The sequence below is a fragment of the Streptomyces sp. Da 82-17 genome (genome assembly GCF_046098215.1).
Classification (GTDB): Bacteria; Actinomycetota; Actinomycetes; order Streptomycetales; family Streptomycetaceae; genus Streptomyces.
This window is the reverse complement of record NZ_JBJURH010000012.1, coordinates 1-219,240: the sequence shown is the minus strand read 5'-3', so window position 1 is coordinate 219,240 and position 219,240 is coordinate 1. Positions and strand designations below refer to the sequence as shown.

The 219,240-nt window shown below is 73.0% G+C and carries 181 protein-coding genes, 1 tRNA gene and 5 pseudogenes; 85 read left to right on the top strand and 102 right to left on the bottom strand.

Translation table 11 applies throughout. The features are described 5' to 3' along the window. Positions 1 to 205 precede the first annotated feature (205 nt). From ACIDOF_RS21975 to ACIDOF_RS21935, 9 genes and pseudogenes are all read right to left on the bottom strand, one after another. A pseudogene (locus ACIDOF_RS21975) lies at positions 206 to 694 on the bottom strand (ATP-binding cassette domain-containing protein); the annotation flags it as partial. 63 nt (positions 695 to 757) lie between these two features. Next, entirely contained in the window at positions 758 to 3,490 is a 2,733-nt protein-coding gene (locus tag ACIDOF_RS21970; protein ID WP_409007698.1) for a discoidin domain-containing protein, read from the bottom strand. Between the two features lie 230 nt (positions 3,491 to 3,720). Beyond that, positions 3,721 to 4,782 carry an LLM class flavin-dependent oxidoreductase gene (locus ACIDOF_RS21965; RefSeq protein WP_409007697.1) on the bottom strand — a complete coding sequence of 354 codons (1,062 nt, stop codon included), beginning with the start codon at positions 4,780 to 4,782 and terminating at the stop codon, positions 3,721 to 3,723. Continuing rightward, positions 4,779 to 5,750, bottom strand: a pseudogene (locus ACIDOF_RS21960) (ABC transporter substrate-binding protein). The gene ACIDOF_RS21965 and the pseudogene ACIDOF_RS21960 overlap by 4 nt, the downstream one beginning before the upstream one ends. A 70-nt stretch (positions 5,751 to 5,820) precedes the next feature. Then, on the bottom strand, positions 5,821 to 6,594 hold the full coding sequence (locus ACIDOF_RS21955) for an amino acid ABC transporter ATP-binding protein (RefSeq protein WP_409007696.1): 774 nt from the start codon (positions 6,592 to 6,594) through the stop codon (positions 5,821 to 5,823). After that, a complete protein-coding gene (locus ACIDOF_RS21950) occupies positions 6,591 to 7,553 on the bottom strand; it encodes an amino acid ABC transporter permease (protein WP_409007695.1) in 963 nt (320 codons plus the stop codon). The genes ACIDOF_RS21955 and ACIDOF_RS21950 overlap by 4 nt, the downstream gene beginning before the upstream one ends. Then, the gene (locus tag ACIDOF_RS21945; RefSeq protein WP_409007707.1) at positions 7,550 to 8,500 is read right to left on the bottom strand and encodes an ABC transporter substrate-binding protein; all 951 of its coding nucleotides are present in this window, start codon (positions 8,498 to 8,500) and stop codon (positions 7,550 to 7,552) included. The genes ACIDOF_RS21950 and ACIDOF_RS21945 overlap by 4 nt, the downstream gene beginning before the upstream one ends. Before the next feature lie 60 nt (positions 8,501 to 8,560). Further along, positions 8,561 to 9,044 (bottom strand): annotated as a pseudogene (locus tag ACIDOF_RS21940) (GNAT family N-acetyltransferase); the annotation flags it as partial. Then, complete coding sequence (locus ACIDOF_RS21935; RefSeq protein WP_409007694.1) at positions 9,041 to 10,183, bottom strand: LLM class flavin-dependent oxidoreductase; 1,143 nt, start codon at positions 10,181 to 10,183, stop codon at positions 9,041 to 9,043. The pseudogene ACIDOF_RS21940 and the gene ACIDOF_RS21935, both read right to left, overlap by 4 nt. A gap of 451 nt (positions 10,184 to 10,634) precedes the next feature. Between ACIDOF_RS21935 and ACIDOF_RS21930 the strand changes: the two genes are divergently transcribed. Together ACIDOF_RS21930 and ACIDOF_RS21925 are read left to right on the top strand one after the other, a co-directional pair. Further along, positions 10,635 to 11,651: an amino acid ABC transporter permease gene (locus ACIDOF_RS21930; protein WP_409007693.1), complete on the top strand. Its 1,017-nt coding sequence runs from the start codon at positions 10,635 to 10,637 to the stop codon at positions 11,649 to 11,651. Continuing rightward, positions 11,648 to 13,636 carry an FAD/NAD(P)-binding protein gene (locus ACIDOF_RS21925; protein WP_409007692.1) on the top strand — a complete coding sequence of 663 codons (1,989 nt, stop codon included), beginning with the start codon at positions 11,648 to 11,650 and terminating at the stop codon, positions 13,634 to 13,636. Before ACIDOF_RS21930 ends, ACIDOF_RS21925 begins: the two co-directional genes overlap by 4 nt. A gap of 272 nt (positions 13,637 to 13,908) precedes the next feature. On the opposite strand, the gene ACIDOF_RS21920 is transcribed toward ACIDOF_RS21925, so the two are convergent. Further along, positions 13,909 to 15,477 carry a class I adenylate-forming enzyme family protein gene (locus ACIDOF_RS21920; RefSeq protein WP_409007691.1) on the bottom strand — a complete coding sequence of 523 codons (1,569 nt, stop codon included), beginning with the start codon at positions 15,475 to 15,477 and terminating at the stop codon, positions 13,909 to 13,911. A gap of 238 nt (positions 15,478 to 15,715) precedes the next feature. Here ACIDOF_RS21920 and ACIDOF_RS21915 point away from each other — a divergent pair, with 238 nt between their 5' ends. Continuing rightward, positions 15,716 to 16,885, top strand: coding sequence for a DUF4436 family protein (locus ACIDOF_RS21915; RefSeq protein WP_409007690.1), 1,170 nt, complete (start codon positions 15,716 to 15,718; stop codon positions 16,883 to 16,885). Here the strand turns inward: ACIDOF_RS21915 and ACIDOF_RS21910 are convergent. Together ACIDOF_RS21910 and ACIDOF_RS21905 are read right to left on the bottom strand one after the other, a co-directional pair. After that, entirely contained in the window at positions 16,803 to 17,357 is a 555-nt protein-coding gene (locus ACIDOF_RS21910) for a hypothetical protein (protein ID WP_409007688.1), read from the bottom strand. The genes ACIDOF_RS21915 and ACIDOF_RS21910 overlap by 83 nt on opposite strands. Positions 17,358 to 17,505: 148 nt before the next feature. Beyond that, a complete protein-coding gene (locus ACIDOF_RS21905; RefSeq protein WP_409007687.1) occupies positions 17,506 to 18,156 on the bottom strand; it encodes a hypothetical protein in 651 nt (216 codons plus the stop codon). 163 nt (positions 18,157 to 18,319) lie between these two features. Here ACIDOF_RS21905 and ACIDOF_RS21900 point away from each other — a divergent pair, with 163 nt between their 5' ends. The 4 genes from ACIDOF_RS21900 to ACIDOF_RS21885 all read left to right on the top strand — a co-directional run bounded on the left by ACIDOF_RS21900 (position 18,320) and on the right by ACIDOF_RS21885 (position 21,953). Next, positions 18,320 to 19,609 carry a hypothetical protein gene (locus tag ACIDOF_RS21900; RefSeq protein WP_409007686.1) on the top strand — a complete coding sequence of 430 codons (1,290 nt, stop codon included), beginning with the start codon at positions 18,320 to 18,322 and terminating at the stop codon, positions 19,607 to 19,609. Positions 19,610 to 19,668: 59 nt separating this feature from the next. Beyond that, on the top strand, positions 19,669 to 19,884 hold the full coding sequence (locus ACIDOF_RS21895) for a hypothetical protein (RefSeq protein WP_409007685.1): 216 nt from the start codon (positions 19,669 to 19,671) through the stop codon (positions 19,882 to 19,884). A gap of 123 nt (positions 19,885 to 20,007) precedes the next feature. Next, positions 20,008 to 20,712: a ribonuclease H gene (locus tag ACIDOF_RS21890; protein ID WP_409007684.1), complete on the top strand. Its 705-nt coding sequence runs from the start codon at positions 20,008 to 20,010 to the stop codon at positions 20,710 to 20,712. 188 nt (positions 20,713 to 20,900) lie between these two features. Then, entirely contained in the window at positions 20,901 to 21,953 is a 1,053-nt protein-coding gene (locus ACIDOF_RS21885) for a chitinase (protein WP_409007683.1), read from the top strand. Positions 21,954 to 21,987: 34 nt separating this feature from the next. Here ACIDOF_RS21885 and ACIDOF_RS21880 read toward each other — a convergent pair whose 3' ends face one another. Together ACIDOF_RS21880 and ACIDOF_RS21875 are read right to left on the bottom strand one after the other, a co-directional pair. After that, positions 21,988 to 25,209, bottom strand: coding sequence for an amidohydrolase family protein (locus tag ACIDOF_RS21880; protein WP_409007682.1), 3,222 nt, complete (start codon positions 25,207 to 25,209; stop codon positions 21,988 to 21,990). A gap of 186 nt (positions 25,210 to 25,395) precedes the next feature. After that, complete coding sequence (locus tag ACIDOF_RS21875) at positions 25,396 to 25,599, bottom strand: hypothetical protein (RefSeq protein WP_409007681.1); 204 nt, start codon at positions 25,597 to 25,599, stop codon at positions 25,396 to 25,398. A gap of 270 nt (positions 25,600 to 25,869) precedes the next feature. Between ACIDOF_RS21875 and ACIDOF_RS21870 the strand changes: the two genes are divergently transcribed. The 3 genes from ACIDOF_RS21870 to ACIDOF_RS21860 all read left to right on the top strand — a co-directional run bounded on the left by ACIDOF_RS21870 (position 25,870) and on the right by ACIDOF_RS21860 (position 30,302). Next, the gene (locus ACIDOF_RS21870; RefSeq protein ID WP_409007680.1) at positions 25,870 to 28,383 is read left to right on the top strand and encodes an alpha-L-arabinofuranosidase C-terminal domain-containing protein; all 2,514 of its coding nucleotides are present in this window, start codon (positions 25,870 to 25,872) and stop codon (positions 28,381 to 28,383) included. A gap of 39 nt (positions 28,384 to 28,422) precedes the next feature. After that, on the top strand, positions 28,423 to 29,544 hold the full coding sequence (locus ACIDOF_RS21865; protein WP_409007679.1) for a family 43 glycosylhydrolase: 1,122 nt from the start codon (positions 28,423 to 28,425) through the stop codon (positions 29,542 to 29,544). Between the two features lie 149 nt (positions 29,545 to 29,693). Continuing rightward, positions 29,694 to 30,302, top strand: coding sequence for a hypothetical protein (locus tag ACIDOF_RS21860; protein ID WP_409007678.1), 609 nt, complete (start codon positions 29,694 to 29,696; stop codon positions 30,300 to 30,302). A 91-nt stretch (positions 30,303 to 30,393) separates the two neighbouring features. On the opposite strand, the gene ACIDOF_RS21855 is transcribed toward ACIDOF_RS21860, so the two are convergent. The 7 genes from ACIDOF_RS21855 to ACIDOF_RS21825 all read right to left on the bottom strand — a co-directional run bounded on the left by ACIDOF_RS21855 (position 30,394) and on the right by ACIDOF_RS21825 (position 38,846). Continuing rightward, entirely contained in the window at positions 30,394 to 31,545 is a 1,152-nt protein-coding gene (locus ACIDOF_RS21855; protein WP_409007677.1) for an aldose epimerase family protein, read from the bottom strand. A 95-nt stretch (positions 31,546 to 31,640) separates the two neighbouring features. Next, positions 31,641 to 32,939 (bottom strand): multiple monosaccharide ABC transporter permease, encoded by a 1,299-nt coding sequence (gene mmsB, locus ACIDOF_RS21850; RefSeq protein WP_409007675.1) that lies wholly within the window; start codon positions 32,937 to 32,939, stop codon positions 31,641 to 31,643. 8 nt (positions 32,940 to 32,947) lie between these two features. After that, positions 32,948 to 34,483 carry a multiple monosaccharide ABC transporter ATP-binding protein gene (gene mmsA / locus ACIDOF_RS21845; protein ID WP_409007706.1) on the bottom strand — a complete coding sequence of 512 codons (1,536 nt, stop codon included), beginning with the start codon at positions 34,481 to 34,483 and terminating at the stop codon, positions 32,948 to 32,950. Positions 34,484 to 34,515: 32 nt separating this feature from the next. Continuing rightward, entirely contained in the window at positions 34,516 to 35,631 is a 1,116-nt protein-coding gene (gene chvE / locus ACIDOF_RS21840; protein WP_409007674.1) for a multiple monosaccharide ABC transporter substrate-binding protein, read from the bottom strand. Between the two features lies 1 nt (position 35,632). After that, positions 35,633 to 36,607, bottom strand: coding sequence for a hypothetical protein (locus tag ACIDOF_RS21835; protein WP_409007673.1), 975 nt, complete (start codon positions 36,605 to 36,607; stop codon positions 35,633 to 35,635). A gap of 71 nt (positions 36,608 to 36,678) precedes the next feature. Further along, entirely contained in the window at positions 36,679 to 37,695 is a 1,017-nt protein-coding gene (locus tag ACIDOF_RS21830; RefSeq protein ID WP_409007672.1) for a zinc-binding dehydrogenase, read from the bottom strand. Continuing rightward, positions 37,692 to 38,846, bottom strand: coding sequence for a mandelate racemase/muconate lactonizing enzyme family protein (locus ACIDOF_RS21825; protein WP_409007671.1), 1,155 nt, complete (start codon positions 38,844 to 38,846; stop codon positions 37,692 to 37,694). The genes ACIDOF_RS21830 and ACIDOF_RS21825 overlap by 4 nt, the downstream gene beginning before the upstream one ends. Before the next feature lie 264 nt (positions 38,847 to 39,110). Here ACIDOF_RS21825 and ACIDOF_RS21820 point away from each other — a divergent pair, with 264 nt between their 5' ends. Together ACIDOF_RS21820 and ACIDOF_RS21815 are read left to right on the top strand one after the other, a co-directional pair. Next, positions 39,111 to 39,884, top strand: coding sequence for an IclR family transcriptional regulator (locus ACIDOF_RS21820; protein ID WP_409007670.1), 774 nt, complete (start codon positions 39,111 to 39,113; stop codon positions 39,882 to 39,884). Beyond that, on the top strand, positions 39,881 to 40,723 hold the full coding sequence (locus ACIDOF_RS21815) for an SMP-30/gluconolactonase/LRE family protein (protein ID WP_409007669.1): 843 nt from the start codon (positions 39,881 to 39,883) through the stop codon (positions 40,721 to 40,723). Before ACIDOF_RS21820 ends, ACIDOF_RS21815 begins: the two co-directional genes overlap by 4 nt. A gap of 74 nt (positions 40,724 to 40,797) precedes the next feature. Here the strand turns inward: ACIDOF_RS21815 and ACIDOF_RS21810 are convergent, their stop codons facing one another. The 3 genes from ACIDOF_RS21810 to ACIDOF_RS21800 all read right to left on the bottom strand — a co-directional run bounded on the left by ACIDOF_RS21810 (position 40,798) and on the right by ACIDOF_RS21800 (position 44,669). Beyond that, on the bottom strand, positions 40,798 to 42,396 hold the full coding sequence (locus tag ACIDOF_RS21810) for an aldehyde dehydrogenase (NADP(+)) (protein ID WP_409007668.1): 1,599 nt from the start codon (positions 42,394 to 42,396) through the stop codon (positions 40,798 to 40,800). Positions 42,397 to 42,445: 49 nt separating this feature from the next. After that, the gene (gene kdgD / locus ACIDOF_RS21805) at positions 42,446 to 43,396 is read right to left on the bottom strand and encodes a 5-dehydro-4-deoxyglucarate dehydratase (RefSeq protein ID WP_409007667.1); all 951 of its coding nucleotides are present in this window, start codon (positions 43,394 to 43,396) and stop codon (positions 42,446 to 42,448) included. Positions 43,397 to 43,496: 100 nt separating this feature from the next. Further along, on the bottom strand, positions 43,497 to 44,669 hold the full coding sequence (locus ACIDOF_RS21800; RefSeq protein ID WP_409007666.1) for an L-talarate/galactarate dehydratase: 1,173 nt from the start codon (positions 44,667 to 44,669) through the stop codon (positions 43,497 to 43,499). Positions 44,670 to 44,825: 156 nt separating this feature from the next. On the opposite strand from ACIDOF_RS21800, the gene ACIDOF_RS21795 reads away from it, so the two are divergent. From ACIDOF_RS21795 to ACIDOF_RS21780, 4 genes are all read left to right on the top strand, one after another. Beyond that, positions 44,826 to 45,701 (top strand): LysR substrate-binding domain-containing protein, encoded by an 876-nt coding sequence (locus ACIDOF_RS21795; RefSeq protein ID WP_409007704.1) that lies wholly within the window; start codon positions 44,826 to 44,828, stop codon positions 45,699 to 45,701. A gap of 250 nt (positions 45,702 to 45,951) precedes the next feature. Continuing rightward, positions 45,952 to 46,728 (top strand): SDR family NAD(P)-dependent oxidoreductase, encoded by a 777-nt coding sequence (locus tag ACIDOF_RS21790; protein ID WP_409007664.1) that lies wholly within the window; start codon positions 45,952 to 45,954, stop codon positions 46,726 to 46,728. 104 nt (positions 46,729 to 46,832) lie between these two features. Next, complete coding sequence (locus ACIDOF_RS21785; RefSeq protein WP_409007663.1) at positions 46,833 to 47,594, top strand: enoyl-CoA hydratase; 762 nt, start codon at positions 46,833 to 46,835, stop codon at positions 47,592 to 47,594. A 113-nt stretch (positions 47,595 to 47,707) separates the two neighbouring features. Then, on the top strand, positions 47,708 to 48,163 hold the full coding sequence (locus ACIDOF_RS21780) for a tellurite resistance TerB family protein (RefSeq protein ID WP_409007662.1): 456 nt from the start codon (positions 47,708 to 47,710) through the stop codon (positions 48,161 to 48,163). A gap of 75 nt (positions 48,164 to 48,238) precedes the next feature. Here the strand turns inward: ACIDOF_RS21780 and ACIDOF_RS21775 are convergent, their stop codons facing one another. The 7 genes and pseudogenes from ACIDOF_RS21775 to ACIDOF_RS21745 form a co-directional block, all read right to left on the bottom strand. Further along, the gene (locus ACIDOF_RS21775; RefSeq protein ID WP_409007661.1) at positions 48,239 to 48,676 is read right to left on the bottom strand and encodes a BlaI/MecI/CopY family transcriptional regulator; all 438 of its coding nucleotides are present in this window, start codon (positions 48,674 to 48,676) and stop codon (positions 48,239 to 48,241) included. 140 nt (positions 48,677 to 48,816) lie between these two features. Then, positions 48,817 to 49,629, bottom strand: a complete 813-nt coding sequence (locus ACIDOF_RS21770; RefSeq protein WP_409007660.1) for an ABC transporter ATP-binding protein — start codon at positions 49,627 to 49,629, stop codon at positions 48,817 to 48,819. Continuing rightward, on the bottom strand, positions 49,616 to 50,671 hold the full coding sequence (locus ACIDOF_RS21765; protein WP_409007659.1) for a glycine betaine ABC transporter substrate-binding protein: 1,056 nt from the start codon (positions 50,669 to 50,671) through the stop codon (positions 49,616 to 49,618). The genes ACIDOF_RS21770 and ACIDOF_RS21765 overlap by 14 nt, the downstream gene beginning before the upstream one ends. A 77-nt stretch (positions 50,672 to 50,748) precedes the next feature. Beyond that, the gene (locus tag ACIDOF_RS21760; RefSeq protein ID WP_409007658.1) at positions 50,749 to 51,609 is read right to left on the bottom strand and encodes an ABC transporter permease; all 861 of its coding nucleotides are present in this window, start codon (positions 51,607 to 51,609) and stop codon (positions 50,749 to 50,751) included. Then, positions 51,606 to 52,751 (bottom strand): annotated as a pseudogene (locus ACIDOF_RS21755) (LLM class flavin-dependent oxidoreductase). The gene ACIDOF_RS21760 and the pseudogene ACIDOF_RS21755 overlap by 4 nt, the downstream one beginning before the upstream one ends. A 514-nt stretch (positions 52,752 to 53,265) precedes the next feature. Further along, positions 53,266 to 54,030: an SDR family oxidoreductase gene (locus ACIDOF_RS21750; RefSeq protein ID WP_409007657.1), complete on the bottom strand. Its 765-nt coding sequence runs from the start codon at positions 54,028 to 54,030 to the stop codon at positions 53,266 to 53,268. Positions 54,031 to 54,208: 178 nt separating this feature from the next. Further along, entirely contained in the window at positions 54,209 to 55,078 is an 870-nt protein-coding gene (locus ACIDOF_RS21745; protein WP_409007656.1) for a helix-turn-helix domain-containing protein, read from the bottom strand. Positions 55,079 to 55,265: 187 nt separating this feature from the next. Between ACIDOF_RS21745 and ACIDOF_RS21740 the strand changes: the two genes are divergently transcribed. Continuing rightward, positions 55,266 to 56,033, top strand: coding sequence for a PepSY domain-containing protein (locus ACIDOF_RS21740; RefSeq protein ID WP_409007655.1), 768 nt, complete (start codon positions 55,266 to 55,268; stop codon positions 56,031 to 56,033). A 115-nt stretch (positions 56,034 to 56,148) separates the two neighbouring features. Beyond that, positions 56,149 to 56,490 carry an Lsr2 family protein gene (locus tag ACIDOF_RS21735; RefSeq protein ID WP_409007653.1) on the top strand — a complete coding sequence of 114 codons (342 nt, stop codon included), beginning with the start codon at positions 56,149 to 56,151 and terminating at the stop codon, positions 56,488 to 56,490. Between the two features lie 114 nt (positions 56,491 to 56,604). Here the strand turns inward: ACIDOF_RS21735 and ACIDOF_RS21730 are convergent, their stop codons facing one another. Further along, positions 56,605 to 57,027 carry a hypothetical protein gene (locus ACIDOF_RS21730; protein WP_409007652.1) on the bottom strand — a complete coding sequence of 141 codons (423 nt, stop codon included), beginning with the start codon at positions 57,025 to 57,027 and terminating at the stop codon, positions 56,605 to 56,607. 149 nt (positions 57,028 to 57,176) lie between these two features. Next, positions 57,177 to 57,668, bottom strand: a complete 492-nt coding sequence (locus tag ACIDOF_RS21725; protein ID WP_409007651.1) for a glutathione peroxidase — start codon at positions 57,666 to 57,668, stop codon at positions 57,177 to 57,179. Positions 57,669 to 58,348: 680 nt separating this feature from the next. On the opposite strand from ACIDOF_RS21725, the gene ACIDOF_RS21720 reads away from it, so the two are divergent. From ACIDOF_RS21720 to ACIDOF_RS21710, 3 genes are all read left to right on the top strand, one after another. Then, the gene (locus ACIDOF_RS21720) at positions 58,349 to 59,302 is read left to right on the top strand and encodes an AurF N-oxygenase family protein (RefSeq protein ID WP_409007650.1); all 954 of its coding nucleotides are present in this window, start codon (positions 58,349 to 58,351) and stop codon (positions 59,300 to 59,302) included. A gap of 81 nt (positions 59,303 to 59,383) precedes the next feature. Next, positions 59,384 to 61,060 (top strand): FAD-dependent oxidoreductase, encoded by a 1,677-nt coding sequence (locus tag ACIDOF_RS21715; protein WP_409007649.1) that lies wholly within the window; start codon positions 59,384 to 59,386, stop codon positions 61,058 to 61,060. Positions 61,061 to 61,289: 229 nt separating this feature from the next. Then, entirely contained in the window at positions 61,290 to 61,715 is a 426-nt protein-coding gene (locus ACIDOF_RS21710) for a VOC family protein (protein WP_409007647.1), read from the top strand. Between the two features lie 256 nt (positions 61,716 to 61,971). Here ACIDOF_RS21710 and ACIDOF_RS21705 read toward each other — a convergent pair whose 3' ends face one another. Beyond that, positions 61,972 to 62,553, bottom strand: a complete 582-nt coding sequence (locus ACIDOF_RS21705) for a TetR/AcrR family transcriptional regulator (protein WP_409007646.1) — start codon at positions 62,551 to 62,553, stop codon at positions 61,972 to 61,974. Positions 62,554 to 62,626: 73 nt separating this feature from the next. On the opposite strand from ACIDOF_RS21705, the gene ACIDOF_RS21700 reads away from it, so the two are divergent. Beyond that, positions 62,627 to 63,475, top strand: coding sequence for a class I SAM-dependent methyltransferase (locus ACIDOF_RS21700; RefSeq protein ID WP_409007645.1), 849 nt, complete (start codon positions 62,627 to 62,629; stop codon positions 63,473 to 63,475). A 12-nt stretch (positions 63,476 to 63,487) separates the two neighbouring features. Here ACIDOF_RS21700 and ACIDOF_RS21695 read toward each other — a convergent pair whose 3' ends face one another. Both ACIDOF_RS21695 and ACIDOF_RS21690 read right to left on the bottom strand, forming a co-directional pair. After that, positions 63,488 to 64,393: a serine hydrolase gene (locus tag ACIDOF_RS21695; protein ID WP_409007644.1), complete on the bottom strand. Its 906-nt coding sequence runs from the start codon at positions 64,391 to 64,393 to the stop codon at positions 63,488 to 63,490. After that, complete coding sequence (locus ACIDOF_RS21690) at positions 64,393 to 65,400, bottom strand: LysR family transcriptional regulator (RefSeq protein ID WP_409007643.1); 1,008 nt, start codon at positions 65,398 to 65,400, stop codon at positions 64,393 to 64,395. Before ACIDOF_RS21690 ends, ACIDOF_RS21695 begins: the two co-directional genes overlap by 1 nt. Positions 65,401 to 65,544: 144 nt before the next feature. Here ACIDOF_RS21690 and bla point away from each other — a divergent pair, with 144 nt between their 5' ends. Then, positions 65,545 to 66,510 carry a class A beta-lactamase gene (bla, locus tag ACIDOF_RS21685; protein ID WP_409007642.1) on the top strand — a complete coding sequence of 322 codons (966 nt, stop codon included), beginning with the start codon at positions 65,545 to 65,547 and terminating at the stop codon, positions 66,508 to 66,510. 72 nt (positions 66,511 to 66,582) lie between these two features. On the opposite strand, the gene ACIDOF_RS21680 is transcribed toward bla, so the two are convergent. Next, positions 66,583 to 67,005: an ATP-binding protein gene (locus ACIDOF_RS21680; RefSeq protein WP_409007703.1), complete on the bottom strand. Its 423-nt coding sequence runs from the start codon at positions 67,003 to 67,005 to the stop codon at positions 66,583 to 66,585. Positions 67,006 to 67,343: 338 nt separating this feature from the next. Between ACIDOF_RS21680 and ACIDOF_RS21675 the strand changes: the two genes are divergently transcribed. Beyond that, positions 67,344 to 69,707, top strand: a complete 2,364-nt coding sequence (locus ACIDOF_RS21675) for a glycoside hydrolase family 3 N-terminal domain-containing protein (protein ID WP_409007641.1) — start codon at positions 67,344 to 67,346, stop codon at positions 69,705 to 69,707. A gap of 79 nt (positions 69,708 to 69,786) precedes the next feature. Here the strand turns inward: ACIDOF_RS21675 and ACIDOF_RS21670 are convergent, their stop codons facing one another. After that, positions 69,787 to 70,362, bottom strand: coding sequence for a dienelactone hydrolase family protein (locus tag ACIDOF_RS21670; protein ID WP_409007640.1), 576 nt, complete (start codon positions 70,360 to 70,362; stop codon positions 69,787 to 69,789). A 147-nt stretch (positions 70,363 to 70,509) separates the two neighbouring features. Between ACIDOF_RS21670 and ACIDOF_RS21665 the strand changes: the two genes are divergently transcribed. Next, positions 70,510 to 71,268, top strand: coding sequence for a hypothetical protein (locus ACIDOF_RS21665; RefSeq protein ID WP_409007639.1), 759 nt, complete (start codon positions 70,510 to 70,512; stop codon positions 71,266 to 71,268). An 11-nt stretch (positions 71,269 to 71,279) separates the two neighbouring features. On the opposite strand, the gene ACIDOF_RS21660 is transcribed toward ACIDOF_RS21665, so the two are convergent. Next, positions 71,280 to 72,734 carry an amidase gene (locus ACIDOF_RS21660; RefSeq protein WP_409007638.1) on the bottom strand — a complete coding sequence of 485 codons (1,455 nt, stop codon included), beginning with the start codon at positions 72,732 to 72,734 and terminating at the stop codon, positions 71,280 to 71,282. Between the two features lie 195 nt (positions 72,735 to 72,929). Here ACIDOF_RS21660 and ACIDOF_RS21655 point away from each other — a divergent pair, with 195 nt between their 5' ends. Beyond that, on the top strand, positions 72,930 to 73,535 hold the full coding sequence (locus ACIDOF_RS21655; protein ID WP_409007637.1) for a TetR/AcrR family transcriptional regulator: 606 nt from the start codon (positions 72,930 to 72,932) through the stop codon (positions 73,533 to 73,535). Between the two features lie 51 nt (positions 73,536 to 73,586). Here the strand turns inward: ACIDOF_RS21655 and ACIDOF_RS21650 are convergent, their stop codons facing one another. From ACIDOF_RS21650 to ACIDOF_RS21630, 5 genes are all read right to left on the bottom strand, one after another. Beyond that, positions 73,587 to 74,147, bottom strand: a complete 561-nt coding sequence (locus ACIDOF_RS21650) for a hypothetical protein (protein ID WP_409007636.1) — start codon at positions 74,145 to 74,147, stop codon at positions 73,587 to 73,589. 8 nt (positions 74,148 to 74,155) lie between these two features. Further along, positions 74,156 to 74,623: a peroxiredoxin gene (locus ACIDOF_RS21645; RefSeq protein ID WP_409007635.1), complete on the bottom strand. Its 468-nt coding sequence runs from the start codon at positions 74,621 to 74,623 to the stop codon at positions 74,156 to 74,158. A gap of 107 nt (positions 74,624 to 74,730) precedes the next feature. Further along, positions 74,731 to 75,612 (bottom strand): DUF2877 domain-containing protein, encoded by an 882-nt coding sequence (locus tag ACIDOF_RS21640; protein ID WP_409007634.1) that lies wholly within the window; start codon positions 75,610 to 75,612, stop codon positions 74,731 to 74,733. A gap of 23 nt (positions 75,613 to 75,635) precedes the next feature. After that, positions 75,636 to 77,267 carry a DUF1116 domain-containing protein gene (locus ACIDOF_RS21635; protein ID WP_409007633.1) on the bottom strand — a complete coding sequence of 544 codons (1,632 nt, stop codon included), beginning with the start codon at positions 77,265 to 77,267 and terminating at the stop codon, positions 75,636 to 75,638. Next, positions 77,264 to 78,874, bottom strand: coding sequence for a transcriptional regulator (locus ACIDOF_RS21630; protein WP_409007632.1), 1,611 nt, complete (start codon positions 78,872 to 78,874; stop codon positions 77,264 to 77,266). The genes ACIDOF_RS21635 and ACIDOF_RS21630 overlap by 4 nt, the downstream gene beginning before the upstream one ends. Before the next feature lie 260 nt (positions 78,875 to 79,134). Here ACIDOF_RS21630 and ACIDOF_RS21625 point away from each other — a divergent pair, with 260 nt between their 5' ends. Continuing rightward, positions 79,135 to 80,547 (top strand): purine-cytosine permease family protein, encoded by a 1,413-nt coding sequence (locus tag ACIDOF_RS21625; RefSeq protein WP_409007631.1) that lies wholly within the window; start codon positions 79,135 to 79,137, stop codon positions 80,545 to 80,547. Here the strand turns inward: ACIDOF_RS21625 and ACIDOF_RS21620 are convergent. Beyond that, positions 80,528 to 82,222 (bottom strand): PucR family transcriptional regulator, encoded by a 1,695-nt coding sequence (locus ACIDOF_RS21620; RefSeq protein WP_409007630.1) that lies wholly within the window; start codon positions 82,220 to 82,222, stop codon positions 80,528 to 80,530. The two genes, ACIDOF_RS21625 and ACIDOF_RS21620, sit on opposite strands and share 20 nt — an antisense overlap. 705 nt (positions 82,223 to 82,927) lie before the next feature. Here ACIDOF_RS21620 and ACIDOF_RS21615 point away from each other — a divergent pair. The 4 genes from ACIDOF_RS21615 (at position 82,928) to ACIDOF_RS21600 (ending at position 87,211) form a co-directional block, all read left to right on the top strand. Continuing rightward, on the top strand, positions 82,928 to 83,983 hold the full coding sequence (locus ACIDOF_RS21615) for a carbamate kinase (RefSeq protein WP_409007629.1): 1,056 nt from the start codon (positions 82,928 to 82,930) through the stop codon (positions 83,981 to 83,983). A gap of 87 nt (positions 83,984 to 84,070) precedes the next feature. Continuing rightward, positions 84,071 to 85,255 carry an acetamidase/formamidase family protein gene (locus ACIDOF_RS21610; protein WP_409007628.1) on the top strand — a complete coding sequence of 395 codons (1,185 nt, stop codon included), beginning with the start codon at positions 84,071 to 84,073 and terminating at the stop codon, positions 85,253 to 85,255. Positions 85,256 to 85,284: 29 nt separating this feature from the next. Continuing rightward, positions 85,285 to 86,574 carry an amidohydrolase family protein gene (locus tag ACIDOF_RS21605; protein WP_409007627.1) on the top strand — a complete coding sequence of 430 codons (1,290 nt, stop codon included), beginning with the start codon at positions 85,285 to 85,287 and terminating at the stop codon, positions 86,572 to 86,574. Between the two features lies 1 nt (position 86,575). Further along, positions 86,576 to 87,211 (top strand): DUF1097 domain-containing protein, encoded by a 636-nt coding sequence (locus ACIDOF_RS21600; RefSeq protein ID WP_409007626.1) that lies wholly within the window; start codon positions 86,576 to 86,578, stop codon positions 87,209 to 87,211. 166 nt (positions 87,212 to 87,377) lie between these two features. On the opposite strand, the gene ACIDOF_RS21595 is transcribed toward ACIDOF_RS21600, so the two are convergent. Next, positions 87,378 to 88,154 (bottom strand): SDR family NAD(P)-dependent oxidoreductase, encoded by a 777-nt coding sequence (locus ACIDOF_RS21595; RefSeq protein ID WP_409007625.1) that lies wholly within the window; start codon positions 88,152 to 88,154, stop codon positions 87,378 to 87,380. A 466-nt stretch (positions 88,155 to 88,620) separates the two neighbouring features. Here ACIDOF_RS21595 and ACIDOF_RS21590 point away from each other — a divergent pair, with 466 nt between their 5' ends. After that, the gene (locus tag ACIDOF_RS21590; protein WP_409007624.1) at positions 88,621 to 90,012 is read left to right on the top strand and encodes an NADP-dependent succinic semialdehyde dehydrogenase; all 1,392 of its coding nucleotides are present in this window, start codon (positions 88,621 to 88,623) and stop codon (positions 90,010 to 90,012) included. A 51-nt stretch (positions 90,013 to 90,063) separates the two neighbouring features. Here the strand turns inward: ACIDOF_RS21590 and ACIDOF_RS21585 are convergent, their stop codons facing one another. The 6 genes from ACIDOF_RS21585 to ACIDOF_RS21560 all read right to left on the bottom strand — a co-directional run bounded on the left by ACIDOF_RS21585 (position 90,064) and on the right by ACIDOF_RS21560 (position 96,914). Continuing rightward, a complete protein-coding gene (locus ACIDOF_RS21585) occupies positions 90,064 to 90,882 on the bottom strand; it encodes an aminoglycoside adenylyltransferase family protein (RefSeq protein WP_409007623.1) in 819 nt (272 codons plus the stop codon). Positions 90,883 to 90,910: 28 nt separating this feature from the next. Then, positions 90,911 to 92,188, bottom strand: coding sequence for an MFS transporter (locus ACIDOF_RS21580; RefSeq protein ID WP_409007622.1), 1,278 nt, complete (start codon positions 92,186 to 92,188; stop codon positions 90,911 to 90,913). Between the two features lie 140 nt (positions 92,189 to 92,328). Beyond that, positions 92,329 to 93,630 (bottom strand): amidohydrolase family protein, encoded by a 1,302-nt coding sequence (locus tag ACIDOF_RS21575; protein WP_409007621.1) that lies wholly within the window; start codon positions 93,628 to 93,630, stop codon positions 92,329 to 92,331. A gap of 171 nt (positions 93,631 to 93,801) precedes the next feature. Further along, positions 93,802 to 95,100 (bottom strand): amidohydrolase family protein, encoded by a 1,299-nt coding sequence (locus ACIDOF_RS21570; protein ID WP_409007620.1) that lies wholly within the window; start codon positions 95,098 to 95,100, stop codon positions 93,802 to 93,804. Between the two features lie 271 nt (positions 95,101 to 95,371). Next, positions 95,372 to 96,055: a GntR family transcriptional regulator gene (locus tag ACIDOF_RS21565; protein ID WP_409007619.1), complete on the bottom strand. Its 684-nt coding sequence runs from the start codon at positions 96,053 to 96,055 to the stop codon at positions 95,372 to 95,374. A gap of 76 nt (positions 96,056 to 96,131) precedes the next feature. Further along, the gene (locus ACIDOF_RS21560) at positions 96,132 to 96,914 is read right to left on the bottom strand and encodes a hypothetical protein (protein WP_409007618.1); all 783 of its coding nucleotides are present in this window, start codon (positions 96,912 to 96,914) and stop codon (positions 96,132 to 96,134) included. Between the two features lie 127 nt (positions 96,915 to 97,041). On the opposite strand from ACIDOF_RS21560, the gene ACIDOF_RS21555 reads away from it, so the two are divergent. Beyond that, on the top strand, positions 97,042 to 97,671 hold the full coding sequence (locus ACIDOF_RS21555) for a hypothetical protein (protein ID WP_409007617.1): 630 nt from the start codon (positions 97,042 to 97,044) through the stop codon (positions 97,669 to 97,671). An 18-nt stretch (positions 97,672 to 97,689) separates the two neighbouring features. Here the strand turns inward: ACIDOF_RS21555 and ACIDOF_RS21550 are convergent, their stop codons facing one another. Next, positions 97,690 to 98,577, bottom strand: a complete 888-nt coding sequence (locus ACIDOF_RS21550) for a fructosamine kinase family protein (protein ID WP_409007616.1) — start codon at positions 98,575 to 98,577, stop codon at positions 97,690 to 97,692. A 473-nt stretch (positions 98,578 to 99,050) separates the two neighbouring features. Then, on the bottom strand, positions 99,051 to 99,626 hold the full coding sequence (locus ACIDOF_RS21545) for a TetR/AcrR family transcriptional regulator (protein WP_409007615.1): 576 nt from the start codon (positions 99,624 to 99,626) through the stop codon (positions 99,051 to 99,053). 254 nt (positions 99,627 to 99,880) lie between these two features. Between ACIDOF_RS21545 and ACIDOF_RS21540 the strand changes: the two genes are divergently transcribed. Further along, positions 99,881 to 100,963: an ArsR/SmtB family transcription factor gene (locus tag ACIDOF_RS21540; RefSeq protein WP_409007614.1), complete on the top strand. Its 1,083-nt coding sequence runs from the start codon at positions 99,881 to 99,883 to the stop codon at positions 100,961 to 100,963. 83 nt (positions 100,964 to 101,046) lie between these two features. Here the strand turns inward: ACIDOF_RS21540 and ACIDOF_RS21535 are convergent, their stop codons facing one another. The 3 genes from ACIDOF_RS21535 to ACIDOF_RS21525 form a co-directional block, all read right to left on the bottom strand. Beyond that, positions 101,047 to 101,397, bottom strand: coding sequence for a deoxyxylulose-5-phosphate synthase (locus tag ACIDOF_RS21535; protein WP_409007613.1), 351 nt, complete (start codon positions 101,395 to 101,397; stop codon positions 101,047 to 101,049). A gap of 71 nt (positions 101,398 to 101,468) precedes the next feature. Beyond that, positions 101,469 to 102,578: an ABC transporter permease gene (locus tag ACIDOF_RS21530; protein ID WP_409007612.1), complete on the bottom strand. Its 1,110-nt coding sequence runs from the start codon at positions 102,576 to 102,578 to the stop codon at positions 101,469 to 101,471. A gap of 125 nt (positions 102,579 to 102,703) precedes the next feature. After that, positions 102,704 to 103,525, bottom strand: a complete 822-nt coding sequence (locus ACIDOF_RS21525) for a dienelactone hydrolase family protein (protein ID WP_409007611.1) — start codon at positions 103,523 to 103,525, stop codon at positions 102,704 to 102,706. Between the two features lie 328 nt (positions 103,526 to 103,853). On the opposite strand from ACIDOF_RS21525, the gene ACIDOF_RS21520 reads away from it, so the two are divergent. Then, on the top strand, positions 103,854 to 104,687 hold the full coding sequence (locus ACIDOF_RS21520; protein ID WP_409007610.1) for a L,D-transpeptidase family protein: 834 nt from the start codon (positions 103,854 to 103,856) through the stop codon (positions 104,685 to 104,687). A gap of 105 nt (positions 104,688 to 104,792) precedes the next feature. Here ACIDOF_RS21520 and ACIDOF_RS21515 read toward each other — a convergent pair whose 3' ends face one another. From ACIDOF_RS21515 to ACIDOF_RS21505, 3 genes are all read right to left on the bottom strand, one after another. After that, positions 104,793 to 105,740: a choice-of-anchor P family protein gene (locus tag ACIDOF_RS21515; protein ID WP_409007609.1), complete on the bottom strand. Its 948-nt coding sequence runs from the start codon at positions 105,738 to 105,740 to the stop codon at positions 104,793 to 104,795. Positions 105,741 to 106,056: 316 nt separating this feature from the next. Next, positions 106,057 to 107,676 (bottom strand): amidohydrolase, encoded by a 1,620-nt coding sequence (locus ACIDOF_RS21510; RefSeq protein WP_409007608.1) that lies wholly within the window; start codon positions 107,674 to 107,676, stop codon positions 106,057 to 106,059. A 388-nt stretch (positions 107,677 to 108,064) separates the two neighbouring features. Then, complete coding sequence (locus tag ACIDOF_RS21505; protein WP_409007607.1) at positions 108,065 to 108,748, bottom strand: TetR/AcrR family transcriptional regulator; 684 nt, start codon at positions 108,746 to 108,748, stop codon at positions 108,065 to 108,067. A gap of 69 nt (positions 108,749 to 108,817) precedes the next feature. Here ACIDOF_RS21505 and ACIDOF_RS21500 point away from each other — a divergent pair, with 69 nt between their 5' ends. Continuing rightward, positions 108,818 to 110,263, top strand: coding sequence for a purine-cytosine permease family protein (locus ACIDOF_RS21500; RefSeq protein ID WP_409007605.1), 1,446 nt, complete (start codon positions 108,818 to 108,820; stop codon positions 110,261 to 110,263). Between the two features lie 272 nt (positions 110,264 to 110,535). After that, positions 110,536 to 112,797, top strand: coding sequence for a SpoIIE family protein phosphatase (locus ACIDOF_RS21495; RefSeq protein WP_409007604.1), 2,262 nt, complete (start codon positions 110,536 to 110,538; stop codon positions 112,795 to 112,797). A gap of 140 nt (positions 112,798 to 112,937) precedes the next feature. Here the strand turns inward: ACIDOF_RS21495 and ACIDOF_RS21490 are convergent, their stop codons facing one another. Continuing rightward, positions 112,938 to 114,929: an ATP-binding protein gene (locus ACIDOF_RS21490; protein WP_409007603.1), complete on the bottom strand. Its 1,992-nt coding sequence runs from the start codon at positions 114,927 to 114,929 to the stop codon at positions 112,938 to 112,940. 423 nt (positions 114,930 to 115,352) lie between these two features. On the opposite strand from ACIDOF_RS21490, the gene ACIDOF_RS21485 reads away from it, so the two are divergent. Then, positions 115,353 to 116,591, top strand: a complete 1,239-nt coding sequence (locus ACIDOF_RS21485) for an acyltransferase family protein (RefSeq protein ID WP_409007602.1) — start codon at positions 115,353 to 115,355, stop codon at positions 116,589 to 116,591. 144 nt (positions 116,592 to 116,735) lie between these two features. After that, on the top strand, positions 116,736 to 117,509 hold the full coding sequence (locus ACIDOF_RS21480; RefSeq protein ID WP_409007601.1) for a mechanosensitive ion channel family protein: 774 nt from the start codon (positions 116,736 to 116,738) through the stop codon (positions 117,507 to 117,509). Between the two features lie 99 nt (positions 117,510 to 117,608). On the opposite strand, the gene ACIDOF_RS21475 is transcribed toward ACIDOF_RS21480, so the two are convergent. From ACIDOF_RS21475 to ACIDOF_RS21460, 4 genes are all read right to left on the bottom strand, one after another. Next, on the bottom strand, positions 117,609 to 117,920 hold the full coding sequence (locus tag ACIDOF_RS21475; RefSeq protein ID WP_409007600.1) for a DUF6401 family natural product biosynthesis protein: 312 nt from the start codon (positions 117,918 to 117,920) through the stop codon (positions 117,609 to 117,611). Positions 117,921 to 118,027: 107 nt separating this feature from the next. Then, the gene (locus ACIDOF_RS21470; protein ID WP_409007599.1) at positions 118,028 to 118,432 is read right to left on the bottom strand and encodes a RidA family protein; all 405 of its coding nucleotides are present in this window, start codon (positions 118,430 to 118,432) and stop codon (positions 118,028 to 118,030) included. Between the two features lie 121 nt (positions 118,433 to 118,553). Continuing rightward, positions 118,554 to 119,075, bottom strand: a complete 522-nt coding sequence (locus tag ACIDOF_RS21465; RefSeq protein ID WP_409007598.1) for a hypothetical protein — start codon at positions 119,073 to 119,075, stop codon at positions 118,554 to 118,556. A gap of 1 nt (position 119,076) precedes the next feature. After that, complete coding sequence (locus ACIDOF_RS21460; RefSeq protein ID WP_409007597.1) at positions 119,077 to 119,616, bottom strand: nitroreductase family deazaflavin-dependent oxidoreductase; 540 nt, start codon at positions 119,614 to 119,616, stop codon at positions 119,077 to 119,079. A gap of 224 nt (positions 119,617 to 119,840) precedes the next feature. Between ACIDOF_RS21460 and ACIDOF_RS21455 the strand changes: the two genes are divergently transcribed. The 3 genes from ACIDOF_RS21455 (at position 119,841) to ACIDOF_RS21445 (ending at position 121,979) form a co-directional block, all read left to right on the top strand. Beyond that, on the top strand, positions 119,841 to 120,905 hold the full coding sequence (locus tag ACIDOF_RS21455) for a PP2C family protein-serine/threonine phosphatase (protein WP_409007596.1): 1,065 nt from the start codon (positions 119,841 to 119,843) through the stop codon (positions 120,903 to 120,905). Positions 120,906 to 120,978: 73 nt separating this feature from the next. After that, positions 120,979 to 121,494 (top strand): MarR family winged helix-turn-helix transcriptional regulator, encoded by a 516-nt coding sequence (locus ACIDOF_RS21450; protein ID WP_409007595.1) that lies wholly within the window; start codon positions 120,979 to 120,981, stop codon positions 121,492 to 121,494. Between the two features lie 53 nt (positions 121,495 to 121,547). Then, complete coding sequence (locus tag ACIDOF_RS21445) at positions 121,548 to 121,979, top strand: VOC family protein (protein WP_409007594.1); 432 nt, start codon at positions 121,548 to 121,550, stop codon at positions 121,977 to 121,979. A 71-nt stretch (positions 121,980 to 122,050) separates the two neighbouring features. Here the strand turns inward: ACIDOF_RS21445 and ACIDOF_RS21440 are convergent, their stop codons facing one another. Further along, on the bottom strand, positions 122,051 to 123,604 hold the full coding sequence (locus ACIDOF_RS21440) for an FGGY family carbohydrate kinase (RefSeq protein ID WP_409007593.1): 1,554 nt from the start codon (positions 123,602 to 123,604) through the stop codon (positions 122,051 to 122,053). A gap of 109 nt (positions 123,605 to 123,713) precedes the next feature. Between ACIDOF_RS21440 and xylA the strand changes: the two genes are divergently transcribed. Beyond that, entirely contained in the window at positions 123,714 to 124,883 is a 1,170-nt protein-coding gene (xylA, locus tag ACIDOF_RS21435; protein ID WP_409007702.1) for a xylose isomerase, read from the top strand. A gap of 126 nt (positions 124,884 to 125,009) precedes the next feature. On the opposite strand, the gene ACIDOF_RS21430 is transcribed toward xylA, so the two are convergent. The 5 genes from ACIDOF_RS21430 to ACIDOF_RS21410 all read right to left on the bottom strand — a co-directional run bounded on the left by ACIDOF_RS21430 (position 125,010) and on the right by ACIDOF_RS21410 (position 128,375). Beyond that, positions 125,010 to 126,305, bottom strand: a complete 1,296-nt coding sequence (locus ACIDOF_RS21430) for an ROK family protein (RefSeq protein WP_409007592.1) — start codon at positions 126,303 to 126,305, stop codon at positions 125,010 to 125,012. A gap of 70 nt (positions 126,306 to 126,375) precedes the next feature. After that, positions 126,376 to 126,780: a MarR family winged helix-turn-helix transcriptional regulator gene (locus tag ACIDOF_RS21425; RefSeq protein ID WP_409007591.1), complete on the bottom strand. Its 405-nt coding sequence runs from the start codon at positions 126,778 to 126,780 to the stop codon at positions 126,376 to 126,378. Between the two features lie 182 nt (positions 126,781 to 126,962). Continuing rightward, positions 126,963 to 127,295: a hypothetical protein gene (locus ACIDOF_RS21420; protein WP_409007701.1), complete on the bottom strand. Its 333-nt coding sequence runs from the start codon at positions 127,293 to 127,295 to the stop codon at positions 126,963 to 126,965. Positions 127,296 to 127,428: 133 nt separating this feature from the next. After that, positions 127,429 to 127,896 carry a MerR family transcriptional regulator gene (locus ACIDOF_RS21415; protein ID WP_409007590.1) on the bottom strand — a complete coding sequence of 156 codons (468 nt, stop codon included), beginning with the start codon at positions 127,894 to 127,896 and terminating at the stop codon, positions 127,429 to 127,431. After that, positions 127,893 to 128,375, bottom strand: a complete 483-nt coding sequence (locus ACIDOF_RS21410) for a hypothetical protein (RefSeq protein WP_409007589.1) — start codon at positions 128,373 to 128,375, stop codon at positions 127,893 to 127,895. The genes ACIDOF_RS21415 and ACIDOF_RS21410 overlap by 4 nt, the downstream gene beginning before the upstream one ends. 260 nt (positions 128,376 to 128,635) lie before the next feature. Here ACIDOF_RS21410 and ACIDOF_RS21405 point away from each other — a divergent pair, with 260 nt between their 5' ends. Next, positions 128,636 to 129,466: an endonuclease I family protein gene (locus tag ACIDOF_RS21405; RefSeq protein ID WP_409007588.1), complete on the top strand. Its 831-nt coding sequence runs from the start codon at positions 128,636 to 128,638 to the stop codon at positions 129,464 to 129,466. A gap of 111 nt (positions 129,467 to 129,577) precedes the next feature. On the opposite strand, the gene ACIDOF_RS21400 is transcribed toward ACIDOF_RS21405, so the two are convergent. Together ACIDOF_RS21400 and ACIDOF_RS21395 are read right to left on the bottom strand one after the other, a co-directional pair. Beyond that, positions 129,578 to 131,434: a serine/threonine protein kinase gene (locus ACIDOF_RS21400; RefSeq protein WP_409007587.1), complete on the bottom strand. Its 1,857-nt coding sequence runs from the start codon at positions 131,432 to 131,434 to the stop codon at positions 129,578 to 129,580. Positions 131,435 to 131,718: 284 nt separating this feature from the next. Then, the gene (locus ACIDOF_RS21395; RefSeq protein ID WP_409007586.1) at positions 131,719 to 132,327 is read right to left on the bottom strand and encodes a GNAT family N-acetyltransferase; all 609 of its coding nucleotides are present in this window, start codon (positions 132,325 to 132,327) and stop codon (positions 131,719 to 131,721) included. A 238-nt stretch (positions 132,328 to 132,565) separates the two neighbouring features. On the opposite strand from ACIDOF_RS21395, the gene ACIDOF_RS21390 reads away from it, so the two are divergent. The 3 genes from ACIDOF_RS21390 to ACIDOF_RS21380 all read left to right on the top strand — a co-directional run bounded on the left by ACIDOF_RS21390 (position 132,566) and on the right by ACIDOF_RS21380 (position 137,490). Further along, positions 132,566 to 133,726: a serine hydrolase domain-containing protein gene (locus ACIDOF_RS21390; protein ID WP_409007585.1), complete on the top strand. Its 1,161-nt coding sequence runs from the start codon at positions 132,566 to 132,568 to the stop codon at positions 133,724 to 133,726. Positions 133,727 to 133,822: 96 nt separating this feature from the next. Next, the gene (locus ACIDOF_RS21385; RefSeq protein WP_409007584.1) at positions 133,823 to 135,901 is read left to right on the top strand and encodes a hypothetical protein; all 2,079 of its coding nucleotides are present in this window, start codon (positions 133,823 to 133,825) and stop codon (positions 135,899 to 135,901) included. Then, entirely contained in the window at positions 135,901 to 137,490 is a 1,590-nt protein-coding gene (locus ACIDOF_RS21380) for an ABC transporter substrate-binding protein (RefSeq protein ID WP_409007583.1), read from the top strand. Before ACIDOF_RS21385 ends, ACIDOF_RS21380 begins: the two co-directional genes overlap by 1 nt. A gap of 81 nt (positions 137,491 to 137,571) precedes the next feature. Here ACIDOF_RS21380 and ACIDOF_RS21375 read toward each other — a convergent pair whose 3' ends face one another. Next, positions 137,572 to 138,066, bottom strand: a complete 495-nt coding sequence (locus ACIDOF_RS21375) for a lamin tail domain-containing protein (protein ID WP_409007582.1) — start codon at positions 138,064 to 138,066, stop codon at positions 137,572 to 137,574. Positions 138,067 to 138,198: 132 nt separating this feature from the next. Further along, positions 138,199 to 139,125 carry an aminoglycoside phosphotransferase family protein gene (locus tag ACIDOF_RS21370; RefSeq protein WP_409007581.1) on the bottom strand — a complete coding sequence of 309 codons (927 nt, stop codon included), beginning with the start codon at positions 139,123 to 139,125 and terminating at the stop codon, positions 138,199 to 138,201. 121 nt (positions 139,126 to 139,246) lie between these two features. On the opposite strand from ACIDOF_RS21370, the pseudogene ACIDOF_RS21365 reads away from it, so the two are divergent. Next, positions 139,247 to 140,396 (top strand): annotated as a pseudogene (locus ACIDOF_RS21365) (winged helix DNA-binding domain-containing protein). A gap of 10 nt (positions 140,397 to 140,406) precedes the next feature. On the opposite strand, the gene ACIDOF_RS21360 reads toward ACIDOF_RS21365, so the two are convergent. Next, the gene (locus ACIDOF_RS21360; RefSeq protein WP_409007580.1) at positions 140,407 to 141,453 is read right to left on the bottom strand and encodes a DUF5937 family protein; all 1,047 of its coding nucleotides are present in this window, start codon (positions 141,451 to 141,453) and stop codon (positions 140,407 to 140,409) included. Positions 141,454 to 141,508: 55 nt separating this feature from the next. Between ACIDOF_RS21360 and ACIDOF_RS21355 the strand changes: the two genes are divergently transcribed. Continuing rightward, on the top strand, positions 141,509 to 142,423 hold the full coding sequence (locus tag ACIDOF_RS21355) for an alpha/beta fold hydrolase (RefSeq protein WP_409007579.1): 915 nt from the start codon (positions 141,509 to 141,511) through the stop codon (positions 142,421 to 142,423). A 15-nt stretch (positions 142,424 to 142,438) separates the two neighbouring features. Here the strand turns inward: ACIDOF_RS21355 and ACIDOF_RS21350 are convergent, their stop codons facing one another. Both ACIDOF_RS21350 and ACIDOF_RS21345 read right to left on the bottom strand, forming a co-directional pair. Further along, entirely contained in the window at positions 142,439 to 143,395 is a 957-nt protein-coding gene (locus ACIDOF_RS21350; RefSeq protein WP_409007578.1) for a TIGR01777 family oxidoreductase, read from the bottom strand. Between the two features lie 79 nt (positions 143,396 to 143,474). Then, entirely contained in the window at positions 143,475 to 146,321 is a 2,847-nt protein-coding gene (locus ACIDOF_RS21345; RefSeq protein WP_409007577.1) for an ABC transporter substrate-binding protein, read from the bottom strand. A gap of 249 nt (positions 146,322 to 146,570) precedes the next feature. On the opposite strand from ACIDOF_RS21345, the gene ligA reads away from it, so the two are divergent. After that, complete coding sequence (ligA, locus tag ACIDOF_RS21340; protein ID WP_409007576.1) at positions 146,571 to 148,718, top strand: NAD-dependent DNA ligase LigA; 2,148 nt, start codon at positions 146,571 to 146,573, stop codon at positions 148,716 to 148,718. Between the two features lie 66 nt (positions 148,719 to 148,784). Here the strand turns inward: ligA and ACIDOF_RS21335 are convergent, their stop codons facing one another. The 4 genes from ACIDOF_RS21335 to ACIDOF_RS21320 form a co-directional block, all read right to left on the bottom strand. Then, complete coding sequence (locus ACIDOF_RS21335) at positions 148,785 to 150,002, bottom strand: PQQ-dependent sugar dehydrogenase (protein WP_409007575.1); 1,218 nt, start codon at positions 150,000 to 150,002, stop codon at positions 148,785 to 148,787. A 300-nt stretch (positions 150,003 to 150,302) separates the two neighbouring features. Continuing rightward, positions 150,303 to 151,208, bottom strand: a complete 906-nt coding sequence (locus ACIDOF_RS21330; protein ID WP_409007574.1) for a polysaccharide deacetylase family protein — start codon at positions 151,206 to 151,208, stop codon at positions 150,303 to 150,305. A gap of 52 nt (positions 151,209 to 151,260) precedes the next feature. After that, positions 151,261 to 152,436, bottom strand: a complete 1,176-nt coding sequence (locus ACIDOF_RS21325; RefSeq protein WP_409007573.1) for a GAF domain-containing protein — start codon at positions 152,434 to 152,436, stop codon at positions 151,261 to 151,263. Then, on the bottom strand, positions 152,433 to 153,767 hold the full coding sequence (locus ACIDOF_RS21320; RefSeq protein WP_409007572.1) for an MFS transporter: 1,335 nt from the start codon (positions 153,765 to 153,767) through the stop codon (positions 152,433 to 152,435). The genes ACIDOF_RS21325 and ACIDOF_RS21320 overlap by 4 nt, the downstream gene beginning before the upstream one ends. Before the next feature lie 220 nt (positions 153,768 to 153,987). On the opposite strand from ACIDOF_RS21320, the gene ACIDOF_RS21315 reads away from it, so the two are divergent. Beyond that, positions 153,988 to 154,656: a GntR family transcriptional regulator gene (locus tag ACIDOF_RS21315; protein ID WP_409007571.1), complete on the top strand. Its 669-nt coding sequence runs from the start codon at positions 153,988 to 153,990 to the stop codon at positions 154,654 to 154,656. A gap of 16 nt (positions 154,657 to 154,672) precedes the next feature. Here ACIDOF_RS21315 and ACIDOF_RS21310 read toward each other — a convergent pair whose 3' ends face one another. Then, the gene (locus ACIDOF_RS21310) at positions 154,673 to 155,443 is read right to left on the bottom strand and encodes an NAD(P)-binding domain-containing protein (protein ID WP_409007570.1); all 771 of its coding nucleotides are present in this window, start codon (positions 155,441 to 155,443) and stop codon (positions 154,673 to 154,675) included. 128 nt (positions 155,444 to 155,571) lie between these two features. Between ACIDOF_RS21310 and ACIDOF_RS21305 the strand changes: the two genes are divergently transcribed. Continuing rightward, positions 155,572 to 156,474: an MBL fold metallo-hydrolase gene (locus ACIDOF_RS21305; RefSeq protein ID WP_409007569.1), complete on the top strand. Its 903-nt coding sequence runs from the start codon at positions 155,572 to 155,574 to the stop codon at positions 156,472 to 156,474. Positions 156,475 to 156,513: 39 nt separating this feature from the next. Here the strand turns inward: ACIDOF_RS21305 and ACIDOF_RS21300 are convergent, their stop codons facing one another. Continuing rightward, positions 156,514 to 157,362 carry a transporter substrate-binding domain-containing protein gene (locus ACIDOF_RS21300; RefSeq protein WP_409007568.1) on the bottom strand — a complete coding sequence of 283 codons (849 nt, stop codon included), beginning with the start codon at positions 157,360 to 157,362 and terminating at the stop codon, positions 156,514 to 156,516. 263 nt (positions 157,363 to 157,625) lie between these two features. On the opposite strand from ACIDOF_RS21300, the gene ACIDOF_RS21295 reads away from it, so the two are divergent. The 4 genes from ACIDOF_RS21295 to ACIDOF_RS21280 all read left to right on the top strand — a co-directional run bounded on the left by ACIDOF_RS21295 (position 157,626) and on the right by ACIDOF_RS21280 (position 162,952). Continuing rightward, positions 157,626 to 158,618 carry a LacI family DNA-binding transcriptional regulator gene (locus ACIDOF_RS21295; RefSeq protein WP_409007567.1) on the top strand — a complete coding sequence of 331 codons (993 nt, stop codon included), beginning with the start codon at positions 157,626 to 157,628 and terminating at the stop codon, positions 158,616 to 158,618. A 105-nt stretch (positions 158,619 to 158,723) separates the two neighbouring features. Beyond that, complete coding sequence (locus ACIDOF_RS21290; RefSeq protein WP_409007565.1) at positions 158,724 to 159,773, top strand: 2-hydroxyacid dehydrogenase; 1,050 nt, start codon at positions 158,724 to 158,726, stop codon at positions 159,771 to 159,773. A 75-nt stretch (positions 159,774 to 159,848) separates the two neighbouring features. Beyond that, complete coding sequence (locus ACIDOF_RS21285) at positions 159,849 to 161,240, top strand: MFS transporter (protein WP_409007564.1); 1,392 nt, start codon at positions 159,849 to 159,851, stop codon at positions 161,238 to 161,240. Positions 161,241 to 161,575: 335 nt separating this feature from the next. Continuing rightward, positions 161,576 to 162,952, top strand: coding sequence for an NAD-binding protein (locus ACIDOF_RS21280; RefSeq protein ID WP_409007563.1), 1,377 nt, complete (start codon positions 161,576 to 161,578; stop codon positions 162,950 to 162,952). Between the two features lie 303 nt (positions 162,953 to 163,255). On the opposite strand, the gene menC is transcribed toward ACIDOF_RS21280, so the two are convergent. Together menC and ACIDOF_RS21270 are read right to left on the bottom strand one after the other, a co-directional pair. Continuing rightward, the gene (menC, locus tag ACIDOF_RS21275; protein WP_409007562.1) at positions 163,256 to 164,359 is read right to left on the bottom strand and encodes an o-succinylbenzoate synthase; all 1,104 of its coding nucleotides are present in this window, start codon (positions 164,357 to 164,359) and stop codon (positions 163,256 to 163,258) included. 1 nt (position 164,360) lies between these two features. After that, a complete protein-coding gene (locus ACIDOF_RS21270; RefSeq protein ID WP_409007561.1) occupies positions 164,361 to 165,257 on the bottom strand; it encodes a chorismate synthase in 897 nt (298 codons plus the stop codon). 153 nt (positions 165,258 to 165,410) lie between these two features. Here ACIDOF_RS21270 and ACIDOF_RS21265 point away from each other — a divergent pair, with 153 nt between their 5' ends. Then, complete coding sequence (locus tag ACIDOF_RS21265) at positions 165,411 to 166,997, top strand: PucR family transcriptional regulator (RefSeq protein ID WP_409007560.1); 1,587 nt, start codon at positions 165,411 to 165,413, stop codon at positions 166,995 to 166,997. A gap of 10 nt (positions 166,998 to 167,007) precedes the next feature. Here the strand turns inward: ACIDOF_RS21265 and dapE are convergent, their stop codons facing one another. The 3 genes from dapE to ACIDOF_RS21250 all read right to left on the bottom strand — a co-directional run bounded on the left by dapE (position 167,008) and on the right by ACIDOF_RS21250 (position 170,405). Further along, positions 167,008 to 168,087 carry a succinyl-diaminopimelate desuccinylase gene (gene dapE, locus ACIDOF_RS21260; RefSeq protein WP_409007559.1) on the bottom strand — a complete coding sequence of 360 codons (1,080 nt, stop codon included), beginning with the start codon at positions 168,085 to 168,087 and terminating at the stop codon, positions 167,008 to 167,010. Further along, a complete protein-coding gene (locus ACIDOF_RS21255; RefSeq protein WP_409007558.1) occupies positions 168,084 to 169,562 on the bottom strand; it encodes an APC family permease in 1,479 nt (492 codons plus the stop codon). The genes dapE and ACIDOF_RS21255 overlap by 4 nt, the downstream gene beginning before the upstream one ends. A gap of 162 nt (positions 169,563 to 169,724) precedes the next feature. Beyond that, positions 169,725 to 170,405: a Clp protease N-terminal domain-containing protein gene (locus ACIDOF_RS21250; protein WP_409007557.1), complete on the bottom strand. Its 681-nt coding sequence runs from the start codon at positions 170,403 to 170,405 to the stop codon at positions 169,725 to 169,727. Between the two features lie 155 nt (positions 170,406 to 170,560). On the opposite strand from ACIDOF_RS21250, the gene ACIDOF_RS21245 reads away from it, so the two are divergent. Next, a tRNA-Ala gene (locus ACIDOF_RS21245) sits at positions 170,561 to 170,634 on the top strand. A 73-nt stretch (positions 170,635 to 170,707) separates the two neighbouring features. Further along, complete coding sequence (locus ACIDOF_RS21240) at positions 170,708 to 171,739, top strand: substrate-binding domain-containing protein (protein ID WP_409007556.1); 1,032 nt, start codon at positions 170,708 to 170,710, stop codon at positions 171,737 to 171,739. A 778-nt stretch (positions 171,740 to 172,517) separates the two neighbouring features. Here ACIDOF_RS21240 and ACIDOF_RS21235 read toward each other — a convergent pair. From ACIDOF_RS21235 to ACIDOF_RS21220, 4 genes are all read right to left on the bottom strand, one after another. Next, a complete protein-coding gene (locus ACIDOF_RS21235) occupies positions 172,518 to 173,228 on the bottom strand; it encodes a sulfite exporter TauE/SafE family protein (RefSeq protein WP_409007555.1) in 711 nt (236 codons plus the stop codon). Next, on the bottom strand, positions 173,225 to 174,667 hold the full coding sequence (locus ACIDOF_RS21230; RefSeq protein WP_409007554.1) for an amidohydrolase family protein: 1,443 nt from the start codon (positions 174,665 to 174,667) through the stop codon (positions 173,225 to 173,227). Before ACIDOF_RS21230 ends, ACIDOF_RS21235 begins: the two co-directional genes overlap by 4 nt. After that, positions 174,664 to 175,956 (bottom strand): uracil-xanthine permease family protein, encoded by a 1,293-nt coding sequence (locus ACIDOF_RS21225; RefSeq protein WP_409007700.1) that lies wholly within the window; start codon positions 175,954 to 175,956, stop codon positions 174,664 to 174,666. Before ACIDOF_RS21225 ends, ACIDOF_RS21230 begins: the two co-directional genes overlap by 4 nt. Positions 175,957 to 176,564: 608 nt before the next feature. Continuing rightward, positions 176,565 to 177,983 carry a malonyl-CoA decarboxylase domain-containing protein gene (locus ACIDOF_RS21220; protein WP_409007553.1) on the bottom strand — a complete coding sequence of 473 codons (1,419 nt, stop codon included), beginning with the start codon at positions 177,981 to 177,983 and terminating at the stop codon, positions 176,565 to 176,567. A 137-nt stretch (positions 177,984 to 178,120) separates the two neighbouring features. On the opposite strand from ACIDOF_RS21220, the gene ACIDOF_RS21215 reads away from it, so the two are divergent. After that, positions 178,121 to 178,825: a dihydrofolate reductase family protein gene (locus tag ACIDOF_RS21215; RefSeq protein WP_409007552.1), complete on the top strand. Its 705-nt coding sequence runs from the start codon at positions 178,121 to 178,123 to the stop codon at positions 178,823 to 178,825. 19 nt (positions 178,826 to 178,844) lie between these two features. Here ACIDOF_RS21215 and ACIDOF_RS21210 read toward each other — a convergent pair whose 3' ends face one another. Together ACIDOF_RS21210 and ACIDOF_RS21205 are read right to left on the bottom strand one after the other, a co-directional pair. Next, on the bottom strand, positions 178,845 to 179,591 hold the full coding sequence (locus ACIDOF_RS21210; protein WP_409007551.1) for a class I SAM-dependent methyltransferase: 747 nt from the start codon (positions 179,589 to 179,591) through the stop codon (positions 178,845 to 178,847). A 252-nt stretch (positions 179,592 to 179,843) separates the two neighbouring features. Further along, positions 179,844 to 180,920: an Lrp/AsnC family transcriptional regulator gene (locus ACIDOF_RS21205; RefSeq protein WP_409007550.1), complete on the bottom strand. Its 1,077-nt coding sequence runs from the start codon at positions 180,918 to 180,920 to the stop codon at positions 179,844 to 179,846. Positions 180,921 to 181,057: 137 nt separating this feature from the next. Here ACIDOF_RS21205 and ACIDOF_RS21200 point away from each other — a divergent pair, with 137 nt between their 5' ends. The 3 genes from ACIDOF_RS21200 to ACIDOF_RS21190 all read left to right on the top strand — a co-directional run bounded on the left by ACIDOF_RS21200 (position 181,058) and on the right by ACIDOF_RS21190 (position 184,452). Next, on the top strand, positions 181,058 to 182,263 hold the full coding sequence (locus ACIDOF_RS21200; RefSeq protein ID WP_409007549.1) for a M20 family metallopeptidase: 1,206 nt from the start codon (positions 181,058 to 181,060) through the stop codon (positions 182,261 to 182,263). A gap of 64 nt (positions 182,264 to 182,327) precedes the next feature. Beyond that, a complete protein-coding gene (locus ACIDOF_RS21195; protein ID WP_409007548.1) occupies positions 182,328 to 183,674 on the top strand; it encodes an MFS transporter in 1,347 nt (448 codons plus the stop codon). Between the two features lie 127 nt (positions 183,675 to 183,801). Beyond that, positions 183,802 to 184,452 (top strand): SUKH-4 family immunity protein, encoded by a 651-nt coding sequence (locus tag ACIDOF_RS21190; RefSeq protein WP_409007547.1) that lies wholly within the window; start codon positions 183,802 to 183,804, stop codon positions 184,450 to 184,452. Between the two features lie 139 nt (positions 184,453 to 184,591). On the opposite strand, the gene ACIDOF_RS21185 is transcribed toward ACIDOF_RS21190, so the two are convergent. Then, the gene (locus ACIDOF_RS21185; RefSeq protein ID WP_409007546.1) at positions 184,592 to 185,356 is read right to left on the bottom strand and encodes a glucose 1-dehydrogenase; all 765 of its coding nucleotides are present in this window, start codon (positions 185,354 to 185,356) and stop codon (positions 184,592 to 184,594) included. Then, a complete protein-coding gene (locus tag ACIDOF_RS21180) occupies positions 185,353 to 186,144 on the bottom strand; it encodes a TetR/AcrR family transcriptional regulator (protein WP_409007545.1) in 792 nt (263 codons plus the stop codon). The genes ACIDOF_RS21185 and ACIDOF_RS21180 overlap by 4 nt, the downstream gene beginning before the upstream one ends. An 80-nt stretch (positions 186,145 to 186,224) precedes the next feature. Here ACIDOF_RS21180 and ACIDOF_RS21175 point away from each other — a divergent pair, with 80 nt between their 5' ends. The 3 genes from ACIDOF_RS21175 (at position 186,225) to ACIDOF_RS21165 (ending at position 189,765) form a co-directional block, all read left to right on the top strand. Beyond that, complete coding sequence (locus tag ACIDOF_RS21175; RefSeq protein ID WP_409007544.1) at positions 186,225 to 187,484, top strand: ABC transporter substrate-binding protein; 1,260 nt, start codon at positions 186,225 to 186,227, stop codon at positions 187,482 to 187,484. A 227-nt stretch (positions 187,485 to 187,711) separates the two neighbouring features. After that, the gene (locus ACIDOF_RS21170) at positions 187,712 to 188,287 is read left to right on the top strand and encodes a dihydrofolate reductase family protein (protein WP_409007543.1); all 576 of its coding nucleotides are present in this window, start codon (positions 187,712 to 187,714) and stop codon (positions 188,285 to 188,287) included. Between the two features lie 149 nt (positions 188,288 to 188,436). Next, positions 188,437 to 189,765 (top strand): enolase C-terminal domain-like protein, encoded by a 1,329-nt coding sequence (locus ACIDOF_RS21165; protein WP_409007542.1) that lies wholly within the window; start codon positions 188,437 to 188,439, stop codon positions 189,763 to 189,765. Between the two features lie 36 nt (positions 189,766 to 189,801). Here the strand turns inward: ACIDOF_RS21165 and ACIDOF_RS21160 are convergent, their stop codons facing one another. Then, a complete protein-coding gene (locus ACIDOF_RS21160) occupies positions 189,802 to 190,497 on the bottom strand; it encodes a class I SAM-dependent methyltransferase (protein WP_409007541.1) in 696 nt (231 codons plus the stop codon). Between the two features lie 335 nt (positions 190,498 to 190,832). Between ACIDOF_RS21160 and ACIDOF_RS21155 the strand changes: the two genes are divergently transcribed. After that, a complete protein-coding gene (locus ACIDOF_RS21155; protein WP_409007540.1) occupies positions 190,833 to 192,422 on the top strand; it encodes an AMP-binding protein in 1,590 nt (529 codons plus the stop codon). Between the two features lie 37 nt (positions 192,423 to 192,459). On the opposite strand, the gene ACIDOF_RS21150 is transcribed toward ACIDOF_RS21155, so the two are convergent. Further along, complete coding sequence (locus ACIDOF_RS21150) at positions 192,460 to 192,954, bottom strand: iron chaperone (protein ID WP_409007539.1); 495 nt, start codon at positions 192,952 to 192,954, stop codon at positions 192,460 to 192,462. Between the two features lie 138 nt (positions 192,955 to 193,092). Here ACIDOF_RS21150 and ACIDOF_RS21145 point away from each other — a divergent pair, with 138 nt between their 5' ends. From ACIDOF_RS21145 to ACIDOF_RS21135, 3 genes are all read left to right on the top strand, one after another. Further along, a complete protein-coding gene (locus ACIDOF_RS21145; protein WP_409007538.1) occupies positions 193,093 to 193,998 on the top strand; it encodes a LysR substrate-binding domain-containing protein in 906 nt (301 codons plus the stop codon). A 371-nt stretch (positions 193,999 to 194,369) separates the two neighbouring features. Then, positions 194,370 to 195,620, top strand: coding sequence for a CaiB/BaiF CoA transferase family protein (locus ACIDOF_RS21140; protein WP_409007537.1), 1,251 nt, complete (start codon positions 194,370 to 194,372; stop codon positions 195,618 to 195,620). 5 nt (positions 195,621 to 195,625) lie between these two features. Beyond that, the gene (locus ACIDOF_RS21135) at positions 195,626 to 196,813 is read left to right on the top strand and encodes an acyl-CoA dehydrogenase family protein (protein WP_409007536.1); all 1,188 of its coding nucleotides are present in this window, start codon (positions 195,626 to 195,628) and stop codon (positions 196,811 to 196,813) included. Here the strand turns inward: ACIDOF_RS21135 and ACIDOF_RS21130 are convergent. Further along, the gene (locus ACIDOF_RS21130; RefSeq protein WP_409007535.1) at positions 196,785 to 197,447 is read right to left on the bottom strand and encodes a TetR/AcrR family transcriptional regulator; all 663 of its coding nucleotides are present in this window, start codon (positions 197,445 to 197,447) and stop codon (positions 196,785 to 196,787) included. The genes ACIDOF_RS21135 and ACIDOF_RS21130 overlap by 29 nt on opposite strands. Before the next feature lie 166 nt (positions 197,448 to 197,613). Between ACIDOF_RS21130 and ACIDOF_RS21125 the strand changes: the two genes are divergently transcribed. Then, the gene (locus ACIDOF_RS21125) at positions 197,614 to 198,864 is read left to right on the top strand and encodes a YncE family protein (RefSeq protein ID WP_409007534.1); all 1,251 of its coding nucleotides are present in this window, start codon (positions 197,614 to 197,616) and stop codon (positions 198,862 to 198,864) included. A 544-nt stretch (positions 198,865 to 199,408) separates the two neighbouring features. On the opposite strand, the gene ACIDOF_RS21120 is transcribed toward ACIDOF_RS21125, so the two are convergent. After that, positions 199,409 to 200,608 (bottom strand): ROK family protein, encoded by a 1,200-nt coding sequence (locus tag ACIDOF_RS21120; protein WP_409007533.1) that lies wholly within the window; start codon positions 200,606 to 200,608, stop codon positions 199,409 to 199,411. A 198-nt stretch (positions 200,609 to 200,806) separates the two neighbouring features. Between ACIDOF_RS21120 and ACIDOF_RS21115 the strand changes: the two genes are divergently transcribed. The 9 genes from ACIDOF_RS21115 (at position 200,807) to ACIDOF_RS21075 (ending at position 209,915) form a co-directional block, all read left to right on the top strand. Continuing rightward, positions 200,807 to 202,117 carry an ABC transporter substrate-binding protein gene (locus ACIDOF_RS21115; protein ID WP_409007532.1) on the top strand — a complete coding sequence of 437 codons (1,311 nt, stop codon included), beginning with the start codon at positions 200,807 to 200,809 and terminating at the stop codon, positions 202,115 to 202,117. A gap of 63 nt (positions 202,118 to 202,180) precedes the next feature. Next, on the top strand, positions 202,181 to 203,065 hold the full coding sequence (locus ACIDOF_RS21110) for a carbohydrate ABC transporter permease (RefSeq protein WP_409007531.1): 885 nt from the start codon (positions 202,181 to 202,183) through the stop codon (positions 203,063 to 203,065). After that, positions 203,055 to 203,918 (top strand): carbohydrate ABC transporter permease, encoded by an 864-nt coding sequence (locus ACIDOF_RS21105; RefSeq protein ID WP_409007530.1) that lies wholly within the window; start codon positions 203,055 to 203,057, stop codon positions 203,916 to 203,918. Before ACIDOF_RS21110 ends, ACIDOF_RS21105 begins: the two co-directional genes overlap by 11 nt. A 45-nt stretch (positions 203,919 to 203,963) precedes the next feature. Further along, positions 203,964 to 205,337 carry an alpha-L-fucosidase gene (locus ACIDOF_RS21100; RefSeq protein WP_409007699.1) on the top strand — a complete coding sequence of 458 codons (1,374 nt, stop codon included), beginning with the start codon at positions 203,964 to 203,966 and terminating at the stop codon, positions 205,335 to 205,337. Then, positions 205,334 to 206,329: an asparaginase gene (locus ACIDOF_RS21095; protein ID WP_409007529.1), complete on the top strand. Its 996-nt coding sequence runs from the start codon at positions 205,334 to 205,336 to the stop codon at positions 206,327 to 206,329. Before ACIDOF_RS21100 ends, ACIDOF_RS21095 begins: the two co-directional genes overlap by 4 nt. Beyond that, complete coding sequence (locus ACIDOF_RS21090; protein ID WP_409007528.1) at positions 206,326 to 207,603, top strand: alpha-L-fucosidase; 1,278 nt, start codon at positions 206,326 to 206,328, stop codon at positions 207,601 to 207,603. The genes ACIDOF_RS21095 and ACIDOF_RS21090 overlap by 4 nt, the downstream gene beginning before the upstream one ends. A gap of 71 nt (positions 207,604 to 207,674) precedes the next feature. Further along, a complete protein-coding gene (locus ACIDOF_RS21085) occupies positions 207,675 to 208,034 on the top strand; it encodes a hypothetical protein (RefSeq protein WP_409007527.1) in 360 nt (119 codons plus the stop codon). 310 nt (positions 208,035 to 208,344) lie between these two features. Next, positions 208,345 to 209,097 (top strand): dienelactone hydrolase family protein, encoded by a 753-nt coding sequence (locus tag ACIDOF_RS21080; RefSeq protein ID WP_409007526.1) that lies wholly within the window; start codon positions 208,345 to 208,347, stop codon positions 209,095 to 209,097. A 563-nt stretch (positions 209,098 to 209,660) separates the two neighbouring features. Further along, positions 209,661 to 209,915 (top strand): hypothetical protein, encoded by a 255-nt coding sequence (locus ACIDOF_RS21075; RefSeq protein WP_409007525.1) that lies wholly within the window; start codon positions 209,661 to 209,663, stop codon positions 209,913 to 209,915. Between the two features lie 249 nt (positions 209,916 to 210,164). Here ACIDOF_RS21075 and ACIDOF_RS21070 read toward each other — a convergent pair whose 3' ends face one another. Further along, positions 210,165 to 211,766, bottom strand: a complete 1,602-nt coding sequence (locus tag ACIDOF_RS21070) for an aminotransferase class I/II-fold pyridoxal phosphate-dependent enzyme (RefSeq protein ID WP_409007524.1) — start codon at positions 211,764 to 211,766, stop codon at positions 210,165 to 210,167. A gap of 133 nt (positions 211,767 to 211,899) precedes the next feature. On the opposite strand from ACIDOF_RS21070, the gene ACIDOF_RS21065 reads away from it, so the two are divergent. The 5 genes from ACIDOF_RS21065 (at position 211,900) to ACIDOF_RS21045 (ending at position 219,199) form a co-directional block, all read left to right on the top strand. Next, positions 211,900 to 212,832, top strand: a complete 933-nt coding sequence (locus tag ACIDOF_RS21065; RefSeq protein WP_409007523.1) for a LysR family transcriptional regulator — start codon at positions 211,900 to 211,902, stop codon at positions 212,830 to 212,832. Positions 212,833 to 212,938: 106 nt separating this feature from the next. Next, positions 212,939 to 214,528: an APC family permease gene (locus tag ACIDOF_RS21060; protein ID WP_409007522.1), complete on the top strand. Its 1,590-nt coding sequence runs from the start codon at positions 212,939 to 212,941 to the stop codon at positions 214,526 to 214,528. 251 nt (positions 214,529 to 214,779) lie between these two features. Further along, positions 214,780 to 216,339, top strand: a complete 1,560-nt coding sequence (locus ACIDOF_RS21055; RefSeq protein WP_409007521.1) for a flavin-containing monooxygenase — start codon at positions 214,780 to 214,782, stop codon at positions 216,337 to 216,339. Between the two features lie 144 nt (positions 216,340 to 216,483). Beyond that, positions 216,484 to 217,449 carry an AurF N-oxygenase family protein gene (locus ACIDOF_RS21050; protein ID WP_409007520.1) on the top strand — a complete coding sequence of 322 codons (966 nt, stop codon included), beginning with the start codon at positions 216,484 to 216,486 and terminating at the stop codon, positions 217,447 to 217,449. 97 nt (positions 217,450 to 217,546) lie between these two features. Then, a complete protein-coding gene (locus ACIDOF_RS21045; RefSeq protein ID WP_409007519.1) occupies positions 217,547 to 219,199 on the top strand; it encodes an FAD-dependent oxidoreductase in 1,653 nt (550 codons plus the stop codon). The last annotated feature ends 41 nt before the right edge of the window (positions 219,200 to 219,240 follow it).

Here is a 219,240-nt window from a genome sequence, read left to right as displayed (position 1 = left end):
CCCATGGCCCCCGCTTCCGGCCAGGACCCCAAGCAGCCCGGCACGCGCCGCGTCCGTTGCCAGGGGCGGGCGCGCTCAACTGCCAGCCACAATGCGGGTGTTGTTCTGCCGTCGGCCCGGCGCCATCCGTGCCGCCGCAGCCCCCGAGCGCCAGGCCTGCCGGAGGTCGGCCGAGCCCGCGCTTGGGGGCGAGGGGCGGCTCCCCCTACCCGCGGGCCGCTCTGCGGCGTTCCGCCTCTGCCGGGTCCAGTACCGGTACCGCCGCCAGCAGTGCCTTCGTATAGGGGGCGCGTGGGTTGTCGTAGACCTCGTTCGGGGGGCCGGATTCCACGATGGTGCCGTGGTGCATCACCGCCACCCGGTCGCTGGCCTGGCGGACCACCGCGAGGTCGTGGGCGATCAGGACGAGGGACAGGCCCAGGTCGCGGCGCAACTCGCCGAGCAGGTCGAGGACTTGGGCCTGGGTCGTGACGTCGAGCGCCGACACCGGCTCGTCGCAGACGATCAGCCTCGGCTCCGGCGCGAGTGCGCGGGCGATGCCGACGCGCTGGCGCTGGCCGCCGCTGAACTCGTGCGGGTAGCGGTGGTACCAGCGCGGGTCGAGCCCCACCCGCTCCAACAGGTCCCCGGCGCGCCGCCGGATCTCCCGGTCGGTGAGCCGGCCCGCCGCGCGCAGTGGATCGGCGATCGACTCGCACCGGCACACCATCGCCGAACCCCTCGCCTCTCCCTGCTCTCTTCAGTGTCGCCCCCGGTGTCACTCCACCCGCAACTCGCCGATCCCGGGGCGCTGTTCGTCCCCGGCGGCGCCCCGCACGGTCACGCGCACATGGCGTGCGAGGACGCTCTCCGTCAGTTCACCCGACTCGGGGTCGACGGTGACCTCCCGCCAGCGCAGCCCGTCGAGGGAGGTCTCCACGCGGTACGACTCGGGCCGCGGCTTCGTCCAGGTGAGGCCGACACGCCGGACGGCGGTCACCCCGTTGAGCGCGACACGCAGGCTGCCCTCGCGCGCCTCGGGCACCCACGCGGTCGCGGTGCTGCCGTCGACGGCGGCCTCCGCGTACCGCCCCGGCTCCGGTGTGCTCGCCTCGACCGGACGGCAGCGGGCCCGGTTCGGCGTCGGTTCGAGGTCGGGTCGGCGGGTCTCCAGGACGGCGGGCGCGCCCCGGCTCACGGTCCGGCGTCCCTGCGGCCCGGCCACGTCGAACGGCTCGCCCGCGACCAGCCGCACCACACTGGACCGCGGGCCCACCTCGACGTCGAAGACCCGCCCCTGCCAGCGCACGCCCCGCACCTGCACGCCGCCCTTCAACTGCGGCGGCAGCATCGGGTCGAGCCGCACATGGTCCCCGCGCCACCGCAGCCCGGTCAGCCCGTTGGTGAACACCTGCAGGAACCCGCCCTTCCCGGTGAGGAAGTCCTGCGCGGGCGAACCGGCGAGCGGGTCCGACGCACCCGCCTTGTCGCCCCGCGCTTCGGAGAACTGCGCGAACGGGCCCCGCACGAACGGCTGGATCGAACGCAGCAGATACGTGTACGTCGAGCAGCCCGGCTCACCCGTCGCCGCCGAGCCGATCGCGTGCACCGAGTCGGTCATCGCGGGCCCGTCCGGGTCGGTGCGCTCCGCGTAGTGGTCCAGGGTGTTCCGGGCCGCCTCCGCCGACATGGGCCACTCCAGCGGGTACTGGAGCAGCACCGTGTCCGCCTGCTTGATCGTCGAGCCCTTGTAGCCGTCGTACTGGAGGAACACCTTCTTCTCCGCGTCGTACGGCACCCGCAGCCGGTCGGCGACCGCGTTCCAGCGGGCCGGGGCCTCGGCGCCGACCAGGGCGGCCGCGCGGGTCGCGTTGCGCAGGGCCGTCGCGGCGCCCGCGTTGGTGAACGCGCCGTCGGACACGCCGTTGCTGTACTCGTCCGGGCCCGCCACGTCGTGCACCGAGTAACTGCCGTCCGCGTTGCGGTCGGCCCGGTCCGCCCAGAACTCGGCGATGCCCTTCAGGACCGGCCAGCCGCGCTCACGCAGCCAGGTGCGGTCGCCGGTGGCCTGGTAGTACTGCCAGACGGCGAGCGCGATGTCGCCCTGGAGGTGGTTCTGGGTGCGGCAGTGCGGCGGGTCCCAGCTGTGGCACTCCTTCCACAGGTCGCCCCTGGCCCCGCTGGTCCACGCGTAGAACAGCCCGGAGTGGCCGAGCTTGCGGGCGTTCGCGCGGGCGGCGGTGCGGGTGCGGAAGCGGTAGTCCACGACGGAGCGGGCGAGTTCGGGGTCGAAGGCGAGGAGGCTGGGGAACATCCACGTCTCGGCGTCCCAGAAGACGAGCCCCGCGTAGTTGTCGCTGGTGAGCCCGGTCGGAGCGACGCTGTCGGACGCGCCGGCGCGCAGGTTGGACAGCAGCCCGTAGCGGGCGGAGCGCGCCCAGGCCTGGAGGTCGGGGCGGCCCGGGATCTCGACGTCGCCGCGCCACAGCCGCCGCCAGGTGTCCCGGTGCTCGGTGAGGATCGCGCCCCACCCGCGCTCCGCGGCACGGCGCGAGGCCCGCACCGCCGACGCGCCGGGGCCCGGCGAGGTGAGCTCGGTGTCCACGCCCACGTACTTCGTCACGTCGTAGCTGCGGCCCGCGCGGACCGGGAACCCGACGGTCCGACGAGCCGTCAGGCCGTCGGCCGCACGCGGCGCCGACGTGTCCCGGACCCGGACGTCCCGCCCGGTGCGCAGCGTGGACGCCACGGTCCCGTCGACGCCCGTGCCCGTGGTGCGGAACGACACGCCGACGGTGCCGTCCTCGTCGTGGACGCCGGTGCCGCTCATCCGCCGGGCGCCGCGGCCGTCCAGGACGTCGGTGACGGTGGCGTCGCCGCTCCAGTGCGGGGTGATGCGCAGCCGTACGGCGCCGGCGTGCGGGTCGTTGCGGTCGGCGAGCACGTCGTACACCAGGTCCGTGCTGCGGCCGTCGGCGGTCGTCCAGGTGAGCGAGGTGCGGACCAGGCCGCAGGCGAGGAACTGGGTCTGCCGGTAGCGGCTGACGCGCGTACCGGGCGTGCCCGGGCCGAAGGTCTCCTCGCCCGAACCGACCGTCAGGCCCGACCAGTTGGGGAGCGCCGCCACGGCCTGCAGGCCCTTCGCCGTCCCCGGGTCGTTCGCGTACAGGCCGGAGACGAACGAGCCGTCGTAGCGCGGGGTGAACAGCGGCCAGCCGGTCTTGGCGTCGGAGTCGGCGTAGCCGCTGCCGAGCGGCGGCACGCGCTGGCCCAGGTAGCCGTTGCCGACGAACGCGTGGTGCAGCTCGTCCGGGTCGACGCGGGTGGACGTGAGCGCCCAGCCGTCGGAGGTGCGGGGGTGGCCTTCGGCGGGACAGCTGTCGGCGGGCGGGCCGTGCGGGGGGAGCGCCTGGGGCGCCGGGGCGGCGGGCGCGGCCGACGCCACCGGCGGGACGGCCCCGGCAAGCAGCGCGCTGAGGGCGCAGGCCAGCAGGCGCGAGGAGTACTTCATCGTCACTCCGTGCTCTGTGCGGTGCGGTTGAGTGCGGCGGGTGATGCGTGATGCGTGATGCGGGTCGTGCGGTGATGCGGGTGAGGCGACCGTAGAGAGATGAACGGAACGCGTCAACCACTCCGTCAAAACGTTCACTTGTTGAAGAGTTGCACCGCGATTCCCGCCTCGCCCGCACCGCACGGTGAGCAGAGCCCTCACCTAGTGAAAGCGACGCCGGTGGAACCGGCTCACGTCTCCCACAGTCGCGTCGGCGCCGCCCGCCGCACCGCGGGGGCGATCTCCTCGGCGAACCACTGGAGTTGCTCCCGCTGTTCGGCGGTGCTCAGGCCGAAGCCGTCGACGGTGACGGACTGCAGGTCGTGGCCGTACACCTCGTGGTAGCCGAGGATCTTGTCGATGATCTGCTGCGGACTGCCGATCAGCTGCGGGCCGTCCGCGATCGCCTCCTCGATCGTGCGGAACGGCGTGTTGTACCCCGCCCGCCCCGCAAGCTGCGGCTTGAAGTTCTGCCGCACCCGCGCCTCGTACAGCTCCTTGTACCGCCGCACCGCGTCCCGCTCGCTCTGCGCGATCAGCAACCCGCCCGAGCCCGCCGCCACGTGCGCGTCCGCCGGGTCGTGCCCGTACGCCTCGAACCGTTCGCGGTAGTGCCGCACGAGCCGCGCGTACGCCTCGCGGGGCTGGACCGCGTTGGCGGTGAACAGCGGGTCGCCGTGCCGCGCCGCCAGTTCGGGGGAGTTGAGGCTGGTCGCCGAGCCGTGCCAGACCCGTGGCGGGCCCGCGTACGGGCGCGGCACCGTCGTCACGTTCTTCAGCGGCGGACGGAACTCACCCGCCCAGTCGACGCCCTCCTCCCGCCACAGCCGGCGCAGGAGCTCGTACTTCTCCGCCTGGTACTCCCACTGCCGGGACTCGTCGAGCCCGAACAGGTCGAAGTGCCCGGCCTCCGCGCCCTTGCCGATCACCAACTCGACGCGGCCGTGGGAGAGTTGGTCGAGCGTCGCGTACTCCTCGGCGACCCGCACGGGGTCCAGGATCGCGACGACCGTCACCCCGGTGAGCAGCCGGATGCGGGACGTACGGGCCGCGAGCGCGCCGAGCAGCACCGCGGGGCTCGACGACAGGAACGGGCCCGCGTGCCGCTCGCCGACCGCGTACGCGTCGAATCCGAACTCCTCGGCGGTCACGCCGATGTCGACGACCTGCGCCAACCGCTCGGCGGCGGAGGGGAGTTCACCGGTCAGCGGGTGCGGGGCGTGGTGGATGATGGACAGGACCTGGAACCTCATGATGTCTTCGGCAGCCCTTCCGGGTTGAGTTCGGAGCGGCGCACGGCCTCGCCGGTCAGCTCCCAGCGCTTCAGCACCCGGCCGTACTCGCCGTGCTCGATCACGTGCTGCAGCGCCGCCCGCAACGCCTTGACCAGGCCGTTGTCCTTCTTCGTGGTCGCCGCGATCTTCCCCTGCAGCCCTTCGCCCGCCCCCGAGAACGTGCCGACGACCTCGGTCTGCCCGCTCGTGGCGGAGTGGTACGAGGCGACCGGGTTGGGCCCGAGATACGCGTCGATGCGGCCCGAGCCGAGCGCCAGGTAGTAGTCGCTGCTGTTCTGGAAGTACTTGATGCGGGTGGCCTCGCGGCCCGCCTTCACGTTCTGTCTGCTCCAGTCGACGAGCAGCTTCTCCTGGTTGGTGCCGGACGAGACGCCGACGGTGCGGCCCGCAACGTCCGCCGGGCCCCGCACCTTCCAGCCCTTGCCCTTCTTCGCCTCGAACGCGATCGTGTCCAGCCGGTACGTCGCGAAGTCGTACTTCTCCTTGCGCTCCTCCGTCACCGTGATGTTGGAGAAGCCCGCGTCGTACTTGCCGCTGTCCAGGCCGACGAACATGTTCGCCCAGTCCACCGAGTGCTGACGCACCTTCAACCCGAGGACGTCCGCGACCAGTTGGGCGATGTCGGTCTCGACACCGATCACGGTCTTGTCGTCGGTCGCGTAGAACGTCAACGGCGGTGTGGAACCGGCCGAGTTGACGACGTCGAGGGTGCCGCGGTCGCGGATGCGGCGCGGGACCAGGTCGGCGATCTTCTGCACCTTCTGTGCCCGGACGCGGTTCTGCTCCGGTTAGAGGTTGATGCCGCGGCCCTTCACCGCGGAGCCCTTGCGGGTTCCGTCCGGCTCGTCCGCGCCGGCCGCGCCGCAGCCGGTGGTCAGGGCGAGCGCGGCGGTTACGGCCAGGGACAGGGCGGTACGGCGGTTCACGGGAGGGCTCCTTCGGGGGAGGGCGGTAGGGGTAGTGCGGTCGGTACGGGATGCGCGGGCGGTTCAGGGCTCACAGGACCTTGGCCAGGAAGGCGCGGGTGCGGTCCTGGCGCGGGTGGTCGAGGACCTGCTCGGGCGGTCCCTGCTCGACGATCACGCCGTCGTCCATGAACACCACGGTGTCGGCGATCTCCCGGGCGAAGCCGATCTCGTGCGTGACCACGATCATCGTGACCCCGGCCCGCGCCACGTCCTTGATGACGTCGAGGACCTCGCCGACCAGCTCCGGGTCGAGCGCCGACGTCGGCTCGTCGAACAGCAGCACCCGCGGGTCCAGCGCGAGAGCGCGGGCGATCGCCACCCGCTGCTGCTGCCCGCCGGACAACTGCCGCGGATACGCGTCCGCCTTGTCGGCAAGCCCGACCCGCTCCAGCAACTCCCTTGCCCGTACGGCCACTTCGGCACGCGGGCGGCCGAGCGCGGACACCGGCGCCTCGGTGATGTTGTCCAGGACCGTCAGATGCGGGAACAGGTTGAAGTTCTGGAACACGAACCCGATCCGCGTGCGCTGCCGCAGGATCTCCCGCTCCTTCAGCTCGTACAGCTTCGCGCCGCGCCGCCGGTAGCCGACGAGCTCGCCCTCGACGCTGACCGAGCCGCGGTCCAGCTTCTCCAGGTGGTTGATGCTGCGCAGGAGCGTCGACTTCCCGGAGCCGGACGGCCCGATCACGACGGTCACCTCGCCGGCCCGCACCTGCAGGTCGACGCCGCGCAGCACCTCGTTGCCGCCGAAGCTCTTGTGGACGCCGCGCACGTCCACGGTCACGGCACCGCTGCTGCTCATCGCTTCTCCTTGAGGGGGTACGGGAAGGGCTGCTCGAGGTTCTGCAGGAAGGAGCGGGCGCGCTGCAGGGGCGTGGGCGGGGGAGTGCGGTCGGCGCCGCGCGCGAAGTGCCGCTCCACGTAGAACTGGGCGACGGACAGCAGCGTGGACAGCACCACGTACCAGGCCGTGGCGACCATCAGGAGCGGGACGACCCGGCCGTTGCGGCCGTAGATCACCTGCACCTGGTAGAACAGCTCACCGATCGCCATCACCGACACGATCGACGTGCCCTTGAACAGCGACACGATCTCGTTCGCGGCGTTCGGCAGCACGGACCGCATCGCCTGCGGCAGCACGATCCGCCGCACCTGCCGCCACCTCGGCACCCCGAGCGCGGCCGCCGCCTCCAGCTGGCCCGGGTCGACCGACAGGAACCCGCCGCGCACGATCTCCGCCGCGTACGCCGCCTGATGCAGCGCGAGCCCGATCACCGCGGCGGACATCGCACCCACCAGGTCCATGGTGCCGAAGCTCCACAGCACCGGCCCGAACGGGACGCCGACCCCCAACTCCTCGTACAGATAAGCCAGGTTGAACCAGAACAGCAACTGCACGATCAGCGGGATCGAGCGGAACGCCCACACGTACGCCCACGCCACCGACGCGAGCAGCGGGCTGCGGGACAGCCGCATCAACGCGATCACCAGACCGAGCGCGAAGCCCAACACGGTGCCGTACACGGTGAGTTGCACGGTCACCCACACCGCCCGCAGCACACTGTCCGCGGCCAGATGCGCGAAGAAGACGTCCCACTCCCACGCCGGATTGGTGAGCAGCCCGTGCGTGAACTGCGCGAGCAGCACCAGGACGACGGCACCGGCGACGAGCCGCCACGGATGCCGCGCGGGAACCACCCTCAGCTCACCTTCGGGAGCGGGAGTTTCGGGCCGTACGAGGGCGGGGCTCGGGGCGCTCACGGCTGCTTCGCCTTGATCTCGGGCGGACTGATCCGGGACTCGTGCAGGGCCGACTTCTGCGTCCCCCACTTCTTCAGGATCTTGTCGTACGTGCCGTCCTCGATCAGTTTGTTCACCGCCGCCTGCAACGGCTTCGCCAGCGGCGAGCCCTTCTTGAGCGCGAAGCCCACGTCGAGCCGGGCGAACTCGCCGAGGAACTTCACCCCGGCCGCGGGCTGCGCCGCCTGGTAACGGAGGCCGTTGATCGTCGACATGATCACGTCGATACGGCGCTGCTGCAGACTCGTCAGGGCCGCGCCGTTGTCCGCGAACACCTTCACGTCGTACGGCGCGCGGCCCTTCTTGGCGCACACGCCCTTCTGCTCCTCCAACGTCGTCTCGAACGTGGTGCCCGCGCCGACGCCGACGGCCTTCCCGCACAGCTGGTCCAGGCTCGTGATCTTCTTCAGGTCCTGCTCGTCCTTGCGGACGGAGAAGCCCTGCCCGTCGTTGATATACGTGACGAAGTCGATGGTGCGCAGGCGCTCCTCCGTGACGCCGAAGTTGCCGGTGCCCACGTCGAACTTGCCGCTCTCCAGGGCGGGCAGGATCGCCTCGAAGCTCGCTTCCTGGCGCTCCAGCTTCACGCCCAGGACCCGCCCCACCGCGTCCGCGATGTCGATGTCCTGACCTGCGGGTTCATTGCTGTCCGTGGACGGCCGGAAGGCGCTCGGCGGGGTGCCGATGGAGCTGGCCAGGCGGAGCGTGCCGCGCTCGCGCACCTCGGCGGTCAGCAGCTTCGCGATCTCCGGGTCCTTGGTGAGCCCCTTCGTCACGTCCGCGGACGGCGCCGGGGACGCCGCGCCGGCGGGCTGTCCGGCGGCGGGGTCGCCGCTGCCGCAGCCGGTCAGGGCGAGCAGGGGCAGGGCCAGGGACGTGATCGCGGCGGCGGCCGTTCTTCTGCGCATGGTGTTCAGGCCTCGATGGGGTGGTGTCGGTTCGGGTTCAAGTAGGTCTTGCTCAGGTGCTTTCTCGAACGGCAGCGGGCCGATGGACTCCGGGTCGGCGGCCGTGTCGAAGAGGGGGGGTGTAGCCGGTGGCCAGGTACAGGGCACGCGCCTCCGGCTGGCGCGGACCGGTGGTGAGGTGGATCCGCCGGTAGCCGCGCTGCCCGGCCTCCCGCTCCAGCTCGGCGAGCACCCGCCGGGCAAGGCCGCGTCTGCGGTGCGCCGAATGGGTCCAGATCCTCTTCAACTCGGCGGTGCGGAACGACTCGTGGCGCCGGAACGCCCCGCCCGCCACCGGCTCGCCCGCCTCCAGGAGCAGCAGCAGTACCCCGCCCGGGGCGGCGAACTCGGCGGCCGGATAGCGCAGCAGCTCGGCGTGCGCGTCCTTGCCGTACCGCCGGGAGTACTCGTCGCCGAGCTCCCGCAGCAGCGGCCGGGCCAGCGGATCGTCGGCGGCGACCCGCACCACCGTCAGCGGTGCGGGCCCCGCGTGCGGCGAGGTCATCCGGCGGCCGCCGCCGAGAGCCCCGGGGCGAGGGTCTGCGGGCCGCGCTCCGCCCGCTCCTTGTCCCGCTTGGCGACCTCCTCGCGGACGATCGGGATGACGTGCCGCCCGAAGTCGATCGCGTCCCCGAGCAGGTCGTAGCCGCGCGCCGAGAGGATGTCCACGCCCAGGTCGTAGTAGTCGAGCAGCGCCTGCGCGACCGTCTCCGGGGTGCCGACCAGGGCGTTGGAGTTGCCCGCGCCCCCGGTCGCGGCGGCGGTCGGCGTCCACAGGGCACGGTCGTACCGCTCGCCCTGCTCGGCGATCGCGATCAGCCGCTGCGAGCCGGTGTTCTGCGGGTTGTCACCGCGGTGGTGCCGTACGAGGCCCTGCTCCCGGCGCTCCCGGATCGCGCCGACCGTGCGGTGCGCCTTCTCCCACGCCAGCTCCTCCGTGGGCGCGATGATCGGCCGGAACGCCACCTGGATGCGCGGCACGTCCGTGCGGCCCGCGGCCTGCGCCGCCGCCTTCACCGCCTCGATCTGCTGCGCGGTCTCGGCGAGCGGCTCGCCCCACAGGCAGAACACGTCCGCCTCGGCCCCGCCCGCCGCGTACGCCGCCGCCGACGAACCCCCGAACGACACACCGGGGCGCGGGAGTCGGGTGGGGAAGACGTCGCTCACGAAGTCCTTGAAGCGGTAGTGCTCGCCCTCGTGGTCGAAGGGCTCGCGGCGCGTCCACACCTGCTTGACGATGTCGATGTACTCGCGGGTGCGCGCGTACCGCTCGTCCTTGGTGAGCGTGTCGCCCTCGCGCTGCTGCTCGTGGTCGCTGCCGCCGGTGATGAAGTGCACGGTCAGCCGGCCGTCGCTGATCTGGTCGAGGGTGGCGAAGCTGCGCGCCGCGTACGTCGGGTACGAGACGTTCGGCCGGTGCGCCAGCAGGATCTGCAGCTTCTCCACCTTGGCGGCGAGGTAGGCCGCGGCCGGCGTCGGGATCGGCGAGCCGGAGCTGTACGCGAACAGCACCCGGTCCCAGCCGTGGTCCTCGTGGGCGCGGGCGAGCCGCAGCGTGTACTCCTTGTCGAAGGCGGCACCGGAGCGCGCGCCGGTCTCTGAGCCGTCGTTGGTCGCGGCGATACCGAGGAACTCCACAGGCATGACAGGGCCTTTCATGGGCGTACGAGAAGGAAGCCGTACGGGAGGAGGGCGTACGGGAACAGCGGTACGGGGGTGATGACGCCGCGCCGGGCGCGGGCGGAGGGAGAGAGCCGGGACGGGGCCCGGAAGGAGAGAGGGAGTCCTGCTCAGGCGTTACACGCCGCCGACCACACTCGACCGAAGTCGATGTGGTCGCGGGTGACCAGGGCCGGTGTTGCGGACATGGCGACAGTTGAGCACCGCGCTCTCGGCACCGTCAACCGTCCGAGGGCCGCCGACCGGTGGCCGCCACACGTTGTTCATACGGCCGCAGCACCAGGTCCCTAGCCTGGAACACGGAACCTGCGGCGGGCCCGACCCCCGTTCGTTCCGGCCGTGTTGAGGGACGCGGCGGGTGATGACGGCACACGCGCGGAGCGTGCCCTCCCGTCCGTCTGAACCCGGAGCCCGCATGGCCACCCTGCACCGCACACCCGCCACCACCCCCGAGGTGGCCGTCGCACACGAGACCGCGCCCCGCACCGTCGCCCGCCGCCGTCCCGGCCAATGGCTCGCCGCGGCGCTCGCGCTGCTCCTCTTCGTGATGATCGCGAACTCCGTGGTCCGCAATCCGCGCTTCCAGTGGGGCGTCGTCGGCGACTACTTCACGACCCCCGCCGTGCTCGACGGGCTGTTCCTCACCCTCTGGCTGACCGCCGCAGTCATGGTCCTCGGCTTCCTCGCCGGAACCCTTCTCGCCGTGATGCGCCTCTCCGCCAACCCCGTGCTGCGGACGCTCAGTTGGGGCTACATCTGGATCTTCCGCTCCACCCCGCTGCTCGTACAACTCCTCTTCTGGTTCAACATCGGCGCGCTCTACCCGACGCTCGGCCTCGGCATCCCCTTCGGCCCCGAGTTCGTCACCGTGAAGACCGTCAACGTCTTCGGGGCCGCCGCGACCGCCCTCATCGGCCTCACCCTGCACGAGGCGGCGTACGCGGCCGAGGTGGTGCGCGGCGGCATCCTGTCCGTCGACGCGGGCCAGACCGAGGCCGCCCAGGCGCTCGGCCTCGGCCGCGCCCGGCTCCTGCGCCGCATCGTCGTCCCGCAGGCGATGCGCTCCATCGTGCCCACGGCCGGCAACATGCTGATCGGCACCCTGAAGGGCACCAGCATCGTGTCGATCCTCGCGGTCCAGGACCTGCTGTACTCCGTGCAGTTGGTCTACAACCGCACCTACCAGGTGATCCCGCTCCTCCTGGTCGCCACCCTCTGGTACATCGCCGTCACCACGGTCCTCACCGTCGCCCAGTTCTACGTCGAACGGCACTACGCGCGCGGCGCCGAACGCGTCCTGCCGCCGACCCCGCTGCAACGCCTGCGCGCCCGCGCCGCATCCGTACGGGACCGGCTCCGCGCGGCCACCGCCCCCGACGCGGAACCGCACGTCCCCCGGAAGACGGCCGACTCGGGGGAGGACCGCCGATGAGCACGGCACAGACACCGGCACAGACACCGGCGCAGCCACCGGCACGGACGCGGCGGCCCGCGGTCCTGGGGGTGGTCGGCGCGGGCCCCCGCGCCCTCGGCCTCCTCGAACGCATCGCCGCCAACGCCCCCGAACTCCTCGCCCCCACAAGGGAGTTGCACATCCACCTCGTGGACCCGCACCCGCCGGGCGCGGGCCGGGTCTGGCGGCACGAGCAGTCGCCGCTGCTCCGCATGAACTCCATGGCCGAGGACGTCACCGTCTTCACCGACTCCACGTCGACCCTCGAAGGCCCCGTACGCCCCGGCCCGACGCTCGCCGCATGGGCCGCCGACCCGCACCGGCACCCACCCGTACGCCCCGTCCAGGACCCGGCCGTACGCGCCGAGCTGGCCGCGCTCCGGCCCACGGACTTCCCGACCCGCCGCGCCCAAGGCGCCTACCTGGACTGGGCGTTCCACCGCGCCCTCACCGAACTCCCGCCCCACATCGAGGTGTTCGTCCACCGCACCACCGCGACCCGCCTCACCGGACCCGCCGACGGCCCCCAACTCCTCCACCTCGCCGACCGGCCCGAGCCCGTCGAGGCGGACCTCGTGGTCCTGGCCCAGGGCCACCTGTCGTCGAGCCCCGACCCCGCACAAAGCGCCCTCGCCGCCTTCGCCGACCGCCACCAACTCCGGTACATACCACCGGAGTTCTCCGCCGACGCCGACCTCTCCGCCATCCCGCCCGGCGAACCCGTCCTGCTGCGCGGCTTCGGCCTCGCCGCCGTCGACCTGACGGTGCTCCTCACCGAGGGCCGCGGCGGCACGTACGCCACCGGGCCCGGCGGGCGGCTCACGTACCGGCCCTCCGGCCGCGAACCCATCCTGTACGTCGGGTCGCGGCGCGGCGTGCCGTACCGCGCCAAACCCGGCTACCGGCTCCGCGCCGCACGCGCCCCGCTGCCCCGCCACTTCGGCCCCGACCGGATCGCCGCCCTCGCCGAGGAGTCCCGCCGCCACGGCCGCCTGCTCGACCTGCGGCGCGACGTGTGGCCGCTGATCGCCAAGGAGGTCGGCTTCGGCCACTACCACGAGCTGTTCCACGCCCACCCCGAGCGCACCACGGTCCCCTGGCCGCGCTTCCTCGCCGCGTACGACCGACTCGGCTGGTACGACGAGGAGTTGGCCAAACTCGTCGCCGAGGCCGTGCCCGACCCGGAGGACCGCCTCGACCTCGACGCACTCGACCGGCCCCTCGCCGGGCACACCGCACCCGACCACGCCACCTTCCAGGACGAGCTGCGCCGGCGCATCGAGGCCGACATCGCCCGCCGCGAGAACCCGGCCCACAGCGCCGACCTCGGCGCGTTCCACGCCCTGCTCTCCGTCTACGGGCAGCTGCCCGCGCTCGCCGCGACCGGACGGCTCACCCCCGACTCGGTGGCCCGCCAACTCGACGGCTGGTGGACCGGGTTCTTCAGCTACTACGCCTCCGGACCGCCCGCCTTCCGGCTCCGCGAACTCCTCGCCCTGTCCCGGGCCGGGGTCGTGCGGTTCGTGGGCGCCGACCTGGACGTGGCGGCCGACGAAGCCGAGGGGGTGTTCCGGGCCCGCTCGTCGACCGTGCCCGGGCACGCGGTCACGGCCACCACACTGATCGAGGCGTACCTGCCCCGGCCCACGGTGTCCCGCACGGCCGACCCGCTGCTCGCGGCGCTGCGGCGCGACGGGCAGGCCGTGGAGGAACGCCGGAGGGGCGGCGGGCAGGACCTGACGACCGGCCGCCTCAGCGCGTCCCCGGCCGACGGCCACCTCCTCACGCCGTCCGACGGCGACGGCACACAGGCCCCGCACCCCCGCCGCATCGCCCTCGGCGCGCCGACGACCAGCCGAGCGATAGCCGCCTTCGCCCGCCCCCACACGGACGCCCCGGTCTTCCGCCAGAACGATGCGACGGCACGGGCGGTGTTGAGGTTCGCGTCACGGGGTTCGACCTGACGTGCGGGTGGCCGGTGCGGAGTCTTCTTCCCCACCCCGCCCCTTCCCGAAAGCCCTCGCCGGGCGGGCCTCCTCAAACGCCGGAGGGGCTGGTTCTTTCAGGGGCGCGGGGAACTGCGCGACCAGCCACGACGGCGCCGCAGGCTATCGGGAAGGGGCGGGGAGGGGACGGAGATGGAGCCCGTCCGGCGCTTGAGGACGCGAGCCCGCAGGGCGATGCAGCGGGGGCCGGGAGGGGCGGAGTCCCGGGGTGAGGGCCGAGGGGGCGGCCCTCAGGACAACCCCCGCAGCGCCTTCCGGTCCAGCTTCCCCACACTCGTCAACGGCAACTGCCCCACCACCCGAACCTCCCTCGGGTACTTGTGCGCCGACAGCCGCGCCCGCGCGTACGCGATCAGCTCTTCCTCCGACACCGCCCCCGCCGCACCCGCGGCCCCGCCCCGCAGGGTCACGTACGCGACGACCTCCTCGCCGAGCCGCGGGTGCGGGCGGCCGACGACGCCCGCCGACGTCACCTCGGGATGCGTGACGAGGACGTCCTCCACGTCGCGCGGGTACACGTTGAACCCGCCCCGCAGGATCAGATCCTTCTTGCGGTCCACCACGTACAGGAACCCGTCCTCGTCGAACCGCCCGACGTCCCCCGTGTGCAGCCACCCCTCGCGCACCGTGTCCCCGGTCAGTTCGGGCGCGCGCCAGTATCCGACGGTCACCCCCACCGAGCGCACACAGATCTCGCCGTCCGCGCCGACCGGCACGGCCCGCCCCTGCTCGTCGCGGATCTCGACGGCGTACCCGGGCAGCGCGCGGCCGACCGAGCCGGGGCGGACCTCGCCGGGTCGGGTGGTGGCGATGACCGAGCCGGACTCCGTGCAGCCGTACCCCTCCAGGATCCGGCTGCTGGGCACCCGCCGCTCCCACTCGGCCCGCACCTCGTGCGGCAGCGGCGCGGCCCCGCTCGCGACCTGGCGCAGCTCGCCCAGGTCGGCCTCCTCCAGGGGCTGGGCCAGCAGCATCTGGATCATGCTGGGCACGAGCGTCGTCCGGTGCACCCGGTGCTTCTGCGCCAGGTCCAGCCACTCCGCCGGGTCGAACCACCGTTGCAGCACGGCGAGTTGGGGTTCGAGCGCGTGCCAGCCGACCAGCGTCACGATCAGCCCGTACGCGTGCGACAACGGCAGCGGGATCAACGTACGGTTCAGGCCCTCCACCTCCCCGGACTCCTGTCCGGCGCTGTGCGTGGCCAGCGAGCAGGCGTGCAGGTTGCCGTGACTGAGCATCACGCCCTTGGCGCGGCCGGTCGTCCCGCCGGTGTAGAGCAGCGCCGCGAGATCGTCCGCCCCGCGCGCCACGGGCACCCCCGAGGCCGCGTCCTCGACCTCCGCGTACGAGCTGACCCGCAGGTGCGCGGGCAGTTCCGGCGTCTCGGCGGGCGCGTCGTCGACGACCACCACGTGCCGCAGGTCCGGCGCACCGGGCGCGGCGGCGGCGACGGTCGGCAGCAGCTCCGGGCTGGTCACGAGGACCCGCGCCCCGGAGTCGACCAGGATGTGCCGCAGCTCGTCGGGCGCGACCAGGAACATCACCGGCGTCACCACCCCGCCGGCCCGCCACACCGCGTTGTACGTGACCGTCACCTCGGGGCAGTTGGCGGTGAGCACCACCACCCGGTCACCGGGCCGGACACCGAGGGCGCCCAGTCCGGTCGCGACGCGTGCGGCGCGCTCGTGCAGCCGGCCGGAGCGGTGGACGCGCCCGCCGTACACCAGCGACTCGTGGTCGCCGAGCCGTTCGCGGGCGCTCTCGGCGAGGAGGGCGAGGTTCGGGGAGCGATCGAGCATCGGGGCACCTGCCTTCTGCGGCAACCGACGGGTCCGTGCACGGTTCGGGTCTCGCATGCGGGCGCGTACGGGACAACGGCTGGGGTCTCGCGTCGACGTGCTCACCGCATGCTGGCCGAACTCGCCGGGACAGTCGAGAGGGTGCGCGGACATCCTTCCCGCACGGACTCCCGTACCGCACCCTCCACCTGGGTGCTCCCGTGCGGCGCACGACCGTCGGAGCGCCGAGGATCGTGCCATGTCACCGCCCGCCGGACGGCGCCCCGCACGCGGCGTGCGCGCCCTGCTGCCCGCCGCCGCGCGGACCGGGCGCCGCACGCCCGGGCTGCCCTGGCGCGGCGCCCTCGTCGGCCTCGTCGTGCTGCTCGTCCTGTTCGGCACCGGGGTCGCCCTCTACGCCGACGAGCGCTCCGTACGCGAGCGCCCCGTGCACGTCGGCGCGGCCGGGAAGGCCGACCGGCTCGACGTCGAGGTGACCGTGCAGCGCACCGGCCCCGACGACCGGCGGATGACGCTGCAGCTGTACGCCGTTCCGCGCGGCAAGTACGCCGGGCCCGTCGGGAACGCCGGCACGGACATGACGCTCTACCTCAACGACCCCGACGTCGACGAGCTCACCTTCGACAAGGACAGCCCGGTCTGGCGCAAGGAGTTCCGCGTCGCCCTGTCCGAGGGCACCCCGTCCGACTACCCCTTCGACCGCTACCGCACGCGGCTCGTCCTCACCGCGACCACCACCGGCACGGACGCCGTCCCGATCGCCCTCACCTACCGCGACCAGGACCCGAACTTCGCGATCGTGCCCCACTCCGCGCGGTACGTGGACGACGTCGCTCTGATCGACGGCACCGTCAAGCGGTCCCGCAGCACGTTCATCATGGCCTGGTTCATGATCACCGCGATGTGGGCGATCGCCCTGGCGGTGGCCGTCGCCTGCTGGCTCGTCGTGGGCCAGCGCCGCGGCCTAGTCTGGCCCGCGCTCGGCTGGATGGCGGCGAGCCTGTTCGCCCTGGTCGGCCTGCGCAACGCGGCCCCGGGCTCCCCGCCCAACGGCTGCCTGCTCGACTACGGGGCGTTCTACTGGGCCGAGGCGCTGATCGCCCTCAGCCTGACGCGGCTCGTGTTCCACGGCATCCACATCGAGCACCGCACGGGCGGCCCCGTGGACCCCCTCCTGGCCACCAACGGCAACGGCGACCGGAAGGGCAACGGCAGCGGCGGCTCCGGCGCCCGCCTCGTACGACTGCGCCGCCGCGGCACCCCGGCGGGAAGCAGGGTGCGCGGCGGCGCGGTTCGTACGGCGGACCGGTCCGCGGAGGCCCCGGTCAGCGGGCCCGGTGCAGGGTCACCAGGTCGGTGCCGCCGGGGCGGGCGAGGACGGAGGGCAGACGCGGGTCCTCACTGGTGACGATCCAGCACTCCTGGCTCGCCTCGTCCGACCACGGCACCCGGCGCCGCCAGGTCCGCGCGGCCACGACCCGCGGCTCCTTGCCGACCTGCTCGTCCGCCTCGGCCGCACCCGGGAGCAGCTCGACGGGCAGCCCCGACGCGACCTTCACCGCCGGCCTGCGGACCGCCGTGACGGGGCGCCACGGGCCGGACTTGAGGACCCGGCCGACGACCAGCAGCCACTGCAGCTTGCGCGCCGGGCGGATCAGCAGGAAGGCCGTGATCATCGACAGGAACGCCGCGAGCCCGGTGACGACCTGGCTGCCGTCCCGGTCCGGGCCGACCATCGCCGTGACCAGCAGACCGACCCATATGACGGCCCTGACCAGGAAGTTGACGAGCGTCAAGCGCTTCGCCCGGGACCACGCCTCGCGCGTGGCCGGGTCGTCGTACGCGTACTTCGTCATCGGCAGGGGGACCTGCGTCTTCACGCACTGCTCCTTCTCGTTCTGCGGTGATCCGGTCCGGGGACCGGGTGGGGGGAATCGGCGGGGGGACTCCTGGGAAACGTGGGGGATTCCTGGGAGATCGGGGGCCGGCGCACTCGGTGGCACGGGCGGGCCTGCCGGAGCCGGCGGGTCAGCCGCGCAGGCCCGCGCCCAGGGACGCGAGGCCCGCCCGCTTCGCGCGGGCCATCCGCTCCCTGTCACGGGCGATCGCCCGGTACTCCTCGACGGGCGTGCGGCGGCCGCGCTCCAGGGTCATCAGCTCCCGCCCGCCCGGTTCGGCGATGACCCCGCCGAGCTCCGGGTCGCCCGCGAACCACGCGCCCTGCTCCATCACGCCCGTCCAGCGTTTGCGCTGCAGCGGGTTGATCGCCCGCATCGCCCGCGACCACTCCCCGCCGGGCTCCGTCCGCAGCTGCACGGGCAGCGCCATCACGTCCTTGACGCCGGGGCAGGGGCGTACGGCCGCGCGGTACTCCCACGGGTACTCGCGCAGCACCCGGCGGATCCGCCGCAGCCGCAGCACGGGGCCGAGCGAGTACAGCGCCGCCGCGAACACGAACGGCGCCGCCACCAGGCAGACGAACCCGGCGACCCGCATCCACATCGGCGGAGACCCGTGCCGGTCGCCCAGCAGACCCATCACCGTCAGGGTGGCGAGCAGCAGCAGGACGACCAGGGGCAGCACCGCCCCCGCCCGCAGCCGCGCCCGCTGCCAGTTGCGACGCGTCGCGGCATGGTCGAAGGCGCACGCGTCCGGCGGGACCTGCACGGCGGATGGCATCGGTTGGGCTCGCTCCTGCGGCTCGCTCCTGCGTCGGGTGCTGCGAGTCTAGGACACGTGTCCGGGGCCACTTCGACGGCCGTACGCGGCTTCACGTCAACCCGGTGCGCATAAGATGCGTGCTTTGTTCGTTGTCGTCGGAATACCGCCAGGAGAGTTCCCTGTGACCGTAGCGATCGCCCCCGCCACCTCGGACTCCGCGCCCCTCGACCCGCAGCAGAGCCCGGCCGACGTGCCGGAGCAGGCCGCGGCCGAGAGTACGGAGCAGCCGCCGGTCGCCGCCACGGACGCGGACCTGATCGCGGGCGCGGAGTGGACCCCGGCGGAGACGGATGCGGAGACGGACGCGGAGACGGCCGAGGGAGGACACGGGGAGCCGGACGCCGCCGCAGACGAGAAGGGGCACGGGGAGCCGGACGCCGCCGCAGACGAGGAAGTCTCCGACAGCGGCTCCGCCGTCGACGAGCGCATCGCCCGCGACGCCCACGAGTTCGGTGTGTACGCCCGTACCGGCGGCTGGGCGTTCGCGCTCAAGGTGGCGCGGAGCGTGCGGCCCGGCGGGCAGTCGTCCGCGGAGACGCCGAAGGTGTCCGCGAAGCGCTTCGGGGAGCTGGCCGGCTGCTCGCCCGAGCGCGTGATGCGCTTCTACAAGGCGTGGGACGCGGCGGCCGACGACGGTCTCGTCCCGCAGTTCGAGGCCCTCGAACCGGGAGCGGAGGTCGAACTCCCGGACGCGGACGTCTGGCTCTCCTACTACGTCTCCCGCAACAGCGCGACCTCCGCGCGCGGCACCGCCATCACCGCCGCCGCCGAGGCCGAGGGCATCCGCCCGACCAAGGCCCTGGAGGTCGCCGAGAACCCGACCGCACTGCGCGCCGCGATCCTCGCCGACCCCTCCACCGCCCAGGCCGCCCGCGCCGCGCTGCTCGACCGGATCAAGGAGGACCCGGCGCTGCAGACCGAGCTGGCCCGTGACATCGCGCGCACCGACGTCCTGAAGAAGGCCGTCGCGCAGGAGGCGAAGGCCGCCGACCGGATCGGGTTCGTCCGACAGATCGCCGAGCAGGGCGAGCTGAAGACGCCGGCCGGCCAGAAGGTCGAGGCCCCCGCCGAGCTGCGCCAGGAGGCCGAGCGGCACCTGTCCCTGCTCGACGAGCTGGACGACGACGAAGAGGTCGGCGAGTGGACGACGGAGGCGTACGACACCGTCAAGGACCTCGCCGCGCAGGCCGTCGAGGAGGCCGTCGAGCGCGACCCCGAACTGCGCGTGCAGGAACGGCGGACGAAGTTCTACAGCAGCCTGGAGAAGGCCACGAAGGTGTTCGAGGAGCTCACCTTCGACGACGCCGACGACATCTACGAGGACGACATGGTGCAGCGCCTCGAAGAGCTCCAGCGGTCCATCGGCGCGTGCATCGAGGCCCTGCGGAAGGCGAGCGACGGCCGGCACTGACCGCGGCGGCGCGCACGGCCGGCGCGGGGACTGTCAGTGGTACGGGGCACACTGATCACATGTCGTCCTCCCCGCGCCGGGCCTGCCCGGAGTGTGCCCGTGAAATCGCCGTCGTGGCGGGCCGGTTGTCCCGCCACGACCCGCCCGCAGGTGTGGGCGGGCAGTCCCTGGTGTCCTGCCCCGGCTCGAAACGCCGCGTAGCCCTGGACTCGGGCCAGCGCACCCTCGACGGATACGCGGTCCCGGACTTCCCGGGCCAGCTGCCGCTGTTCTGATCCGTACGCATCGGCTCGTCCGTGGCGTACGCATCCGCTCGTACGGGACCGGCGCATCCGCTCGTACAGGACGGGCGCATCCGCTCGTACGGGACGGGCGCGTCCGGCGCGTACGATCGTGGGATGTCTGAACGCATGATCGCGGCCTGTGACGGCGCCGCGAAGATCAATCCCGGCCCGGCCGCGTGGGCGTGGGTGCTCGCCGATCCGGCGGGCGCCCCGCAGCGCTGGGAGGCCGGGCCGCTCGGCCACAACACCAACAACGTGGCCGAACTGACCGCGCTGGCCGAGCTGTTGGAGTCCACCGACCCGGCGGTGCCGCTGGAGATCCGGATGGACTCGCAGTACGCGATGAACGCGGTCACCAAGTGGATCGCCGGCTGGAAGCGCAACGGCTGGCAGACCGCGTCGAAGAAGCCCGTCGCCAACAAGGACCTGGTCGTCCGCATCGACGCGCTGCTCGACGGCCGCGACGTGAAGTTCGTGCACGTGCTCGCCCACCAGGTCGACGGCGACCCGCTGAACGCCATCGCCGACGCCGCCGCCAGCACCGCCGCCACCGAGCAGCAGGCCGCCGGTACCTCGCACGGCGCGGCCGGCTTCCCCGAGCCGAGCCCGCAGACCGAGGACAAGCCGCGCGCCGCGCGCCCCCGCAAGAAGGCCGCGGGCGGCCGGGCTCCGCGCACCGGCGGCGGCGCGGTCATCAAGGCCAAGTTCCCGGGGCGGTGCAGCCACTGCCAGTCGCGGTACGACGTGGGCGAGAAGATCACGAAGATCGCCCGGGGCTGGGGCCACGAGGCATGCCGGGAGGCCGAGCCGGCGAGCTGAGCGCCGGACGAGACGAGCGACGGGCGAGACGGACGACGGGCCCGCGCGGCACAGACCTCGCGGGCCCACGGCGCAAAGGTCTGGACCAAACGGCTCCGTCCGGCTACCTTTTCCGTGCCCCCACAGAAGCGCGATCTCAACTCGCCTGCGCCGCCCACCCGTTGACGGCGGCCGGAACGGAGCACGGCATGCTCGTCCGAACAGTGCGACTGCTCGCCGCGGCCCTCGCCCTCGTGGCCGCCGCCCAACTCCCCGCCGCCGCCGCGCCGTCCGCGCCGCAGGACGAGGTGTGCGCGGTGAAGCCCAAACCGAGCGGCAAGGTGCTGCAGGGCTACTGGGAGAACTGGGACGGCGCCGCCAACGGTGTGCACCCGCCCTTCGGCTGGACGCCCATCGACGACCCGCGCATCCCGCAGCACGGCTACAACGTCCTCAACGCCGCGTTCCCCGTGATCCGTTCGGACGGCACCGTGCTGTGGGAGGACGGCATGGACTCCACGGTGAAGGTCGCCACCCCCGCCGAGATGTGCGCGGCGAAGGCCTCCGGCGCCACGATCCTGATGTCCATCGGCGGCGCCGCCGCGGGCATCGACCTCAACTCGACCAGCGTCGCCGACCGCTTCGTCGAGACCATCGTGCCGATCCTCAAGAAGTACAACTTCGACGGCATCGACATCGACATCGAGACCGGCCTCACCGGCAGCGGCAACATCGACCGACTCTCCACCTCCCAGGCCAACCTGATCCGCATCATCGACGGCGTCCTGGACCGCATGCCCCCGGAGTTCGGCCTCACCATGGCCCCCGAGACCGCGTACGTCACCGGCGGCAGCGTCACATACGGCTCGATCTGGGGCGCGTACCTGCCGATCGTGAAGAAGTACGCCGACAACGGCCGGCTGTGGTGGCTCAACATGCAGTACTACAACGGCAGCATGTACGGCTGCTCCGGCGACTCCTACTCCGCCGGCACCGTCGAGGGCTTCGTCGCCCAGACCGACTGCCTCGACAAGGGCCTCGTCGTCCAGGGCACCACCATCCGCGTCCCGTACGACAAGCAGGCCCCGGGCCTCCCCGCCCAACCCGGCTCGGGCGGCGGCCACATGACGCCCGCTCAGGTAGCCCAGGCGTGGAACCACTACGACGGCGCCCTCAAGGGCCTGATGACCTGGTCCCTCAACTGGGACGGCTCGAAGAACTGGACGTTCGGCGACAACGTGAAGACCCTCCAGGGCCGCTGACACACGCCGCGTCAACGGCCCCGGAGCCGCGCCCTCAGTGCCCCGGATCGCAGCAGCTCCCGCGCCGCATCCGGTCACCGACCTCGTGCCAGTGCCGCTTTGACCCCGCGCGGGACACCGTGTCCGGTGCGGGGAAGGCGGACACCAACTCCCGGGTGTCGTACGGGACTCCGCCGCGCACCACCGACACTGTGCGGACCAGGGTGTCGAAGTCCGTGAACGGGTTCCCGTCTACCACCACCAGGTCCGCGCAGCGGCCCACCTCCAGGGTGCCCAGGTCGTGGGCGGCGCCGAAGGCTCGGGCGGGCAGGGATGTGGCCGTGTGCAGGGCCTCGGCGGGGGAGAGGCCGTAGCGGTGCAGGGCGCGCAGGGCCAGGTGCAGGTGGAGGCCGACCGCGACCAGCGGCTGGTCCGTGCCGAGGGCGACCAGGCCGCCGCCCTGCAGGATGCGGTGGTAGATCTGCACCTCGGAGCGGATGGTCGCCAACTGGGCGTCCGTGGGCGGCTTTCCGGCCGCCGTCTCGACCGTGGCGACGTCCCACGGCGGCATCAGGCGCGTCACCCGCTCGTCGCGGGCGAGTGCCGGGTCCGCGCCGATCAGCGGCGACGCGGTGAACGGCGTGGCCACCAGGTGGAAGTCGCCGTGCGTGTAGATCTCCGTGACGTCCTGCCCGGACCGGCCGCCCGCCGTCAGCGAACGGCCGAACTCCTGCCGTTGCGTGGCCTGCAGATGGGTCGTCAGGTCCTGGCCGAGCTGCATGCCGGGCGACAGGAGATGACTGCCCGCGCGCACGCCCAGCTCCTCGTGCGCGAACCGCGCGGCCTCCGCCATCACCCAACCCGGCGCCCGCACATAGGTTTTGACGAAGTCCCAGTCGAGGGCCTTCGCGCGCGCCAGTGAACGGCGCAGGCCCGCGCGGGTCGTGTGCGCCCGGCTCATCCCGTACGAGGCGCGCGGGCCGTCGAGGAGTTCGCCGGTGGTGAGCAGGCGCGGGCCGGCCAGTTCACCGGCGGCGACGGCCTCGCGGATCCTGGCCTGCTCGTACGCGAAGCCGCCGAAGGAGACCGCGGTCGTGATGCCGTACGCGAGTTGCAGGGCGGTCTGGCGGCCGCCGTACGTGGCCTGCCACGGGTGCGTGTGCGCGTCCCACAGGCCGGGCAGCACGGTGTGCGCGGACGCGTCGATCCGGCGCTCGGCGGGGCGGCCCGGACGGTGCGGCTCGACGGCCGTGATCCGCCCGCCGCTCAGCACCAGGTCGACGTCCTCGCGGACCGAGTCGTCGCCGCCCGTGCCGTCCCAGAGGCGGCCCGCGTGCACGACCGTGTCGGCGGGCGTGGGGCGACGGTGGTCGAAGGGGACGCGGACGGTGCGCGGCGCGCCGTCGGCGATGTCGACGATCCTGAGCCGGCCCGCCGACTGGTACAGGACGCGGCGCCCGTCCGCCGACCAGCTCGGGTGGTCGGCCGGCTCGTCCGCGAGCAGCTTCGCCGGGCCGTCGGGCGTGCCGTCGGTGCGGATCGGCAGCAGCCACAGGGCGGACTCGGCGACCACCGCGAAGTGCCGCCCGTCCGGCGACCACACGGGCCCGCTGCCGTACCGGTCGGACAGCGACTGGTGCGGGGCGAGCGCGTGCAGCCGGGACGAGCCGTCGCGGACGTCGACGATCCGGATGACGTTGTAGCCCTCCCGGAAGCGCTGGTTGAGCCGCGCCAGGTCGCAGAGCGCCACGTACCGCCCGTCCGGCGACCAGCTGGGCCGACCGGGCGCGCCGCCCGCCCCGAGCGGCGCGGCCACCTTGCGTTCCTCGCCGGAGTCCAGGTCGAGGACCATCAGGTTGTACGCCATGTCGAGCGTCGCGAGCCGCCGTCCGTCCGGTGACAGGGCGGGGTGCACGCGCCCTCCGCGGACGAGGACCTCCTCGCGGCCCGAGTCGAGGTCGCGGCGGCGCACCGCGTGCAGCCCGTCCCGGTCGTCGGAGTAGAGCAGGGACCGGCCGTCCGGGGACCAGCTCGGCGCGAGCCCGTAGCGCGTGGCGGGGAAGCGGACCAGGCGGCGCGGCGGACGCCCGCCCGAAGCGGCCGCGACCCAGAGGGAGTTGAGCGCGGCGAAGGCGACCTGTCGGCCGTCGGGGGAGAGCGCGGGCAGATGCGGGGCCCGCACGGGTCGGGTGCCGCCCGGGTCGAGGTCGTACCGCTTCGCGGTGTAGCGCGGCCGGTCGACGGTCAGTTCGCCGCGGAACGGGATCGTCTCGTACGCGTCCGGGCGCTCGGGGCGGACGAGCCGGAACGCGCCGTCGACCGTGAGCAGCAGCTCGTCGCGGCCCGTCCAGCGCGGCGGCACCGGATGCACGTCGCCGTCCACCGCGACCGCCGTGCCGTCGACGAGGAGCGTGCAGGAGGCGCTCGGGGCGGGCGTGGTCCGCAGCACCGCGAGCCGCCCCTCGGGGGAGGGGGCGGGCGCGAGGAGCTGGGTGCCGGTGCGCTGCTCGGCGTACTCGGTGGTGACGTCGCCGGTGCCGTCGGCCCGTACGGACGCGACGGTGCGCGCGTCGAGCCCGGCGGTGTCCGGCAGGACCCGGGCCCGGACGAACAGGACGCGGCTGCCGTCCGGCGACCAGGCGGGGTCGAAGTCCTCCCAACGGCCTTCCTGGTGCGGCCCGTTCTGGCCGGGCACGCCGGTGAGCCGGGTCAGGGCGCCGGAGTCCAGGTCGAGCACCCAGATCCGGTACGGGCTGCCCGCCACCGGGTCGCCGCCGCGCTCGGAGGCGAACGCGAGCCGCCGGCCGTCCGGGGACCAGGCCGGGCCGCGGTCGTCCCAGGGCCCGTCGGTGCGCTGCGTGAGGCCGGAGCCGTCGGGCCGCAGCGTCCAGAGGTGGAACGTGCCGCCCCGGTACGCGCACACCGCGAGCAGGGTGCCGTCGGGGGAGAACACCGGCCGGGTCGGCTCCAGGTCGGGCGGGGTAAGGGGCTGGGCGGCGCCGCCCGCGCGCGGCACGGACCACAGCACGCCCTGCACCTCGGCGACCACGGCGCCGGACGGTGCGACGGTCGCGGCGCCGTTGGTCGCGGCGGTGAACGTGTACCCGACGCCCTGGCCGGTCGCCGCCGCGGCGGGCCGGGGCAGGGCGACGGCGGTCGAGGCGAGGGCGGTCGAGGCTACGGCGGTGGCCGCGGCGGCGCCCTGCAGGAACCGGCGTCTGCTGACGTCGCCGGGGTCGGTGTCGCGGAGCGGCCGGGATGCGTCCTGGATGTCCAACGGTCCTCCTGGGGTTGCGCGGCGCCCCGGGGGCGGGCGCGCGGCGGGCGGAGCTGACCTTGCGCACACGTACGGCGTGATCACGTGTGCGGGTGAGTCTGCCCAGGCCTGCGGGCGGTGCGGAACACCACGTTGAGCCGTTGGAGGACGGCGGACCGTTCAGATCCAGCCAGTTGGGCGGGTGCCCTACGCGGCGTCGGCGTTCTCGTCGCGCTGCGCGCCGCCCGCGTCGCGGCCCTCCGCGTACCACTCGCGCACCAGCGCGTCGTAGATCGGGGTGCTCGTGGCGGCGGAACCCGCAGAGGGAGCGGCGGAGCGAGCGGCGGGCGGCTGCGGGGTCTTCGTCAGGTTCATGTGGGTGCTCGTGGAGAGGTTTGCTGCGTTTGTCACCGCGGCACCGTACGGCACGGGCACGGCCCGAAGCTGTGATCGATCTCTCCCATGGGGCCACGGGCGATCTCGCCGAGAGCGGAATCCGTGAGCCAAGAGCCGTGCGCCGCAAGGAAGTTGTCCGGGATCTCGAACTCTGACCGCGATTTCGCGCGGATGCTTGCGCGAGTGATTGACGGGGGTGGGGCCGGGTCCTACCTTCCCTGACTCAGCGGTACTTGTTCGAAGTTGCGAGTGATGTCCGACATTCCGAACGACCGAAGGAGTCCGATGAGACGACGACGGCGCCCCGTACGCCTTCCCCTCCTCGCCGTGAGTGTGGCCCTCGGCGCGGGGCTCCTCGCCGCGCCCGGCGGCGCGGCGAGCGGTGCCGCGGCCCCGGACGCCGGGATCGCCGACTACACCCTGAGCGTCGACCCCTCCCGGCAGGGCCCCGCGATCTCCGACTCGATGTACGGCGTGTTCTTCGAGGACATCAACCACGCCGCCGACGGCGGGCTCTACGCCGAGCTGGTGCAGAACCGGTCGTTCGAGTACGGCCCCGCGGACAACGCCGCGTACACGCCCCTGACCGCCTGGCGCAGCACCGGCAGCGCCCGCACCGCCGACGACGCGGGCCGCCTCAACGCCCGCAACCGCAGCTACCTCCGGCTCGGCGCGGACTCCTCCGTCACCAACTCGGGCTTCGGGAACGGCATGGCCGTACGGAAGGGCGAACGGTACGACCTGTCGTTCCGGGCCCGCACCGACGAGGCGGCCGGCGCCCCCCTCACCGTGACGCTGCGGGACGCGTCCGGCGCCCTCGCCGCCGCCCACCGCGTCACGGCGCGCGGCGGCTGGGCCGAGTACAAGGCGACGTTCACCGCGTCCCGCACCAGCACCACCGGCGCCCTCACGGTCGCCGCGGCACGGCCCGTCGCGCTCGACATGGTGTCCCTCTTCCCGCGCGACACGTACAAGGGCCGCCCCAACGGCCTGCGCAAGGACCTCGCCGAGAAGATCGCGGCGCTCCGCCCCGGCTTCCTGCGCTTCCCCGGCGGCTGCCTCGTCAACACCGGCAGCCACGAGGCGTACGACGAGGAGTCCGGCTGGCAGCGCCGCCGCTCCTACCAGTGGAAGGACACCATCGGCCCGGTCGAGGAGCGCGCCGTCAACGCCAACTTCTGGGGCTACAACCAGAGTTACGGGCTCGGCTACTACGAGTACTTCCAGTTCGCCGAGGACATCGGCGCGCAGCCGCTGCCCGTCGTGCCCGCCCTCGTCACCGGCTGCGGCGAGAACCAGGCCACCGACGACCCGGAGCTGCTGCGGCGGCACGTCCAGGACACCCTCGACCTGATCGAGTTCGCCAACGGCCCCGCCACCAGCGAATGGGGCCGCAAACGCGCCGAGATGGGCCACCCGGAGCCGTTCGGCCTGAAGCGCATCGGCGTCGGCAACGAGGAGAACCTGCCCGACGAGTTCTTCGCCCGCTTCAAGGAGTTCCGCGCGGCGATCGAGGCGAAGCACCCGGACGTCGAGGTGGTCGCCAACTCCGGCCCCGACGACGCGGGTTCGGTCTTCGACCGGGCCTGGCAGCTGAGCCGCGAGAACCGCGTCGCCATGGTCGACGAGCACTACTACAACAGCCCGCGCTGGTTCCTGGAGAACAACGAGCGCTACGACTCCTACGACCGCGGCGGCCCGAAGGTGTTCCTCGGCGAGTACGCCTCCCAGGGCAACCGCTTCTCGAACGCCCTCGCCGAAGCCGCGTACATGACGGGCCTGGAGCGCAACGCGGACGTCGTGAAGCTCGCCTCGTACGCGCCGCTCCTCGCCGACGTGGACGGCACCCAGTGGACGCCGGACATGATCTGGTTCGACAACCACCGCTCCTGGGGCTCGGCGAACTACGAGGTCCAGAAGCTGTTCATGAACAACACCGGCGACCGGGTCGTGCCCAGCGAGGCGTCCGGCACGCCCACCGCGTCAGGGCCGATCACGGGCGCCGTCGGCCTGTCCACATGGGCGACGAGCGCCGCGTACGACGACGTGAAGGTGGTCGCCGAGGACGGCGCCGAGCTGCTGAGCGACGACTTCACCGGCGACGCCGACCAGTGGAACACGGTCGCCGGGCGCGGGAGTTGGGCCGTGCGGGACGGCGCGTACGTCCAGTCCGACGAGAACGCCGAGGACACCCTCGTCACCGCCGGGGACAAGAGCTGGCAGAACTACGACCTGAGCGTCAAGGCCACCAAGAAGTCCGGCAAGGAGGGCTTCCTCGTCGCATTCGGCGTCCAGGGCGGCCGCGACCACTACTGGTGGAACCTCGGCGGCTTCGGCAACACCCGGTCCGTGGTGGAGAAGTCCGTCGACGGCGCCAAGCAGACCATGGTCGAGAAGGACACCAGGATCGAGACGGGACGCACCTACGACCTGCGCATCGAGGTGCGCGGCCGGCAGGTCTCCCTGTACCTCGACGGCGAGAAGTGGGGCTCCTTCACCGACGACAAGAAGGCCGAGCCGTTCCGGCAGGTCGTCACCCGCGACGAGGCGAGCGGCGAACTCGTCGTGAAGGTCGTCAACGCCCAGGACGACGCGGCCCGCACCGCCGTCGACCTCGGCACGGACCGCGTCGCCGGCACCGCCCGCGTCACCACCCTCCAGGGCGACCCGAACGCCGAGAACACCGCCGACAACAGGCCGATCGCGCCCCGCAGTTCGACCCGCGACGGCATCGGCCGCACCTTCACGCACACCTTCCCCGGCAACTCCGTGACGTTCCTGCGGATCAAGGAACGCTGAACCCGGTTCGTACGAGTCCCGACCACGAAAGGCACCCGCATGCCCCCGAACGACTCTGTGCCCCCGACCCGTCGAGCCCTGCTGCGCGGCGGCCTCGCCCTGGGTGCCGCGGCCGCCGTGCCCGGCCTCGCCCCCGGCGCCCACGCGGCCGACGCCCCGGCAGCACGCCGCGCCGCCGCCTACCGCAACCCGCTCATCGAGCAGCGCGCCGACCCGCACATCCACCGCCAACCCGCCGACGGCCACTACTACTTCACCGGCACCGTGCCCGAGTACGACCGCATCGTCCTGCGCCGCTCCCGCACCCTCGGCGGGCTGTCCGACGCCCCCGAGCAGGTGATCTGGCGCGCCCACTCCACCGGCGACATGGCCGCCCACATCTGGGCGCCGGAGCTGCACCGGATCGACGGCGTCTGGTACGTGTACTTCGCCGCCGCGCCCGCCGACGACGTGTGGAAGATCCGGATGTGGGTGCTCGCCAACCCGAGCCCCGACCCGTTCCGCGGCACCTGGACGGAGAAGGGCCGGATCGCCACCGCCTGGGACACGTTCTCGCTCGACGCGACGACCTTCACCCTTCCCCAAGCTCTCAACTCCGTTCGAGCAGGGGAGACCCCAACCGGCAGCCGCTACCTCGCCTGGGCGCAGCACGAGCCCGGCATGGACAACAACACCGGCCTCTTCCTCTCCCGCATGGCGAACCCGTGGACCCTCACCGGCCCTCAAGTGCGGCTCAGCACACCGGAGTTTGACTGGGAGTGCGTCGGGTTCAAGGTCAACGAGGGCGCGGCCTTCCTCCGGCGCAACGGGAAGGTGTTCCTCACGTACTCGGCGAGCGCCACCGACAGCAACTACTGCATGGGCCTGCTGACCGCCGACGCGGACGCCGACCTCCTCGACCCCGCCTCGTGGGCCAAGTCGCCGGAGCCGGTGTTCCGGAGCAGTGCCGGGAACGGGCAGTTCGGGCCCGGGCACAACTCGTTCACCGTCGCCGAGGACGGACGCACCGACGTCCTCGTGTACCACGCGCGGCAGTACGAGCACATCGAGGGGGATCCCCTCCATGACCCCAACCGGCATACGCGGCTTCAGCCGTTCACGTGGCGGGCGGACGGGACGCCGGACTTCGGGGTGCCGGTCCCGGACGGGGCGGGACGGTAGCCCTTCGTCCTTCCCGCCGTCGTGGCTGCTCGCGCCCGCGGCGAAGCCGCTGATGGCACAGCCCCGCGCCCCTGACGGGCGCATCCCGTACGGGTGATCGCGAGGCGTGCCGTCCCGGGTTCGACGTGGGGGAGCAGCACGATGAGCGCATGTCACTCCTCTCCTCCACGACACCCCTGCGCCGCCGCGTCCTCGTGCCCGCCCTCGCCGCGCTCTCCCTGTTCACCGTCGCCGTACCCGCCGCGGGTACGGCGACGGCCTGTCCCGAGGGCGCCTGCGGTTCGATCAGCGTCGGCGCGCCCTCGCTCGCGCCGCCCTCGCAGGAGCCGTGCACCAGCAAGGAACAGGTCGTCTGCCGCATTCGTGAGATGACGCCCGTCGAGCGTCTCGAAGCGCGCCAAGTCCGCGTCCGCTACCACCAGTTGCTGACCGACATGGGCCGCAGGCGCTGCGCGCTGGAGCGGGCCGGGGCGAGCCCTGAGACCGTCGCCCGCGAGCTGGTGCGGATGCGCAACGAGGCCAAGGACATCGCCCGCGCCGGCATGACCCCCGCCCAGGTCGCCGCCCTGGAGCAGCGCAACCGCGAGAAGTACGGCAACCCGCTCGGCCCGACCGCCGACCAGCTGTACGCGAAGCACGGCTCCTGGGAGAAGGTCGTCGAGTCGGCGGGCCGCACCAGCGCCGCCGTCGACGGCGAACTGGGCCTCGCGTACAAGGCCTGCCCCTGCGACACGCACACGCACGCCCAGGCGGCCTGACCCTCCCGTACGGCAGACGCCTCCGGCCCGGCACCCCTCGCAGCAGGGGTGCCGGGCCGGTTCGTGTGGCGGGGACCGGAGGGTCGGGGGCTCAGCGGGTCCCGAAGCCGTACACCGTCGTCGAGCGGTACGTCTCGCCCGGGCGCAGGATCGTCGACGGGAACGCGGGCTGGTTCGGGGAGTCGGGGAAGTGCTGGGTCTCCAGGCACAGCCCGTCGCCCTGCCGGTACGTGCGGCCGGAGCTTCCCACCAGCGTGCCGTCGAGGAAGTTGCCGCTGTAGAACTGCAGCCCGGGCTCGGTGGTCGCGACGCTCATCGCACGCCCCGAACGCGGCTCGTACAGCTCGGCCACCGGCGCCGGACGGGCCGAACCGCCCTTGTCCAGCGCCCAGTTGTGGTCGAAGCCCTGCCCGTGCAGCATCTGCGGGTGGTCCGAGCGGATGTCCGAGCCGATGGCCTTGGCCCGCCGGAAGTCGAACGGCGTGCCCGAGACCGGGGCGAGTTCGCCGGTCGGGATGAGCGTGCCGTCGACGGGCGTGTACCGGGACGCGGCCAGCGAGAGCCGGTGGTCGTACACGCTCCCGGAGCCCTCGCCCGCCAGGTTGAAGTACACATGGCTGGTGAGGTTGACGGGCGTGGCCCGGTCCGTGGTCGCCGCGTAGTCGATGCGCCACTCGCCGGCCGCGCTCAGCGTGTACGTGACCCGGGTGCGGAGCGTGCCGGGGTAGCCCATCTCGCCGTCGGCCGACACGTACGACAGGACCAGGCCCTGGTCCGTGCCGCGGGTGAACGGCTCGACGTCCCACACGCGCTTGTCGAAGCCGCGCTCGCCGCCGTGCAGGCTGTTCGGGCCGTCGTTCACGGACAGCTGGTGTTCGGTGCCGTCGAGCGTGAAGCGGCCCTTCGCGATCCGGTTGCCGTACCGGCCGATCAGCGCGCCCAGGTACGGGGACTCGCCGAGGTAGCCGTCCAGGTCGGCGAAGCCCAGCGAGACGTTCGCCGACTCGCCGTGCCTGTCCGGCACTTCGAGGGACTGGACGATCCCGCCGTACGACAGGACCTTCATGCGGACCCCGCCGCCGGTCAGGGTCCAGCGGTGCACCTCCGTGCCGTCCGGCATCCGGCCGAAGCGCTCCCGGGCCGGGGTGCGGCTGCCGGAGGCGTGGGCGGCACCGGTTCCGGCGGCCGCGGCGGTCAGGCCCGCCGCTGCCGCCGCGAGCACCGTGCGTCTGCGCGTTTCCATGTGCGGCTCCTCAAGTAGATCGCTGCAATGTCGCCTGCTGCCAAGGCGTCAGCTGCCGAGCCATCGGCTGCCAAGTCGCCTGCTGCACAGCGGAGTTACGAGCCCGCCTTGCGCTTGTTCCACACGTCGACGCCGACCGCCGCGAGCAGCACGAGGCCCTTGATGACCTGCTGCCAGTCGGTGCCGACGCCCACCAGGTTCATGCCGTTGTTCAGCACACCGAGGACCAGGCCGCCGATGATCGCGCCGAGGACCGTGCCGACGCCGCCGCTCATCGACGCCCCGCCGATGAACGCCGCCGCGATCGCCTCCAGCTCGAAGTTCAACCCCGCCTGCGGAGTACCGGAGTTGAGGCGCGCCGCGAACACACAGCCCGCGAGCGCCGCGAGCACGCCCATGTTCACGAAGACCAGGAACGTGACCCGCTTGTCCTTCACGCCGGACAGCTTCGCCGCCGCCTTGTTGCCGCCCAGCGCGTACACGTGCCGCCCCACGACCGCGTTCCGCATCACATAGCCGAGGCCGAGCAGCAGCCCGCACACGATCAGCATGATCACCGGAAGGCCGTGCCAGCTCGCCAGGGTCAGCGTGAACGCCAGCACCGCCGCGACGATGGCCACGCACTTCAGCACCCAGATGTTCCGCGGCAGCACGTCCAGCTCGTACGCCCGCTGCCGCCGCCGGTCCCGCACCTCGCGGACCAGCAGGAACGCCACCACGGCGAGACCGATCAGCACGGTCGGGTTGTGGTACGGGCCGATGGCCTCCGTGCGCAGCTCGATGAAGCCCAGGTTCAGATGGAACTCGAAGGGCAGCGGGATCGACCAGCCGGGGCCCGCCTCCGGGAGCACGCCCTTGGCGAGGTTCTGGAAGCCCTCGGGGAAGGGGGACAGCGACTGTCCTTCGAGGGTGATCTGCGTGAGTCCGCGGAACAGCAGCATCCCGGCGAGCGTCACGATGAACGACGGGATGCCCAGATACGCGATGAAGAAGCCCTGCCAGGCGCCCGCAAGCGCGCCGATCGCCAGCGAGATCGCCAGGGCGAGGCCCCACGGCAGATCGTGTTTGATCATCATGACGGCCGATATCGCGCCGACGAACGCGGCGACCGAACCGACCGACAGGTCGATGTGCCCGGCGATGATGACGATCATCATGCCCATGGCCAGGATCAGGATGTAGCCGTTCTGCTGCAGCAGGTTGGAGATGTTGCCCGGGCGCAGCAGCGCCCCGTCCGTCCAGAACCCGAAGAGCAGCACGATCAGGGCGAGGGCGGACAGCATGCCGTACTGGCGGATGTTGGTGCGCAGCCCGTGCAGCAGCAGGGCGCCGGTCGACGGCGTGGGCGTCTTCGCGCCGGCCGCCTCCTCGGGCGGTGTGGTCGTGGTGGTCATGGCTGGCCTCAGCTTCTGTTCAGGGTCATGTGGCGCATCAGCACTTCCTGGGTGGCGTCGGCCCGCGCGACCTCACCGGTGAGGCGGCCCTCGGCCATCGTGTAGATCCGGTCGCACATCCCGAGCAGCTCGGGCAGCTCCGAGGAGATGATCAGCACCGCCTTGCCCTGCGCCGCGAGCTCGTCGATGACGGTGTAGATCTCGTACTTGGCGCCGACGTCGATGCCGCGCGTCGGCTCGTCCAGGATCAGCACCTGCGGATCGGCGTGGATCCACTTGCTGAGGACGACCTTCTGCTGGTTGCCGCCGGACAGCCGCCCCACCTGCTCGAACACGGTCGGCGCCTTGATGTTCATCGACCTGCGGTAGCGCTCGGCGACCGACCGCTCGTGGTGCTCGTCGACGGCGCCCCGGCGCACCATGCCCGGCAGTGAGGCCAGGGAGATGTTCCGGTTGATGTCGTCGATCAGGTTCAGGCCGTACTGCTTGCGGTCCTCCGTGACGTACGCGAGGCCCGCCGCGACCGCCGCCGGCACCGTCTTCGTGCGTACGGCCCGCCCGCCCACCTCGACCGAACCCGCCACGTAAGCGCCGTAGCTGCGGCCGAAGACGGACATGGCGAGCTCCGTGCGGCCCGCGCCCATCAGGCCCGCGACGCCGACGATCTCGCCGCGCCGCACCGTCAGCGACACATCGTCCACGACCAGCCGCTCCTGGTCCACGGGGTGGCGCACGGTCCAGCCCTCGATGCGCAGGGCCGTCTCGCCCGCGTCGTCGCCCGCGTACACCGAACGCTCCGGGTAGCGGTGGTCGAGGTCCCGGCCGACCATGCCGCGGATGATCCGGTCCTCGCTCAACTCCGGCTCCGCGCCCGGCTGTTCGCGGACGGTGAGGGTCTCGATGGTCCGTCCGTCGCGCAGGATCGTGACCGAGTCGGCGACGGCCCGGATCTCGCCCAGCTTGTGCGAGATGACGATGCAGGCGATCCCCTGCGCGCGCAGCTCCAGGATCAGGTCGAGCAGCTTGGCGCTGTCCTCGTCGTTCAGCGCGGCCGTCGGCTCGTCCAGGATGAGCAGCTTCACCTCCTTCGCGAGGGCCTTCGCGATCTCCACCAACTGCTGCTTGCCGACGCCCAGTTCGCTCACCGGAGTCTGCGGCTTCTCCCGCAGTCCGACCCGCGCGAGGAGCTGCGCGGCCCGGCGGTTCGTGCCGTTCCAGTCGATGACGCCGCGCGTGGACTGCTCGTTGCCGAGGAAGATGTTCTCCGCGATCGACAAGTACGGGACGAGCGCCAGCTCCTGATGGATGATCACGATGCCGCGCCGTTCGCTGGCCCGGATGTCCCGGAACGCGACCGGCTCGCCCTCGAAGAGGATCTCGCCCTCGTAGCTTCCGTGCGGATGCACCCCGCTGAGGACCTTCATCAGCGTCGACTTGCCCGCGCCGTTCTCCCCGCAGACCGCGTGGATCTCCCCGGCCCGCACCGTCAGGTTGACGTCGCTGAGCGCCTTCACGCCCGGGAACGTCTTGGTGATCCCCGCCATCCGCAGGACCGGCGCCGGCCCCTCGGCCGCGCTCACCGGAGCTGCCCCGCCGTGAAGTACCCCTCGTCGACGAGGAGTTGCGTGTTCTTCCGGTCGATGCTCACCGGGTCGAGCAGGTACGACGGCACGGTCTTCACGCCGTTGTCGTAGTCCGAGGTGTTGTTGACCTCGACCTTCTTGCCCGTCAGTGCCGCGTCGCCCATCTGCACGGCCTGCTGGGCGAGCTTGCGGGTGTCCTTGAACACGGTCTGCGTCTGCTCGCCCCGGATGATCGACTTCACCGACGCCAGCTCCGCGTCCTGTCCCGTCACCACCGGCAGCGGCTGGCTCTTCGTGCCGTACCCCGCGCTCTGCAGCGCCGAGATGATGCCGATCGAGATCCCGTCGTAGGGCGAGAGCACCGCGTCCAGACGCTCCTGGCCGTAGCTCTTGGTGATGATGTCGTCCATGCGCTTCTGCGCCGTCTCACCGCTCCAGCGCAGCGTCGCCGCCTTCGCCATCGTGGTCTGCTGCGAACGGACCACGAGCCGGCCGGACTTCAGGTACGGCCGCAGCACGTCCATCGCGCCGTTCCAGAAGTACTTGGTGTTGTTGTCGTCCGGCGACCCGGCGAACAGCTCGATGCTGTGGCTCCTGCCGCCCTTGTCCGGCTCGCCCAACTCCAGCTTGTCCACGATGTATTGAGCCTGGAGGCGCCCGACCCGCTCGTTGTCGAACGACGCGTAGTAGTCGACCGACCCGGTGCCCATGATGAGCCGGTCGTACGAGATCACGGGGATGCCCGCCTCGTCCGCCTGCTCCAGGACGTCGGAGAGCGCCGAGCCGTCGATCGCGGCGACGACGAGCAGCCCGACACCCTTGGTGATCATGCTCTCGATCTGCGCGACCTGGTTCTCCACCTTGTCGTCGCCGTACTGCAGATCCGTCTTGTACCCGGCCTTGCGGAACTGCTTCGCCATGTTCTGCCCGTCGGCGATCCACCGTTCCGAGGACTTCGTGGGCATCGCCAGGCCGACGGTGACGCCCTCACCGCCCTCCGGCTTGTAGCGGCTGCCGCCCAGGGCCTCCTGGCCGCAGCCGGCCAGGGACAGGGCGAGCAGTCCGGCCACGGTCGCCGCGAGCGTCGCGCGGCGCGTGCGGGTGTGCATATCAGTCTCCTTCGGGTACGGGGAAGCGCCGCAGCTCGCCCGGGTCGCGCGAGCCGAGCGGCGACATCCCGCCGGCGGCGCCGTGCCGGGCGAGCAGGTCGAGGACGAGCCGGCCGCGCCGCACCCGCTCCCTGGCCGTGGCGAGCGCGGTCTCGCGCAGCTGCGCGCCGTACGGGTAGATGCCGGGCGACCTGCTGAGCCCGAACTTCAGATACAGCGGGGCGCCGCGCCGGATCAGCTCGGCCGCCTCGTACATCCGCACATAGCCGCCGAGGTCGTCCGGCGCCTCCACGTACAGGTCCATGGGGGCGCGGCTCTCCCGGCGGATCTCCGTGAAGTGCGCGGGAGTGAGGTCCGAGGGGACGTTCAGGGAGTCCGCGCCGAGCCGCTCGAAGACGCCGTACGCCGCCGGGTTGACCGGGCCGATCAGCGCGGACACCTTGAACGTGGTGTCGGCCGGGAGCACCCCGGCCGTGCGCATCCGGTGCAGCGTCCACAGCACGCCCTCGTCGGCGACGAGAAGGCAGCGTACGCCCAACTCCGTTGCCCGTACGGCGTCTTCGACGCACCCGGCGAGCGCGTCGTGCCCGCGCGCCCGCAGCCCCGCGCCGCCCGAGTCGGTACGCGTGGACGCGCCGGTGTCCCAGGTGCCGCGCGGGCCGGTGAACAGGCACAGCTCGATGTCCCGCTCGGCGCAGGACTCCACCATCTCCGTGATCTCGGCGTCGGTGAGCATCCAGATGCCGCTGCCCTGACTGATCCGGTGCACCGGCACGTCGAGCCGCGCGCTCTCCTTCAGCACCGTGGCGAGCGCCTCGGGCCCTTCGACCGAGGGGATCTCCGTACGCCACGTCCCGCCGTCGGGGAACGTGTGCGGTGAGGCGTCCGCGGGGTCGAGCGCGGGGGAGGGGTGCCCGATGCGGTCGAGGGCGGCGAGGCCGGGGCGGCGGGGGAGGGTGCGGGAGGTGTCGGTCATGGGGCTCCTTGTTCTGCTGTTCCGGTTGTGCCGAGCCGGCCCTTCTGCCGGGTCCTGCCACGACGTGCGCCTCACGGGACGATCAGCACCTTGCCGACCTCCGAACTCCCGCTGCCCACCAGGGCGATGGCCCGGTCGAAGGCGTCCAGCGGGAACTCGTGCGTGACGAGCGCGGCGGGCGCGAGCAGGCCGAGGGAGAACGCACGGACCGCCTCGGACCACGCCGCCGAGGACGCGCCGAACACACTGCGCACCTCCAGCTGGCTCACCGACAGATGCACCGGGTCGATGCCCTCCGCGCCCGGCGTGAACATCCCGGTGAGCACCACTCGCCCACCGCGCCGGGCGAGGCGGCAGGACGCGGCGGCGGTGGACGGCGCGCCCGCGGTCTCCACCACCAGGTCGAACCGCCCCTCCAGGCCGGCGGCCTCCTTCGGGGTGTACGCCGCGCCCGCGCCGAGGCCGAGCGCCTGCTCGCCGCGGGCCGCCCGCGGGTCGACCACCGCCAGCTCGCCCGGCGACGACGCGGCGAGCAGCTGGACGGCGAGCAGGCCGAGGGTGCCGGCCCCGACGACGGCGATGCGGTCGCCGGGGGTGGGCCTGCCCGCCCGTACCGCCGCAGCCACCACGGCCGCCGGTTCGAGGAGGGCCGCGGCCTTCAGGTCGGCGTCGTCCGGCAGGAGGTGCAACAGCCTTGCGGGGACGACGAGTCGGTCGGCGAACGCGCCGGGCTCGGTGAAGCCGGTCTCCGCGTACCCGCCCTCGCACAGGTTCGTCTCGCCGCACCGGCAGCGCGTGCAGGAGCCGCAGGCGCGGAAGCCCTCGGCGACCGTGCGCCGCCCGACGAGCCCGCCGTCCACGCCCGCGCCGACCGCCTCGACCGTGCCGGACCACTCGTGGCCCGGCACGACCGGGTAGCGGACGTACGCGGGGTCGCGGTGGCCGTCGTACAGCTCGCGGTCGCTCATGCAGATCCCGGCCGCCGCGACCCGCACCCGCACCTCGCCGGGGCCCGGCTCGGGCACGGGGCCGGTGACGAGGCGGTGCACGCCGGGACGCTCGACCACGACGGAACGGCTCGTGGTCACTTGGGCTTCCTCCGCTCCCAGCCGTCCGCCCACAGGTCGAACCGGGCCTGCTGCTGCGGGAACTCGGCCGCCGCGTCCACGTCGAACTCGACGCCGAGGCCCGGCGCGTGCGACACCTCGAAGCAGCCCGTCTCCGGGTCGACCGCGGGCGCGCCGCGCACCACCTTCTTGATCTCCGCGTCGGCGAAGTCGTTGAAGTGCTCCAGAATCTTGAAGTTCGGGGTGCAGGCGGCGAGTTGGAGGGAGGCCGCGGTGAGCACGGAGCCGCCGACGTTGTGCGGGGCCACCAGCATGTAGTGCGTCTCGGCGGTCGCGGCGAGCTTGCGGCTCTCCAGAATGCCGCCGATGTGCCCGACGTCGGGCTGGATGATGTCGACGGACTGGTCCTCGAACAGCTCGCGGAACTCGATCCGGTCGTGGATGCGCTCACCCGTCGCCACCGGCAGGTCGACCCGCTCGGCGACCTTCCGCAGCGCCTTCAGGTTCTCCGGCGGCACCGGCTCCTCCAGCCACGCCGGATTGAACGGGGCGAGCTCCCGCGCGAGCCGTACGGCCGTGGCGGGGCTGAACCGGCCGTGCATCTCCAGCATCAGCTCGGTGTCCGGCCCGATCGCGTCCCGTACGGCCTCGATCAGGGAGACCGCGTACCGGGACTGCTCCGCGTCCAGCTCGAAGTGGCCGGTCCCGAACGGGTCGATCTTCAGGGCCCGGTAGCCGCGCGCCACGACCTCCTGCGCCGCCTTGTGGTACGCCTCCGGGGTGCGCTCCGTCGTGTACCAGCCGTTGGCGTACGCCTTGACGCGGTCGGTGACCTTGCCGCCGAGGAGCTGCCAGACGGGCACGCCGAGCGCCTTGCCCTTGATGTCCCAGCAGGCCATTTCGACCACGGCGATGCCGGACATCACGATCTCGCCCGCCCGCCCGTAGTCCCCGTACTTCATGCGGCGGACCAGGTCCTCGACGGCGAACGGGTCCGAGCCGGCGATGTGGTTGGCCTCGGCCTCCCGCAGATAGCCGACCAGGGCGTCGGTGTGGCCCAGCATCCGGGTCTCGCCGACACCCGTCAGGCCCTCGTCGGTGTGGACGAGCACATAGGTCAGATTGCGCCAGGGGGTTCCCACGACATGAGTGCTGATTCCGGTGATGCGCAAGGCAGTTGCCCTCTCGCGTGTTCGGTATTTCGTCAGTCGTTCGAGATGGTGGCGTGAACGTAAACAGCCCCTCCGAGGGGTGTCAATGGGTTGCGCAGAGTGGGATCGTCGACCAGGCGCGGGCCGCACGCCGTCGGGGCGGGGTGGAACGCCGATGGGGCGTGCGGGACGATTGCCCGCCGAACTCACCTGTGCTTAGCCTGTGTTCGTGATACCGGCAATGCGCCGGGGTTTCGAACGTGACTGAGGGGTGGGTGAGCGGACATGGGCCGACTCGTGCCGGCGGTGACCCGGGCGCTGGACATCATGGAACTCTTCCTGGAGGGCGACGGCACGCTCTCCGCGCCCGACATCGTGCGCAAACTGGGCCTGCCCCGCACGACGGTGCACGAACTCGTCACCACCCTCGCGGCCCGCTCCTACCTCGTGCCCGTCCCCGAGCAGCCCGGCCGCTACCGCCTCGGCGTGCGCAACCACCAGCTCGGCAGCCGGTACGCGGAGAAGCTCGACCTGGCCGCCGAGGGCCGCCGCGTCGCCCAGGAGGTCGCCGAGACCTGCGACGAGACGGTGCACGTGGCGATCCTGGAGGACGTCGACGTCATCTATATCGCCAAGGTCGACTCCACCCACGCCGTCCGCATGGTCTCCGCCAACGGCCGCCGTCTGCCCGCCCACTGCACGTCCGTCGGCAAGATGCTGCTCGCCTCGCTGCCCGAGGACGAGCTGGACGCCCGCCTGGAGGAGTGCGAGGAGCTGATCGCCCTCACCCCGAACAGCATCACCGGCTTCGACGAGCTGCGCGAGGAGCTCGCGACCGTACGGACCATGGGCATAGCCGTCGAGCACCGCGAGGCGAACCCCGACGTGAGCTGTGTCGCCGCGCCCGTGCGCGACGCCTCCGGCGAGGTCGTCGCCGCCCTGTCCATCTCCGTGCCGATGGTCCGCTGGAGCGAGGACCGCGAGCGCGAACTGACCGAACTGGCCGCCAAGGGGGCCGGCGACCTCTCCGTCAGCCTCGGCCACCGGGGCGCCTGGTGAGGGCCGAGCTCGCGGTCCGCGCCGAGGCCGAGCTCGGCGAGGGCCCCACTTGGGACGCGGCCGCCGGTCGGCTGATCTGGGTGGACATCCTCAACTCCCGCGTCCACACGCACGATCCGGCCACGGGGCGCGCCACGGTCCTCGCCGCCGAACAGCACGTCGGCGCCGCCAAACCCCGCGCCGCAGGCGGCCTCGTCCTCAACCTCCGCGACGGAGTGGGCTGTTACGACGCCGACGGCGCGTTCTCCTGGCTGCACCACGACCCGGTCGCAGGGCGCCGCGGCAACGACGCCGCCGTCGCCCCCGACGGCACGCTGTGGGCGGGCACCATGCGGTACGACGAGAGCCCCGGCGGCGGCACGCTCACCCGCATCGCGGCCGACGGCGACGCGACCGTCCTCCTCGACGACGTGACGGTCAGCAACGGCACCGGCTGGTCCCCCGACGGCGCCCTCACGTACTACGTCGACAGCCCCACCCGCCGCATCGACGTCCTCCGCGCCGACGGCCAACACATCCTGGAACGCCGGGAGTTGGCGACGATCGAGCCCGGCGCGGGCTTCCCCGACGGGCTCACCGTCGACGCCGACGGCTGCGTCTGGGTCGCCCTCTGGGACGGCGCCCAACTCCGCCGCTACACCCCGGACGGCCGCCTCGACCGCACCGTCCGCCTCCCCGTCGCCCGCCCCACCGCCTGCGCCTTCGGCGGCCCCGCACTGCGCGACCTGTACGTCACCACGGCCCGCGTCGGCCTCGACCACCCGCACCCGCTCGCCGGGTCCGTCCTGGTCGTCCCGGACGCGGGGCAGGGCGTGCCGGGCGTACCGTTCGCGGGCTGACCGCAGCCCACGCCGTACGGGGCCCGCCCACGCCGACCGGCGCGTGAACGGGCCCCGCAGGTGAGGGAGTCGCCCTACTCGCCCGGCGACTCCAGCGTGCCGTCCACCCGGCGCGGCACCCCGTACGGATTGGCGTCCAGGAGCGGGGCGGGCAGCAGCGCCTCCGGCACGTCCTGATAGGCGACCGGCCGCAGGAACCGGTCGACGGCCAGCGAGCCGACCGACGTGGTCCGGCTGTCCGACGTCGCCGGGAAGGGGCCGCCGTGCACCATCGCATGCCCGACCTCCACCCCCGTCGGCCAGCCGTTGAACAGGACGCGGCCCGCGAGGCGTTCGAGCAGCGGAAGGAGTGCGCGGGCCTGAGGCAGGTCGGCGTCGGCGGTGTGCACGGTCGCCGTCAACTGCCCTTCCAAGGACCGCAGCACCTCGGCCACCTCGTCCAGATCCCGGCAGCGCACGACGAGTCCGGCCGAACCGAACATCTCCCGCTGCAGCTCCGGGTCGGCCCGGAACACGTCACCGTCCACCGACATCAGCACCGCCTGCCCGGGACTCGCCGATCCGGCCGCCGCCCCGCGCGCACGCACCCGCACACCCGGGCGGGACGCGACCGCCTCGACCTCGCGGTGGTAGGCCTGCGCGATGCCGGGCGTCAGCATCGTCGCCCCGACATGCTCCCGGACCGCCGTGCCCGCCGCCTCCTCGAACGCGTCGAGGTCCGGGCCCGCCACACCGATCAACAGCCCCGGGTTGGTGCAGAACTGGCCCGCGCCGAGCGTCAGCGACCCCACGAACGCCGCCGCGAGCTCCCGCGCCCGCTCGGCCAGCGCACCCGGAAGCAGCACCACCGGGTTGACGCTGCTCATCTCCGCGTACACCGGGATCGGCCGCGGCCGCTCCGACGCCGCGCGGAGCACCGCGAGACCGGCCGCCCGCGAACCGGTGAACCCGACCGCCCGAATGTGCGGATCGGTCACCAACTGCGCGCCCACGACCGGCCCTTCGCCGACGAGCAGCGAGAACACCCCGTCCGGCATCCCCGTCTCCACGACGGCCGCCCGCACCGCCCGCGCGGCCAGCTCCGACGTGCCGAGATGCGCGTCGTGCGCCTTCACCACCACCGGACAGCCCGCCGCGAGCGCCGCGGCCGTGTCGCCGCCGAGCACCGAGAACGCCAGCGGGAAGTTGCTCGCCCCGAACACGGCCACCGGCCCCAGCGGCACCCGCCGCTGCCGCAGATCCGGGCGCGGCAGCGGCGCACGGTCCGGCAGCGCCGGGTCGATCCGCGCCCCGTGCAGCCCGCCGTCCCGCAGGACCTGCGCGAACAGCCTCAACTGCCCCGTCGTACGGCCCACTTCACCGGTCAGCCGGGCCGTCGGCAGCGCCGTCTCCAGATGGGCGCGGGCCACCAGCTCCTCCGTCGCCCCGGCCAGCTGGTCCGCGACGCGCTCCAGGAAGCGGGCCCGCTGCTCCGGCTCGGTCGCCCGGTACGCGTCGAAGGCCTCCTCCGCCAGCGCGCAGGCCCGCGCCACCTCCTCCTTCCCGGCGGCGCGGTACGGCGGGTCGAGCTCGGCGCCGGTCCGCGGGTCGCGGGAGCGCAGCACCGGCCCCTCGCCGACGACCCGCTCGGCCCCGAGGAACAGGGCCCCCTCCAGAGCTGCGGTTGCGGTCACTTCGGTCCTTCCGTCGTACGGGTACGGGATGTTCGGTCGGTTCCGCCGCTCACGGCGCTGCCGGTGCGGGCAGCTTCGCGATCAGTGCGCGCAGCTCGTCCAGCTCGCCGTCCGTCAGATCGGTCAGCGGCGCGCGCACCGGCCCCGCCGGGTGCCCGACGGCCGTCATCCCGGCCTTCACGATGCTCACCGCGTACCCGGCCCGTCGGTTGCGGATCTCCGTGTACGGCAGCACGAACTCGTTCAGATACGTGCGCACCGCGGCGTGGTCCCGGCCGCGCACCGCCGCGTAGAAGTCCAGGGCGAACTCCGGCAGGAAGTTGAAGATCGCCGACGAGTAGGTGGTGACGCCGAGTTCGAGGTACGGCAGCGCGTACGTCTCGGCCGTGGGCAGGCCCCCGACGTAGGTGAGGCGCTCGCCCAGGCGTGCGTAGATCCGCGTCATCGCGTCGATGTCGCCGATGCCGTCCTTGTAGCCGATCAGGTTCGGGCACGTCTCGGCGACCCGTTCGAGCGTCTCGGCGCTGTACGCGGCGTTGGCCCGCCCGTACACGACGACGCCGAGCGACGTCGACCGGCACACCGCCTCCACGTGCCGGGCCAGCCCCTCCTGCCCGGCCTCCGTGAGGTACGGCGGGAACAGCAGCACGCCGTCGGCCCCGGCCCGCTCGGCGGCCTGCGCGTACGCGATCGCGGTGCGCGTCCCGTACCCGGCGGGCGCGAGGATCGGCGTGCCGGCGGGGGCGGCGGCCACGGCAGCGGCGACGACCCGCTCGGTCTCGTCGGCGGTCAGCGAGAAGAACTCGCCGGTGCCGCCCGCGGCGAACAGGCCGCCCACCTCGTGGCCGGACAGCCGCTCGATGTGCGCCCGGTACCCGGCCTCATCGAACTCGCCCGCGGCGTCGAAGTGCGTGACGGGGAACGACAACAGACCGGAGCCGATACGCGAGGCGAGCTCCGCCGGGGTGAACTCCGCCGGGGTGGACGAGGACGAGGTCATGGTGCTGCTCCTGTTGCGGGAGGGGTGTTGGAGGGGTGTGGAGGGGGTTGAGGGGGTTGAGGGGTTCTACGGGGCAGGGCGAGTGCTTCCGGGAGGGGGCTCAGGGGCGGGTGCCGACCTCGTGCGTGGCCTGCGTCCACGCGCGGGCCTGCTCGCTGAGGGTGATGCCGAGGCCGGGCCGGGCGGAGACGTGCATCCGGCCGCCGCTGATGGCGAGCCGCTCCTCGAACAGCGGCTCCAGCCAGTCGAAGTGCTCGACCCACGGCTCGATCGGGTACGCGGCCGCCAGATGCAGATGGATCTCCATCGCGAAGTGCGGGGCCAGCTGCAGCTGTTGGTGCTCGGCGAGCGCGGCCAGCTTCAGGAACTGCGTGATCCCGCCGATCCGCGGCGCGTCCGGCTGGATCACGTCGGCGGCGCCCTGCCGGATCAGCTCCCAGTGCTCGGCGACGCTCGCCAGCATCTCGCCGGTCGCCACCGGGGTGTCCAGCGAGGCGGCGAGCGCGGCATGCCCCTGCGCGTCGTACGCGTCGAGGGGCTCCTCGATCCACACCAGGCCGAACTCCTCCAGGGCGCGGCCCATGCGCTGCGCGGTCGGCCGGTCCCACTGCTGGTTGGCGTCGACCATCAGCGGCACGTCGTCGCCGATCCGCTCCCGTACGGCCGCGAGCCGGCGCAGGTCCTGCCTGCCGTCCGGGTGCCCGACCTTGATCTTGACGCCGCCGATGCCGCTGGCGAGGGACGCCTCGGCGTTGTCGAGGACCTGCTCGGTCGGCGTGTGCAGGAACCCGCCGGAGGTGTTGTAGCAGCGCACCGAGTCCCGGTGCGCGCCGAGCAGCTTCGCGAGCGGCAGCCCGGCCCGCCTGGCCTTGAGGTCCCACAGGGCGACGTCGTACGCGGCGATCGCCTGTGTCGCCAGACCGCTGCGGCCGACGGAGGCGCCCGCCCACACGAGCTTCGTCCAGATCCTGCCGATGTCGCTGGGGTCCTCGCCGAGCAGGTCCCCGGAGATCTCCTTGGCGTGCGCGAACTGGCCGGGCCCGCCGGCCCGCTTGGAGTAGCTGAAGCCGATGCCCCGGTGGCCCTCGGCGGTCTCCAACTCGACGAACAGGAACGCCACTTCGGTCATCGGCCGCTGCCGCCCGGTGAGAACCTTCGCGTCGCTGACCGGGGTGGCGAGGGGCAGGGCGACCGAGGAGAGCCTGATCCACGCGATCGTGTCGAGCGTCGCCTCGCCCGTACGGGGCCCGGCCTGGGCGGTCGTCTGCGTCATCGTCACCACTTCGCTTCGAGCCCTGTGGGCGGGCGTTGCTTCACTCCGGCCCTTCGACGCTAAGGTCGGGGATTGATCCACGTCCAACATTGTTTTTGGATCGACGGATACAGACAGAGCATCAATGAATCAATGACCATCGCTTGGGAGCGGGCCGTGTTCACGCTGCAGCAACTGGTGAGTTTCGTGGCCGTGGCGGAGGAACTGCACTTCACGCGGGCCGCGGAGCGGCTGCGGATGACGCAGCCGCCACTGAGCCGGCAGATCCAGCTCCTGGAGCACGAGCTCGGCGTCTCCCTCCTCGACCGCACCAACCGCTCGGTGCGGCTCACGCCCGCCGGGCGGGCCTTCCTCAACGAGGCGCGGCGCATCCTCCGCCAGGCCGACTCGGCGGCGCTCGCCGCGCGCCAGGTGTCCACCGGCGAGGCCGGGGCGATCGCGATCGGCTTCACGGCGGCCAGCGCGTACCGCTCGCTCGGCACGCTCCTCGACGTGGCCCGCTCGGCGACGCCCGGCGCGGAACTCGTGCTGCGGGAACTGGTCTCCCGCGACCAGCTGGAGGCGATCGCCGAGGGCTCCCTCGACCTGGGCATGATCCGGCCGTCCAGTACGGGGCCCGACCTGGAGACCCGTCCCGCGATGCGCGAGGGGCTGCTCGCGGCGGTGCCGCACGAGCATGAACTCGCCGCGGGGGAGGGGCCGTTGAGGGTGCGGGACTTCGACGGCCAGCAGATGCTGATGTACTCCCCTGTCGAGGCCCGCTACTTCCACGAACTCCTCGTCAGTGTCTTCCGCGCGGCCCGGGTCACGCCGGTCTTCACGCAGTACCTCAGCCAGGTCCACAGCCTCCTCGCGATGGCCAACGCGGGCTGGGGCATCGCCCTGGTCCCCGAGGCGGCGGCGCAGATGCGGTTCCCGGGAATCCGGTTCCGGGAACTGGACCTCGTGGACCCGGAACCGGTGGAGCTGCACTTGGTGTGGCGCAGGACGAACGACAACCCGGCGTTGCACGCGTTGCTGCGCGAGCTGTAGAAGCCTGGCCCCACGCCCCCGCAAGGCTGCGCCGCTGTTCGTTCGTCCGCGGCTTTCGTCGTGGCCGCTCGCGCAGTTCCCCGCGCCCCTGACAAACCAGGCCCTCCGGCGTTCGAGGAGCGGGGTTCGGGGCGGAGCCCCGGGAAGGGGCGCGGGGAACTGCGCGACCGGCCACCGCGGCGCGGCAGACGAACTACCAACGGGGCCAGGAGCGGAGCCCGGGGGAGGGGACACCGGTACGTTCAGGTGGATGAGACGCTTCGAGGATCACGGAGTCCTGATCACCGCCGCAGCCCGAGGCATCGGCGCCGCGACAGCCCACCGCCTCACGGAGGAAGGCGCCGCAGTCCTCCTCACCGACGCGGACGGCGCAGCCGTCGACCGCACGGCGGCCGCCCTGCGCGAACAGGGCGCCACCGCCCACGCGTTGACCTGCGACGTGGCCTCCCGTACGGACGTGCACGCCGCCGTCGACCGAGCCGTCGGCCTCTTCGGCCGTCTCGACGTGCTCGTCAACATCGCCGCCTCCTGCACCCCCGACGCACCCCGCTTCGAGGACGAGCCCGACGAGACCTGGCAGCACGACCTCGACATCACCCTGAACGGCGCCTTCCGCTGCGCCCGGGCGGCCCTCCCGCACCTGGAGGCGTCCGGGCGCGGAGCGATCGTCAGCGTCGGCTCGGTCAACGGCGAGGTCTCCTTCGGCAATCACGCCTACAGCGCCGCCAAGGCCGGCCTCGCCTCCCTCACCCGTACCCTCGCCGACCACGCGGGCCCCCGAGGCGTACGCGTCAACCTCGTGGAGCCCGGCACCGTACGCACCTCCGCGTGGGCGGGGCGGGAGGACCGGCTCGAAGAGGTGCGGCGGCTCTACCCGCTCGGCCGGGTCGGCGAACCCGAGGACATCGCCGCAGCCGTCGCCTTCCTCGCCTCCCGGGACGCGTCCTGGATCACCGGCACGACCCTGCGCGTCGACGGCGGACTCCTCGGCGTGAACACGGTGTTCCGCAGCCCGCGCGAGCCGTGACGGCGCGAGGGGGAGCGAAAATCCTCCCGGCCGTACGCAGAACCCGTCCCCGCGACACCCCTCATACCCTCAGACCCTCACCAGCCAAGGAAAGGCACCGCGCCATGAGCGATCTCCTCGACGTGACCGTGGACCAGGGCACCGCCTTGCTCACCCTGAACGACCCCGGACGCCGCAACATCATCTCGGGCGCGCTCGTCGACGACGTCTGCACCGCGTTCGACAACCTGGAGGCCGACCCGGCCGTCACCGCCGTCGTCATCACCGGCGCGGGCAGCGCGTTCTGCGCCGGGGCCGACCTCGCCGACCTGCTCGCCGCGGCCGACGGCGACTCCGCGGGCGTACGCCGCGTCTACGACGGCTTCCTGCGCGTGGCCCGTTCCCCGCTGCCGACCGTGGCGGCGGTCAACGGCCCGGCGGTGGGCGCCGGTTTCAATCTCGCCCTCGCCTGCGACGTGCGCCTCGCGGGGGCCTCCGCCTGGTTCGACACCCGGTTCCTGAAGATCGGGCTGCACCCGGGCGGCGGCCACACCTGGATGCTGCACCGTCTCGTCGGCCCGCAGACGGCCGCCGCCCTCGTCCTCTTCGGTGAACGGCTCGACGGCGCCGCCGCCGCGGCGGCGGGGCTCGTCCTGCGCTGCGTCCCGGACGACGAACTCCTCACCGCGGCCCTGCAGTTGGCGGGCCGTACGCAAGGCGTCGACCCGGAGCTGGTGCGCCGTACGAAGCAGACGCTGCGCACCGCGGGTGACGGCCGGAGCCACGACGACGTCCTGGCCGACGAGACCCGCGAGCAGCTGTGGTCCCTCGGCCTGCCGGACACCCGCGAGCGCCTCGACGCCTTCCGCAAGGGGCTCGGCGGCTGAGGGCGGCGGGGGAGGCGGCGCGCGGCGCACCCGAGTGTGTTCCGGGCGCCGCCTCCTGCTAACTTCTACAGTGTTGTAGAAGTAAGTGAGTCGACCGAGCCACGGAGTCCGTCATGGCCCTCTGGGACCGCATCAAGGAGTCCGCATCGCAGATGCAGACCCAACTCAACGCCAAGAAGAACGACTTGAAGAGCGGCGCCTTCCGCGACGCCTCGATGGCCATGTGCGCCCTCGTCGCCGCCGCCGACGGCAGCATCGACCCGAGCGAGCGCCGCAAGGTCGCCCAACTCATCGCCACCAACGACGTGTTGGCGAACTTCCCGGCCGACGACCTGCAGCGCCGCTTCGACGCCAACTGCGACAAGCTGGCCGCCGACTTCGACTTCGGCAAGGTCAGCGTCCTCCAGGAGGTCGCCAAGGCGAAGAAGAAGCCCGCCGAGGCGCGCGCCGTGATCCAGATCGGCATCGTCATCGGCGGCGCGGACGGCGACTTCGACAAGGACGAGCGCCAGGTCGTACGCGACGCCTGCTACGCCCTCGACCTGCCGCCCCACGAGTTCGACCTCTGACCGCAGAACCGGGACCCGTCAAGGCCCGTCCAGGGCCGACGGGGCTCGTCGGGGACGGGGCTCGTCGGGGACGGGTCAGTGCTCCGGCCGGTCGTCGGCGGCGCCCTCGGTGGTGCCGCCGGTGTCGTCCGCCGCCTCGCCGAGCAGGGCGCGGATCAGCTGTTCGTCGTCCGGGCCGAGGGCGGTGACGAAGCTGGCGAGGACGGCCTCGCGGTCGGTCTCGCCGTCCAGGACCTTCCGCATCCGCAGCGCCGCGAGGCTCGCCTCGTCGGCGGCGGGCTCCCACAGGAAGGATCGGCCCTCGCGCCGCCGGGTCACGGCGCCCTTGGCGAGGAGGCGGGTGAGGATCGTCATGACGGTGGTGTACGCCAGGCCGGCGCCGAGGCGCTCCTGCACCCAGCCGGCGTTCACGGGGCCGCCGGCCGCGCGCAGCGCCCCGAGGACCTGCCCCTCCAACTCGCCCTGCCCGCGCCGCCGCCGCGATGCGGGCCCGTCACCCCGGTCACGCACCATGGCCCACTCCTCTCTACCGCGGGCCCCATCGTACTGACCGCCCACCGCCCCCTTCCCCGGCCGGGGCAAGCCCACGCCCACCAACCGCGACCAGCGGCTCTACGCCGAGACGACCCCGGCCGGGGCCCCGGACCGACGGCTCAGGCCCCGCCGCCGCCCCCTCCTCGCATCCGTTCCGCGACCCCCCTCCGCAGCTCCGCGAACTCCTCGCTCGTCCGCAGCTCGCCCGCCGCAGCGGCGCGGGGCAGGTCGACCCGCACCTCGTCGACGATCCGGCCCGGGTCGGCCGCCATGATCAGGACGCGGGAGCCGAGCAGTGCCGCCTCCTCCGCGGAGTGGGTGACGAAGACCACCGTCGTACGGGACTCGGCCGCGAGGGCGCGTACCTCCTCCTGCAGGCGTTCCCGTGTGAGCGCGTCGAGCGCGGCGAAGGGCTCGTCCATCAGGAGCACCCGGGGTTCCGTGGCGAGCGCGCGGGCGATGGCCACCCGTTGCTGCTGTCCGCCCGACAGCTCCCACACCCGCCGCCGCGCGGTCCCCGGCAGCCCGACCCGTTCGAGGAGTGCCGCGACCCGTGCCGCCCGCTCGGCCCGCGGCACGCCCCTGCGGGCGAGCGCGAACGCGATGTTCCCGCCGACGGTGCGCCACGGGAACAGCCGCGGCTGCTGGAACACCACCCCGAGCCGTTCCCGTACGTCGACCGCCCCCGCAGCCGGCCGCTCGAACCCGGCGACCGTCCGCAGCAGCGTCGACTTGCCGCACCCCGAAGGCCCGACAAGGACCACGAACTCGCCCTCGGCGACAGCTAGTTGAACATCCCGTACGGCCGTCACGGGCGCCCGCGTCGTCCCGTACCGCACGGTCACCCCGTCGAGGGAGATCACCGGCGCACCCGTTCCCGCCCCCGACGCCCCGGCGCCTTCCGCGCGCACCGTCGTCTCACTTCGCAGCATCGGCCAGCTCCCGCACCGCGAGGGCCGAGCGGAGCGCGTCCTGCGACGGCACCGCGTCGACGGCCTTCTGGTCCTTGAGGAAACGCGCCGCGTCGTGCAGATGCGCGGCCAGCTTCCCGGGGCGGCCGGGCGTACCGAGATGCTCGGGCCCGCGCTGCTCGTCCGCCGTGAGGAGCACCAACTGCGACAGCTGCCGCTTAGCCTGTGCCGGGCTCACGTTCAGCTCGGCGGCGATGGCGGCCGCCGCCTTGTCGGGGTCCTTCCTGGCCAGCCGTACTGCCCGGTCCTGCGCCCGCAGCCACGCCGTCACGATGTCCGGGTGCTTCGCCGCGAACGCGTCGGTCACCACGCCCAGGTCGGCGGTGGGCCGGCCCGCCTCGGCGACGTCACGGCTGGTCGTCAGCGTACGGCCGTCCTTCGCGAGCTCGTCGAGCGTCGGCGTCCACACGTACGCGGCGTCCACGTCCCCGCGCTGCCAGGCCGACAGCACGTCCTGCGGCTGCAGGTCGACGAGGCGTACGTCGCCCGCGCCGAGGCCCGCCGACTCCAGGGCGGCGAGCAGCGAGTAGTGGGCGGTCGAACCGAAGGGCGTGGCCACCTTGCGGCCCTTCAGCTGCTTCACGGACCTGATGCCCTTCTTCGCCACCAGCGCCTCGTTGTCCCCGATCACGTCATGGATCCACGCGACCTTGTACGGGATGTCGAGCGGCTCGGACAGGCCCTTGGTGACGGGGCTGGAGCCGGCGAGGGCCACGTCGACGGCGCCGGAGATCACGGCCGTGTTGACGTCGGCCCCCGAGTCGAACCGCACCCACCGCACGTCCGCGTCCGGCACGGCCTTCTCCAGCAGCCGCTGATGCTTCACGACCAGGTCGGCGTTGGGTATCGCCTGGTACGCGATCCGCACCTGGACCCTGCCCCCGGCCCCGGACGCGTCGGGCGCGCCCGTGCCGCAGGCCGTCGCGGTGAGCGTGAGGGCGGCGGCAGTGCCGAGACCGAGCCCGCGCAGAACGGTACGGCGCGAGGGGGAGGGACGGGACATGACGTACTCCGAGAGAGAAGGGTAAGGGTCAGGAGGTGGGGACAACTGCAGGTCTGCGGCAAGGAATTGAGGGTGTGTCATGTGCGGCCGCGCCAGGGGACCGTCGCGCGTTCGAGCGCTCTGAGCGTGGCGTCGAGGACGATCCCCGACAGGCCGATGGCCAGGATTCCGGCGATGACGAGCGCCGTCTGGTTGTAGCGCTGGGCGTCCCGGATCAGGCCGCCGATGCCGGGCACGCCGTTCACGGTCTCGGCGGCGACCACGGAGGTGTACGCGACGCCGACCGCGATCCGGACGCCGGTGAGGATCTCCGGCAGCGCCGCCGGCAGCCGCACCGCGAACAGCAGCGACAGCGGACCGCCGCCGAGGCTCCGCGCCGCCTCCACCAGGTCGCCGGGGACCGTGCGGACGGCGGCGGCCGTGGCGGCCGCGATCGGCGGCAGCGCGGCGATCACAAGCAGCCAGATCTTCGGCGACTCGTCGATCCCGAACCAGATGACGAGCAGCGACAGATACGCGAGCGGAGGCAGCGTCCGCAGGAACGTGACCGCCGGTTCGAGTACCACCGCCACCGGCTTCACCACCCCGATCACGAGCCCGAGCGGCACCCCGACGAGCACCGCGTACCCGGTGCCGACACCGATCCGCCGCAGGCTCACGCCCAGGTGCTCGGCCAGCAGATAGCCGCTGTGCCCGCGCACCCCGTCGTGCACCGTCGACGCCTCCACGAACGCCCGCCACACGTCACCGGGCGACGGCACCAGCACCCGCGGCCACCACCCGGCGACCACGACCAGCTGCCACAGGCCGAGCAGCACGAGCAGCGCCACGGCCCGCAACGCCACCCAACGAAGCCCGGACAAACGGGAGTTGGACCTCTCGGCGGAGGGCGCGGCGGTGCTCGCCCAGGTACCGGAATCCGCAGCCGCCACACTCATCGGGCGCCCCCGGCGGCAGTGACGGACCCCTCGCCGGTTGCGGACCCCTCGGCGGCCACGAGGGCCCCCAGCCGTGGTGCGACCTCCTCGCCGACGCGGAACGCCTCCTCCAGGTGCGGATAGCCGGAGAGCACGAACTCGTCGACGCCCAGCGCCCGGTACTCGTGCAGCCGCTGCGCCACCTCGTCGTGCGAGCCCACGAGCGCCGTGCCCGCACCCTCCCTGACCAGGCCGATCCCCGCCCACAGGTTGGGCGCCACGGTCAGCCGCGCCGCGTCGGCCGCCCCGCCGTGAAGTGCCGTCATGCGGGCCTGCCCGGTGGAGTCCATGCGCGCGAACCGCTCCTGACTGGCCCGTACGGCCTCCGGGTCCAGGCCGCGCAGGATGCGGTCGGCCTCCGCCCATGCCTCCTCGGCGGTGTCGCGGCTTATGACGTGCAGCCGAAGTCCGAAGCGCAGCGCGGGATTTCGGCCGCGCAGCCGCCCGATCCGCTCGGCGATCGCGGCGGGCGGCTCGCCCTACAACAGCTGTACGTCCGCCCGCCGCACCGCCACGTCCTCGGCGGCCGGGGAGGCCCCGCCGAAGTACAGCGGCACGGGATGCCCGGTCGCCGGATCGGTCAACTGGGCGCCGTCCAGGCGGAGATGGGCACCTTCGTGGTCGACCCGCTCGCCGTGCAGCAGGGCCCGGAGTACGGCCATGACCTCGTCGGTGCGCGCGTACCGCTCGTCGTGCGCCAACTGGTCGCCGTACGCCCGCTGTTCGGCCGGGTCGCCGCCCGTGACGACGTTGAGGCGCAGCCGCCCTCCGCTGAACCTCCGGAAGGCGTCGGCCTGTTGGGCGAGCAGCGTGGGACTGGCGAAGCCGGTACGGAACGCCACCAGGAACTCGATGCGCTCGGTGAACTGGGACAGCGCCGAGGTGACGATCCACGGATCGACGCAGCCGAGTCCGACGGGCGTCAACAGCGAGGTGAACCCGGCGTGTTCGGCGGCCTTCGCGACCTGCGCGAGATAGCCGATGTCGGCCGGGCGACGGGTGGCGGCACCGGTTCTGGCCTGCACGGACGTGACCCCGCCCGGGTCACGACCGTCACCGCCGGTGGGCAGGAACCAGTGCAGCAGAGGCGGTGGGGTGGACATGCGGAGACCTCACGGTGAGAAGGAAGCGCGCAGGGGAGGGCGGACGGCGGCGACGCAGGCGCACGTACGCAGGGGTGTACGCGGCAACGGGAGGCGCGCGACTCGTCGTACGGAACCAGTGCGGCAAGCGTCAACCAGCCCCTGCACGGCAGGAGTTGGGTAAGGAGAAGGAAGGGGGGCCTACGGCCTCAAGAGGCGGCCGGGTGGCTGCGGCAGGCGACGCGAGGCGTCAGCGAGGCATCAGAGAGGCGTCAGCAACAGGCCGTGCGGGCCCCGGAACCGGGCCGACACAGCATCGTCGAGACACGCAGCAGATCCACGTGACGACGCGACACCAGACGGGCAGACATGCGTCGCATCCTCGCCGGTGAACGCGCCCCACCACAACCGGCATCCGCATGCCGGACAGGACGGTATCGGATTCCGGGACGCGGTATTCCGCGACCGGTCCTTTCCGGGAACAGGGAAGTGCCCCGGACCGGTGGTCGGTCCAGGGCACTCGGGAGCGCGACTGTCAGCGCGTCGTGTAACCGCCGTTGAGGAAGATCGTCTGCCCGTTGGCCCACCAGCCGTCGGTGAGCAGGTGGCGGACCCAGGGCACGATGTCCTCGATCTTCGTCAGATCCCCGTTCATCGCCGAGGACTTGTGGTACGCCACCGAGCCCTCGTCCTCCGCCGGGTAGAAGAACGGCGTGTCCATCGGGCCGGGAGCGATGTTGTTGACCGACACGTTCCGGCCGAACAGCTCCTTCGACAGAGCCCGCGTGAAGTGCTCCACCGGCGCCTTGCTGCCCGCGTACGAGGAGTAGAGCCCCGTGTACGCGGCGAGCAGCGAGGTCAGGACCGTGATGATCTTGCCGCCGTCCTCGATGCGCCGGGCGGCCTCGCGCATCACGAAGAACGCGGCCTTGGAGTTGACCGCGAACATCCGGTCGTACTCCTCCTCCGTGATCTCCGTGAACGGCTTCTTCAGCACCATCCCGGCGGTGTTGACGCTGAAGTCGAGCTTCCCGTACCGCCGTACGACCTCGTCGAAGACCCGCTCCACCTCCGGGACGCGGGTCAGGTCGGCCTGGACGGTGAAGGCCTGGCCGGGGCCCGCGTTGATCTGGTCGGCCACGTCCTCGGCCTTGGCGCGCGAGGAGTCGCTGTTGTAGTGCACCGCGACGAGCGCGCCCTCCGCGCCGAGCGTCGTGCTGATGAGCCCGCCGAGATTGCGGGACGCGCCGCCGACGAAAGCGACCTTGCCGTCGAGTGTCCTGTCCGGGGTGCTGACCATGACGGGCCCTCCTGAGCCGGGTTCCAACTGGCGTGCCACGGCCGCTCCGGGCGAACGGAAACCGTGACGCCACCAGCGTCGCCCGCAGGCCCCGCCCCGATCTTGAACGTTCCGACCGGCTCTGGAACGAACCGATCGTCGGTACGGGAAGGAGGTGCGCGACCCGGGCGCGGGCGGGCTACGCCGACCCGTCCCGCAGCATCCGCGGCGTGGCCCCCTCGTACCGGCGCATCGTGCGCGTCAGATGGCTCTGGTCGGCGAAGCCGGACTCGGTCGCGATGTCGGCGATCGGCCGGTCCGTACGCGTCAGTTGGCGGCGCGCGTGGTCGAGCCGGCGCAGCGTCACGTACCGGTGCGGGGACTCGCCCGTCGACGCGCGGAACGCCCGCGTGAAGTGCGACTCGCTGACCCCGGCCACGGCGGCGAGCTCCGCGAGCGTGACCTGCCCGGCGAGGTTGGCGTGGATGAAGTCGACGACCTCGGCCAGCCGACGCGGACTCAGCCCGCCCGGACGCGTACCCGGCGCCCGCCCCTGCCCGGCCAGGCGCAGCACCACCGCCGCCGCGGCCTGCACCAGCGACTGCGCGTACAACGTGTCGGGCTGCCCCGGGCGGCCGTACTCGTCGACCAGGCGCTCGAGCAGCATCCGCAGCAGCGGATCCGTGAAGTGGAAGTGCGGCGCGAGCTCCACGGGGCCGCTCGCCCCGCCCTCCGCCGCCAGCTTCTCCAGCCACACCGGGTCGATGCCGAGCAGCATCAGCTCGACGTCGTCCTGCCAGCGCGGGCGCGCCGCCCAGCCCGCCGGGTTGATCAGCGCCTCCCCGGCGTGGAACCGCTCCCGCCGCGCCGTGCCGTCCGCCGACCAGCGCAGATCCGCGGGCCGTCCGGTGTGCACGACCAGGACGTGCACGGGCGGACCCACGGGCGCCGGCGCCACGTCGGACGTGCCCGCCGCCCGCTCCACCGCACGCTCGGCGACGGCGTGCCCGAGGTCGCCGCCGCTGCTGTGCAGACACCGCAAATGGGGCTTGATGTGCGAAACGCTCACCGTCCCAGTATCCGCCCGCCACCTCCCGGCCCGAAACCGGAACGGAAGCACCGGCGGTCAGGGGAGCGGAAGCACCGGCGGCCACGGGCCGCGAACCTGAAGACGGCTTCAGGTGGCTTCAGGAGGGCTTCAGCTTCGCTGCGCGACATTGATGCACGTCAAGAGCGAACGACAGGGGAGGACCCTCATGAAGCGCAACATCGTCATCGCCACCGTCGCGGCAGCGGCTCTCATCGGCGGCGGCTCCGCGCTCGCCTTCGCCGGCAGCGACGACGACACCGGCCGCTCCGACACGCGTACGCAGCAGAGCGACTCGCAGATCACGCTCCAGGACGACGACACGGACGACGGCGACCGCGACGACCGGGGCGACCGGGACGACGCCCGCGACGCGAAGGACGACCGCGACGACCGGGGCGACCGCGACGACGCCCGTCCCGCCGACGCCAAGCTCACCGCCGTCCAGGCCATCGAGGCGGCCCTGAAGCAGCAGTCCGGCACGGCCGTCTCCGCGGAGCTGGACGAGGAGGACGGCGACGACAACAAGGCCGAGCGCCTCGCCTGGGAGGTCGACATCCTCGGCAAGGGCGACGCCTGGCACACGGTCCACATCGACGCCGCCACCGGCAAGGTCATCGGCAAGGAGACCGAGGACGAGCGCGACGACGCCCGCGAGGCCCGCGCCGCCCTGAAGGACGCGCGCACGGACGCCGCGCAGGCCGCCGAGACCGCCGCCGCGAAGGGCTTCGTCACCTCCGTCGACCTCGACGACGACGGCCGCGCCGGCCATGTCTCCGAGGGCTGGGAGATCGAGACCGCCGCCGCCGACGGCCACGACCGCGACTGGAACGTCGACGTCCGCAGCGGCAAGCTCACCGTCGACCACGACGACCGCCACGACCACGACGGCCGCGACGACTCCGACGACGGCGACCGCGACGGCAACGACGACTGATCCCGCAGCGTCCAGTACCAGAAGACGAGTTGTGCGGGAACAAAGCGGAAGAGTTCCGTGAGAATGACCGCACAACTGCCACGTCGCTCACTCGACTGGGCCTATAGTCGGTCGCATGGCCCAGAAGGTAATTACGACATACGTGGACGACCTGACCGGCGAGGAGTCGGAGCAAATCGCCACGCACAGCATTCTCGTCGACGGTGCGGGTGTGGAAATCGACCTCACCGACGAGAACTACGAGAAGCTGCTCGAACTGCTCAACCCCTATCTTCACGCGGACGGCGCCCGTCGAATCCGCGGCGGCGCCAAGCCGAAGGGGAAGCGCAAGCCGGCCGGTGGAAAGTCCGACGACTCGTCGGCGATCAGGGCCTGGGCGAGGGAGAACGGATACGAGGTGAGTGAGCGCGGCCGCGTCCCCGCAGCCGTCCGCGAGGCCTACGAATCCGCCCGCTGAACCACCGATTTCAAGGAGTGCCGCCGTCGCCGGCGGCACTCCTTTTTTGCGTGCAAAGCCCAGGGAATGACGCCGAGTTCACCGGTCCGAGGGCGGCGGGCCGCACGCGGTAATTCAGTCGAGTTCGATGTGCGAACGCCTCTGCGAAGCGTCCCGCTCCCTCGCCGCGACCGCGGCGCGTACGACGGATTCGTACTCGTCGTGCGGCAGCATCATCGTCAGTCCGAACAACACGGCCCAGGCGACGTCGGATTCCTCCAGCGTGCCGGGAATGTCGGTGCGATACAGCTCGCGGCCGAGATGGGCGGTGGGGAGTTCCCGTGGCTCGGGCGACTCGGCGTGCCGGGTCAGCGCGCGGTCGGCGCAGTCGAGGAACGTCCCGTACCGGGCCTCGCCCAAGAGCTCTTCCAGCTGGCGCAGTTGGGCGTGCGCCGTACGGATCCGCAGAGGCCACTGACGGCTGGAACCGAAGCGCTCTTCGAGCGCGGCGGTGAGCGTGATCTGCTGAAAGAGCGTGTCGAGAAGGTCGTTGCTCATGATCCGCATGTTCCGACCCATGATCGTGAACGCGACGAGGCGCACCGCACCGGCCGCCCCACGACACCCGATTGGCATGACACGGCCGCCCGTTCCGGCGGGGAAGGGGCGGCCGTGTACATCCCGAAGATCCTGGTGCGTCCTGAACCCTAGGCGGCGGGCAGCGCGGACTCGATCGCGGACGTCAACTCCTGGGCGTCCGGCTCCGTCTGCGGGGAGAAGCGGGCCAGCACCTCTCCCTCCGGGCCGACCAGGAACTTCTCGAAGTTCCAGCGGATGTCGCCGCTGTGGCCCTCCGCGTCCGCGGCGGTGACCAGCTCCGCGTAGAGCGCGTGCCGGTCCGGGCCGTTGACGTCGGTCTTCTGCGTCAGCGGGAACGTCACGCCGTACGTCGCCGAGCAGAACGTGGCGATCTCGTCGGCGGTGCCCGGCTCCTGGCCCATGAACTGGTTGCAGGGCACGCCGAGCACGGTGAACCCGCGCGCCCCGTACTGCTCCTGGAGCTTCTCCAGGCCCGCGTACTGCGGCGTGAGCCCGCACTTGGAGGCGACGTTGACGACCAGGACGGCCTTGCCGCGGTACTGGGCGAGGTTCGCGGGGCCGCCCTGCAGGGCGTCGATCTCCACGTCGTGGATGGACATGCTGCTCCTTGCGTCGGGTTTCTCGGTCGGTGCTGTGCCGTGCGCCGGGTCTGCGCCGTGCACCGTGTCTGTCCTGTGCACCGTCGATTGTCCCTCGCGCGCGGGCGGCCGCGACGGCCGCCGCCGGCCTGAGAGTGCTCCGGCGGCGGCCGCGGGGCGCCGGGCGCGCGGTGCTCCCCTCCGCGGCGCCCGGCGCGCGCCGTCCTCACCGGCCGTGGGGTGTGCGGGAGTTCACCCCGGGTGGGTACTGCCGGGAGGACGGGCCGGAGTCCTGGCCGATGTCGGCCTGGCCACGGCTCCGGCCGCCAGGCCATGTCCTCCCCGGATCGTAGGACCGCGCGCACGGCCCTGCCCAGGACCCCGGAGTCCTTCCTGGCCGGGCGGCGTGGGCCCGCAGCGGGCGGTGCGGACGGTGCGCGGACCGGCGCCGGGAAGCGGGGGAAGGGAAGTTGTTTCCGAGGGGTAGGCCACGCGAAGCGCTTGTTATACGGTCTGTCTAACAAGCGGGTGGCGCGATCCGACCACCCGCTGCACCGCGGCGCCCGCGCGCGCCGGCGGGCCCGCGCCAGGGACGGAGTGCGGCCCCGCACCGGACCGCGCGGCGCCGCCCGTGCACCCCTGCCCCAGCGCATCAGCACAGCACCACCCTTCGACATCACCTCGACGCGAGGAGCCGCAGCATGGCTGGCAGCATCATCGGTTCACCGGCAGAGACCGGCGCGCCGTCGCACGTTCCCTCGTCCACCGACTCCACCGACGCCGCCGACTCCGACGTCGCCCGGCGCCTCCTGGCGTCCTCGGCCACGCTGTCGTACGACCCGGCGACCGAGGTCGACTGGGAGACGCCGCTCGACAAGGACTTCCACGGCGCGAGCCCGGAGTGGAGCACCCTCTACGGCACCGCGTACTGGCGGGAGTTGAGCGAGGAGCTGCGCAAGGAGCTCACCCGGCAGGAGGCCGCCTCGGTCGCCAGCACCGGCATCTGGTTCGAGATGATCCTGCAGCAGATGATGCTGCGCGACATGTACGCCAAGGACCCCACCGACCCGCGTTTCCAGTGGGCCCTGACCGAGATCGCAGACGAGTGCCGGCACTCGATCATGTTCGCGCGCGGCGCGAAGAAGCTCGGCGCCCCCGCGTACCGGCCGAAGCGCGCCGTCGTCGAACTCGGCCGCGCCTTCAAGACGGTGGCCTTCGGCGAGGCCGCGTACGCCGCGATCCTCGTCGCCGAAGAGGTCCTCGACGTGATGCAGCGCGACTGGATGCGGGACGAGCGGGTCGTGCCGTTCGTGCGCACCATCAACAACATCCATGTCGTCGAGGAGTCCCGGCACATGAAGTTCGCCCGGGACGAGACCCGCAAGCGGCTCGCGAAGGCCGGGCCCGTGCGGCGGCAGATCCACGCCCTCGTCATCGCGATCGCCTCGTACGTCATCGTCACCAGCATGGTCAACGCCGACGTCTACGAGCACGCGGGCCTCGACCGGAAGCGGGCCGTCCGGGAGGCCAGGGCCAACGAGCACCACAAGTCGATGATGCGCGCGAGCTGTTCGGGCCTGATGGAGTTCCTCGCCTCGTGCCGCCTGCTCACCAAGCCGGCCCTGGCGTTCTACAAGCGCGCCAACCTCGTCTGAGCCGGCCGCCCCCGCCGCCCCACCCACCGAACGACGCGACGCGTACCACCGAGCAGACCTGAGCGGATTCGAGCTGACCAGATGACCTACGCCATCACCCAGACCTGTTGCAGCGACGCCACCTGCGTCGCCGTGTGCCCGGTCAACTGCATCCACCCCACCCCGGAGGAGCGGGCCTTCGGCAGCACCGAGATGCTGCACATCGACCCGAAGTCCTGCATCGACTGCGGCGCCTGCGCCGACGCCTGCCCGGTGGACGCGATCTTCCCGGTCGACAGCCTGTCCCCGGCGCAGCGGCCGTACGCGGAGATCAACGCCGCGTACTACGAGGACCCCGAGCCCCGGCCGGAGGCCGACGGGCCGAACTTCCACGCCTGGGGCGAGCCGGTCTTCGAGCGCAGTCTGCCGTCGGACTTCGGCCCGGTCCGCGTCGCCGTCGTCGGCACCGGCCCGGCCGGGATGTACGCCGCCGAGGACCTGCTCCTGCACACCAACGCCGAGGTCACCCTGATCGACCGGCTGCCGGTGGCGGGCGGGCTGGTGCGGTACGGGGTCGCGCCCGACCATCCGCGGACCAAGAAGGTCTCGGAGACCTTCGCCCGGTTCCACGACCACCCGCGGGTCCGCATGGCGCTCGGCATCGAGGTGGGCCGGGACGTCACCGCCGAGGAGATCGCCGCCCACCACGACGCCGTGATCTACGCGGTGGGCGCCTCCGCCGACCGCCGACTCGGCATACCCGGCGAGGAGTTGAACGGAAGCCTCGCCGCCGCCACGTTCGTCGCCTGGTACAACGGCCACCCCGACACGGCCCCCGACGCGGTCGACCTGAGCGCCGAGCGCGTGGTCGTCGTCGGCAACGGCAACGTCGCCCTCGACGTCGCCCGCATCCTCGTCGCCGACCCGGACGAACTCGCCCGCACCGACATCGCCGACCATGCGCTGGCCGCCCTGCGAGCGAGCAAGGTCCGCGAGGTGGTGCTGCTCGGGCGGCGCGGCCCCGAACACGCGGCGTACACCCGCTCCGAACTCCTCGCGCTCAAGCACCTGCCGGGCGTGGAGCTCGTCGTCGACGACGAGGACCCGCGCACCGTCGCCGCCGTCGACGCGGCCGGGCCCCACGACAAGGCGGCCCTGCTCGCCGACCTGCCCCGCCGCACCCCCGACTGGTCCGGCGCGCCCGCCGAGGGCCGCCGCATCGTCTTCCGCTTCCACTCCGTCCCGGTCGCGGCGACGGGGGAGGACGACACCGTACGGGCCGTGCGCGTGACGGCCGGACCCGCCGCGGAAGGTCAACAGGCGGGCGGTGAACGGGAGTTGGCCGCCGGAATGCTGCTGCGCGCCGTCGGCTACCGGGGTGTCGCTGTGCCCGGACTGCCCTTCGACGAGGCCACCGGCACGGTTCCGCATACGGCCGGCCGCGTCGAGGGGCGCCCCGGCACGTACGTCGTCGGCTGGATCAAGCGCGGCCCGTCCGGCGGGATCGGCGCCAACCGGACCTGCGCGGCCGAGACCGTCGGCACGCTGCTCGCCGACGCCGTGGCGGGAACCCTGCCCGCGCCGACCGGCACGCCCCGGTCCTTCCAGCGCCTCGCCCGCCGCCGCAACCGCCGCCTCGTCGACGCCCGCGGCCAGGCCGCCATCGACCGCGCGGAGATCGCCCGCGGCCGGGACACGGGCCGCCCGCGCGCCAAGCTCACGACGGTCGCGGAGCTGCAGTCGGCGGCCCGTTCCGGGCGGTGGACGCTCACTCGGTGAGCCGCGGCGTGGTCCCTGCGGTCCAGGGGGTGCGGGACGGGAGAAACTCCGTTGCCCCGCACCCCCGGCCCCGGCTAAAGTCCCGGACGTGACTGCCGGGTCGGCCATGGGCCACGTACGAGTTGGGTTCCCGGCCTCGGCTTGAGCGCGAGGCGGGCCCGCGCCCCGCCCTCTTCCTCCGCGTCCCCGTTTTCCCGTACGGAATCCACGACCCGGAGGAACCTCCCGCATGACCACGAACGACCCGTCGGCGCAGCAGCAACTCCCCACCGCCGTCGCCCAGTTGAACCACACCGCCGTGTACGCGAAGGACCGGGCGCTCTCCGCCGAGTTCCTCGCGACGATCCTCGGCCTGGAGGTGGGCGCGCCGTTCGGGCCCTTCCTGCCCGTCGACCTCGGCAACGGCGTCACCCTCGACTTCTACGAGAAAACCGACGAGCCCGTCCAGTCGCAGCACTACGCGTTCCTCGTCCCGGACGAGCAGTTCGACGGCATGATCGCCCGGCTCGACGCCGTCGGCGTCACGTACTACGCCGACCCCTCGCACACCGAACCCGGCCGTATCAACCGGCTGTTCGGCGGCCGGGGCGCGTACTTCGACGACCCCGACGGCCACAACATGGAGATCATGACGCGCCCGTACGCGCGCCCGTAAGGGGAGGGGGCAGCGGCCTGGGGCTGTCGGCGGCCTGGCCCTGCCGGGCTCGCGTCCTCAATTGCCGGACGGGCTCTGTCGGTTCCCCTCCCCGCCCCTTCCCGAAAGCCTCCGGCGGTTTTCGTCCGTGTGACCCGCCGTCGTGGCTGGTCGCGCAGTTCCCCGCGCCCCTTTCGGGGCCCGATTCAGCCCCTCCGGCGCATGAGGAGCGGGGTCCGGGGCGGAGCCCAGGCGGGGGGCGGGTGCGGGCCCGTGTTCAGAGTTCCCGCACCACCCCCGCCACCACCCTCCGTACTGCCTCCGGCGACGGTCGTGGTGCTGTGCGGTCGGCGAACAGCAAGTGGCCCGTGCCGACGAGGGTCGGGGCCAGGGATTCCACGTCCGTGTCCGACGGGAGGCGCCCCAGCTCCCGCTCCGCGGCGAGGTACGCCGCGAACATCTCCGTCGCCTCCGTGAGCAGCGGCACGCCCGTCGGCGTCGTCTCCCGCAACCGCGCCCGCAGCCCGTCGCGTGACGTGACGAGCCCGACCAGTCCCACGGCCACCGAGCCGAACAGCTCCGCCAGTTCGTCGGCCACGTTCCCGACCACCGTGCCGGTCCCTGCCGCCGCCCGCAGCGCCTCGGTCCGCCCCTGGAGCCGCCGCACCCGGTCGAGGACGAGCTCGGCGAGGAACGCGTCGAAATCCGCGAAGTGCCGGTGCAGCACCCCCTTCGCGCACCCCGCCTCCGTCGTGACGGCCCGGCTGGTCAGCGCGCCCGGCCCGTCCCGCAGCAGCACCCGTTCCGCCGCGTCGAAGAGCTGCTCGCGTACGTCGCGGATGGCGATCCCTGTCGGCACCGTCAGGCCTCTCCTTCGTGCTCGGCCGGACACCGGCCTTGTTGAGTGGGCATGTGCCCACTACAGTGGGCGCATGCCCACTTTACCGTCGGGGCCCCTCGGCCGCCCCGCGCGCGACCCTGCCCGGATCCGTGAGACCGCCCGCTCGTTCGGTACGGACACGGCCCGCTACGACCGCAGCAGACCCCGCTATCCGCAGGCCCTCGTCGACCGCCTGGCCGGCGAGGCGACGCGGCTCTCCGAGCGCCCGGAACCCCATGTGCTGGACGTCGGCACCGGCACCGGCATCGTCGCCCGTCAGCTCAGGGGCGCGGGCTGCCGTGTCCTCGGCGTCGACGTGGACCCGCGCATGGCCGAGGCCGCGCGCGGCGACGGCATCGACGTCGAGGTCTCCGGCTTCGAGTCCTGGGACCCGGCCGGCCGCCGCTTCGACGCCGTCGTGTCCGGCCAGACCTGGCACTGGCTGGACGCCACCGCCTGCGCGGCCGTCGCCGCCCGCGCCCTGCGCCCCGGCGGGCGGCTCGCCGCGTTCTGGAACGTGCCCGAACTCCCGCCCGAGGTGACCCGCGCCCTCGCCGCCGCCTACCGGCGCGTGGCCCCCGACGCCCCGTTCCGCCTGCCCGACGGCACGGTCCGCGCGACCGACGGCTACCAGCCGCTGCTCGACACCGCCGCCGACGGCATCCGCGCCACCGGCGCCTTCACGGCCCCCGAACAGTGGCGGCACGACTGGCAGCACACCTACACCCGCGACGCCTGGCTGGACCAGATGCCCACCCACGGCTCGCTCACCCGCCTCGCCCCCGCGCAGGTACGGGACGTCCTCGCCGACGTGGGCGCCGCCATCGACGCGCTCGGCGGCACGATCACCGTCCCGTACGCGACCCTCACCGTCACCGCAACTCGGCGGCCACAGCAGTGAGTTGACGCGGCATCACAGTTGCCGGAGATGGTCCCGCAGTGTCCGCGCCACCTGGGCCATCAGCGCCTCCGCGCCCGGCTGCAGCTGCGCGGGCACCCGGGACTCCGTGAGCACGGCGACCGCGAACGTCTGGCCGTCCGCGTGCTCGACCACCCCGATCTCGTGCCGCAGATTCAGCAGCGTCGCCGTCTTCGACGACCACTTCGCCGCGTCCGACGCGAAGTCGGGGGAGAGGCGCTGCCGCAGCACGTTGTGGGCCAGCAACTCCCGTATGCGCGCCGCCACTTCGGCCGGGATCCGGGACGGCCGCCACAGCGCCTGGAGCAGGTCGACGTACGCGCGGGCGCTGCCGTTGCTGGCGTGCGTGATGTCCAGCTGCGGCAAGCGGTGGCCGCCCACACCCGTCCCGGAGTCGATGGCGAGGGCGTGCGCGAGATGCGCCTGCGCGGCGTCGAAGCGCTCCGCCGGAGTGTCCGCCAACTCCTGCACACTGTGCCGTACGGTGATGCCGCGCACCCCGAACTCCCCGATGATCTCCACGACTTGAGCGGGCGGAGTGAGGTCGAACAGCGCCTCGGCGGCCGTGGTGTCGCTGAGGCACGTACTCAGATACAGCAGGTCGTCGATCGCGATCCGCACCGGGTGCCGGAAGCGGCTGATGCCTGTCGGGCCGGGCGTGGTCACGAGGCCGGGGCGGACGTCGAGCCGGGTCGCGCCGTCGAGCTCGCCGCGCCGGATCCGCTCCACCGTCGCGAGCGCCAGCACCACTTTCACCAGGGACGACGACGGCAGCGGAGTGTCCGGCTCGATCCCCAGCTCCGCGCCCGTGTCCAGATCGCGTACGAGGATCCGGCCGCGCAGGCCGCCCTCGTCCAGCAACTCCCGCATCTCGCGCAGCAGTTTCTCGGGACTGTCCATCAGGCGGCCTCATCGTGGTGCGTGGGGTGGTCGGCGCCGAGGCAGCGGGCGATGGCCTCGCCGAGCTGGTCCTGCACGTGCTGCGGGCTGTCGTCCGCCGCGGCCGTGAGGGCGAAGCCGCGGACCAGCCGGGCCTCGCCCAACGGCCGCCAGTAAAGGCCGAGTTCGTCCGCCTGGGCCGGGGAGCACAGCAACAGGTCCTGGGAGCAGAGGACTTCGGCCGCCGCCGTCGGCAGGTCCGCGCCGACGGCGAGCTGCGCGGGCCGCAGCCCGACCGCGTCCCGCAGCCGGGTCAGCGGATCGCGGATGTGCGGCACATCGTCCTCGGGCTGCACCCACACCCGCCGGGCGACCCCCGACACCGCACGAGCCGAGCCGGGGGCCGTACCAGCCGCCCCGGAGGCCGTACGAGCCGAGCCGGTGCTGCCCCGCGCCGCCCCGAATGTCGTACGGCCCACCCGCAGCGTCTCCAGATAGACGCGCCGCACGCCCGGGGGCTGGGACGCGGCCAGGCCGAGCGGGACCGACCAGGTGGCGTCGCGTTCCGGCACGGCGAGCAGTGCCGCCCGCACCTGCTGGGCGTGCAGCAGGTCGCTCCGCTCCGCCGGTCCGGCCACGCGCAGGTCGAGCGTGACGCCGTGCCCGCGCGCCTCGGCGACGAGCCGGGCCAGGTTGACGGCCGGACAGACCCCCGGCACCGCGAGCCGCCAGGGCTTGCGGCGCGCGGCCTCCGCCTCGTGCTGCAGCACGTCCGCCGCCTGCACGAGGCGGCGCGCTGCGGGCAGCATGTCGCGGCCGAACGGCGTGAGCAGCGCACGCCGAGCCGTCCGCTCGAACAGCCGCTCCCCGAAGTGCTCCTCGAGCGCCGCCACCCGCCGGCTCGCCACCGGCTGCGAGAGCCGCGCCGCCGCCGCGCCCACGGTGAAACTGCCGCACTCACTGACGGCGATGAACGCCCTGCACGCCCCCACCAGATCCACGGACCCGACCTTATGCGAGTTCGACATGGAATCGCACAGGAACGTATTGGACCGCATGGCAGTCCGCCGGTGAGAGTGGCTTCCGTACCGACGAGACGGGCCCAAAGCGGCCCTCTTCGTCCCATTTCCCCGCACCCTCGGCGGCGCGGGGGCGACCCGGAGGTATGCACCATGCGGCACACCCGTGTACGGCGCACCACGCGTCACGCAGGCATCGCACTCGCCACGCTCGTCCTCGTCCCGCTCACGGCCTGCGGAACCCCCGAGCAGGGCGCCGAGAAGACCGCCGCGAAGACGGCGGGCGGCACCGACACCGCACCCGTCTCCACGAAGGGCGAGGCCGGTGAACAGACGGCGGCCACACGGAAGTTCAAGGAGCTGGAGCGCAAGTACGAGGCCCGCGTCGGCGTCTACGCGATCGACACCGGCTCCGGCCGCGAGGTCGCGTACAACGACGACGAGCGCTTCCTGTACGCCTCCACCTTCAAGGCGCTCGAGGCCGGCGCGGTGCTGCGCAAGCACGACGACAAGGGCATGGAACGCCTCGTGCGCTACGACGAGAGCGACCTGGTCGACGCGTCGCCGATCACCGAGAAGCACGTCGACACCGGCATGACGCTGCGCGAACTCTGCGACGCCGCCGTCCGGTACAGCGACAACACCGCGGCCAACCTGCTCTTCGAGGACCTCGGCGGACCGAAGGCGCTCGACGGGCTCCTCGCCGAACTCGGCGACGACACCACGGAGATGGTCCGCAACGAGCCGGGCCTCAGCACCTGGGACCCGAAGAGCGAACGCGACACCACCACCCCGCGCGCCTTCGCCGAGGACCTGCGCGCATACGTCCTCGGCGACGCCCTGAACAAGGCCGACCGCGCCCAGCTCGCCCAGTGGATGCGCACCAACGTGACCGGCGCCGAACTCATCAGCGCCGGCATGCCGAAGGAGTGGAAGGTCGGCGACAAGAGCGGCATGGGCGCCAACTACGGCATCCGCAACGACATCGCGGTCGTCTGGCGCCCGGACGCGGCCCCGCTCGTCGTCTCCGTCCTGACCAACCGCGAGGACGAGTCCGCCGAGCACGACAACCGCCTGGTCGCGGAGGCGGCCGAGGTGGTGGCGGACGAGTTCAAGTGACCCGGTCGCCGGGTCCGGCCCCCGCCGTCCTCCGGACGGAGGCCGTCCTCCGGACGAAGGCCGTCCTCCGGTTCAGTCGCAGGTGAGGACCGCGCGCACGGTCTTCCCGTCCCCGTCGCTGTCCCGTACGACGGAGAGCCGCCGCGACAGGGCCCGGACGAGGGCGATGCCCCGGCCGCTCTCCGCGGCGGTGGAGTGCGGCAGGAGGAGGGGGCGGCCGGGGCCGCGGTCGTGCACCTCGACGACCAGGCGGTCCCGGCTGTCGAGGGAGAGCCGGAGGCGGCAAGAGCCCGCGCCGTACCGGGTCGCGTTCGTGACGAGTTCCGAGACCACCAGGACCGCGCTGCCGGTGTCGGTGCACGCGGGTCCGCCGGGTCCGGAACCGTGGAGGAACAGCCTGGTCAACTGCCGTGCCCTGCGGGCGGAGCAGGACTGCTGCGGCAGGTGGTACTCGACGCGTGCGGTGCGGCGGCGGGTGCGCTCGGGGGCACGCATGACGCTCACTCCCTCTCCGTGAGTCGGACGACGCACGGCGCGGAGCATCGAGTCCGCGCCGTGACGGCGGCGACGGCCGGACGTCTCCGTGTCTCCTTCCCGCCGTTCCAGGGCCCGAATCGGCAGCGGACAGAACCGCCACAAGCGGTCCGCCGGCCCGCGCGGTACCTGCCCATCCGGTATCGGCCCGTCCGCTTCGACGGGCGCCGGAGCCCGCCCCTGCCGCTACCCGACTGGCGGAAGCGTCCTTGACTTTGCGATGGCCGCCCCCTCTACTCCGAGCGACTCTTGTAGACGTGGACCCGAAGCGTGCGCTCAGGCGTTGAAGGGATGAACTCATGGCTGGAGTACAGCGGCGTACCGTCCTCGCCGCCCTCGGCGGCACCGTGGCCGCGGGCGCGGGCGGAACGCTGGGCGCGGGCACCGCTCGGGCCGCGTCGGGAACCACCGTGCAGGGCGCGGCGCCGGAACGGGCGACGCAGGGCGGGCCGGTACGGAACCGTCCGGCGCGGAACCGTCAGGCCGCGCGGACCCTGCCGTACGACGACCGGGTCGATTCACTGCTCGAACGGATGACGGTCGAGGAGAAACTCGGTCAACTCCAGCAGCTCTCCTGGGCGTTCGCGACCGGGCCGGGCAGCCCGGACAACAAGAAGGTCGAGGAGGCCGCCCGCTCCGGCCGCCTCGGCTCGGTCCTCAACATGTTCGGCGCGAAGGACAGCAACCGGCTGCAGCGCATCGCCGTAGAGGAGTCCCGGCTCGGCGTGCCGTTGCTTTTCGGCCTCGACGTGATCCACGGCTGCCTCACCACGTTCCCGATTCCGCTGGCGCAGGCGGCGAGTTTCGACCCGGCGGTGGCCGAGCGGGACGGCGCGGTCTCCGCCCTGGAGGCCCGCTCCAACGGCGTGCACTGGACGTTCGCGCCGATGATGGACGTCACGCGGGAGCCGCGCTGGGGCCGGATCGCCGAGAGCTGCGGCGAAGACCCGTACCTGACAGCCCGGTTCGCCGCCGCCAAGGTCCGCGGCTACCAGGGCGCGGAGCCCGGCGACCTCGCGTCGCCGGACCGGATCGCCGCCTGCGCCAAGCATTTCGCCGCGTACGGGGGAGCCGAGGGCGGGCGGGACTACAACACCGTCGACGTGTCCGAGTCCCGGCTCCGCAACCTCTATCTGCCGCCGTTCCGGGCGGCGTTGGACGCCGGGGCGGTCACCGTGATGGCCGCGTTCAACACCGTGAGCGGGGTGCCCGCGCACGGCGACGCGCATCTCCTCACCGAGATCCTCAAGGAGCAGTGGGAGTTCGACGGGGTGGTGGTGAGCGACTGGAACGGCGTGCAGGAGCTGGTCGCCCACGGCTTCGCCGCCGACGCCGCGGACGCCGCCCGGCTCAGCCTGAACGCGGGCGTCGACCTGGAGATGGTCAGCACCACGCTCGCCGACCACGGCGCCGGACTCCTCGACGAGGGCCGGATCTCCGAGGAGCGCCTCGACGACGCGGTCGGCCGGATCCTCCGCCTCAAGTCCGCCCTCGGCCTCTTCGACCGGCCGTACGTGAAGGAGTCGGCGGCCGTCGCCGCCCCCAGCGAACAGGCGCGGGCCGCGGCACGGTCGGCCGCCGCGCGCTCGATGGTGCTCCTGAAGAACGACAAGGGCACGCTGCCGCTCGACAAGGACACGGCGGGCATCGCCGTCGTCGGGCCGTTCGCCGACTCCGCCGACCTGCTCGGCACCTGGACCTTCCCCCTCGCCCAGGAGAATTTCCGCTCCGGCAAGCTGCTCGACGCGGTCCGCGCGGTGGCGCGGGACGCCGAGGTGACGCACGCGCGGGGCGTGGACCCGGCGGGCGAGGACACCTCCGGGATCGACGCGGCCGTGGCGGCGGCGAAGGCGGCCGAGGTGACGGTCGTCGTGGTCGGGGAGCCGCCGGCGATCAGCGGCGAGGCGGCCGTGCGCAGCGAACTCGGGCTGCCCGGCGCGCAGGAGAAGCTGATCGAGGCCGTCGCGGACACCGGCAAGCCGTTCGTCGTCGTCCTGGTCAACGGCCGCCCGCTGACGATCGGCGGCTGGCTCGACCGGGCCCCCGCCGTCCTGGAGGCCTGGCACCCGGGCGTCGAGGCGGGCCGCGCGATCGCCGACGTCCTCTTCGGCACGGTCGCCCCCGGCGGCAAGCTGCCCGCCTCGTTCCCGCGCAGCGTCGGCCAGATTCCCGTCCACTACAACCACGAGAGCTCGGGCCGCCCGTACGCGGCGGACAACAAGTACACCTCCAAGTACCTGGACCTGCCGCCCGGCCCGCAGTTCCCGTTCGGGCACGGGCTGAGCTACACGACCTTCGCGATCGGCGAGCCCCGCCTCAGCAGGGCGAGGATCGACGCCGAGGCCTTGCGCGCGGGCGAGACGGTCGAGGTGACGGTGACGGTCCGCAACACGGGCAGGCGCGCCGGGGACGAGGTGGTCCAGCTGTACCTCCACGACGTGGCGGCGAGCATCGCCCAACCGGTGCGCCGCCTGCGGGGGTTCGAACGCGTCACACTTGCCCCCGGCCGCGGCACCACGGTCCGCTTCCGCCTGGGCGAGGAGGACCTGGGCTTCTGGAGCAACGCCCCGGAGGGCGAACTCCGGGTGGAGCCGGGCGCGGTGGACGTGTACGCGGGGAACAGCTCGCGGGGCGGCCGCAAGGCGAGGCTGACGATCGGCTAGGCCGGGCAGCTCCGAGCTCCGAGCTCCGAGCTCCGAGCTCCGAGCCCCGAGCTCCGCTCCGGCGAGGTGAGGCTCAGCGTCAGCCGACTCTCGCCAGGAACTCCACCGCCCGCCGCGTCAGCAGCACCGCCGCTTCCTCGTCGTACTCGGGCAGCGTGCTGTCCGCGAACAAGTGCCCCGTGCCCGGGTAAAGGAACAGCTCCGCGTCCGGGGCCGACGCCGTGAGCGCGCGGGCCGCGTCGAGGTCGCCCTCGGCGGTGAACACCGGGTCGGCGTCCATGCCGTGGATCTGCACCGGAACGGCCGGCGGCCAGCCGCCGAACTCTGCCTCGGGGACGCACGCGTGGCACAGCAGCGCACCCTTCGCCCCCGGACGTGTCTGCGCCAACCGCTGCGCGGGCAGCACCCCGAGCGAGAACCCGGCGAGCACCGGCCCGGCGGGCAGCCCTTCGGCGGCGGCCGTGCCCCGCTCCAGGATCGTGCCGAACCCGGTCTCCTCGGCATGCGCGACGCCCTCGGCCGGAGTGCCGAACACTCTGCCCTCGTACAGATCGGGCACATGCACGGTGTGACCGGCCTTCCGCAGCTCGTCGGCGAAGGCGCGCACGCCCTCGGTCAGGCCTTGCGCATGGTGGAACAGCAGCACCTCGGACATGCCGAACTCCCTTCGTCGCGAGCCGGATCGGCCCCGTGACGACAAGTGTCGACGCCCCCACTGACACTCGCCCCGTCTGTGGTGCCGCGCCACACCGGCAGGCGTGTCCGTATGTGGTGTGTCAGAGGCTCATGTGATGTTGAGGGCATGGCACTTGACGCGACCGGCGGGGCCGGAACGGACGAACGGCAGCAGGACGAGAGCGAGCGGGGGAGCGGCACGGGACTGACCGTGGCGACCGCCGCCGCCCTCTTCCTGATCCTGCGGCTCTTCGCCGTCTCGCACTACGACTGGCACACCGCCTTCGCCGTCCTGCACACGATCGATCTGAGCGACAGCGTCGGCCTGGTCCTCGGCACGGTCATGGCCGACTCGCTCGCCTCGACCGTGTTCCTGGCCCTGCTCGTGCCCGTCGCCGTGCTGCGCCTCGCGGTGGCGTACCACAAGTCGCGCAGGACCCGACAGGGCGCGCGGAGAAGACCGTTGCACGTGCACCACGACCTGGCGGGGATGGTGCTCCTGGTGATCGCGCTGGTCGCCGTCGGCGCGTACACGGTCTCGTTCCACGCCTGGTGGCTGCCGCCCGTCGTGGCGGCGGTGTGCGCCCTGTACCTGGGCATCGGGTACGGGCTCCGCGCGGGCGGCAGACTCCGCCGCGCCGCCCTCTGGTCGACGCGGCACCTCGGCGTGCTCGTCCTCGCCGCGCTGCTGGTCGGCGCGGCGACGGTCAGAACGCCGTGGGTGCCGCTGGAACGCATCGAACTGCGCGGCGGCGAGGCCCTCCGTGGGTACGTGATGCAGGCCGAGCCCGGCTTCCTGAAGGTGCTGACGGCCCGCGACCGGGAGTTCCTCATCCTCCCGGACAGCGCGGTCGCCTCCCGCGAGGAGCTGTCCGGCGGCCACTGACCGGTACGGGGTCAACGCGCCCTGGACGTACGCGGGTCGAGCGGCGTGAGCACGCCGAGCCGGTCCTCGATCGCCTGCGCCGCGTCCAGGCACAGGTCCTCGCGGAACGCCCGCCCCACGATCTGCACGCCCGCCGGGAGCCCGTCGACGACCCCGGTCGGCACGGCCACGCCCGGCACGCCGACGAAACTGGTCGCCGTGCACAGCCGCATGCCCCGCGCCACCCGGTCCCGCCCGTCCGCGTCCCGCGACTCCAGGCCCGGCTCGACCGGCGGCTCGGTGAAGACGGGGCCGAGCAGCAGCGGGTACGTGTCGAGGAACTCGGCCCAACTGCGCCGGATGTTCAGCCACGTGCCCATCAGCTTCATGAACTCCGGGACGCTCGCCGGCTCGGTGCGGTCCATCGCCAGCTGGATGTAGCGGTCGCCGCCGTCGCCGAGCAGCGTCCGCACCACCGGCCAGGCGGCGGAGAACTCGGTGAGCGTGATCCGGCCGTACGCGTCGAGCGCCTCGTCCAGGCGTGGCACGTCGTCGACCTCCCGGACGTCGTACCCGGCGTCCCGCAGCGCGAGGGCCGCGCTCTCCACCGCGCCCCGGACCGCCGGGTGCACGCCCTGCCCGCCGGGGTCGGCGACGACGGCCACCTTGACCGGGCCGGGCAGCGCCGGACCGTACGCGGGCACGGGCAGCGCGCGCGGATCCCGCGGGTCGGCCCCGGCGAGGACCTCGTACGCGGCGCGCAGGTCGCGCACCGTGCGGGCGAGCGGGCCGTCGACGACGAGCTGCTGCGAGGCCGGGCCCGGGTCGTCGGGGCCGACCATGCGGTGGTCGGCGGGGAAGCGTCCCGTGGTCGGCTTGAGCCCGGCGACCCCGCAGAACTGGGCGGGGATGCGGATCGAGCCGCCGGAGTCGTTGCCGAGGCCGAGGGCGGCCATGCCGGTGGCGACGGCCACACCGTCCCCGCCGCTGGTGCCGCCGGGCGTGACCTCGGGGTCCCACGGGCTGAGCGTCTCGCCGAACAGCTCGCTGCGCGGATGCATGCCCGCGAGGATCAGCGTCGGCATGTTGCTGTGCCCGATCGGGATCGCTCCCGCCGCGCGCAGCCGGGCCACCGGGGGAGCGTCGGCGGGCGCCACGAGCTCGCGGAAGCGGGGCGTCCCGTACGTCGTGGGGACGCCCTCGACGGCCGTCGTCTCCTTGACCGTGAACGGCACGCCCGCCAGCGGCCCGAGCTCCTCGCCCGCCGCCCGGCGCCGGTCGAGCTCGGCCGCGGACGCCCGGGCCTGCTCGGCGAGGAGCTGGGTCACTGCGTTGACCTGCGGGTCGGCCGCGGCGATCCGCTCCAGGTGGCTGTCGATCAACTCGACGGCGCCGACGCGTCCTTCGCGTACGGCCGCCGCCTGTGCCGTGGCCGTCAGCCGCCACAGGGGCTCGCTCGACGGCTCGGCGCTGCTGGTGCTGTGCATGGGGACCTCACCCGAATCTCGTTCCGATGCGCTTGCATCGGAAACTGTAGCGGGTGAACCGATACGACTGCATCGAATAAACTTCGCGGCAGCGGCGGCAAGCCGTGGGACAGCGGGAAGCCGGGAAGAAACCGGCATGCCGGGGAAGAGCCGGGAAGCCGAGAGCAGCGGCAGGTCGAGAAAAAGGGAGCGCACATGCCCAAGCAGGTGGACCACGAGGGCCGCCGCAGGCAGATCGCCGAGGCCGTCTGCCTGCTCGCCGACGAACGCGGCCTGGAGGGCGTGACGCTGCGGGACGTGGCCGACCGCGCGCAGGTCTCGATGGGCGCGGTGCAGCGCTGTTTCCGTACGAAGGACGAGATGCTCGCCTTCACGCTCGGGCACGTCGGCGAGCGCATCACCGAACGCGTACAGGCCCGGCTCCGCAGCAGCCCCGCCCAGTCGGCGGGCACGGCCCTCGGGTACGCGGCGACGGAGGTCGCGCTGCTGCGGCCGGAGCACCGTACGGAGGCGCGGGTGTGGCTCGCGTTCGTCGCGCAGGCCGCCGTCAGCGAGCCCCTCGCGGCGACGCTGCGCGCCAACTACGCGGCACTGCAGGACCTGTTCACGCGCCTCATCGCGGAGGCGTCCGGCCCGGCAGAGGCCGATGAGGTCAGGGACGCCGACCGTGCCGCCCGCGCGCTGCTCGCCCTGACGGACGGCCTGACCGCGCACGTCCTCATCGGCCACCTCACCCCGGCGGAGGCCCACGCCGTCCTGGACGCCCACCTCGACGCGCTGTGGCGGCGGCCGTCGCGCTGACAGCGCCGGGTACGGGACGGACGTCGGCCTCCGCCCGGCGCGGGCGCGGCCTCAGTCGACGGTCGCGAACACGTAGTCGAGGGCGGCGCGGGCGAATCCCGGCGCGGTACGAGGACACTGCCAGCGGGCGAGCAGGTCGGGCGCGGAGAGGCTCACCGGCTCGCTCTCCCCGTCCGCGCCTTCCTCCAGGCAGCGCTCGGGAACCAGCTCCCGGGGCAGCAGGCCGTCGAGAGGCGGCGGCGAGGTCAGCGCCTCCAGGATCTCGGGAAGCTGTTCGAGCAGCTCGTCCACGTCGATGTCGTAGGGATGCCAGCCGTGCGTACAGCTTCCGTCGTCGTCCCTGTGGGCGAGGGGGCGCAGTGCGGCGACGAACTCGTCCTCCACGCCCGGGCCGGGGCCGCCGAAGGCCACCTGCGGGGCGAGCATCAGCAGGCCCAGGGTCCAGAACGGCACGAGATCCGGCTCCGCGGCGCCGAGCCGACGGACGCAGTCGCGCACCGCCTCGTCCTCGTCCACGTAGGGGTAGCCCTGCCGGATCGAGTCCCAGTCGGAGAAAAGTTCACGCCAGTCGGCGGGCGCGGGAATGGCCGTGGACGTGTGCGTGCTCCCCATGTCCGACCTCAGCCCAGGGCCCGTACGGCCGCGAGGGCGCGGTCCGCGTGGGCGTTCATGCGGAGCTCGCTGCGGACGACCTCGACGACGCGGCGGTCGGTGCCGATCACGAACGTCGCCCGCTTCGTCGGGAGTACGGCGAAACCGCGGGCCACGCCGAACCGGGACCGTACGACGCCCTCCGGGTCCGAGAGGAGCGGGAAGCCGAGGGAGTGCTTCTCGGCGAACTCCTGCTGCCGGTCCACCCCGTCGGAGCTGATGCCGACCGGCTTGGCGCCCACGGCCGCGAACTCGGCTGCCAGATCACGGAAATGGCAGGCCTCGGCGGTGCAGCCGGGGGTGAGCGCGGCCGGGTAGAAGAACAGCACCACCGGGCCCTCGGCGAGCAGACCGGTGAGGGAGGTCGGGCGGCCCTGCTCGTCGGGGAGCGTGAAGTCCTCGACGACGGCGCCCACTTCGACGCGCGGCCCGCTCATGCGGCACGCTCCGGGAGCCGAAGGGCGGGGCTGCTGACGGGAGTTCGGGGCGTACGCACGTGGCCTCCGGCAGGGGTACGGCGGCGGGCGGGCGCTCCACCGCGTTGCTACCGGAGGGTATCGGGGCGCCGGACGGGGCCGTCCAGCGGGCTGCCCTCCACCGTGCGCCCGGGGCATGGCTGACCCGTCAGCACGCGTGCTCCCGCGCACATGCCGTGCAGCAGGTCGCCGCCCGAGCTGTGGCCGACGGCGAGCAGGGCGTTCAGCGGGGGAGCGAGGTCGTCCCCGGCCCCGGCGGCGCGGAGGACGCGGGCGGCCTGTGCGACGCAGTGCCCGTCGGCCGCGTGCCGGAGCAGGGATGCGGACACCAGGGACGTACGGCCCTCGGCGTCCCGCGCGAGCCGGGCCAGCGGCGCCAGCCAGGGCGGCGGGGCGGGCGCGACGTGGGCCGCGAGGAGCAGCCCGCACAGGAAGTCGTCCCCGGACGGCGTCAGCCCGGGCCCGAGGCCGAGGAGCCGGTACGCCGCCGCGCGGACGGCCGACTCCCTTGCGGCGGGCGGCAGTTCACCCGAGGCGGGGGTGCACGCTGCGAGGGCCCGCGTCAGAGCGGCGGCCGGAGTGCGGACCTCCGGCGGGAGGGCGCGCGGCGGGGGCAGGCGGGCCAGGGCGGCCAGGGCGGCCGGCCCCCGCGGGGTGTCCTGGGCGCGGGGCGGCGCCCAGGACACCCCCGCCGTCAGGCGCAGCGGCCCGACGGCGATCCGGCCGCCGCCGACCCGGCCGTACCGGTCGACGGCGAGCCCCGCGAAGGGCTCGGCGCCCGCGCCCGGCGGCAGGACGACGGCGGCCGGCACCCGTACCGCGTCGGCCGCCACCAACGCGAACGGCGCGCGACTGCCCCGCACGAGCAGATACAGCGCACCACGCGTGGCGGCGACGACCCGGACGGGCCGTGGCGGCCCCAGCACGACGGCGGCGGCGAGGGTGGACACCGCACAACGCGCGGCCGCGGGACTCACGCGCCCGCATCGGGACGCGAGGGCGACCCAGGCACGCCCGGAGCCGCAGGTACGACAGGAACCGCGTCCCCCGGTACCGGAACGGCATCCACCGACGCCGGAACCGCGGCCCCCGGCACCGGAACCGCGTCCCCCGGTACCGGAAACGCCTCAAGTGCCTTACGGAAGCACTCCATCGGGGCGTGGGTGAGGCCCGCGCCGATCTGGCCGATGCCCGGTTCGCGGTGGGAGATGCCCGTCGTGACGATCGGGACGATGCCCGTGTCGAGGACCGCGCGCAGGTCGATGCCGACCGGCGCGCCGACGCCGCCGAGCATCGGGAGCCGGTACGCCTCGTGCCGGGTCAGCGTGATGCGGGCCATGTCCCGGCTGATCCGCAGCGCCTCCTCGACCGTGCCGCCGACGAACCCGGTGATCGCCGGCGCCGCCGCGAGCGAGAAGCCGCCGAGCCCGTACGTCTCCGCGATCGCGCTGTCGCCGATGTCCGGGTTGGCGTCGTCCGGCCCGTACCCGGCGAAGTACATGCCGCGGATGCGGGTCGCCGGGGCGGTGAACCAGGTGTCGCCGAGGCCGCTGACGCGGATGCCGACCTCGACGCCGTTGCGCGCGAAGGCCGTGACGAGCGTCGAGTCGGGCACGCCCGCCGCCGCCGACGTGGCGAGTTTCGCCGCCGCCATCGAGAAGTTGAGGAACCAGTAGTGGTTGTCGGCCAGGAAGTCGATGACCTCGGGCCCGTCCGGCGTACGGGAGAGCGGCGCGGCAAGCTCGCGCAGGAGCAGCATCGACGCGGCCGTGTTGCGGCTGTGGCACTCGTCGCCCATCTGCAGCGCCTGGGCGGTGACCGCGCGCAGGTCGACCCCGTCCGGCCGGGCCGCGAGCGCCTCGTGCAGGGCGGGCGCGAGGGTGGCGCCCATCCAGCGGAGCCGCTCCATCACGTCGTCGCCGAGGGCCCCGTACCGCAGGCAGCGGCCCGCTCCCTCGTTGAGGTTGGAGTAGGAGCGGCGGCCGGTCGCCGGGTCCTCCACGGCGATGAGCGGCATCGACGGCGAGATGATCCCGCCCATCGGCCCGACCGCGTCATGGTGGTGGCACGGCTCGAAGGCGAACGCCCCCGCGTCCGCGAGCCGTTCGGCCTCCCGAGGGGTGTCCGCCCAGCCTTCGAGGAGCGCGGCCCCGACGACCCCCGCCCGCATCGGCCCGCACATCCGCTCCCACGCGATCGGCGGCCCCGCGTGCAGCAGCAGCCGCCGGCCGCTCGCCCGGTCGTCCAGTACGGGCAGCGCCTCCCGCGCGGGCAGCACGTCCCGCCACACCGGCCGGACGGCGAGCAGCCGGGACACCGCCTCGGCGTTGGCGGCCTCCACGCGCGCGTGCGCGGTGAGTTCGGCGAGCTTCCACGCGAGCTCCGGCTCACCGGACGCGGGCGGCCGCCAGTCGAGCTCGGTCACCTCGGCGCCCGCCGTGCGGGGTACGTCGGCGAAGTCCGGCACGCCGACGGCGGCGAGGTGAGCGGGCGCCGCCCCGAGCAACGCTCCGACGGGGGCCGCTCCGACGGGGTCTGCTCCGACGAGGTCCGCTCCGACAGGCCCCGCCCCGACCGTTTCCGTGCTCACCGGGACTGTGCTCATGCGTGTCCTCCCGCGGGGGTCAGGTCGGCCGTCGGATGTTCGGCTGCACGCGCGCGTGGTGCCTGCTCCGGCAGCAGCGCCACAGCGGCGTGCGCGGCGTCCGTGCTGTTCGGCGCGAGCAGCGCGCCCGCCCGCCGCAGCCGGTCCCGCTGCTCCGAGGCGCCCTGCGGATCGCGGTCCGTGCCCACGGTGAACGCCACGACGTGCGGCCGCTCCCGGCCCGGCGCCCGCTCCAATTCGGCGGCGAGCGGCCCGACCGGGTCCGCGCCCGCCCCGTGCCCGAGCACCACGTCCAGGACCACCACGGCGGTCCGCGGATCGCGCAGCGCGGCCCGCAGGTGGGCGGCGCGCACGGTCGGGTCGATCATCGGGTGCGGTCGGCCCGCCGTGTACGCGTCGTCGCCCAGGTCGAGGATCAAGTGCCGGTCGGGCAGGGCGATGTCGATACCGGAGTCGACACCCGCAGCGGCGTTCTCCGTCGCGGTGACCGCCGACGGCAGCAACTGCCGCGCCTCGTACGCGAACGTGCCGCCCGCGTAGAGCGCCCGCAGCAAGTGCCCGCCCGCCGAAGGGAGTTCGGGCATGCCGAACGGTTCGGGCGCCTTCCCGCCGAGCAGCCGTACCGCCGTGTACGCCGCGTCCCGCAGCGTGCCGACGACCGTGAGGCGGCCCGACGCGTACGGCCGCGTCCCGTCGAGGAAGCACGCCACCACCGGCTTCGCCGACCGCCGGGCCCGCTCCAGGACCCGCTCGGCGACCTCCGGCGCGGGCGGCTTCGACACCAGCACGCTCAGCGCGCAGCCCGGGTCGGCGTCCAGCAGCTCGAACGCGTCGAGGGTCGTGACCCCGCCGACCTCCGCGCTCAGGTCGCGCCCGCCCGTGCCGATCATCTGGCGGACGCCCTCGCCGCACGCGTCGAGGAGGCACGACACCTGCTGAAGTCCCGTGCCGGAAGCGCCGATCAGGCCCGTACGGCCCGGCCGCAGCGCGTTCGCGAAGCCGAGCGGAACACCGTCGATCAGGGCCGTGCCGCAGTCCGGGCCCATCGCGAGCAGGCCGCGCGCGTGCGCCTCCCGCTTGACGGCGACCTCCTGGGCGAGCGGGACGTTGTCGCTGAACACGAACGCGTGCAGGCCGCAGCGCAGCGCCTTCAGGGCCTCGGCGCCCGCGTACGGGCCGGGCGTGGAGATCAGCGCGAGCGCGGCCTGCGGGTCCGCCTCGGTGAGCGCACGCGGCGCGGGCTCACCTGCGGCCGGGGACGTGCCGCCGGCGCCGCGGTCCGGCTGGTCGAGCAGGCCGCTCACCGCGTCGAGGGCGGGCGCGAGCGCGTCGGGGGCGCCGCGCAGCGCCACGATCAGGTCGCCCGGGCGGGCCGCGCGGCCCTCGTCGGTGAGCAGCCCGGCGTCGGCGAGCTGCCGCAGATTCGCCGGGGTGGCCATCACCAGGCTGGCCGCGCCGACGCCGGGCAGCTCTGCGAGGTGCCGCGCCGCCCGCATCAGGGCGACGGAGTCGGCGTACGTGTCGGGGCGCACGGAGTTGAGGACGGAAGGTTCGGAACCGGATCCGACAGTGGGCCGGGGGCCGGTTTCGTCAGGGGTTCGCTCCATGGGCCGACCGTACGGTTCACGCCTCGGCCGGTCTTCGGCGAACGGTGCCAGCCACGCCCGGCGAGCACCGGCACCGGCTGACAGTGACCCGGGTCACGCAGGCGGCGACGATCTCCTGAACACCCGTGTGACAGAGGGGAGTCGGCGGCCCCGCCCGCCCCGGCGGGGCCGCCGCGCCCCCTTCTCGTACCGCGCCCCGGCCCCCGCACGCCGCCGGCACCCCCATCCCGTCGCCGACGAACCACGAGAGGTGTCCGCGCATGTCGACCACTCCCACCGACCCACCCGCCGAACGCCCCGACGACCTGGCCGGTGCACACCCCTCCGGCCCGCCGAACTCCCGGGCCCGGCGGGCCGCCGAGGCCACCGAGGACTTCGCCGCCGACCGGCTCCCGCCCGGCGAGTCCCGCTCCACGCTCTCCATCACGCTGGTCCGCATGGGCTTCACGGTCTCCGCGACCGACCTGCTCTACGGCATGTCCCTCGGCCTGTTCTTCCCGTTCTGGACGGCGCTCGCCATCGCCCTCGGCTCGTCCGTCGTCGTCAGCGCCGTGTCGATCCTCTGCGGACTGATGGGGCAGCGCGAACGCATCACCACCGCCCTCGGCCTGAAGGCGGCCTTCGGCCGGGGCGGCAGCCGACTGCCGTCCTTCGTGATCGCGCTGCTCTCCGCCGGGTTCGTCGGCTACAGCACCGGCATCACCGCCGGCGTCCTGCCCGGCGGCGACGACCCGTGGCTCGGCCTCGCGTACTGCGTGGTCCTCAGCGCCGTCTACACCGCCCTGTCCATCGTCGGCTTCGGCAAGGGACTGACCTGGGTCGGCCGGATCAGCGTGCCGCTCATGCTGGTCACCGTCGTCGTGGCCGTCGTCGCCGCCGTGCAGCACGCGGGCGGGCTCGGCGAGATCGTCGGCGCCGAACCGGTCCGCGCGGGCGAGGCCACGGCCCTCGCGATGTTCGCGCTCGGGGTGAACAAGTGGATGACGGGCGCGACCGTCACCCCCGACATCACCCGCTTCGGCAAGTCCCCGGCGACCGTCTGGACCACCACCCTCGCCGAGTTCATGGTCGGCAACTTCGGCTTCAACCTGCTCGGCATCCTGCTCGGACTGGGCGTCGGCATGGGCGACATGGGCGCGGCCTTCGGCGCGGTCGGCGTCGGCGCGCTCGCCGCCTTCGCGATCTTCGTGCAGGGCTTCCCGCACGAGGTCAACAACATGTACGCGGCCAGTCTCGCCGGCCGCACCGCCGTCGACCTGCCCCGTATCGCCGTCAACGTGATCGCCGGCACGCTGGCCTGCGCGCTCGCGTACTACGGCCTGTCGGCGGGCATCCTCGACGCGTTCCTGACGTATCTCGGCTACCTCGGCTACGCGATCCCGCTGATCCCCGGCATCCTCGTCGCCGACTACTTCCTGCTCCGGCGCGGCCGCTACGACCTGTCGGAGGCCGCCGTCGCCGCCGTCAACTGGCGTGCCGTGTGGGCGTTCGCGGCAGGCCTCGCCGTCAACCTGGTCCTCGGGTTCGGGTTCGGCGACGAGCTGTGGCACGCGCTCCCGCTCACCGGGGCCGCCCTGTACGTGCTGTTCTCGCTGCCCCAGCTCCGCGCGGCCCGCGCCCGCGCACGCGCGGAAGGACCGGCCGCCGCCGAGGTCAGCGCGCCCGTGCGCTGAGCAACCGGTGGGCGTGCACGGCGAGTTCGGTCTGCAGCCGGCGCATCGGATCCTTGTCCGGTGCGCCGGTCAGCCGCTCGATCTGCTTCAGCCGGTAGCGCAGCGTGTTGTAGTGGATGTGCAGCTCGTCGGCGGTCTCCACGCCGTTGCGGTCGTGCCGCAGATACACGGCCAGGCTGTGCACGAGCGCCCCGTCGTGCTCCGCGTCGTACGCGAGCAGCGGCCCGAGCGCGTCGTCCACGAGGGCCCGCAGCTCGGCGGTGGGCAGCTGGTCGAGCAGCCGGTACACGCCGCTCTCCGCGTGCAGCCGTACGAACGAGCCCTGGACGCCGTCGAGTTCACGACCGAGCGCGAGCGTCGACAGGGCCTCGCTGTGGCTGAGGTGCAGCTCGGCGAAGTCGTCCCGGACCGTGCCCGCGGCCAGCGCGACCGGCCGCCCGGGGCATGCGGCGCGCACCGCCCGCTGCAGGGCCCGGCAGGCCGCCGCGAGGGAACGGCCGGGCTCCACCAGGACGGTGAGGCCGCCGGGCGTGCCCCAGGCCGGCGTGTGCGAGCCGAGCGCGGTCCGCGCCGCCGACAACAGCCGCTCCTCCTGCACGCGTACGTCGCCGTCGAGACCGCCGGTGACGCGTACGCCGCCGGAGCTCGCTTCTGGTACGCCACCGAGGCGCGCCTCTCGTAGGCCATCGGGACCCGCCGCTCGTACGGCGCCGAGGCGCGCCACTCGTACGCCGCCGTGCTCCGGGTCGGCGCCGCCCACCTCGACCACCACGGCGGCGCGGGAACGCTCCAGGTCCCAGCCGAGTGCGGCGGCCCGGCGGGCGGACTCGGCCCGGTCCCGCGGCGGGTGCGAGACCAGCTCGGTGAGCAGCAACGTCCGGTAGCGGCGCTCCCGTTCGGCGAGCACCCGCTCCTGCACGGCCAGCATCGCGGCCAGGCTCGCCACGTGCTCCACGGCGAGCATCTGCTCCTCGTCCACCGCCCGGCCCGCCCGCGCCCACAGCGCGACCTCGCCGCCGGGGCGGCCGCCCACCGCGATCGGCCGGGTCACGTCCGGCGCGGTGTCCTCGGGCGGCGCGCCCGCCGCGGCGAGGACCGTGCCGTCGGCGGACCGTACGGCCACGGCGGCAGCGGTCTCGGCGGACAGCGCGTCGACCAGGTCGCGGTAGCCGCCGCCGTGCAGCACCGCCTGCGAGAGCCGGTCCCGCAGGGCCTGCGAGCGTTCCAGGCTGAGCGCCTGCCGGTTCAGGACTGTGCCGATGACCTCGGACAGGATGTCGTTCAGCATCACCTCGCCCGGCAACTCCACGATGGGGAAGCCGAGTTCGTCCGCACACCGCAGCATCGCCGCGGGCAGCATCGGCAGATACGGGCCCACCTTCACGCCGAGCGCGGCGAGCCCCCGGCCGGACAGCTCGGGCACGAGCGCGGTCAGCGCCCGCTCGTCGTCCCGGACCGCGTACGCCGTGGTCAGCAGGAACTCGCCGCCGCGCATCCAGCGGATGATGTCCGGCACTTCCATGATGTTGGCGACCCGGATCGCCCGCCGCGCCCCCGACCGCCCCGCGACGAGCCGCGCCCCGCTGAGCGCGGGCAGCTCCAGGGCGCGGGCGACGGTCAGGGTCGCCTCGCCGGCTGTCGACCGGTATGCGGTGTTCGCTGCTGCTCGGGCCACGCCGCCCACTATGGGCGGGTCCCGGAGGGCTGTAAACGCTGCCGACAGAATGTTGTATACGACTTGCGAGCGGAATCCTGGGCCCCGTTCCACTCCGGCCGGGCATGCGCCGGCACGCCCGACTCCGGCCGCCGGGCGCGAACATGACCGGGCGGTGAGCTCGCCCGAGGAACCCGGCCGTGCGGCGGGGCGTGGTCCGTGCGCGCTCTGTGGGGAGCTTCCTGCGCTGGGCCGCCGGTCGGCAGGCAGGCGTGCTGCCTGGGCGTCGTCCCGCGACCATGACCAACGGGTCGGGCGAACTCCCGCCACGACCTGTCGCCCCGAGGGGGCCTGCCCCTCCGTGCTCCGACAGCGTGCTCCGGGCCCAACTCCCGCCTCCGGGCGCGGACATGATCGGGGCTGTGGGCTCGGGCGAGGAACCCGGCCGTGCGACGCCGCTCGCAGCGGATCGCCCTGAGTGGGCCGCGCTTCCGCGCCCCGACCGCGTGCGCTCGGAGTCCACGTCCCGCCTCCGGGCGCGCCCATCGCCCGCGCGGCCCCTACTCGCCGACCGCCCCGCCCCCCCCACGCGCTCGCGTACGCCCAACACCTCCCCGCCCCGCCCCACCCCGTCCGTCGACACTGGCAGCAGGCGTCAACGCGTTCGCGTGCATGCTGGCATCGGGTGCTCATGACCGGGGTCCGGCGCGTTCCTATCGTCCTGGCATGCCTCCACGACCTGCGCTTTCCGTCTGTTCCGCGCCGCTCACCGTGCTCGCCGTCGGCGGCAACGCGCTGCTGCGTGAGGGGCGGCCCGCCACGTTCGCCGAGCAGTACGAGGCGGCCGGGCGGCTCGCCGGGCCGGTGGCCGCGCTCGTGCGTGCCGGGCACCGTGTCGTGGTCACGCACGGCAACGGCCCGCAGGTCGGCCTCCTCAAGCGGCGCGCCGACCTCGCCGCCGAGGCCGACCCCCAACTGCCTTCCCCGGAGCTGGACTTGTGCGTGGCGGACACGCAGGGCGGCATCGGCTGCATCCTCACCCGCGCCCTGGCCGGCGCGCTCCCGGCCACGGGCCCGCCGCCCGTCGCCGTCCTCACGCACACCGTCGTCGACACCGCCGACCCGGCGTTCGCGCGCCCCACCAAACCCATCGGCGCCCACCTGCCCCGCGCCGAGGCGCAGCGGCTCGCCGACCGGCACGGCTGGACCGTCGGCGACGACGCGGGCCGCGGCTGGCGGCGGCTCGTACCCTCGCCCGCCCCGCTGCGCATCGTCGAACTGGGCGCCGTGGCCGCGCTCCTGGCCGCCGGACACGTGGTCGTCGCGGGCGGGGGCGGCGGCATCCCCGTGGCCGTCGGGCCCGACGGGCAGTTGCACGGCGTGGAGGCCGTCGTCGACAAGGACGCCACTTCCGCGCTCCTCGCCACCGGCATCGGCGCCGACGAGCTGATCGTCACCACCGGAGTGGACCGCATCTGCCTGGACTGGGGCACGCCCCACGCCCGCGCCCTGCCCCGCCTCGACCTGGCCGAGGCCCGCCGCCACCTCGCCGACGGCCAGTTCCCCGAGGGCAGCATGGGCCCGAAGGTGCGCGCCGCCCTGGACTTCCTCGCGGCGGGCGGCGGCAGCGTCCTCGTCACGTCGCCCGAAGCGCTCGACCGCGCCCTGCTCGGCCACTCTGGCACCCGCATCGTCCCGGGCCCCGATCCCGGCCGGCAGAACGGCAGTTCACACCCGCCGGCCCGCGTCCCGGTACGGAACACACCCGCCGCCGGCATGTAACACCCCCGAAGCAGGCCCCGTACAGGCTCGTCCGCACCCCGAGCAGTCCAGCTGGACATCCGTACTCCGACGACCCGAAGGACACGTATGCCTCACAGTGCCGCCCCCTCCGTGGCCGCCGCGCACGGCACGTCGTACGCCCACGGCACGTCGTACGCGCCCGACCCCGGTGACCTGCCCGTCGACGGACGCCACCAGCTGCGCACGACCGTCGACACCGCCCGCTGGGGCGAGCTGCCGAACGCGTCGAGCGCGCCCGTCCTCACCGTGGACGACGGGGACACCGTCACCCTCGACCTGGTCTCGCACGAGGGGATCCTGCCCGACCAGGGCCGCGACCCCGTCGCGTTCTTCGCCGACCACGGGGTGCCGGAGCGGCACGTCCTCGCCGACGCACGGGACATCGCCGCCTCCGACCTGGCCCGCGACACCGCCGACCGGCTCGGCCCGCACATCGTCACCGGCCCGGTCGCGGTGCGCGGCGCCCGGCCCGGCGACCTGCTGCGCGTCGACACGCTGTCCCTGTACCGCCGCACCCACTACGGCATCGTCTCCAACCGGCACGGCCGCGGCGCCCTCCCCGGCGAACTCCCCGACGACAGCGCCGAGTTGACCGACCCGGACACCCGCCGCACCCCGACCGGCACGGTCACCGCGTTCTGCACGGTCGAACGGCAGCCGGACGGCGCCGAGTTCGGACTGCTGCGGTACGGCCCGACGGCCAAGGCCCGCTTCCCGCTCGACCCGTTCGTCGGGATCATGGGCGTGGCCAGTGCCGACGAGGCGCCGGTCCACTCGGTCCCGCCCGGCCGGCACGGCGGCAACCTCGACGTGAAGCACCTGGCCTGCGGCTCCTCGCTCTACCTGCCCGTGCAGGTCGACGGCGCCGGATTCCACGCCGGGGACCCGCACTTCGCGCAGGGCAACGGCGAGGTCGCGCTCACCGCCCTGGAGGCCCCGCTCCGCGCCACGGTCCGCCTCTCCCTCGTACGGGGCGACACCGCCCGACGCGTCACGGGCCTGCTCGGCGAGCCGTTCGCGGAGACCCGCACCCACTGGATCGCGATCGGCCTGGACGCCGACCTGAACGAGGCGATGAGCCAGTGCGTGCGCTCCGCCCTCGCGTTCCTCACCGCCCGCACCGGCATGGACCGCGCCACCGCCTACGCCTACCTCAGCGCCGCCACCGACTTCGAGGTGTCCCAGGTCGTCGACAGCGTGAAGGGCGTGCACGCCATGATCCGCAAGTCGGACTTCCCAGGCGTCCTCTGACGCCACGTCAGCAGGCAAGGAGACCCACCGTGACCGCTCTGCTGTTGCGCAACGCGCGCCTGGAAGACGCGCCCGACCCCGCCGACGTGCTGATCCGGGACGGCCGCATCCAGGCCGTCGGCCCCCGCCTCGACCACAGCCGACACCCGCTGGAGGCAGCGGAGTTGGACTGCGCGGGCCGCGTCGTCCTGCCCGGCTTCGTCGAGTCGCATCTGCACCCCGACAAGGCCCTCCTCGACCTCACCCACCCGCAGCCCGCCGGGACGCTCGCCGACGCCATCCGCGTCACCGCCGAACTGAAGGCGGGCTTCACCCACGACGAGGTGCGCGCCCGCGCCGAACAGGTGCTGCGCATGTGCGTCACGCACGGCACCACCACCCTGCGCGCCCACCCCGACGTCGACCCGGTCGCCGGACTCACCGGCCTCGACGTGATGCTCGAACTCCGCGAAAGCTGGGCCGAGTTGATCGCCCTTCAGGTCGTCGCCTTCCCGCAGGAGGGCATCCTCAAGGCGCCCGGCACGGTCCAGCTGCTGCACCGGGCGCTCGCCGCGGGCGCGGACGCGGTAGGCGGCTGCACCTACGCCGAGACCTCGGCCGAGCTGTGCCGACGGCATGTGGAGCTCGTCCTCGACCTGGCCGTCGAGTACGGCGTACCGGCCGATCTGCACGCCGACTTCGCAGACGACGGCTCCGATCCGCGGTTCGCCCTCGCCGAGTTCATCGCCGAGCAGACCGCCGCGCGCGGGCTCGGCGGCCGGGTCACCCTCGGCCACGCCACCTCCCTCGGCGGCCGCCCGCCCGCCGAGCGCCGCGCGGTCCTGAAGGCCCTCGCCGAGGCCGGGGTCGCCGTCGTGCCGCTGCCCGCGACCGACCTGTTCCTCGGCGGCCGCGGCGACACCACCGCCGTACGCCGCGGCCTCGCGCCCGTGCGGGAACTGTGGGAGGCGGGCGTGCTCACCGCCTGCTCCAGCAACAACGTCCGCAACGCGTTCACCCCGTACGGCACCGGCGACGTCCTGGAGACGGCGTTGCTGCTCGCCCGGCTCGGCCACCTCGCGGGCCCCGCCGACCTGCGCCGGGTGCTGCGCATGGTCACGTACGACGCGGCCCGCGTGGTGGGCCTGGCGCAGGAGGACTACGGCACGCACGTGGGCGCCGTCGCCGACCTGGTCGTCGTCGACACCGAGGACTACGACGCGGTCCTCCTCGAGCGGCCGGTCCGCACGGCCGTCCTCAAGTCCGGGCGGATCGTGGCCCGTTCGACCCGTACGACCGAGCTGACGGCCACGCCTGCCGTGGACGTGGAGGTGGCGTGACATGACGACCGCGGACCGCACACCACAGGCCGCGCCCGTGATCCGGGAGCGCATCCCGCACGAGATCGTCGCGTCCGTCCTCGCCGCGACCACCGCGTTCATCGGCGGCACGGCGCTGCACCTCCCGCCGTGGGCGATCTTCATCCCGTGGGCGGGCATGTTCGCCCTCAACCAGAGACCCACCCTCGACAACGCCAGACGGCTCTGGCGCGCCATGCCGATGGGCTCCACCTACGCCCTCGTCATCGTGCTCCTGGAGACCAACGCCGGCACGGCCTTCGGGGAGGGGCAGCTCGCCCGCAACGCCTTCGCCGCGCTGTGCATCCTGGTCGTCAACACCACGCTGATGTACACGGGCCGCATCGGCTTCTTCTCGCTGATCCCCGGCATGTTCTTCGGCTTCGCCAGCTACTTCGCCACGTACTTCGGCGGCTTCGGCTACGACCCGGGCAACCCGTGGGCCGCCTGGGTGTGCGTCGTCGCGATGAACGCCCTCGGCCCGGTCTACGCCTACCTCTCCCGCCGGCTCGCCTTCCCGGTCGTGGTGGACGGCGGTACGGAACGGGTGCCCGGACAGTCCCGCCGTACCGTCACAGCACGCCCCGGCGCCCGCCCACCGGAAGAACAGCGCCACTGACGAAGCTCGCCTCGCCCGACGCGAGGAACCCGATCGCGGCCGCCGGACGCGGTGCGCGCGGTGCGTTCCCCCGTACGGAACGCACGACGCGCGCACCGGCCAACCGGCCGTGCCCTGAACGGAGTTGGGGTCAGCCTGGCACAACCGGGGCCGGGCGGGGGCCGGTTCACACGCTGTACCCGCCGTCGACGGCAAGCGTTTGCCCTGTGATGAACCCGGCCCGGTCCGAGGCGAGGAACGCCACTGCCTCGGCGATGTCCTGGGCGCGGCCGAAGCGGCGCAGCGGAATGTTGCGGCGCGTCACCGCGAGGGCCTCCTCGTCCAGCTCGCCGCTGTCGATCAGGCGGGCCGCGATCCCGTCGGTCAGCATTCCGGGCCCGACGCAGTTGACCCGCACCCCGTACCGCCCCTCCTCCGCGGCGAGGGCCCGCGCGACCGCCTCGACCGCGCCCTTGGTGCCCGACGAAAGCCCGTCGCGCACGGGGAACCGGCTCGTGGCCGCCGTCGTCACCGCGACCAGACTGCCGCCGCTCGCCCGCAGCGCGGGCAGCGCCGGGTGGACGAGCTGGTAGAACGCGGCGGCGTCGGCGTGCAGCTGCTCCCGGTAGCGGGCCGGCGGCACCTGGCTGAGGTGGACCATCGGCACGTGCGGCCCGGCGGCGTACACCACCGTGTGCAGCCCGTCGTGTGTCCCGGCCGCCTCCTCGACCGCCCCGGCCGCGGCCGCCTCGTCCGCCAGGTCCGCGTGCAGAGCGCGTACGTGCAGCCCTTCACCGCCCAGTTCGGTGACGAGCCGGTGCGCGCCGACCTCGCTGCTGCGGTACGTGAACACGACGTTGCTGCCGCGCCGCGCCAGCGTCCGCACGATCGCCGCCCCGATCCCGCCGGTGCCGCCCGCGACCAGGGCGGCGCCCTTGCGGCCGGAGAAGTCCTCGACACTCATCGCACGCTCATCGGCGGCGCCGCCTTCCCTGGGGCTCTGGGTGCCGGGACCTGCTCTGCGCGCCCGTCCCGACGGAAGCCACAAGAATGCGGGAAGGGGCTCTGGGCAACAAGAGTGAGATCACGTCAGAAACCGTCGGTGAAGGCCGAGTTGACGAGCGGGGTTGCGGTGGCGGCCGAGGTGGTGCCGCGGAGGTGGCCGACCCGCCACGGCCACGGGAACCAGGGCCGGGCCCGTCGTACGCACGCGGCCGGCTCCGGCGGGGCGGGCGTCCGGCACGCGAGGGGGAGAGGGGCGCGCGTGCCCGGGCCCTACCCCAGCGCACGCCTCTGACCTGCCCCTTCCCGTCACGGCGTTGCGTGTGCGGCGTGGGCGAGCGAGGGTCGAGGGGGAGGGGCGAGCTGCGCCTGCGCGGAAGCCGTGCGCACCGTGCCCGCAGGGATGCGTACCGACGAGGAGGACCCTCATGCCCATCGCCACCGTCAACCCCGCCACGGGCGAGACGCTCAAGACCTTCGACGCGCTCACGCCCGAGGAGGTGGAGCAGCGGCTCGCGGCGGCCGAGGCCGCGTACCGCACGCACCGCCTCACCTCCTTCGCCGACCGCACCGCCCTCATGGAACGCGCGGCGGACCTCCTGGAGGCGGACGCCGACGACGTGGCCAGGACCATGACCCTGGAGATGGGCAAACCCCTGAAGGCGGCGCGCGCGGAGGCCGCGAAGTGCGTGAAGGCGATGCGCTGGTACGCGGCGAACGCCGAGTCCCTGCTCGCCGACGAGCACCCCGAGCCGCGCGACGTGGCGGACTCGGGCGCGGCCCGTGCCGTCGTCCGCTACCGGCCCATCGGCTCGGTCCTCGCCGTGATGCCGTGGAACTTCCCGCTGTGGCAGGTCGTACGGTTCGCCGCGCCGGCCCTCATGGCGGGCAACGTCGGACTGCTCAAGCACGCGTCGAACGTCCCGCAGACCGCCCTCTACCTGGAGGAACTCTTCCGGCGGGCCGGATACCCGGAGGGCTGCTTCCAGACGCTGCTGATCGGCTCCGGCGCCGTCGAGGGCATCCTGCGCGACCCGCGCGTGGCCGCCGCGACCCTCACCGGCAGCGAGCCCGCCGGCCGTGCGGTGGCGTCCACCGCCGGGGACGAGGTGAAGAAGACGGTGCTCGAACTCGGGGGCAGCGACCCGTACGTGGTGCTTCCCAGCGCCGACGTCGAGCAGGCCGCGGCGACCGCCGTCACCGCGCGCGTGCAGAACAACGGCCAGTCCTGCATCGCCGCGAAGCGGTTCATCGTGCACGCCGACGTCCACGACGAGTTCCGGGACCGGTTCGTCGCCGGAATGCGGGAGTTGACCGTCGGCGACCCGATGGACGAGGGCACGGACGTCGGCCCGCTCTCCTCCGAGCAGGGGCGCAAGGACCTGGAGGAACTCGTCGACGACGCGGTCGCCAAGGGCGCGACCGTGCTGTGCGGCGGAGCCCGTCCCGAGGGCCGGGACGGCGGCTGGTTCTACGAGCCGACCGTCCTCACCGGCATCACCGAGGACATGCGCATCCACCGCGAGGAGGCCTTCGGCCCGGTCGCCACGCTGTACCGGGTCGAGAGCCTCGACGAGGCCGTCGAGCTCGCCAACGACACCCCGTTCGGCCTGAGTTCCAACGTCTGGACCCGCGACGACGCCGACATCGAACGCTGCGTACGCGACATCCAGGCCGGCGGTGTCTTCGTCAACGGCATGACCGCCTCCCACCCCGGCCTCCCCTTCGGCGGAGCCAAGCGCTCCGGCTACGGCAGGGAACTCGCGGGCGAGGGAATCCGCGAATTCTGCAACCCGACGACGGTCTGGTACGGCAAGTAGGGCCCCTCACGGGAAGCGAGTAGGGCCCTTACGGGAAGCGAGCAGGGACCCTTACGGGAACGGGCGGGGCGGGGGCGAAGGCAGGCCCCTGACCGCCCCCGCCAACCACGCCCCGCAAGCCCCCGCCCTCCCCTCGCCACCGACCCCGTCCTCGTCCCAGCACTCCTCGACGTCCCCCCGGTACACCGCCCGCGCATGCGCGAGCGCCGGACGGTGCTCGCGGGGGAGGCGCGGGAGGGCCCAGTCGGCGGCGGCCTCCTTCGACGTGATCGTCCCGGTGTGCAGCGTGCACCAGATCCGCGCCAGGGTGAGCAGCACGTTGCGGGTGTCGGAGCGCAGCTCGGCCAGCAACTCCGGTACGGAGTCGAGCAGCGCCCGCCGCACATCACCGGCCGTCGGCGCGTCCAGGACCTCCGCGGGCGGCGGCCCGACCAGCGGGGAGTTCCCCTGCAGCACCATCGTGAGCAGCACCGCCAGATCGGGGCTGGGCTCCGGCCCGGGCGTCGCCCCGCGCTCGTAGCTCCCGCGCAGCCACTCCCCGTACTGGAACGCGCAGACCGGCGGATACCGCCACGGCCGTACGTCGCCCTGCGCCACCACCGTCAGCTCCACCGGCCGCAGCGCCCCGGCGCCGGGGCCGGACCCGGGGCCCGAGACCGGGAGCAGCGCCTCGACCAGGGCGCGCCGGACCCGTGCCGACGGCCGCTCCCGTACGACCACGAGCACGTCGATGTCGCTGTGCGGCCGCAGCCCGCCGAGCAGGGCCGAGCCGTGCCGGTACATGCCGATGACGTGGTCCGCCCCGAGCAGCTCGCCGGCCAGGCGGACGACGGTGCCGGTCTGGTCGACGGGGTTCTCCTGCGCGTCCACGGGGCCTCCTGTCGTACGAGCCGAACTGTCACGGTGCCTGCGCCGGTTCGCGCGGCGCCTGCTCCTGCACCCGCTCCGACCGGGGCAGCAGCAGCGGCGTGGCCAGGAGCAGCACCCCGGCGGCCAACAGCGCCGCACGCGTTCCCGCCGCCGCGGCGAGCAGCCCCCACAGGGCGGTGAGCCCGGCCGTGGTGAGCTTGACCGAGATCGACCAGGCCGACAGCGTACGGGCGACCCGGTCGTCCGGCGTGTGCTCCAGGCGGTGCGTGGCCTGGACCGGGGTGAACACGGCGGCGCAGGTGATCAGGCCCAGCTCGACGGCGAGCACGAGCAGCAGCCCTCCGGCGCCGGGCCCCACGAACGCGAGGCCGATCGACCAGCAGACGCGCAGCGTGCCCGCCGTGCGCAGCACCTTGTGCCGGCCGAAGCGCGCGACGAGCGGGCGGGCGAGCCGCGAGCCGACCAGGCCGCCGACGCACGGCAGAGCGAAGGCGAGCGCGTACTGCCAGGGCGCGAAGCCGAGCGGGCCGAGCATCAGCACGGCGAGCGGCGGATGCATGGCCATGATCAGGCCGTTGACCAGCGCGGTGTTGAAGAACAGCGGGCGCAGCGCCGGATTGCGGAGGATCGTCCGCCACCCGTCGAGGAGGTCACCGCGCCGCAGCCGAGGCCGCCCTTTCGCCGCCGCCCCCTGCCCCTCCCCGACGCCCGCCGGATGCGGCTCGTCCCGGCCGACCGCCCGTACCCCGACCGCCGACAGGAGATGGCTGAGCGCGTTGGCCGCGACCGTCACCACCGGGCCCGCCACCCCGACCAGCGCACCGCCCAGCGGCGGCGCGAGCACGGTCGCCGTCCAGGTCGTCGACTCGAACCGGCTGTTGGCGACCAGCAGATGCTCCCCGGGCACCAGCGCCTTCAGGCACGCACCCGCCGCCGCCGTGAACGTGATGTCGGCCGCCGCGACCACCACCGACACGAGCAGCAACTGCCCGAACCCGAGCCCGCCCAGCAGATACGCGACGGGCACGCTGAGCAGCGCCGCGCACCGCACCAGGTCCATCGCGATCATCACGGGCCGCTTGCGCCGCAGGTCCACCCACGGCCCGAGCGGCAACGCCACCACCGCCCCGACGAGCAGCCCCGCCGAGGCGAGCAGCGACACCTGCGTCGGCCCCGCGTGCAGCACCGTCACCGCGATCAGCGGGAACGCGTCGAAGGCCAGCCACGTCCCGAACGTGCTCGCCGCGTACGCCGCCCACAGCCACCCGAACCGCCGCCCCAGCCTGGCCCGCACACGCCCTCGCATCGCTCTCGCCGCCGCCACCGAAGCCAGCGATCGTACGGCACGGCGAAGCGCCGGACGGACCGGGGAACCGGCCCGCCCGGCGCTCGACCGGCCGGTCCGACGTCAGATCGGCCCGCCCGGCGTACGCGTACGCAGACCCCTCAGACCAGTTCGCCGTCGCGGGCGACGACCCGGCCGCCGTGCACCACCAGGTCGCGCTGCGGCATGTCCACGACGACCTGCGGAGCGCCCTCGCCGCGGACGAGCACGAAGTCCGCGGGCGCGCCGGGCTTCAGGTCGGCGCGGTCCAGGTGCATGACGTCGGAGCCGCCGTGCGCGGCCACGTCGTACACGTGCTTCAGCTCGTCGTCCAGGCGGACGTCGGTGACCCAGCCGAGGATGTGCGCGCGATGCAGCATGTCCGCGTTGCCGAACGGGCTCCACGAGTCCCGCACACCGTCCGAGCCGAGGCCCACGCGCACGCCGTGCTCCTGCAGCTTGCCGACCGGCAGCACGAGCGACTCGTTCGGCGCGACCGTCGTCAGGGAGATGTCCAGGTCGCTCAACTCCTCGGCCATCCTGCCGAGTTCGGTGTCGGAGAGGCCGGGCAGGCAGAACACGTGGCTGACGGTCACCTTGCCGCGCAGGGACAGCGCCCGGGTCCGCTCGATGATCGCCCGCATCACCTGCAGGCCCTTCTCGTCCCGGTCGTGCAGGTGGATGTCCACGCCCACGCCGTGCCGGTCGGCGAGGCCGAAGACCAGATCGAGCTGCTCGTCCATCGCGTGGTCGAAGCTGATCGGGTCGATGCCGCCGACGAAGTCGATCTGCCCGCCGCGCGCCGCCTCCTCGAGGAGTTCGGCCGTGCCGGGCGTACGCACCACCCCGTGCTGCGGGAACGCCACGATCTGCACGTCGAGGGCGTGCGCCAGCTTCCGGCGCGCCTCGGCCACGCCCTCCACGCCCGCCAGGTCGTACGCGGGAGCCACGTCCACGTGGGCGCGCATCGCGCGGGTGCCACGGGTCACGGCGTGCGCCATCAGGCCGTACGCCCGCTCGGACACCGGCCGCTTCTGGCTCTTGAACAGCTCCACGTCCTGCTCGACGTAGTCGGCGATGCTGCTCGCCGGCTTGCGCGAGACCCAGTCCCCGCCCCACGTCGTCTTGTCCGGGTGGATGTGCGCGTCCACCAGGGACGGCAGCGCCACCCGCCCGCCGCCGTCGACGACCCGCGCCCCGGCCGGGGCCGGCCCGTCCGTGATCCGGCCGTCGACGACCGTCAGGTCCACCGCCTCGGCCGAGCCGAAGGGCCGGACGTCGCGGAACACCACGGCCCGGCTCGGGCGGTCGTCGTGCCGCTCACGCGGAGCGGCCGACGAGGCGGCACCGGCCGAGAACGCGGTGGCGGTACCGGCCAGAGCGGCGGCACCGACGATCATGCCGCGACGGGACAGAGGCGTCATGGGGGTCTCCTTCGAATGGGACAGGGACGTACGGGCCGTACGGGTCCGACGGGTCGTACGGGCCGTGCGTACGCGGGTCGTACGGGCACGGCGGGGCGGGCGGGCGGCGGTTCGTGCCGGGCCGCCCGCCCTCACCGAGGTCGGAGCAAGGGGTCGGAGGAAGGGGTGCGGTCAGATCGCGACGCCCGAACGGACCACGGCCGTGGGCGACTTGAGGACCTTCACGTCCGCCAGCGGGTCGCCGTCGACGAGCACCACGTCACCGGCGTACCCGGGCGCCAGGCGGCCCGCCTTGCCGTCGAGGCCGATGAGCTTCGCGGCGCCGGTCGTGGCGGTGCGGATCGCGTCGAGCGCGGGCAGACCGGCCTCGCGCATCAGCTCCACCTCGCGGCCGATCGGCTTGATCTTGCCGCCGGACGAGTCGGTGCCCGAGGCCAGCGGAACGCCCAGCCGGTGGGCGGCGAGCGCCCGCTCCTTGGCGGCGGCCAGGAAGGTGCGGCCGCGCTCGGCGAGCACCGGGTCGGGGGAGTCGACCATGCCGGCCATCGCGGCGAGGGTCGGCGTGAAGTACGTGCCGCGGCGCTTCATCTCCTGCAGCGTCTGCTCGCCGATGAACGCACCGTGCTCGACGGACCGCACGCCCGCCATGACCGCGTCGTGGCAGCCCTTCTCGCTGTAGCTGTGGCACAGCACGCCCTTGCCACCGCGCCGCGCCGCCGACACGATCTCGGACAGCTGCTCGCGCGAGTACACCTGCGCCAGCGGGTCCTGCTCCGGCAGCCCGGCGCGCTCGTTCACCCGGGTCTTGACGACGTCGGCGCCGCGCGCCAGGTTGACCTCCACCACGCGGCGCAGCGCCTCGGCGGAGCGGACGCCGTCCTTCAGCTTGGCGAGCGGCGTCAGGTCGGGGTCGGCGAGGATCGTGTCGCCCAGGTCCGGCGTGACGAACACGCCGGCCGCCTTCAGCTGCGGCGCCAGCTGCGGCACCTGCCGCGCCAACTCCCGTACGGCGATGTCCTGGTAGAAGTTGGTCGAGCCGCTGCGCGCGCTGGTGGCGCCCTGGCGCACGGCGTCGCGCGCCTCGGCGGCCGTGTTCAGGTGGATGTGCGCGTCCACGAGTCCGGGCAGGATCCAGCGGCCCCGCGCGTCGAGCTTCTCGACGCCGGAGGGGATCTGCGTACGGCTGCGCGCACCGGCGGCCCGCACGACGCCGTCGACGATCACGACCACCGCGTCCTCGGTGACCTCGCCGGTCGCCGGGTCGAGCAGCGTGCCGCCCTCGACGACCAGGTCGCCCGTCGTGGCCCGGCCGGTGCTTCCGGCACGGGCGCCGGAACGCTCGGCGGCAGCGGCGGTCCGGGGCGCGACGGCCGACAGCGCCGCCGTGGTGCCGGCGAGCGCGGCGGCGCCCGCGAGGATGCCGCGCCGGGTCAGCCGGGACGAGGGGGGCGGGGTGTTCTCGACGCACATGGGTGGCTCCAGGACAGTGAGGGTGGACAGGCGTACGACGGGAGCGGAGGGACCGCGTCCACGTTTTGTATACCGAGCCCGAGCTCATGGCAAGGAGTCGTCAGCGTTTTTGAGGTTGTTGTGGGGTGCTTGTCGGGAATGTTCTGGGACGGGTCCGGGCTTGGTATACCGGCTCTCGCTCCTGGTCCGTCCAGGCCTTCCGCCCTGGCCTCGTGCCTTGGCTCTTCGCCCTGGCCTCGTGCCTTGGCCTTCCGCCCTGATCCTGTGCCGTCTAGCCCTCGTCCTCGAAGAGCGAGCGGAGCGCGACGGCCCGGCTGTCGCGCACGTGCAGCAGCGTGCTCGCCGCCGCCGTCTCCTCGTCGCCGGCCGCGATGTGCCGGAAGATCAGGTGGTGCTGGGCCCGCATGTGGTCGGGCTCGGCGCGCATCCCGAACAGCAGCTGCAACTGCCAGCTGAGCTGCTCCATCATCCGCTCCAGGAGCGGGTTCGCGGCGAGGGCGACGATGCCCTCGTGGAACGCCGTGTGCGCGGCGACCTCCCGCGCCCCGTCGTCGCTCCGCGAAGCGGTGTCCGCGCTCTCCAGCGTGCTCCGCAGCCGCGCGAGCCCGGCCGCCTCGTCGGGCGCGTGCGCGGCGACCCGCCGCGCGGCGAGCCGGGACGCCTGCACGGCGAGCGGCTCCCACACCTCGTACAGGTGCTGGACGTCGGCGCGCTCCAGGCGGCGCACCCGCACCCCGCTGTGCGGCAGCAGTTCGAGGAGGCCCTCGGCGACGAGCGCGCGCAGCGCCTCCCGGACGGGCACGCGGGACATCCGCAGCTCTTCGGCGATCTCCCGCTCGACGAGCCGCGAGCCCAGCGCGTACCGCCGGTCCACGATGCGCTCCCGGACCGCCTCGCGCGCCTGCGCGCTCAACGACGTCCGTTCCGTCCCACTCGCACTGCTCGCCACGTGCACCGTCCTCCGTTCACCGGTCGACCCCGCATGGAGGATACGGCGCTGCGCGGCCCTCCCGGGCCCTGCCGGGCCTCGGTCACCCGGGGTCGGCCGCCGGAGCCGGGTCGGGCGCCGGAGCGGGAGCCGGCTCCGGCGTGGGGGCCGGGCGGAGGGCGGCCCGCGTGACGTCGGCGGCGAGCTCGACCACGTCCGGCCCGTACGCGTCCGGGTTCACGACCTTGAGCACGAGGCAGAACGGCTCGTTGCCGTACTTGCGCATCAACTTGCCGTAATTGCGGGCGAGATAGCGGACCGCCGCGTGGTTGGTGTTGGAGTGCTGGCCGGACGCGAGGAACACGGGTCTCGCGTCCGGCGCGGTCCGGCCGTCGGTGAGCCGCGCCAGCAGCACGTGCTCGCTGACGCCGCGCTCCCAGCGGTAGGCCTGACCGCCCACGCGTATCGCACTCTGCTCCGGGCCCCGCTCCGGGCTGGTGTCGACCTGGACGCCGGGCAGCAGCGTGCGCAGATGTGCGGCCATGCGCTGGTTGGAGACGGGGCCGCCGACGCAGAACTCCGTGCGCTCGCCGAAGCCCTGCCGCATCGCGTCGTGCGCGACGATCTCCGCGTTCGCCCCGCAGTCCTTGATCAGCGCGTACAGCTCGAGGAGTGCGAACACGTCCCGCCGCGCCACCGACCAACCCCCGCCGCCCGCCGACTCGTTGACGACGAGCAGGCACTCGGAGTTGTCCGGAAGGCCGAAGAACCGCTGCTTGCGGCGGAGTCTGCGCCGCCACAAGTACGTACGCGCGCACCAGCCGATCGCCGTGGCGATCCCGGTGGCGATCACACCCAGCACGATGTTGCGCACGTCGTCGTTCATGCCCGCAACCGTATCGGCCCCCACTGACAACGCCTACGGGCCAGGGGAGTTGGGGCGCGGACACGTGAGTTTCGGCAGCGGCCGAAACCTCTCCCGGCCGTCCCGTCCGCTTCCCTAACGTCCGGGTATGAACCACAACAGCGCGATCAGGAACCGTACGGACAGGGCCGGGAGCGGCGGCGTGCGCAGGCCGCGGCGGCGCCTGGCCGTCCTCTGCGCGGGCCTCGCCCTCGCCGTCGCAGCAGGCGGCGGCACAGCCGCGGCCACCGGCACGGCCGCGCCGGCGGGCGCGGACCGACGGCAGGCCCCGGCCCTCCAGGAACGCGTCGCCTTCCAGGAACGCGTCGCCCTCCAGGGGCGCATCGACCGGCACTTGGCGGCCATGGACGTCCCGGCCCGCCAGACGGGCCGCGACACGATCCGCACCGCCGACGGCTCGACGACCATCACCTTCACGGAGCCGGGCGAGCCCCGGGACAGCAGTTGCCGGAGCGGCCGTCTGTGCCTGTGGGCGGGGGACCACTACGACCACAAGAAGGTCGTGTTCCGCACGTGTGCGTTCCGGAAGTTGAGCGCGTACGGCTTCAAGGACCGGCTCACGTCCTTCAAGAACCACCAGACGCGCGGCACGCGGACGAAGTTCTACGTGTGGCGCGGCCACTGGGCGCATGTCTTCGGCAGCACGGCTCCGCACCGCGTCCCGGATCTGCAGGGCACGGAGTACAACAACGACGTGGACGCGGTCCGCGTCTGCTGACCGCCGGACGGGCCGTCGTCACCGGCGCAGCGTCGACTCCGCCGCCCGCAGGGCCTGTTCGGCGTACCCGCGGCCGAACAGCACCGCGTGGACAAGCAGCGGGAACAGCTGGTGCAGGGCGATGCGGTCCCGACGGCCGGGAGCGAGGGGAGCGGTGTCCTCGTAGCCGTCGAGGACGCGGTCGAGGTGCGGGCAGCCGAAGAGGTCGAGCATCGCGAGGTCGGTCTCGCGGTGCCCGCCGTGCGCGGCCGGGTCGATCAGCCAGGCCGCGCCGTCCGCGTCCCAGAGGACGTTGCCGCTCCACAGGTCGCCGTGCAGCCGCGCCACCGGCTCGGCGGGGCCCGCCAGTTGAGGCAGCCGTTCGCAGACCCGCTCCACGACCCGGGCCTCGGCGGCGCGCACCGTCCCCGCGTCGACGGCCCGCCGCAGATACGGCAGGACGCGCTGCTCCGCGTACCAGCCGGGCCAGTCGTCCCCGGTGACGTTCCGCATCGGCGCGAGCCCGATGTACGCCTCGGTCGGGCCGCCCGGCGGCGGTGCGCCGAACGCGTCCGCGCCGCGGGCGTGCAGCGCGGCCAGCTCGCGCCCGAAGTGTTCCGCGCCGTCCGCGCTCGCGCGCCCCGACGGCACCCGGTCGAGGACCAGCCAGTGGTCGTCGTGGCCGTGCACCCGCGGCACGCGTACGCTCCCCGCCTCCGCCAGCCACCCCAGCCCGGCCGCCTCCGCCGCCACCGCGCCCGGCTCGTCGGCCCGCTTCACGACCACCAACCGCCCGCCGTCCAGGGCGACTTCGGCGAGCGCCGCCGACAACGGCCGCACCCGGTCCACGGGCCGCCCGGTCAGCCGCGCGGCCACACTCCCCGGCGACTCCTCGGACGGCCGGGACCCACTGCGGTACGAGCTCATGCTGCAGTTGTACGCCAACTCCGCGCCCTCCGCCGTACCCCCGCACGGCACCGAGCCGCCCCGGGCGCAAGCCCTTTCGGGCCGGGCCGAAACACCTGGCGCCCATCCGGAGGCGGCCGGAACACTCGACACCCCACAAGCCCGGTGCTGCCTTCGCGCACTCTGCGGCGCCATGGATCGGGGGGTTCATGACGTCCGGCGCACGAGGCACGCACGGGAGGCCCGGCACGCGGCACGACCCGCCGCACCTCCGAACGGGGCGGAGACGGCGCGCCACCGCACGCACACCGGGCACCGCGCGCCGGGGCCGCTCAGGACCGGCCCCGGCGCGCGGAAAGCGTCACGCGAACGGTTGATGATCCCGGCTGACGGCTGACGGCTGACGGCTGACGGCTGACGGCTGACGGCTGCCCGCCCCGTCGCCGGCCCACGCCCGCCCCTGAATCAGCCCCGACGAGCCGCCCCCGGACGACTCACCCCTCGACCCCCGCCTCCAAAACTGCCCGTGCCGCGAGCCTGGCGTGTCGGGCGGCGGTCGTGTCGCCGGTGAAGGTGGCGATGGCCATGGCCCCGTCGAACAGCACGGCGAGCTGGGCGCCGACCGCGGCCGGGTCCCGTACGTCCGTGTCGGCCGCGAGGGCGGTGATCAGTTCGCGTAGGCGCTGCTTGTGGGCCTGGACCGTGTCGACCACGATCGGCGCCGCGGCGCCCGCCTCGCCGAACGCGCCCGCGAACACACAGCCGTGGAAGCCGGGCCGATTGAACCAGTCGTCGAGGAAGTCGAAGACGGCGAGGACCCGTTCGACCGGGTCGTCCGACCGCTCGGCGCGCTCGGCGATCGCGTCGCGGGCGATGCGGTCGCGGCGTACCAGGCACGCGGCGAGCAGCTCGTCCTTGGAGGGGAACATGCCGTACAGCTTCTTCAGCGGCACCCCCGACTCGGTCCGTATCCGCTGCATCGTCACCGCGTGCACGCCGTGCGTGAAGAACAGGTCGTCGGCGACCGCCACGACGTGTGCGAGCCGCTCGCCGTCCACCAGGCCGTCCATGCGCTGCCGAGCCCTCCCCGAACCGTGGGTCGACGCCCGGTCAGGGCGCGAGAACTGTCATTCTCGGATGTCCGGAACCGGCCTGTCCATGGGGTACGAGAGATGCGCGCAGGTCGGCGCGGGGCGCGCGCCCTGCCGGTGGGGGTGGCCCGAATGCGCCGGTACCACCCCTCACGCCCCGTTCGACGCCTTGAGAACGCCGGTTCTCGCCAGTACCGTCGCGAAAAGAGAACGGCCGTTCTCCGGCGACGCCCGTGCCTTCGGTCGACCAGGGCCGCACGACCGGCGAAGGCGGCACCGGCGGGGACGCGCAACTCACAGCCGACGCGGGACCGGTCGGCGCCATCGGGGGACTTCGGAAGACTTCGGGGGAAGTCGTGCTGCGGATGCACTTCAGCGCCGGTGACCTGGCGCGCACCAGGATCGCGGACGGTCCCGACCCACTCTGGGAGACCGTCCTGAGCATGCAACAACTCCACGAGCCGAGGCCCGAACCGCTGCTCGACGCCTGGCGGCGCAGAGCGTGCGGCCGAGGCCGGGCCGCCCAGCGCGTCCTCGCCCCGCTCATGCCGAGGCGCGGCTACTTCCCGGACTTCCTCACGCCCGCCGCCGCGGCCGGCGGCCTGGAGGAGGGCATCGACGCCGTGCTGAGCACCCCGCGCCGCCGCCTGCGCACCGAGGTCGGCCTGCTCGCCGAGGACAACTCCCTTCCGTCCTGGGCGAGTTCGCTGGCCGAGGGCGACCCCGGCACGCTGCGCCGGTTCGGTGCGGCCCTGCGCCAGTACCACGCGTCCGTGCTCGGCCCCGCCTGGCCGGACATCGCGGCCCGCGTCCGGCGCGACCGCATGCACCGCACGGGCACGCAGGTCCGCAGTACCACGGACGCGATGCTCCGCACCTTCGCCCCGCTGCTGCACTGGCAGCCACCGGTGCTGTGCGCGGCGTACCCGGTCGACCGGGACGTGCACCTCCAGGGCCGCGGACTCCTCCTCGTGCCCTCGTACTTCTGCCGCCGTACGCCCGTGGCGCTCCTGAACGACGAGCTGCTGCCCGTGCTCGTCTACCCGGCGCGGGCGCCGCTCGTCCCCGAACAGCCGCCGCCCGCGCCCCGGTTGGCGCCGCTGCTCGGCCACACCCGGGCGGCCGTCTTGCAGACACTCCAGGAGCCGCGTACGACCAGCGAGTTGGCGCAGTACGCGGGCGTCTCCCTGTCGTCGGCCAGCGAGCACGCGGCCGTGCTGCGCCGCGCGGGCCTGATCATCAGCACGAGAGAACGCCACCGCGTACGGCACACCCTCACCCCGCTCGGCAGAGACCTGCTCACCGGCCGCTGCTGAAGGACCCGCTCCCGCTCAAGGACCGCACCAGTCGCAGAACCCGTACCAGCCGCAGAACCCGCACCAACCGAAGGGCCCGCCGCTCACAGCGGGGCGCGGACGAGGGCGCGGGCCACGGGCTCGCCGGTGCGGCGTGCGTACCGGATGCTCTGGCGCACCTCGCGCAGCGAGCGCGGCCGATATCCGGGACCGCCGCAGCAGCTCTTGTGGTACCCCAGGCCCGCGTTCAGCAGCACCGACACCGTCCGCCAGCCCGCCCGGTCCCGCCGCGGCGGCGCCGCGAACGCCGACCCCGCGTGCAGCAGTGCCCCGGCGCAGCGCGGACAACTCCGCTGCCGGGCACGGTCGTACGCCTGCTTGTACGAGACACGGCACGTCAGGCACACGTAGTGCGTCTTGCCGACGGGCTGGTGCCGGGCAGTGGTGGTGGACATGCCCCGCACGGTAACGGCCGGGGGGCCGGTGCCGCGACGGGATTTCGGCACCGCCCGAGCGCCGCGCGCTGCTACGCCGCCGCATGCGCCGGAGCCGCGGGCCGCCCGCCCGGGTGCCGGTGCCGCCAGAACCAGAACACCCCGCAGGAGAGCAGCGCCCACGCCCCGAGCACCAGGAACGGGAACGCATGCTGATGCCCGCCGAAGTACACCGCCGTGTGCTGCGCGTTCACCGACGCACCCGGCGGCAGCCACTGCCCGATGTGCCCGAGCGGCGACGGCAGCAGCGGCCACGACACGGCGCCGCCCGACGACGGGTTGCCGAGCAGCACCATCAGCCCCCAGGTCGGCAGCATCGCCCACCGCCCGAACAGGGTGTTGAACATGGTGAACACCATGCCCGAGGCGAACATCGTCAGCGCGAGGATCAGCCACGACTCCACGAACGGCAGATCCACCGCGCCGAGCCACCAGTCCACGACCGCGGCGATCGCGAACGCCCCGAGCAGCGCGTACGCCGCCGTGAACGCGATCCGCTCCAGCGGGTTCAGGCTCCGCGCGTGCACCGACAGCTGGATTGCGCCGACGAAACCGATGATCACCGCCGCGAGCGAGATGTAGAAGATCGCCAGCCCGCGCGGATCGCCCGGCTGCATCGGGTTGACGTCCCGCACCGTGACCGGAAGCCCGACCTGCCGCCCCACCGACTGGCCCGCGTCCGCGAGGAGTTGGGCCACCGACGCGCCCGAGGCCCCGGACACGGCGAGCGTCACCCGGCCCGTGCCGTGCACGTCCAGGATCGCGAACGCCCGCTGCTCGTCCACCGACTCCCTCGCCTCGGCGTACGTGTCGTACGACGTCAGGGCGAGCGTCGCGTCGAGGGCCTCCTCCATGCCGTCGACGAAGGCCCGGCCGCGCGCCGAGTCGTGCGCCCCGACCACGGCGGCGGGGACGTGCCGGGGCGTCGGGTTCGCCATCGAGTACGTGTAGCTCCCGGCGAACAGGCCGGCGGCCGCGGCGAGGATGAACACGAGGACGAGCGCGGGCAGGAACGGCGACTCCTTGAACGCCTCCCACCGCTCCCGCCGCGTGGGCACCCGGCCGTGCGCGCCGTGCGGCGGATGCGGAGGCTGGTCCGCGTGCGGCGGCTTCGGCTGCGGGTCCTCGCCGGTCTCGTCCATGCCCTCACGGTAAGCAGCCGTGCGCGCGGCCCCCTACCGGTGAGGGCCCGTACGGGCGGCGCCGCGACCTCCGCCGGACACCGGGAGGGCCGAGGTCCGCGCCGCCCCGACCCGCACCGGACCGGCTAGCTCGCCAACAGCCGCCTGCGGAACAGGTCGAGCACCCCGTCGAGCGCGGCCCGCGTGGCCTGGCCCGGCTCGTCGATCAGATGCTCGGTGAGGACCGAGTGCGGGGCCTGGACGCCCGCCGGGTCGGCGTCGGAGTCCTCCAGCTCCACGGCCACGAACGCGTCGCCCAGCTCGCGGCGCAGGAACGCGAACCGTGCGTCGGGCACGAGCCGGTCGCTGCGGAACCGCAGCCCGTGCACCTGGAGGCCGTCGCGGGCGCAGCGGGCCTTGACCGTGGCGAGGTCGGCGGGCGAGATGTCGATCCCGGCGGCCCGGCGCCGGTCGATGGGCAGCGGCAGCGACGGCTGCGAGAGCACCGGCGCGAGCATCCGCTCGTCGGTGGCCATGGCCAGGGCGAACCCGCCGGTGAAGCACATCCCGACCGCGCCCACGCCGGGCCCGCCGCACCGCTCGTGCTCGTACGCCGCGAGCCCGCGCAGCCAGTCGACCACAGGGGAGCTGCGTCCGACCGCGAACCCGGTGAACTCCCGGCTCACGCAGACCTTCAGGATGCTCGACGCCATGTACGCACTCGACCTGAGCTTGCCGTGCGCCGCCGGGTTGGGGTCCCGCCCCGGGCGGCCGAAGAGGACGGGCAGGACGGCCGTGCACCCGATGGCGGCCACTCGTTCGGCGAAGGCCAGGACCTTCGGTGTGATGCCCGGGATCTCCGCGATGACCACGACGGCGGGCCCGCTGCCGCGCCGCAGCACGTCATGGGTGACACCGTCGTGCGTGAACGAGTCGCGCTCGAACCCGGACAGATCGTGGTCGGCCATCGTGTCCCCCAAAGCCCTTGCCCATCCTGGCAGTTGGCCCCTCGGCCGGACGCGCCGACCGTGCACGGGCAGTCCCGAGCATGCCACCCCGACGATCACCGCGGCCCCGCGCCCCTCCCGCTGCGACGAACACCACAGCACGCCCGCCCCGATCGCCGATGCACACGCACCTCCGGAATCCGTGCAACGACACAGGTGAATTACGGGCCTCTGTGGCTGGGCCATGCGGAGCAGTTGTGGGGCGTGTGCGGCGTGTCCGTCCTAGAACCGATGCAGAGTCACTTTCTTTTTCCGTTTCCCCCGACAGGGAGAAAGGTCGGTGCGCGTCGTGTCGTCGCGTCTGTCTTTCGCGGTGGGGCTCGCCTGCACGGCGGGCCTGACCGGTCAGTTACTGGCCGCATCGCCGGCCCTCGCCGAGGAGGGCCGGTCCGGGAACGCTCCGGAGCCGCCCTGCACGTCCTCGTCCGGCGCCTACCAGTGGCAGTTGGAGAAGAAGCTGGGGCTGCCGCAGGACGGCGTCCAGAGCACCCAGGACTGCATCATCATCCGCCGGGCCCAGCAGCGCCTCGGCATCAAGCCCGCCGACGGCAAGGCCGACCTGCGGACGTACCGGATGCTCCTCGTCTGGGAGGTCAGGAAGAACCCCAACGCGCAGGGCAAGTGCCCGGTCCGCTCGTACCGGGTCACGTGCGTGGATCTGAACCGGCAGATCATGTGGGTGCAGACGGGCAAGAAGGTCGTCTTCGCGCCCGTCCCGATCCGCAGCGGCAAGAACGGGTACGAGACGCGGCGCGGCTGGCACAAGATCTACCTCAAGCGCGCCCGGCACTTCTCGACCATCTACAACAACGCCCCCATGCCGCACTCGCAGTTCTTCAACGGCGGGCAGGCCTTCCACGGCACCAAGTCCGACCTGTTCAAGTCCGGCTCGCACGGCTGCGTGAACATGTACGCGGCCGACGCGAAGCGGCTGTTCGACCTCCTGAAGGTCGGGGACCGCGTGTACGTGTGGGGCACCAAGCCCGGCACCGGCAAGCGCAACGGCACCTATTCCGACGACGTCCTGATCGCCCAGGGCTTCGGCTCGTTCAACATCGCCGAGGACCCGACGGCCGACCGTCCGCCGACGCAGGAAGAGCTGCAGGCGGCGTTCGACGAGTGACCGGACGGCCCGTACGACGCGGCTGACCGGACAACAGAAAAGGCGGGCGGGGCGGCAGATGAGCCGCCCCGCCCGCCCCTTTTCAGGGACCTGGCGTCGGGGACGTCAGTGGCGGTGCTTTCCCTTGCCCTTCTCCTCCGGGATCAGGAAGCGCACGTACTTGTGGTCGCCGTTGATGACGATCGGGCCCTTGCAGCGCGGCTTCGGCAGACCGTAGCCGTCCGGGACGTCCGTCACGCACACCGCGTACCGGCCGGGGGACAGCTTCGGGAACGTGCACCAGCCCATGTTGTTGCCCGTGCAGGACGGGGCGATGGCGCGGTCCTTGTACTTCTTGAGCTCGAAGGCGACGCCCGGGACGCGCTTGCCGTGCTTGTCGTACGCGATGCTGGTGATCGCGCCCGGCTTCTCCGCCTTGCCGGCCTTGCAGGTGGCCGAGGCGATCACGGCGTCACCGGCGAGCGGCTTCTTCGCCACCCGGACGTGGACGGCGTTGACGGTGAGCGAGCCGTCGGGGTTGTGCACCTGCTCGTTGAGCGTGATGGAGCCGAGCCCCGCGGGCAGTTCGACCTTCGTGTTCGGCGCCGGGTTGACCGGCAGCTTCACGGTGCCCACGCCGAGCGGCGCCTTGACCGTGCCGTTCAGGATGACGGTGTTGCCCCGCGGCCGGGTGCCGGGCCGGGCGTCGCAGCGCGCCCCGATCGCGTCCGCGCCGATGGAGGCGAGGCGCAGGTTGAGGCGTGCCTCGGCCGTCTTGGCGGTCGCGAACGTGGTGCCCGTCGTGGCGTTGCCGTTGGCCCTGGTGCTGAGCGCCTTGACCGAGAGCACGTTGGGCACGGTCAGCTGGGCGAGGTTGGCGGCCGGGGGACCGGCGGTGTAGCGGGACTTGGCCACCTCGGCGATCTTGACCGGGCCGAGGGAGGCCTTGGCGCCGTACGCCGAGCTGGAACCCGCGGCGGCGTGCGCCGTGCCCGCGGTGGTCGCGACCAGGGATGCGGCGAAGACGGCGCCGAGAGCGGCCCGACCCGCCACACCCATGTTGATTGAGGCCATGAGTTTCCCTTCGTGAAGAGCAGGAGCGCGCCGGTCTCCGCCGGGGCCGATCGCGGCGCCGGGGCGGGCGCGCTTCCTGGACGTCGGACGCGGCGTCCGACGTCGGCCACTCGTACCCCCTCGAAGGTCATGACCTATCCGATACACAGTCAAATGGTGTGTTTATTCACCTGACTGGCCATATTGGCTTCGGCGTGCCTCCGTGAGTCCGCTAGGGACACCGCGACGGAAGGGCACGCCGCAGTACGGGGGACAGGTCGCCCGAGGCAAACAGTCCTGGCTCAACTGCGCTCCGGGGCAAGGGAGATCAGGGTGCTCACAGCCGCGCCGACCGGTGGGTGACACGCCCGTCGACGACCGTGAGCAGCACCGGAAGCTCCGGCAGATCCGTCGCCGCGGTCGTCAACGGGCTCTCCGCGAACACCGTCAGGTCCGCCCGGCAGCCGACCGCGATCCGGCCGGCCCGGCCCTCCTCGCCCGCCGCGTACGCCGCGTTGACCGTCGTCGCCCGCAACGCCTCCAGCGCGGTGAGGGCCTGCTCCGGTCCGTGCGGAGGCTGCGTCAGATCCCGGCTCGGGCGCCGGTGCCGGGCTCCCGCCATGACCTGCAGCGGCGGGAACGGGGCGATCGGCCAGTCCGAGCCGAGCACCACCGTCGCCCCCGAGTCCCACAGGTCCCGGCAGCGCCAGGCGCGCCCCGCCCGCTCCTCGCCGAGCCGCCGCGACCAGTTGTCGGTGTGGTCGGCGCGCGTGAAGTCGCAGCAGTGCGTGGGCTGCATGGACGCGACGACGCCGAGCTCCGCGAAGCGCCGCAGGGTGTCGTCCGGCACGGTCTCGATGTGCTCGACCCGGTGTCGTACGCCCCCGTCGCCGCCGCCCGCCGCGGCCACGGCGTCCAGGGCGTGCCGTACCGCCGCGTCGCCGATGGCGTGGGTGGCCGTGGGCACTCCGGCGCGGTGCAGGGCGCCGATGACGTGGGTGTACGCGGCCGGGTCGGGCCAGAAGGCGTGCGTGGACTCGCCGTGGCAGTCGGGCTGCTCCAGCCACGCCGTGCCGTTGTCGATGGTGCCGTCCATGAACAGCTTCACGCCGTCCACCCGCCACAGGGCGCCGCCGACGCCCTGCTGTTCGACGAGTGCGCGCACCCCGTCCGCGTCCACGCCCGGCTGGCACCACGGGGCGACGCGCAGGCGCAGCGGCAGTTCGCCGGTCTCGTCGAGGTCGCGGTAGAGGTCCAGGCTGTCGCCGCCCGCGTCCATGGCGTGCCCGCCGGTCAGGCCGGACGCCGCCATCTCCCGCAGCACGGCGGCCAGTCGGGCCCGGCGCTCGGCACGGGTCGGCTGCGGGGCGGCACGCTCGACGAGCTCGCAGGCGGCGTCCTCCAGGAGCAGCCCGGTCGGGCGGCCGTGCGCGTCGCACACCACCTCGGCGGCCTGGTCGAATTCCCGCGGCCCGGCCACACCCGCGAGTTCGAGGGCGCGCGGGCTCGCCAGCATCGAGTGGGCGTCGAAGAGCTGCAGCAGCGCGGGCACCCCGTCCAGTACGGGCGCGAGCGCCGCCGACGCGACGGGCCGGTCCCCGAACACGTTCGGGTCGAGTCCCCACCCCCGCAGCCACTCGCCGCGCCCCAACTCCCGTACGGCATGCGCGAGTTCGGACCGCACCTGGTCGAGGTCGGTGCAGCCCGACAGGTCGAGGCCCTGCGTCATCTCCGCGCCGGAGACCGGGTGGAGGTGCCCGTCGACCAGGCCGGGCGTGAGGACGGCGCCGCCCAGGTCGACCACCTCGGTCCCGGCCCCGGCGAGCGCCCGGATCTCCCGGTCGTCCCCGAGCGCGGCGATCCGCCCGTCGACCACGGCGAGCGCGCTCTGCGGCAAGATCTCCCCGCTCACGGGGTCGAGCAGGCGGGCGGAGAGCAGAACGAGGGAAGTGCGCACGAGGGCTCCTGGCGGGGTGGTCGGGGTGGGCGGGGTTGTCGGGGTGGCGAGGTTCGGGGCGGCTGGTCGGTCGCCTTGCTCGCGGGGCGGTGAGCTGGGGTTGGTCGGTTCGGGCGGGCCGGGGGGCCGGGTGGGAGGTCGCGGGGGCGGGTCTCTGCCTGCGACGTCGGTCCCGGCGCCGGGCGAGGGGGGCGACCGCCAAGGGGAGCGGTCTCGGCTGCTGAAGAGCCGGTCGTGCACGCCGTCGCCGCTCGGGGGCGCCGGTCGCATGACGCCGTTCGGGCCGCCGCTCGGGAGCGAGGCCGGTCACTCGCCGACCCGCCCACCGCCGCCCTGAGGAGGCCGCAGGCCCGAGCGGGCCGCTGTCGTGAGCCCCGGCCCTCCGCCCTCAGGCGTCCTGCGGCTCCGCGGGCCGCGCCAAGTCCGCCTCGCTGAGCCCCTCCGCGATCGCGCTCAACGTCCCGCTCTCCAGGCCGAGTTCACGCTCGGCCGTCGTGACCGCCATCCGGGCGACCGCGTCGGGGCGGTCGACGGTGCCGGTGTTGGCGTGGGCGCCTAGGCCGTCGAGCACGACCAGGATGTGAATGGCCGTCAGGAGCGGGTTGTCGGTACGGAATTCGTCGTCCCGTACGCCGTCCCCGATGACCGCCGCGAACCGCGTGCGCCAGGCCGCCTCCTGGACCTCGACCCGCTCGCGCAGCGTGGGCCGGTAGCGGCTCAGATGCCGGGCGTTGATCCACAGCCGCGAGACGTCGTCGTACGCCGGTCCCGTCGCGAGCGCGAAGAAACGGGCCAGGTAGTGGGCGGGGGAGCCGTCGGGCCGCTCGTCCGGGAGCAGTGCGTCGAGCTCGCGGCCCGCGGCCCGGCCGAACGCCTCGGCCACCAGGTCCTCGGCCGACGGGAAGTAGTGGCTGATGAGGCCCGGCCGCACGTCGAGCTCCTCGGCGATCCGGCGGAGCGTGATGCACTCCAGGCCCTCGGTGAGCGCCACCTGCGCCGCCGCGTCGACGATTTCCGCACGTCGGGCGGCCGGGGATTTTCTGACTCGCTTGCGCTGAACGCTTGACGGCATACCCCGGATGCTATTGAGTACCCGACCAATAAGCAAGCAGGTGGGTAGTCCCGAGCACCCGGAGGGGCCATGGCGTCCACACTTCCCGAACCGAGTCCCGCCGTACGCGAGTCTCTCGAACCGCCGAGGTCCGAGCGCGCGACGCACGTCGAGGCGCACGGCATCGACCACATTCCCGAGGGCGAACGGCACGGCAGGCCGCGGCAGTTGTTCTCCGTCTGGGCCGCGGGCGGCGTCACGTATCTGAGCCTGGTCGTCGGCGGCGCCCTGGTCCTCATGGGCCTCGACCTGTGGCAGTCGCTCGGCGTGATCGTCGTGGGCAACCTCTTCTGGCTGCTCACCGGGTTCCTCGCGATCTCCGGCCCCGCGTCCGGCACCCCGAGCGAGGTCATCACCCGCGCCCTGTACGGCATCCGCGGCAACCGCGTGAACAACGCCGTCACCGGCTGGATGATCTCCGTCTGCTACTTCGCCCTCAACCTGGCCGCCGCCGCGACCGCCGGCTTCGCCCTCGTCGAACGCGTCGGCATCACGGCCACGACCGGCGTGCAGATCGCCGTGGTCGTCGTCATCGCGGTGCTCACGCTGACCATCAGCGTCTACGGCCACGCCATGATCGTGAAGCTGTACTTGCCGATCACCCTGGCCCTCACCGCGGTGTTCGCGGCGGTCGCCGTCGCCGTCGTGCAGCACACCGACTTCTCGTACGCCCCGAAGGCGCCGCTCACCGGCGTCGACCTGTGGGCCGTGCTGCTCGCCGGGGTCACGCTCATCGCCTCCGGGCCGCTCTCCTACACCACCAGCGCGGACTTCTCCCGCTATCTGCCGCGCACCAGCTCCGCCAAGGCCGTGCTCGGCTGGACCGCGCTCGGCGCGTTCCTGCCCGGCGTCCTCGTCTCCGCGCTCGGCGCGATGGCCGCCACCACCCTCGACATGAGCGACCCGCAGACCGCCCTGGAGTCGATCCTGCCCGGCTGGTTCGCCCCCGTCTTCCTAGTCGCCCTCGTCCTCGGCACCATCGCCATCAACGCCCTGACCGCCTACAGCGCGGGCCTCGCCCTGCAGGCCGTCGGCGTCCGCATCCGCCGCACGTACAGCGTCCTCGTCGACGGCGCCGCCGCCGTCGCGCTCACCCTCTACGCGCTGCTCGTCTCCAACTTCCTCGACACCGTCAGCAACGTCCTCCAGCTCACCGTCGTCCTGCTCGGCCCGAGCATGTCGATCTACGCCGCCGACATCGCCCTGCGCCGCAACCGCTACGACGGCCTCGCGCTCACCGACGAGTCCCGGCACAGCCCCTTCTGGTACCGCGGCGGCGTCAACTGGGCCGGCGCCTGCGCCCTGGCCGGAGGCGTCACCGCGTCCGCCCTCGGCGTCAACACCCTCTACACCGGCCCGATCGCCGAGGCCCTCGACGGCGTCGACCTCGCCCTGCCGGTCGGCCTGGTCGTCTCCCCGCTCCTCTACGTCCTGCTGATGCGCACCCCGCTCGGCGCCCCCGCCCGCCCCCTCTGACCGCACCCGGCACCCCACCCCGCACGCCCCCCCGCACCCCGAAGGCCGTACGCACCGGCCGGTCAGCGACGCCGACACGATGACCGGCCGGTCCGTCGAGGCCTCCCACCGGCGGCTGTGCACGACCTGCCGAACGCCAGTGGCGACCGCCACCTCCGATGGGGATGATGGAGAGATCTTCGGCCCCGCACGAGGGCAGACAGGAGACGCGACCTCGGGGGAGACTCGGGAGGCCGACAGCCGCGGTGGCCACGGGAGAAGGGAGCGGACCGATGAGTACGGCGGACGCCCCGCCTCCAGACCTCGATCCCGACGACCCCGACCCACACGGTCCCGCCGCCCCCGCCGCCGACCACGCCGCCGCCCCCACCGAACCTGCGCCGGACGACGCCGCCCCCGAGAAGCCCGACGGGGACGACCTCGCCGCGGAGGACTCGGTCACGGAAGAGGACTCGATCGCGGAGATCATCGACCCCGGACTCCAGCCGGGGGGACTTCTCGACGTCCTCGGCGTCGCCGCCGTCGTCCTCGACGCCGACGGCCGTATCGCCCTGTGGAGCCCCCAGGCCGAGACCCTCTTCGGATACACCGCGGCCGAGGCGCTCGGCCGCCCCGCCGCCCGCATCCTCGTCGACGAGGAGCACCTCGACCTCGTCCTCTCCCTGTTCTCCCAGGTCATGGCCAGCGGCGAGTCCTGGGCCGGGGTGTTCCCCGTACGCCACAAGGAAGAGGGCAGCCGCCTCGCCGAGTTCCGGAACATGCGCCTGGAGGACAAGCGCGGCAACGTCTACGCCCTCGGGCTCGCCTCCGAACGCGCCACGCTCCAGCGCATGGAACGCGACCTCGCGCTCTCCCTGCGCCTGGTCAGCCAGTCCCCGATCGGCCTCGCCGTCATGGACACCGACCTGCGGTACGTCATGGTCAACCCCGCCCTGGAACGCATCAACGGCATCCCCGCCGCCGAGCACCTCGGGCGCACGGTCGGCGAGGTGCTGCCGCTGCTCAACCTCGAGGCCGTCGACACCGTCGAGTCCGCGATGCGCGAGGTGCTCGCCACCGGCGTCCCCTCCCTCGACACGTTCACCGTCGGCCGCACCCCCGCCGACCCGGAGAACGACCACGCCTGGAGCGTGTCCCTGCACCGCCTGGAGGACCCCGGGCAGGAGCGGGTCATCGGCCTCGCCGTGTCCGTCGTCGACATCACCGAGCAGCACCGCGCCGCCACCGCCGCCGCCCGCGCCCAGCGCCGCCTCGCGATGATCGCCGACGCCACCGAACGCATCGGCACCACCCTCGACCTCGACCGCACCGCCCGCGAACTCGCCGACGCCCTCGTGCCCGAGTTCGCCGACATCGCCGCCGTCGACCTCCTCGACAGCGTCCTCAAGTTCGGCGGCCCCGTCCGCCAGCCCGCCGCCGGAGGCGCCCTGTTCCGCGCGGTCGCCGTCGCCGCGGCCCACCCCGACTTCGCCGAGCGCGCCTCCGACGCCGACGGCCGCACCACCCGGTACGAGTCCAGCCGCCTCGTCGCCCAGTGCGTCCGCTCCGGCCGCCCCACCCTCATCGCCCACGTACGACGGCAGGACCTCGCCCGGATCGGCCGCGACCGGGACGTGTCCGCGCTGCTCGAAGAGGCGGGCGTGCACTCGTACATGGCGATCCCGCTGCGCGCCCGCGGCGCCGTGCTCGGCGCGCTCACCCTCGCCAGGACCCGCAACCCGCTGCCCTTCGACCACGACGACCTGCTGCTCGCCGGGGAACTCGCCGCCCGCGCCGCCGTCGCCATCGACAACGCCCGCGGCTACCAGCAGCAGAGCCACGCCGCGCTCTCCCTGCAACGGCACCTGCTGCCGCACCGCCCGGCCAAACCCCCGGGCCTCGACATCGCGTACCGCTACCAGCCCGCCACCACCGCCGGCGAGGTCGGCGGCGACTGGTTCGACGTGATCCGGCTCGCCGGGGAACGCTCCGCGCTCGTCGTCGGCGACGTCATGGGCAGCGGCATCAACGCCGCCGCGTCCATGGGCCAACTCCGCACCGCCACCCGCACGTTGGCCGGCCTCGGCCTCGCCCCCGCCGACGTCCTCAGCCACCTCGACCGGATCGCCACCGAACTCGACGAGACCCTCGCCACCTGCGTGTACGTCGAGTACGACCCGCACACCGGGCGGTGCCGCATCGCCACCGCCGGACACCTCCCGCCCGTCCTGTGCTGCCCCGACAAGCGCCCGCAACTGCTCTCGCTGCCCACCGGGGCGCCCCTCGGCGTCGGCGGCGTGCCGTTCGAGGCGGCCGAGTTCACCCTCTCCGAGGGCGACGAACTGCTGCTCTACACCGACGGGTTGGTGGAGACCCGCGACGAGGACATCGGCACCCGCCTCGGCGCCCTGATGGACGTGCTCGACCAGCCGCGCCGCTCCCTCGAGGAGACCTGCGACCTGCTCCTGACCCAGCTGCGCCGGCACGGCGACCCCGACGACGTCGCCGTCCTCATCGCCCGCACCCACCCCCTGCCCCCGGCCGACGGCAGCTGACCCGCCCCGCCCCGGCACCGCCCGGCCCGGCGCACTGCCCGGTCCGGCACCGCCCCGGGGTGTGCCGGCCCCGGGGCGGCGGTCCAGAGGCGCGCGTCACCGTCGGAGCAGACCGCAGCCGCCGGACCGCACGCCCCGGCTCAGCGCGGCCGGGCCCCGCCGCGGGCCAGCGGACCGGCGCCGAGGTCCGCGTACCGGGACGGGGCGCTCGCCCGGCGGCGCGGCACCCGACGGCGGTCGGGCAGCGGGGGAGCGACGGCCGGTACCTGCCGGATCGCCGCGAGCAGCCGCTCCAGGGCCACCGTCCCCAGGGGGTTGCCCAGCGCCTCCGCGTCCCCGAGCGCCCGCCGGGCCCGCCGCCAGGCCCGCGCCTGCCGCCCGCCCAGGTGGTCCACGAACGCCAGCGCGTACCCGGTCATGCAGCGCGCCCACCGGTCGTTCCGGGTGCGCGGCAACGCCACCGCGTACCGCACCGAGCGGCGGGCCGCGGCGATCGACGTGTACGCCTGGTTGCAGGCGAGGACGGCCCAACTGTGCGCCACCGACGGCCCGTAGAACACATCCTCCGGAATCAGCTGCACCGCCTCCTCCAGGCAGGCCACCGCCAGCTCCCGGTCACCAGCGAACGCCGCGAGCACCCCGGACGCGTCCGCGACGTGCCCGAGCGTGGCGTCGTCCCCGACGAGCACCGCCACCTCGCCCGCCTCCCGCAACGCCTCCGCCGCGTCGTCCGCGCCGCAGCGCACCGCGATCCACCCCGCCAGCCACAGCGCCCGCGCCCGCAGCAGCGACGGCTCGGGGAACAGCGGCAGCAACCGCTGCAGATACGACCGGCCCTGCCCCGTGTGCCCGCACACCCCCCACCAGAACCACAGCGCCACCACCGCGTACAGCGCGGTCTCCGCCTGCGCCACGCTCCGCGGCTGCCGGACCAGCGCGGCCCGCAGATTCGCCTCCTCGGCGCGTACGAGGGACACCGCCTGCTGCTGCATCCCCACCTGCCACAGCCGCTGCGCGGACTCCGCGGCGTCCCGGCACCACAGCAGATGCCGCTCGACCGCCTCCGGCGCCTCGCCTGCGTCCCGCAGCCGCTCGAAGCCGAACTCCCGCGCGGCCCGCGCCATCCGGTACCGTCCGAGCCGTACGCCGCCGGGGTCGCGGACCGGCTCCAGGACCGAGGCGAGCGTGAGCCGGGCCAGGGAGGCCGGGATGTCGCGGGCCCGCAACTGCCCGCCCGCGCCCACGCGTACGGCGGTCTCCTCGTCGAAGTCGCCGCCCAGGACGCTGAGGCGGGCCCATGTGATCCGGTCGGCGCGCTCGCACAGCGTGTAGCTCGCGCCGAGCGCGGCGTGCAGCGACCGGTGCCGCCAGGGGCCGCCCTCCGCCCCGGTGAGCCGGCACTGCGCGGACTCCACCTGCGTCGCCACCTCGGCGAGCGAGCGCCGCCCCACCTGTTCGGCGGCCAGCCGCAGCGCGAGCGGCACGCCCTGCACCCGCGCGCAGATGTCGACGACGGCCCGCGCCGCCGCACCCGTACCGGTCAGGTCCGCCGCGTGCGCGGGCACCCGGGACAGGAACATGCGGGCGGCAGGGCTGGGCGAACCGTCCCCGGCCGGTACGAGCGACAGCGGGCCGAGCCGCACCACCTGCTCGTCGCCCAGGCCGAGCGGCTGCCGGCCGGACGTGAGGACCCGCAGCTCGGGCAGCGTCTGCAGGAGCCGCTGCACCAGCGGGACGCAGCCGGCGCGCACCGGGTCGACGTCGTCGAGGAACAGCAGCCGCGGCCGCCCCGACAACGCGCCCGCCACCTCCTCGAACCCGGCGGTCACCGGCAGGCCGAGCGCCACGGCAAGTCCGGTGAGGGCGTCCGGGCCGTCGGCCGGGCCCTGCGTCCACCAGCGGGCGCGGGTCACCTCCGTGCCCTGCCGCTCCGCCGCCGCGCGGGCGAGCCGGCTCTTGCCGATCCCGGCCGCCCCGGTCACGGTCACCAGGCGGTGCCGGGCCAGCAGGACGTCGAGGTACGCCAACTCCTCGTCCCTGCCGATCAGTTCGCCGGGTGCGCCCGTACCCGGCCGGTGCTGCCTGTGGCTCCGGCCGTGCCGAACGGTCGAGCCACGCAGGCGGTCAAACACTGTTGCTGCTCCTGATCACATCCGTGCGCCGGCGCGAGACGGCGTGCGTCTCCCGGGCCGAATCCGGCTGCAGGAGCGTTCCTGCAGTGAGCCGACCACTGAGGGAACTAGTTCGGACGCCGTGGGGTAGCGACCCCGAACGCCCCATCACTCACGGAGACCACAAGGGGAACCCGTGTGCGACAACGCGCGGTTCCCCGGCGGCCGTTGCGCGGGTGTATCGGCGCCCCTTGCGGCGGGGCGGGCGCACGGCGACGTTGATCGTTCTGGCGCAATCACCGCCCGGAAATGAATGCGTGTGGGTGATTTCTTCCGCGCGTAAAGAAGATTGGCGTTCATATGGCTTTGTTTCGGTGACGCTGTGACTTCGCCGTTCTCCGTCGCGTGTGCCCGCGACTCGATACGTGAGAGGTCGACCCATTCGTGCGGAGCAGTAACCGTCAGTACCTCGTGTCGGTGGACCACCTGCGGGCCTATGCAGCCGTGCTCGTGCTCCTTTATCACGGCACCTACATGATGCTCACCGAGATCGACCGGGAACACGAGGGCTGGCTCTACGCGGACAATCCCCTCGGCGCCCTCGTCGCGGAAGGGCACACCGGAGTCGCCCTTTTCATGGTGCTCTCCGGATTCATCTTCACGATCGGCACCCTCGGCAAGGACATCCATTACGGACGGTTCCTCGGAAACCGGGTGCTGCGCATCTTCCCGCTGTATCTGGTCCTCGTCATCATGGGGACGGGCGCCTACCGAGGAGACGCGGATCTGCTCGGCCTCGTCCAGTCGCTGATCGGCCTCGGCAATCTGCCCGGCTCGCTGGACCTCGGCAATGTCTCGCACATGTGGTGGGCGATCGCCGTGGAATTGCAGTTCTATCTGCTGTTCCCGCTGTTCAGCAGGCTGCTCACGCGGCGCGGTCCGACCGCGCTCGTGCAGCTGATGGCCGCGATCGCCGTGATCCGCGCCCTCGTCTGGCTCTCCGGCGGCGGCAAGATCGCCGCGAACAACCTGCTCTACTACAGCCTCGCCGGGCGCATCGACCAGTTCCTTCTCGGCATGCTCGCCGCCTGGCTCTTCGTGCATCACCGCGACCGGTTCCAGAGCCCGTTCAAGGTGGCGGTCGCCTCGACGCTGGCACTGGTCACGGTCTGGGCGTTCAACCGCAGCCACGCCTATCAGGAGGGCCGCACGGTCCGGCTCATCTGGATCGACGTCGAGGGATTCGTGTGGGCGCTGCTCGTCCTCACGTACGTCGCCACCGTGATGTCGACGGGAATCGTGTCGCGGGCGATCGCGAAAGTCGGCGAGATGAGTTTCTCGATCTATCTGCTGCACTTTCTCGTCATCACGGTCTTTCTCGCACGCAACCGCTGGATCGAGCCGACCGGAAATCCCGTGTGGGACGCGTTCTTCACCACGGTCTGCGGAGTTCTGCCGGTGACCCTGGCCATCGCGGTGGTGACGTTCCACGGCATCGAACGCCCCTTCCTGCGCTGGCGCCGCCCGTATCTCGGCACCGACCAGCCGAGGATCGCGGCGCAGGCCGACGGCACCCGGCCCGTCGCCGTCCCCGACCCCGTGCCGCAGGAGCCCGCGCTCCGGCCGCAGCCGACGGGCCCGGCGGTCGAGGCGGTCGAGGCGGCGGACCGGCGGACAGCCTGAGGAGCGCCGCGATACGGGCCGCCACCGGCGCCGAGAACCCGGCCGCGACCAGGGCCGTCATTCGAATGGGCCAGCTCGGCGCGGCGTTCGGCGTGGGGGCTTGCTCATGATGTGGGAAGGGGACCGCACCGACGAAGGGCTCCCATGAACACACTTGCCGTCAATTTCACCCAGGGTCTCGACGACGCCTGGTCCAAGATCGCGACGTTCGTGCCGAAGCTCCTCGGCTTCATCGTCATCCTGGCGATCGGTTGGTTCGTCTCCAAGCTGATCGTCAAGGTGCTCGACCGGGTGCTGCGGAAGGTCGGCTCCGAGCGGCTCGCCGAGAAGTCCGGCGCGGCACGCATGCTCGAAGGCTCGAAGTTCGACCTCACGGGCCTCGTCTGCAAGATCGTCTACTACGCCCTGATGCTGATCACGCTGCAGCTGGCGCTCGGCGTCTTCGGGCCGAACCCGGTCAGCGCGATGATCAACGGCATTGTCGCCTGGCTGCCGCGCGCGATCGTCGCCGTGGTGCTGGTCGTGGTCGCGATGGCCATCGCCAACGCGGTCCGCTCGATCGTCGCGAGCGCACTGTCCCGAGCCTCGTACGGCGAGACCGTCGCGAAGATCGTCTGGGCGGGCATCGTGTTCCTCGGCGTCATCGCCGCTCTCGGGCAGGCGGGCATCGCCACCACGGTGAGCCAGCCGATCCTGTACGCGCTGCTCGCGGCCGTGGCCGGCATCCTCATCGTGGGCGTCGGCGGGGGCATGATCGCGCCGATGCGGCAGCGTTGGGAGCGGTGGCTGGACAGCGCCGAGCAGGAGTCGGCCCGTGCCCGGGGCGGGGTCTCGGACTACCAGGCCGGCCGTGAGGACGCCATGACGCACCAGCCCGTGCAGGAGCGGGAGCAGCGGCGGCCCGGCCCGGAGATGTAGCCCTCCGCGCAGCACAGTTCGACCCTGTCCGCCCGTGTAACGGTTCCGTGCCACGGGCGGACAGGGTCGACGGCGTTTCGGGGTGCCTTCGGTGGGGGCTCAGTCCCGGACTTCGGGGAGCAGGTCGTGGGCGTGCACGAGCCAGGTTATGGCGGTCAGCCGGCACACCGCGTAGTCATGGCCGACGGGCTCGCGCCAGTCGATCTCGGCGAGCGCGTCCAGGAATCCGAGGGCGTAGTCGGCGAGCCGCTCCGGGTCGGGCGGCGTCGGCTCCAGGCCGGGGCCGTCGGCGGAGAGGCGGGCGCGTACGTCGGCGACATGCTGATCGACCGAGGCGACGAACGCGGGCTCGAATGCGAACTCCGCGAACCGCTGTCGGTACGTACTGCTGATCTCGGCCAACGAAAACACCTGTCAACGGTAGGCCGAGCGCGCAGGGGCACATACCCAAATCGGGCATGAAGTGCGTCACGGTGCCCCCGCGCGCCCTCGGCCCCGCCCTGCCGGGCGGCTGCTGCTTACGGCCGTACCGCCACCGCGTCCACCTCGAACAGCATCCCGGGCAGCGCGAGGGAGGCGACGCCGCTGAGGGTCTGGGCGGGCAGGCGGTCGCCGAACCGGGCGTGCAGGGCCTTGCCGAGGACCTGCAGCTTGTCGAGGTCGTGGTCGACGATGAACGTGCCGAGCCGCACCACGTGCTCGTACCCGAGGCCGACGCCCCGGAGGGCGGAGAGCAGGTGGTCGAGGGCCAGCTCGACCTGTTCGGCGAAGGAACCGGCGACGACCGCGCCGGTGGCGTCGGACGCGTACTGCCCGCCGATGAAGACGGGCTCTCCGGGGGCGGAGACGGCGTGGCTGTACCCGAAGGGGGTCGGGTCGTGGAGCGTGGGCGGGTTGGTGATCGTGCGCTGATCGGTGGTCATGCCGAGCACAACGTGCGGGACGGCGTGTGCATTCCGGGTTACGGGGCGGAAGACCGTCCAACTCCCGGTGGGGTAAGGGGAGTTGGTGATTCCGGTGAGGCGAGGGCTGGCCGGGGCGCGGCTACCCCCGAGGCGGCGTGAACAGTGCGGGGGACGCGGAGGCCTCCGCCGTCGGGCGGTCCGTCGGCGTGGGGGAGGGCTGTTCCTGGACGGCGATCTCGGGGCGTTCGGCCTGCGGGGGCGGGGTGTTGGGGAGCAGGGACAGCAGGGCGAGCGCCGCCGCGAGCACGGTCACCGCGCCGAGCACGCGCGCCGCGCGGCGGATCCGGCCCCGGCCGTCGAGGTCGCGCCAGGCCGCCGAGTCCCGCACCGCACGCGGCAACCACAACTCACCGACCGCGTCCGCGCCGACGCGGTCCGGGCCGGCCGGGTCCGCCCCGAGCCTGTCCGGGCGTGCCGGGTCCGCCCCGAGGCCGTCCGGACGACGTGCCGGGCCCGCCCCCGTGCCGAACAGGTCGACCGTGCGCTCGCGGGCGGACGGCTCGCGCGGGGCCGTGCGGCGTATCGCGTCCTCGTCGTCCCGCAGGAACCGGTCCCACACCTCGTCCGGCACGCCCTGCGGCCACTCCTCGTCCCGGTGCATGTCAGCTCCGCCCGTCCGCTGGGTCGAGTCGTACGAAGGGGATGCGGCGGCCCGCCGCGCGGTACGCCTCGGCGCCGCCGTCCACGTCGAAGCCCATGAAGCCGCACAGCCGGCGGGCGGTGCGCGGGTGCCGGCTCGCGTACCCGGCCATCAGCTCGGCGCCCTCGTCCTCGGTGAGGAAGTGCGCGGTGACCGCGCGGCGGCGGTTGCCGGTCTGCACGGTGGTCGTCGGGTGGGCGCGCAGGTTCCGGTACCAGGCCGCGCCGGGGCCGAAGCCGGAGGCGACGGTCAGGCTGCCGCGCTCGCGGTCGTACGCGACGACCTCCAGGACCACCCGCCGGTCGAGCCCCGTCGTGCGGCCCACGTGGTGGAGGAGCAGCAGCCGCCTCCCGAGGAGCGGGCCGAGGCCGACGCGGTAGAGGCCGATCGGCAGACGGGCCAGGAACCGGCGTGCGCCGCGCGGGAGTTGCGGCCGGTGCGGCGCGGCCGTACGACCGCTCGTGCCGTCGTCTCCGCGGCCTTCGTGCTCTCCGGGTGCCATCGCGTTCACCTCCGCCCTCCCCGTGGGCTTCCCCTGCGTCCCCTGATGGCTGTATGCCCCGAACAGGCCCCGCCCCGGACTCGATCGGATAACGAGCACGCGGCGCCCTCAAGGTGTCCACGCAATCTTTGCATAGTCTAAACGCGAGGGAGGCGGCCCGCACGGGCGGCCGTACCGCATGCGCGGGCCGTGCGCCCGCGCGCCGCGACGAGTCCGGGGGTGCCATGACCACAGCGGAACACCGGGACGCCCGCGCCGTGCTGACCTGGCTGCCGGCGGTGGTGATGACGGTCGTCACCGTCGTCGACCTGACGGCCGGACCCGGCGTCGGGTTCCTGCCGCTCGTCTCGCTCGGCCCCGCCTTCTCCGGGCTGATCGGCACCTGGCGGCGCACCGCGGTCACCGGCGCCGTCGCGCTGCTGCTGTGCCTCGGACTCGGCGCGTACGACGGGCTGTTCGACACCCGGCGCGGCTACACCGCCCTCGCCTCGGTCGCCGGGGTCACCGCCGCGGGCGTCACGGCGGCCGTGATGCGCGGGCGCCGCGAGGCCGAACTCGCCGGGGTCCGCGACGTCGCCGAGGTCGCCCAGCGCGTCCTGCTGCGCCCGGTGCCGCGCAGCGCGGGGCCGATCCGGGTCGCCGTCTCGTACACGTCGGCCGCCGCCGAGGCGCGGATCGGCGGCGACCTGTACGAGGTCGTGGCCTCGCCGTACGGGGTGCGGGTGATCGTCGGCGACGTGCAGGGCAAGGGGCTCGCCGCCGTGGAGACCGCGGCGCTCGTGCTCGGCTCGTTCCGGGAGGCCGCGCACGAGGAGCCCGACCTGGTGGCGCTCGCCGCACGCCTGGAGCGCAGCGTGGCACGGGAGTTGCACGGCGAGAAGTTCGTGACGGCCGTGCTCGCCGAGATCCACGCCGACGAGGAGCGGGTCGTCCTCGTCGACTGCGGCCACCCGCCGCCCCTCCTGGTCCGCGGCGACGGCGCCGTCGAGTTCCCCGCCCCGCCCGCGTACGCACTGCCACTCGGCCTCGGCGTGCACGGCGGCGAACCCCCGGAGCCGTACGAGGTGCGCTTCGCGCCCGGCGAGCAACTGCTGCTCTACACCGACGGCGTGACCGAGGCGCGGGACGCGGCCGGGTGCTTCTACCCGCTTCAGGAGCGGGCCGACCTCCTCAAGGACCCCGACGCGCAGGCGGCCCTGGAGGCGCTGCGCGAGGACGTCGTCCGGCACGCGGGCGGCCCGTCCCACGACGACGCGGCGATGCTGCTGCTCCGCTACCAGCGGGGGTGAGGCCGCCGGTGGAGGCGCGGGCGGCGCCGGGTGCGTGGTGTCGGGGGCGCGGGGGCGCGGGGTACAAAGAGGTATGGCTGAGCGAAGCGGTGCGGGCGAGGGTGCGGTCGACGTGGACGAGGTCACGCGGGCCGTGCTGACCGCGTCCCGCGTCCTGGTCGCCGTGTCGGCGCGGTCCCTGGCCGCCGTCGAGGACCGGGTGACGCTGCCGCAGTTCCGGATGCTGATGGTGCTGTCCAGCCGTGGTGCGACCAAACTCGTCGGCCTGGCCGAGCTGTTGGGGGTCGCGCCGTCGACCGCGATGCGCATGGTCGACCGGCTGATCGCCGCCGGGCTGGCGGACCGCCGTGTCAACCCCGACAACCGCCGCGAGACGCTGCTGCAGCTCACCGACGAGGGCCGCCGCACGGTCGCCGACGTCACCGCGCGGCGGCGGCAGGAGATCGCCGACATCGTCGAACGCCTCACCCCGGAACGGCGCGCGGACCTCGTCGCCGCGCTCACCGCGTTCAGCGAGGCGAGCGGCGAGCCCCCGGCCCCGGCGGCGGACGAGGCGCCGGGGCTGCACCCGCTGGGGTGGGCGCAGTAGGCCTCGTCCGGTACCGACCCACCGATCCGACCGCACACGGAAAGGCCCCCGCCATGACCGAACTCGACTCGCCCGTCCCGCGGTTCCACCTGGCCATGCCCGTCGACGACCTGGCCGCCGCCCGGCACTTCTACGGGGAGGTCCTCGGCCTCGACGAGGGCCGCAGCGCGGACACCTGGGTCGACTGGAACCTGCACGGCCACCAGTTCGTCACCCACCTCGCCCCCGCCCGCCCGCAGCGCGTGCACAATCCGGTCGACGGCCACGACGTGCCCGTACCCCACTTCGGCCTGATCCTGGCCGTGCCCGACTTCCACAAGCTCGCCCAGCGCCTGCGGGACGCGGGCACGGAGTTCGTGATCGAGCCGTACGTCCGGTTCGAGGGGCAGCCCGGCGAGCAGTGGACGATGTTCCTCCTCGACCCGGCGGGCAACGCCCTGGAGTTCAAGGCGTTCGCGGACGACGGGCAGGTGTTCGCCGTGTGAGGCACGGCGCGCCACAGTGGGGCGGGCAGGTGTTCGCCGTGTGAGACACGGCGCGCGGGCGGGGGTGCTGATCAGTCGAGCAGCGCCCCCGCCCGCGTCAGCACCGACTCCATCCGCTCCCAGGCCGCCAAGTCCCGTTCCACCGGCTCCAGTTCGCACCCCCGGCCCAGGCCCCAGGCCGAGGCGACCTCGACGGGGTCCGTGCCGTCGGCCGCCGCTCGGGCGAGGGCGGCGGCGCCGAGGGCGGCGAGTTCGGTGGCCTCGGGGAGGACGAGCGGGCGGCCGGAGAGGCGGCGGACCGTCTCCGTCCAGGTACGGCCCCGGGCGCCGCCGCCGACGAGGCGCAGCGGGGTCGTGGGGGAGAGGCCGCAGGTCGCGGTGAGGGCGTCGAGGGCGCGCAGGACGGTGAAGACGGCGCCCTCGTAGGCCGCGCCGAGGAGTTGCCCGGGGCGTGTGGCGTGCCGCAGTCCGGTCATCAGGCCCGTGGCGTGCGGGAGGTCGGGGGTGCGCTCCCCGTCCAGGTACGGCAGCAGCACCAGGTCGCCGCCCGGCTCCGCCGACTCCCGGTCGAGGCCCAGGAGTTCGGCCACCTTGTCGACGGCGAGCGTGCAGTTCAAGGTGCAGCCCAACGGCAGGTGGCAGCCGTCGGTCGAGGCGAAACCGGCGAGGGCTCGCCTGGCCGTGAAGTCCGTGAAGTCCGCAGGGCCTGCGGGGGCAGCGAGGTCCGCGAAGTCCGGGGCGGCGGGCCCGGGTTCCGGCACCCCGGGCCGCGTGCGGGTCGCCGCGAACACCGTGCCGGACGTGCCGAGGCTCACCACCGGGTGGCCGAGCAGACCCGCCCCGCCGAGGCCGAGCCCGACCGCCGCGGCCATGTTGTCGCCCGTGCCCACCGCGACCGGCACGCCCTCCGGCAGCCCCAGATGCGCGGCCGCGGCCCGGGTGAGCCGACCCGCGGGAGTGCCGCCGCCGGGCGCGACCGGGGACAGCAACTCCTCGCTCATTCCGGTGAGTTCGAGCAGGACCGGGTCGTACGCGGAGTCCGCCGTGTTCCACCACAGGGTGCCGGACGCGTCGCCCGGGTCGGTGACGGCGGTGCCGCACAGCCGCTCGGTGAGGAAGTCGTGCGGCAACCGCACCCCGGCCGCCGCCTCGGCGACTCGCGGCTCGTGCTCGCGCAGCCACTGCCACTTCGTGGCCGTCATCGACGCCACCGGCAGCGAACCGGCCCGCGACAGCCACTCCTTCTCGCCCAGCCGCTCGGTCAGGGCGCGGGCCTGCGGCGCGGAGCCGGTGTCGTTCCACAGCAACGCGTCGTGCAGCGGCCGCCCCGCGGCGTCGAGGACGACGAGGCCGTGCTGCTGCCCGGCCACCGCGACGCCGACGACGTCCCGCGCGGCCACGCCCGCGCCGCGCAGCCCGTCCGCGACCGCGTCGGCGAGCGCCCGCCACCACACCTCGGGGTCGGTGCGGCGCGCCCCGTCCGTGCCGGTCACGGTGTGCGGGGCGCGGCCGACGGCGAGCAGCGCGCCGCTCTCCGCGCAGGTGACGGCGGCCTTGGTGGACTGCGTCGAGCTGTCCACGCCGATGACCACGGGACCGGGACGGTGCGTCGCGTCGTACGCCATGTCGTACCTCACTGTGAGCGGGATCGGGTGCCGGGAACTGTTGACGGGAGGGGCTGCCGAGGTATTAGTAAGTATAGAAAACAAATTAGTACGCGAGGAAGGGCCGACCATGACGGACCGCTTCACCCCGACCCCCGACGACAAGTTCACCTTCGGTCTGTGGACCGTGGGCTGGCAGGGCGTCGACCCGTTCGGCACGGCCACGCGGCCCGCGCTCGACCCGGTCGAGTCGGTCGAGCGGCTCGCGGAGCTCGGCGCGTACGGCGTGACGTTCCACGACGACGACCTGATCCCGTTCGGCTCGACCGACGCCCAGCGCGAGGCGGTCGTGAAGCGTTTCCGCGCCGCCCTGGAGGCGACCGGCATGAAGGTGCCGATGGCCACCACGAACCTGTTCACGCACCCCGTCTTCAAGGACGGCGCGTTCACGGCCAACGACCGGGACGTGCGCCGGTACGCGCTCCGCAAGACCCTCCGCAACATCGACCTCGCCGTGGAGCTCGGCGCCACCACCTACGTCGCCTGGGGCGGCCGCGAGGGCGCCGAGTCGGGCGCCGCGAAGGACGTCCGCGTGGCACTCGACCGGATGAAGGAGGCCTTCGACCTGCTCGGCGCGTACGTCACCGACCAGGGCTACGACCTGCGCTTCGCCATCGAGCCCAAGCCGAACGAGCCCCGCGGCGACATCCTGCTGCCCACCATCGGGCACGCCCTCGCCTTCATCGAGCGCCTCGAACGCCCCGAACTGGTCGGCGTCAACCCGGAGGTGGGCCACGAGCAGATGGCCGGCCTCAACTTCCCGCACGGCATCGCCCAGGCCCTGTGGGCGGGCAAGCTCTTCCACCTCGACCTCAACGGCCAGTCCGGCATCAAGTACGACCAGGACTTCCGCTTCGGCGCGGGCGATCTGCGGCAGGCGTTCTGGCTCGTCGACCTCCTGGAGGACGCCGGGTACGCGGGGCCGCGGCACTTCGACTTCAAGCCGGTCCGCACGGACGGCTTCGACGGCGTGTGGGAGTCCGCGAAGAACTGCATGCGGAACTACCTGATCCTCAAGGAGCGCGCCGCCGCCTTCCGCGCCGACCCGGCCGTGCAGCAGGCCCTGCGCGACTCCCGCCTCCACGAACTCGCCGAGCCCACGGCCGCCGACGGCCTGTCCGGCCTGCTCGCCGACCGGAGCGCGTACGAGACCTTCGACGTCACCGCGGCCGCCGAGCGTTCCATGGCCTTCGAACGCCTCGACCAGCTGGCCCTGGAGCACTTGCTGGGCGTGGCGTAGGGCCCCGCTTCCCTTGCGGCGTACGGCGGTTCGGGCCTCGGTTCGTTTCCGTGTACGGCGGTTCGGGCCTCGGTTCGTTCCCGTGTACGGCGGTTCGGGCCTTGGCTCGGTCCCGTGTACGGCCGTTCAGGCGCCGGCTCGGTCCGCGTACGTCAAGGGGTCGGCCAGGACGTCCCGGGCGACGAGGGCCGCCGAGCCGCGGGCTGCGTCGCCTGCGGAGGACGAGGCGCGGAGCCGACCGCTGTCCGCCGACCACAGGCCGGACACCACGCGCCGCTCCAGGCGTTCGGTGATGGGCGGGGCGAGCCAGCGCATCAGCGGGCGGTAGGTGCCGCCGAGGACGATCGCGTCCGGGTCGAAGAGGTTGGCCGCGCCGGACAGGACCAGGCCGAGGGTGCGGCCCGCGCCCTCGATCGCGGCGACGGCGGCCTCGTCCCCGGCCAGGGCGCGGCGTTCGAGCTCGGCGACACCCGGCTGCCCCGCGTCCTCGGCGAGGCCGGCCGCGCGCAGCAGGGCCGCCTGGCCCGCGTACTGCTCCAGGCAGCCGCGCGCGCCGCAGCGGCACTCCGGACCGTCCTCGTCGACGACGACGTGCCCGATCTCGCCCGCGAACCCGTGGGCGCCGCGCAGCAGCCGGCCGTCCACGACGAGCGCGCCGCCGATGCCGATCTCGCCGGTGAGGTGGAGGAAGCTGCGCAGGGGACGGCCGGCCGCGTCGGTGAGGCCGCCGAACCACAGCTCGGCGAGGGCGGCGGCGTCGGCCTCGTTGCCGGAGGTGACGGTCAGGGGGCGGGCGTGGTCGGCCGTCGTCCCCTGGGCCGCGGGTCGTCGGGCGCCGGAACGTCGGGCGCCGGACAGGGCGCGGGCGAGGAGCGTCTCGGCGGGGACCTCGTTCCAGCCCAGGTTGGGGGCCTGCCGGACCGTGCCGTCGGAGACCAGTCCGGGCAGGGCCAGATGCACGCCGGCCGGGTGCAACTCCCGTGCGGACGCGGACTCCAGGGCCTGCGCCGTGATCCGCGCCGCCCGGTCGAGCACCTCGGCGGGCGGCGCGCCCCGGTTGTCGACGTGCTCGGTGAGCCGCACGCGGTCGGCGCCGGACAGGTCGACGACGCAGACCGTCACGTAGTCGACGTTGATCTCCACGCCGACCCCGGCCCAGCCCGTGCGCGCGACCTTCAGGACCGTGCCGGGGCGGCCGGCCTGACCGCTGAACGTCTTGCCGGACTCGGTCAGGAAGCCGCTGTCCAGGAGCTGTTCGACCAGCGAGGACACGGCCGCCCGGGTCAGGCCCGAGCGGGCGGCGACGGCGGCGCGGGTCGTCTCGCCCTCGTCGTGCACGGCCCGCAGCACCAGGCTCAGGTTGTGCCGCCGCACGGCAGCCTTGTCGGCCTTGGGCTCCAGGGGCGCGAGGTGGTTGCTCATCGTGCCGTCGAGCCTAGCGGGCGGTCGGGGCAGGTCAGGCGGGGTGGGGCGGAACGGGCGGCGCGCCGGGTCACGGGCCGCCGTCGGCCAGATTGCGGGCCCAGGCGGTGAGCAGGGAGGCGAGGCGTTCCGTCGCCGCGCCCGGCAGGTCCGCGACCCTGCGCGCCTTGACGTCCTGGACGGTCGCTTCGGCCCGGTCGAGCAGCGCCCGCCCCTCGTCGGTGAGCGTGACGGGCAGCGCCCGGCCGGACGTGGCCCGCGCGGCCACCCTCACGAGGCCGGCCGCCTCGCTCCCGGCGAGCACACCGCGCAACGCCTGCCGGGTGACGAACGTACGCCGGGCCGGCTCGGCCGCCGCTGTGCCGGGGGCAGCGGCGAGGGCGCGTGGCAGCGCGTACTGCGACATGGACAGGCCGTGGGCGCGCAGCCGTTCCTCGCAGGTGCGGCGGAAGGCCTGGTGGAGTCGCCCGGCCAAGGGGCCGATCCGGCGGCCGAGTTCGCGCCGTCCCACCTGATCGACGTGTTCCGTCGCCCGCGAGCGGCAGCAGGAGCTCGTCGACCTGCTCGTGCACGCCCCCTGTGCCGCCGGAGTCGTGCACGGGGCGGGCGGCGGCCCTGCACCACGACCGACCGCCGCCGGGCAGGCGCGCCGGCGCCTCAGGAGGTGAGCCAGCGGTGCAGTGCCTCGTGCACGCTGTGCGGCAGCGCGCTGAGCTGGTCGATGGCCTCGCGGTCGCCGGGCAGCGGTGCGATGCCGGCGGCCGTGAGCGCGGCGTTGAGCTCGATGCGGCGCAGGTCGCGCGGGTCGAGCAAGGCGGCGGGGGAGGCCATGACCGGAACGGTGGCGGCGTCGGGGTCCGTGGGCGTGGAGGCCGGGGCGGGCTCGCCGGACGGGCGGTCCGGGCGCTGCGCCGGGTTCGGCGGCGGGAGCAGGAAGTCGTCCTCGGGCCAGGTGCGGAACGTCGAGTCGGCTACGTGCGGGGCAGTCATCGTCTGCACAACGCTCTCCTTCGCTACGGGGCGTCGTCACCGGGGCTGCGGCGACGACACCGCTTGAGAGGCGCGGGCGGGCGGCGGCGGTTGCAGGTCCGCCCGGCAATCACACGGTGGATGCAATCGGGCGTTAATCGCACTCGGCCGCCGCGTCGCTCGCCCCGGGTGCCGCACCGGCCCCGGGCGCCGCAGCACCCTCCCGCTCCCCGACCAGCGCCGCCTCGACCGGGCATGCGCAACTCCCGTCCACGGCCCCCGCGTTCGCGAGCGCGGCGAGCGCCGTACGCATCCTGGTGAGGTCGGCGATGCGCCCGTCCAGGTCGTCCAGCTTGGCGTCGACGACCGTACGCAGCCGCTCGGCCGGCACCGCACCGTCCCGCCCGTCCCGCGCGAGCGCCAGGAACGCCGCCACGTCGGCCATCCCGAACCCCAACTCCTGCGCCCGCTGCACGAACCGGACCCGGCGCACGTCCGCCTCCGTGTACCGCCGGTACCCGGAACGCGGGTCGCGCGCGGGCGACAGGAAGCCGCGCCGCTCGTAGTAGCGCAGGGTGCTCGGCGGTACGTCGGCGGCGCGCGCGGCCTCGGCGGAATTCACGGGCTGACCGTCTCCTGGGTGCGGGAGGGACAAGGGCTCGTACGTGTACGCCCGCGCCTCGGCCGTGTCAACCGCCGCAACTGCCGTGCCTGCGCGGCCAGGAAGCCCAGCTCGACGGCGAGGAACACGCCGAGCAGCGGGGTCGCGCCGGCGGCCAGGGCGGCCGTCATCAGCAGCGCGAACGCGCCCCGGCCCACGGTGTCCGCGACCCCCGTCACCACGTCGGCCCGTACGAGCCGCACCACCGCCCACAGCGTGACCAGCACGCCGAAGAACGTGACGAACAGGAGGTGCTCGGGGCCGAACGCGGCGGGCGGGCCGCCGGGAAGGCCGAGGGCGGTGTGCGCGGCGCGGACGCCGTCGAGGGTGAGGGCGGCGGTCCAGGGAGTGGTGAAGGGGAGGGCCACGGCGAGGTCGTAGCGCGCGCCGATGCGTACGGCGTCGCGGGCGGGACGGGCGGTGCCGGATGTCGTCGTCATGCGGTCACCGTGCACCCTGCACCGCGGTGCGGGGTCAAGTCCCGTGCCGGGCCGGGCGATTACACCCGGCGCGCCCGAACCCGCAAGACGGAGGAGGGGTGTTTACGTGTTCGGCACGGAACGGATATGCCGCGGTTACCCCAGGAGCCGCGCGGCGTGGCAGGGTTCGTGGGCCGATGCTTCGTCAACTCCCATCCGGGGGACGAGTGTTGGTGAACCGTTTCATCGTTGCCGACTCGGGAGAGGACACCCCCCACGACATGTCCGCTCATTCCGCACGCCGCCGCTGGCGCCGCCCGCTGCTCGTCGCAGCCGCCGCGGCCTCCATAGCCGTACCCTCCGTGGCGTTCGCCACCGACAGCGGCCCCGCCGACTCCGGCGCCCGCAGCACCGTCGACGCCCTGGACGACACGTACTACCAGGACGCGATCGGCAAGACCGGCCCCGAGCTCAAGGCCGCGCTGCACACGATCATCAGCGACCAGACGAAGCTCTCGTACGACCAGGTCTGGGACGCCCTCAAGAAGACCGACGAGGACCCGGCCGACACGTCCAACGTGATCCTGCTCTACACCGGCCGCTCCCAGGGCAAGGACACCAACGGCGGCGACCCCGACCAGTGGAACCGCGAGCACGTCTGGGCCAAGTCCCACGGCGACTTCGGCACGTCCACGGGCCCCGGCACCGACGTCCACCACCTGCGCCCCACCGATGTGTCGGTCAACAGCACGCGCGGCAACAAGGACTTCGACAACGGCGGCTCGGAGGTCGGCGAGGCGCCGGGCAACTTCACCGACGACGACTCGTTCGAGCCGCGCGACGCCGTCAAGGGCGACGTGGCCCGCATGATCCTCTACATGGCCGTGCGCTACGACGGCGAGGACGGCTTCGCCGACCTGGAGCCCAACGACGAGGTCAACAACGGCTCCGCGCCCGCGATCGGCCGCCTCTCGGTCCTGAAGCACTGGCACGACGAGGACCCGCCGGACGACTTCGAGAAGCGCCGCAACCAGATCATCTTCGACGAGATCCAGCACAACCGGAACCCGTTCATCGACCACCCGGAGTGGGTCGCGGAGATCTGGAAGTAACGTTCCCCCACCGCGCACCGCATCCGCGAGTACGCCCGCTCACTCCACTCAAGGGCCCGAACAGCACACCGAGTTCGGGCCCTTCGGCTTTCCGGGGCGAGAAGGCAAGGGCTACTTGTGCAAGGTCGGCTCGGCGAGGGCGAGTTGGGTGTCCGTGGAGCAGCTGCCGGCCTCGACCGCGATCAGGGTGACGCGCAAGGCCTTGCTGACGTCGATCTCCATGGCATGTGTCCGGCCGAGCTTCAGGACCTGCGTGGCCTTCTGCTCCTCGTCGACCTCGACGGTGAGGCGCACCGGATAGTTCGGCGAGGTGTCGGTGATGCCCGCGGTGAAGCGGAGGGTCTTCCATTCACGGTTGAGCGGGTACTCCGTGACGACGCTCCCGGAGCAGACCTGGGTGATCAACGCGTCGTTGTACGACTTGGTGTTGAGGGTCACGGCCGACTGTGTGAAGCCGTCGTCGCTGGTCTCGATCGGTTCCAACTGGCTCAGGGAGAGGGTGTCCTGGTCGCTGGATCCAGGTCCGCCACCCCCGGGCCCACCGCTCTCGCCCCCGTCCGGGCCGCTGGGCGTGTTCGGCGGGAGGATGCTGCCGGACGGGTCGGCCGTGGGCTCGTCCGGGCCCGGTGAGGCGGACGAGGGCGGCGCGGTCCGGCCAGTGCGTGCGTCGTCCCGCGGCTGGTCCGCGTCGCCGGTGAGGGTGACGGCGGTGTACGTGCCGATGCCTGCGACCAGGGCCACGGCGATCAGCAGGGCGGCGACGAGAAGTCCACGGCGGAACCGGGACCGTGGCTGTGGCCCGTCGGGCGGAGTCGGCTGCGAGGTGACGAGGTGTGCGGGCGGCGCAGGGGTGGGCGGAGTGGCCGGTTGCGTAGGCGCGGAGTGGACGCCCGGGACGGCCGACGTCGACGCCGCGTCCGGTTGCGTGGCGGGGTGATCGGGGCCGTCCGACGGCGCTGATGAGCCGGAGGGGGCTGATCCGCCGGTGCCGGGAGGTTCCGTGGGCACCGGCGGAACCGAGGGGGGCTGGATCGGCGGCGGTGGGGCGGCCGCCGTGACCGGACGGGCGGGCCTGCTGGTCGTGGAGAGTACGGCGGTACGCAGGAGGCGGGCCCAGGCGGAGAGGGAGCTGGGCCGCTCGTCGGGGTCGGTCGCGAACACGGCGAGGATGTCGGCTGCGTGGTCCGGCTCAAGGCCGGCGAGCAGGGGCAGATCGAGGAACTGCTGTCGTAACTGCTCGGGCGTGCCGGCCGGGAGCGTCCCGCTGAGCAGGAAATAGGTGACCGCCCCGAACGCGTACCGGTCGGTGGCGGTAGTGCGGTGGCCCTCGTGCACCTCCGGAGCCGCGAAGCCGGGGGTGTGCCACACCTCGGTGGTCCGGTGCGTGGCGGTCAGCTTGCTCAAGCCGAAGTCGACCAGCGTGGCCTGCCCGTTGGTGTCGATCATCACGTTGCCGGGGGAGATGTCGCCGTGGACCACGACCCGGCCCGACGGGGTGGCCCGGCCGGAGTGCAGCCAGTCCAGCACGTCGGCCAGCTGCTCCACGTACTGCATGGCTTCGCGGCGCTCGGCGGCGGACTCGAGGGTGCGGTCCGTGCGCCAGTCCCGGATGTCGAGGCCCTCCACGTGGTTCATGACGAGGCACAGGGCCCGTCCGGGAGGGTCGCCCGCACGCCCGGCGAGGTGGGCGGGCAGCCCCTCGAAGTGTTCCCGGACCCCGACCACACCCAGGCGGCGAACGAACCGCAGCAGTTCGGCCTGCTCGCTCCAGCGTCCGCTGACCCGCTCGAACTCGTCCGGTGTGAGGGTTCTCTGCGTGTCCATCACCTTGACGACGACCGGCTCGGGTTCCCCGTCGAGTTCGATCTCCGCAAGGTAGAGAACGGCCTCGCCACCCCGGCCGATGGACTTGCGCAGCCGGTAACGGTCGGGTGCGGATGCGGGGCCGATGTACAGATGGGTGTCCACGTGCTCCCCCGAAGTCGGTGCCTGCCGGACACCGGAGAGCTTGACCGGCACCGGTGCCGGTCACAGCTTGCCGTGCCTTGTGAAACCGGGTCAACTGAGCTCAGAGACAGGGGTGTTGAGGGAGTGGCAACTGGCCTTCTCCCCAGGCGTAGTCGACGCGGACTTGGGCTGCCGACCGATCAGCACACCTACCAGTCCCGCCAGTCACGCCGGAGCGTGTTCCTGGCGAACTGGCACTCGTAGCGCCGCCCGGTCCCGGCGGCCTGCTCGGCATCGAACCGCCCCTACGCCGCCCCCGGCGCCCGCCGCATCGCCCACAGCACCGGCCCGCCGCCCGGGAGTCGGGCCTCGCCGAGGGTCTCGAAGCCGAAGTGTTCGTAGAACGGGAGGTTGTCCGGCTTCGAGGACTCCAGGTAGACCGGGAGGCCCGCCGCGTCGGCCTGGGTGAGGCCGGAGCGGAGGAGGGCGGAGCCGTGGCCCTGGCCGCGGGCGGCCGGGTCGGCGCCGACGACCGCGAGGTACCAGTGCGGCTCCTTCGGCGAGTGCTCCGCCGCGGCCTCGACGGCGGCGCGGAAGACCGGGGCGCGGTCGCCGAGGATCTCCGTCAGCTCCCGGACCGTGTCCGCGTCCGGCACGGCCTTGTCGGCGCCCTCCGGGGTCACCCAGAACGCGGCCGCGGCGTCCGTGCGCTCGCACACGCCGTGCAGCCCGTACTGGCGGGTGAAGAGGGTGTGGAAGTAGCGGCGCAGGCCCGTCTCGCGGGTGGTGTCCTCGGGGAAGAACCAGCGCATCATCGGGTCGTCGTCGAAGGCCAGGGCGAGGGTGCGGCTGATCGCTTCGGCGTCTTCCGGGGTCGCCTTGGTCGTGGCGTTGTCTTTCGGCATATCGCTCATTCTGCACACCTGTTGATCTTCGTCCGCGGCGGGTCCCGTCGCCCGGTCGTACGGGGCGTACCGGGAAGTCGTTCGCGGGTGGGGACAACCCCCGTACCGGTCCGGGTGCGTGCCGGATGGGCGGCGCGGGGCGGGGCGGGGGAGGCTGGGTGTGGCCGGGGCCTGCAGAGCCCTGAAGGTAGCGGAACCCCAAGAAGCGGCAGGCCCCAGAGCAACCGAGCGTCGACCGGGAGCAGCAGTGACAGCCGTGCGCACCCCCGCCCGCAGCGCCCTCCGTACCCTGGCTGCCCTGTGCGCCGTCGCCCTCCTCGGGGCGCCGGGCGTCGCCGCCCGCGCGGGGCAGCCGCACGAGCCGGACCTGCGGCCCGCGCTCCGGCAGGCCGTCGCCGACGGGTTCCCCGGAGCCGTCGCGTACGCGCGCGACGGTGCGCGGGAGGCGCGGGCCGCCGCCGGGGTCGCCGACACCCGCACCGGCGCGCCCGCGCGGCCGCAGCAGCGGTTCCGGATCGCCAGCAACACCAAGGCGTTCGTGGCGACCGTGCTGCTGCAACTGGAGGGCGAACGGCGGCTCTCCCTCGACGACAGTGTGGAGAAGTGGCTGCCCGGACTCGTCCAGGGCCACGGCAACGACGGCTCCGCCATCACGGTCCGGCAGCTCCTCGACCACACCGCCGGGCTGTACGACCCGACCACCGAGCCCGCGTTCTGGGCGCCCTATCTGGAGGACGGCGACCGGGACCACGTGTACGCGCCGCGCGAGGTCGTCGCCCGCGCCGTGCGCCACGCGCCCACGTTCCCGCCCGGCACGGGGTGGGCGTACTCCAACACCAACTACCTCGTCGCCGGACTCGTCGTGGAGGCCGTCACCGGGCGCAGCGCGGGCGACGAGATCCAGCGGCGCATCCTCGACCCGCTCGACCTCGACCGCACCGCACTGCCCACCACCGACCCGGACGTGCCCGGCCCGCACCTGCACGGCTACGACCTGAAGGGCGCCGACCTGACCCGCTTCAGCCCGTCGTACGACTGGACCGCGGGCGCCATGATCTCCACCGTCGACGACCTCGCCCGCTTCCAACGCGCCCTGTTCGGCGGGAAGTTGCTCGCGCCCGCCCAGCAGCGCGCCCTCCTCACGCCCGTGGACGTCCCGGGCGCGCCCGCGTACGGGCTCGGGGTGCAGCGGCGCGAGGTCCCGTGCCCGGACGGGCCGGTGACCGTGTGGGGGAGCGACGGGGCCGGGCCCGGGTACACCAGTGTGGCCGCCGCGACGGAGGACGGCAGGCGTCAACTCGTCCTCGCCGTCACCGTGTTCGACATCGCCGCCCAGCTCCGCGGCGAGCCGCCCGTACCGCGCAGCAAGGCGCTCGCCCGGGCGCAGCAGGCCGCCCTCTGCGACTGATGCGCCCGACCCCACCGTCCGGGACGCCGATCAACTGCCTTGCCTCACGGGGCAGTTGGTACGACGATGAAGCCTCCCGAAGGCGGAGGGGGCCCGGTGGCGTACGAGGAGTGGGCGGGGGCGTCCGGGCGTGACCTGGTCCTCGACGACTGGTTCACCCGGCAGCTCGTCGCCGCACCCGGCCCCGACACGGCGGCCGGAAGCACCCCCGGAGCCCCCGCCGCGAGCGGCCGGCACCTCCGCGACATCACCGTGCTCCTCGGCGGCCCCGGCAGCGGCAAGTCCGGTCTGCTCGCCGCGTTCGAGGAGCGCGCCGCCAACACGTACGCCGCGCACCTCGACTGCGCCTCCCTGCCGGACACCGTGCAGCGCCCCGTCGACGTCCTGGCCCGCGTCGCCTTCCAGCTGAGCGCCGACGTGCCGGGCCTGCCGCCCGTGCAGCTGCCCGCGTACGCGGCACTGCGGCTCGCCCTCGCCGTCCGCACCGAACAGGCCGACCGGGACGCCGCCCTGGCCGAGCTGAGCACCGCACTCGACGAGGGGCGCGGCCGCGAGCAGTCCCTCGACCTGTTCCTTTCGCTCGCCGAGAAGCTCGGTTCGCTCGCCGGGATGCCCGCCTGGGGCCTCGCCGCCCTGCCGTTCCTGTCCGAGGGCATGCGGCGGCTGCAGGAGCACCGGGTCAGACGCACCCTCGCCCGGCAGGTGAACGCGCCCGCGTCCCCGGAGGACTTCCTCGTCGGCCTGAGCCACGGCCTGCAGCACGGCGACGAGAGGCAGCGCCGCCGCGCCCAGGACGTGCTCCTGCGGGCCTTCCTCGACGACCTGCGCCGCGCCTACACCACCGCCAAGGGCCACCGACTCCGCACCCTGCGCTGCCTGTTGCTGCTCGACAACGCCGACGACGAGCGCGGCCAGGACTTCCTCGACGCCCTGCGCGCCGCCCGCCGCGCAGGGCCCGAGGACGGCGACCCGCTGCTCGTCCTGGCCGCCGCCCGCAGCCGCCCCCGCCTCGTCGAACCCCTCGACGTCCCGGCGGGCCGCCTCCTGACCTGCTGGTCGACGTACCGCCGACGCGACCCGGACCCGTACGCCGACGCCGAGGAGGAGCGGTTCGCGCCCCTGGAGGTGCGCGGACGGCCGCACGTGCGGGTCGCGCAACTGCGGCCGCTGAGCCGTGCCGAGGTTGCCGAGCAGTGCCGGCCGCTCGTCCCGCACCTCCCGGAGGTGCCCGGCGTCGACCGGACGGCGGACTGGCTCGCCCGCATCGTCCACGACCTGACCGCGGGACACCCCTTCGCCACGGCCGCGATCCTGCGCCAACTCCTCGCGTACGACGAGCAGGTGGGGGTCGTCGACCGGCTGCGGCGCATGTGCGCGTACGACCCGCACCGCCCGTCGGTCGCCGAGCAGGCGTACGACCGGCTCTTCGGGGGCGTGCCCGCGGCGGTCCGGGCGCGGCTGCCGCGGGTCGCCGCCGCGGCCCTTCCCGTGCAGGCCCTCGCGGCCGACGCGCTGTGGGGGCGCGGCAACCATCTCCTGTACCAGGTCACGGAGTTGATCGGGGACGAGCTGCGGTTCGACGTCGTCGACGTGGACGGCGGCGGCGTCCTCACCATGCCGCCGATCGCCCGCCGCCACCTCCTGCAGCGCCTCGCCCGCAGCACGGACGGCGCCGAGGCCGGCACCTGGGCCGGGGCGCACCGCAGGCTGCGGGACGCGATGAGCGGCCGGGACGCCGCCTACCACCGACTCGCCCTCGGCGACGTGCCCGCCGCGACCCGCTACCTGCACGGGCTGCTCGACCAGGTCAGGGACGGCGGCGTCCCGATGGCCGAGTGGTGCCGCACCCTGTCGTGGCTGCAGCGCGCCCCGCACCCGCGCCTCACCGCCCCCGGCGACGGGCAGCAGGATTACGAGGAGGCCGTCGAACGCCTCGGCAGCAGCGTCCCCGCAGGGCAACTCCCTGTCGCCCGGCTCCTGATCGCCGGCCGACTCACCGTCCACCCGCCGACCGACCCGTACGCCGCGCTCTGGTCGGACCCGCTGTGGGACCCCACGGCCCGGCTGCGCACGGAGATCGCCGAACAGCTCCAGCAGGTCGGCGAACAGGTCCCCCACCTGCGGGGACTGCCGCTGCACGAGCGTGTCCAGTCCTACGACAAGGAGCCGTGGTGATGCCCGGTACGCCCGAACGGGACCGGCCCGACCGGCGCGGCGCCCTGCCCAGGCCCGAGCCGGAGCCCGCGCCGTGGTGGCGCCGCCGGCGCACCCTCACCGTCGCCGGGGTCGGCGCCGTCGTCCTCGTACTGTGCGGCTATCTCGCCCTCGGCACCGGCTGGGGCTCGATCCGCTACCTCACCGAGCGCTGCGCCGACCGCGTGTGGGAGCGCGGGCCCGACGACGAGTGCACGGGCGTCAGCGACGGCGGCTTCGTGTTCGGCGACCTCGACGACATCTCGGCGGCGATAGCGAAGGAGAACCGGCGCGTCACCGACGGCTCCCTGCCGTACGTCACGGTCGCCCTGCTCATCCCCCTGACCACCGCCGAGGCCGACCCCAACCGCAGGGCCGCCGTCAAGGGCCAGATCCGGCACGAGGTCCAGGGCGCCCACCTCGCGCAGCTCCGCATGAACGGCCGCGGCTCGCCCGCCGTGCGCCTCGTCCTCGCCAACCCGGGCCGGGGGAGCGCCCACTACGCGGCGGTGGCCGAGGAGTTGGACGCGATGGCGCGGTCGAAGGAGGAGAACCTGCGGGCCGTGGTCGGCTTCGACATGAGCGAGGAGAACACGAAGAAGGCGATCCGGCACCTCACCGCGGACCTCGGCATCCCGGTGGTCGGCGGCCCCATCACGGCCTCCGACCTGACCATGCCGGGCCTCGCCCGTATCGTGCCGACCAACGAGGACCAGGCGGAGGTCCTCGCGGGCCTGCCGGACGGCGACAACGTCTTCCTCGTCGAGGACACCCGGCCGGGCGACAGCTATGTGGACACGCTGCGGGACGCGTTCAACGCGAAGCGGCCGAAGGGCGCCCTGGAGTCCGAGCAGTACCGCTCGTCCGGCGGCTCCGACGACGACCCGAGCCTCGCCGGGGACTTCGAGAACATCGCCCAGAACATCTGCCAGTCCGGCGCCCGCGACATCTACTTCGCCGGACGGCCGCCCCAACTGCGCATGCTCGTCCTGGAGTTGGGGAGCCAGCCGTGCGCGCGGACGAAGCACAGCTTCCGCGTCATCACCGGCTCGGGCGCCTCGACGGTCGACTCGTACGTGCCGAGCGGTGAACTCGACGAGTGGCGGCGGGCGTTGGGCCGGGTCACGGTCGAGTACGCGGCCGTGGGGCACCCGGAGGCGTGGGCGGGGAGCGAGGCCCCGGAGGCGGAGGACGCGCGCACCGAGATGCGGCACCTGGAGGCGGCCGCCGCCGGCCTGAAGGGCGCGGACCTCGAGGACTCCCGCCTGATGACGATCTACGACGCGACGCGCACGGCCGTCACCAACATCCGCCGCCAGGCCGAGGGCGGCAAGCGCATTCCCCGCCTGGACGAAGTCGCCAGCGGCTGGCACCAGTTGAAGAGCGTCAACAAGATCAGGGGCACGACCGGCTGGATCTGCCTCGACAACCACGGCAACGCGTACAACAAGGCGGTGCACCGCGTCCGGCTCGACCCGAAGTGGCGCCCGAACCAGAAGCTGGACTTCGTCGGGGTGTCCTGGCCGGAGGGCGAACCCCTGGACGCCACGTGCACGGCGCCCCGGCGGTGAGAGACCCGGCGTGCGCACCGAGCGGGTGGGCGTGCCCGCACCTGGGGGATGCGGGCACGCCCGGACCGTGACGCGGATGCGTCAGCCGTGGTACGTGATGTACCCGTTGCGGTCGGCGTCGTCGCCGCGCTGCGTGTAGGCGTGCACGTCGGCCCGGGAGCCGCCGGGCTTCAGCAGATAGACGGTGTCCTTGTCGTTGTTCCAGATGAAGTTGCAGTTCTGCCGGTAGACGACGTTGCCGCTGTCCGAGTCGGTGCCCCGCCCGCCGCGCAGCTTCACGTAGTCGCCGGGCTGGAGGTAGTGGCTCGCGGTGAACGTGAACCGGTTCCCGGCGGCGTCCTTCACGACGTAACCCCTGAGGTTGACCGTCGCGCTCCGCGAGTAGTTCTTGATGGTCAGGTACTCGGCTCTGGTGTTGCCGCCCGAGCACCGGTTGTCGTCCGAGCCGGGCGCGTTGTACTGGATTCCCCGGACCTTCAGCGCCGAGGAGTACTCGGCGGCGTGGGCCGGGGCGGTCAGGACGGCGACGACGGAACCCGCCGCGGCGACCGCGGTCAGGGCATGCCGGATACGCATGAGGAAATCCCCCTCAATCGTGCTTATGGAGCGGAGGGAGCTTATCCAATGTGAACGTGAGATGTGTGATGTGGGGAGAATGTGAAGGAAAGGGGTCGGCCTGGGGCGCCGGCAGTTCGGCGAAGGGTCGGTCTAGGGCGTCAGCAGCTCGGCGAAGTGGTCGGCGAAGGCCGTCAGGCGGTCGAGTTCGGGGCCGCTGCGGGCCGCCTCGAAGCCGTGCCGACGAGCCCAGAACGCGGCCTGGACGGCGTGGAGTTGGGTCCAGCGGCGGACCCGGTCCACGTCGAGCCCGGCGGCCTCGGCGAAGACCGCGAGGGCCCGGTGGGCCGCGGCGCGCAGGTCGTCCGCCTCCAGGAAGGCCAGGGCCCGGGACTTGAGGAGGGTGCCACCGTCGTAGGCCGGGTCGCCGACGTGCCCCTTCGGGTCGACCGCCAGCCAGGGCTCGCGGTCGGCGCGCAGGATGTTCCGCGCGTGCAGGTCGCCGTGGATCAGGGTGTCCGGCTGGGCCGCGCCGAGCTCACGGATCGTGGCCAGGGCGTGGTCGAGGGTGCGGCGGGGCAGGGCGTGCCTCAACTCCCAGGCGTCCCGCTCCAGTTGGTCCGCCCACTCGGCGGCCCGGTCGCGCAGCCGGGGCAGTCCCGGCGGCGCGGGCACGGCGAGGCGGCGGCTCACCCGGCCCGCGACCCGCAGCACCTCGTCCTGGTCCTCGACCTCCGCGAGCGTGGCCGTGCGCACCCGCTCCAGGAGCATCGCGTACCGCTCGTCGTCCCGCTCGTACAGGCGGACCGCGCCGCGACCCCGCCACGCGGCGAACGCGTCCGGCTCGTGGTCGTTGCCGGGGTGCGGGAACGACACCTTCAGGACCGCCGGCTCCCCGCCGCGCGTCCGCACCGGCACGACGACGCCGACCGCCCCGTGCAGCACGTCCCCGTCCCGCTCGCAGCCCCAGCGGTCGAGCAACGCTCCCACGATGCCGGGCAGTTCGGCGAGCCAGGCGGCGCCGGTCCCGCCCTCGCGCGCGACGGTGGTCCGGGCGAACGTCTCGGGTACGTCGATCACCCGCGCCACCCTACGCCCGGCACCCCGGGCCCGGGTGTGCGTACGGGAGCGTGCGCGGGGCGCGCGGGGGCGAGGTCGGCGCGAGGGCGCGTTGTCGGACCCGCGTGCCAGAATCCGCAGGGTGAAGATCAGTGCGGGGGAACTCAACCGGGCGACGCTCAGCCGCCAACTGCTCCTGGAGCGCGCCGACTTGAGCGTGCCGGAGGCGGTGCGGCGCGTCGTCGCCCTGCAGGCCCAGCAGCCGGCCTCGCCGTACGTCGCCCTGTGGAACCGGCTGCGCGGCTTCGCCCCGGCCGAGCTCGACGCGGCGTTCGCCGAGCGCCAGGTGGCCAAGGCGACCCTGATGCGCATCACGCTGCACGCCGTCCACGCCGCGGACTACGCACCGTTCCGCAAGGCCATGCAGCCCACGCTGTACGCCTCCCGCCTGGGCGGACGCTTCGCCGAGGCCGGACTCACCGCCGCCGACGCCCACGCGCTCGTGCCGGAACTCCTCGCCTTCGCCGCGCAGCCCCGTACGTCCGCCGAGATGCAGGCCTGGGTGGCCGAACGGCTCGGCGCGGAGCGCAAGGACGGCGCCTGGTGGGGCCTGAAGGGGTACGCGCCGCTGCACCACGCCCCCACCCCCGCCCCCTGGTCCTTCGGCCACCGGCCCTCGTTCGTACGAGCCGACCCGGCGCTCCTGCCCGGCCCCGGCCGCGAGCCGGACGCGGACGCGCTGCGCACCCTGGTCCTGCGCCACCTCGCCGGTTTCGGCCCGGCCTCCGTCGCCGACGTGGCCCGGTTCGCGATGCTGCCACGCACCCCCGTACGGGCGGCGCTCAAGACCCTCGAAGCCGACCTCGTCCAGTGCCGACTGCCGGACGGATCAGTGCTGTTCGACCTCCCGGACGCGCCCCGACCGCCCGCCGACACCCCGGCGCCGCCCCGCCTCATGGCCATGTGGGACAGCACGCTTCTCGCGTACGCCGACCGCAGCCGCGTCCTCCCGCCCGCGTACCGCCCCCTGGTCATCCGCGCCAACGGCGACGTCCTGCCGACGCTCCTCGTGGACGGCCGGGTCGCGGGCGTGTGGCGGCCGGCCGACGACGGCACCGGCATCGAGGCCACCGCCTTCCACCCGCTGAGCCGCCCCGCCTGGACCGCGCTCGCGGCGGAGGCGGACTCCCTGCGCACCCTCCTCGACGGCCGCGAGACGCGGCCTGTACGGGCGGTACGGGCACTGGTGGAAGAAGCTGGGCGACGCCGGGGCGGAGGTCCGGGTCCTGTGAGCGGCCCGTATCAGGGGCGGGGGCCGGGCGGCGGCGTGGCCGTCGCCGCGCAGGACGCGCCCAGCAGGTGCGCGGCACGCTCCGTCCGCAGATGCAGCGCCGTACGCCCGGTGCGCTGCGTCGCCACCAGGCCCGCCCCGCGCAGCGCGCCCAGGTGTTGGGACACGGCGCTTGGGGTGACGCCGAGCCGTTCGGCCAGGGCGGGCGTGCTCAACGGCTCGGCGAGCGCCGCCAGGATCCCGGTCCTGACGCGGCCCAACACCGGTTCCATACCGGCGAGTTGGGGCGCGGGCGGCTCCCACAGCAGGCCCACGCCGAGCGCCGGGTAGCGCACCGAGGCCGTCGTGAGAGGCGACTTGTCGACGCCCGCGTGCGGCCAGTTGAAGACGCTGGGGAGGAGGACCAGCCCGTGCGGCCCGGGGTCGACCTGGTGAAGGGTGTGCCGGGCGCCCCGGCCGCGTACCGTCAACCGGCCCCCGTCCCAGGCCAGATCGGGATGCAGTTCCGCGAACAACGCCTCGACGCCGCCGTCCACCAACGTCAGCGCACGCCGGGCGATGTCGGCCTCCAGGAGCGCCCGCATCCGCCCCCAGTGCGGGGCGAGCAGGGCGTCGTGGCAGCGCTGCAGGGCGGCGGCGAGGCGGGGGAGCACGGTCGCGGGCTCGGGAGTCTCCGGCACGGCTCGCGGCCGGCCGCCGACGACCGCCGCGTACTCCCGGCGGAAGAACTCCTCGTCCGTGGCGCGCAACGGCTCCAACTCCGCCGCCAGGGACGGCAACCGCTCCGGCGGCACCGGGAACAGGAACGACGGCATGGAGCCCAGCGGCCCGGCGACCAGCGCGCGCAGCAGCGGCAGCTCCGGCTCACGCGCGACGAGCGGACGAACCCCGCGCGCCCAGCCGCCGTGCACCGCGTGCCCGCCCCCGCCGAGCACGATCCGCAGCGCGAGCACCGTCTCGCCCAGCGGCGACACCGCGAACCGCACCTTCGCCACCGAGCCCGCGCTCAACCCCAGCGCGACGACCACACCGCCACCCCCGCCCGTCCCCCCGACCATGAAGCTGTCACTGAACGATAGAACCCGGGCCGCCCCGCCCGTCAGCCTGGCCCGCATGACGCACACCACCCCGCACGACGCACCGCGCCCGCACGCCCGCGACACCGCGTACGCCTCGCACGCCTTGTACGCCTCCTGTTCCTCCTACGACGGAACCCGCCTCTCCTACGCCGTCACCGGCTGCGGCGAACCGCTCGTCTGCCTTCCCGGCGGCCCCCTGCAGGCGGCCGCGTACCTCGGCGATCTCGGGGGGCTCACCGCGAGCCGCACCCTCATCACCCTCGACCTGCGTGGCACGGGCCGCTCCGCCGTGCCGCGGGACCCCGCCACGTACCGCTGCGACCGGCTCGTCGCCGACGTGGAGGCGCTCCGCGCGCACCTCGGGGCCGACCGCCTCGACCTGCTCGCCCACTCCGCCGGCGCCAACCTCGCCCTGCTGTACACGGCCCGGCACCCCGACCGGGTGCGCCGACTCGTCCTGGTCGCGCCGAGCGTCCTCGCCGTCGGCGTGCCGATCGGGGAGCGGACGCGGCGGGACGTGGCCGAGGCGCGGCGCGGCGAACCCTGGTACCCGGCCGCGTCCAGGGCCCTGGAAGCCGTCTTCGCGGGCCGCGCCGAAGCCGCCGACCTGCGCGCCGTCTCGCCGTTCTGGTACGGGAGTTGGGGCGAGGAGGCCCGTGCGCACGCCGCGGCGGCCGACCGGCAGCGCAACGCGGAGGCCGCCGCCGTGTACGCCGCGGAGGGCGCCTTCGACCCGACGGCCACGCGCGCGGCGCTCGCCCGGCTCCCCGCGCCCGTGCTGGCCCTCGCCGGTGAGCTCGACCTGAACTCCCCACCTCTCGCGGTCGCGGAACTCGCGGGGCTGGTGCGGGACTCCGAGTTCCGCGTGCAGGCCGGGGCGGCGCACTTCCCCTGGCTCGACGACCCGGCCGCGTTCACGACGACGGTCGAGGGTTTTCTGCGGACCTAGCCGGTACGCCGAGCCTCAGCGTCCGCGGCCCCGCCGCACCCGGGCCCGTCCCACCAGGTCGTCCGCCGCCGCGGGCCATGTCTCGTACGTGAACTGGAAACCGGCGTCGAGCAGGCGGCCCGGCACGACGCGGCGGCTCTTCAGGAGCAGTTCCGTGTCGGAACGGAGGACGAACGCGCCCACCTCCGCCATCCACCGCGTCGCCGGGAGGCCGAGCGGCATCCGCCAACTCGTCCGCAGCGCCCGCATGAAGGCGCGCTGCGGCAGCGGAGCGGGCGCGGCCAGGTTGACCGGGCCGGTCAACTCCTCGTGGTCGACGAGGAATTCGACGGCCCGCACGAAGTCCCGGTCGTGGATCCACGACACGTACTGCCGACCGCCGGCGACCGGGCCGCCGAGGCCGAGGCGGGCCATGCGCGACAGCACGTCGAACACGCCGCCGCGGTCCGGGCTCATCACCATCGCCGCCCGCAGCGCGACCTTCCGCGTGCCCGGAGTGTCCGCCTCCGCCTGGGCCCGCTCCCAGTTCCGCGCGATGCGGACGCTGTACTCCCAGTAGTCCGGCACACCGCTCTCGTGGCCGCCGATCACGCCGTCCGCCTCGTCGTTGGCGGCGTCGAAGCGGTGCGCGTACACGGTCGCGGTGCTCATCTGCAGCCACACACGCGGCGGGTCGGCGGCCGCGGCGATCGCCTCGCCGACGACCCGCGCCGAGTCGACGCGCGAGTCCATCATGGCCCGCAGATGGTCGGCGGTGTAGCGGCAACTCACGCTCCGCCCGGCCAGGTTGACGACGATGTCGCTGCCGTCGATCTCCCGGGCCCAGTCCCCGAGCGTGACGCCGTCCCAGGCCACGTCCTGCGGGCGGCGCGGGCGCCGCGTCAGGATCACCACCCGGTGGCCCTGCGCGGTGAACGCCCGCTCCAGGATCGCGCCGACCTGGCCCGTGCCGCCCGGGATGACGATCTTCATCGCTGCGTACCCCCTTGCTCCGTGGCACGAGCCTAACCCAGTTGTTGAACGCGTTCAAAAATCGGGCTCCGGTGCGCGCTCAGGAGCGGGTCCGTGCCGCCTCCGGCGGCGGGCACCACTTCGCGCCCTTCCCGCCGCCCTGCCGCCCGCAGAACCCCATCTGCTGCGGCCGCTGCGCCCCCTCGACGCGCTGTACGGAGATGAGCTTGTCGAGCGGAACCTGCTGGTCCACGCCGCCGCCGAAGTCGATCACGCCGCTCTCGCCGTCCAGGGCGACCTTGCCGTGGATGCCGCTCAGGGCGTGCCACACGGCCGGCGGGGTCAGCGGGATGCCGGCGGCCCGGTCCTTGAGGCGGGCGATGGCCTTCAGGTAAAGGTTCACCGCGTCGAACGCGAGCGCCGCGTGACCGTCGAGCGAGGTGTCCTCGACCCGCCGGCACTCCTCGGGGAACAGCTCCTTCATCGTGCTGTACAGGTCGCTCGGCCCGTCGCAGGACGCCGAGCCCACGGTGAAGTCGAGGAACTCGTACGGCACCCGCGGGAAGGCCTTGCGGCGGTCCGGGTCCGCGCCGAGGCGGGCCACGTCGTCGCCGCCGAGCAGCCGGGGCGGGCTCGAACCGCAGGTGTCGTTGGCGGCGCCGAGGATCGTCTCGAAGTCCTCGCTGCGGCCCGCGAAGAACACCAACCCGTCGTACCCGCAGGCCTGTTCGCCGACCGCGCGGGTCCCGGTGCCGGTGGGCGTGCCGGGTGACGCCGGGGACGGCACGTACCCCTCCTCCTGCACGGCGAAGCCCGCCGCGTCGAAGGACTTCGCGGCGTCCTGACGCAGGTTCTCGCTGTACTCGTCGGTCGGGTCGAGCGAGTACACGATGCGTACGCGCCGCTTCAGCTCGTCCTCCTCGACCAGGTGGGCGGCGTACGCGGCGGCCACCGCGGCCTCGCGCCGGTTGAGCGGCGACACCTGGTAGTACAGCGACGACTCGCTCGGCAGGGAGTCCGCGGACAGGGTCGTGGCGACCATCGGCAGCCCGACCTCGGTCAGCCGGTCGATCGTCGTGATCGTCGCCTTGCGGCTCTGGTCGAGCCCGGTGACGCCGACGATGCTCGGGTCACGGGCCATCATCTTCTGCACGCGCAGCGCGACATCCGCCCCGTACCGCATGCCGCTGCCCGCGCTGGCCGGGAAGATCCGCAGTACGGGCTGCGCGTCGCCGGCCTTGTCGAGCTGGCGGCGCTGCGCGCTGGCGGCGCCCTGCAACGCCTCGCGCGCGTACGACTGGGCGCTGTAGCGCTGCCCGGACGGGGCGCTGAGCAGCGCGGTCAGATGCACGAGCGTCACGAGAGGGCGCTTCGGGTCGTCCTTGTGGCGCCGCTCGGCCTCCCGGTTCTGGTCGGCGATGGTCCGCATCGTCTTGCGCACCCGCTCGTCGGTGGAGCCGAAGGCGAAGCCGTGCGGCGCGACGCCCACGCACTCGCCGGTCTTCTCCCGCCACACGGTCGCCGCGTCCGGGTCGTCGCGGCTCAGGCCGCAGTGCTGGCGCTGCCAGTCGTCGCGGTCGCCCCGGTGGTCGAGCACGGAGACGCCGACCGAGCCGCCGATCAGCGCGAGCGCCGCCGTGGCCGCGACCAGCGTGGCGATCCGGCCCGTCCACACCGGCGGGCGCGGCACGGCGAGACGGCGGGCGATCGCCGCGCCGTCCCGCTGGATCTCGTACCGCTCGGCGTCCTCCGGAACGGTCTCCGGAATACGCACCGGAAGAAACCAGAACTGAACCGGCCGCCCGCCGCCCGCACTGCGCACATGCTCGCACCACACGTCGTACGGAGCGGGATTGTCGGTGAGTTCCCGCACCCGCATCACGGCGTTCGCAGCCGCGTTCCGGCCGGAATGCAGCGACGCGTCCGGAGTCTGGCCCTGCGGGTCCCGGGAGAACCGCAGCGCGGGGTCGGCGGCGGGTTCCTCGGTGCTGCTGGTGATGAGCAGCAGCGGGTCGAACGCGCCGATGTCATTGCGCACTTCGGCGAACAGCCGCACCAGTTCCCTGCCGTGGTTCCGCGCGCTCAGGCCGCGCAGAAACGCCACGCAATAGGCCGTACGACGATGGGCGCGGCGGCGCCACGGGCGACGGCGATAGGCGACCCGGAGATCCTCCAGAAAAGCGTCGATCAGCAATTTGCTGATCTGCTGCGGATCTTCGCGCCCCCACCGCGGCTGGGTGAGCCGCACGGCGAACCCGATGAACGTTCCCGGATCGGCTGGCGCCATGTACGGCTGGTGCAGCAGCCAGCGGTATTCGCGCCCCACACCGCGCCACACCCGGAACCAGAAGATCGGCAGCAGATAGAGCCCCAGGATGTACGCCCACCAGGGCACGGCGCCCTGCAGCGCGACTTCGGTGCTCGGGCTGCGCATGAATCCGAAGAAGCGGCGGCGCATCAATTCCCGGTCGCGCAGCCGCCTCAGCACGATGCGGCCGTGCTGGCTGTCCGGCTCCTGTGCGGTGTCGGTCAGCTCCAACAGCCAATTGACCAGGCCGAGTCGGCGAAAGCGCACACGGCGGTCGCTTCCGTACCGGTCGGACGAATACTTGCTGGCGAGTTCGACGAGAATGCGGCGGCAGAGCTCGGCCCGCTGCCAGGCGGGGTCCAGATAGTTCTCGGCCCGTTCGTCGCCGCGCTCGGCGACGACCTCGTCCCACTTCTTCTCCATGTCGACCGGCTGGAACGGAACGGCCCTCGGCTGCGCCTCGTTGAGGGCGTGCTCGATCTGTTCCGCGAGCTCGTCCTGATGGTCGCCGACGAGGCTCAGGATCGGAATTCCGTCCCGGTGCGGAACCTCGCCGGGCAATTCGGTCTTCTTGGGCCGGGACACGAGCTTTCCCAGCAGTTTGAACAGCAGATCGGCATGTTCGAAGACGGGCGCCACTCTTCCCCCGTTGCGTCAGAGACCGGCCAACGTAGTAGCTCCGGAACATCCACGATAGTGCTCGGGCGCCGCCGCTGAACAGGCTTGCGATGTTTGCTGTTCGGTCACGGGCGAGGCGGCCGGGAGGGCGGCGCGAGGCGGTCGTCGGGCCCGGCGGCGGGCCTGTCGGCGCAGGGTCGCGAGGCGGTCGGCGGGCCCCGCGGAAGGCGGCCGGGGCCGATTGTCAGTGGTGCACGGCAGGATGGGGGCATGACGACGACTCCTGCCGTTCCTTCCGCCGTTCCTGCTGGTCAGACGCCCGCCGAGGCCGCCCCGCAGGCTGCCCTGCAGTCCGCCGACGCCTACGCGGAGGCGGTCGCCCGGGCGGTTCGCGCCGCCGCCGCGTACTACGACAACGGCAGCTCCGCCCTCGACGACGAGGCGTACGACAGGCTGGTCCGCGAGATCGCCGCGTACGAGGCGCGGCACCCCGACGAGGTGCTGCCCGACTCGCCCTCCGGCAAGGTGGCCGGCGGCGCGGTCGAGGGGGACGTTCCGCACACGGTCCCCATGCTGAGCCTCGACAACGCGTTCTCCGACGAGGAGTTCAGCACCTGGGCGGCCTCGCTCGAACGCCGCATCGGCAGGCCGGTCGCCGCCTGGAACGTGCAGCCGAAGCTGGACGGCCTGGCCATAGCGGCCCGGTACGAACAGGGCCGGCTCACCCGGCTCATCACGCGCGGCGACGGGACGGCCGGGGAGGACGTCTCGCACGCCGTCGGCACGATAGAGGGCCTGCCCGCCCAGCTCACCGAACCCGTCACGGTCGAGGTGCGCGGCGAAGTCCTCATGACCACCGCCCAGTTCGAGTACGCCAACGAGGTCCGCACCCGGCACGGCGGCGACCCCTTCGCCAACCCCCGCAACGCCGCCGCGGGCACGCTCCGCGCGAAGGACCGTGCGTACACGGTGCCGATGACGTTCTTCGGCTACGGACTGCTGCCGCTGCCCGGCACGGACGACGAGCTCGCCGAAGAGCTCGCCGCCGAGGCGCACGGCGACCTGATGGACCGCGCCGTGCGGTACGGCGTCAACACCCCGGCGAGCACGCAGGTGCCCGGCAGGGTCGTCACCACCGTCGAGGAAGTCCTCGCGCGGGTACGGGAGATCGGGGAGCTGCGCGCCCAACTCCCGTTCGGCATCGACGGCATCGTCGTCAAGGCCGACCTGGCCGCCGACCAGAGGGAAGCGGGGGAGGGCACGCGGGCGCCGCGCTGGGCGCTCGCGTTCAAGCTCCCCGCCGTCGAGAAGATCACCAGGCTGGTGGACGTGGAGTGGAACGTCGGCCGCACCGGCATCATCGCGCCCCGCGCCGTCCTCGAACCGGTCGAGATCGACGGCTCGACGGTCACGTACGCGACGCTGCACAACCCGGCCGACATCACGCGCCGCGGCCTGCGCCTCGGCGACCACGTGATGGTGTACAAGGCGGGGGACATCATCCCGCGCGTGGAGGCCCCGGTGGCCCATCTGCGGACGGGCGACGAGCGGGAGATCGAGTTCCCCGCGGCCTGCCCGCAGTGCGGTTCGGGCATCGACACGGGGGAGCAGCGGTGGCGCTGCGAGCGCGGCCGCAACTGCCACCTGGTCGCCTCCGTCGCGTACGCGGCGGGCCGGGACCAGCTGGACATCGAGGGGCTCGGCCACTCCCGGGTCGTCCAACTCGTCGACGCCGGGCTCGTGTCGGCGCTGCCCGACCTGTTCGACCGGCTGACGCGCGACGACCTGCTCGGCCTGGAGCGGATGGGGGAGACCAGCACGGACAACCTGATCGCCGCCCTGGAGGCCGCCAAGCGGCAACCACTGTCGCGGGTGCTGTGCGCGCTCGGCATCCGCGGCACGGGACGGTCCATGTCCCGCCGCATCGCCCGGCACTTCGCCACGATGGACGCGATCCGCGCGGCCGACGCGGAGGCCATGCAGCAGGTCGAGGGCATCGGGGCGGAGAAGGCCCCGGTGATCGTCGCCGAGCTGGCCGAGCTGGCCGACCAGATCGACCGTCTCGCTGCGGCGGGCCTCACCATGACGGAGCCGGGAGCGACCCCGCCCGCCCCGCCGGCCACGGAGGAGAACGGAGCCGACGCCAGTCAACCGGCGGTTCCCGCAGGCCCGTTGGCCGGGATGAAGGTCGTGGTGACCGGCGCGATGACGGGCCCGCTGGAGAAGCTCTCCCGCAACGAGATGAACGAACTCGTCGAACGAGCCGGAGGCAAGGCGTCCGGCAGCGTCTCGAAGAACACCAGCCTGGTCGTCGCGGGCGAGGGCGCGGGCTCGAAGCGCACGAAGGCCGAGACGCTGGGCGTACGCCTGGCCACGCCGGACGAGTTCGCCGAGTTGGTGGGGGAGTTCATCATGTGACGCGAGCCCCGCCGGGCAGGGGCGCCCCGGGGTGAGGCGCGGCGCACACCTCACCCCGGGGGCCGCTCAGGCAGGGTCGACGCGTGACACGGTCCCGCCCAGGTCGAGCACGTACAGCTCGCCGTCGCCGGCCTGGGCGAAGGACACGACCTGGCCGCCGTTGACGCCCAGGTCGTGCTGTCCGGTGACCTTGCCGTTCTCGATCTGCAGGGAGCGCAGCGTGCCGTCGCAGTAGTCGCTGAACACGTACTGGCCCTTCAGGTCCGGGATCTTCTCGCCCCGGTAGACATACCCGCCGGTCACCGAGCAGCCCAGGCCGTTGCGGTCGTACTCGTGGATCGGCGGCACATGGTTCGCGGGCTCCGTGCCGCCGCGGAACGGATGGTTGCCCTCCATCGCGGACCAGCCGTAGTTCTCGCCGCCCTTGCTGTCGGCCGGAGCCCAGTCGATCTCCTCCCAGGCGCTCTGGCCGACGTCGCCGATCAGCAGGTCGCCCGTGCCCGAGTCGAAGGAGAACTTCCATGGGTTGCGCAGCCCGTACGCCCAGATCTCGTCCTTGGCCTTCGGGTCGCCGACGAACGGATTGTCCGCGGGCACGGCGTACGGGTCGCCGCCCGCCGGGTCGATCCGCAGCAGCTTGCCGAGGAGGGTGTCGAGGTTCTGCCCGTTGCCGTGCGGGTCCCCGCCGGAGCCGCCGTCGCCGAGCGCGATGTACAGATAGCCGTCGGGGCCGAACCTGAGGTCGCCGCCGTTGTGGTTGGCGTACGGCTGGGTCTGGGTGAGGACGGTGCGGCGGGAGTCCGGGTCGAGCTTGCCGTCCTTGACGGCGAACTCGTCGACGGTGCTGGTGCCTTCAAGGTCGGTGAACGACAGGTAGAAGTGGCTGAAGTCCGGGTCGAAGGCGATGCCGAGGAGTCCGCGCTCGCCGTCGGTGGTGGTCTCCGCGGAGATGTCGAGCACCGGGTCGCCGAGGCCCTGGTCGGTCAACACCCGGACGGTGCCCGCGCGTTCGGCGATCCACACGGACCCTCCGGGCCCGGCGGCCCCGGCGGACGGGTTCTTCGCCGTGGCCACTTCCTTCAGCGTGACCTGCGGAGCCTTCTTCTTGGCGGCCGGCGCTGCGGCCTGCGCTGCGGCGTGCGAGTAGCCCTGCGCGGTGACCGGACCCCGGTCCGTGGCACGGCCGTCGGGCTCGTCGGCGGAAGCCGTCGCCAGGGCGAGGGAAGCGGCGAGGCAGACGGCGCCGACGATCGCGGAACTCCTGGTGCGCGTACGTAAGTTCACCGTGGCCCTCCTAGGGGCGGCGCAGGCAGAGGCCGCACGACTGCCGGTGGCGGATCCCGATCCGCCGCGCTCGGCGACACTCGACCTCTACCTGGGTGGGGGGTGGGGGGATGGTGTGTCACTGGCCTGTCACTGGCTATGGACGAGGATACGGAGACGGGCGCTGATGGCATAGACCAATGCCCGGGATTCGATGGCGGATTCCTCACGGCGGCGCGTGCGCGGCGAGTCCCCCCTCGCCGCACACGCACCACTCACCCGGCCACCCCGTCACTCAGCGGCACACCTGGCCCCGCCGCCTCACCGCATGTCCGCGGGGCGCTCCTTCCCGGCGAACGGGAAGCGGGCGCGGAAGTCGTCCGCCGCGTCCTCCAAAGTGCAGAAGCTGACGCCCTCGTGGCGGGAGACGTACTCGATGAAGCGCTCCAGCATCAGCAGGACCTGCGGGCGGCCGGAGACGTCCGGGTGCAGGGTGACGGGGATCACCGCGTAGTCCAACTCCCGGTGCACCCAGTCGAACTGGTCCTTCCAGTCCTGCTCCAGGGCGCGCGGGCTGACGTAGCCGTGGCTGTTGTGGGAGTGCTTGTTGAACATCATGGGCGGCAGGTCGTCCACGTACCAGTTGCCGCAGAACTCCACCAGGTCCACCTCGTGGCCGTGGACCAGGGGCTTCATCCAGTCGGCGGCGTCCTTGGTGTAGTCGATCTTCGTCCAGGTGTCGCCGACGCGGGCGTAGAAGGGGGTGAAGTCCCGGTAGTTCTGCGAGTGGTCGTAGGAGAAGCCGTACTTGTGCAGCAGGGCCGCGGTCTGAGCGGACATCTCCCACCACGGGGCGACGTAGCCGCGCGGCTTGCGGCCCGCGAACGACTCGATCAGCTCGACGCTGCGGGCGAGGACGTCCTCCTCCTGCTGCGGGGTCATCGCGATGGGGTTCTCGTGCGAGTAGCCGTGCGCGCCGATCTCGTGCCCGGCCTCGATGACCATCTCGGTCTGCGCCGGGAACGTCTCGATGGAGTGGCCGGGGATGAACCAGGAGGTGCGGATGCCGTACCGCTCGAACAGCTTGAGCAGGCGCGGCGTGCCGACCTCGCCCGCGAAGACGCCGCGCTGGATGTCGTTGGGCGAGTCCTCACCGCCGTACGAGCCGAGCCAGCCGGCGACGGCGTCCACGTCCACGCCGAGTGCGATCTTGATGTCCTTGGCCATGTGGGGTTCCTTTCAGGGGAGTTGAGGGGCAATCGAGTGGATGCCGTCCGGTTCAGCTCGCCTCGTCGAGCGCCGCGTGGATGCGTGCGACCGCGTCGGCGACGGCCGCGGAGTCCCGCTCGCTCCAGTCCCGCTCGGTCATGCTGTGCACGGAGATCCAGCCGGCCATCGCCCCGTCCCGCTCCACCGGCGCGAGCAGCTGCGCGTGCACGCCGTACACGTCGATCAGGGCCTGCGGCGGATGCGGGTCGTCGCGGAAGTGCGGCTGCACCAGCGGGCGGCGGTGCTGCTCCAGCCACTCCACGGTGTTGAGGCGGCGCTGGTCGAGGGAGGCGTCGCGGCGGATCGAGCGGATGCCGTCGCCGCAGGACTCGCCGGCCGTCAGGTCCACGCCGAGGCCGTGCCCGGGCAGGTCGACGCGGAACGTGGTGCGGTCCGCGGCGGTCGCCGTCCGCAGCTCGGCGAGCGCCGACTGGATGCGGGCGCGCAGGCTGCCGGAGCGCAGCAGGTCGCCGTGGCCGGGCAGCGCCGGGTGGGCGCCGGCCAGGTCGAGGGCCTGCCACAGGGTGGCGGTCACCGAGTCGAACACCGGGACGCCCAGGGCGGGTTCGAGCTCGGCGGCGGGCCGGGCCCCGTACACGTTGGTGCACACCACGGCCACCGCGTGCGCGTCGTCCGCGGCCGCCGCCTCGATCTGCCGGGCGACGTCCGGCTGCGGGACGCGCGCGAACGCCTCGTTCTCGCTGATCCCGAGCGGCTCGGCGAGCGTGCAGGCCAGCCCCTCCTTCGCGTACGTCTGCACGATCCGCTCGGCGACGTCCCGGGTGTACGGCAGGGCCAGGCCGAGGCGGGTCACGCCGTACGCGGCGCAGGCGTCGAGCAGCGCGAGCGTGGACGTGGTGGCGGGGACGCCGGTCTCCGCGGTGATCGCCGCGCAGAGCGCGCGGTCCCGGTCGACGCCGAGCCAGGAACCGGACGTGCCGTTCCAGGCGATGACGTCGACCTGCGCGTCCGCCAGCTGGAGGGCCGCCGAGAGCATCGGCGCCGGGTCGAACTGCGCGTCGGAGCCGGAGTCGAGTGCGATCCGGGTGACCGGCACGCGGGCGAAGTGCGCGGTGGCGGCGCCGGTGCCGTGCAGCAGGTCGTAAGTGACCGGTTCCAGGCAGGTGTTGGAGGACGGGGTGAGCATTCCGATCCGGACCGGGACCGGCGGGCGGGCAGTGCTCATCGGACGGACAGCCTCCTGCTGTAGTCGAGGACGAGGGACGAGGCGGTGAAGAGGACGCCGGCGCCGACGAAGTAGAGCAGCGCCCAGGTGTACGAGCCGGTGCCGCCGACGATGAAGCCGACCGCGATCGGCGTGACGATGCCCGCGATGTTCCCGGCGAAGTTCATCGCGCCGCCCATCACACCGGCGTTGGCGCGCCCGCCGAGCAGCGACGGCAGCGACCAGTACAGGCCGGCCCAGCGCAGGAAGAACAGCACGGCGGAGAGCAGCAGCACGGCGGTCAGCGCGTCCGGCACGAGGACCACGCCGAGCAGACCGGCGACGACGGCCGCGCCCGCGACGCCCATCAGGGTCCGCATGACCTTGTTGGCGCCGGCGCCGCGGGACCGCCAGCGGTCGGCCAGCCAGCCGCCGATCAGCTCGCCGACGAAGCCCGCGCCGAAGATGACGAGCGTCGACCAGCCGATGGTCTTGATGTCGAAGCCCTTGGTCTCGGAGAGGTACAGCGGGCCCCAGGTGAGCAGCCCGTAGAAGACTCCGTTGAAGCCCATCCAGCCCAGGCACATCGCCCAGAACGAGCGGTACTTGAGGTACGGGCGCAGCCCGGTGCGCTCGTCGGAGCCCTCCGCCTCGGCGTCCTCCTCGGCGTGGGCGCGCTCGATGTACGCGGCCTCCGCCTCGTTGACGCCGGGGTGCCGGCGCGGGTCGTCGCGGATGTACCAGTAGGCGAGCAGGCCGACCACGACGGTGGCGACGCCCGCGATGACGAAGCTGGTGCGCCAGCTTCCGGTCCAGGCGATCAGGCTGGAGATGATGATGCCGCCGAGGGCCGCGCCGAGCGGGGCGCCGCCGTCGAGGAGGACGGCGCCGCGGCCGCGTTCCTTCCGCGGCAGCCACTGGGCGTTGAGCTTGCCGCCGGCGGGCATGACCGGTGCTTCGACGGCGCCGAGGAGGAGGCGGTAGCCGAGCAGCGAGCCGACTCCGGTGGCGGCGGCGGTGACGCCCTGGGCGACGCCCCAGCCGACGCACGCGCCGGACGCCATCAGGCGCGGACCGAAGCGGTCGATCAGCCAGCCGCCGGGGATCTGCATCAGCGCGTACGACCAGAAGAACGCGCTGAGGACGATGCCGGTGGTCTCCTTGCTGAGGCCCAGATCCTCGGTGATCAGGGGGAGCGCGACGGAGACGGAACCGCGGTCGATGTAGTTGAGCGCGACCACGCCGAGCAGCAGGACGAACATCTTCCAGCGGACCTTGGTCGGCCGGTCCTTCCGGTCCTTCCGGGTCCGTCTGCCGGCGCTCTGGGACGCTGAGGCCGTGGGTGAAGTCATGGCATACCCTCAATTCGGGCAGGGCGGAATGAGGCAGTGAAATGCAGGGGTGGCGCGCCATTGACCTGGGGGTTTCCCGCTATGGCATACCAAAAAATAGGTGCGCCCCTGAGCGCCGTCAAGAGTTTGGTATACCGTAAGCGGAAGATCTTTTACGGGGCCGCACACGAGGCCCCCCGGCACCCCGCACGGGTGCCGGGGAAGTTCACGGGGAGGAAACGTGAGTCAGAACGAATCGCAGGCCGCCGCATCCCTCACCAGGACGGCCTGGCTGCGCGACCAGGTCTGCGAGGAGCTGCGCGACCGGATCATCACCGGCCGCCTCGCCCCCGGCGACCGGCTCGTGGAGCGTGATCTGGCCGAGGAGTTCAGCGTCTCCCGCGTGCCCGTGCGCGAGGCGATCCGCATCCTCATCGCCGAGGGCTTCCTGACCGCGGCCTCGCCGCGCCGCATCGTCGTCAAGGGGTACGACCGCAAGGACGTGGAGAACCTCTTCGACCTGCGCGAGGCCCTGGAGGTCCTGGCCGTGCGCCGGGCCGCGGAGCGGGCCGACAAGGCCGGACTCGCCGCGCTGGAGCGGCTGTTGGAGAACGCGCGGCGCGCGACCCTCTCCGGCAAGCCCGAGCGGATCTCCCGCGCCAACGCGGCGTTCCACCACCAGATCATGGAGCTCGCCGACAACGAACTCCTCGCCTCCACCGTCGAACCCCTGGAGGGCCGGCTCCGCTGGCTGTTCCAGCAGGTCGACGAGCCCGGCACGCTCTGGGAGGAGCACGACGCGCTCTACCGGGCCATCGCCTCGCGCGACGTGGACGCGTCGGCGGAGGCGTCACTCAGTCACGTACGCCACTACCGGGAGGTGGCGCTGCGGATGCTGTTCGAGGAGTAGGCAGACCTGCCGGGGGTCATGGTTTGCGCAGGTCGGCGAGCAGCTCGTCCAAGGTGCGTGTCAGGGCGGCCGAGTTGGCCGCGTCGAACCACGTCGTGCGGACGCGCTCGTTGTTGCCCTTCGGCGACTCGTGCTCCCCGCCGAGCTGCTCGAACGAGTGCGACGGATCCTCCAGGGACCGCCCGACCTCCTGGAACAGGCTGCGTACGTACCGCTCCGCGGCCTCGGCGGGAATGCCGTGGCCGACCGCCCACCGGGTGACTGTGGCGAGGTAGGCGTAGTGCGTGGTCTGCGTGCCCGTCAACGCGGACAGGACGTCGAAGTCCGCCTCGTCCGCGACGGGTTGGGCCCCGCCGAGCCGTGCGAAGAGGGCGTCCACGACCGGGTGCGCCGGATGCGTCACGGTGACGGAACGGCGCCGCCGCACCGACGGCAGCGGGATCGCCCGCACCAACGCGACGTCCTCGCCCAGGAGTTGGTGCAGCTCGTCGTTGCTCACGCCGGACATCACGTTCACCACCGTGCGCCCGGCGGGCACGACGAGCCCGGCGAGCGCCTCCTGCCGCTGCGCGCGGCGCACGGACACGACGAGGAGGTCGCAGCGGTCGACGACCTGCTGGTTGTCCGCACACACCCGCACGCTCGCGTGCCGTGCCGCCAACTCCCGTGCCGTACCGGCCCCTCGGGGCGACAGGAACACCTCCGGCGGCTCGGCCACCCCCTCGCACAGGCCGTCCACGAGAGCCGCGGCGAGCTTGCCGACGCCGATGATGCCGATGCGTTCCATGTCCTCCCCGTTCCCGCGTTGACCCGTTCCTCCGGACGCCGCGGTGTGTCCCGTTCCCCCGGTCGCCACGGTTCTCGACTGTAGTGGCCGGGGTGACACCCGCGGGCCGGATGCGATCAACTGTCCCCATGTCTGCGCACACGCCGCGAGCGGGATACACGACAGTCGGGTACGGCGGGGTCGACGTGCTGGTGGGTGCCGAACGCGGGGCCTATCCGTACGGCAACTCGCTGCGCGTACGCGGCACCGCATCCTCGCTGCTCGTCGACCCCTCGCTGTCGCTCCTGGACGGGGCGCCGCCCGTCGACGTCGTCCTGGTGAGCCACGCGCACGAGGACCACATCGCCGGACTCGCCGACTACGACGTGCCGGTGCACGTGCACACCGCAGACCTCGAACCGCTGCGCTCCCGCGAGGAGTTGATCGCCGGGCTCGGGCTGCCGGCGGAGGCGGTCGCGGAGGTCGACCGGATGTTCCGGGACGACTTCCGCGTGCAGGGGCGGCCCGACGCGAAGGGGTTCGACGACGGCGCGGTGTTCGACCTCGGCGGGCGCACCGTGACGGTCGTCCACCTGCCCGGTCACACCGCCGGGCACTGCGGATTCCTGGTCGAGCCGGACGGGTTCCTGTTCGTCGCGGACATCGACCTGACGTCGTTCGGCCCGTACTACGGCGACCCCGGCAGCGACCTCGACGACTTCGAGGCGTCCATGCGGCGCTGCCGGGACATCGACGCCCGCTGGTACGGGACGTCCCACCAGAAGGGCGTGATCGAGGGGGCCGCGGAGTTCCGGCGCCGGCTCGACGCGTTCGCGGGCGTGATCGGGCGACGCGAGGACACGCTCCTCGCGTATCTGACCGAGCCCCGCACCGTCGCCGAGATCGCCGCCCACCGCCTGGTGTACCGGCCGCACGTGGAGGCCCCGCACGTCACCTCCGTCGAACTCCGCACCGCGGCACGCCACTTGGAACGGCTGACCGCGCGGGGGCGGGTGGAGGAAGTGGAACCTGGGCGGTTCCGGCGCCGGTGACGGCAGGCGCACCCGCCGCCGGCCGCCCCGCCGCGACCGTCAGCTGCCGGTCCCCATCCACTCCTCCTCGTACGCCGCGTACGTCCCGTCGCGCTTCGCCAGGTGGGTGAACTGGTCGACGTACTCCTTGAACTCGTCGTCGCCGCGCGGCAGGGCGTACGCCTTCTCCGAGAACGTGAACGGCTTCTCCGGGTGCAGCGAGCACAGCTCCGGGTTGATCTTCGACTGGTACAGCGTCTCGCTCGCGTCCGTCATCATCACGTCGGCCCGGCCCTCCACGATCTCCCGGAAGATCGTCGTGTTCTCCGGGTGCAGCTTGATCGTGGCCTGCTCGATGTTCTCGCGTGCGAACTGCTCGTTCGTGCCGCCCGGGTTGACGATCACCGTCGTGCCCGGCTTGTCGATGTCCGCCAACTGCCCAGCGCCGAACCGCTCCTTGTCCGCGCAGCGCACGATCGGGGTCTTGCCGTCCTCGCGGGTCGGCTCGCCGAAGTACACCTGGCGGGCGCGCGGCAGCGTGATCGAGACGCCGCCGACCCCGATGTCGCAGCGGCCCGCCGCGACGTCCTTCGTGAGGTTCGCCCAGGTCGTCGCCACGAACTCGGGCCTCGCGTCGAGGCTTTCGGCGAGGTCCTCGGCCATCTTGATGTCGATCCCGGTGTATGTGCCGTCCTCGGGGTCGAGGTGCGTGAACGGCCGGTAGTCGCCGGTCGTGCACACCTCCAGAACCCCGGAACGCGGCACCGAGTCGAGCAGGCTCAGGTGCCCGGACTCCCGGGGCGGCGCCCCGCCGGACCCGTCCGACCCCGCGGGCGCGGCGGGCGCGGCGGCCGTCGCGGCGAGGAGACAGACCAGGGCGGACAGGGTGGCGGCACGGCGACGCTTCATGACGGCAACTCCTCTACGGAACCGACCCGTTCGGTGCAGGGGGCCGGAACACCATCGCAGACCCGCCCCCGCCGGTGAAACCCCTGCTCACGCTCCGGAACGCCCGGGACGGCACCGCGCCGACACCCGCGGGACGCCGTACGGAAACCGCTGCGGCAAGCATTGACAACCTTGCGCAAGCCTTCGCAGGATGGGCGCCACCGGTCACCGAGGACCGGCGCGCCCGGCGCCCGCCGGGCCAACCGACCCCTGGGGGTGGACCGTTGGCGGCAACGCTCACCGATGTGGCCAAGCGCGCGGAGGTCGCCCTGTCGACCGCGTCCCGCGCCTTCAGCGACCCCTCCCGGCTCGGGCCCGGCACCCTCCGCAAGGTGCTGACCGCCGCGCAGGAGCTCGGCTACACACCGGCCCCGACCCGCCCCTCGGCCACCGGTACGGGCACGGACGGCGCGACCGTCGCCGTCGTCGTGCCCGACATCGCCCACCCGTTGTTCGGCGTCTTCGTCAAGGCCGCCCAGGCCGCCGGACGCGGCCGCCGTACGACCGTCGTCCTCGCCGACACCGACTTCCGGCCGGAGCGCGAACGCGAGGTCATCGCCCAACTCCGCGACCGCGCCGACGGGTTGCTGCTCTGCACCCCCTGGCTGGAGACCGACGAACTCCTCGACCTGTGCGGCGCCACCCCGGTCGTCCTCGTCAACCGCGAGGCGCCCGGCACCGCCTGCGTGCTCACCGACACCGCCGACGGCGTCCGCCAGGCCTGCGAACACCTCGCCGCCCTCGGCCACCGCCGCCTCGCGTACGTCCAGGGGGAGCGGCGCTCGCGCCTCAACCGGGAACGCATCGAGCAGGCCAGGACCGCCGCCAAGGACGCCGACCTGGAGCTGCTGCCGCTCGGCTGGCAGGCCCAGACGTACGAGGGCGGGAAGGCCGCGGCCGCCGGGGTGCTCGCGACCGGGGCGACCGCGGTGCTCACCCACAACGACCCGATGGCGCTCGGCGTCGTCGCGGGCGCCCGCGCGCTCGGCGCCCGCGTGCCGGACGACCTCAGCGTGGTCGGCGTGGACGGTATCCCGTTCGCCGAGCTCGCCCGACCTGCCCTGACCACCGTCGCCGTGCCGATGGCGGAGGCCGGCGGCGCCGCCTTGGACCTCCTCGAACTCTCCCTGGGCGCGGGCCCCGCCACACCCCGCACCGTCACGCTCCCCACCCAGCTCGTCGTACGCGACACGACCGGGCCGGCGCCGCGCGGCTGAGGCTCGGCGAGCAAGCGGAAGAGCACAGGCAAGCACAGGCAAGCACAGACAAGTCCCAGCAACATTCGGCAAGATCCAGCAACACCGCTCAGAAGGGCCGCACCCGTGACCACCCCTGCCCTGAACACCTCTGCCCTGAACACCCCTGCCCCGACCGCGCCCGCCCTCCGTGTCGTCGTCGCCGATGCCAGCATCCGGCCCCAACGGGAGCGCCTGGAGGAGCAGTTGCCGGAGGGGACCGTCGTCGTCTGGCCGGAGCCGCGCGACCGGGCCGCCGTCGAGGCCGCCGTCGCCGACGCCGACGTGCTGGTCTCCGGGGTCTGCCCCGCGCCGACCGGCACCGCGGGCAAACGACTGCGGCTCGTGCACGCCGCCGGCGCCGGGACCGACGGCATCGACACCGCGGCCCTGCCGCCCGGCACGGTCGTCGCCAACACCCACCACCACGAGGAGTCCATCGCCGAGTACGCCGTCGCCACGGCCGTGCTCCTGCACCGCGGCTTCCTCGCCCAGGACGCCGCCCTGCGCCGCGGCCACTGGGACACCCCCGCCTACGACCCGGCCGCCGCCTGGCGGGACTCGCTCGCCGGGTCGACCGTCGGCTTCGTCGGCTTCGGGCACATCGGCCGCACCGCCTGGCAGCGCTTCGCCGCGTTCGGCACACGCGGCATCGCCGTCACCGGCAGCGGCTCGACCGACGCCGCGGCAGAGGGACTCGCGTGGGCGGGCCGCACCGACACCCACCTCCCCACCCTCCTCGAAGAGGCCGACACCGTCGTCGTCTCCGCCCCACACACCCCCGCCACCACCGGACTCGTCGGCGCCGCCGAACTGGCCCGGATGAAGCCGACCGCCGTCCTCGTGAACGTCGGCCGCGGCCCCGTCGTCGACCAGGACGCCCTGTACGACGCGCTGCGCGACCGCACCATCGGCGCCGCCGCGATCGACGTCTGGTACCGGTACCCCGCCGACGGCCACGAGGGCGCACCCGCCGCCCACCCCTTCCACGAGCTGGACAACGTCCTGATGACCCCGCACTCGTCCGCGCTCACCCGGCAGACCTTCCAGCGGCGCGCCGACGACATCGCCGCCAACATCCGCCGCCTCGCCGCAGGACAGGAACTCGAACGCGTGGTCACGGTCACCCCCGCCTGACCCGCCGCCGTACCCCCACCGCAACGTCCCCCCCCGCACCCCCGTCCCCGTCATCCACCCGAGGAAGTGTGGACCGTGACCCCCAACTCCCCCTCCCCGCAGGCGACTTCGCCCTCGCCCCGCAGAGCCGCCTGGGCCGGATTCATCGGCACTGCGCTCGAACAGTACGACTTCGTCATCTACGGCACCGCGTCGGCGCTGGTCTTCAGCAAGCTGTTCTTCCCCAACGTCTCGCCCGCCGTCGGCATCCTCGCCAGCTTCTCCACGTACGCCGTCGGCTTCGCCGCACGCCCCCTCGGCGGGCTGTTCTTCTCCCGCTACGGCGACCGGCTCGGCCGCAAGTGGGTGCTGGTGATGACGCTGTTCCTCATGGGCGGCTCCACCCTCGCCATCGGCTTCCTGCCCACGTACGGGCACGTCGGCATCCTCGCCCCGGTCCTGCTGCTGCTCTGCCGCATGGCGCAGGGGCTCGGCGCGGGCGCCGAACAGTCCGGCGGCGCCACCCTGTTGACCGAGACCGCCCGGCAGGGTCGCCGCGGACGCACCGCCTCGCTCGTCATGTCCGGCGCGGCCCTCGGCACCGCCCTCGGCGCCGTCGCCTGGATCCTCGTCCAGCTCCTGCCGCACGACGCGCTGATGAGCTGGGGCTGGCGGCTCGTCTTCGGCAGCAGCCTGCTCGTCACCGTCACCGCGCTGATCCTGCGCCGCAAACTGCAGGAGAGCCCCGTCTTCGAGGAGGTCAAGGAGGAGCGGGAGCACCCGCCGGCCCCCGTCAAGGAGGTCTTCACCCGGGGCCGCAAGCCGCTGCTCCTGGTCATCCTGATGAACCTGGGCTCCAACGCGCAGTCGTACACCTTCCAGGTCTTCATGGCGTCCTACCTGATCAGCACGGTCGGCGTCGCCGAGGACTTCCCGCCGAAGGCGCTGCTGCTCGGGGCGCTCTGCGGATCCGCCGCCGCGTTCGGCTTCGGCGCGCTCTCCGACCGGCTCGGCCGCAAGCCCGTGTACGCGGCCATCATGGTCACCCTCGTCGTCCTGCCGGTCCCCGCGTTCCTCGCCCTCAACACCGGCTCCGCGGCGGCCGTCACCGTCGTCATCTGCCTGGGCTTCATCCTCCCCGCGTACGGGGCGGTCGGCGTGCAGACCAGCTGGTTCCCGGAACTCTTCGGCAGCCGCTACCGGTACGCGGGCGTCACCATGGGCCGCGAGATCTCCGCCGTCCTCGGCGGCGGCATCGCACCCCTCGTCGCCGCCGGCCTGCAGACCGCCTTCGGCGGCTCGTGGGTGCCGATCGCCGTCTACATGATGCTGGTCGGCGCCCTCAGCACCTGGGCCGCGCTGAAGGCCCCCGAGACCCGGGACCGCGACCTCACCGACCCGCGCGACGCCACGGACACACCCCGGCCGGCCGCCGGGCACATCCCCGCCCAGTCGGTCACCGGCGCCGAAACCCCCACAAAGGCCTGACCGCCGGAGCGCTCCCGTACGAGACGCGGCCGACGCGTGCATTCGACAGATGCACGTAGTCGGCCGCCCGGTTTTGTACACGCTGACGAATCGGGGCCCCACGGGCGGCTGCTAGAAAGAAAACCACTTGGAAACAAGCGGGCCCGGAGACAAGCTCGCTTGCGGAAAAGCCCGCTTCACCCGGCCCCGGCCGCGCTCCTCACCCCGTGAGCGCGAGCGCACGGGTGCGCCGAAGCGTATGCGCCCGCCTCGATCAGGCACTGCCGCGCCTTCTGGATCAAGGGGTACCGACGGAACGCCTCCCTCGGCCCCGCTGACGTAGAGAGGCCGACAGCTTGAGCCCCCAGACGACAAGTCCCCTGCGCGACGAGACCCGCGCCCACGTCCCCGCCACCGGCCGCAACGTCGTGATCATCGAGGACGACGCGATACTCGGCCGCTCCGCCGCAGCGTGCATCGAACGCTGGGGGAGCACCGCGCACCGCCTGCCGCGCCCCGACGACGACGCGCTGCGCCGCCAGTTGCAGGGCCCCGTCGACAGCATCGCCATCGTCTCCCACGACGACATGGTGGCCCTGCGGTACGCCCTGCTCGCCGAGCACCTCAAGCCCGGCGTACGCCTCGTCGTCACCATCTTCGACCGCACCGTCGCCGAGGAGGTGTCCCGCACCGTCCCCAACTGCACGGCCCTGAGCATGACCGACGCGATCCTGCCGAGCCTGCTCGCGAGCTGCCTCGCCCCGCAGTACGCCATGCTGCAGCCCGTCGGCGACGGCCTCGTCGGCGTCCGGCGCGAAGGCGTCACCAGCGACGTCGAGCACCTGCCGCTGCGGTCCCTCGCCGCCGCGCCCGAACCGCACCCGCGCAGCCCGCTCGGCACCTGGTTCCGCTCCCTCGGCACCTCGGCGAAGGCCCTGGTCGCGAGCCTGGTCGCGCTGCTGGTCGCGTTCTCCGTGGACGTCGCGCTCGGCGTGCTCGTCCTGCACGAGCACTGGACGGAAGCCGTGTGGAACGCGGCGCGTACGCTCACCACGATCGGCTCGTCGCACGCCGCGGAGCACGGGCCCGGCTGGTACAAGCTGTTCTCCGCCGCGTCGATGATCGGCGTGCTCGTCCTCGCCGCCGTGTTCACGGCCGGAGTCGTCGACCGGTTCACCGGGCACCGCATGACCAGCATCCTCGGGGCCCGCTCCATCCCGCGCCGCAACCACGTCATCGTCGTCGGCCTCGGCCAGGTGGGGCTGCGGCTGTCCGCGCGGCTGCGGGACCTCGGCGTGAAGGTCGTCGCCGTCGAGCGGAACCGGCAGGCGTCCTGCCTGCCGCTGGCCCGCTCCCTCGACATCCCCGTCGTCATCGGCCGCGGCGGCGACCGCTTCCTCCTGGAACGGCTCTCCGTACGACGCGCCCGCGCGCTCGCCGCCGTCGCCTCGGACGGCCTCGACAACATCGCCGTCGCCGTCGCCACGCGGGCCGTCGCGGGGGAGCGGCAGCGGATCGTGCTGCGGGCGGGCGGTGACGCGGTCACGACGGAGTCGCAGTCGCTGTTCCGGATCGGGGCGGTGTGTGACTTTCCGCTGATCGTCAGCACGTTCGTGGCGGCGACCGTGCTCGATGCGGAGTTGCGGAGTGTGTTCGTCGCGGACGGGCGGACGTATGCGATGTTCGCGGACGAGCGGGTCCTCAACCTGGCGGACTGGGACGCACCCCAGTGACCGCACCCCCAGTGACCGCACCCCCAGAGGGCTCCGCCCCCGGCCCCCCCGGCTCCTCAAGCGCCGGAGGGGCTACGGGGGTTCGTTGTCGGCTCTCCCGCCGTGGGTGGGCTGTGCCCACCCTCCCCCAAGCTCTCGGCTCCGCTCGAGCAGGGGGGGACCCCCATCGCCCTGCGGAACGCCTGCCCACAGCCAGGTGCCCCGACAGGGGCGCGGGGAACTGCGCGAGCGGCCACGACGGCGGGAGAGCCGGACGAACACCGCCGGAGGCTTTCGGGAAGGGGCGGGGCGGGGAAGAAGCCCCTACACCAACGCCCGCCGCTCCCGAGTGAACCTCCGCAGCGCCTCCGGGATCGGCGTGATCCCGATCCCCGGCCCCTGCGGGACACGCAGGTGACCGTCCTCCAGGACGAACGGCTCGGTCAGGTCCTCCGCGAAGTAGCGGGACGACGCCGACGTGTCGCCGGGCAGCGTGAACCCGGGCAGCGCGGCGAGCGCCAGGTTCGGGGCACGCCCGATCCCCGTCTCCAGCATGCCGCCGCACCACACCGGCACCCCCGCCGCCCGCGCCACGTCGTGGATGCGCCGGGCCTCCAGATACCCGCCGACCCGCGCCGGCTTGACGTTCACGACCCGGCACGCCGCCATCGCGATGGCCGCGGACGCGTCCCGCGCCGAGTGGATCGACTCGTCCAGGCAGACCGGCGTCGCGAGCCGCCGCTGCAGCTGGGCGTGCTGGTACAGGTTGTCCTCGTCCAGCGGCTCCTCGACGAGCAGCAGCCCGAACTCGTCCAGTTTCCGCAGGTGTTCCGCGTCCGCGAGGCCGTACGCCGTGTTGGCGTCGACCTGGAGCGGCAGGTCGTCCCCGAAGCGTTCGCGTACCGCACGGACCGGTTCGAGGTCCCAGCCCGGCTCGATCTTCAGCTTGATGCGCACGTACCCCTCGTCCAGGTACTGCTGCACGTCGTCGAGGAGCTCGGGGATCGACGGCTTGATGCCGACGGACACCCCGGACGGCACCCGGTCGTGCACCGAGCCGAGGAACGTCGCGAACGACATCCCGGCGGCGCGGAGTTCGGCGTCCAGGAGCGCGGTCTCCAGGGCGGCCTTCGCCATGTAGTGGCCCTTGACCGCCGCCATCGCGGGGCCGGCCTTCGCGGTGGTGAGATCGCGTACGGCACGGACCCGGGGGATCAGGAAGTCGCGCAGCACGAGCTCCGCGCCGGCCGTGAACTCCGAGCTGTACAGCGGGTCCGGGTCGCCGCCGAACTCCGCCCAGCCCTCGGCCGCGTCGGTCTCGACCCGCAGCAGGAACGTGTCCTTGGTGTCCATCGTGCCGAAGGAGGTACGGAACGGCTTCACCAGCGGTACGTCGATGTGCAGCAGTTCCACGTGCTCGATCTTCATGTCAGCCCTCCAGGCCGGTCGTCGGGGTTCCGCCCGCCCTCGCGGAGCGGGTCAGCAGGTACCAGCCGTCGCGCGACAGGGCGGACGCCTCGTACCCGTCGGCGAAAGCGGCCGTGAAGACCTCGCGGACCGCGTGCCGCCAACGCAGCGCCGCCGGAAGGTCCTTGGCGCGCAGCGCGAGCACGTCCTCGGGCACCCGGCACCACAGCCGGCCGCCGGAGCGCAGCGCGAGCGGCCCGCCGTCCGGGGCCACGTCGACGACCTCCGCGGCTTCGCGCCCGGCCGTGCCGTCGTCGACGTCGCGGCGCGGCGCGCCCAGGTCCCAGGTGACGGTGAGCCGGTCGCTCTCGTCGCCGCCGTTGAAGCCGTCGTCGAGGGGACCGTAGAAGTCGACGACGTACTCGGTGCCGAGCCCGCCCAGTTTCACCAGGTTGAAGCGGGCGTTCCGGCCGAGCAGCGGGTCGAACGTCCACTGCATCCGCTCCGCGCCCCGCTCCAGGGCCCAGACCCGCTGCCCCCGCTTCACGGCGAGGCCCACGCCCCGGTCGGACGTGCCCGCGGCGGCCACGAGCGAGTACACGGCCCGCTCGGCGGGCGGCTGGAACACCAGCACCGCCGCCCCGACGAGCCGCTGCCCGTCGTACGCCGCGTGCACCGCGCCGCCCGCGTGCACCGCGCTGATCAGCACGTCGGCGGGCAGCGGCGGCGCGCCCGGCGGGGTGCCCCAGGTCTCGGCGAGGAAGTCCGTGACGGCGCGGATCCCGGCCAGGTCGTGCACCGTCCGCACGGTGACTCCGGCGGCCTGCGCCGCACCGGCCGCCGCCTGCTCGGCCCGCCGCAGGGCGTCCTCCGGGGGAGGGCCCGCCGCCCCGGTGCTCGTTGTCGTAGCTCTGGTCATGGCTGCCAGTCTGGGCAGCGGCGGGGCGGGCGTCTTTGCGCGTTCGTGCAACGCTCGCCGCGTCCCATGATGCGATCCGCCAAGCGAGGCCCGCGCGCGGGAGGCCAGAATGGCGCCTCGACGGAGACGAAGCCGCGGAGAAGGAACCGATCCATGCAAGCCGACTGCACCCTCGACGCGCTGCTCGACACCCTCGGCGAACCCGCCCTCCGCCTCGTCGCCGCCCCAGCCGGCACCGCCGTGCCCGTCACCGAGGTGCTCCTCCACGACGCCGAGCGCGACCCCGGGACGCCCGTGCCGTACACGCCGGGCGGGCTGCTCCTCGCCGTCGGCGTGCGCGCGGAGGCGGCCGCCGAGCTCGTCCCGGCCGTGGCCGCCGCGGGCCTGACCGGGCTCGTCGTACGCGGCGACGGCGGGCCCGCCGACGCCGCCCGCAGCCACGGGGTCGCGCTGCTCGCCGTGGACGAGGACGCGTCCTGGCACCGCGTGCACCTGCTGATCGCCTCGGCCGTCGCGGCCGGGCCCGCGCCCGTGGCCCGGGGGAGCGGCACGGCCGCGCTCGGCGACCTGTTCGCCCTCGCCAACGCGATCGCCGCGGCGGGCGGCGGCGCCACCACGGTCGAGGACCCGCGCCGGCGGATCCTGGCCTATTCGACGATCGACGGGCAGGTCATCGACGACAGCCGCCGCCGGGGCATCCTCGGCCGGCAGGTCCCGGACAGTCCCGAGAACACCGAGCAGTACCGCCGACTCCACGCCTCCGACCGCCCGTTGCGGCTGCCCGGCACCGAGCCCGGCGAGATCGAACGGCTCGCCGTCGCGATCCGCGCGGGCGGCGAGATCCTCGGCTCGCTGTGGATGATCGACACCGGCAGGCTCGCGCCCGACGTCGAGGAGATCCTCGCCCAGGGCGCCTCCACCGCCGCCTTCCACCTGCTGCGCGCCCGCGCCGCCGAGGACCTCACCCGGCACCAGTACGGGGACCTGCTGCGCCGCCTCCTCAACGGCACCGCCGCCCCCGCGACGGCCGCCCGGCGGCTCGGGTTCGCCGAGGACGGGCCGGTCCGGGTCGTCGCGTTCGTCCTCGACGACCCGGACGTCGCCCCCGCCGACAGCGCCCAGGCGACACTGCGGCTCCTCGACCACGTACGCCTCCAGTGCGAGGCCCGCTACGGGCGGCACGCCTGCGTCGTCGTCGACCACACGGTGTACGCGCTGCTTCCCGACACCGGCGCCGACGGCGGCCGGCAGCGCCGCCTCATCGAGGACCTCACCCGCCAGGCCGCCCACGCCCTGCGCACACCGGTACGGGCCGGACTCGGCGGCGCCGTCCCCGGCCTCGCGGACGTGGCCCGCTCCCGCGACGACGCCGACCGGGTCCTGACCGTCCTGGACGAGCAGTGCGGCGTCGCCGCCATCGAGGACGTACGGCCCCGCGTCACCCTGCTTCGGCTCGGCGAACTCCTCGTCCACCGCGCCGACTTGACGACCGGGCCCTGGCAGGACGTGCTCGCCCACGACCGGCGGCACGGCACCGACCACGCCGCCACCCTCATCGCGTACTTCGACGCGGGCTGCGACATGGCCGGCGCCGCCCGTCTCCTCGCCGTCCACCCCAACACCTGCCGCTACCGGCTCAAGCAGATACAGCAGCACCTGCCGATCGACCTGACCGACCCGGACGAACGCCTCGTCCTGTGGCTGCACCTGCGCGTTCTCGGCAAGCTGCGCGCGGGCTGAGCCCTGGCCCTCAGTCGGTCAGCCAGTCCGCCAACGCCCGCTGTACGGACCGGAGTTCGGCCACCGGCACGTACTCGTCCGGGGTGTGCGCCAGAGACGGGTCGCCCGGGCCGAAGTTCAGTGCCGGTACGCCCGCCGCGCTGAAGCGGGCCACGTCCGTCCAGCCGAGCTTGGCCCGCGGCTGTGTGCCGAGCCGGGCAAGGAGAGACGCGGCGGCGGGCCGGCCTAGCCCCGGCAGGGCGCCCGCGACCGCCTCCGTCACCTCCACCTCGTACTCCGGGAACAGCGCACGCACCTCCGCCTCCGCCTCCTCGGGCGAACGGCTGGGCGCGAAGCGGTAGTTGACGGACACGAAGCACGCGTCGGGCACGACATTGCTCGCGACCCCGGCCCGTACGGCGACCGCGCTCAGGCCCTCCCGGTACAGCAGGCCGTCGACGGTGACCTCGCGGGCCGTGTACGCGTCGAGGCGGCGCAGGACCTCGGCGGCGCGGTGGGCGGCGTTCACGCCCTGCCAGGCCCGCGCGGTGTGCGCCCGCCTGCCCCGGACGGTCACGTCGGCGGTGAGGAACCCCTGGCAGCCGCCCTCCACCAGGCCGCCCGACGGCTCCATCAGAATCGCCAGGTCGCCGGCGAGCAGCTCGGGGCGTTCGGCGGCGATCCGGCCGAGCCCGTTGCGGTCGGCCTCGGCCTCCTCGCACTCGTAGAACACGTACGTCACGTCCCGTGTCGGCGCCGGGACCGTGGCCGCGGTGTGCAGGGCGACTGCGACGCCGCCCTTCATGTCGCAGGCCCCGAGCCCGTGCACCCGCCCGTCGGCCAGGCGGGACGGCAGGTTGTCGCAGGCCGGCACGGTGTCGAGGTGCCCGGCGATCACGACCCGCTCCGCGCGGCCGAGCCGGGTGCGGGCGACGACCGAGTGCCCGATCCGCTCGACGTCCAGATGCGGTGCGGCCCGCAGCGCCTCCTCGACGGCGTCCGCGAGGGCCTTCTCCGCGCCCGACTCGGAGGGGACGTCGACGATCGCGCGGGTCAACTCGACCAGGTCGCCGCCGAGTCGGAGTCCTGTGCCGGTGTGCTGCCGCGTCATGCTCCCGCCTCCACGTCCGCCGTCGCCGCGTCCCGTTGCTCTTCCGTACCGGCCTCCGTACCGCGCAGTGCCGAGTTGCGGCGGCCGAAGCCCAGGTAGAGGACCGCGGCGAGCAGCAGCCAGCAGCCGAACAGCGTCCACGTCACGCCGGGCAGCAGCCACGCCAGGTACAGGCAGGACAGCGCGGACAGCACCGGCACCACCGGGTACAGCGGCACCCGGTACGAGCGCGGCGCGTCCGGCGCGATCCGCCTGAGCACCACCACTGCGGCGGCCACCGCCACGAACGCGATCAGCGTGCCCATGCTCGTGAGGTCGGCCAGGTACTGCAGCGGCACGAACGCGGCCAGGCCGCCGACGAGGGCGCCCACGAACCATGTGTTGTGCACCGGCGTGTGCCGCTTCCGGTCGACCCGACGGAACACCTGCGGCACGAGCCCGTCCCGCGCCATCGAGAACACGATGCGCGTCTGCCCGTAGAGGGAGACCAGCACCACGCTGAAGATGGACACGACCACGCCCGCCGAGAGGATCAGGGCCGGCCAGCCCGCGCCCGTCACGTCCCGGAGGATCTGCGCGAGCACGGCCTCGCCCGCCTCCGCCTGCTCCCCGAACCGGGCCGAGGGCTGCGCGCCGAGCGCCGCGACCGACACCAGGATGTACAGCGCGGTGACCGCGGCGAGGGTCAGGAGCAGCGCGAGCGGAATGGTGCGCCGCGGGTCGCGCACCTCCTCGCTCGCCGTCGCGACCGTGTCGAAGCCGATGTAGGTGAAGAACACCCCGGACGCGGCGAGCCCCACCCCGGTCATGCCGTGCGGCGCGAAGTCGGCGAAGTGGCCGCTGTCGAACGCGGTGAACGCGATCGCCGCGAAGAACACGAGCACGCCGACCTTCACCGCCACCATCACCGAGTTCACGGCCGCCGACTCGCGGGTGCCGCGCGCGAGCAGCAGCGAGCACAGCAGGACGACGACGAGGGCGGGCACGTTCACCAGGCCGCCCGCGCCCGGCGGTTGGCTGATCGCGTCGGGCAGTGTGAAGCCGAACAGTTCGCCGGTGACCTCGTTCAGGTACTGCCCCCAGCTCACCGCCACGGTCGACGCGGCCACCCCGTACTCCAGGACCAGGCACCACGCGACGAGGTACGCGGCGCCCTCACCGAGCGAGGCGTACGCGTACGAGTACGTGCTGCCCGCCACCGGCACCGCGCCCGCCAGCTCGACGTAGCACAGCGCGCCGAGCCCGGCCACGACGGCCGCCAGCACGAACGCGAGGATCACGGACGGGCCGGCCTTCGGGACGCTCGTGCCGAGCACGAAGAAGATGCCGGTGCCGATGACGGAGCTGATGCCGATGAGCGTCAACTGGCCGAGGCCCATGGTGCGTCGAAGCCCGCCGGACCCGTCCGCACCGGCCTCCTCGATCATCGCGTCGAGCGGTTTGCGGCGACACAGCTGACTGGCCCATCGGCCCATGGCTCCTCCTGGAGATCCCGTCGCGACCCCGGCTGACGCCAGGGATGCGGGGGATCTTCCAAGAACGCCGACGGGCCGGGCTACGGTCGATCCGCACAACGCGAACCGCCGCCGTTGGCCGATACGACAGTGCGGTTCCGACCCCGGGCCCGCCCCTGGGGCTCAGGGCGCGGGCGGGTGCGGGAATCCGGCCTCGGCGAGCACGGAGGCGGCGGCGCCCCGCCCGACCTCCATGAGCCCGACCAGCAGATCGGCACAGCTGATCAGCCCGGTCCCGCACTCCCGGCTGCGGACCTCGGCGAGCGCGATCGCCTTGCGGGAGTACGGAGTCCACGCGATCCGCTCCGCCGCCTGCGACGCCCCGGTGCCGAGCCGGTCGCCCACGGCCAGGTGCACGGCCTCGGGGGAGACGCCGCTCGCCGCCAGGAGCCGGGTCGCGCTGTTGTCCTGCGCCGTCAGCCCCCACAGCAGGTGCTCGGTGCCGATGTAGTTGTTGCGGTGCCGCACGGCCACCTGCTTCACCCGCACCATCGCGTCCCGCAGGTCCTCGGCCATGTCGTCCGGCCCGTACCGCTTGTGCGGGGCGTGGAACCGCTGCTGCGCGGCCTGCCGGGTCACCCCGAGCACGGCTCCGATGTCCGCCCACGAGCTGCCGTGCATCCGGCAGTGCTCCACGTAGTCCTCGACCAAGTCGTCGGCCAGCGCCTGCAGTTGACCCGACAGCTCGGCGGCCGAGGTGAGCAGCGCCAGCCAGTCGGGCTGCCCCTCACCGCCCTCCCGATGGGCACTGTCGCAACGCCGGTCGACTTCACCGATGAGATCGTCCAGATCAGGAAGCGCCATGAGTCAAGTGCGCCTTGACAGAAGGGAATTGTCAAGAGCGGGTTGCGTTTTCGGTGCACTCCGGAGGCCGAACCGGAGGGCTCCGTCGTGGCCGGTTCAGTCGTACCGGAGGGCACCGTCGCGGCTGGTTCGGCCCGTATGATCCTCGGCGGGACGGGGCTCGTAGCGCAGGGGTTGTCGCGCCTTCACCGCATGTGGGAGGACGCCGGTTCGAATCCGGTCGGCCCCGTCCCGCCGCACGGCGCCGCCATCGGGGAAAATGGACGTGTCCACCGCCCGACCAGCGAGGAGTCCCCGCGCAGATGGCCGTCAAGCCCACCTCCAGTTCGAGGCCCCCGACGATCGCCGACGTCGCCCGGGTCGCCGGGGTTTCGCGTACGACCGTGTCGCATGCGCTGAACGGCCTCGGGAAGGTGGATCCGCGGACCCGGGAGCGGATCAAGAAGGTGGCGGCGGAGCTCGGGTACCGGCCGAATCTGCGCGCGCAGCGGCTGCGCCGGGGCCAGGCGAAGGCCATCGCCCTCGCCTCCTCCATGCCGTTCGCGGTCGCCGGCGGCCCGTCCCGGCTCGGGTTCTACATGGAGGTCGCTGCCGCCGCCGCGGAGAGCGCCCTGCTGCACGACTACGCGCTGGTGCTCGTCCCGCCCGTGCAGTCCGGCTCGGCCCTGTACTCCGTCGACATCGACGGCGCCATCGTCGTCGAGCCGGACGTCGGCGACGCCGCCGCCGCGCAACTCCGCGAGCGCGGCCTGCCGTACGTGGCCCTCGGCCGCCCCGTCTCGCCCGACGAGGACGCCCCGTACGTCGACCTGCGCGGCGGGCAGGTCGCCGAACTGCTCCTCGGCCACCTGCACGAACAGGGCGCCCGCCGCCCGGCGTTGATCGTCGGCGCCGGGTCCCGGCACTCCACCGTGGACGCCCTCGCCGCGTACGAACGCATCGCCGCCGAGCACGGCTGGGAGCCGGTCGTCGCGCAGGTCCCGGAGTCCGGCGGCGAGCAGGCCGGGTACGAGCGGTGCGCCGCCCTGCTCGCCGAGCACCCCGGCATCGACGCCGTCTGCGCTCTCGTCGACGCCTTCGCCGTGGGCGCGGTCCGTGCCGTCCGGGACAGCGGCCGCAGCGTCCCCGACGACGTCATGGTCGTCACGCGGTACGACGGCCTCCGTGCCCGCACCTGCGAGCCGCCCCTGACCGCCGTCGACCTCCACCTCGACCAAGTCGCCGCCGAAGCAGTGGAGTTGCTCCTCGCCCGGCTCGGCGGTGAGACCCTCCCCACCATGGCCGCCGCCCCCGAGCCCCGCCTCGTGGCCCGCGCTTCGTCGGTACGCGGATAGGGATTGCCGCGCAGCTGGGGAGTTGCGGGCCCGATCGGGGCGCGGGGAACTACGCGACCAGCCACAACGGCGCGAAAGCCGAACGACGACCGGGGCCGGGGCACGGCAGCCTGCCCCTTCGTGCGGACCGCCAGGGGAAGCCCAACTCCTCGCCGCGGCACAAGCGGACCGGCCCGGCCAGCCCTCTCCGGCGGGGCCTCCTCTCCGGTCGGCGCGCCATTCCGCCCACGAGGCCCACGACCGAACCCGCGGGCCGGTACCGCACGGGGCGGAGCCTGGGAATGCCGGGTACGAGGGCGGCCCTCCGAGCCGGTCCCGCACGGCGCCGGGCGCCTGAGAATGTTCCGCATGGAGGCGGTGCCTGGGGGCGTCCCGCATGGGGGTGGGTGCCGGAGCCGGAGCCGGTGTCGTACGGAGGCGGAGTCTGGCGACTGCGCTCTGCGGAGGCGGTGCGTGAGATCGCTCCGCACGGGGGTGGGTGTCGGAGCCGGTGTCGTACGGAGGCGGTGCCAGGCAACTGCTCTCTGCGGAGGCGGTGCCTGAGAGCGTCCCGCACGGGGGTGGGTGCCCGAGCCGGTCTTGCACGGAGGCGGTGCCGGGCGACTGCACCCTGCGGAGGCGGTGCCTGAGATCGCCCCACATGAGGGCAGGCGCCCGAGCCCGTTCCGCACGGGCCGGGGACGCCTCGCATGAAGTCGGCGCCTGACAACGCCCCGTACGACGGTGGACGTCCGACCCGCGCGCGCCTCGCACGAGGACACCCCCCCGGACCCCGCCCTCAGACCCCCGCCATCAGCACCACCCCCGACACCAGCGCGAACGCCAGGACGAAGAGGCGCATGCGGCGGGCGTCCAGGCGGTGGTGGACCAGGCGGCTCAGCCAGGCGCCCAGGGCGATCGCCGGGAGCAGCAGGACCGCCGAGCCGAGGTCGGCCGCCTGCGCCTTGCCCGTCGCGAACAGCAGGACCAGGGACGCCACTTCGCCCACGAGGAAGCACGCGGCCACGGTCGAGCGCAGCTCGGCGGGCGGGCGGTGCTGGTAGACGAGGGCGAGCGGCGGCCCGCCCACCCCGGTGGCCGTCTCCGTAAGCCCGGTCACCGCACCGGCGCCCACGTACGCGCCCCGGCCGGGTGTGAACGCGGGCGCCGCCAGGCTCACCACGGCCGCGAGCACCGTCGCCACGCCCACGAACAGGCCGAGGCTGCGCTCGGGGATCAGCCACAGCAACGCGAGGCCCGCCGGGGTCGCCGCGAGCCGCGCCCCCGTGATCCACCCGGCGCCGCGCAGGTCGAGCGAGGCCCGCTCGCGCCAGGCCACGTACAGGTTCAGCGGAATCATCGCCGCGAGCACGAACACCGGCACCAGCCCGGGGTCGACCATCCCGGCCACCGGCGCCACGATCAGCGCGAACCCGAGCCCGCTGCTGCCCTGCACGAACGCGGCGACCGCCACCGTCACGGCGAGCACCGCCAACGTCACCGCACTCACCGCCCCGAACCCCGTTCCTGCCGCGCGCATGCGGCAGCACACGCGACCCGTGTCTCCCGCGCCGCCGTCGACGTCGGATGCGCCCGGGTGATCCCCGCCCGGCCGACCGCCGCACGCGCCAACTCCCCGGCCTGGCGGACGAGTTCGGGCCCGTCCCAGTCGGTGGGCCGACCGTGCCACATGCGGAGCCGGCCGTCGACGAACACCGCCGTGATCTGGTCCCGGTTGCCGCGCCGCACCAGCTCCCACGGCAGGTCCCAGGAGAACGCCAGCTCCGGCGTCTCCACGTCGACGAGCAGGAAGTCGGCCGCGAGCCCCTCGGCCACCGCACCCGTGCGGGCGCCGAGCCCGACCGCGTCCGCGCCGCCCCGGCTCGCCGCCTCCAGCCACGTCCAGCCCGCGCCGCACGACGAGTCGCCGGTGGCGAGCCCGTACGCGAGGCGCTGCGCGAACTCGGCGGCCTCCGCGAGCCGGAACCCGTCGCCGCGCGTGCCGTCCGTGCCGAGCCCGAACCGGATGCCGCGCTCGGCCATGGCGGCGGCGGGCGCGACCGCGTTGCCCTTCCAGGCGCTGGCGACGGGGTTGTAGCTCACCGCCGTCCCCGTGTCGGCGAGCAGCGACAGCTCGCGCGGAGTGAGCAACGTGGCGTGCGCGGCCAGGAGTTGGGGCCCGAGCGCGCCGATGTCGTGCAGATACTCGAGGGGCCGCAGCCCGTGCCGTACGAGCGACCGCTCCACGCTCGCCAGATGCTCGTTGACGTGGATCTGCACGACGGCCCCCGCCTCAGCCGCGAGCCGTGCCGTGCCGCGCAACGTCGCCTCGGTCCCGGCCTCGGGGATGGACACGGCGAGGGAGGCGTGCACGAGCGGGTCGTCGGCGTACCGGGCGAGGTGCTTCTCGGCGGCTCCCAGCACCCCGCCCGCGCCCGAACTCCCTTCCGTGTCCGCGTCGTTGCACACCAGGCCGAGCACGCACCGGATGCCCGCGTCCCGCGCCGCCGACGCCACCACCTCCACGTCCACGTCCGCCCGCGTCCCCGCGTCCGCGACCGTCGTGAACCCGCCGCGCAACGCCTCGTACGCCGCCAACTTCGCGGCCACGTAAGCCGATTCCTCGTCGAGCGCGCCCTCCAACGGGACCCACACCCGGCGGAAGATCTCCGACGGCTCCCCGAAGGCGAGCGCGGCGCCGAAGCTCTGTGTGAGGTGGTGATGCGCGTCGACGAATCCCGGCATGAGCAGCTGCCCGGGCAGCCGTACGGCCTCGACGTGCGGGTGGGCGCGCTCCAACTCCGCGACGGGGCCGACCTGTTGGAAGCGGCCGTCGGCCACGAGCACCGCCAGGCCGTCGACCGGGCCCTCGGGGAGCAGCACCGCGCCGGGGGCGAGGAGCAGCGGGCCGGGGGAGGAGAGGAGCGTGCGCTGGTCGGGACGGTTCATCGGTCGCTTTCTGTGCGTACGGCGCCGAGGCGGGCGGCGATGCCCGGCCTGACGTGGTGGAACAGGACGTTGAGGACGGCCGCGGTGAACGCGCCCACGGCGACGCCGCTTTCCAGCAGGATGCGGACGTTCGGCGGGAAGCCGCCGTACACGCCGGGCACGAGGATCGGCAGCAGACCCAGGGCGAGGGCGACCGCGCAGATGAACGTGCTGGTGTGCTTGTCGAGGTCGCTGCGGCCGAGCATCTGGATGCCGAGCACGGTGATGACGGCGAACACCACCATGGCCGTGCCGCCGACGACCGCGGACGGGATCACGCTGATGGCCCGCGTGACGGGCGCGAGGAAACCGATCACGATCAGGACGACGCCGGCCGCGGCGGTGACGTAGCGGCTGCGGACGCCCGTGACGCGGACGATGCCGATGTTCTCGCCGCTGGTGACGATCAGCGGCAGGCCGAAGAACCCGCCGAAGAGGGAGGTCAGCGCGTCGCCCCGGACGGTCTTCGGGACGTCGGTGCGCTGGTCGATCTCCTTGCCGACGGCCTCGGCGTTGATGACGGTCTGGCCGGTGGCCTCGGCCATGGAGGCGAGGCTGTACAGCATCAGCGGCAGCGCGGCGACCAGGTTGAACTCCGGTGTGCCGAACGGCAGTGCCTGCGGAAGGTTGACGAGGCCGCCGCCCGCCGCCTGCCCGAAGTCGATCGCACCGGTCACCGCCGCGAGCGCCGTGCCCGCCAACAGGCCCAGCATCACGGCGAGTTGGCGTACGACACCTGTGAACAGCAGATAGAAGACGACGGTGAAGCCGATCGTCGCCATGCCGAGGGCGAGGTTGCCGGGGTCGGCGAAACCCGGCGTGCCGGGGCGCCCGGTGACGAGCACGGCGCCCACCTTCACCAGGTTCACGCCGACGATCACGATCATCGTGCCGATCACCAGCGCCGGGAAGAACCTGAGGAGCCGGGAGAACACGGGCAGGACGACGAAGCAGAACAGCGCGGTGAGGACGACGGCGCCGGTGGCGGTGGGCAGACCGTGCTGCTCGGCGATGGCGAGGAACAGGATCAGGGGCGCCCCGCCCGGCAGCATCACGAACGGCAGCCGCGGCCCGAACTTCCAGGGCCCCAGCGACTGGATCAGCGAACCGACGCCGGACAGCACGAAGGCGGCGGAGAGCAGGTCGACGGTGAGGGCGGCGTCCAGGCGCAGCGTCGCGCTCATCAGGAAGATCGCGGAGATCGGCGTCGCCGCCATGACGAGCACATGCTGCACCCCGAACAACAGGATCCGCCCCAGGGGACGCGACTCGTCGACGGGGTGGGGGCGGGGTCCGGCGGCACTGGACTGTCCAGGCGCGTCCGGCTCGGCGGGTGCGCCGGGCTGACCGGGTATTTCCGCTTGCTCAGGTCCTGGCGGACTCTGTCGGGGACTGAACACGTTCGGGCTCCGTTTCGGGGTACGGCACGCTCGGGTTCTTCAGCCGCGATCCGGCCCTGGGACGGAGAGCCAAATCGATTTGGCCAAATCGATTTGGCTGTCAGTATGGGGAGGGGGTGGGGGAGCGTCAAGGGGATGTGCGGGTACAGCTCCGGGCCCCAGGCCCGGGCCCCGGGACCGAGGAGGGCGCACGGGGATGCCTACCGGTACCAGTCCTCCCCGTCCGCCCTTAGGGCGTGTTCGACGTAGACGTGGAGGCGGCCGGACGGCGTCCACGCCGTATGGGCCGACGAGGCCGTCCGTCTCCCGGAGGAGCGCCACGAGGTCGGCCGGGAGGGGCCCTCCGAGGGCCCGTTCCGCCGACGTGAGGGCCGCGGCGGTCGCCGGAGTGCGGAACTCGGCGTCGGGGCAGGCCCGGATGGCCGCGCGCCGCCAGGCGGAGGGTACGGAGGGGGAGGTCATCCGGTGCCCTCCGTGCCCTCCGTGCCCTCCGTGTCCGCCAGTACCGCACGCAGCGGCCCGCCCACGGCGACCGTTCCGTCGCGGACGAACTCCTCGTGCCGTCGCTCCAACTCGCCCGGTTCGTAGTGGTAGTTGACCATCACGCCGTACGACTGCTCCCAGCCGGACGCGGACAGGTCGGCCGGCCAGTTGACGCGCCAGGCCGCCGCGCCGTTGCCGAGGTGGAAGCGGGCGACCGGGTCGAGCGGGCGGCCGTCGGCCCGCCGCTCCAGGGCGATGTACCGGGCGGCGGCGCGCAGCAGCCGGGCGGCGGAAGCCGGGGCGAGCCGGTCCGGGGCGTCCGGCCGCACCTCCGCCAACTCCTCGGCCAGCGACCGCAGTTCGGCGTCCCGTACCGCCTGATCGGTGAGCCATGCGCGGAAGCCCGGCAGCGGGGAGAGCGTCGCGAAGCGGGTCAGGTTGGGCAGCTGCTCGCCGACGTTCTCGATGACCTGTTTGATGAGGAAGCTGCCGAACGACACCCCGGCGAGCCCGTCGAGCGCGTTGTTGATGGAGTACAGGGCCGCCGTGTCCGCCTGCGTCGGGTCGAGCGCCGGGGCGGGGGCGAGGAGCGGGGCGATCCGGTCGGGCAGGCCGTCGACGAGCGCGACCTCGACGAAGATCAGCGGCACGTCCCCGGTCGCCGGGTGGAAGAACGCGTACACCCGGCGGTCCGCGGGCTCCACGCGCCGCCGCAGCTCGTCCTGGTTCGCCATCGGGTGGACCTTCTCGCCGCGCAGCAGCCGCTCCCGCAACTCCGGCGGCGCGGGCCACGTCACCTCGGCCATCCGCAGGAAGCCGCGGTTGAACCACGAGCCGAGCAGATGCAGGAAGTCGTGGTCGAGGGCGCGGAGTTCGGGGTGCGCGGGCAGCAGCCGGCGCAGGTCGGCGCGCATCCCGACCAGGGCGTACGTCCCGTCGGGCGCGTGGTTCATGCGGCGCAGCAACTGCTGGCGGGCCGGCTCGACCACGTCGAAGAGCCGCACCAGTTCGTCGTCGCCCGCCGAGCCGGACGCCCGCGCCTGGTCCCAGCGCCGGAACGCGTCCCGCACCCGGTCCGCGTCGACGCCGTACGTACGGGTGACGTGCCGGAAGAACGCGTACACCGCGTCCTCGTCGAGCTCGGCGTACGCGGTGAGTGCCTGCCCGGCGACCGCCCGCAGCGAGGCCTCGCCCACGTCGCTCATCAGCACTTCGCAAGCGGCGACCAGCCGGTCGAACGGGGCGGCGGCCGACGGCTCGTCCGCACCCGGACCCTCCTGCGCGCCGGTCCGCGGCTCCTCCGCGCCCGGGCCTTCCTGCGGGCCGGTCCGCGGCTCCTCCGCACCGGGGTTCTCCTGCGTTCCCGTTCCCGCCCTGCCCTCGGCGCGTCCCATCCGCGTCCCCTTCCGCCGCCGTGTCGTCCCGCCGATGACCATCCTCGCAAGCCTTCTCGACCGGGGTGCGGGCGCGGGTGGGGCCGGGGACAATGGCCGCAGTCCGCCGGGGCGGCGGGCCGTGGAGGGAGCGAGCCATGCGTGACACGCGGGCGGCCGAGGCGACCGAGGCGAACGAGACGTCCGGTGCACCCGGACCGCCCGGAGGACCAGGGGCGGCCGGGGTGAACTGCAACATCACCGTCTCCCTGGACGGCTACTCCGCCGGACACCACCAGACCGAGGAACGCCCCTTCGGCGACGACGGCGGCGACGGCACGGGCGACCGGCTGCACGCCTGGATGTTCGAGACCCCCGACGAGAACCGGGCCGAGGTCGACGAGATGACCGCGGCCTCGGCGTTCATCATGGGCCGCAACATGTTCGGCCCCGTGCGCGGCGACTGGGACCGCCCGTGGAACGGCTGGTGGGGCGACGACCCGCCGTTCCACGCCCCGGTGTTCGTGCTGACCCATCACGCGCGCGAGCCGCAGCCGATGCGGGGCGGCACCACGTACCACTTCGTCACCGGCGGCGTCGAGTCCGCGCTCGCCGAGGCCCGCGCGGCGGCCGACGGCGGCGAGATCTCCGTGCTCGGCGGAGCCACCACCATCAACCAGTACCTGGCCGCGGGCCTGGTCGACGAACTCCGCCTGCACATCGTGCCGTTCACCCTCGGTGCGGGCACCCGCCTCTTCGACGGCGTACCGCCCCTGAAGCTGGAGCAGGTCAAGTCCCGCCCCGCGAGCGGCGTCACGCACGTCACGTACCGCGTCCGGCGCCGAGCCGACGGCGGTACGTGAGCGGCGTGGGACGCAGGACTCAGGCCCGGCAACGCAGCATCGTCAGCGGCGGGTTGGCGAGGAGATCGGCCCAGAACTCCTCGCCGTACTCGCGCAGGCCCGCCTCGGAGATCTGCAGCGGCACCCACTCGACGGCCGTGAACCCGGCCTTCTCCAGGCAGTGTTCGTACACCTCGCGGCGCGGTGTGTTGGCGACGATCGTGACCGGCTCCGGGTCGAGGAGCGCCGTGACCCGCGAGCGCTGCCCCGTCTCGGTGTGCTCGCCCGTCGGCTCGCAGCGGAAGCCGTACTTGTCCAACGGCGGTTCGCCGTACCGGTATTCGGAGCGCTGCGCGAGCACGAAGAACTCACCGCCCGGCTTGAGGCCGCGATGGATGTTGGCGCACATCCGCTCCATCTCCGCCAGGTCCCCGGCGTAGTTGAGGCACTGCACGCCCAGCGCGATGTCGAACTGCCGCCCCAGATCCCGGAGTTCACCCACGTCGCCGACCTCGTACCGCACCCCGAGCGGTTCGCGCCGCTCGAAGTCCTGCGCGGCGGCGATCATCTCGACGGAGATGTCCACCCCGAACACGTCCGTGGCGCCGCGCCGCTTGAACTCCCGGCTGTAGAAGCCCGTGCCGCACGCCAGGTCGAGCACCGACCTGCCGCGCACGTCCCCGACCAGGCCGAGGAAGCTCGGCACCTCCCCGTACCGCATCAGCGGCAGGGACTTGAACCCCTCGAAGGCCTCGCCGATCTGGTCGTACTGGTCCTGCACACTCACGTGCTGCCCCCTCCTGCGGCCCGCCTCTGCGGGCCGGTCGCGTGGCTCGGTTCTGCGGTCGTCCCGCGGTCGTCCCGCGGTCCGTCCCGCGCTTCGTCCTGTGCGCCCGGTCGCGGGACAGAGTCTGCTTCGCCGAGGTCCGGAGCCCGTACTGGCAGATGCCACAAAGAACACGACCGCCCGCCCTCGTATCACCCAACCAGCGTTTCCCGTACGGGCCGCCGAGCCGGCCGGGGGCGGAACCGCAGGCGCTCAGCTCCCCTCGAACGGGTCCGACCACACGTCCATCGGCACGACCCCGACACTCCGCCCCACCGGGTCGAGGAGCCGACCCATCCGCTTCACGAACCGCAGCACCACCGCCCGGTCGAGCACGACGAGTCGGGGAAACCGTTGGGCGAGGAGCTGCTCCAGGCGTTCCGCGTCGTCGAGCGAACGCAGCCACGCGCTGTACGAGAGGTTGCCCCGGCTGCCCGTGAGCCCCAGGCACACCCGCGTCTCCGGCAACTCCGCCAACTGCCGTGCGATGTCCTCCCGTTCGGCGCCCGGCACCTCGGCGAGCAGCCACGTCGCGATCGGCCAGCCGGACATCGGCTGCGCCACCTCGCACCGCAACTCCAGATCCCCGCCCGCGACCAAGGCCTGCAACCGCCGCCGCACGGTGCTGACGCTCACGCCCAACTCGTCCGCGAGCGAGGTCAGCGGCGCCCGGCCGTCGGCGCACAGCCGCAGCATCAACTCCCGGTCCTGCGCGGTCAGTCGACGCGCCCCGGCCGCCGTCGCCCGCTCCGGGCCGCCGTCCGCGGCGAGCCGGGCCCGCTGCCGGGGGTCGAGGGCGCGCGGCCGCCAGTCGCCGCCCTGTGCGTGCACGCTCGTCACGAGATGGCTGCGCGTCTCCCGTACGCCGGGCAGCGCGCCGAGCGACTCGACCAGGTACCGGGACAGCGCCGCGAGACTCGGCACGGCCACCGTCACCAGCAGGTCCCGGCTGCCCGTCGTGTGCTCCACCGTGAACGCGTGCGGCCGCCGCGCGAGGGTCTCGGCCACCACCAGGGACCGGCCCGCCTCGCAGTGCACCTCCACCACCGCCGTGAACACCCGCGCCGACTGCCCCTGCCCCAGCTGCGGCGTCACCCACGCGAGGCCCGCGTCCGCCATCCGCGCCCAACGCCGCGCCACCGTCACCGGGTCCAGGTCGAGCGCCGCACCCACCTTGGTCCACGGGGCGCGCGGGTCGAGCTGCAGGGCGTGCACGAGGCTCAGATCGGTCTCGTCGATGCCGTACGACATGCCCAGTGCGGTGAACGAATCCTGCGCGTCATCTGTCACGCAAGAAAAATAGCTGCAAATTCCTGCGCGCAGTGCATCGGCGGTCACCATTTCCACCACCCCGGGACGCCCTCGAACGCCCCCGGGACGCCCCGGGAACACCCCCGGGGGTCCGTCCGAACGGAAAGGAGCGCCACGTGTCGGTACGTGACGACGCGGCCGAGGTGCACGACGAGCTCGTCCGGCTCCGCCGCGCCCTGCACGCCGAACCCGAGATCGGCCTCGACCTGCCCCGTACCCAGGAGAAGGTCCTAGCCGCCCTCGACGGCCTCCCGCTGCACACGACCACGGGCCGCGGCCTCAGCTCGGTCACGGGCGTGCTGCACGGCGCGCGGCCCGGCCCGACCGTGCTGCTGCGCGCCGACATGGACGCCCTGCCGCTCACCGAGGCCGTGCCCGCCGCCCACCGCTCCCGCGTCGACGGCCGTATGCACGCCTGCGGGCACGACCTGCACACCGCGATGCTCGTCGGCGCCGCCCGGCTGCTCGCCGCCCGCCGGGACACGCTCGCCGGGCAGATCGTCCTCATGTTCCAGCCGGGGGAGGAGGGCTACGACGGCGCCGGGCGGATGCTCGACGAGGGCCTCCTCGACGCGGCGGGCCCCGGCGCCGGTCCGCCGGTCGCCGCGTACGCGCTGCACGTCAACTCGGCGTCCCTGCCGCAGGGCCTGTTCCAGACCCGCCGCGGCCCCGCGCTCGCCGCGTCCGACCGGCTGAGCGTGACGGTGCGGGGCGCGGGCGGGCACGGCTCCGCCCCGCACCGCGCGAAGGACCCCGTCCCGGCCGCCTGCGAGATGGTGACCGCGCTGCAGACCTTCGTCACCCGCGCCTTCGACCCGTTCGACACGGTCGTCCTCAGCGTCGGCTCCTTCCACGCCGGCACGAAGAGCAACGTCATCCCGGAACAGGCCGTGTTCGAGGCGACCGTCCGCTCCTTCTCGCCCGCCGCCCACGCCCGCGTCAAGGACGGCGCGGTCCGCGTCTGCCGCGGCATCGCCGCCGCCCACGGCCTGGACGTCGACATCGAGTACGCCGAGCAGTACCCGGTCACCGTCAACGACCACGCGGAGGCCGAGTTCGTCGCCCGCACCGTCGCCGAGGTGCACGGCGAGGAGCGCTACGCATGGGCCGAGCAGCCGCTCACCGCCTCCGAGGACTTCTCCCGCGTACTCGACGCCGTGCCCGGCGCGATGGTCATGCTCGGCGCCTGCCCGGCCGCCCGCGACCCCGCGCACGCGCCGTACAACCACTCACCGCACGCCGAGTTCGACGACGCGGTCCTCGGCGACGGCGCGGCCCTCTACGCCGAGCTGGCCCTGCGCCGCCTCGCCGCCGCCAACTAGCCGCTCGACCGAGCGAGTTGCCGCCCCCCACGGCCCCGAACCCCCGTCCCCTCCGGAGTCGCAGATGCCCCGTGAACCGCATGCCTCGCACGTCGTCCCCGATGTCGGCGGCGCCGACCACACCGCCCCGCCACCGCCCTCGCCCGGCGACCGCGCGGCCCGCCGCCGCACCGTCCTCGGCACCGGTATCGGCAACGCCCTCGAGTGGTACGACTGGAACATCTACGCGGTGTTCACCCCGTTCTTCGCCCCGCAGTTCTTCCCCGAGTCGGATCCCGCCTCGGCCCTGATGGCCACGCTCGCGATCTTCGCCGTGGGCTTCCTGATGCGCCCGCTCGGCGGCCTGCTCTTCGGCCGGCTCAGCGACCGCAGGGGACGCCGCCTCGCCATGGTCGTGTCGGTCGGCCTCGCCTCGGCGGGCAGCCTCGTCATCGGCCTAGCCCCGACCCACGCGACCATCGGCGTCGGCGCGTCCGTCCTGCTCCTCGTCACCCGGCTCGTGCAGGGCCTCGCGCACGGCGGCGAGCTGCCCGCCGCCCAGACGTACGTCTCCGAGATGGCCCCGCACGGCCGCCGCGGCCGCTGGTCCAGCCTGATCTACGTCTCCGGCACCTGTGGCATCGTCGTCGGCGAAGTCCTCGCGGCCGTACTCGCCGGTGTCCTCACGGACGGCCAACTCCACAGCTGGGGCTGGCGCGTGCCGTTCCTCGTCGGCGCCGCCATCGGCGCGTACGCCCTGGTCACCCGCATGCGCCTGACCGAGACCGAGGCCTTCGAGAAGCAGCGCGAGTCCCAGGACGCGGGCGCCGCGCCGTCCCTCTGGCGGGACTTCCGGGCCAACCGCCGCGCCTGCCTGCGCGTCGTCGGCATCACCCTCGGCGGCACGGTCACCTACTACACGTGGGTCGTCTCCGCCCCCGCCCAGGCCATCGCCGTCCACGGCTTCGACCCGGAGGCCGCGCTCTGGGCGGGCGTGCTCGCCAACCTCGTCTTCATCGCCGTCCTGCCCGTGTTCGGCATCCTCTCCGACCGCGTCGGCCGCAAGCCGGTCATGCTCCTGTCGTACGTGGGGATCCTGGTGCTCACGTTCCCGCTCGACCTGCTGATCCGCGACCAGGTGTGGCAGCTCGGCGTCGCCATGACCGTCGCGATGCTGTTCATCGCCGCGAGCTCCGCGATCCTGCCGACGGTCTACGCCGAGATGTTCCCAACGGGCGTGCGCACCGCTGGAGTCGCCGTCCCGTACGCCTTCTCCGTCGCGGCGTGCGGGGGCAGCGCGGCATACCTGCAGACCTGGCTGAGCTCGCACGGCCTCGGCCATGTGTTCCTGCTCTACACCATGGCGTTGCTGCTCCTCGCCGTGGTCGTGATCTGGCGCATGCCGGAGACGAAGGACGTCGAACTGACGTGAGCCGCCGGGCCGGCGCGAGGCGAAGCGAGGTGACGCGACGTGCGGGCCGATTGTCAGTGGCGTGCGGTTGACTGGGTGCGAACCGAACAAGAGGCCGAGAGGCTGAGCGGACCGACGGGGGAGAGACGTGCAGACGGACGTGCAGACGTACGACGACGGGGGTCGCGCCGTGCGGACGGACGACGCGATTCCGCAGGGGTGGCCGAGCGCCGAGTGGCTGGAGCGGCGGCTGGGCGCGGGTGCTCTCGTGCGCCCGGACGAGGCCGATCTGCCGGGGGAGTTGACGAACTCCAGGACCAGAGAGTTCCTTCTCACCGTCGGTTTCCCGGCTGTCGACCTGGAGGCGGTGGGCCTCGACGCGACGCACCTCCGGGGCGAGGACCGCTGGTACGCCTTCGACGCCGACGAGATCTACGGCGAGCGCTACCCCGACGACGACTCCCCGCCGAAGAACTTCTGCTACACGGTCCTGACGTACGGCGACCAGCATCTGATGCTCGGCGCTGAAAGCGGCGCGATCATCCACTACGACCCCAACGGCTGGGACCACGGGGCGGGTTGGCAAGGACCGGCCGCGTCGTCGCTGCCCTCGCTCGCGGTGCTCCTGGGCCTGATGGCCGAGTCGGCCGAGGCCCTGGACTCGCCCGACGACGCGGTCCGCGTGCCGGCGGCGGGGGCGCTGCGCGAGCGCATGATCGCCCACGACGCGGATGTGGAGGACTCCGACTTCTGGCAGCAGATGTTCGAGGACCTCGGCTGGGAAGGCGAGCCCGCATGAGTCCGGGCCCGGCCTCCCCCACGAAGGCCCGGGCCCGGACGGCTCGAGGACGGCGGCCCGACCGCCACCGATTGGGGCCTGACGGCCACCGGCTGCGGCCCGACGCTGCGGCCTGACGGCCACCGGCTGGGCGCTGCGGCTACTGGCCCATCACGTACTTGACGGTCGGGCCGGTCGTCCAGCCGCCGTCGACGGCCAGCTCGGCGCCCGTCACGTACGAGGACGCGTCCGAGAGGAGGTACACGACCGCGTCCGCGATCTCCGGGGCCTCGCCGACCCGGCCCATCGGGGTGTTGGGGTAGTTGCCCTCGCCCTGCTGGATGCCGACCTGCGCGGTCATCGGCGTGTACGTCATGCCCGGGTGCACGGAGTTGACCCGGATCCGGGACGTGCCGAGCTCCACCGCGCCGATCTTGCTGAGGCCGCGCACACCCCACTTCGACGCCCCGTACGACGACGTCAGGGCGAGGCCCATCAGACCGGCCGCCGAGGAGATGTTGACGATGGAGCCGCCGCCGTTCTCCTTCATGCCGGGGATGACGGTCTTCATGCCGATGAAGACACCGGTCAGGTTGATGTCGACGACCTGACGGAAGTGCTCCACCGTCTCGGTCTCGAGGGGCTGCCCGGTCGAGATGCCCGCGTTGTTCACGAGCCCGTCGATCCGCCCGAACTCGGCCACGGCGAACTCGGCGGCCCGCTGCCAGTCGTCCTCGGACTTCACGTCGAGCCGTACGAACCGGGCGCGGTCGCCGAGCTCCTTCACGAGCTCCTGGCCGTCGGCCTCCAGGAGGTCGGCGACGACCACGTTCGCGCCGCCGGCGACGGCCTTGCGGGCCACCTCGGCGCCGATGCCGCGGGCGCCGCCGGTGATGACCACCGTCTTGTTGCTGAGATCGCTCATGAGGAGCTCCAAGGAAATTCACGGAGGGATTCGACATTGCGGGCCGCGAGAGCGCCGGGGCCCAGCGGGCCGTCGGCCGGTGCGTCGGTGGCGGCCCAGCGCTCGACGGACACCCGGATCGCCGTACTGGCCACGGCGGCCGCGAGCCGCAGCCCGCTCGGAACGGACCCGCCCGCGCCCGCGCCGGACCCGCCCGCGCCCGCGCCGGACCCGCCCGCGCCCGCGCCGGACGCGCCTGCCGCGTCCACGTCTGCCGCGTCCACCTCGTCCGTGTGCACGTCGGACACCTCGCGCCGAGGCGTACCGAGACGCTCCGCGAGCACGTCGAGCAGCGCCTGCTCGGCGGCGAAGCACGCGTCGTTCCAGACGGAGCGCAGCGCCGGAGCCTCCTCGGCCATCCGCAGCAGGGACCGCACCCATTCCAACGACTCGGCGTTCGCCACCCCGCCGGCGCCCCCCGCACCGGCGGCAGCGTCGAGGGCTCCGGCGGCCGGGTCCAGCGCCCTGCTCGCCGCGAGGATCAGCGCGTCCGGCACGGACAGTTCGGCCGGTGCCGCGCGCACGGCCTCGACCCAGCGCTGCGTGCCCTCGGCGAAGACCGGGGCGACCGACTCCTCCTTCGTGGCGAAGTACCGGAAGAAGGTGCGCGGCGAGACACCGGCCTCGCGGGCGATGTCCTCGGCGCGTGTGGCGCGCAGTCCGCGCTCCACGAAGAGCGCGGCCGCGGTATGGGCGATGTCCCTACGAGTGGCCGCCTTGCGCCGCTCGTTCAGTGAGCTCCCGGGCATGCAGTGCATCGTATGCCTGTGTGGCAGAATCTGCCACCGACGTGATCCGGGCCCAGCGACGAACAGGACGGCAAGACCAAGTGCGGCGACGGCGTTTCCTCCAGCAGACGGCCACCTTCGCGTCGGGAGCGGCGCTCGGACTGGCCGGCTGCGGCTCCGGCGAGTCCAGGGCGCCGCTGCGGCTGCTGGTCGCCAGCTACGACGAGAGCGTGGGCGCGTCCATCGGCGACCAGTGGGACGGCGTCGTCAAGGCCTTCGAGAAGAAGCACCCGGACATCCAAGTCGCCGTGGAACGCGTGCCGTTCGCCGAGCTCGACGCCACGCTGGCGCGCCGTGTCGAGCAGGGGAAGGCGCCGGACATCGCGCAGTCCAACGTCTTCGCGCAGTACGCCGTCCGGGATCTGCTGTACGCGACGTCGGATCTGTTCGACATCGCCACCGAGTCGGACTTCACGCTGTCCCTCGCACAGGCCGGCCGGGTCCACCGCATCCAGTACGGCATCCCGCTGATGGCCAGCACCCCGCGCCTCTTCTACAACAAGGCCCTGTTCGCCCGCGCCGGGGTCGAGGGCCCGCCGCGCAGCTGGGCCGAACTGCGCACCGCGGCCCAGGCGTTGAAGGCGAGCGGCGTGCCCACGCCGTACGGCCTGCAGCTCGGGCCGGAGGCGGCCGAGGACGAGCTGTACGCGTGGCTGCTCGCGGGCGGCGGCGACTATGTGACGTCCAGCAGCTACGACTTCTCCTCCGAGGAGAACGTCGCGACCCTGACCTGGCTGCGGGACAGCCTGGTCGGCGAGGGCCTGGCCGGCAGGAGCCCGGCACGGCTCAACCGCACGGACGCCTATGAGCAGTTCCTGCGCGGCACCATCGGCATGATGCTGGCGCACCCGGTCCTGATGGACACCGCCGACCGTATGAAACTCCCGTACGCCCACGCCGCGTTCCCCGCGCGGAAGGGCGGCGCGGCGATCCCCGTCGGCATCAACGACTGGCTGCTCGCCTTCCGCCGGGGCGGCCGCCGCGAGGCCGCGTCGGCGTTCCTGAGTTTCGTGTACGACAAGGAGTCCGCGGCGAGTTACGGCGGCGGCCGGGCGGCGGCGCTGCCGGTCACGGCGTCCGGCGCGGAGGCGGTCGCGGAGCAGGGCGGACGGCTCGCCGAGTTCATCGACCAGCTGCCGGAGGCCCGGTTCCAGCCGACGGCGATGCGTTCCTGGCCCACGGTCCGCCGTGAGGTCCGCGCGGAGATCGGCGGCTCGGTGCAGCGTGGCGGCAGTCCGGGCGAGGTGCTGCGGTCCCTGCAGGCGAGGGCCTCCCAGAGCGAGACGTCGGCCAGGTCCTGAAGCCGGGCCCGACCGACGCCGACGGCCGCCGACACGGGAACGCTGCACGGCGTCCTGCCGGCCCTGAACACCGACATCGCGGCCACGTCCCCCCGATATCACGAGCCGATACTCCGAGTCGCGATGAGCCGGGGAGGCGCGCAGGGTCTACCTAGGTGACGGGCGCGACGGCACGACCGCCGACGGCCGCCCGCCAAGGTTCCGCCGACCCACCCGAGGAGACCCCCATGACCGCCACCTACACCTTCGACGTCTTCTCCAGCCTCGACGGATACGGCGCGGCCGGCGGCGACTGGACCGGCTACTGGGGCAAGCAGGGCCCGGAACTGCTCGACCACCGCCTCGCCCAGTACGAGGAGGACCAGCGCATGGTCCTCGGCGCCCACACGTACCGCCTGTTCGCGCAGATGCTCGCCGAGAGCACCGAGGACTCCGACGTACGCGACCCCTGGGTCACCCGCATGCGGCACCTCCCGGCGATCGTCGTGTCCACCACCTTGGAGGAGCCCCTCGACTGGCCGGACGCGACCGTCGTCAGCGGAGACGCCGTCGACGTGGTCGCCCGGCTGAAGAAGGAGTCCGACGTACCACTGCGCTCGCACGGCAGCCTGTCGATGAACCGGGCCCTCATGGCCGCGGGCCTCGTCGACCGGCTCCAGGTCACGCTCTTCCCCGTCATCACCGGCCGCAACGGACTCGACCCGATCTTCCGGGGCGCCGCCGACTTCGATCTGGAGCTGATCGAGCAGCGCACCCTCGACGGCGACATCCAGGAACTCACCTACCGGCCCGCACTGCACTGATCGGGACGGAACGGCACGCGTGCCCGCCGACGCCCCAGTACCCCAGGACCCCAACATCCCAGCGCGCACGGACCGTTGACGGTTCCGGGCGCCGCTCTCTACGGTCGGTCCGTATATGTAGATGGCGTTCAGAGATGGGGACGTGGTGTATGAGGATCGTCGACGCAAGACTCACTCCGGTGCTGATCGCCGACCCGCCGCTCCTCAACGTCCAGGGCGTGCACCAGCCGTACACGCCCCGGCTGATCGTGGAGCTGGTCACGGAGAGCGGCGTCACCGGTGTCGGCGAGACGTACGGGGACACCAACTACCTGGACATCGCACGGCAGTTGGCCGTCGCGGTGCAGGGGCGGAGCGTGACGGAGAGCAACCTGCTGCCCGCGCTCGCCGCCGCTGCCGCCGACGTGGACGCGAGCGCGCTCAGCTCGTCCGTCGACGCCGGCGCGTTCCGCGGTGTGCAGACCGCCGACAAGCTGCGCCTCAGCGTCGTCTCCGCCTTCGAGGTGGCGATGCTCGACGCCCTCGGCAAGGCCACCGGGCTGCCCGTGCACGCCCTGCTCGGCGGGAAGGTGCGCGACAGCGTCGAGTACAGCGGCTACCTGTTCTACCGCTGGGCCGAACACCCGCAGCAGGACTGGGACGCCCCGCACCAGGACTGGGACGCTCCGCGCCACGACTGGGACGCTCCGCGCGACGACTGGGGCGCCGCGCTCGACCCCGCCGGGATCGTCGAGCAGGCCCGCCGCATGCACCGCGACCACGGTTTCCGGTCGTTCAAGCTGAAGGGCGGCGTCCTCCCGCCCGAGCAGGAGGCCGCCGCGATCCGCGCCCTCGCCGAGGCGTTCCCCGACAGCCCGCTGAGGCTCGACCCGAACGGCGGCTGGTCGGTCCGCACCAGCCTCGACATGGCGGCCGAACTCGCGGACGTACTCGAGTACTTGGAGGACCCCACGACCGGCACGCCCGGCATGGCGCAGGTCGCCGCGGGCACGAGCATGCCGCTCGCCACCAACATGTGCGTGACCCGGCTCGGCGAGATCCCCGAGGCGTTCACGCGGGGCGCCGTGCAGGTGGTGCTCTCCGACCACCACTACTGGGGCGGTCTGCGCGCCACCAAGGAACTCGCCGCCATCTGCGCCACGTTCGGCGTCGGCGTGTCCATGCACTCCAACACGCACCTGGGCATCAGCCTCGCCGCGATGACGCACGTCGCGTCGACCGTCCCGGGCCTCGACCACGCCTGCGACACCCACCGCCCCTGGCAGACCGACGACGTCATCACCGCGCCGCACGTCTTCCGCGAAGGACGCGTCGAGGTGTCGGACGCGCCCGGCCTCGGCGTCGAGCTGGACCGTACGGCTCTCGCCGAGCTGCACGAGCGCTGGCAGCGCATGCCCGCCCTGCGCGACCGCGACGACGAGGCGGGCATGCGCCTCGCGGACCCGCACTGGACACCGCACAAGTCGCCCCGCTGGTAGGCGAGTTCACGCACCCGCGGCCCCGGCCCACATGCGCTACGCGGGCGCCTCCAGGTCGAAGAACAGGAACCCGATCCTGGTGGACAGCGCCTCGAACTCCTCCGGGAACAGGTCGCGCCCCGCCGGGTCGGGTTGCGGTTCGCTGACGGCGGCGAGGCGGAACCCGGCGGAGGTGAAGGCCTCGGTCATCGCGTGCAACGGCCGCCGCCAGAACGTGAGTCGTACGGACCTGCCGCTGAACTCGAAGTCCTCGCTGTAGCTGGTGGTGGCGTGGTAGTCGGGGCGGGGGTTCTGGATCGCGTAGTCCACGAACGGGTGCTGCACCGACACGATCAGCCGCCCGCCGGGCCTCAGTACGCGCCGCATCTCACCCAGCGTCGGCGCCCAGTCCTCCAGGTAGTGCAGCACCAGCGACGCCACCACGGCATCGAACTCGCCGTCCTCGAACGGCAGTTGCTCCCTCAGGTCGACCCGGCGCAGGTCCACGTCGTCACCGAGCCGCTTCCTCGCGAGCGCGAGCATGCCGGCGCTGGCGTCGATGCCCGTGACGTCCGCGCCGCGTTCGCGCAACGCGGCCGTCAGCGGACCCGAGCCGCAGCCGGCGTCCAGAATGCGCCGTCCGGTCACGTCCCCGGCGAGCGCGAGCATCGCGGGCCGCTCGTAGTAGCCGTTGAGCAGGTTGTTCTCGTTGTCCGCCGAGTACGCCTCGGCAAAGCTGTCGTAGTCGCTCACGTGGGCAGCGTATGCCGGGCGTGATCCTTCCGGGGCTCGTTCGGTCCCGAACTGGGTGCTGGCGCAGGCGAGTTGAGGGCGGGGGAGTGCGGTCGGCCTGCCGTGAGAGGTGGGCGCCGAAGGTTCCGGGGGTCAAACGCAGGGAGCGGTAAGGAAAAGAGGGAGTCAAGTGTGCGTATGTGGCTCAATCTGAGGCGTGAGCAGGGGAAACGGAGCGTTAGCCTGATCATTGGTCGCCTGGGGCAATCAATATTCCGGGCGGCCACCGACCGACAGAGCACCACCCACCGGCGCGCACAGGGACAAGCGGGCCGGTGATGTCAGGAGGACAGCTCATGCCTGCCGAGGCATCCGCACACGCAGCCACCCCCACCCTCACGTCACCCCCCACCTCCACCCCCTTCCGTACGTACGTCGAGGACAACCTCGACGCGCTCACCACCGCACCCGACCGGGAACTCCTCGTCCACGGCGACCGACGCCTGACGGCCGGTCAATTCCGTTCCCTGGTCCACCGCATGGCCCACGCCCTCGCCGCGCAGGGCGTCGAGCGCGGCACCACCGTCACCCTGCTCAGCGGCAACCTGCCCGAGACGATCGCCGCCCGCTACGCCGCCAACCTCGCGGGCTGCCGCGTCAACCACCTCTACAACAAACTGTCGGCGGACGTGCAGACGGCGATCGTCGAGGACGTCGAGACGCAGGCGCTCATCGTCGACCCGCGCTACGCCGACCGCGCCGTCGAGATCACCGACAGCAGCCCCGTACCGCACGTCCTCGTCCTGGGCGAGACCAAACGGGAGCTCGGCCAGGACCTGCTCGCGCTCGCCGCCACGCAGCCCGACGAGCCGTTCACGCCGCGCGCCCGCCCCGACGACATCTGCACGATCCGCCACACCGGCGGCACCACCGGCCACCCGAAGGGCATCGTCACCACCTTCGAGCAGGTCAACCGGATGAGCCGGATGGTCAGCGAGGTGCGGCCCGCCGAGGAGTCCGCACCCCGGCAGCTCGCCTGCACCACCCTCGCGCACGCCGCCGGCATGCTCGCCGACGCCGTGATCCGCGTCGGCGGCACCGTCGTCCTGCACGACGACTTCGACGCGGGCGAGGTCCTCGCCACCGTCGAGCGCGAGCGCATCACCCACCTCTTCCTGCTCCCGCCGCTCCTCTACCAGCTCCTCGACCACCCAGACTCCACGCGCCGCGACCTCGGCTCCCTGCGCGGCCTGACGTACGGCGGCTGCCAGGCCTCGCCCACCCGCATCGCGGACGCCGTACGCCGCTTCGGCCCCGTGCTCGTGCAGTTCTACGGGCAGAACGAGGCCGGCGGCATCAGCGTCCTCACCGCCGCCGACCACGACCCGGACCGGCCCGAGCGGATGCGTTCCGCGGGCAGGGTGCTGCCCGGCGTGGACGTCGCGATCCGCGACACCGACGGCAAGGACCTGCCGTACGGCGAACTCGGCGAGATATGTGTGCGCTCCGAGGGCACCATGACCGGCTACTGGAAGCAGCCCGAGCTGACCGCCGAAGTGCTGCGCGACGGCTGGCTGCACACCGGCGACGTCGGCTTCCTCGACGAGGACGGGTACGTCACCGTCGTCGACCGGCTCAAGGACATGATCGTGGTGGTCGGCGGCCACGTGTACACGACCGAGCTGGAGGACCTCCTCAACTCCCACCCGAAGGTGCGCCAGAGCGCCGTCTTCGGGGTGCGCGACGCCGACCGCATGGAGCAGGTCCACGCCGCCGTCGTGACCGCACCGGGCACGGACGTGTCGGCGGAGGAACTGCGGGCAGCGGTACGCGAGCAGCGCGGCGCCATGTACGAACCGGCCGTCGTCACCTTCGTCGACGCCCTGCCCCTGACGGACGCGGGCAAGCCGGACAAGAAGCTGCTGCGCAGGCGCGCGGAAGCCTGACCCTCCAGGCCGGGACCGGCCCCCGAAAGTCCCGTGGTCAGCTCACGGCGCGGCGCACCAGGGCGGTGATCAGCTCCTCGTCGGCGGGCGTCAGCTCCTTCACGGCGTACGCCGTCGGCCACATGCTGCCCTCGTCGAGGCGGGCCGTGTCGTTGAAACCGAGAGTGGCGTAGCGGGACTTGAACTTGTGCGCGCTCTGGAAGAAGCAGACGACCTTGCCGTCCTTGGCGTAGGCGGGCATGCCGTACCAGGTCTTCGGCGTCAGTTCCGGCGCGGCCTCCCGGACGAGGGCGTGGATCCGCTCGGCCAGGGCCCGGTCCTCGTCCGGCATCTCGGCGACCTTCGCGAGCAGCTCCGCCTCGGGGTCGGCCTTGGCCGCGCGCCCGCCGCGCCGGGCCGGCTTCAGCTCCTTGGCGCGCTCCTTCATCGCCGCACGCTCCTCCTCGGTGAAGCCGTCGTACGTCGCGCCCGCCGACGCCGAGGCGGAAGCGGGGGAGGAGGTGTTCTTTCCGGTCTTCGAAGCAGCGGCCATGGCGAACTCCTTGGGAGCAGAGGCTCGGACGGGCGTTCCCGGCCGATGAGGTCAGCGTAGGAAGAGGCGGCGGTCGAGCGCTTCTCGGAAACTGACCGGTCCGCCGGGCCCGCGCCGACGCCCCGTATCGTCGGCGCCGTGGAGCTGAAACACCTCACCGGATTCGTGGCCGTCGCCGAGGAACTGCACTTCGGGCGGGCGGCCGAGCGGCTGCACATCGCGCAGTCCCCGCTCAGCCAGCAGATCAAGCTCCTGGAGCGGGACCTCGGCGTGAAGCTGTTCGACCGTACGACCCGCACCGTGCGGCTCACCCCGGCCGGGCAGGCCCTCGTGGAGCCCGCCCGCCGCCTCCTCGCGGACGCCTCCGCCGTACGCCGCACCGTACGGGCCGCCCACCTCGGCGAGGTCGGCCGCGTCACCGTCGGCTTCGCGGGCGCCAGCAGCTACTCGGCGCTGCCGCTCCTCACCCGCGCCGTGACCTCCCAACTCCCCGGCATCGAGCTGGTGTTGGTGGGCCAGACGTACACGGGGGAGGCGCTGCGCCGGGTCGCCGACGGCAGCCTCGACGTCGGCTTCCTCGCGCTGCCCGTACGGCGCGGCATCACCGCCCGCGTCGTGCGCATGGAGCACCTGATGCTCGCCCTGCCCGACAGCCACCGGCTCGCCGCGTACCCGGAGGTGCCGGTGCGGGAGTTGGCGGGGGAGCCGGTCGTCACGTTCCCGCTGTCCCGCGAGTCGGCGGTGCGCGAGGCGATGGTGCAGGCCTGCCACGACGCGGGGTTCGCGCCCCGGATCGCGCAGGAGGCGCCCGACTCGTACACCATGCTGGCGCTCGTCGGCGCGGGCGTCGGAGTGGCGGTCGTCGTGGAGTCGGCGCGCGACATCAACCTCGAGCATGTGGTGTTCCGGCCGCTCGTCGGGGAGGAGGTGCCGGTGCTGCCGATCGCGCTCGGCTGGCGCACGGGTAACTCTTCGGCGGCGTTGCAGGCGGTGTTGCGGGTGGCGGAGGAGGTTTTGCCTACGCCTCCAGGGGTCGGGGTCTGAGGCGGTGACCCCCAGGGGGCTCCGCCCCCGGCCCCCGGCTCCTCAATCGCCGGAGGGGCTCTCCTTCCCGGCCGTCGTTCGGCTGCCTGCGCCGTCGTGGCTGGTCGCGCCGTTCCCCGCGCCCCTGGCGGGGCACGTCCCTGCCCCCTTCGGGTCGTCGGCCGGCTGCCTGCGTCGTCGTGGTTGCTCGCGCAGTTCCCCGCGCCCCTCTGGGGCGCCCCGCCCACCGGCGATTATTCCGTCTCGGCGCTCAATCTGGGCCGTAATTGGTCTTGGACAGCACCTAATGCGCGGGTGCAGAGTGATCCACATCTTGCGACGGGCGCTGCGCGCAGACCGCTTCGCTCTCGCCGACGTACAGGAGGCCGCTCTTGCCCGAACCGAAGCCCGACCACGTGCCGGCGCCGCTCGACGGCATGAAGGTCGTCGACCTGTCCAAGATCCTCGCCGGGCCCTACGTCACCATGTCCCTCGCCGACCTCGGCGCCGACGTGATCAAGGTCGAGCATCCCGACGGCGGCGACCCCACCCGCGCCTGGGGCCCGCCGTTCAACGGCCCCGACGCCACCTACTACCTGGCCGCCAACCGCAACAAGCGCTCCGTCACCCTCGACCTCAAGTCCGAGGCCGGGCAGCAGGCGGTCCACCGGATGCTCGCCGACGCCGACGTCATGGTGGAGAACTTCCGCCCCGGCTCCTCCCTCGCCCGCCTCTTCGACTACCAGGAGCTGAGCGCCCGTTACCCGCGCCTCGTCATCCTGCACATCTCCGCCTTCGGCGACACCGGCCCCCTCCGCGACGAACCCGGCTACGACATGGTCGCCCAGGCGAGCGCCGGCCTGATGTCCCTCACCGGCGAACCCGACGGGCCCCCGGTCAAGGCCGGGTACGCGATGGGCGACCTCGGCGCCGCCCTCTTCGGCCTCGTCGGCGTCACCTCCGCCCTCGTCGAACGCGCCCGCACCGGCCGCGGCCAGTACGTCACCACCTCCCTGTACGAGTCGCAGCTCGCCCTGCACATCAACTGGGCGACCGGCTACTTCGCGACCGGCGAGCGCCCCGCCCGCCTCGGCTCCGGCCACCCCAGCCTCGTCCCGTACCAGGCCTACCCGGCCGCCGACGGGCACTTCGTGATCGCCGTCGGCAACGACGCCCTGTTCCGCCGCCTCGCCGACGCGCTCGGCCACCCCGAGTGGGCCGACGACGACCGCTTCGCCACCAACAGGGCCCGCGTCACGCACCGCAGCGCCCTCAACGCCAAGCTCGAAGCGGTCCTCGTCGACGAGCCCGTCGCCCACTGGGTGGGCCTCCTCAAACCCCTCGGCGTGCCCGTCGCCGCCATCCGCTCCCTCGACGAGGTGTACGACTGCCCGCAGACCGCCGCCCTCGGCATGGTGCAGAAGGTCGACCACCCGGACGTCGGCCCGCTCCGACAGGTCGCCTTCCCCGTCACCTTCCGCGGCGCCCGACCGCCCGTACGCACCGCCCCGCCCGCCCTCGGGCAGCACAGCCGCGCCGTACTCGCCGAACTCGGCTACACGGACGCCGACATCGACCGCCTCCTCGACCGCCCCCAAGTCGACCCGCACCCGCACCCGCACCCGCACCCGCAAGGAGCCTGAACCCCATGCCGTTCCCCGCCCTCGACGCGCTCGACCCGCTCCACCTCGAAGCCCTCCTCACCGACGAGGAACGCGCCGTCCGCGACACCGTCCGCCAGTACCTGGACGACAAGGTCGAGCCGCACATCGCCGACTGGTTCGAGTCCGGCGAGATTCCCGACCTCCCCGAACTCGCCCGGGAATTCGGCGCGTTGGGCCTCCTCGGCATGCACCTCGACGGCTACGGCTGCGCCGGCCTGCCCGCCCGCGCGTACGGGATCGCCTGCCGCGAGCTGGAGGCCACCGACTCCGGCCTGCGCTCCTTCGTCTCCGTGCAGGGCTCCCTCGCCATGTTCGCGATCCACCGCTTCGGCTCGGAGGAGCAGAAGCAGGAGTGGCTGCCGCGCATGGCCGCCGGGGAGGCCATCGGCTGCTTCGGCCTCACCGAGCCCGACCACGGCTCCGACCCGGCGTCGATGACGACCCGCGCCCGCCGCGACGCGGGCGGCGACTGGATCCTCGACGGCCGCAAGATGTGGATCACCAACGGCTCGGTGGCCGCCGTCGCGGTCGTCTGGGCGCAGACCGACGACGGTGTACGCGGCTTCGTCGTGCCCACCGACACCCCCGGCTTCTCGGCGCCCGCCATCAAGCACAAGATGTCCCTGCGCGCCTCGGTCACCAGCGAACTCGTGCTGGACGGCGTACGCCTGCCCGCCTCCGCCCAACTCCCCGACGCCCGCGGCGTGGGCGCCCCGCTGACCTGCCTGAACGAGGCCCGCTACGGCATCGTGTGGGGCGTGACCGGCGCGGCCCGCTCGGCCTGGCGCGCGGCGCGTGAATACGCCCTGCAGCGCGAGCAGTTCGGCAAGCCGATCGCCGCGTTCCAGCTCACCCAGCAGAAGCTCGTCGACATGGCCCTGGAACTCCACAAGGCCACGCTCACCGCCCTGCACCTGTCGGCCCTCAAGGACTCGCCCGAGGGTGTGCACCCGGCGCAGATCAGCTTCGGCAAGCTCAACAACGTCCGCGAGGCCATCGACATCTGCCGCACCGCCCGCACCGTCCTCGGCGCCAACGGCATCTCCCTGGAGTACCCGGTCATCCGGCACGCCAACAACCTGGAGTCGGTCCTCACCTACGAGGGCACCAGCGAGATGCACACCCTCGCCCTCGGCCAGGCCCTCACGGGGCACGCCGCTTTCCGGTCGTGAGGTCGTACGCGAACCCGTAGCGGCCGAGGAGCAGCCGCAGGAGTTCGTCGGCGATCTCGTCGCGGGTGGCGTCGACCCAGCCCACGACCCAGTCGTGCATGAGCCCGTTGACGGCACCGATGAACGCGGCCGCGGCGAGGTGGTGGTCCTCGGGCGCCACCTCGCCGCGCTCCACGGCCTGCCCGGCGATGTCGTCGATGAACTCGATCCACAACGCCCGCCGGTCGAGCCGCTGCCGGTCAAGCCGCGGGCTCACCCCGACGATCTCGACGTACGAGATGCGGGCGTGCCGCGGATCCCCGGCCGCGCCCTCCACGTACGCGCGCACCATCCGGGCGATCCGCTCGGTGAGCGGCAGGTCCGCGGCGCGGGGCAGCGCCTCCAGGACGGCCTGCTGCGCGAAGTTGTTGACGTACAGGTGCAGTTCGGCGAGCACGTCCTCCAGGGAGTCGAACTCCTCATAGAACTGGCGGGTGGAGAGCCCGGCCGCCTTGCACAGGTCGACGACCTTCGTCGCGCGGTAGCCGGGTCCGGCGCCGAACAGGTCGAGGCCCGCGTCCAGGAACCGGCGGTGCCGCTCGGCCTGCCGCTCGCCCGCGGACCGGCCCTTGTACGTGGTGTCTGCGCGCGCCACCGTGACCCGCCCCCTTCTCCCGCTCTTGCGCTCCCGCGCTCCCGCGATTCTTTCGTACCGAGGGTTGTGACGGCCCGAACGGCCACCCTACGATCCGTGCACCCGCATATGAAAACAGCGATTTTCAAGGTGCCGTTGCCGATCCTCCCGTCCAAGGAGCGAGTACATGCGAGCCAAGCGCCCCTCCCGCCGCCGGCCCCTCGCCGGCACCGCCGTCGCCGCCGCGACCGTCGCCGCCGCCCTGATCCCCGCAGGACCCGCGCACGCCGACCCGCAGCGGGAGGTCATGCTCGTCGGCAACAACTGGGAGGGCACCGCCGACGTCATCGAGTCGTCCGGCGACTTCGGCAGGATCGGCCGCATCGACCTCGTGCCCGACAAGGACGAGCGGCTCCGCGAGATCTACGCGAACCCGGTCAAGCTCGCCTACTTCCTCGGCATCCGCATGACGGTCGGCGAGGGCCACGACCAGTACACCGACGACCTGTACACCACCCGCGACGGCTCCGCGATCGTCGTGTCCCGGCCGAGCTTCGCCGACGTCGTCGCCATCGACACCGCCACCGGGAAGCTCAAGTGGCGCTTCCCTGTCGCCGGTTACCGCTCCGACCACATGGCCGTGTCGCCCGACGGGCAGCGCGTCGCCGTGTCGGCGTCGACCGGCAACACCGTCCACGTCCTCGACATGGAGACGGGACGCGAGGAGGGCTCGTTCAAGACCGGCGACAAGCCGCACGAGAACGTCTTCACCCGCGACGGCACGATCTGGAACATGGCCATCGGCGAGGTCAACAACGACCTCGACGCCCCCTGGCTGGACGGCCTCAAGGGCGACCGGAAGATCACCGTCGCGGACGCGCGCACCTTCGAGGTCGTCGACACCATCGACATGCGCGAACGCCTCGACGCCTTCGGCCAGAAGGACAAGTCCGACGCGATCCGCCCGGTCGCCTTCACCCCGGACGAGTCGAAGCTGTACTTCCAGGTGTCGTTCTTCAACGGCTTCTTCGAGTACGACGTCGCCGCCGACCGCATCACCCGCATGAAGACCCTGCCGAAGAACCCGGACACCTCCGACGACCGCACCACGTACGTCAACGACTCCCGCCACCACGGCATGTCGATGAACCCGTCCGGCACGAAGCTGTGCGTCGCCGGAACCATGGACGAGTACGCCACGGTCGTCGACCGCGAAACCCTCGAAGAGGGCCCCCTCGTCCCGGCCGCCAAACCGTACTGGGCCACCGTCAGCGGCGACGGCAAGGCCTGCGTGATCTCCGAGAGCGCCGCGGACCAGGTCACCGCCATCGACTTCGCCACCGGCCGCAAGATCGCATCGACCCCGGTCGGCGACCACCCCCAACGCATCCGCGTGGCCACACTCCCCGCCGACTGGACGAGCCCGCAAGGAAGTTGAGCCACTGACCCGACCCGACCCGACCCGACCCGGCCCGGCTCGACCCGGCCCGGCCCCCCGCGGCGCGGCAGGCCGGGCGTGCGTAGTTGAGGCGGGGGCCCGGCCCGCTGGACCTCACCCGCTCGCATGCCGACCGGGCCGTCCCTGGAGGTGCCTTCGCCGGGCGGCTCGGGCTGGTGAGCGCGGACGTGTGCGCCCCCCGCTCAGGACAACCACCTGGACCGTCACGGCCACCCTGCGCTCGCCCCCGCTGACGGCCCTCTGCCAACCCCGCGTGCGCCAGGCCTGATCGGAGGCACGTCGAGCTGCCTGGCGACGATGGACAGCCTGCTGGGAGTCGCCGACCCCCGCCGTTCAACTCGCCGTGCATGAGGGCACCTTGGGCGGTTCAGCCAAGCCCGCGCTCAGCAGCACCGGCCGCCTCCCGGTGATCTCCTTCGCCAGCGGCCTCCGCCCGACCCTGCGTGCAGCCTCCGCCAACTCGGCGTACGCCAGGCCGACCTGCGGCACCCGCAGCCCCGCCCGGCGACGACACCCGCCCCCCTCACCCCACCCCCCTCCGAGTGATCGCCCCGCTCCGGGCAAGCAGCAAGCAGGCCGCGCCGCGGGCGTGTTCCGTGTCGCGCCACGGGGAGACACGGACCGACAGGTCCTTGAGGGGCTCGATCGCTCCGGACCGGGCCGCCGTCGTGAAGGACGGTCCGAGGTACGGCCACAGAACATGGCTCTCGCCGATCACCTTGACCGCCTTCACGGCCAGCACGTTCACCACCCCGGCCACGCACCGCCCGAGCAGCGCGCCCGCCTCGGCGAGGATCCGCAGCACCTCCGGCTCGCCCCGCTCGGCCGCGGCCACCAGCCCCGCCAGTTCCGCCGGTCCCACCGGCCCCGTCGGCCCGCCCGGCCCGTCCTCGGCCGTCAGGCGCACGCCCGCGGCCCGTACCCGGTCGAGCAGTGCCGACTGGCCGACGTACGTCTGGAGGCAGCCCCGGTTGCCGCAGCTGCAGGCGGGCCCGTCCGTCGCGACCGGCAGATGACCGAACTCGCCCGACGACCCGGCCGCCCCGCGCTGCACCCGCCGCTCCAGCACCACGCCCATGCCGAGCCCGTCGCCGATGCCGAGGACCAGGAAGTCGTCGTGCTCGCGCCCCATCCCGAACAGCAGCTCCGCCGTCGTACTCGCCCGCAGGTCGTTGTCGACCAGGACCGGCACCGGCAGCGCGCGCGACAGCTCGGTGCCGAGCGCCAGATCGTGCCAGTCCATGATCCCGGAGAGCCGCACGACCCCCGTCTCCGGATCCGCCATCCCCGGCACCGCCACCCCCACACCCCGGATCGGCGTACTGTCCCGGCGCGCCTCGATCTCGTCGCGTACGACCTTCGTCAGAAGCCGTACGGGCGCCTCGGCCACGCCCTCCGGGAGGCGGAACTCGGACACCACCCGGCCGTCGAGCCGCACCACCGTCCCCACCAGGTGGTCGACGGCCACCCTGATGCCCAGGACGTGCGCCGCGTCCGACACCAACTCCAGCGGCACCCGCGGCCGTCCGGTGCCGGAGGCGCTGTGCGGCGGGAGCTCGCGCAGGAAACCCTCGCCGATCAACCGCCGGGTGTGCTCGGTGACCGTCGCCGCGCCGACGCCGAGCCGGGCCGCGATCTCGGCGCGGCCGAGCGGTCCCGCCGAGCCGAGCAGCGCCAGGATCTCGGTGCGGATCAGGTCCCCGTGCTGTGGGCGTCGCGTCATCTCACCCTCCGTTGCCGCCGGTTGTGTCCGAGCCCGTCCAGAGGTCTTGACGTCCGACCTCTGCGCTTCTAGCGTCCCCCTTTACTCGGACCCGAAGAAACTCAACCCCGGGCCCGCAGCACCCGTCAAGCTCCCGACAGCGTTCCGTCCCCTTCCGTTCCCGGCCACCCGGCGGGTGGTGAACTTGGAGGTCAGCGCATGCGTCTGCGTGCCGCGCACTGGGTCAGCATCGGAACCGCGAGCGCACTCGTCGCGCTCGCCGGATGCGGTGGAGGTTCTTCCGGCGACAGCGCGGGAGGCAGCAAGAGCTCCGATGGATCGGTGACCCTGTCCTGGCAGATGTGGGCCAGCGGAGCCGAGGAGGAGAAGCAGCTGAAGCACCTGGCGGGCCTCGTCACCGAGAAGCACCCCAAGATCAAGGTGGACGTCGACACCGCCCCGTTCAAGGACTACTTCACCAAGATGCAGACCCAGGCCGCCGGCGGCGAACAGCCCTGCATCGTCAGCATGCAGAGCCTCCGCCTGCCCGGCTTCGCGGAACTGATGGAGCCCCTGGACGAACACCTCGGCAAGACCGGCGCCGACGGCTTCGAACCGGCCGCGACCGAGGCCCTCCAGTACGACGGCAAGACCTACGCCCTGCCCATGGACCTCGCCGCGATGGTCGTCTACTACAACAAGGACGCCTTCGCGAAGGCAGGCGTCGACGAGCCCGGCGGCGACTGGACCCTCGCCGACTTCGAGAAGGCCGCCGAGTCCCTCACCCGGGACGGCAAGAAGGGCTTCGGCCTCTCCTTCTCCGACCTGCACTCCCTGACCATGGCCCTCACCTACAACGGCGCCCGCCCCGCCACCGCCGACGGCAAGCCGCAGCTCGACGACCCGAAGCTGGTCGAGGCGTACGACTGGTACGCGGGCCTCGCCACCAAGGCCAAGTCGGCGAGCGTACCGGCGAGTTCGAGCGACGGCGGCTGGGCCGAGACCCAGTTCGTCAACGGCAACACCGCCATGGCCGTCGACGGCACCTGGAACCTCGGCTCGCACACCGGCGAGGCCAAGTTCAAGGTCGGCGTCGCCCCGATACCCGCCGGCCCCGACGGCTCCAGGACGTATGTCGCCAACTCGGGCTTCGGCATGTCCAAGTCCTGCGCGTACAAGGAGGAGACCGCCAAGGCCCTCGCCGTCCTCACCGGCCCCGAGGCGCAGCAGTACCTCGCCGAGCAGGGCCGTGTCTTCCCGGCCCGCACCGACGCGCAGCCCGCGTACGAGAAGTTCCTCACCGACCAGAACTCCGGGAACCCCGACGGCGCCGCCACCGTCAAGCTCGGCATGAAGGCCGTCAAGGACGGGCTCGCCGGCGGGGAGCCGTTCGTCGGCACCGAGGACTGGGACCAGGTCAACACCCTGTTCAGCCAGTACCTGTTGGAGGCGTACACCGGCTCGAAGAGCGCGAAGGAAGCGCTGACGACCATTCAGCAGAAGTCGGCTCAGCAGAAGTCGGCCGGCTGACCCGTGGCCGTCGACGAGATGACACGCACCGCGAAGCCCGCGCCGCCCACGGGAGCTCGCCCCGTGCGCCGCGGGCCGAGCGCCCGCGAACGCTGGTACGCGTACGGCTTCCTGTCCCCGGGCGTCCTCGGCCTCACCCTCTTCACCCTGTTCCCGGTGGGCATGGCCGTCGTGATGAGCCTGCACGAGTGGCCCATCTTCGGCGACCGCTCGTTCCTCGGCGTCGACAACTTCCGCCATCTCCTCGCCGAGGACCCCACCTTCCTGGTGTCGGTCCGCAACACCTTCGTGTTCACGGCCCTGTTCCTGCCGCTGAACGTGATCCTGTCGCTCGCCCTGGCCTTCTGGATCTCCCACTGCCGCGGCCGGCAGGTGTTCCGCGTCCTGTTCTTCATCCCGACGATCACACCGATGGTCGTCAACGCGATGATCTGGAAGATGCTGTACCAGCCCGACGGCGTCCTCGACCACTACCTCGGCAGCTGGTTCGGCATCGACGCACCGAACTTCCTCGCCGACCCGGACACGGCGATGTTCGCCGTCGTCGCGATGAGCGTCTGGCAGGGCATCGGCTACAACCTCATCGTGTTCTCCGCGGCCATCGACGCCCTGCCCGCCTCGGTCCTGGAGGCCGCCGAGATCGACGGCGCCCGCGGCCTGGTGAAGTTCTTCCGCGTCCAACTGCCGCTGATGTCACCGGCCGTCTTCTTCGTCACCACCATGACCATGATCACGTCGATGCAGGTGTTCACACAGACGTACATCCTCACCAAGGGCGGCCCCGGCGACTCCACCGTCACCATGGTGCAGAACGTGTACGAGAACGGCTTCGTCTCCCGCGACCTGGGCGTCGCCGCCGCCGGGGCCTGGCTCCTCTTCGCCGTCATCCTGCTCATCACGGCCGTGCAGTTCGTCGGCCAGAAACGGTGGGTGCACTATGAGCACTGACACCCCCAACAGCGCGCGCAGTCACGTGAGTTGGACGCCGCGCCGGATCGTCTCCCACGTCCTCCTTGCCGCGGTGACGTTCCTGTTCCTGACGCCCGTCCTGTACGCGGTGGCCACCGCCCTGAAGCCGGCGGGGGAGACCTTCAGCAACCCGCCGTCCCTGATCGGCTCCAGCGTGCGCTGGCAGAACTTCGCCGACGTCTTCGACTACCTGCCGTTCCACCGCTTCATCGTCAACGGCCTCCTCGTCGCCGTCGTCGGCACCCTCGTCGTCCTCGCCGCGTCCTCGCTCGGCGCCTACGCGTTCGCCCGGCTGCGCTGGCGGGGCCGCGAGAGCGTGTTCCTGCTGTTCCTCGCGACCCTGATGGTCCCTCAAGAAGTGCTGGTCGTCCCCATGTTCATCCTCATGCAGGAGTTCGGCTGGGTGAACAGCGTCCAGGCCCTGATCTTCCCGTGGGCGTTCACCGCGTTCGGCACGTTCCTGCTGCGCCAGTTCTTCCGCCAGATCCCGTACGAACTCCAGGAGGCCGCAACCCTCGACGGCTGCACACCGCTGCGCACCTTCTGGTCCGTGATGCTGCCCATCGCCAGACCGGCCCTCGGCGTGCTCGCGGTCTTCACGTTCATCTCGTACTGGAACAGCTTCCTGTGGCCGCTGATCGTCGTGAACGACGTCCACGACCTCGGCACCGTGCCGCTCGGCCTGTCCCTGTTCTTCGGCCAGAACTCCAACCAGTGGCACCTCGTCATGGCGGCCTCGGTGATCTCCCTCGTACCGACGCTGCTGCTGCTCATCGCCCTGCAGAAACACCTGGTCAAGGGCATCGCGGCCACGGGCATCGCCGGCCGCTGAACCCACTGCCGCACCAGACGTCCCGCCCCCCCCGGCCCGAAGGAGATTCCCCTGCTGCTCTTCGACCAGCGCACCGGACCCGACCTCGGTGCCGACACCCCCGCCTACCCGCAACCCCACGTCCCCGACTGGTACGCCGACGCCAAGCTCGGCGTGTTCATCCACTGGGGCGTCTACTCCGTACCCGCCTGGGGCACACCCCGCGAACCCGGCCGACACACCCCCGTGGAGCAGGAGTTCAGCCACCACCCGTACGCCGAGTGGTACGCCAACACCGTCCGCATCCCCGAGTCCCCGACCCGCCGCCACCACGAGCGGACCTACGGCGTCGGCACCTCGTACGAGGACCTCGCCGACCGGTGGACCGCCGAACATTTCGACCCCGACGCGTGGATGGAGCTGTTCGCCGCCTGCGGAGCCCGCTATGTCGTGCCGACCGCCAAGCACCACGACGGCTTCTGCCTGTGGGACTCGGCGACCACCCCGTTCACCTCGGCCCGCCGCGGACCCCGCCGCGACCTGATCGCCGACCTGAGCGCCGCCGCCCGCCGCCACGGACTGCGCCTCGGCCTCTACTTCTCCGGCGCCCTGGACTGGCACAACGGCGCCTTCCCGCCGATCCGCTCGCTCACCGACCTGTTCCGACTCCGCCGCAACGACCGGGAGTTCGCCGACTTCGCGCACGACCAGCTGACCGAACTCGTCGACCGCTTCCGGCCCGACTACCTGTGGAACGACATCGACTGGCCCGACAGCGGCAAGGGCCGCGGCCCCAAGGACCTCGCCGCCCTCTTCGCCCGCTACCTCGACCAGGTCCCCGAAGGGCTCGTCAACGACCGCTGGGGCGTGCCGTACTTCGGCGTGCCCACCCGCGAGTACGTCTCCGAGCACAGCACAGCCGACCGCGTGTGGGAGGCCTGCCGGGGCCTCGGCCGCTCCTTCGGCCACAACACCGCCGAGGACGACCGGCATCTGATCAGCGGCCACGACCTCGTGCACCTGCTCCTCGACACGGTCGCCAAGAACGGCAACCTCCTCATCAACGTCGGCCCCCGCGCCGACGGCACCCTCCCCGAGAACCAGGTCGCCCGCCTGCACATGCTCAGGGACTGGCTGGCCGTCAACTCGCCCGCGATCCACGGCAGTCGGCCCTGGCGACGGCACACCGAACCGACCGGACACCCCGTCCGCTACACCACCCGCGAGGGCGTCCTGTACGTCGCCGACCTGGACCCGCAGCACGGGGCGCTGTCGTTGTCCGGCGAGGCGGCGGCGCGGGCGGCCGAGGGGGAGGTGTACTGGTTGACCCCTGACGGGCGTCGGCCAGCGCACCCCGACGGCGGCGGAACCTTCACGGTGCCGGAGGTGCTGCGGGGTGCGGGCGCGGCCGTGCTGGCCATCGAGGGAGGAGCGGAATGAGCACCGGTGCCGGGGTGCGGACAGACGGCGCCGTCGAGCTGGCGCAGGTGACCCGGGGCGGTTTCGTCGAGAGCCGCCACTTCGGGCACGCGGTCGTCGTCGGACCGGACGGCAAGCCCCAACAGGCCTGGGGCGACCCGGAGTTGGCGATCCTGCCCCGCTCCAGCCTCAAGCCCTTCCAGGCGCTCGCCTCCCTCACCGCGGGCGCCGCACTCGCCGACCGCACGCTCGCCGTCGCCTGCGGCAGCCACACCGGGGAGCCCTTCCACATCGACGCCGTCGACCGCATCCTCGACTCCTGCGGCCTCACCCGCGACGCCCTGCGCAACGTACCGGCCCTGCCCGAGAACGCCGAGGTCCGCGACGCATGGGTGCGGGCCGGCCGGGGCCCGGCGCCCGCCGCGATGAACTGCTCCGGCAAACACGCCGCGATGCTCGCCGCCTGCGTCCACCAGGGCTGGGACACCGCCACGTACACCCACCCCGACCACCCGCTGCAGCAGCACGTCCGCGCCACGCTGTCCCGCCTGGCCGCCGAACCCGTCGACACGGTCGTCGTCGACGGCTGCGGCGCGCCCTGCCCGGCCCTGACCCTGTCCGGCCTCGCACGCGCGGGCGCGGCCCTCGCCACCGCCCCACTCGGCAGCCCGGAAAGGGCAGTTGCGGACGCGATGCGCACCTACCCCGAGTACGTCGGCGGCACCGGACACCTCAACACCCGCTTCGCGCAACTCGTCCCCGGCTCCCTCGCCAAGGGCGGCGCCGAAGGGGTGTTCCTCGCGGCGCTCGCCGACGGCACGGCGGTCGCCGTGAAGGCCGTCGACGGCAGCCCCCGCGCCACCACGGCCGTCGCGGTCGCCGCGCTCCGCGCCACCGGACAGGCGCTGCCGCCGCTCCCCGAGCTGGAGGACGTGCCCGTGGAGGGCGGCGGCCGCCGGGTGGGCGCCGTACACGTCATGATCGGCACACCCGAAGGAAGGGAGCAGCGATGAGCCTGCCCGACGACTCCTGGTTCCGCGGCGCCGGGCTCGGCCTGTTCGTGCACTGGGACCACGCCAGCGCACAGGGCCTGGAGGTGTCCTGGCCGATGGTCGGAGGCTCCGCCAACCTCCGCCACACCACCAGCACGAGCATCGCCCAGTACCGCAGCACCGAGCACACCTTCGACCCCCGCCGCTTCGACGCCCGCCAACTCGCCCGTACCGCAAGGGAGTCCGGCGCCACCTACGCCGTCCTGACGGCCCGCCACCACAACGGCTACGCGATGTGGCCGACCGCCGCCGACAAACGCTCGGTGGCCCACAGCCGCGGCGAACGCGACATCGTCGGCGAGTACGTGACGGCCATGCGCGCCGAAGGTCTCCGCGTCGGCCTCTACTACTCCCTCAGCGACTGGAACCACCCCGACTACCCGGCGTTCACCGACACCCACCACCCGTACGCACAGCCCGAGTCGACCTGGACCTGGACCAGCCCCGAGCAGGCCGACCGCTATCGCGCCTACCTCACCCGGCAACTCACCGAACTCCTCACCTGGTACGGGCCCATCGACCTGCTCTGGTTCGACGGCGAGTGGGAACGCACCGCCGACGAGTGGCGCACCGGCGAACTCCGCGCCCTCATCCGCCGCCTCGCCCCCGACTGCATCGTCAACGACCGCCTCACCGGCCACGGGGACTACGCGACGCCCGAGCAGTACATCCCCGCCGAGCCCCCGCCCGGACCGTGGGAGGCCTGCCTCACCATGAACACCTCGTGGGGCCACGTACCGCAGGACCACGACTACAAGTCGGCCCGCGAGATCCTCCACACCCTCGCCGAGGTCGTCTCCAAAGGCGGCAACCTGCTGCTCAACGTCAGCCCCACCGGCGACGGCACCCTCCCGCCCGAGCAGCGCGACCGCCTCGCCGCCCTCGCCGAGTGGACGACGACCCACGGCGAAGCCGTCACCGGCGTACGCCCCGGCCTGGCCCCCGGCATGTTCTACGGCCCCACCGCCCGCCGCACCCACCCCGACGGCTCCGAAACGCTGTACCTCTACCTCCTGTCCTGGCCCGAGGAACGCTTCGGCGTACGCGACGTCCCCACCCGCAGGGTCCGCTCCGTACAGCTGATGGGCGCGGGCGACCTCGAACGGGAGGAACGGGTGGCCATCAACGACCTCCAACTACCCGACCCGAGAGGCGAGTTGAGGATCACACCGCCGAAGCACCGCCCGGACGTCCTGCTCCCGGTCGTACGCATCGACCTCGCTGCGGGCCGTTGAGTACGTACTCACCCCACCGTTGAGTACCAGCCCGGTGCCCGGCCCCGCCCGAGCGGGCCAGAGTGTCCGGCATGACGACACCCGAATCGCAGCCCGAGCCGACCCCGACCGGAACGACCGCCCCCGCCGACCCGTTCGCGCCCTCGACCAGGGCCGTACGGGTCTTCGCGGGCATCGGCCTGCTGCTGCTCCCGGTCGTCTTCGTGGTGTACGCCGTCATCATCCTCAACCAGTCGTACAGCGGCGACGGCGTCCCCGGCCACCTGGTCCCGATCGCTCCGTGGCTGATGGCGTTGTCCGGCATCCTGGGCCTGCTCGGGCTCTTCCTCCCGAGCGACACGACCGCCCACTCGGCCCGCAGCACGACCGTCAAGGCCCAGTACGCCCTGGCCGTCGCCGCCCCGATCCTGTCGGCCGTCGACTTCGGCTAGGCCGGCCCGATGCGCGTGGGCGCGACGGGCGTACGAGTCAACGGGCTGCTGCGGCAGGGGAGTTGCCCGGCGTGCACGGCCCGAGCCGAGCGACTAAGCTGCACCACCATGACGACCGGGACGGCCACGCGCCACACACGGATGGGCAACCCGGCGGCCCCCTGAGCGCCCAACGGGCCTACGCAGGCCCGCACTTCACCCGGGACGGGAGCGCCCGCGCCGCCGCCGCAACTCCGCGCGCCCCACCTCCGTCGTGCTGCTGTGCACCACACACCGGACACCGCACCCACGACAGGAGCCCCACCCCGCCATGCCCGTCACCACAACGCTGAACATCCCCACCCGGGACGGCGAAGCCGACGCCTTCGCCGCGTTCCCCGACCACGTCGACGCCGGCGCCGACCGTCACCCTGCCGTCCTCATGTACCCGGACGGCTTCGGCATCCGGCCCGCGCTCCGCGACATGGCCGCCGAACTCGCCGCCCGCGGCTACTACGTCCTCGTCCCCAACTTCCTTCACCGGCACGGCCCTTCACCCGTCGTCGACCTTCCGGAGTTCATCGGCGAGGAGGCCCGCCCGGCAGTGTTCGCCCAGCTCATGCCCATGATCGAGGCGCACACGCCGGAACGTTCGCTCGCCGACGCCGAGGCGTACCTCGCGTTCCTCGCCGCCCGACCGGAGGTGGCGGACGGCCCGATCGCCGTGACGGGCTACTGCTTCGGCGGCCTCCTGGCCGTACGCACCGCCGCGGCCCACCCCGACCGGGTGTCGGCGCTGGCCGCCTTCCACGCCCCGGTGCACGCGGACGGCCCGGACACCCTCGCCCGACTCACCGCCGAGATCCACTTCGGCCACGCGGCGACCGACCTGACCCCTGAAGCGCTGACGGCCCTCAACGGCACTCTGTCGGCGGCGGACCTGACGTACACGTCGGAGATCTACCCGGACACGGTCCACGGCTTCACGATGCCGGACACGGACGCCCACAACCCGAAGGCCCTGCAACACCATTGGGACCGCCTGCTGCCACTCCTGGGCAGGACGATCGGGCGGAGGGGGTAAGGGGGCAAGGGGCGGCAAGAGGCCGGGGGCGCGGGCCGCCGAAGGGGGCCCGAACAAAGAAGAGGGCCCAAACAAAACAGTCCCCGGAGTCCTCTACGTTGCCATCTACCTCAGTCGTCGCTGAGGCTCCGGTAGCGAGGGGCTTCGGGGGCCTGGCCAGAGCCTTCAGAATCTCTTGCCAACAGACGTCTCTGTCGACGGTGCGATTCCTCGGTTTCCTGGTGTATTAACCAGTCTCCTCCTCGTACGCCCCATGTCAAGGGCTCAGGCGAATTCCCTCAAACCCAACAAACCCGCAGGTCAGGCCCTCTGCAGGAGGCTACGTCAGGCATGCGCCCGACTACCTTCAGTGCGGCAGCGCAGGGGCGGGTATCTGGGGCGGCTACTGCAGGGCAGCCGCCCCGCCCCGTCCTCGGCTCGGCCTCACGCGCCGCTACGGTCAGTTCGACGGACGCGTCGGGTTGGCGACGTTGGGCGCGGAGGGCTCGGGCGATGGCACGTACCGAGATGAGCCAGGCAGGACCTGAGTATGCGGACACCTGACGAGCTGGAGGAATTCACCCATGGTGCAGCGGCCGGTGGGCAGGAGCTCGAGGCTGCGCGTGTACTGGCGCTGGCACATGCCTAGGGTGCTTGAACAGCTGGGCTTCGGCTTCGACGAGGCTGATCCCGACTGGAGCCCCAAGGTCCTGGCGGCAGACACACTCAAGGCGCTGACGCTGCTTCCCGCACAGGCTGCCGCGCTGGCCTGCGACTGGCGCGGCCTGCCTGTGGGGCAGGTGCGGGAGCTTCGCGGGCACAAGAACCTGACAGCATGAACGGAGCGCCTCGTCCACCACCTGCCGTCGGGCCCCACACGCGACCGCCTGGCCGCTTGGGCATCCGTGCGCGGGGCGACTGCCCTGACGGATCGGTGCAGCGGGCGGCCCTCGAGGGTGGCCTGGGGGCCGGCCGACGTGGAGACGGCGTGAGACCGAACGCCGACCCTTGGGCGTGGTGCAGCAGGATGGCATACGGCAAACCGTCGACTCCGGGCCCGGATCCGGCCCCCAGCCCGCGCAAGCCCATCACAATCCCATGTCGACCACCCGCAGCCCCGTAAGGCCCGCATCGTGAGCCCCGCGGACATGGCCGTGTGGTGTGCGTGCGGTGTGCTGGAGGAATGCGACGACCTCGGCGGTGATCTCCTCGCCGGGCAGCAAGTTGGGGATGCCGGGCGGATAGGCGGCGAGCGTGTCCGCGGAGATGCGGCCGACCGCTTCCTCCGCGGGCAGGACGCGCGTCGGGCGGTGGAACGCCTCGCGGGTGGTGAGCCGGGCCGGGCCGGGAGCGGGGAGGCGTTGGAGCGGCTGGTGGCCGCCGTCGGTGAGCGGCGTCGGCAGGCAGTGCAGAGCCTCGACGAAACGCTCGGTGTCGGGCAGCGAACCCCCGCCCACGACGGCGACGATCGCGGCGTCGGTGGCGACCTCGACCATGATCTGGTGGTCGCGGTAGAGCAGCCGCCGGGCGTCGTGACCGGAGATGTGTCCGTGCCGGGTGTCGATCGCGATACGCAGCGGGTCGGAGCCGACGACGTCCTCGTACGCGGGAAACGTGTCGGCCACGAGACGGAAGCGCCCCAGCCGTCGGATCGTACGGCGGATACGGTCCGCGGCGTCGATGGACTCGCCCAACTCCCCGGCCCCGCCCGCGAGTTGGGCACGCGCCAGGTCGAGCGACGCGAGCAGCAGAGCGCTGGCACTCGTGGACTGCACCATGCGGTGGGCCCGGTCGATGAGCGGTTCGAGCCGGTCGGCGTAGGGACCGTCGGCGAGGTGGAGCATCGCGGACTGGGTGAGGCTGCCGCCCAGTTTGTGCGTGCTGGACGTGACGAGATCCGCACCCTGGGACAGCGCACCGGCCGGCAGTCGGGGGTGGAAGCCGAAGTGGGCGCCCCACGCTTCGTCGACGATCAGCGGCACCCCGGCGTCGTGCGCGACGTCGGCGAGACCGCGGATGTCGGACACGGCGCCGAAGTAGCTGGGCGACACGACGTAGGCGGCGGCCGGGCGGTCGGCGTCGGCGAGGGCGCGGGCCAGCGCCTCGGGGGTGATGCCGTGGGCGATGCCCTGCTCGGCGTCGATGGACGGCTGGACGAACACGGCGTCGAGGCCGGACAGGACGAGCCCGTCGATGACGCTCGAGTGGACACTGCGCTGCACGACGAGGGTGTCGCCGAGCGCCGGGGTGATGAGGGACGCGATCTGGTTGGCCTGCGAGGCGCCGTTGGTCAGGAACCAGGTCCGGCGCGCACCCCACGCCGCGGCGGCGAGATCCTGCGCCTCGGCGAGGGGTGAGGCGTCGCCGAGGTCGAGCCCGTCGAGCAGCGGCGGAAAGTCCAGTGCGAGCACATCGGGGCCGAACAGGTCGGCGAGCGGCGCGAAGCGGGCGGTGTCCGCGGCATGCCCGGGCACGTTGAGACGCAGCCAGTCCCGTCCCGCGTGCGCGCGGAGGGCTTCGGCGTACGGGGCGCGGGAAGCCCCCGGCCGCCGGGATGCGGGAGCCGACGACGCGGACCCGGTCACCCCGGTCACCCCGGTCGTTCCGGTTGTTTCGGTCGTTCCGGTCGCCCCAGGGGCGCGTACGGGCTGCTGGACGGGCGGAGGCAGTGCGGTGGATCTGGTGTTCACGCAGGTGAGCGTGTCAGGCTGCGCGACATAGAGGAATGCGGCACTTGACTGCACTGCTCCATACACCGTCTATAACTGAGGTCCACAACTGAGCCTTCACCGGCTCTCGTCCCCGAAGGATTTCCGTACGACCATGCTCGAGTTGCGTCATTTGTATGTGTTGCGGGCGATAGCGCGCGAGGGCTCGCTGGCAGGCGCGGCACGGTCGCTGCACCACAGCCAGCCGACGGTCACACACCATCTGGCGACGCTGGAGCGGCATTTCGGCACGGAGCTCGTACGCCGCGGCCCGCGGGGCGCACAGCTCACGGACACGGGAAGCGCTCTGCTGCCGCACGCGGAGGCGGTGATCGAACGTCTGCGGTTGGCGGAACGCGAGGTACGGGACCTCGCCGAGCAGGGGACGCGGACGCTGCACGTAGGGGCGTTCCCGACAGCTGGTGCGTTGCTGCTGCCGCCGGTGGTGAAGGCGCTGCGCGCGGGCGGGGTGAACGTGTCGCTGACCGAGGGCGAACTCCCCGTCCTGCTTGAGGGGTTGAGGGCCAGGGAGCTGCATGCGGCGCTGGTGTTCTCGCAGCCCGGCGACCGCCTCGACCTGGACGGCGACTTCGACCTGCACCCCCTCCTCCAGGACCCGCTGCTGCTGGCCCTGCCGCCGGGCCACCCCTGCGCCGAGCTGGAGCGGGTGCCGTTGGGGGCGCTGCGGGAGGAGGAGTGGATCGGCGCGGCCGACCCCGCCGACCCGTGCGACCGACTGCTGGCGTGGGCGTGTGCGCGCCGCGGCTTCGAGCCGGCGCATTCGCTGCGTACGGACGACTACGCGATGGTCCTCGGCTTCGTCGCCGCCGGTGCCGGGGTCGCGGTGGTGCCGAGGTTGGCGCTGGGCGCGGGGCGGTCGGACATCGAGGTGCGCCCTTTGGAAGGGGATGTGCTGGTACGGGAGATCAGCGCGGCGGTGCTGCGTACCACAGCGGCGCCTGCTCTGCACGATTTTCTGAGAGCTCTCACGGTGCAGGCACAACAGATCGACGAGCGGTGGGGGCAACCTGTCGATGTGGCCAACTGACATGGGTGTACTTGTACTTCGCTGATGTTGTCGGCCGGGCGCTGGTCCCGCACGATCCCGGGAACCTTTACGCCGTTCCCGGTCGGGGACCTTCAGGAGGAGTGCCATGGGCCGCATCTTGGGCGAGCTGTGTCGCCGTAAACCGTTGGGTGTGATGATCGCGGAGAGCGACCACGCCGAGCCTGCTTCCACTACGGACGCGACGGACACGACGGACACGACGGCCGCCACGGGCGCCACGGGCAGGGCGGATGCGACGGCGGGGGCGGGTGGCGGTCTTCAACGGTCCATGGGACTGGGCCAGTTGACGCTTCTGGGCATCAGCTCGGTGGTCGGTACGGGCATCTTCTTCGTGCTGGGCACGACCGTTCCGGACGCGGGCCCGAGCGTGATCCTGTCGTTCGCGCTGGCGGCCGTGGTCGCGGGGCTGGCGGCGTTGTGTTACGTGGAGCTCGCGGCGACGGTGCCGGTGGCGGGCAGCACGTACTCGTACACGTATGCCTCGCTGGGAGAGGGGGCCGCGTACCTGGTCGCGTGGTGTCTGATCCTGGAGTACGGCGTCGCGGTGTCCACGGTCGCGGTGAGCTGGGGGCAGTACGTCAGTGAACTGACCGATTCCCTCTTCGGGTTCACACTGCCCGACGCGATCAGCCAGCCCCCGGGCGCGGGCGGATACGTGAACATCCCGGCCCTGGTCGTCGTGCTGCTGTGCTCGCTGCTGCTGGCGCGCGGCACGCGTGAGTCGGCGCTGGTGAACGCGGTGATGGTGTGCGTGAAGATCGGTGTGCTGCTGGTGTTCGTGGCGGTGGCGTTCACGGCGTTCCGCGGCGAGCACTTCAGCGACTTCGCACCGCACGGCATCGGCGGTATCGGCGTCGCGGCGTCGGGTGTGTTCTTCTCGTACGTCGGGTTCGACACCGTGGCGACGGCGAGTGAGGAAGTGAAGAACCCGCGGCGCACGATCCCGCTGGCGCTGCTGCTCACGCTCGTGACGGTGACGGTGCTGTACATCCTGGTCGCGGTCGCGGCGGTCGGCGCGCAGCCGACGGGGAAGTTCGGGGAGCAGGCGGACGCGGGCGAGGCGGTCCTCGCGCAGATCCTGCGGGACGTGACCGGGGCCGGCTGGCCGGCGACACTCCTCGCGGCGGGCGCGGTCGTGTCGATCTTCAGCGTGGTCCTGGCGACGCTCTTCGGGCAGACCCGCATCCTCTTCTCCATGGCCCGCGACGGCCTGGTCCCGCAGGTGTTCCGCCGAGTGGACCGGCGCCGCCACACTCCGGCGCGCAACACGTGGATCGTCGGCGCGTGCGTGGGCGTGCTGGCGGCGTTCGTGCCGCTGCAGTACCTGGCGGACCTGACCAGCATGGGCACCCTCGTCGCGTTCGTCGCCGTCGCGGCAGCCGTGGTGGTGCTGCGCCGCATCGCGCCGGACGCGCCGCGCCCGTTCAAGGTGCCGTTCTACCCGTGGGTGCCGATCCTGTCGGCGGTGTCCTGCCTCTACCTGGCCTACCTCCTGCCCGGCATCACCTGGGCCCTGTTCGCCTGCTGGCTCCTGCTGGCCGCAGCCCTCTACCTGGCCTTCGGCCGCCGCCATTCGGCACTCGGACGTACGGGAGGGGCCGAAGTCGAGGTTCCGGCGCAGGCGGGCCCGGCGGAGACCGCTGACGCCGAACCGGTTGCACGACAGGGGAGTTGACGCCCGCCGGCCGCGTGCCGGCTGAGAAAGGGGAGGGCGCTGGAGCTCGTACGGGCTCCGGCGCCCTCCCCTTCGGTCTGTGGAGGTGCGTTTGTGCGGTGGTTTGGGGGTGTTGGGGCTGGGTGGGGGTGTGGTGTAGGTCATGTTACCGCGGGTATCTGAAACGTTGTGTCGCAGGTATGTTGCGGGCATTGCATGCGGCGTGTGAACCGGACCGAGTCCGGGTTGTGTGGGGCGGAGGCGTGTACGAGGTGGACGAGCAACAGGTTGTCGTCGATGTTCTGGTGATCGGCGCAGGAATCTCCGGGATCAGTGCGGCGCACCACGTGCTGAGCGATGATCCCGACGTGTCGCTGGTGGTGTTGGAGCGGCGCACGCAGGTCGGCGGGACATGGGACCTGTTCCGCTATCCCGGAATCCGATCCGACTCCGACATGTCGACGTTCGGCTTCGGCTTCCGGCCGTGGCGCGACGCGCGGATCCTCGCGGGCGGCGCACGGATCCGGAAGTACGTGGAGGACGCGGCCGCCGACAGCGGCGTACTGGAGCGCATCCGCTTCGGGCGACGTGCGATGCGCGCGGACTTCTCGCACGCGTCGGGACGTTGGACCGTCGAGGTCGTCGACGAGGCCACCGGCGGGCGCGAGGTGTACAGCGCCGGATACGTGATCGGCGCGACGGGCTACTACGACTACGACGAGCCGTACCGCCCCGACTTCCCCGGCGAGGACGCCTTCCAGGGGACGGTGGTGCATCCGCAGCACTGGCCGGAGGACCTGGACTACGCCGGCAAGCGGGTGGTGGTGATCGGTTCGGGCGCCACGGCCATCACGCTGCTGCCGGCGATGGCCGAAGAAGCCGGGCACGTGACGATGCTGCAGCGTTCACCCACGTACGTGCTCGCACTGCCCGAGGTTGACCCCGTGACCTCGCTGCTGCAGAAGCTGCGCGCCCCCGCCGGGCTCACGTACAAGATCTCTCGGGCACGGAACATCGCCTTGCAGCGCGGCAGTTACGCCTTCTGCCGCAAGTTCCCGGGCCTGGCCCGCAGGGTGCTCCTCGGCCTGGTACGGGCCCAGGCGGGCAAGGGCGTGGACATGCGGCACTTCAGCCCGAGCTACAAGCCGTGGGACCAGCGGCTGTGCGTCGTGCCGGGCGGTGACCTGTTCAAGGTGCTCAAGAGCGGCAAGGCGTCCGTGGCGACCGACCACATCGACACGTTCACCGCGGACGGAATCCGGCTGAAGTCCGGCGAGGAACTGAAGGCGGACATCGTCGTGACCGCCACCGGACTGAGCGTGCGCCTCCTCGGCGGCATGGAGATGACGATCGACGGGCAGCCGGTGAACGTCACCGACCGGGTGCTGTACAAGGCGGTGCTCCTCGAAGGCGTGCCGAACCTGTCGCTGGTCATCGGCTACACCAACGCGTCCTGGACCCTGAAGGCGGATCTCGCGGCCCAGTACACGTCCCGGCTGCTGGCCCACATGCGGCGCCACGGGCACGACATCGCCACGCCCGTCGCTTCGGACGGGGACAGGTCCCCGTTCTCGGTGATGGGGGAGGCACTGACGTCGGGATACATCGCGCGCGCCGACAAGGTGATGCCCCGTCAAGGCACCCGCGACCCATGGCGGTTGTGGAACAACTACTACCGCGACCGCGCCCTGCTCAAGGACGCGCCGATCGACGACGGCCTGCTCCGCTTCGCCAAGGCCGACCCGTCGGGCCCGGCGGCGGACGCCGCACCCGAGGAGCATGCGGCGCGCCCTGAGAACACAGGCCCGCAGGAATCGACGCGCGCCGCCTGACCGTACGCGCGCGCCCAACTACACGACAAACCAGGCCTCTTGACCGTACGACCAGGGCCGACCAGGGACGACCCGATCCCCCGAGCCGTTCCGAGCCGACCCGAAAGAACCCGCGTACCGCCGAGCTGAGATCCGAGGTCGAAGATGACTGCGAAACTGACGAGGAAGGTCTACGACGAGCGCTTGCGGACATTGTCGCAGGGCTCGGTGAACGTCAACTTCAACGCTTTCGTCGATATCCGCTGGGACGATCCGGAATTCGCGGTGGACACCAGCGATCCGCGCTGGGTGCTGACGAGCGCGGACGCCCTGGGCGCGCACCCGTGGTACCGGGAACAGCCGTTGGAGACGCAGATCCGTATCGGGATCTGGCGGTGGGCTGTGATCGCGAAAGTGGGCATGCAGTTCGAGAACATCCTGATGCGGGGTGTGCTGGACTACCTGTACGAACTGGGCAACCGCAACGAGGAGTTCAGGTACCTCACGCACGAGATCACCGAGGAGACGCATCACACGCAGATGTTCCAGGAGTTGGTGAACCGCACGGGCGTGGATACGCCGGGCGGCAAACGCTGGTTCAGGAAGGTGAGCCGATTCCTGCCGTTGGCGGGTTCGCTCTACCCGGAGGCGTTCTTCACCGGAATTCTCGCGGGGGAGGAGCCGATCGACCATCTGCAGAAGGCGGCACTGCGCAGCGGCGAACCCGTGCATCCCCTCCCGCAGCGGATCATGCAGATCCACATCGCGGAGGAGGCACGGCACATTTCCTTCGCGCACGAATTCCTGCGGCTGCGCGTCCCGCGTTACGGGAAGGCACGCCGGGGTGCGCTGTCGGTGCTGTTCCCGGTGATCATGCGGGTGCTGTGCGACGTGATCATGATTCCGGACCGGAAGGCGGCCGCCGAGGTCGGCATCCCGGAATGGGTCGTGAAGGACGTGTTCTGGAAGTCCGAAGCGGGACGGAAGATGCTGCACGACCTGTTCTCGGACGTACGGATGCTCGCGGAGGACATCGGCCTGATGAACAAGGTGTCCCGACCGGTGTGGCGGGCCTTGCGGATCGACGGTCGTCCGGCCCGCTTCCGCGGCGAGCCGGTCCCGCACGCCTGAGCACACGTCACCCTCCCCTCCGGGACGCCCGTACGAACCGTGTCCTGCGCACCAGCCGTGTCCTGAAGCAAGCACCCCGAACGGAGACAAGCCCGCCGTGCCCTACGTCGTGACCCGATCCTGTTGTGCCGATGCCTCCTGCGTGCTGGCCTGCCCCGTCAACTGCATTCACCCCGCGCCGGGGGAGCCTGGTTTCGGTACGGCGGAGATGCTGTACGTGGATCCGCAGACGTGCGTGGACTGTGGTGCGTGTACGACGGCATGCCCGGTCGACGCGTTGAAGCCACATACGGCTCTCGGCCCGGGGGAGTTGCCGTTCGTGGAGTTGAATGCCGCGTACTACAGGACCAACCCGCATGCGGACCGCACGCCGATGTACGTGGTGCCGAGTCAACGAGCGCTCCCCGCAGGCGAGTTGAGCGTCGCAGTGGTCGGGGCGGGGCCGGCCGGGCTGTTCGTGGCGGACGAGTTGCTGCGTCATCCGGGGGTGCGGGTGGTGGTGTACGAACGGCTGCTGACGCCGTACGGACTGGTGCGGGCCGGGGTGGCGCCGGACCACCAGGACACCAAACAGGTCACCGAGTTGTTCGCGGCGATCGAGGCACAGCCGGGATTCTCCTACCGACTGGGCGTGGAGGTCGGCGCCGACGTCACGCACGAGGACCTGCGGCGTGAACACGACGCGGTGGTCTACGCGGTGGGAGCGGCGACGGACCGGCGTCTGGGCGTCGAGGGCGAGGAACTGACGGGGAGCGTCTCGGCCACGGACTTCGTGGCCTGGTACAACGGCCACCCCGACCGGGCCGAGGACGCTCATGCCCTGGACGGGGAACGGGCCGTCGTGATCGGCAACGGCAACGTGGCCCTGGACGTGGCGCGTGTCCTGACAGCCGACCCACAGGAACTGGCCCGTACCGACATATCCGACCGGGCCCTGGAGGCGCTGCGGGAGAGCCGGGTGCGTGAGGTGGTGCTGCTGGGGCGGCGCGGGCCGGCACAGGCGGCGTTCACGGTGCCGGAACTGGTGGCACTGTCCGCGCTGGAAGGAGTGGACGTATGCGTGGAGGGCTGGCCGGAAGGGCTCGATCCGAATGACAGCGAGAAGACGCGTCTGCTGGCCGCCCTGGCCGCGCGCACGCCGGTAGGAGGCCGACGGCGCATCGTCCTGCGGTTCCTCACGGCCCCGGTCCGGCTGCTCGGCGCGGACGGGCGGGTACGCGGGGTGGAGGTGACACCGACCGAGCTGTACACGGACGACACGGGCACGATGCGGGCCCGGCCGACCGGACAGAGCGAGGTCCTCGAAACCGGCCTGGTCCTGCGGTCGGTGGGCTACCGGGCACGTCCGGTACCGGGCCTCCCGTTCGACGAGGAAACCGCGACCGTACCGCACGAGCAGGGCCGGATCACAGCAGGGGTGTACGTCGCGGGCTGGATCAAACGCGGCCCGACGGGCTTCATCGGGACGAACAAAACCTGCGCACAGGAGACGGCCGCCTCGCTGCTGGACGACTTTGCGGCGGGGCGTCTGGCGCGTACTCCTGCGGGGCCGGACGCGGGGGATGGCGGGTTGGGTGATGCGGGTGATGCGGGTGGTGGTCTGGGGTTGGAGGCGTGGCGGGCGATTGACCGTGCGGAGCGGGCGGCGGGTCGGGTGCAGGGTCGTCCGCGGGTGAAGTTCACTGACTTTGAGTCGTTGCATCGGGCTGCTGCGCAGGACGCTCCGGCGGGGGCGGTTGTGCGCGGGTGATCCGGTGCGGCGGCAACGGGCACAGGCCCATCCTGCTGGAC

Bases quoted from the DNA above. Each gene is read 5' to 3' on its own strand.
- ACIDOF_RS21970 (WP_409007698.1), bottom strand. From the start codon at position 3,490: ATGAAGTACTCCTCGCGCCTGCTGGCCTGCGCCCTCAGCGCGCTGCTT.
- ACIDOF_RS21965 (WP_409007697.1), bottom strand. From the start codon at position 4,782: ATGAGGTTCCAGGTCCTGTCCATCATCCACCACGCCCCGCACCCGCTG.
- ACIDOF_RS21955 (WP_409007696.1), bottom strand. From the start codon at position 6,594: ATGAGCAGCAGCGGTGCCGTGACCGTGGACGTGCGCGGCGTCCACAAG.
- ACIDOF_RS21945 (WP_409007707.1), bottom strand. From the start codon at position 8,500: ATGCGCAGAAGAACGGCCGCCGCCGCGATCACGTCCCTGGCCCTGCCC.
- ACIDOF_RS21935 (WP_409007694.1), bottom strand. From the start codon at position 10,183: ATGCCTGTGGAGTTCCTCGGTATCGCCGCGACCAACGACGGCTCAGAG.
- ACIDOF_RS21930 (WP_409007693.1), top strand. From the start codon at position 10,635: ATGGCCACCCTGCACCGCACACCCGCCACCACCCCCGAGGTGGCCGTC.
- ACIDOF_RS21925 (WP_409007692.1), top strand. From the start codon at position 11,648: ATGAGCACGGCACAGACACCGGCACAGACACCGGCGCAGCCACCGGCA.
- ACIDOF_RS21920 (WP_409007691.1), bottom strand. From the start codon at position 15,477: ATGCTCGATCGCTCCCCGAACCTCGCCCTCCTCGCCGAGAGCGCCCGC.
- ACIDOF_RS21915 (WP_409007690.1), top strand. From the start codon at position 15,716: ATGTCACCGCCCGCCGGACGGCGCCCCGCACGCGGCGTGCGCGCCCTG.
- ACIDOF_RS21905 (WP_409007687.1), bottom strand. From the start codon at position 18,156: ATGCCATCCGCCGTGCAGGTCCCGCCGGACGCGTGCGCCTTCGACCAT.
- ACIDOF_RS21895 (WP_409007685.1), top strand. From the start codon at position 19,669: ATGTCGTCCTCCCCGCGCCGGGCCTGCCCGGAGTGTGCCCGTGAAATC.
- ACIDOF_RS21890 (WP_409007684.1), top strand. From the start codon at position 20,008: ATGTCTGAACGCATGATCGCGGCCTGTGACGGCGCCGCGAAGATCAAT.
- ACIDOF_RS21885 (WP_409007683.1), top strand. From the start codon at position 20,901: ATGCTCGTCCGAACAGTGCGACTGCTCGCCGCGGCCCTCGCCCTCGTG.
- ACIDOF_RS21870 (WP_409007680.1), top strand. From the start codon at position 25,870: ATGAGACGACGACGGCGCCCCGTACGCCTTCCCCTCCTCGCCGTGAGT.
- ACIDOF_RS21865 (WP_409007679.1), top strand. From the start codon at position 28,423: ATGCCCCCGAACGACTCTGTGCCCCCGACCCGTCGAGCCCTGCTGCGC.
- ACIDOF_RS21860 (WP_409007678.1), top strand. From the start codon at position 29,694: ATGTCACTCCTCTCCTCCACGACACCCCTGCGCCGCCGCGTCCTCGTG.
- ACIDOF_RS21855 (WP_409007677.1), bottom strand. From the start codon at position 31,545: ATGGAAACGCGCAGACGCACGGTGCTCGCGGCGGCAGCGGCGGGCCTG.
- mmsB (WP_409007675.1), bottom strand. From the start codon at position 32,939: ATGACCACCACGACCACACCGCCCGAGGAGGCGGCCGGCGCGAAGACG.
- mmsA (WP_409007706.1), bottom strand. From the start codon at position 34,483: ATGGCGGGGATCACCAAGACGTTCCCGGGCGTGAAGGCGCTCAGCGAC.
- chvE (WP_409007674.1), bottom strand. From the start codon at position 35,631: ATGCACACCCGCACGCGCCGCGCGACGCTCGCGGCGACCGTGGCCGGA.
- ACIDOF_RS21835 (WP_409007673.1), bottom strand. From the start codon at position 36,607: ATGACCGACACCTCCCGCACCCTCCCCCGCCGCCCCGGCCTCGCCGCC.
- ACIDOF_RS21820 (WP_409007670.1), top strand. From the start codon at position 39,111: ATGGGCCGACTCGTGCCGGCGGTGACCCGGGCGCTGGACATCATGGAA.
- kdgD (WP_409007667.1), bottom strand. From the start codon at position 43,396: ATGACCTCGTCCTCGTCCACCCCGGCGGAGTTCACCCCGGCGGAGCTC.
- ACIDOF_RS21800 (WP_409007666.1), bottom strand. From the start codon at position 44,669: ATGACGCAGACGACCGCCCAGGCCGGGCCCCGTACGGGCGAGGCGACG.
- ACIDOF_RS21790 (WP_409007664.1), top strand. From the start codon at position 45,952: ATGAGACGCTTCGAGGATCACGGAGTCCTGATCACCGCCGCAGCCCGA.
- ACIDOF_RS21785 (WP_409007663.1), top strand. From the start codon at position 46,833: ATGAGCGATCTCCTCGACGTGACCGTGGACCAGGGCACCGCCTTGCTC.
- ACIDOF_RS21780 (WP_409007662.1), top strand. From the start codon at position 47,708: ATGGCCCTCTGGGACCGCATCAAGGAGTCCGCATCGCAGATGCAGACC.
- ACIDOF_RS21775 (WP_409007661.1), bottom strand. From the start codon at position 48,676: ATGGTGCGTGACCGGGGTGACGGGCCCGCATCGCGGCGGCGGCGCGGG.
- ACIDOF_RS21770 (WP_409007660.1), bottom strand. From the start codon at position 49,629: ATGCTGCGAAGTGAGACGACGGTGCGCGCGGAAGGCGCCGGGGCGTCG.
- ACIDOF_RS21765 (WP_409007659.1), bottom strand. From the start codon at position 50,671: ATGTCCCGTCCCTCCCCCTCGCGCCGTACCGTTCTGCGCGGGCTCGGT.
- ACIDOF_RS21760 (WP_409007658.1), bottom strand. From the start codon at position 51,609: ATGAGTGTGGCGGCTGCGGATTCCGGTACCTGGGCGAGCACCGCCGCG.
- ACIDOF_RS21750 (WP_409007657.1), bottom strand. From the start codon at position 54,030: ATGGTCAGCACCCCGGACAGGACACTCGACGGCAAGGTCGCTTTCGTC.
- ACIDOF_RS21740 (WP_409007655.1), top strand. From the start codon at position 55,266: ATGAAGCGCAACATCGTCATCGCCACCGTCGCGGCAGCGGCTCTCATC.
- ACIDOF_RS21735 (WP_409007653.1), top strand. From the start codon at position 56,149: ATGGCCCAGAAGGTAATTACGACATACGTGGACGACCTGACCGGCGAG.
- ACIDOF_RS21730 (WP_409007652.1), bottom strand. From the start codon at position 57,027: ATGAGCAACGACCTTCTCGACACGCTCTTTCAGCAGATCACGCTCACC.
- ACIDOF_RS21725 (WP_409007651.1), bottom strand. From the start codon at position 57,668: ATGTCCATCCACGACGTGGAGATCGACGCCCTGCAGGGCGGCCCCGCG.
- ACIDOF_RS21720 (WP_409007650.1), top strand. From the start codon at position 58,349: ATGGCTGGCAGCATCATCGGTTCACCGGCAGAGACCGGCGCGCCGTCG.
- ACIDOF_RS21715 (WP_409007649.1), top strand. From the start codon at position 59,384: ATGACCTACGCCATCACCCAGACCTGTTGCAGCGACGCCACCTGCGTC.
- ACIDOF_RS21710 (WP_409007647.1), top strand. From the start codon at position 61,290: ATGACCACGAACGACCCGTCGGCGCAGCAGCAACTCCCCACCGCCGTC.
- ACIDOF_RS21700 (WP_409007645.1), top strand. From the start codon at position 62,627: ATGCCCACTTTACCGTCGGGGCCCCTCGGCCGCCCCGCGCGCGACCCT.
- ACIDOF_RS21695 (WP_409007644.1), bottom strand. From the start codon at position 64,393: ATGGACAGTCCCGAGAAACTGCTGCGCGAGATGCGGGAGTTGCTGGAC.
- ACIDOF_RS21690 (WP_409007643.1), bottom strand. From the start codon at position 65,400: ATGTCGAACTCGCATAAGGTCGGGTCCGTGGATCTGGTGGGGGCGTGC.
- bla (WP_409007642.1), top strand. From the start codon at position 65,545: ATGCGGCACACCCGTGTACGGCGCACCACGCGTCACGCAGGCATCGCA.
- ACIDOF_RS21680 (WP_409007703.1), bottom strand. From the start codon at position 67,005: ATGCGTGCCCCCGAGCGCACCCGCCGCCGCACCGCACGCGTCGAGTAC.
- ACIDOF_RS21675 (WP_409007641.1), top strand. From the start codon at position 67,344: ATGGCTGGAGTACAGCGGCGTACCGTCCTCGCCGCCCTCGGCGGCACC.
- ACIDOF_RS21670 (WP_409007640.1), bottom strand. From the start codon at position 70,362: ATGTCCGAGGTGCTGCTGTTCCACCATGCGCAAGGCCTGACCGAGGGC.
- ACIDOF_RS21665 (WP_409007639.1), top strand. From the start codon at position 70,510: ATGGCACTTGACGCGACCGGCGGGGCCGGAACGGACGAACGGCAGCAG.
- ACIDOF_RS21660 (WP_409007638.1), bottom strand. From the start codon at position 72,734: ATGCACAGCACCAGCAGCGCCGAGCCGTCGAGCGAGCCCCTGTGGCGG.
- ACIDOF_RS21655 (WP_409007637.1), top strand. From the start codon at position 72,930: ATGCCCAAGCAGGTGGACCACGAGGGCCGCCGCAGGCAGATCGCCGAG.
- ACIDOF_RS21650 (WP_409007636.1), bottom strand. From the start codon at position 74,147: ATGGGGAGCACGCACACGTCCACGGCCATTCCCGCGCCCGCCGACTGG.
- ACIDOF_RS21645 (WP_409007635.1), bottom strand. From the start codon at position 74,623: ATGAGCGGGCCGCGCGTCGAAGTGGGCGCCGTCGTCGAGGACTTCACG.
- ACIDOF_RS21635 (WP_409007633.1), bottom strand. From the start codon at position 77,267: ATGAGCACAGTCCCGGTGAGCACGGAAACGGTCGGGGCGGGGCCTGTC.
- ACIDOF_RS21630 (WP_409007632.1), bottom strand. From the start codon at position 78,874: ATGGAGCGAACCCCTGACGAAACCGGCCCCCGGCCCACTGTCGGATCC.
- ACIDOF_RS21625 (WP_409007631.1), top strand. From the start codon at position 79,135: ATGTCGACCACTCCCACCGACCCACCCGCCGAACGCCCCGACGACCTG.
- ACIDOF_RS21615 (WP_409007629.1), top strand. From the start codon at position 82,928: ATGCCTCCACGACCTGCGCTTTCCGTCTGTTCCGCGCCGCTCACCGTG.
- ACIDOF_RS21610 (WP_409007628.1), top strand. From the start codon at position 84,071: ATGCCTCACAGTGCCGCCCCCTCCGTGGCCGCCGCGCACGGCACGTCG.
- ACIDOF_RS21600 (WP_409007626.1), top strand. From the start codon at position 86,576: ATGACGACCGCGGACCGCACACCACAGGCCGCGCCCGTGATCCGGGAG.
- ACIDOF_RS21595 (WP_409007625.1), bottom strand. From the start codon at position 88,154: ATGAGTGTCGAGGACTTCTCCGGCCGCAAGGGCGCCGCCCTGGTCGCG.
- ACIDOF_RS21590 (WP_409007624.1), top strand. From the start codon at position 88,621: ATGCCCATCGCCACCGTCAACCCCGCCACGGGCGAGACGCTCAAGACC.
- ACIDOF_RS21580 (WP_409007622.1), bottom strand. From the start codon at position 92,188: ATGCGAGGGCGTGTGCGGGCCAGGCTGGGGCGGCGGTTCGGGTGGCTG.
- ACIDOF_RS21575 (WP_409007621.1), bottom strand. From the start codon at position 93,630: ATGACGCCTCTGTCCCGTCGCGGCATGATCGTCGGTGCCGCCGCTCTG.
- ACIDOF_RS21570 (WP_409007620.1), bottom strand. From the start codon at position 95,100: ATGTGCGTCGAGAACACCCCGCCCCCCTCGTCCCGGCTGACCCGGCGC.
- ACIDOF_RS21560 (WP_409007618.1), bottom strand. From the start codon at position 96,914: ATGAACGACGACGTGCGCAACATCGTGCTGGGTGTGATCGCCACCGGG.
- ACIDOF_RS21555 (WP_409007617.1), top strand. From the start codon at position 97,042: ATGAACCACAACAGCGCGATCAGGAACCGTACGGACAGGGCCGGGAGC.
- ACIDOF_RS21550 (WP_409007616.1), bottom strand. From the start codon at position 98,577: ATGAGCTCGTACCGCAGTGGGTCCCGGCCGTCCGAGGAGTCGCCGGGG.
- ACIDOF_RS21545 (WP_409007615.1), bottom strand. From the start codon at position 99,626: ATGGACGGCCTGGTGGACGGCGAGCGGCTCGCACACGTCGTGGCGGTC.
- ACIDOF_RS21535 (WP_409007613.1), bottom strand. From the start codon at position 101,397: ATGTCCACCACCACTGCCCGGCACCAGCCCGTCGGCAAGACGCACTAC.
- ACIDOF_RS21530 (WP_409007612.1), bottom strand. From the start codon at position 102,578: ATGGACGAGACCGGCGAGGACCCGCAGCCGAAGCCGCCGCACGCGGAC.
- ACIDOF_RS21525 (WP_409007611.1), bottom strand. From the start codon at position 103,525: ATGGCCGACCACGATCTGTCCGGGTTCGAGCGCGACTCGTTCACGCAC.
- ACIDOF_RS21515 (WP_409007609.1), bottom strand. From the start codon at position 105,740: ATGGCCTCAATCAACATGGGTGTGGCGGGTCGGGCCGCTCTCGGCGCC.
- ACIDOF_RS21505 (WP_409007607.1), bottom strand. From the start codon at position 108,748: ATGCCGTCAAGCGTTCAGCGCAAGCGAGTCAGAAAATCCCCGGCCGCC.
- ACIDOF_RS21500 (WP_409007605.1), top strand. From the start codon at position 108,818: ATGGCGTCCACACTTCCCGAACCGAGTCCCGCCGTACGCGAGTCTCTC.
- ACIDOF_RS21495 (WP_409007604.1), top strand. From the start codon at position 110,536: ATGAGTACGGCGGACGCCCCGCCTCCAGACCTCGATCCCGACGACCCC.
- ACIDOF_RS21480 (WP_409007601.1), top strand. From the start codon at position 116,736: ATGAACACACTTGCCGTCAATTTCACCCAGGGTCTCGACGACGCCTGG.
- ACIDOF_RS21470 (WP_409007599.1), bottom strand. From the start codon at position 118,432: ATGACCACCGATCAGCGCACGATCACCAACCCGCCCACGCTCCACGAC.
- ACIDOF_RS21465 (WP_409007598.1), bottom strand. From the start codon at position 119,075: ATGCACCGGGACGAGGAGTGGCCGCAGGGCGTGCCGGACGAGGTGTGG.
- ACIDOF_RS21460 (WP_409007597.1), bottom strand. From the start codon at position 119,616: ATGGCACCCGGAGAGCACGAAGGCCGCGGAGACGACGGCACGAGCGGT.
- ACIDOF_RS21455 (WP_409007596.1), top strand. From the start codon at position 119,841: ATGACCACAGCGGAACACCGGGACGCCCGCGCCGTGCTGACCTGGCTG.
- ACIDOF_RS21450 (WP_409007595.1), top strand. From the start codon at position 120,979: ATGGCTGAGCGAAGCGGTGCGGGCGAGGGTGCGGTCGACGTGGACGAG.
- ACIDOF_RS21445 (WP_409007594.1), top strand. From the start codon at position 121,548: ATGACCGAACTCGACTCGCCCGTCCCGCGGTTCCACCTGGCCATGCCC.
- ACIDOF_RS21440 (WP_409007593.1), bottom strand. From the start codon at position 123,604: ATGGCGTACGACGCGACGCACCGTCCCGGTCCCGTGGTCATCGGCGTG.
- xylA (WP_409007702.1), top strand. From the start codon at position 123,714: ATGACGGACCGCTTCACCCCGACCCCCGACGACAAGTTCACCTTCGGT.
- ACIDOF_RS21430 (WP_409007592.1), bottom strand. From the start codon at position 126,305: ATGAGCAACCACCTCGCGCCCCTGGAGCCCAAGGCCGACAAGGCTGCC.
- ACIDOF_RS21420 (WP_409007701.1), bottom strand. From the start codon at position 127,295: ATGACTGCCCCGCACGTAGCCGACTCGACGTTCCGCACCTGGCCCGAG.
- ACIDOF_RS21410 (WP_409007589.1), bottom strand. From the start codon at position 128,375: ATGACGACGACATCCGGCACCGCCCGTCCCGCCCGCGACGCCGTACGC.
- ACIDOF_RS21405 (WP_409007588.1), top strand. From the start codon at position 128,636: ATGTCCGCTCATTCCGCACGCCGCCGCTGGCGCCGCCCGCTGCTCGTC.
- ACIDOF_RS21395 (WP_409007586.1), bottom strand. From the start codon at position 132,327: ATGAGCGATATGCCGAAAGACAACGCCACGACCAAGGCGACCCCGGAA.
- ACIDOF_RS21380 (WP_409007583.1), top strand. From the start codon at position 135,901: ATGCCCGGTACGCCCGAACGGGACCGGCCCGACCGGCGCGGCGCCCTG.
- ACIDOF_RS21375 (WP_409007582.1), bottom strand. From the start codon at position 138,066: ATGCGTATCCGGCATGCCCTGACCGCGGTCGCCGCGGCGGGTTCCGTC.
- ACIDOF_RS21360 (WP_409007580.1), bottom strand. From the start codon at position 141,453: ATGGTCGGGGGGACGGGCGGGGGTGGCGGTGTGGTCGTCGCGCTGGGG.
- ACIDOF_RS21355 (WP_409007579.1), top strand. From the start codon at position 141,509: ATGACGCACACCACCCCGCACGACGCACCGCGCCCGCACGCCCGCGAC.
- ACIDOF_RS21350 (WP_409007578.1), bottom strand. From the start codon at position 143,395: ATGAAGATCGTCATCCCGGGCGGCACGGGCCAGGTCGGCGCGATCCTG.
- ligA (WP_409007576.1), top strand. From the start codon at position 146,571: ATGACGACGACTCCTGCCGTTCCTTCCGCCGTTCCTGCTGGTCAGACG.
- ACIDOF_RS21330 (WP_409007574.1), bottom strand. From the start codon at position 151,208: ATGGCCAAGGACATCAAGATCGCACTCGGCGTGGACGTGGACGCCGTC.
- ACIDOF_RS21325 (WP_409007573.1), bottom strand. From the start codon at position 152,436: ATGAGCACTGCCCGCCCGCCGGTCCCGGTCCGGATCGGAATGCTCACC.
- ACIDOF_RS21320 (WP_409007572.1), bottom strand. From the start codon at position 153,767: ATGACTTCACCCACGGCCTCAGCGTCCCAGAGCGCCGGCAGACGGACC.
- ACIDOF_RS21310 (WP_409007570.1), bottom strand. From the start codon at position 155,443: ATGGAACGCATCGGCATCATCGGCGTCGGCAAGCTCGCCGCGGCTCTC.
- ACIDOF_RS21305 (WP_409007569.1), top strand. From the start codon at position 155,572: ATGTCTGCGCACACGCCGCGAGCGGGATACACGACAGTCGGGTACGGC.
- ACIDOF_RS21300 (WP_409007568.1), bottom strand. From the start codon at position 157,362: ATGAAGCGTCGCCGTGCCGCCACCCTGTCCGCCCTGGTCTGTCTCCTC.
- menC (WP_409007562.1), bottom strand. From the start codon at position 164,359: ATGAAGATCGAGCACGTGGAACTGCTGCACATCGACGTACCGCTGGTG.
- ACIDOF_RS21270 (WP_409007561.1), bottom strand. From the start codon at position 165,257: ATGACCAGAGCTACGACAACGAGCACCGGGGCGGCGGGCCCTCCCCCG.
- ACIDOF_RS21265 (WP_409007560.1), top strand. From the start codon at position 165,411: ATGCAAGCCGACTGCACCCTCGACGCGCTGCTCGACACCCTCGGCGAA.
- dapE (WP_409007559.1), bottom strand. From the start codon at position 168,087: ATGACGCGGCAGCACACCGGCACAGGACTCCGACTCGGCGGCGACCTG.
- ACIDOF_RS21255 (WP_409007558.1), bottom strand. From the start codon at position 169,562: ATGGGCCGATGGGCCAGTCAGCTGTGTCGCCGCAAACCGCTCGACGCG.
- ACIDOF_RS21250 (WP_409007557.1), bottom strand. From the start codon at position 170,405: ATGGCGCTTCCTGATCTGGACGATCTCATCGGTGAAGTCGACCGGCGT.
- ACIDOF_RS21240 (WP_409007556.1), top strand. From the start codon at position 170,708: ATGGCCGTCAAGCCCACCTCCAGTTCGAGGCCCCCGACGATCGCCGAC.
- ACIDOF_RS21230 (WP_409007554.1), bottom strand. From the start codon at position 174,667: ATGAACCGTCCCGACCAGCGCACGCTCCTCTCCTCCCCCGGCCCGCTG.
- ACIDOF_RS21220 (WP_409007553.1), bottom strand. From the start codon at position 177,983: ATGGGACGCGCCGAGGGCAGGGCGGGAACGGGAACGCAGGAGAACCCC.
- ACIDOF_RS21215 (WP_409007552.1), top strand. From the start codon at position 178,121: ATGCGTGACACGCGGGCGGCCGAGGCGACCGAGGCGAACGAGACGTCC.
- ACIDOF_RS21195 (WP_409007548.1), top strand. From the start codon at position 182,328: ATGCCCCGTGAACCGCATGCCTCGCACGTCGTCCCCGATGTCGGCGGC.
- ACIDOF_RS21185 (WP_409007546.1), bottom strand. From the start codon at position 185,356: ATGAGCGATCTCAGCAACAAGACGGTGGTCATCACCGGCGGCGCCCGC.
- ACIDOF_RS21180 (WP_409007545.1), bottom strand. From the start codon at position 186,144: ATGCCCGGGAGCTCACTGAACGAGCGGCGCAAGGCGGCCACTCGTAGG.
- ACIDOF_RS21170 (WP_409007543.1), top strand. From the start codon at position 187,712: ATGACCGCCACCTACACCTTCGACGTCTTCTCCAGCCTCGACGGATAC.
- ACIDOF_RS21165 (WP_409007542.1), top strand. From the start codon at position 188,437: ATGAGGATCGTCGACGCAAGACTCACTCCGGTGCTGATCGCCGACCCG.
- ACIDOF_RS21155 (WP_409007540.1), top strand. From the start codon at position 190,833: ATGCCTGCCGAGGCATCCGCACACGCAGCCACCCCCACCCTCACGTCA.
- ACIDOF_RS21150 (WP_409007539.1), bottom strand. From the start codon at position 192,954: ATGGCCGCTGCTTCGAAGACCGGAAAGAACACCTCCTCCCCCGCTTCC.
- ACIDOF_RS21135 (WP_409007536.1), top strand. From the start codon at position 195,626: ATGCCGTTCCCCGCCCTCGACGCGCTCGACCCGCTCCACCTCGAAGCC.
- ACIDOF_RS21125 (WP_409007534.1), top strand. From the start codon at position 197,614: ATGCGAGCCAAGCGCCCCTCCCGCCGCCGGCCCCTCGCCGGCACCGCC.
- ACIDOF_RS21120 (WP_409007533.1), bottom strand. From the start codon at position 200,608: ATGACGCGACGCCCACAGCACGGGGACCTGATCCGCACCGAGATCCTG.
- ACIDOF_RS21115 (WP_409007532.1), top strand. From the start codon at position 200,807: ATGCGTCTGCGTGCCGCGCACTGGGTCAGCATCGGAACCGCGAGCGCA.
- ACIDOF_RS21105 (WP_409007530.1), top strand. From the start codon at position 203,055: ATGAGCACTGACACCCCCAACAGCGCGCGCAGTCACGTGAGTTGGACG.
- ACIDOF_RS21095 (WP_409007529.1), top strand. From the start codon at position 205,334: ATGAGCACCGGTGCCGGGGTGCGGACAGACGGCGCCGTCGAGCTGGCG.
- ACIDOF_RS21090 (WP_409007528.1), top strand. From the start codon at position 206,326: ATGAGCCTGCCCGACGACTCCTGGTTCCGCGGCGCCGGGCTCGGCCTG.
- ACIDOF_RS21085 (WP_409007527.1), top strand. From the start codon at position 207,675: ATGACGACACCCGAATCGCAGCCCGAGCCGACCCCGACCGGAACGACC.
- ACIDOF_RS21080 (WP_409007526.1), top strand. From the start codon at position 208,345: ATGCCCGTCACCACAACGCTGAACATCCCCACCCGGGACGGCGAAGCC.
- ACIDOF_RS21075 (WP_409007525.1), top strand. From the start codon at position 209,661: ATGGTGCAGCGGCCGGTGGGCAGGAGCTCGAGGCTGCGCGTGTACTGG.
- ACIDOF_RS21065 (WP_409007523.1), top strand. From the start codon at position 211,900: ATGCTCGAGTTGCGTCATTTGTATGTGTTGCGGGCGATAGCGCGCGAG.
- ACIDOF_RS21060 (WP_409007522.1), top strand. From the start codon at position 212,939: ATGGGCCGCATCTTGGGCGAGCTGTGTCGCCGTAAACCGTTGGGTGTG.
- ACIDOF_RS21050 (WP_409007520.1), top strand. From the start codon at position 216,484: ATGACTGCGAAACTGACGAGGAAGGTCTACGACGAGCGCTTGCGGACA.